This window comes from Streptomyces sp. NPDC001606 (genome assembly GCF_053596835.1).
Map to the genome: position 1 here is coordinate 1 of NZ_JBSFHC010000018.1, position 192,684 is coordinate 192,684.

At 71.7% G+C, this 192,684-nt stretch carries 171 protein-coding genes, 3 tRNA genes, 1 pseudogene and 1 riboswitch; of the genes and pseudogenes, 109 read left to right on the forward strand and 66 right to left on the reverse strand.

Annotated features, from left to right (window positions below; translation table 11 throughout):
• From ACWCV9_RS27785 to ACWCV9_RS27815, 7 genes and pseudogenes are all read left to right on the forward strand, one after another.
• A pseudogene (locus tag ACWCV9_RS27785) lies at positions 1-225 on the forward strand (UTP--glucose-1-phosphate uridylyltransferase); the annotation flags it as partial.
• A complete protein-coding gene (gene glp / locus ACWCV9_RS27790; RefSeq protein WP_450790571.1) occupies positions 222-1,544 on the forward strand; it encodes a molybdotransferase-like divisome protein Glp in 1,323 nt (440 codons plus the stop codon). The pseudogene ACWCV9_RS27785 and the gene glp, both read left to right, overlap by 4 nt.
• Before the next feature lie 128 nt (positions 1,545-1,672).
• Entirely contained in the window at positions 1,673-2,152 is a 480-nt protein-coding gene (gene moaC, locus ACWCV9_RS27795) for a cyclic pyranopterin monophosphate synthase MoaC (RefSeq protein WP_385845008.1), read from the forward strand.
• Complete coding sequence (locus ACWCV9_RS27800) at positions 2,149-2,649, forward strand: MogA/MoaB family molybdenum cofactor biosynthesis protein (RefSeq protein ID WP_450790573.1); 501 nt, start codon at positions 2,149-2,151, stop codon at positions 2,647-2,649. Before moaC ends, ACWCV9_RS27800 begins: the two co-directional genes overlap by 4 nt.
• A gap of 20 nt (positions 2,650-2,669) precedes the next feature.
• Positions 2,670-3,323 (forward strand): GNAT family N-acetyltransferase, encoded by a 654-nt coding sequence (locus ACWCV9_RS27805; protein WP_450790574.1) that lies wholly within the window; start codon positions 2,670-2,672, stop codon positions 3,321-3,323.
• Between the two features lie 179 nt (positions 3,324-3,502).
• Complete coding sequence (gene sepX / locus ACWCV9_RS27810; RefSeq protein ID WP_450790576.1) at positions 3,503-4,723, forward strand: divisome protein SepX/GlpR; 1,221 nt, start codon at positions 3,503-3,505, stop codon at positions 4,721-4,723.
• Positions 4,724-4,814: 91 nt separating this feature from the next.
• A tRNA-Ala gene (locus tag ACWCV9_RS27815) sits at positions 4,815-4,888 on the forward strand.
• A gap of 111 nt (positions 4,889-4,999) precedes the next feature.
• Here the strand turns inward: ACWCV9_RS27815 and ACWCV9_RS27820 are convergent.
• The gene (locus ACWCV9_RS27820; protein ID WP_450790578.1) at positions 5,000-5,476 is read right to left on the reverse strand and encodes a GNAT family N-acetyltransferase; all 477 of its coding nucleotides are present in this window, start codon (positions 5,474-5,476) and stop codon (positions 5,000-5,002) included.
• A gap of 78 nt (positions 5,477-5,554) precedes the next feature.
• Here ACWCV9_RS27820 and ACWCV9_RS27825 point away from each other — a divergent pair, with 78 nt between their 5' ends.
• Positions 5,555-6,358, forward strand: coding sequence for an exodeoxyribonuclease III (locus ACWCV9_RS27825; protein WP_450790579.1), 804 nt, complete (start codon positions 5,555-5,557; stop codon positions 6,356-6,358).
• Positions 6,359-6,368: 10 nt separating this feature from the next.
• Here the strand turns inward: ACWCV9_RS27825 and ACWCV9_RS27830 are convergent, their stop codons facing one another.
• On the reverse strand, positions 6,369-6,995 hold the full coding sequence (locus ACWCV9_RS27830) for a MerR family transcriptional regulator (RefSeq protein ID WP_450790817.1): 627 nt from the start codon (positions 6,993-6,995) through the stop codon (positions 6,369-6,371).
• A 183-nt stretch (positions 6,996-7,178) separates the two neighbouring features.
• Between ACWCV9_RS27830 and ACWCV9_RS27835 the strand changes: the two genes are divergently transcribed.
• The 4 genes from ACWCV9_RS27835 to ACWCV9_RS27850 all read left to right on the forward strand — a co-directional run bounded on the left by ACWCV9_RS27835 (position 7,179) and on the right by ACWCV9_RS27850 (position 10,934).
• Positions 7,179-8,735 carry a flavin-containing monooxygenase gene (locus ACWCV9_RS27835; RefSeq protein ID WP_450790580.1) on the forward strand — a complete coding sequence of 519 codons (1,557 nt, stop codon included), beginning with the start codon at positions 7,179-7,181 and terminating at the stop codon, positions 8,733-8,735.
• Positions 8,732-9,709 (forward strand): alpha/beta fold hydrolase, encoded by a 978-nt coding sequence (locus tag ACWCV9_RS27840; RefSeq protein WP_450790582.1) that lies wholly within the window; start codon positions 8,732-8,734, stop codon positions 9,707-9,709. Before ACWCV9_RS27835 ends, ACWCV9_RS27840 begins: the two co-directional genes overlap by 4 nt.
• On the forward strand, positions 9,706-10,590 hold the full coding sequence (locus ACWCV9_RS27845) for an SDR family oxidoreductase (RefSeq protein ID WP_450790584.1): 885 nt from the start codon (positions 9,706-9,708) through the stop codon (positions 10,588-10,590). Before ACWCV9_RS27840 ends, ACWCV9_RS27845 begins: the two co-directional genes overlap by 4 nt.
• 95 nt (positions 10,591-10,685) lie before the next feature.
• The gene (locus ACWCV9_RS27850) at positions 10,686-10,934 is read left to right on the forward strand and encodes a hypothetical protein (protein ID WP_450790585.1); all 249 of its coding nucleotides are present in this window, start codon (positions 10,686-10,688) and stop codon (positions 10,932-10,934) included.
• Between the two features lie 67 nt (positions 10,935-11,001).
• Here the strand turns inward: ACWCV9_RS27850 and ACWCV9_RS27855 are convergent, their stop codons facing one another.
• Positions 11,002-14,340, reverse strand: coding sequence for a S41 family peptidase (locus tag ACWCV9_RS27855; RefSeq protein ID WP_450790587.1), 3,339 nt, complete (start codon positions 14,338-14,340; stop codon positions 11,002-11,004).
• A 170-nt stretch (positions 14,341-14,510) separates the two neighbouring features.
• Between ACWCV9_RS27855 and ACWCV9_RS27860 the strand changes: the two genes are divergently transcribed.
• The 4 genes from ACWCV9_RS27860 to ACWCV9_RS27875 all read left to right on the forward strand — a co-directional run bounded on the left by ACWCV9_RS27860 (position 14,511) and on the right by ACWCV9_RS27875 (position 18,816).
• Positions 14,511-15,113, forward strand: a complete 603-nt coding sequence (locus tag ACWCV9_RS27860; protein ID WP_450790588.1) for a TetR/AcrR family transcriptional regulator — start codon at positions 14,511-14,513, stop codon at positions 15,111-15,113.
• 116 nt (positions 15,114-15,229) lie between these two features.
• Entirely contained in the window at positions 15,230-17,434 is a 2,205-nt protein-coding gene (locus ACWCV9_RS27865) for an MMPL family transporter (protein ID WP_450790590.1), read from the forward strand.
• Positions 17,435-17,519: 85 nt separating this feature from the next.
• A complete protein-coding gene (locus ACWCV9_RS27870; protein WP_450790818.1) occupies positions 17,520-18,461 on the forward strand; it encodes an NAD(P)-dependent oxidoreductase in 942 nt (313 codons plus the stop codon).
• 79 nt (positions 18,462-18,540) lie between these two features.
• Positions 18,541-18,816 carry a DUF1876 domain-containing protein gene (locus tag ACWCV9_RS27875; RefSeq protein ID WP_450790592.1) on the forward strand — a complete coding sequence of 92 codons (276 nt, stop codon included), beginning with the start codon at positions 18,541-18,543 and terminating at the stop codon, positions 18,814-18,816.
• Positions 18,817-18,837: 21 nt separating this feature from the next.
• On the opposite strand, the gene ACWCV9_RS27880 is transcribed toward ACWCV9_RS27875, so the two are convergent.
• The 6 genes from ACWCV9_RS27880 to ACWCV9_RS27905 form a co-directional block, all read right to left on the reverse strand.
• Positions 18,838-20,010, reverse strand: coding sequence for a serine hydrolase domain-containing protein (locus ACWCV9_RS27880; protein WP_450790594.1), 1,173 nt, complete (start codon positions 20,008-20,010; stop codon positions 18,838-18,840).
• Between the two features lie 73 nt (positions 20,011-20,083).
• Positions 20,084-20,530: an organic hydroperoxide resistance protein gene (locus tag ACWCV9_RS27885; protein WP_385844985.1), complete on the reverse strand. Its 447-nt coding sequence runs from the start codon at positions 20,528-20,530 to the stop codon at positions 20,084-20,086.
• Between the two features lie 126 nt (positions 20,531-20,656).
• Positions 20,657-21,142 (reverse strand): MarR family winged helix-turn-helix transcriptional regulator, encoded by a 486-nt coding sequence (locus tag ACWCV9_RS27890; protein ID WP_450790595.1) that lies wholly within the window; start codon positions 21,140-21,142, stop codon positions 20,657-20,659.
• A gap of 28 nt (positions 21,143-21,170) precedes the next feature.
• Entirely contained in the window at positions 21,171-21,932 is a 762-nt protein-coding gene (locus ACWCV9_RS27895; RefSeq protein ID WP_450790597.1) for an energy-coupling factor ABC transporter ATP-binding protein, read from the reverse strand.
• On the reverse strand, positions 21,920-22,681 hold the full coding sequence (gene cbiQ / locus ACWCV9_RS27900) for a cobalt ECF transporter T component CbiQ (protein ID WP_450790599.1): 762 nt from the start codon (positions 22,679-22,681) through the stop codon (positions 21,920-21,922). The genes ACWCV9_RS27895 and cbiQ overlap by 13 nt, the downstream gene beginning before the upstream one ends.
• Before the next feature lies 1 nt (position 22,682).
• Positions 22,683-23,726, reverse strand: a complete 1,044-nt coding sequence (locus tag ACWCV9_RS27905; RefSeq protein ID WP_450790600.1) for an energy-coupling factor ABC transporter permease — start codon at positions 23,724-23,726, stop codon at positions 22,683-22,685.
• 149 nt (positions 23,727-23,875) lie between these two features.
• Between ACWCV9_RS27905 and ACWCV9_RS27910 the strand changes: the two genes are divergently transcribed.
• On the forward strand, positions 23,876-24,214 hold the full coding sequence (locus ACWCV9_RS27910) for an SsgA family sporulation/cell division regulator (protein ID WP_450790602.1): 339 nt from the start codon (positions 23,876-23,878) through the stop codon (positions 24,212-24,214).
• A 23-nt stretch (positions 24,215-24,237) separates the two neighbouring features.
• On the opposite strand, the gene ACWCV9_RS27915 is transcribed toward ACWCV9_RS27910, so the two are convergent.
• The 3 genes from ACWCV9_RS27915 to ACWCV9_RS27925 form a co-directional block, all read right to left on the reverse strand.
• Positions 24,238-25,908 carry a penicillin-binding transpeptidase domain-containing protein gene (locus ACWCV9_RS27915; protein ID WP_450790604.1) on the reverse strand — a complete coding sequence of 557 codons (1,671 nt, stop codon included), beginning with the start codon at positions 25,906-25,908 and terminating at the stop codon, positions 24,238-24,240.
• Positions 25,909-26,004: 96 nt separating this feature from the next.
• Entirely contained in the window at positions 26,005-27,636 is a 1,632-nt protein-coding gene (locus ACWCV9_RS27920; RefSeq protein WP_450790606.1) for a penicillin-binding transpeptidase domain-containing protein, read from the reverse strand.
• A gap of 149 nt (positions 27,637-27,785) precedes the next feature.
• Positions 27,786-29,534, reverse strand: coding sequence for a dolichyl-phosphate-mannose--protein mannosyltransferase (locus ACWCV9_RS27925; protein WP_450790608.1), 1,749 nt, complete (start codon positions 29,532-29,534; stop codon positions 27,786-27,788).
• Positions 29,535-29,671: 137 nt separating this feature from the next.
• Between ACWCV9_RS27925 and rsmI the strand changes: the two genes are divergently transcribed.
• The 10 genes from rsmI to ACWCV9_RS27975 all read left to right on the forward strand — a co-directional run bounded on the left by rsmI (position 29,672) and on the right by ACWCV9_RS27975 (position 42,483).
• Positions 29,672-30,520, forward strand: coding sequence for a 16S rRNA (cytidine(1402)-2'-O)-methyltransferase (rsmI, locus tag ACWCV9_RS27930; RefSeq protein WP_450790609.1), 849 nt, complete (start codon positions 29,672-29,674; stop codon positions 30,518-30,520).
• A 304-nt stretch (positions 30,521-30,824) separates the two neighbouring features.
• Entirely contained in the window at positions 30,825-31,238 is a 414-nt protein-coding gene (locus ACWCV9_RS27935; RefSeq protein WP_450790611.1) for a hypothetical protein, read from the forward strand.
• Positions 31,239-31,308: 70 nt separating this feature from the next.
• Positions 31,309-32,205: a TatD family hydrolase gene (locus tag ACWCV9_RS27940; protein ID WP_450790613.1), complete on the forward strand. Its 897-nt coding sequence runs from the start codon at positions 31,309-31,311 to the stop codon at positions 32,203-32,205.
• 156 nt (positions 32,206-32,361) lie between these two features.
• Positions 32,362-33,825 carry a ubiquitin-like domain-containing protein gene (locus tag ACWCV9_RS27945; RefSeq protein ID WP_450790615.1) on the forward strand — a complete coding sequence of 488 codons (1,464 nt, stop codon included), beginning with the start codon at positions 32,362-32,364 and terminating at the stop codon, positions 33,823-33,825.
• Between the two features lie 69 nt (positions 33,826-33,894).
• Complete coding sequence (rsmA, locus tag ACWCV9_RS27950) at positions 33,895-34,764, forward strand: 16S rRNA (adenine(1518)-N(6)/adenine(1519)-N(6))-dimethyltransferase RsmA (RefSeq protein ID WP_450790617.1); 870 nt, start codon at positions 33,895-33,897, stop codon at positions 34,762-34,764.
• A 67-nt stretch (positions 34,765-34,831) separates the two neighbouring features.
• Entirely contained in the window at positions 34,832-35,743 is a 912-nt protein-coding gene (locus ACWCV9_RS27955) for a 4-(cytidine 5'-diphospho)-2-C-methyl-D-erythritol kinase (protein ID WP_450790618.1), read from the forward strand.
• Between the two features lie 97 nt (positions 35,744-35,840).
• Complete coding sequence (locus ACWCV9_RS27960) at positions 35,841-37,649, forward strand: ABC-F family ATP-binding cassette domain-containing protein (protein WP_450790620.1); 1,809 nt, start codon at positions 35,841-35,843, stop codon at positions 37,647-37,649.
• A 255-nt stretch (positions 37,650-37,904) separates the two neighbouring features.
• Positions 37,905-39,710 (forward strand): outer membrane protein assembly factor BamB family protein, encoded by a 1,806-nt coding sequence (locus ACWCV9_RS27965; RefSeq protein ID WP_450790621.1) that lies wholly within the window; start codon positions 37,905-37,907, stop codon positions 39,708-39,710.
• A 64-nt stretch (positions 39,711-39,774) separates the two neighbouring features.
• Entirely contained in the window at positions 39,775-41,604 is a 1,830-nt protein-coding gene (locus ACWCV9_RS27970) for an outer membrane protein assembly factor BamB family protein (RefSeq protein ID WP_450790622.1), read from the forward strand.
• 183 nt (positions 41,605-41,787) lie between these two features.
• Complete coding sequence (locus ACWCV9_RS27975) at positions 41,788-42,483, forward strand: helix-turn-helix transcriptional regulator (RefSeq protein WP_450790623.1); 696 nt, start codon at positions 41,788-41,790, stop codon at positions 42,481-42,483.
• Between the two features lie 19 nt (positions 42,484-42,502).
• Here ACWCV9_RS27975 and ACWCV9_RS27980 read toward each other — a convergent pair whose 3' ends face one another.
• Both ACWCV9_RS27980 and ACWCV9_RS27985 read right to left on the reverse strand, forming a co-directional pair.
• On the reverse strand, positions 42,503-42,838 hold the full coding sequence (locus ACWCV9_RS27980) for a hypothetical protein (protein ID WP_450790624.1): 336 nt from the start codon (positions 42,836-42,838) through the stop codon (positions 42,503-42,505).
• A 21-nt stretch (positions 42,839-42,859) separates the two neighbouring features.
• Positions 42,860-44,551, reverse strand: a complete 1,692-nt coding sequence (locus ACWCV9_RS27985; protein ID WP_450790626.1) for a sodium:solute symporter family protein — start codon at positions 44,549-44,551, stop codon at positions 42,860-42,862.
• Positions 44,552-44,760: 209 nt separating this feature from the next.
• On the opposite strand from ACWCV9_RS27985, the gene galT reads away from it, so the two are divergent.
• The 3 genes from galT to galK are packed head-to-tail and all read left to right on the forward strand — an operon-like array spanning position 44,761 to position 47,935.
• Entirely contained in the window at positions 44,761-45,822 is a 1,062-nt protein-coding gene (gene galT, locus ACWCV9_RS27990) for a galactose-1-phosphate uridylyltransferase (RefSeq protein WP_450790628.1), read from the forward strand.
• Positions 45,819-46,781, forward strand: a complete 963-nt coding sequence (galE, locus tag ACWCV9_RS27995) for a UDP-glucose 4-epimerase GalE (protein ID WP_450790629.1) — start codon at positions 45,819-45,821, stop codon at positions 46,779-46,781. The genes galT and galE overlap by 4 nt, the downstream gene beginning before the upstream one ends.
• Complete coding sequence (gene galK / locus ACWCV9_RS28000; RefSeq protein ID WP_450790630.1) at positions 46,781-47,935, forward strand: galactokinase; 1,155 nt, start codon at positions 46,781-46,783, stop codon at positions 47,933-47,935. The genes galE and galK overlap by 1 nt, the downstream gene beginning before the upstream one ends.
• Positions 47,936-47,948: 13 nt before the next feature.
• Here the strand turns inward: galK and ACWCV9_RS28005 are convergent, their stop codons facing one another.
• Positions 47,949-48,392 (reverse strand): GNAT family N-acetyltransferase, encoded by a 444-nt coding sequence (locus ACWCV9_RS28005; protein WP_450790632.1) that lies wholly within the window; start codon positions 48,390-48,392, stop codon positions 47,949-47,951.
• A 177-nt stretch (positions 48,393-48,569) separates the two neighbouring features.
• On the opposite strand from ACWCV9_RS28005, the gene ACWCV9_RS28010 reads away from it, so the two are divergent.
• A complete protein-coding gene (locus tag ACWCV9_RS28010) occupies positions 48,570-49,340 on the forward strand; it encodes a LuxR C-terminal-related transcriptional regulator (protein ID WP_385844947.1) in 771 nt (256 codons plus the stop codon).
• On the opposite strand, the gene tamR is transcribed toward ACWCV9_RS28010, so the two are convergent.
• Complete coding sequence (gene tamR, locus ACWCV9_RS28015; protein ID WP_031169761.1) at positions 49,299-49,796, reverse strand: MarR family transcriptional regulator TamR; 498 nt, start codon at positions 49,794-49,796, stop codon at positions 49,299-49,301. The two genes, ACWCV9_RS28010 and tamR, sit on opposite strands and share 42 nt — an antisense overlap.
• An 88-nt stretch (positions 49,797-49,884) precedes the next feature.
• Here tamR and ACWCV9_RS28020 point away from each other — a divergent pair, with 88 nt between their 5' ends.
• Together ACWCV9_RS28020 and ACWCV9_RS28025 are read left to right on the forward strand one after the other, a co-directional pair.
• A complete protein-coding gene (locus ACWCV9_RS28020) occupies positions 49,885-50,700 on the forward strand; it encodes a trans-aconitate 2-methyltransferase (RefSeq protein ID WP_450790635.1) in 816 nt (271 codons plus the stop codon).
• Positions 50,701-50,702: 2 nt separating this feature from the next.
• Positions 50,703-51,062 (forward strand): VOC family protein, encoded by a 360-nt coding sequence (locus ACWCV9_RS28025; RefSeq protein WP_450790636.1) that lies wholly within the window; start codon positions 50,703-50,705, stop codon positions 51,060-51,062.
• A 6-nt stretch (positions 51,063-51,068) separates the two neighbouring features.
• On the opposite strand, the gene ACWCV9_RS28030 is transcribed toward ACWCV9_RS28025, so the two are convergent.
• Positions 51,069-51,746 (reverse strand): TetR family transcriptional regulator, encoded by a 678-nt coding sequence (locus ACWCV9_RS28030; RefSeq protein WP_450790638.1) that lies wholly within the window; start codon positions 51,744-51,746, stop codon positions 51,069-51,071.
• On the reverse strand, positions 51,743-52,750 hold the full coding sequence (locus ACWCV9_RS28035) for an acyl-CoA desaturase (protein WP_450790640.1): 1,008 nt from the start codon (positions 52,748-52,750) through the stop codon (positions 51,743-51,745). Before ACWCV9_RS28035 ends, ACWCV9_RS28030 begins: the two co-directional genes overlap by 4 nt.
• 305 nt (positions 52,751-53,055) lie before the next feature.
• Between ACWCV9_RS28035 and ppc the strand changes: the two genes are divergently transcribed.
• Positions 53,056-55,788: a phosphoenolpyruvate carboxylase gene (ppc, locus tag ACWCV9_RS28040; RefSeq protein ID WP_450790641.1), complete on the forward strand. Its 2,733-nt coding sequence runs from the start codon at positions 53,056-53,058 to the stop codon at positions 55,786-55,788.
• A gap of 79 nt (positions 55,789-55,867) precedes the next feature.
• Here ppc and ACWCV9_RS28045 read toward each other — a convergent pair whose 3' ends face one another.
• The 7 genes from ACWCV9_RS28045 to ACWCV9_RS28075 form a co-directional block, all read right to left on the reverse strand.
• On the reverse strand, positions 55,868-56,398 hold the full coding sequence (locus ACWCV9_RS28045) for a hypothetical protein (protein ID WP_450790643.1): 531 nt from the start codon (positions 56,396-56,398) through the stop codon (positions 55,868-55,870).
• A 100-nt stretch (positions 56,399-56,498) separates the two neighbouring features.
• Positions 56,499-57,101: an aminoacyl-tRNA hydrolase gene (gene pth, locus ACWCV9_RS28050; RefSeq protein ID WP_450790644.1), complete on the reverse strand. Its 603-nt coding sequence runs from the start codon at positions 57,099-57,101 to the stop codon at positions 56,499-56,501.
• Positions 57,102-57,189: 88 nt separating this feature from the next.
• Positions 57,190-57,783: a 50S ribosomal protein L25/general stress protein Ctc gene (locus ACWCV9_RS28055; protein WP_385844935.1), complete on the reverse strand. Its 594-nt coding sequence runs from the start codon at positions 57,781-57,783 to the stop codon at positions 57,190-57,192.
• A gap of 234 nt (positions 57,784-58,017) precedes the next feature.
• A complete protein-coding gene (locus tag ACWCV9_RS28060) occupies positions 58,018-58,998 on the reverse strand; it encodes a ribose-phosphate diphosphokinase (RefSeq protein WP_385844934.1) in 981 nt (326 codons plus the stop codon).
• A 155-nt stretch (positions 58,999-59,153) separates the two neighbouring features.
• Positions 59,154-60,602, reverse strand: a complete 1,449-nt coding sequence (gene glmU / locus ACWCV9_RS28065) for a bifunctional UDP-N-acetylglucosamine diphosphorylase/glucosamine-1-phosphate N-acetyltransferase GlmU (RefSeq protein ID WP_450790646.1) — start codon at positions 60,600-60,602, stop codon at positions 59,154-59,156.
• Positions 60,603-60,727: 125 nt separating this feature from the next.
• A tRNA-Gln gene (locus tag ACWCV9_RS28070) sits at positions 60,728-60,798 on the reverse strand.
• A 6-nt stretch (positions 60,799-60,804) separates the two neighbouring features.
• On the reverse strand, positions 60,805-61,677 hold the full coding sequence (locus ACWCV9_RS28075; RefSeq protein ID WP_450790648.1) for a helix-turn-helix domain-containing protein: 873 nt from the start codon (positions 61,675-61,677) through the stop codon (positions 60,805-60,807).
• Positions 61,678-61,837: 160 nt separating this feature from the next.
• Here ACWCV9_RS28075 and ACWCV9_RS28080 point away from each other — a divergent pair, with 160 nt between their 5' ends.
• Complete coding sequence (locus ACWCV9_RS28080) at positions 61,838-63,166, forward strand: sensor histidine kinase (RefSeq protein WP_450790649.1); 1,329 nt, start codon at positions 61,838-61,840, stop codon at positions 63,164-63,166.
• A 10-nt stretch (positions 63,167-63,176) separates the two neighbouring features.
• Here the strand turns inward: ACWCV9_RS28080 and ACWCV9_RS28085 are convergent, their stop codons facing one another.
• Together ACWCV9_RS28085 and ACWCV9_RS28090 are read right to left on the reverse strand one after the other, a co-directional pair.
• Positions 63,177-63,707 (reverse strand): SUKH-3 domain-containing protein, encoded by a 531-nt coding sequence (locus tag ACWCV9_RS28085; protein WP_450790651.1) that lies wholly within the window; start codon positions 63,705-63,707, stop codon positions 63,177-63,179.
• Between the two features lie 113 nt (positions 63,708-63,820).
• The gene (locus ACWCV9_RS28090; protein ID WP_450790653.1) at positions 63,821-64,348 is read right to left on the reverse strand and encodes a YwqJ-related putative deaminase; all 528 of its coding nucleotides are present in this window, start codon (positions 64,346-64,348) and stop codon (positions 63,821-63,823) included.
• Between the two features lie 283 nt (positions 64,349-64,631).
• Here ACWCV9_RS28090 and ACWCV9_RS28095 point away from each other — a divergent pair, with 283 nt between their 5' ends.
• The 3 genes from ACWCV9_RS28095 to ACWCV9_RS28105 all read left to right on the forward strand — a co-directional run bounded on the left by ACWCV9_RS28095 (position 64,632) and on the right by ACWCV9_RS28105 (position 69,538).
• Positions 64,632-65,642 (forward strand): SMI1/KNR4 family protein, encoded by a 1,011-nt coding sequence (locus ACWCV9_RS28095; RefSeq protein WP_450790655.1) that lies wholly within the window; start codon positions 64,632-64,634, stop codon positions 65,640-65,642.
• Positions 65,643-65,652: 10 nt separating this feature from the next.
• The gene (locus ACWCV9_RS28100) at positions 65,653-68,529 is read left to right on the forward strand and encodes an SUKH-4 family immunity protein (protein WP_450790657.1); all 2,877 of its coding nucleotides are present in this window, start codon (positions 65,653-65,655) and stop codon (positions 68,527-68,529) included.
• A 121-nt stretch (positions 68,530-68,650) separates the two neighbouring features.
• Complete coding sequence (locus tag ACWCV9_RS28105) at positions 68,651-69,538, forward strand: cellulose-binding protein (RefSeq protein ID WP_450790659.1); 888 nt, start codon at positions 68,651-68,653, stop codon at positions 69,536-69,538.
• A gap of 38 nt (positions 69,539-69,576) precedes the next feature.
• On the opposite strand, the gene ACWCV9_RS28110 is transcribed toward ACWCV9_RS28105, so the two are convergent.
• The 3 genes from ACWCV9_RS28110 to ACWCV9_RS28120 all read right to left on the reverse strand — a co-directional run bounded on the left by ACWCV9_RS28110 (position 69,577) and on the right by ACWCV9_RS28120 (position 73,384).
• Positions 69,577-71,220, reverse strand: coding sequence for a sodium/solute symporter (locus tag ACWCV9_RS28110; RefSeq protein WP_450790661.1), 1,644 nt, complete (start codon positions 71,218-71,220; stop codon positions 69,577-69,579).
• Complete coding sequence (locus ACWCV9_RS28115; RefSeq protein ID WP_450790663.1) at positions 71,217-71,690, reverse strand: DUF485 domain-containing protein; 474 nt, start codon at positions 71,688-71,690, stop codon at positions 71,217-71,219. Before ACWCV9_RS28115 ends, ACWCV9_RS28110 begins: the two co-directional genes overlap by 4 nt.
• A gap of 197 nt (positions 71,691-71,887) precedes the next feature.
• Positions 71,888-73,384, reverse strand: a complete 1,497-nt coding sequence (locus ACWCV9_RS28120; RefSeq protein WP_450790664.1) for an MFS transporter — start codon at positions 73,382-73,384, stop codon at positions 71,888-71,890.
• Between the two features lie 452 nt (positions 73,385-73,836).
• On the opposite strand from ACWCV9_RS28120, the gene ACWCV9_RS28125 reads away from it, so the two are divergent.
• The 4 genes from ACWCV9_RS28125 (at position 73,837) to ACWCV9_RS28140 (ending at position 81,254) form a co-directional block, all read left to right on the forward strand.
• The gene (locus tag ACWCV9_RS28125) at positions 73,837-74,625 is read left to right on the forward strand and encodes an ABC transporter ATP-binding protein (protein WP_385844918.1); all 789 of its coding nucleotides are present in this window, start codon (positions 73,837-73,839) and stop codon (positions 74,623-74,625) included.
• Entirely contained in the window at positions 74,622-77,204 is a 2,583-nt protein-coding gene (locus ACWCV9_RS28130) for an ABC transporter permease (protein WP_450790666.1), read from the forward strand. The genes ACWCV9_RS28125 and ACWCV9_RS28130 overlap by 4 nt, the downstream gene beginning before the upstream one ends.
• Before the next feature lie 143 nt (positions 77,205-77,347).
• Positions 77,348-80,881 (forward strand): transcription-repair coupling factor, encoded by a 3,534-nt coding sequence (mfd, locus tag ACWCV9_RS28135; RefSeq protein ID WP_450790667.1) that lies wholly within the window; start codon positions 77,348-77,350, stop codon positions 80,879-80,881.
• Positions 80,882-80,894: 13 nt separating this feature from the next.
• Positions 80,895-81,254, forward strand: coding sequence for a MerR family transcriptional regulator (locus ACWCV9_RS28140; RefSeq protein WP_450790669.1), 360 nt, complete (start codon positions 80,895-80,897; stop codon positions 81,252-81,254).
• A gap of 31 nt (positions 81,255-81,285) precedes the next feature.
• Here ACWCV9_RS28140 and ACWCV9_RS28145 read toward each other — a convergent pair whose 3' ends face one another.
• On the reverse strand, positions 81,286-82,047 hold the full coding sequence (locus tag ACWCV9_RS28145) for an SDR family NAD(P)-dependent oxidoreductase (RefSeq protein WP_450790671.1): 762 nt from the start codon (positions 82,045-82,047) through the stop codon (positions 81,286-81,288).
• A gap of 252 nt (positions 82,048-82,299) precedes the next feature.
• On the opposite strand from ACWCV9_RS28145, the gene ACWCV9_RS28150 reads away from it, so the two are divergent.
• Positions 82,300-83,016, forward strand: a complete 717-nt coding sequence (locus tag ACWCV9_RS28150) for an HNH endonuclease family protein (RefSeq protein ID WP_450790672.1) — start codon at positions 82,300-82,302, stop codon at positions 83,014-83,016.
• Positions 83,017-83,069: 53 nt separating this feature from the next.
• On the forward strand, positions 83,070-83,816 hold the full coding sequence (locus ACWCV9_RS28155) for an N-acetyltransferase (protein WP_450790674.1): 747 nt from the start codon (positions 83,070-83,072) through the stop codon (positions 83,814-83,816).
• Positions 83,817-83,863: 47 nt separating this feature from the next.
• On the opposite strand, the gene ACWCV9_RS28160 is transcribed toward ACWCV9_RS28155, so the two are convergent.
• Positions 83,864-84,589 carry a hypothetical protein gene (locus ACWCV9_RS28160; protein WP_450790675.1) on the reverse strand — a complete coding sequence of 242 codons (726 nt, stop codon included), beginning with the start codon at positions 84,587-84,589 and terminating at the stop codon, positions 83,864-83,866.
• 297 nt (positions 84,590-84,886) lie between these two features.
• Between ACWCV9_RS28160 and ACWCV9_RS28165 the strand changes: the two genes are divergently transcribed.
• The 14 genes from ACWCV9_RS28165 to ACWCV9_RS28230 all read left to right on the forward strand — a co-directional run bounded on the left by ACWCV9_RS28165 (position 84,887) and on the right by ACWCV9_RS28230 (position 102,239).
• Positions 84,887-86,989, forward strand: a complete 2,103-nt coding sequence (locus ACWCV9_RS28165; RefSeq protein ID WP_450790677.1) for an N-6 DNA methylase — start codon at positions 84,887-84,889, stop codon at positions 86,987-86,989.
• A 184-nt stretch (positions 86,990-87,173) separates the two neighbouring features.
• On the forward strand, positions 87,174-87,800 hold the full coding sequence (locus ACWCV9_RS28170) for a hypothetical protein (protein WP_450790679.1): 627 nt from the start codon (positions 87,174-87,176) through the stop codon (positions 87,798-87,800).
• A 38-nt stretch (positions 87,801-87,838) separates the two neighbouring features.
• Positions 87,839-89,332 (forward strand): protein kinase domain-containing protein, encoded by a 1,494-nt coding sequence (locus tag ACWCV9_RS28175; RefSeq protein ID WP_450790820.1) that lies wholly within the window; start codon positions 87,839-87,841, stop codon positions 89,330-89,332.
• A 170-nt stretch (positions 89,333-89,502) separates the two neighbouring features.
• Positions 89,503-90,156, forward strand: a complete 654-nt coding sequence (locus tag ACWCV9_RS28180; RefSeq protein WP_450790821.1) for a SurA N-terminal domain-containing protein — start codon at positions 89,503-89,505, stop codon at positions 90,154-90,156.
• Between the two features lie 105 nt (positions 90,157-90,261).
• The gene (locus ACWCV9_RS28185) at positions 90,262-91,257 is read left to right on the forward strand and encodes a nucleoside triphosphate pyrophosphohydrolase (RefSeq protein WP_450790681.1); all 996 of its coding nucleotides are present in this window, start codon (positions 90,262-90,264) and stop codon (positions 91,255-91,257) included.
• Between the two features lie 103 nt (positions 91,258-91,360).
• Positions 91,361-92,641, forward strand: coding sequence for a cytochrome P450 family protein (locus ACWCV9_RS28190; protein ID WP_450790682.1), 1,281 nt, complete (start codon positions 91,361-91,363; stop codon positions 92,639-92,641).
• A gap of 178 nt (positions 92,642-92,819) precedes the next feature.
• Positions 92,820-93,944, forward strand: a complete 1,125-nt coding sequence (locus ACWCV9_RS28195) for a transglycosylase family protein (RefSeq protein ID WP_450790684.1) — start codon at positions 92,820-92,822, stop codon at positions 93,942-93,944.
• Positions 93,945-94,126: 182 nt separating this feature from the next.
• A riboswitch (cyclic di-AMP (ydaO/yuaA leader) is annotated at positions 94,127-94,299 on the forward strand.
• Between the two features lie 3 nt (positions 94,300-94,302).
• Positions 94,303-95,013 (forward strand): transglycosylase family protein, encoded by a 711-nt coding sequence (locus ACWCV9_RS28200; RefSeq protein ID WP_450790686.1) that lies wholly within the window; start codon positions 94,303-94,305, stop codon positions 95,011-95,013.
• A 393-nt stretch (positions 95,014-95,406) separates the two neighbouring features.
• Positions 95,407-96,687, forward strand: a complete 1,281-nt coding sequence (gene eno / locus ACWCV9_RS28205; RefSeq protein ID WP_450790688.1) for a phosphopyruvate hydratase — start codon at positions 95,407-95,409, stop codon at positions 96,685-96,687.
• A gap of 155 nt (positions 96,688-96,842) precedes the next feature.
• Positions 96,843-97,319, forward strand: coding sequence for an FtsB family cell division protein (locus ACWCV9_RS28210; RefSeq protein WP_385844897.1), 477 nt, complete (start codon positions 96,843-96,845; stop codon positions 97,317-97,319).
• Between the two features lie 96 nt (positions 97,320-97,415).
• Positions 97,416-97,967, forward strand: a complete 552-nt coding sequence (locus tag ACWCV9_RS28215) for a DUF501 domain-containing protein (protein WP_450790689.1) — start codon at positions 97,416-97,418, stop codon at positions 97,965-97,967.
• Positions 97,964-98,905, forward strand: a complete 942-nt coding sequence (locus ACWCV9_RS28220) for a Ppx/GppA phosphatase family protein (RefSeq protein ID WP_450790691.1) — start codon at positions 97,964-97,966, stop codon at positions 98,903-98,905. Before ACWCV9_RS28215 ends, ACWCV9_RS28220 begins: the two co-directional genes overlap by 4 nt.
• A gap of 444 nt (positions 98,906-99,349) precedes the next feature.
• On the forward strand, positions 99,350-100,732 hold the full coding sequence (locus ACWCV9_RS28225; protein ID WP_385844893.1) for an NAD(P)/FAD-dependent oxidoreductase: 1,383 nt from the start codon (positions 99,350-99,352) through the stop codon (positions 100,730-100,732).
• A 214-nt stretch (positions 100,733-100,946) separates the two neighbouring features.
• The gene (locus ACWCV9_RS28230) at positions 100,947-102,239 is read left to right on the forward strand and encodes a class I SAM-dependent methyltransferase (RefSeq protein ID WP_450790692.1); all 1,293 of its coding nucleotides are present in this window, start codon (positions 100,947-100,949) and stop codon (positions 102,237-102,239) included.
• Between the two features lie 101 nt (positions 102,240-102,340).
• Here the strand turns inward: ACWCV9_RS28230 and ACWCV9_RS28235 are convergent, their stop codons facing one another.
• Both ACWCV9_RS28235 and ACWCV9_RS28240 read right to left on the reverse strand, forming a co-directional pair.
• Positions 102,341-104,869: an ABC transporter permease gene (locus ACWCV9_RS28235; protein ID WP_450790693.1), complete on the reverse strand. Its 2,529-nt coding sequence runs from the start codon at positions 104,867-104,869 to the stop codon at positions 102,341-102,343.
• Positions 104,869-105,666: an ABC transporter ATP-binding protein gene (locus tag ACWCV9_RS28240; RefSeq protein WP_450790695.1), complete on the reverse strand. Its 798-nt coding sequence runs from the start codon at positions 105,664-105,666 to the stop codon at positions 104,869-104,871. The genes ACWCV9_RS28235 and ACWCV9_RS28240 overlap by 1 nt, the downstream gene beginning before the upstream one ends.
• A 432-nt stretch (positions 105,667-106,098) precedes the next feature.
• Between ACWCV9_RS28240 and ACWCV9_RS28245 the strand changes: the two genes are divergently transcribed.
• Positions 106,099-106,185 (forward strand) — tRNA-Leu (locus ACWCV9_RS28245).
• Between the two features lie 174 nt (positions 106,186-106,359).
• Positions 106,360-107,229, forward strand: a complete 870-nt coding sequence (locus tag ACWCV9_RS28250) for a Bax inhibitor-1/YccA family protein (RefSeq protein ID WP_450790697.1) — start codon at positions 106,360-106,362, stop codon at positions 107,227-107,229.
• 71 nt (positions 107,230-107,300) lie between these two features.
• On the opposite strand, the gene ACWCV9_RS28255 is transcribed toward ACWCV9_RS28250, so the two are convergent.
• On the reverse strand, positions 107,301-107,531 hold the full coding sequence (locus ACWCV9_RS28255) for a DUF4287 domain-containing protein (RefSeq protein ID WP_385844886.1): 231 nt from the start codon (positions 107,529-107,531) through the stop codon (positions 107,301-107,303).
• 99 nt (positions 107,532-107,630) lie between these two features.
• Here ACWCV9_RS28255 and ACWCV9_RS28260 point away from each other — a divergent pair, with 99 nt between their 5' ends.
• Entirely contained in the window at positions 107,631-107,942 is a 312-nt protein-coding gene (locus ACWCV9_RS28260) for a hypothetical protein (RefSeq protein ID WP_450790698.1), read from the forward strand.
• 4 nt (positions 107,943-107,946) lie between these two features.
• Here the strand turns inward: ACWCV9_RS28260 and ACWCV9_RS28265 are convergent, their stop codons facing one another.
• The 3 genes from ACWCV9_RS28265 to ACWCV9_RS28275 form a co-directional block, all read right to left on the reverse strand.
• On the reverse strand, positions 107,947-108,738 hold the full coding sequence (locus tag ACWCV9_RS28265; RefSeq protein WP_450790700.1) for a hypothetical protein: 792 nt from the start codon (positions 108,736-108,738) through the stop codon (positions 107,947-107,949).
• A 284-nt stretch (positions 108,739-109,022) separates the two neighbouring features.
• Positions 109,023-110,243 carry an acetyl-CoA C-acetyltransferase gene (locus tag ACWCV9_RS28270; protein ID WP_450790701.1) on the reverse strand — a complete coding sequence of 407 codons (1,221 nt, stop codon included), beginning with the start codon at positions 110,241-110,243 and terminating at the stop codon, positions 109,023-109,025.
• Between the two features lie 205 nt (positions 110,244-110,448).
• Positions 110,449-111,516 carry an SGNH/GDSL hydrolase family protein gene (locus tag ACWCV9_RS28275; RefSeq protein ID WP_450790703.1) on the reverse strand — a complete coding sequence of 356 codons (1,068 nt, stop codon included), beginning with the start codon at positions 111,514-111,516 and terminating at the stop codon, positions 110,449-110,451.
• Between the two features lie 158 nt (positions 111,517-111,674).
• Here ACWCV9_RS28275 and ACWCV9_RS28280 point away from each other — a divergent pair, with 158 nt between their 5' ends.
• The gene (locus ACWCV9_RS28280; protein ID WP_450790705.1) at positions 111,675-113,066 is read left to right on the forward strand and encodes a cystathionine beta-synthase; all 1,392 of its coding nucleotides are present in this window, start codon (positions 111,675-111,677) and stop codon (positions 113,064-113,066) included.
• 422 nt (positions 113,067-113,488) lie between these two features.
• Here the strand turns inward: ACWCV9_RS28280 and ACWCV9_RS28285 are convergent, their stop codons facing one another.
• Positions 113,489-113,902 (reverse strand): hypothetical protein, encoded by a 414-nt coding sequence (locus tag ACWCV9_RS28285; protein ID WP_450790706.1) that lies wholly within the window; start codon positions 113,900-113,902, stop codon positions 113,489-113,491.
• A gap of 179 nt (positions 113,903-114,081) precedes the next feature.
• Between ACWCV9_RS28285 and ACWCV9_RS28290 the strand changes: the two genes are divergently transcribed.
• Positions 114,082-114,924, forward strand: coding sequence for a MurR/RpiR family transcriptional regulator (locus ACWCV9_RS28290; RefSeq protein ID WP_450790708.1), 843 nt, complete (start codon positions 114,082-114,084; stop codon positions 114,922-114,924).
• Between the two features lie 140 nt (positions 114,925-115,064).
• Positions 115,065-115,619 carry a hypothetical protein gene (locus ACWCV9_RS28295; RefSeq protein WP_450790710.1) on the forward strand — a complete coding sequence of 185 codons (555 nt, stop codon included), beginning with the start codon at positions 115,065-115,067 and terminating at the stop codon, positions 115,617-115,619.
• A 3-nt stretch (positions 115,620-115,622) separates the two neighbouring features.
• Here the strand turns inward: ACWCV9_RS28295 and ACWCV9_RS28300 are convergent, their stop codons facing one another.
• From ACWCV9_RS28300 to ACWCV9_RS28320, 5 genes are all read right to left on the reverse strand, one after another.
• The gene (locus ACWCV9_RS28300) at positions 115,623-115,997 is read right to left on the reverse strand and encodes a hypothetical protein (protein WP_450790711.1); all 375 of its coding nucleotides are present in this window, start codon (positions 115,995-115,997) and stop codon (positions 115,623-115,625) included.
• 64 nt (positions 115,998-116,061) lie between these two features.
• Entirely contained in the window at positions 116,062-116,511 is a 450-nt protein-coding gene (locus ACWCV9_RS28305; RefSeq protein WP_385844872.1) for a roadblock/LC7 domain-containing protein, read from the reverse strand.
• 31 nt (positions 116,512-116,542) lie between these two features.
• Complete coding sequence (locus tag ACWCV9_RS28310; protein WP_450790713.1) at positions 116,543-117,436, reverse strand: transcriptional regulator; 894 nt, start codon at positions 117,434-117,436, stop codon at positions 116,543-116,545.
• Positions 117,433-117,816 carry a roadblock/LC7 domain-containing protein gene (locus ACWCV9_RS28315; RefSeq protein ID WP_385844870.1) on the reverse strand — a complete coding sequence of 128 codons (384 nt, stop codon included), beginning with the start codon at positions 117,814-117,816 and terminating at the stop codon, positions 117,433-117,435. Before ACWCV9_RS28315 ends, ACWCV9_RS28310 begins: the two co-directional genes overlap by 4 nt.
• A gap of 178 nt (positions 117,817-117,994) precedes the next feature.
• Positions 117,995-119,395 carry a diaminopimelate decarboxylase gene (locus tag ACWCV9_RS28320; protein WP_450790714.1) on the reverse strand — a complete coding sequence of 467 codons (1,401 nt, stop codon included), beginning with the start codon at positions 119,393-119,395 and terminating at the stop codon, positions 117,995-117,997.
• Positions 119,396-119,542: 147 nt separating this feature from the next.
• Here ACWCV9_RS28320 and hutU point away from each other — a divergent pair, with 147 nt between their 5' ends.
• From hutU to hutI, 4 genes are read left to right on the forward strand one after another with little or no spacing between them, the layout of a single operon-like run.
• Positions 119,543-121,207: a urocanate hydratase gene (gene hutU, locus ACWCV9_RS28325; RefSeq protein ID WP_450790716.1), complete on the forward strand. Its 1,665-nt coding sequence runs from the start codon at positions 119,543-119,545 to the stop codon at positions 121,205-121,207.
• Positions 121,204-122,421, forward strand: a complete 1,218-nt coding sequence (locus tag ACWCV9_RS28330; protein WP_450790717.1) for an allantoate amidohydrolase — start codon at positions 121,204-121,206, stop codon at positions 122,419-122,421. Before hutU ends, ACWCV9_RS28330 begins: the two co-directional genes overlap by 4 nt.
• Positions 122,418-123,797 (forward strand): formimidoylglutamate deiminase, encoded by a 1,380-nt coding sequence (locus ACWCV9_RS28335; RefSeq protein WP_450790718.1) that lies wholly within the window; start codon positions 122,418-122,420, stop codon positions 123,795-123,797. The genes ACWCV9_RS28330 and ACWCV9_RS28335 overlap by 4 nt, the downstream gene beginning before the upstream one ends.
• Positions 123,798-123,817: 20 nt before the next feature.
• Entirely contained in the window at positions 123,818-124,993 is a 1,176-nt protein-coding gene (gene hutI / locus ACWCV9_RS28340) for an imidazolonepropionase (RefSeq protein ID WP_450790720.1), read from the forward strand.
• Between the two features lie 6 nt (positions 124,994-124,999).
• Here hutI and ACWCV9_RS28345 read toward each other — a convergent pair whose 3' ends face one another.
• Positions 125,000-126,670 (reverse strand): hypothetical protein, encoded by a 1,671-nt coding sequence (locus tag ACWCV9_RS28345; protein WP_450790721.1) that lies wholly within the window; start codon positions 126,668-126,670, stop codon positions 125,000-125,002.
• 116 nt (positions 126,671-126,786) lie between these two features.
• Here ACWCV9_RS28345 and ACWCV9_RS28350 point away from each other — a divergent pair, with 116 nt between their 5' ends.
• The gene (locus tag ACWCV9_RS28350; RefSeq protein WP_450790722.1) at positions 126,787-127,008 is read left to right on the forward strand and encodes a hypothetical protein; all 222 of its coding nucleotides are present in this window, start codon (positions 126,787-126,789) and stop codon (positions 127,006-127,008) included.
• Positions 127,009-127,128: 120 nt separating this feature from the next.
• On the opposite strand, the gene ACWCV9_RS28355 is transcribed toward ACWCV9_RS28350, so the two are convergent.
• A complete protein-coding gene (locus ACWCV9_RS28355) occupies positions 127,129-128,025 on the reverse strand; it encodes an RNA polymerase sigma factor SigF (RefSeq protein WP_450790723.1) in 897 nt (298 codons plus the stop codon).
• Positions 128,026-128,273: 248 nt separating this feature from the next.
• On the opposite strand from ACWCV9_RS28355, the gene ACWCV9_RS28360 reads away from it, so the two are divergent.
• The 7 genes from ACWCV9_RS28360 to ACWCV9_RS28390 all read left to right on the forward strand — a co-directional run bounded on the left by ACWCV9_RS28360 (position 128,274) and on the right by ACWCV9_RS28390 (position 134,140).
• Positions 128,274-128,705, forward strand: a complete 432-nt coding sequence (locus tag ACWCV9_RS28360) for an STAS domain-containing protein (RefSeq protein WP_450790725.1) — start codon at positions 128,274-128,276, stop codon at positions 128,703-128,705.
• A 376-nt stretch (positions 128,706-129,081) separates the two neighbouring features.
• Positions 129,082-129,651: an ATP-binding protein gene (locus tag ACWCV9_RS28365; protein ID WP_450790727.1), complete on the forward strand. Its 570-nt coding sequence runs from the start codon at positions 129,082-129,084 to the stop codon at positions 129,649-129,651.
• Between the two features lie 105 nt (positions 129,652-129,756).
• Positions 129,757-129,939 carry a hypothetical protein gene (locus tag ACWCV9_RS28370; protein ID WP_385844859.1) on the forward strand — a complete coding sequence of 61 codons (183 nt, stop codon included), beginning with the start codon at positions 129,757-129,759 and terminating at the stop codon, positions 129,937-129,939.
• Between the two features lie 170 nt (positions 129,940-130,109).
• Positions 130,110-130,799 carry an LPXTG cell wall anchor domain-containing protein gene (locus ACWCV9_RS28375; protein ID WP_450790729.1) on the forward strand — a complete coding sequence of 230 codons (690 nt, stop codon included), beginning with the start codon at positions 130,110-130,112 and terminating at the stop codon, positions 130,797-130,799.
• A gap of 40 nt (positions 130,800-130,839) precedes the next feature.
• The gene (locus ACWCV9_RS28380; protein WP_450790731.1) at positions 130,840-131,664 is read left to right on the forward strand and encodes a COG1470 family protein; all 825 of its coding nucleotides are present in this window, start codon (positions 130,840-130,842) and stop codon (positions 131,662-131,664) included.
• Complete coding sequence (locus ACWCV9_RS28385; protein ID WP_450790732.1) at positions 131,661-132,863, forward strand: hypothetical protein; 1,203 nt, start codon at positions 131,661-131,663, stop codon at positions 132,861-132,863. Before ACWCV9_RS28380 ends, ACWCV9_RS28385 begins: the two co-directional genes overlap by 4 nt.
• A complete protein-coding gene (locus tag ACWCV9_RS28390; protein WP_450790734.1) occupies positions 132,860-134,140 on the forward strand; it encodes a hypothetical protein in 1,281 nt (426 codons plus the stop codon). Before ACWCV9_RS28385 ends, ACWCV9_RS28390 begins: the two co-directional genes overlap by 4 nt.
• A 75-nt stretch (positions 134,141-134,215) precedes the next feature.
• On the opposite strand, the gene ACWCV9_RS28395 is transcribed toward ACWCV9_RS28390, so the two are convergent.
• Positions 134,216-135,721 carry an oligopeptide:H+ symporter gene (locus ACWCV9_RS28395; RefSeq protein ID WP_450790736.1) on the reverse strand — a complete coding sequence of 502 codons (1,506 nt, stop codon included), beginning with the start codon at positions 135,719-135,721 and terminating at the stop codon, positions 134,216-134,218.
• 507 nt (positions 135,722-136,228) lie between these two features.
• Here ACWCV9_RS28395 and ACWCV9_RS28400 point away from each other — a divergent pair.
• The gene (locus ACWCV9_RS28400; protein WP_020940464.1) at positions 136,229-136,906 is read left to right on the forward strand and encodes a response regulator transcription factor; all 678 of its coding nucleotides are present in this window, start codon (positions 136,229-136,231) and stop codon (positions 136,904-136,906) included.
• Positions 136,907-136,982: 76 nt separating this feature from the next.
• Positions 136,983-138,254, forward strand: a complete 1,272-nt coding sequence (locus tag ACWCV9_RS28405) for an ATP-binding protein (RefSeq protein WP_450790738.1) — start codon at positions 136,983-136,985, stop codon at positions 138,252-138,254.
• A gap of 9 nt (positions 138,255-138,263) precedes the next feature.
• Here the strand turns inward: ACWCV9_RS28405 and ACWCV9_RS28410 are convergent, their stop codons facing one another.
• Entirely contained in the window at positions 138,264-138,764 is a 501-nt protein-coding gene (locus tag ACWCV9_RS28410; RefSeq protein WP_450790740.1) for a GtrA family protein, read from the reverse strand.
• A gap of 171 nt (positions 138,765-138,935) precedes the next feature.
• Here ACWCV9_RS28410 and ACWCV9_RS28415 point away from each other — a divergent pair, with 171 nt between their 5' ends.
• The 3 genes from ACWCV9_RS28415 to ACWCV9_RS28425 are packed head-to-tail and all read left to right on the forward strand — an operon-like array spanning position 138,936 to position 141,789.
• Positions 138,936-140,075 (forward strand): 5-(carboxyamino)imidazole ribonucleotide synthase, encoded by a 1,140-nt coding sequence (locus ACWCV9_RS28415; protein WP_385844851.1) that lies wholly within the window; start codon positions 138,936-138,938, stop codon positions 140,073-140,075.
• Entirely contained in the window at positions 140,072-140,596 is a 525-nt protein-coding gene (gene purE, locus ACWCV9_RS28420; RefSeq protein ID WP_450790742.1) for a 5-(carboxyamino)imidazole ribonucleotide mutase, read from the forward strand. Before ACWCV9_RS28415 ends, purE begins: the two co-directional genes overlap by 4 nt.
• A 5-nt stretch (positions 140,597-140,601) precedes the next feature.
• The gene (locus ACWCV9_RS28425) at positions 140,602-141,789 is read left to right on the forward strand and encodes a dipeptidase (protein ID WP_450790744.1); all 1,188 of its coding nucleotides are present in this window, start codon (positions 140,602-140,604) and stop codon (positions 141,787-141,789) included.
• Here ACWCV9_RS28425 and ACWCV9_RS28430 read toward each other — a convergent pair.
• The gene (locus ACWCV9_RS28430; RefSeq protein WP_450790746.1) at positions 141,729-142,886 is read right to left on the reverse strand and encodes an alkene reductase; all 1,158 of its coding nucleotides are present in this window, start codon (positions 142,884-142,886) and stop codon (positions 141,729-141,731) included. The two genes, ACWCV9_RS28425 and ACWCV9_RS28430, sit on opposite strands and share 61 nt — an antisense overlap.
• A gap of 62 nt (positions 142,887-142,948) precedes the next feature.
• Between ACWCV9_RS28430 and ACWCV9_RS28435 the strand changes: the two genes are divergently transcribed.
• Positions 142,949-143,308 (forward strand): MerR family transcriptional regulator, encoded by a 360-nt coding sequence (locus tag ACWCV9_RS28435; RefSeq protein ID WP_450790748.1) that lies wholly within the window; start codon positions 142,949-142,951, stop codon positions 143,306-143,308.
• A gap of 129 nt (positions 143,309-143,437) precedes the next feature.
• Complete coding sequence (locus tag ACWCV9_RS28440) at positions 143,438-144,565, forward strand: dipeptidase (protein ID WP_450790750.1); 1,128 nt, start codon at positions 143,438-143,440, stop codon at positions 144,563-144,565.
• Between the two features lie 4 nt (positions 144,566-144,569).
• Here the strand turns inward: ACWCV9_RS28440 and ACWCV9_RS28445 are convergent, their stop codons facing one another.
• The gene (locus ACWCV9_RS28445) at positions 144,570-144,929 is read right to left on the reverse strand and encodes a VOC family protein (protein ID WP_450790751.1); all 360 of its coding nucleotides are present in this window, start codon (positions 144,927-144,929) and stop codon (positions 144,570-144,572) included.
• 99 nt (positions 144,930-145,028) lie between these two features.
• On the reverse strand, positions 145,029-146,372 hold the full coding sequence (locus ACWCV9_RS28450) for a UDP-glucose dehydrogenase family protein (protein ID WP_450790753.1): 1,344 nt from the start codon (positions 146,370-146,372) through the stop codon (positions 145,029-145,031).
• Positions 146,373-146,562: 190 nt separating this feature from the next.
• On the opposite strand from ACWCV9_RS28450, the gene ACWCV9_RS28455 reads away from it, so the two are divergent.
• A complete protein-coding gene (locus tag ACWCV9_RS28455; protein ID WP_450790755.1) occupies positions 146,563-147,720 on the forward strand; it encodes an acyl-CoA dehydrogenase in 1,158 nt (385 codons plus the stop codon).
• Positions 147,721-147,919: 199 nt separating this feature from the next.
• Here the strand turns inward: ACWCV9_RS28455 and ACWCV9_RS28460 are convergent, their stop codons facing one another.
• Entirely contained in the window at positions 147,920-148,747 is an 828-nt protein-coding gene (locus ACWCV9_RS28460; RefSeq protein WP_450790757.1) for a tyrosine-type recombinase/integrase, read from the reverse strand.
• Here ACWCV9_RS28460 and ACWCV9_RS28465 point away from each other — a divergent pair.
• The 5 genes from ACWCV9_RS28465 to ACWCV9_RS28485 all read left to right on the forward strand — a co-directional run bounded on the left by ACWCV9_RS28465 (position 148,746) and on the right by ACWCV9_RS28485 (position 153,406).
• Positions 148,746-149,393, forward strand: coding sequence for a hypothetical protein (locus ACWCV9_RS28465; protein ID WP_450790758.1), 648 nt, complete (start codon positions 148,746-148,748; stop codon positions 149,391-149,393). The genes ACWCV9_RS28460 and ACWCV9_RS28465 overlap by 2 nt on opposite strands.
• Before the next feature lie 117 nt (positions 149,394-149,510).
• Entirely contained in the window at positions 149,511-149,804 is a 294-nt protein-coding gene (locus tag ACWCV9_RS28470) for a phage terminase small subunit (RefSeq protein ID WP_450790760.1), read from the forward strand.
• A gap of 267 nt (positions 149,805-150,071) precedes the next feature.
• The gene (locus ACWCV9_RS28475) at positions 150,072-150,668 is read left to right on the forward strand and encodes an HNH endonuclease (protein ID WP_450790762.1); all 597 of its coding nucleotides are present in this window, start codon (positions 150,072-150,074) and stop codon (positions 150,666-150,668) included.
• Between the two features lie 224 nt (positions 150,669-150,892).
• A complete protein-coding gene (locus ACWCV9_RS28480) occupies positions 150,893-151,660 on the forward strand; it encodes an Lsr2 family DNA-binding protein (protein ID WP_450790764.1) in 768 nt (255 codons plus the stop codon).
• A 396-nt stretch (positions 151,661-152,056) separates the two neighbouring features.
• Positions 152,057-153,406: a DUF3987 domain-containing protein gene (locus ACWCV9_RS28485; RefSeq protein WP_450790766.1), complete on the forward strand. Its 1,350-nt coding sequence runs from the start codon at positions 152,057-152,059 to the stop codon at positions 153,404-153,406.
• A gap of 68 nt (positions 153,407-153,474) precedes the next feature.
• Here the strand turns inward: ACWCV9_RS28485 and ACWCV9_RS28490 are convergent, their stop codons facing one another.
• Both ACWCV9_RS28490 and ACWCV9_RS28495 read right to left on the reverse strand, forming a co-directional pair.
• Positions 153,475-153,942 (reverse strand): NUDIX domain-containing protein, encoded by a 468-nt coding sequence (locus ACWCV9_RS28490; protein ID WP_450790768.1) that lies wholly within the window; start codon positions 153,940-153,942, stop codon positions 153,475-153,477.
• On the reverse strand, positions 153,935-154,690 hold the full coding sequence (locus ACWCV9_RS28495) for a DUF5919 domain-containing protein (protein ID WP_450790770.1): 756 nt from the start codon (positions 154,688-154,690) through the stop codon (positions 153,935-153,937). The genes ACWCV9_RS28490 and ACWCV9_RS28495 overlap by 8 nt, the downstream gene beginning before the upstream one ends.
• Before the next feature lie 686 nt (positions 154,691-155,376).
• Here ACWCV9_RS28495 and ACWCV9_RS28500 point away from each other — a divergent pair.
• The 4 genes from ACWCV9_RS28500 to ACWCV9_RS28515 all read left to right on the forward strand — a co-directional run bounded on the left by ACWCV9_RS28500 (position 155,377) and on the right by ACWCV9_RS28515 (position 157,184).
• Positions 155,377-155,544, forward strand: a complete 168-nt coding sequence (locus tag ACWCV9_RS28500) for a DUF7848 domain-containing protein (protein ID WP_450790771.1) — start codon at positions 155,377-155,379, stop codon at positions 155,542-155,544.
• On the forward strand, positions 155,535-155,957 hold the full coding sequence (locus tag ACWCV9_RS28505; RefSeq protein ID WP_450790773.1) for a hypothetical protein: 423 nt from the start codon (positions 155,535-155,537) through the stop codon (positions 155,955-155,957). Before ACWCV9_RS28500 ends, ACWCV9_RS28505 begins: the two co-directional genes overlap by 10 nt.
• 102 nt (positions 155,958-156,059) lie before the next feature.
• Entirely contained in the window at positions 156,060-156,269 is a 210-nt protein-coding gene (locus ACWCV9_RS28510) for a DUF397 domain-containing protein (protein WP_450790775.1), read from the forward strand.
• Positions 156,270-156,821: 552 nt separating this feature from the next.
• Positions 156,822-157,184 carry a four-helix bundle copper-binding protein gene (locus ACWCV9_RS28515; RefSeq protein WP_450790777.1) on the forward strand — a complete coding sequence of 121 codons (363 nt, stop codon included), beginning with the start codon at positions 156,822-156,824 and terminating at the stop codon, positions 157,182-157,184.
• Between the two features lie 66 nt (positions 157,185-157,250).
• Here the strand turns inward: ACWCV9_RS28515 and ACWCV9_RS28520 are convergent, their stop codons facing one another.
• Positions 157,251-158,567 (reverse strand): LCP family protein, encoded by a 1,317-nt coding sequence (locus tag ACWCV9_RS28520; protein WP_450790778.1) that lies wholly within the window; start codon positions 158,565-158,567, stop codon positions 157,251-157,253.
• Between the two features lie 92 nt (positions 158,568-158,659).
• On the opposite strand from ACWCV9_RS28520, the gene ACWCV9_RS28525 reads away from it, so the two are divergent.
• Positions 158,660-159,235 (forward strand): acyl-CoA thioesterase, encoded by a 576-nt coding sequence (locus ACWCV9_RS28525; protein ID WP_450790780.1) that lies wholly within the window; start codon positions 158,660-158,662, stop codon positions 159,233-159,235.
• 334 nt (positions 159,236-159,569) lie between these two features.
• Here the strand turns inward: ACWCV9_RS28525 and ACWCV9_RS28530 are convergent, their stop codons facing one another.
• Entirely contained in the window at positions 159,570-161,060 is a 1,491-nt protein-coding gene (locus ACWCV9_RS28530) for an LCP family protein (RefSeq protein ID WP_450790781.1), read from the reverse strand.
• A gap of 129 nt (positions 161,061-161,189) precedes the next feature.
• Here ACWCV9_RS28530 and ACWCV9_RS28535 point away from each other — a divergent pair, with 129 nt between their 5' ends.
• A complete protein-coding gene (locus tag ACWCV9_RS28535; protein ID WP_450790783.1) occupies positions 161,190-162,215 on the forward strand; it encodes a glycosyltransferase family 2 protein in 1,026 nt (341 codons plus the stop codon).
• Positions 162,216-162,272: 57 nt separating this feature from the next.
• On the opposite strand, the gene ACWCV9_RS28540 is transcribed toward ACWCV9_RS28535, so the two are convergent.
• The 4 genes from ACWCV9_RS28540 to ACWCV9_RS28555 all read right to left on the reverse strand — a co-directional run bounded on the left by ACWCV9_RS28540 (position 162,273) and on the right by ACWCV9_RS28555 (position 168,058).
• Positions 162,273-163,883 carry an LCP family protein gene (locus ACWCV9_RS28540; RefSeq protein WP_450790784.1) on the reverse strand — a complete coding sequence of 537 codons (1,611 nt, stop codon included), beginning with the start codon at positions 163,881-163,883 and terminating at the stop codon, positions 162,273-162,275.
• A gap of 132 nt (positions 163,884-164,015) precedes the next feature.
• On the reverse strand, positions 164,016-165,779 hold the full coding sequence (locus ACWCV9_RS28545) for an LCP family glycopolymer transferase (RefSeq protein WP_450790786.1): 1,764 nt from the start codon (positions 165,777-165,779) through the stop codon (positions 164,016-164,018).
• Between the two features lie 229 nt (positions 165,780-166,008).
• Complete coding sequence (locus ACWCV9_RS28550) at positions 166,009-167,181, reverse strand: LCP family protein (protein WP_450790788.1); 1,173 nt, start codon at positions 167,179-167,181, stop codon at positions 166,009-166,011.
• Positions 167,182-167,299: 118 nt separating this feature from the next.
• The gene (locus tag ACWCV9_RS28555; RefSeq protein WP_450790789.1) at positions 167,300-168,058 is read right to left on the reverse strand and encodes a TIGR03089 family protein; all 759 of its coding nucleotides are present in this window, start codon (positions 168,056-168,058) and stop codon (positions 167,300-167,302) included.
• Positions 168,059-168,187: 129 nt separating this feature from the next.
• On the opposite strand from ACWCV9_RS28555, the gene ACWCV9_RS28560 reads away from it, so the two are divergent.
• Both ACWCV9_RS28560 and ACWCV9_RS28565 read left to right on the forward strand, forming a co-directional pair.
• Complete coding sequence (locus ACWCV9_RS28560; protein ID WP_450790791.1) at positions 168,188-169,546, forward strand: peptidoglycan recognition protein family protein; 1,359 nt, start codon at positions 168,188-168,190, stop codon at positions 169,544-169,546.
• 150 nt (positions 169,547-169,696) lie between these two features.
• Positions 169,697-170,779: a sugar phosphate nucleotidyltransferase gene (locus ACWCV9_RS28565; RefSeq protein ID WP_450790793.1), complete on the forward strand. Its 1,083-nt coding sequence runs from the start codon at positions 169,697-169,699 to the stop codon at positions 170,777-170,779.
• 103 nt (positions 170,780-170,882) lie between these two features.
• On the opposite strand, the gene ACWCV9_RS28570 is transcribed toward ACWCV9_RS28565, so the two are convergent.
• From ACWCV9_RS28570 to ACWCV9_RS28585, 4 genes are read right to left on the reverse strand one after another with little or no spacing between them, the layout of a single operon-like run.
• On the reverse strand, positions 170,883-171,920 hold the full coding sequence (locus ACWCV9_RS28570) for a DNA-3-methyladenine glycosylase family protein (RefSeq protein ID WP_450790794.1): 1,038 nt from the start codon (positions 171,918-171,920) through the stop codon (positions 170,883-170,885).
• A 60-nt stretch (positions 171,921-171,980) separates the two neighbouring features.
• Complete coding sequence (locus ACWCV9_RS28575; RefSeq protein WP_450790796.1) at positions 171,981-173,318, reverse strand: coenzyme F420-0:L-glutamate ligase; 1,338 nt, start codon at positions 173,316-173,318, stop codon at positions 171,981-171,983.
• Positions 173,315-174,274 carry a 2-phospho-L-lactate transferase gene (gene cofD / locus ACWCV9_RS28580; RefSeq protein WP_450790798.1) on the reverse strand — a complete coding sequence of 320 codons (960 nt, stop codon included), beginning with the start codon at positions 174,272-174,274 and terminating at the stop codon, positions 173,315-173,317. The genes ACWCV9_RS28575 and cofD overlap by 4 nt, the downstream gene beginning before the upstream one ends.
• 33 nt (positions 174,275-174,307) lie before the next feature.
• Complete coding sequence (locus ACWCV9_RS28585; protein WP_450790799.1) at positions 174,308-174,814, reverse strand: cysteine dioxygenase; 507 nt, start codon at positions 174,812-174,814, stop codon at positions 174,308-174,310.
• Positions 174,815-175,424: 610 nt separating this feature from the next.
• Here ACWCV9_RS28585 and ACWCV9_RS28590 point away from each other — a divergent pair.
• The 3 genes from ACWCV9_RS28590 to ACWCV9_RS28600 all read left to right on the forward strand — a co-directional run bounded on the left by ACWCV9_RS28590 (position 175,425) and on the right by ACWCV9_RS28600 (position 181,061).
• Entirely contained in the window at positions 175,425-175,688 is a 264-nt protein-coding gene (locus tag ACWCV9_RS28590) for a WhiB family transcriptional regulator (RefSeq protein WP_003975777.1), read from the forward strand.
• Between the two features lie 181 nt (positions 175,689-175,869).
• A complete protein-coding gene (locus ACWCV9_RS28595; RefSeq protein WP_450790801.1) occupies positions 175,870-179,547 on the forward strand; it encodes a glycosyltransferase in 3,678 nt (1,225 codons plus the stop codon).
• Positions 179,544-181,061, forward strand: coding sequence for a DUF5719 family protein (locus ACWCV9_RS28600; protein ID WP_450790803.1), 1,518 nt, complete (start codon positions 179,544-179,546; stop codon positions 181,059-181,061). Before ACWCV9_RS28595 ends, ACWCV9_RS28600 begins: the two co-directional genes overlap by 4 nt.
• A 55-nt stretch (positions 181,062-181,116) precedes the next feature.
• Here the strand turns inward: ACWCV9_RS28600 and ACWCV9_RS28605 are convergent, their stop codons facing one another.
• Positions 181,117-181,569: a metallopeptidase family protein gene (locus ACWCV9_RS28605; RefSeq protein WP_450790822.1), complete on the reverse strand. Its 453-nt coding sequence runs from the start codon at positions 181,567-181,569 to the stop codon at positions 181,117-181,119.
• A gap of 398 nt (positions 181,570-181,967) precedes the next feature.
• On the opposite strand from ACWCV9_RS28605, the gene ACWCV9_RS28610 reads away from it, so the two are divergent.
• The 8 genes from ACWCV9_RS28610 (at position 181,968) to ACWCV9_RS28645 (ending at position 190,114) form a co-directional block, all read left to right on the forward strand.
• Positions 181,968-182,345 carry a DUF3499 domain-containing protein gene (locus ACWCV9_RS28610; RefSeq protein WP_385844825.1) on the forward strand — a complete coding sequence of 126 codons (378 nt, stop codon included), beginning with the start codon at positions 181,968-181,970 and terminating at the stop codon, positions 182,343-182,345.
• A 99-nt stretch (positions 182,346-182,444) separates the two neighbouring features.
• Entirely contained in the window at positions 182,445-183,809 is a 1,365-nt protein-coding gene (locus ACWCV9_RS28615; RefSeq protein WP_450790805.1) for a phosphomannomutase/phosphoglucomutase, read from the forward strand.
• Positions 183,810-183,952: 143 nt separating this feature from the next.
• Positions 183,953-184,123 carry a Trm112 family protein gene (locus ACWCV9_RS28620; RefSeq protein ID WP_247461501.1) on the forward strand — a complete coding sequence of 57 codons (171 nt, stop codon included), beginning with the start codon at positions 183,953-183,955 and terminating at the stop codon, positions 184,121-184,123.
• A 61-nt stretch (positions 184,124-184,184) separates the two neighbouring features.
• Positions 184,185-185,312 (forward strand): SIS domain-containing protein, encoded by a 1,128-nt coding sequence (locus tag ACWCV9_RS28625; RefSeq protein WP_450790807.1) that lies wholly within the window; start codon positions 184,185-184,187, stop codon positions 185,310-185,312.
• 112 nt (positions 185,313-185,424) lie between these two features.
• Positions 185,425-186,576 carry a mannose-6-phosphate isomerase, class I gene (gene manA / locus ACWCV9_RS28630; protein ID WP_450790809.1) on the forward strand — a complete coding sequence of 384 codons (1,152 nt, stop codon included), beginning with the start codon at positions 185,425-185,427 and terminating at the stop codon, positions 186,574-186,576.
• Between the two features lie 116 nt (positions 186,577-186,692).
• The gene (locus tag ACWCV9_RS28635) at positions 186,693-187,673 is read left to right on the forward strand and encodes a cation diffusion facilitator family transporter (RefSeq protein ID WP_450790811.1); all 981 of its coding nucleotides are present in this window, start codon (positions 186,693-186,695) and stop codon (positions 187,671-187,673) included.
• A gap of 256 nt (positions 187,674-187,929) precedes the next feature.
• Positions 187,930-189,387: an adenosylhomocysteinase gene (gene ahcY, locus ACWCV9_RS28640; protein WP_450790813.1), complete on the forward strand. Its 1,458-nt coding sequence runs from the start codon at positions 187,930-187,932 to the stop codon at positions 189,385-189,387.
• A gap of 112 nt (positions 189,388-189,499) precedes the next feature.
• Positions 189,500-190,114, forward strand: coding sequence for a hypothetical protein (locus ACWCV9_RS28645; protein WP_450790814.1), 615 nt, complete (start codon positions 189,500-189,502; stop codon positions 190,112-190,114).
• A 43-nt stretch (positions 190,115-190,157) separates the two neighbouring features.
• On the opposite strand, the gene ACWCV9_RS28650 is transcribed toward ACWCV9_RS28645, so the two are convergent.
• On the reverse strand, positions 190,158-191,144 hold the full coding sequence (locus ACWCV9_RS28650; protein WP_450790816.1) for an RDD family protein: 987 nt from the start codon (positions 191,142-191,144) through the stop codon (positions 190,158-190,160).
• Between the two features lie 145 nt (positions 191,145-191,289).
• Between ACWCV9_RS28650 and ACWCV9_RS28655 the strand changes: the two genes are divergently transcribed.
• On the forward strand, positions 191,290-192,297 hold the full coding sequence (locus ACWCV9_RS28655; protein ID WP_450790824.1) for a stage II sporulation protein M: 1,008 nt from the start codon (positions 191,290-191,292) through the stop codon (positions 192,295-192,297).
• The last annotated feature ends 387 nt before the right edge of the window (positions 192,298-192,684 follow it).

Sequence of the window (192,684 nt, forward strand, 5' to 3'; positions counted from 1 at the left end):
GGCGGCGAGATCCAGCTCACCGACGCCCTCGAACGGCTCGCCCAGGACGAGAAGCTCGGCGGCCCGGTGCACGGCGTCGTCTTCAAGGGCCGCCGCTATGACACCGGGGACCGCGGCGACTATCTGCGTGCCATCGTCAGACTCGCGTGCGAACGTGAAGACCTGGGCCCGGGCTTCCGGACCTGGCTCCGCAGTTACGTAGCCGAGGAGATGCAGCAGTCTTGAGCAGCGCCGCGACCCGCCCCACAGGCCCGGACGACCTGTGGTCGGTGGACGAGCACCTGGAGGACATCCTCTCGACCGTCCGCCCCCTGGAACCCATCGAGCTGCAACTGCTCGACGCCCAGGGGTGCGTCCTGGTCGAGGACATCACGGTGCCGGTGTCCCTGCCACCGTTCGACAACAGCTCCATGGACGGGTACGCGGTGCGGGTCGCGGACGTCGCGGGCGCCAGCGAGGAGTTCCCGGCCGTCCTGGAGGTCGTCGGGGACGTCGCGGCCGGTGCGGCCGAGCCGGTCCGGGTCGGCCCCGGGCAGGCCGCCCGGATCATGACCGGCGCCCCGCTGCCGCCCGGCGCCGAGGCCGTCGTACCCGTCGAGTGGACCGACGGCGGGCTCGGCGAGGGGCCGGTGAGCGGCATGCGGGCGCGCAGCCTCGCGCCGGAGGGTGCCGAGGGGCACGTACGCGTGCACCGCCCCGCCGAGGCACGCGCGCATGTGCGCGCCAAGGGCAGCGACGTACGGGCGGGCGACCGCGCCCTGGAGGCCGGCACGGTCCTCGGGCCGCCGCAGATCGCCCTGCTCGCAGCGATCGGCCGCGGCACGGTCCGGGTGCGCCCGCGCCCGCGCGTGGTCGTGCTGTCCACCGGCAGCGAACTGGTCCAGCCCGGCGAGGGGCTGGCAGACGGCCAGATCTACGACTCCAACAGCTTCGCCCTCACCGCCGCCGCGCGGGACGCCGGCGCCATCGCCTACCGGGTCGGTGCCGTCGCCGACGACGCCGAGACCCTGCGCTCCACCATCGAGGACCAGCTCATCCGCGCCGATCTGCTGGTGACCACCGGCGGGGTGAGCGTCGGGGCGTACGACGTCGTCAAGGAGGCGCTGTCGCACGTCGGCGACGAGGACGAGCCGGGCAGCGGTGTGGAGTTCCGCAAGCTCGCCATGCAGCCCGGCAAGCCCCAGGGGTTCGGCTCCATCGGCCCCGACCACACGCCCCTGCTGGCGCTGCCCGGCAACCCGGTGTCGTCGTACGTCTCCTTCGAGCTGTTCGTCCGTCCCGCGATCCGCGCCCTGATGGGCCTGGAGGACCTCCACCGGCCCCGCACGCGGGCCACGCTCACCGCGGACGAGCCGCTGCGTTCGCCCAAGGGCCGCCGGCAGTTCCTGCGCGGCGCGTACACGGACGGCGAGGTGACGCCGGTCGGCGGTGCCGGCTCGCACCTGATCGCGGCCCTGGCGCAGGCCGACGCCCTGATCGTCGTGCCGGAGGACGTGGCGGCCGTCGAGCCCGGAACCGAGGTGGAGGTCGTCCTGCTCGGCTGACGCACGCGTGCGTGCCGTCCGCCGGACGGTCCTGATCCGCTGCGCCCGCCGACATGGCGGTACCGTGTCGCGCACAACAGGCCCGTGCACCGCACTGCGACGGGCCCGGACCGGGAGCGCCACACAGCATGAGTACGCAGGACCGACTGACGCACATCGACGACGCGGGCGCGGCCCGCATGGTCGACGTATCCGGCAAGGACGTGACCGCGCGCACCGCCCGTGCCAGCGGCCGGGTCCTGGTCTCGCCCCGGGTGGTGGAGCTGCTGCGCGGCGAGGGGGTGCCCAAGGGCGACGCCCTCGCCACCGCGCGCATCGCCGGCATCATGGGCGCCAAGCGGACCCCGGATCTGATCCCGCTGTGCCACCCGTTGTCGGTGTCCGGTGTGACACTGGACCTGTCGGTCGCGGACGACGCCGTGGAGATCCGGGCCACCGTGAAGACGACGGACCGCACGGGCGTCGAGATGGAGGCCCTCACCGCCGTGACGGTCGCCGCGCTCACCGTGATCGACATGGTCAAGGCGGTCGACAAGGGGGCGGTCATCACGGACGTACGGGTGGAGGAGAAGACGGGCGGAAAGTCGGGCGACTGGAGCCGGGCATGAGCTACCGCGCACTGGTGATCACCGCTTCCAACCGGGCCGCCGCGGGCGTCTACGAGGACAGGGGCGGCCCGCTGATCGCCGACGGCCTGAAGCGCTTCGGGTTCGACGTCGACGGCCCCCGGGTCGTCCCGGACGGGGAACCGGTGGAGGCGGCCCTGCGGGCGGGCGTGGAGGCCGGTTACGACGCCATCCTGACCACCGGCGGCACCGGCATCTCGCCCACCGACCGCACCCCCGAGGCGACCCGCGCGGTGATCGACCGCGAGGTGCCGGGGATCGCGGAGGCCATCCGGGCGTTCGGCCGGGAGAAGGTCCCGACCTCGGCGCTGTCCCGCGGACTGGCCGGTGTGGCGGGCGGGACCCTGATCGTGAACCTGCCGGGGTCCACCGGCGGTGTGAAGGACGGCCTCGCCGTCCTGGAGCCCCTGCTGGTGCACGCCGTCGACCAGATCCGCGGCGGTGACCACCCCAGACCCAGCAGCGGGGGTGCGAGCTGAACAGCCCTTCCTGGCCCGTCGTGCTGGCGGACGGCGATGTCGTCCTCCGCCCGATAAAGCTGCGCGACCAGCGGGCCTGGCGCGAGGTGAACCGGCGCAACCGGGACTGGCTGCGCCCCTGGGAGGCGACCATTCCGCCGCCCACGCCGAGCGGGCCGGTCACCCACCGGCCGACCTACCGGCAGATGGTGCGGCATCTGCGCTCCGAGGCCAACGCGGGACGGATGCTGCCGTTCGTGATCGAGTACCAGGGGCAGCTGGTCGGACAGCTGACGGTCGCCGGGATCACCTGGGGGTCGATGTGCTCCGGGCACGTCGGCTACTGGGTGGACGAGGCGGTGGCCGGGCGCGGGGTGATGCCGACGGCCGTCGCGCTCGCGGTGGACCACTGCTTCCGCGCCGTGGGACTGCACCGCATCGAGGTCTGCATTCGCCCCGAGAACCGGCCCAGCCGGCGGGTCGTGGAGAAACTCGGATTCCGCTCGGAGGGGCTGCGGCCCCGGTATCTGCACATCGACGGGGCCTGGCGGGACCATCTCGTCTTCGCGCTCACCGCGGAAGAGGTGCCCGAGGGGTTGCTGGCCCGCTGGCGGCGGGAACGCTCCCGCAACGCCCCGGGCAACGCCTCCGGGAACGCCCCGGGCAACGCCTCCGGGAATCGCACCCAGCCCTAGAAATTGAATATGTGTTCGAAATTGATCGGCGGTTGACCGGGCTGGCGTATCGAATTCACCCCTGTGGCCGCCCACTGATCGCATCGGTCGCAAAAAAAGCTGGAAATATCAGCCGGATCGTGCGACACACCGGCTCAATTGGCAGATGGCCTCACGCAAACCCCTCTACGGTGTGAGACGTGAGCAGCAGCGGCCTCATCTACGCAGTCATCGTCGGGGCCTGGGCCGCCTACTTGGTGCCGATGTGGCTCCGTAGGCAGGACGAGCTGAACGAAGCCCGTCCGACGGAACGCTTCAGCACCGCCATCCGGCTGCTGTCCGGAAGGGCGGGCATGGAGCGCCGATACGCCAGGGACCTGCGGGCGCGCTCCGCCCAGGAGGGGGAGCCGGACACCGGCGATCCGGACGCCGTCACCGACTCGGTGGACGTCCGGGCCTTCGCCATGCCTCCGACCCGCCGTCAGGTGCGCCCGGAGAGCGAGCCGGAGGCGCCTTCGAGCGCGGAACCGGCGGACGACCAGATCACCGCCCCGGCGCCCAACTCCGCCACCGCGCCCGCGCAGAACCGCGGCCCGGCCGAGCGGCGTTCGCCCTCGGCACAGGCGGCCGCGGCACGCGCCCGGCGCTCGAAGGTACTCGCGCGCCGCAGGCGCACCACCGTATTGCTCTTCCTCGCCTTCACCCTCGGCGCGATCGTCGCCGCTGTCGGCGGGCTGGCCTTCCTCTGGGCGCCCGCCGCACCCGCCGTGATGCTCAGCGCGTACATCGCCTATCTGCGGGCCCAGGAGCGTCGCCGCTTCGCCTACCAGATGGACCGCCGGCGGGCCGAGGTCGCCGCCCAGCGTCTGCGCGAGCGCCAGCCGCGCCGCCGCGCGGTCCTCGACGACGGCTCCGGCGCCGACGAACCGGAGGGCGCCCCCGAGAGCGGCACGGACACCGGTCTCTCCACGCTCGCCGCCGACCGGCGCGCCCTCGTGGAGCAGACCGACCACGCCGAATGGGTCGACCAGCAGCGCGAGCGGCAGCGCCGGCCGGGCCACGGGGACAGCTGGGACCCGGTGCCGGTGCCGCTGCCGACGTATGTGACCGCACCGGTCGCGCCGCGCGCCACCTCGGACGTGGACCTCGGGGCGCCCGACACCTGGAGTTCGGCGCGGTCCAGCTCGGTCGCGCCGGAGCAGGAGGCGGGGCAGATGCCGGGGGCCGAGGCGGACGAGTCGGCGCCCGTCTCCGAGGACAAGCCGGCGGACGGCCGGAGCGGTGCGCTTCCCCCCGCGCGGAAGCGCTCGCGCGGAGGCAGCTCCGGCGCGGCCTCCGCGCGCCGGGCGCGCGAGCGCGGACGCACGCCGCTCTTCGACCAGTACGAGGACGGCGACCGCCCGCGCGCGGCCAACGAGTGATCGGCGGCCCGCCGGTGACCCCCGTCCTGACCAGTCGGGGAGCGGATTTCCAAGCACCGCGATCGGGATGCTAGAGTTTCACTCGTTGCAAGGGCCTGTGGCGCAGTCCGGTAGCGCACCTCGTTCGCATCGAGGGGGCCAGGGGTTCAAATCCCCTCAGGTCCACGCATCACCTTCTTGAGGCGACTCAAGTCGGTAGACGAGATCCCGGCGATCATCTGATCGCCGGGATCTTCGTCGTTTCCGGCCCCGCTCGGCGCCGGAACTCGCCCCTTCTCAGAGCAGCTTGGCGAAGCAGCGGCTCTCCTCGTGGTGGCGGTAGTAGCCGAACTTGGCGCACGGGGCATAGCCGCTGGAGGTGTACAGGGCGATGGCCTCCGGCTGCTTGGTGCCCGTCTCCAGGACCATGCGGACGCGGCCGGCGGCGCGCGCGTCCTCCTCCAGTGCCGTGAGCATGCGGCGGGCCAGGCCGCGGCCGCGCATCTCCGCGATCACGTACATGCGCTTCAGCTCGGCGTCGCCGTCCTCGTTGCCTTCCTCGTTGCGGTCCTGGCTGCGCCAGCCGCCGGTGGCCACGGGGCGGTCGTACTCGTCGTACGCGATCAGGTACACACCCCGGGGCGGGTCGAACTCCAGGGCGTCCAGGGCCGTGGCGTCGCCGCCGTCGCCGTAGCGGAGGTGGTACTCGGCCTGGACCTCGTCGTTGAGCTTGACGGCGTCGGGGTGGTCGAAGCGGACGCGGCGTATATTCATGCTGGGCATCGTACTTCTATGCGAAGGCGGGTCCCGGGGTTTTCCGGGCTCCGACCAGTGTGCCGGTATCGTGCCTGGGTGCTGACTGTGACCTCGGTGAACGTGAACGGGCTGCGGGCCGCCGCGAAGAAGGGCTTCGTGGAGTGGCTCGCCCAGACCTCCGCGGACGTCGTCTGCCTCCAGGAAGTGCGCGCCGAGCCGCACCAGCTGCCCGAGCAGGTCCGCCGGCCCGACGGCTGGCACGTCGTGCACGCCCCGGCCGCGGCCAAGGGACGCGCCGGGGTCTCGCTGTACACGCGGCGCGAACCCGACCGGATCCGGATCGGCTTCGGTTCCGCCGAGTTCGACGGCAGCGGGCGCTATGTCGAGGCCGATCTGCCCGGCGTCACGGTCGCCTCCCTCTATCTGCCCTCGGGCGAGGTGGGCACCGAGCGGCAGGACGAGAAGATCCGTTTCATGGGGGAGTTCCTCGCCCACCTCAAGGAGCTGCGGGTCCGGGCCGCCGCCGACGGGCGCGAGGTCGTCGTCTGCGGCGACTGGAACATCGCCCACCGCGAGGCCGACCTCAAGAACTGGCGCGCCAACACCAAGAACGCGGGCTTCCTGCCCGAGGAGCGGGCCTGGCTCGACCGGGTGTTCGACGCGGCGGACGGCGGCTACGCCGACGTCGTGCGCGCCCTGCACCCGGATGTCGAGGGGCCGTACAGCTGGTGGTCGTACCGCGGGCGGGCCTTCGACAACGACTCGGGCTGGCGCATCGACTACCAGGTCGCGACGCCCGGGCTCGCCGGCAGGGCGGTCAAGGGGTTCGTGGAGCGCGCGGCCACCCACGCCGAACGGTGGTCCGACCATGCCCCGGTGACCGTCGTCTACGACCTGTAGCCGCGCCTGGTCAGCCGGTCTTCTCCTTGGATATGCGGCGGTCCAGGGCGAGGGAGAGTTCCGCCTCCACGACGCTGCGGGCCAGCGGGCGCAGTCGGTTCAGGTCCTCCTCCGGGGCGTGGCGAAGGACCAGGTCGGCGAAGAGTTCGGCCAGGGCGTCGGCGTGTTCCCGGACGCGCGCCCCCGCCGCCAGCACCTCGCCGAGCGGAATGCCCTCGCGGACCAGCGCGGACGAGACGTCCAGCAGCCGGCGGCTGATGTGGACGATCTCGCCTCCGTCGGTGCCGAGGTAGCCCAGGTCCAGGGCGGCGGCGAGGTTCTCCGGGGTGACCTGGCCCTCGAAGCGGGCGGCGAGTTCCTCCGGGGTGAGCCGCACCGGCTCCTCCTCGGTGGGGGCGCCGACACCCAGCAGGTCGGCGACGTCCCGGCCGTGCTCGAAGGCTTCGGCCAGCTCCGCGATGCCGTTCAGGGTGTGGCCGCGCTCCAGCAGGGCCGCGATGGTGCGCAGCCGGGCCAGGTGATGGTCGTCGTACCAGGCGATACGGCCCTCGCGGCGGGGCGGCGGAAGCAGTTTGCGCTCGCGGTAGAAGCGGAGCGTGCGCACCGTGATGCCGGCCAGGCGGGCCAGCTCCTCCATGCGGTACTCGCGCGGGGTGCCGGCGCTCGGGTGTTCTGCGTCCTCTGCCACGCCCGCAGCCTATGGCGTACCGCCGGTAACTTTCCTTCCGCGCCCCCTACCGCTCGGTACGGAGCTGCTCTACAGTCCCATTGCGCCAGTGTTCACTGGCAGAGTTCCTCGATGGGGCCTGGAGGCTTCGGGATGGCCGAGCAAGAGCATGTGCGGGTGGCGGTGATCGGGTCCGGGTTCGGCGGACTCGGGGCCGCCGTGCGGCTGCGCCGCGAGGGAATCACCGACTTCGTCGTCCTGGAGCGGGCGGACAGCGTCGGCGGCACCTGGCGGGACAACAGTTACCCCGGGTGCGCCTGTGACGTGCCCTCGCATCTGTACTCCTTCTCCTTCGCGCCCAACCCGGACTGGCCGCGCACCTTCTCCGGCCAGCGGCACATCCGCGCCTACCTGGAGCACGTCACCGACCTGTTCGGCCTGCGCCCGCACCTCCGCCTCGACTCCGAGGTGAAGCTGATGAGCTGGGACAACGAGCAACTGCGGTGGAACATCGAGACCACGCGCGGCTCCCTGACCGCCGATGTCGTCGTCTCCGCCACCGGACCGCTGTCCGACCCGAAGATCCCCGAGATCCCGGGCCTCGAGTCCTTCCCGGGCACGGTCTTCCACTCCGCGCGCTGGGACCACGACTACGACCTGCGCGGCAAGCGCGTCGCCATGGTCGGCACCGGTGCCTCCGCCATTCAGATCGTCCCCGCCATCCAGCCGAAGGCCGGCCGGCTCACCCTCTTCCAGCGCACCCCGGCCTGGGTGATGCCCCGGGTCGACCGCGCCATCACCGGCGCCGAACGCCGGCTGCACCGCGCCGTCCCCTTCACCACCCAGCTGCGCCGCGGGCTGCTCTGGGGCATCCGGGAACTCCAGGTGCAGGCGTTCACCAAGCACCCGGACGAACTCGGCCTGGTGGAGCAGCTGGCCAAGCGCAACATGGCCCGCGCCATCAAGGACCCGGCCCTGCGCGCCAAGCTCACCCCCGACTACCGCATCGGCTGCAAGCGGATCCTGCTGTCCAGCACCTACTACCCGGCGCTGGCCCGGCCCAATGTGGACGTCGTCGCGAGCGGGCTGAGCGAGATCCGCGGGTCGACCGTCGTCGCCGCGGACGGTACGGAGGCCGAGGTCGACGCGATCATCTTCGGCACCGGCTTCCACGTCACGGACATGCCGATCGCCGAGCGCGTGGTCGGGGCGGAGGGCATCACGCTCGCCGAGTCCTGGAAGAACGGCATGCAGGCCCTGCGCGGCGCCGCCGCGGCCGGCTTCCCGAACTGGATGACGATCATCGGACCCAACACCGGCCTGGGGAACTCCTCCATGATCCTGATGATCGAGTCCCAGCTGAACTACATGGCGGACTATCTGCGCCAGCTCGACGTCCTCGGCGGCCGCACCGCGCTCGACGCCCGGCCCGCCGCCGTCGAGGCCTGGAACCACCGGGTGCAGGAGCGGATGAAGCGGACCGTCTGGAACACCGGCGGCTGCACCAGCTGGTACCTCGACGCGAGCGGCCGCAACACCACCATCTGGCCCGGTACGACGACGGAGTTCCGGCGGGCGACACGGCGGGTGGACCTGGCGGAGTACGAGGTCATCCGGAAGCCCGCGGAACCGCGGCGACCAGCGGGCGCGACCCAGGAACCCGCTCCCGCGCACGCCGGCAGCGCATCGCAGGGGGAGGGCGCCGCATGATCCGGCCGACCCCCGTCGCCTCCGGCCCCTACGCCCCGCCCGTGCCCTCCCGGGTCCTCACCGTCACCTCCGCCGACGGCGCGCGGCTGCATGTCGAGGTGCACGGTCCTAAGGACGCGCCCCCCGTCGTCCTCTCCCACGGCTGGACCTGCTCGACCGCCTTCTGGGCCGCGCAGATACGGGAACTGGCGGCCGACCACCGGGTGATCGCGTACGACCAGCGAGGGCACGGGCGCAGCCCCGCGAGTCCCGACTGCACCACCGACGCGCTGGCGGACGACCTCGAAGCGGTGCTCACCGAGACGCTCACCCGCGGGGAACGGGCCCTGGTCGTCGGCCACTCCATGGGCGGGATGACCGTCATGGCCGCCTCCGGGCGCCCCCGCTTCCGGGAACACGCCGCCGCCGTCCTGCTGTGCAGCACGGGCAGTTCCCGGCTGGTCGCCGAGGCGCGCGTACTGCCGATGCGCGCCGGGCGGGCGCGCACCTGGATCACCGGACGCATCCTCGGCTCGAGCGCCCCCCTCGGCCCGGTCACGCCGGTCGCCAAGAGCATCCTCAAGTACGCCACCATGGGCGCCGGTTCCGCCCCGCACATGGTGGAGGCGTGCGCGCGGATCGTGCACGCCTGCCCACGCGCCGTGCGCCAGGTCTGGGGCGGCGTGCTCGCGGCGCTCGATCTGGAGCACGGGGTACGGGAACTGCGCGCCCCCACCGCGATCGTGCACGGCGCGGCCGACCGGCTCACGCCCCCCGCACACGCCCACGCGCTGGTCGCCGCGCTGCCGCACTGCGTCGGCCTCACCGAGCTGACCGGCGTCGGCCATATGACCCCGATCGAGGCGCCCGAGCTGGTGACCGGCCGGATCCGGGAACTCGTCACCACATACGTCACGGGGAACGGCCCGTACGCCACGGGGAACGGCCCCGAGCCGCACCCCACCCCCGTGCAGCAGATCAAGGAGGGCGCATGAGCAGGGTCGGCCTCGAAGGACAGGTCGCGGTCGTCACCGGGGCGGCGCGCGGCGTCGGCGAGCTGCTGGCGCGCAAGCTGTCCGCGCGCGGGGTGAAGGTCGCGCTGGTCGGGCTGGAGGAGGAGGCGCTCAAGGAGGTGTCGGGGCGGCTGCACAGCGAGAGCGCGTACTGGTACGCCGACGTCACCGACCACGAGACGATGAGCCGGGTCGCGCAGGAGGTGAAGGCGCGGTTCGGGAAGGTCGACATCGTGGTGGCCAACGCCGGGGTGGCGACCGGCGGTCCGTTCATCGACTCCGACCCGCAGGCGTGGCGGCGGGTGATCGAGGTGAACCTGATCGGTTCGGCGGTGACCGGGCGCGCGTTCCTTCCGGTGCTGGTCGAGAGCCGCGGCTATCTGCTCCAGATCGCCTCGCTCGCCGCGCTCACCCCGGCGCCGATGATGTCGGCGTACTGCGCCTCCAAGTCGGGCGTCGAGGCGTACGCGCACAGTCTGCGCGCCGAGGTCGGCTACCTGGGCGTGCGGGTGGGCGTCGGCTATCTCTCCTGGACCGACACCGACATGGTGCGCGGCGCCGACCGGGACGACACGATGCGGGAGTTGCGGCAGCGGCTGCCCTGGCCGTCGAACAAGACGTATCCGCTCGGGCCCGCCGTGGACCGGCTGGTCGACGGGATCGAGCGGCGCTCGGCGCATGTGTACGCGCAGTGGTGGCTGCGCGGCATGCAGGGCGTGCGCGGATACCTGCCGGCGCTCATCGGGTCGGTCGGGCAGCGCGAGATGAAGCGGTTCGCGCCCCGGTTGCAGGGGATGCGTCTGGGACTCATCGGCGCAGGTGGGGCGGCGGACGAAGAGGCGAGCGCTACGCACCGTAACTGATCCAGATGCGTACCGTGAGGGCCCGTGTGACGCTGGTCGAGGCCCCACCGAGGGGCCGACCCCAGAACCCTCACCCACCACGGGAGTGAACCCACATGGGTACGAAGGACCAGTTCCGCGACAAGGCCGGCCAGTGGCAGGACAAGGCCAAGGACAAGCTGGGCCAGGAGCGTGAGCGCGCCGGCCAGCAGGGCCGGCAGCCGCAGCGCGGTCAGCAGCCGCAGCACGGCCAGCCGCAGCGCGGTCAGCAGCCGCCGTCCGAGCGGGGTCGCCAGAACATGCGCGACATCGAGGACACGGAGCAGGAGATGCGGGACCGGCTCGACCACGACTACGACATGTAGCACTGTGCTCGGCCCCGGCCGGTCATCGGGCGCCCTCCTTTCGGGGAGGGCGCCCTCCCCTTGTCCCCTACTGCCTCGGTGGCAGCTTCGGGCGGGCCCGATTGGGGGTGTCGGTGTAGTCCGGAGGGACGGCCGGCGGGTTGGACTCCAGCAGTTCCAGGGCCAGTTGCACGGCGTCGTCCAGCTGGGCGTGCCGGCCCTCGGCCCAGTCCAGCGGGGTGCGCAGGATCTCCAGGTCGGGCATGACGCCGTGGTTCTCGACGGACCAGCCGTAGGCGTCGAACCAGGCCGCGTTCATCGGCACGGTGATCACCGTGCCGTCGCCCAGGCGGTGCCGGCCGGTCATGCCGACCACGCCGCCCCAGGTGCGCTGGCCGACCACCGGGCCGAGCTTCAGCAGCCGGAAGGCGGCGGTGATCATGTCGCCGTCGGAGGAGGTCGCCTCGTCGGCCAGGGCGACCACCGGACCCCGGGGCGCGTTCGAGGCGTACGAGACCGGCTGGGCGTTGCGGGTCAGGTCCCAGCCGAGGATCGTACGGGTGAGTTTCTCGATGACGAGTTCGCTGATGTGGCCGCCCGCGTTGCCGCGCACGTCCACGATCAGCGCGGGCCGGGACATCTCCATGCGCACGTCGCGGTTGAACTGGGCCCAGCCGGAGCCGCCCATGTCGGGGATGTGCAGGTAGCCGCACTTGCCGCCGCTCAGCTCGCGGACCACCTCGCGGCGCTTGGCCACCCAGTCCTGGTAGCGCAGCGGCCGTTCGTCGACGAGCGGGACGACGGCGACCCGCCGGGGCCCGCCGGACTCGCCTTCGGGGGGTGTGAAGGTCAGCTCCACGGTCGTACCGCCGGAGCCGGCGAGGAGGGGGTAGGGGCCGGTCAGCGGGTCCACCGGGCGGCCGTCGACATGGGTGAGCGCGGCGCCCTCGCGGATGCCCGTGCCGGCCAGCGGCGAACGGGCCCTGGAGTCGGAGGAGTCGCCGGGCAGGATGCGCTTGACCACCCACCGGCCGTCCCGGCACACCAGGTTGGCGCCCAGCAGGCCCTGCCAGCGCTGGTAGTGGGGTGGTCCCTCGTTGCGCCGGGCGGCGGTGACATAGGCGTGCGAGGTGCCGAGTTCGCCGAGCACCTCGCGCAGCAGGTCGGCGAACTCGTCGGGGGAGGCGACGCGGTCGACCAGCGGGCGGTACTGGTCGAGCACCGCCGCCCAGTCGATGCCGCACATGCCCGGGTCCCAGAAGTGGGCGCGGATGAGCCGGCCGGCCTCCTCGTAGGACTGGCGCCACTCGGCGGGCGGGTCCACGTCGTGCAGGATGCGGCGCAGGTCGATCCAGACGGTGCTGTCGCTGTCGCCCGTCTCGGTGGACGGCACGGCCCGCAGATCGCCCTCGTCCACGACGACCAGCCGGGTGCCGTCGCCGCTCACTGCGAACCAGTCCAGGTGGTCGACCAGTTCGGACTTCTTCGCCTTGGTGAGGTTGAAGTACTCCAGGGTCGGGCGGCCGCTGATGTCGGCCGGGTTGGCGAAGGTCTCGCCGAGCGCGCCGGAGATCGGCCAGCGCAGCCAGACCAGGCCGCCGCCCGCGACCGGGCACAGCGCGGAGTACTTGGAGGCGATCACCGGGAACGGGGTGACCCGGTTCGCCAGCCCCTCCACCTCCACGGTCACGGTGCCGTGCTCGCCGGTCTCCTCCTCCTCGGCCGGGTCCAGCCCGCCGGCGGCCGGGCGGCCCTCGGGGTTCAGGGCGAAGGGGGAGGGGGTCGCCGAGTTGAGCGGGACCAGGTACGGGCGGCAGCCGAGCGGGAAGGAGAGGTCGCCGGTGTGCACGTCGTACACCGGGTCGAAGCCGCGCCAGGAGAGGAAGGCGAGGTAGCGGCCGTCGCGGGTGAAGACGGGGTTCTCGTCCTCGAAGCGGCCGTCGGTCACGTCCACGATCAGCCGGTCCTTGATCCGGGCCAGCTTGATCTGGCGCAGCGAGCGGCCGATGCCCGGGTGGGACCAGGTGAGCCAGGCGCCGTCGGGGGAGAAGGCGAGGTCGCGGACCGGGCCGTTGACGGAGCGGATCAGTTCGACGACGCGGCCGTCGGCCGGTTCCGGCGCGGAGGCGCCCGGATCCACCGCCTCCCCACCCTTCCCGACGGTCACGGCACTCTCCGCCTCCTCGCCCACGTCGACCGCCTCCTCGCCCACGTCGAGCAGGAGCAGCCGGCCGTCGTGCGCGGCGATGGCGATGCGTTCGCCGAGCGGGTCGCAGACCATCTCCAGGACCCGGCCCAGCTCGCCGGAGGCCATCCGGCGGGGCGGGCGGTCGCCGGACGCGCGGGGCAGCTGGGCGATCTCGACGGCGTCCTCGCCCTCGGCGTCCGTCACATACGCCACCTGCCCGGTGGATCCCAGCATCTCCGGCAGCCGGACCCGGACGCCCGGCGTGTCGGTGATCGTACGGGCGGGGCCGTCGCGGTGGGTGAGCCAGTGCAGGCTGCCGCGTACGACGACGGCGCTGGCCCGGCCGGTCTCGTCCACGGTGATGCCGTCGACGTTCTGCGCGGCCGGCACCTGGTAGCGGCGGCGGCCGGTGCGCGGCCCGGCGAGGCGGATGTCGAGCCGGCGCGGTACGCCGTCCGGGGAGAGGTCGTCCACCAGCCACAGGTCGCCGGCGCACTGGTAGACCACGCGGGTGCCGTCGCTCGCGGCGTGCCGGGCGTAGAAGGAGTCGTGGTCGGTGTGCCGGCGCAGGTCGGAGCCGTCGTACGCGCAGGAGTAGAGGTTTCCGACGCCCTCGTGGTCGGAGAGGAAGGCGATCCGGCCGCCGACGAACATGGGGCAGGCCAGATGGCCCTGGAGGTCGGGCAGCAGACGCTGCCCGTGCAGCCACAGCCGGCCCATGGCGCCGCCGCGGTAGCGCTTCCAGGAGGCCGGTTCGTGCGGTGGGGTGCCGGTGAGCAGCAGGGTCTTGTGCAGGCCGTCGACGTCGGCGACCTGGATGTCGGAGACCGGGCCCCAGGGCAGCTTGCGGCCGGGGTCGCCGTCGGTGGTCACCTTGTAGGCCCAGGTGAAGTACGAGAACGGCTGGCCGTGGGAGGCGACGGCGAGGATGTCGCTCCTGCCGTCCTCCTCGGGCGGTGTCCAGCCGCAGACCTGGGTGTCGGCGTTGCCCCAGTAGGTCAGCTGCCGGGCGGGGCCGCCGTCGATGCCGACCAGATGGATCTCGGGGACGAGGCTGCGCCAGGTGGTGTACGCGATCTGGCGGCCGTCGGGGGAGAAGCGCGGGTGACCGGTCTTGGTGCGGTCCACGGTGAGCCGCCAGGCGCGGCCCGGGGCGTCGAGGGGTGCCAGCCAGAGGTCGTCCTCGGCCACGAAGCACAGCAGGTCGCCGCTGAGGTGGGGAAGGCGCAGATAGCTCACCTCCCCATGCTTTTCCGCCCACCCGGGGCGGGCAACTTGTGGAACCGCCGCTTATGTGTCCTTCACCTTCGTGACCCACCACACGTACGAAACCGTTTCGTTTCGCTAGGCTCGCGCGGTATCTTCATGGACGTACGCGGAAGCACGCAGCGGAGCGGGAGGCGAGCGGGATGACCGAAAGCGTCGCAACAGGGCGTCGCAGCCGGATCACACCCGAGCGCGAGGCCGAGCTGTACGACGCCGTCCTCGACCTGCTCCGGGAGGTCGGCTACGACGTCCTCACCATGGACGCCGTGGCGGCCCGCACCCGGTCCAGCAAGGCCACGCTCTACCGCCAGTGGGGCGGCAAGGCCCAGCTGGTGGCGAAGGCGATCCGGCACAGCCACCCGCGCAGCATCGCCGGCATCGACACCGGTTCGCTGCGCGGCGACCTGCACGCCCTCGTCACGCGCGAGGACGACTGCACCATGGAACAGAACAACGCCCTGATGCGGGGTCTGGCCATGGCCACGCACACCAACCCGGACCTGCTCCAGGCGTTCCGGGAGCAGCTCATCGAACCCGAACTGACGGAGTTCCGCCGCGTGTTGCAGCGGGCCGTCGACCGGGGTGAGATCCCCGCGGACCGGCCGGCGCTCCGGTTCGTGGTGCACATGATGATCGGCGCGTTCACCGCGCGCACGCTCATCGACGACCTGCCGCCCACCCAGGACTTCCTGAAGTCCTACATCGACGCCGTGGTCCTCCCCGCCCTCGGCGTACCCGCCGGCTGACCACAGGTCTCTCCCCAGCAATTCCCCGGCAAGCCCACCACCTGACGTATCCGCTCACGTCGTCGGGCTGATCACCCCTGCCCTGAAAAACCACGACTGACCGGGAGTACGCCCTCGTGGCCACATTCCTCTACAAACTGGGCCGGCTCGCCTTCCGGCGACGGCACGTCGTCGCCCTCATATGGGTGGCGCTGCTGACCCTCGCGGGCGTCGGCGCGGCCAGCGCCCCCGCCGCCGGCAACACCTCGTTCTCCATCCCCGGCACCGAGGCGCAGAAGGCCTTCGACCTGCTGGAACAGCGCTTCCCCGGGATGAGCGCCGACGGCGCCACCGCGCGGGTCGTCTTCAAGGCGCCCAGCGGCGAGAAGATGACCGACGCCGGCAACAAGGCGGCCGTGGAGAAGACCGTCAAGGAGCTGGGCACCGGCGCCGAGGTCGCCTCCGTCGCCGACCCCTACACCGGGCACACGGTCAGCCGGAACGGCACGATCGCCTACGCCTCGGTGAAGTACAAGGTCTCCGGCATGGAGCTGGAGGACTCCTCGCGGGACGCCCTGAAGAAGGCCGCACAGGACGCGCGGGACGCCGGGCTGACCGTCGAGGTCGGCGGCGACGCGCTGAACGCGACGCCCGAGACGGGCTCCAGCGAGGTCATCGGCATCGGCATCGCCGCCGTCGTCCTCGTCATCACCTTCGGCTCGCTGCTGGCCGCCGGGCTGCCGCTGCTGACCGCGATCGTCGGCGTCGGCATCGGCGTCGCGTCGATCACGGCGCTGGCCAGCGCGCTGGACCTGGGCTCCACCACCTCCACCCTGGCCACGATGATCGGCCTCGCCGTCGGCATCGACTACGCCCTGTTCATCGTCTCCCGCTACCGCGCGGAACTCGCCGAGGGCCGCGCACGCGAGGAGGCGGCCGGCCGCGCCGTCGGTACGGCGGGTTCGGCGGTGGTCTTCGCCGGCCTGACCGTCGTCATCGCCCTGGTCGGTCTCTCCGTGGTCAACATCCCCATGCTGACGAAGATGGGCGTCGCGGCGGCGGGCACGGTCGCCATCGCCGTACTGATCGCGCTGACCATGATCCCGGCGCTGCTCGGCTACGCGGGCCGCAAGGTCAAGCCGGCCGGTGAGAAGAGCAGGCTGCTCGGCGGCGGCCGCACCCCGAAGAAGCCGGCGCGGCCCAACATGGGCACCCGCTGGGCGGGCTTCGTCGTCCGCCGCCCGGTGGCCGTGCTGCTCCTCGGTGTGCTCGGCCTCGGCGCGGCCGCGATCCCGGCCGCCTCGCTGGAACTGGGCCTCCCGGACGACGGCTCCCAGCCGGTCTCCACCACCCAGCGCCGCGCGTACGACCTGCTCTCCGAGGGCTTCGGACCCGGCTTCAACGGCCCGCTCATGGTCGTCGTCGACGCCAAGGGCAGCTCCGACCCCAAGGCGGCCTTCACCGAGGCCGGCGACGCGATCAAGGGCCTGAAGGACATCGTCACGGTGACCCCGGCCGCGCCCAACAAGGCGGGCGACACCGCGATCATCACCGTCGTACCGAAGTCCAAGCCGTCCTCCGCGACGACCGAGGACCTGGTGCACGCCATCCGGGACAAGGGCGCGGACATCGCCCGCACGACGGACTCCGAGGTGCTCGTCACCGGTTCGACCGCGATGAACATCGACGTCTCGCAGCGGCTGAACGACGCCCTGATCCCGTACCTGGCGCTCGTGGTCGGCCTCGCCTTCCTGCTGCTGATCGTGGTCTTCCGCTCGGTCCTGGTCCCGCTGAAGGCGGCCCTCGGCTTCCTGCTCAGCGTGCTCGCGGCGCTCGGCGCGGTCGTCGCGGTCTTCCAGTGGGGCTGGCTGTCCGGCCTGATGAACGTCGAGCAGACCGGCCCCGTCATGTCGATGATGCCGATCTTCATGGTGGGCGTGGTCTTCGGTCTCGCGATGGACTACGAGGTCTTCCTCGTGACCCGGATGCGGGAGGCGTACGTCCACGGGGAGCGGCCGAGCCAGGCGGTGGTGACCGGCTTCAAGCACGGCGCCCGGGTCGTCACCGCCGCCGCCGTCATCATGATCGCCGTCTTCTCCGGCTTCATCGGCTCCAGCGAGGCGATGATCAAGATGATCGGCTTCGGTCTCGCGATCGCCGTCTTCTTCGACGCCTTCATCGTCCGCATGGCCATCGTCCCGGCGGTGCTCGCCCTGCTCGGCGAGCGGGCCTGGTGGCTGCCGACGTGGCTGGACCGTGCGCTGCCCAACGTGGACGTCGAGGGCGAGGGCCTGCGCACGCCGTCCGGTGCGGAGCCCGAGCGGGAGCCGGCCCGGGTCTGACGGCCTCTCCGACGGCCGGCCCGCAGCGGGACTGCCGGGGTTACGGATCGGGTTGATACTGCACCCGGGGCAGCGCCACTCGGCGCTGCCCCGGGCAGGGCAACGTCGTCCGAACCGCACCACGAGGAGCAGTCGCATGACCGACAAGCCGACCGTCAGCGTCCTGGGCACCGGCATCATGGGCGCCGCCATGGCCCGCAACCTGTGCCGTGCCGGGCTCACGGTCCGCGCCTGGAACCGCACCCGCGAGAAGGCCGAACCGCTGGCCGCCGACGGCGCGCGGATCACCGGCACGCCCGCCGAGGCCGTCGAGGGCGCCGACGTCGTCCTGACCATGCTGTACGACGGCCACACGGCGCTGGACGTCATGCGCGAGGCCGCCCCGGCGCTGCGCCCCGGCACGGTGTGGGCGCAGTGCACCACCGCCGGGACCGAGCTGATCACCGACCTGGCCGCCTTCGCCCGCCAGCACGGACTCGTCTTCTACGACGCCCCCGTCCTCGGCACCCGGCAGCCCGCCGAGGCCGGTGAGCTGACCGTGCTGGCCGCCGGGCCGGAGGAGGGCCGGGGGAAGGTCGCGCCGGTCTTCGAGGCGGTGGGCGCCAGGACCATGTGGACCGGCACCGACGGGGCGGCGGGCAGCGCCAGCCGGCTCAAGCTCGTCGCCAACAGCTGGGTCCTCGCGGCCACCGCGGCGGCCGGTGAGGTGCTGGCTCTGGCCAAGGCCCTCGACGTCGACCCGCAGGGCTTCTTCGACCTCATCGAGGGCGGCCCGCTCGACATGGGCTATCTGCGGGCCAAGTCGGCGCTGGTGCTGGAGGACAGGCTGACCCCGCCGTCCTTCGCGGTGGCCACCGCCGAGAAGGACGCCCGGCTCATCGTCCAGGCCGGCGAGCGCGGCGGTGTACGGCTCGACGTCGCCGCCGCGACCGCCGAACGGTTCGCCCGCGCCGCCGCCCAGGGGCACGCCGACGAGGACATGGTCGCCGCCTACTTCGCCAGCTTCGAGAAGAACGACGAGGAGTAGGCGAGGTCAGCCGGTGCCGACATGACGGGCAGGGGGTAGAGGCGCACCCTGGAAGCAGTGGTTCTCGGAGGTGGTCGACATGATGCACACCGCTGTGGGATGGCACGTCGAGCTGGAGTTCATGGAGGACGATCAGCACACGCGCGCGGTCGCCATGGTGCGTCTGCCCGACGGCAGCGAGGTACGGGCACACGGCCGCGCCAGCCGGCACCGGATCGACGCCAACCAGCCCCGGGTCGGCGAGGAGATAGCCGGCGCCCGCGCGCTCAACGAACTGGCCATGCAGCTGCTGACCAAGGCACACGAAGAGATCGACACGGCGTCGGGCCGGACCTCGCACCCGATCAACGTGTGACGTCTACGCCTGCGCCTACGCCTACGCCTGCGCCAGCGCCGTGCGCAGGGCGCGCACCAGCGCCTGGGCCCTCGGGTCCGCCGTCACGCTCTTCCGGAAGCCGTTGGTGACATAGCCGAAGGAGACGCCCGTCTCCGGGTCGGCGAACGCCAGCGCGCCGCCGCGCCCCGGATGGCCGAAGGAGCCGGGGGACAGCAGCGGTGACGCGCTGCCGTGCAGCATGTAGCCGAGCCCGAACCGGGTGCCGACCACCAGCACCCGGTCCGCTCCGGCGGACTGCTCGGAGCGGGCCAGCTCCATGGTTTCCGGGGTGAACAGGCGGCTGCCGCCGTCCACCTCGCCGATGAGCGAGGCGTAGAAGCGGGCCAGGCCGTCCGCGGTCGCGATGCCGTTGGAGGCGGGCAGGGCGGCGGCCCGGTAGGCGGGCGCGTTCTCGTCCGGGAGCGGGGTGATCGCGGCGAAGGCGCGGCGGGTCAGCGAGTCCGGGTCGGCGTAGGCCTCGGTCACCGCCCGCTTGGGCCGGGTCTTCAGGGCACCGGTGCTCTCCGGCCCCTCCACCGGGCCCACGCGGCCCACGCGCGCGTGCTCCGACTCCGGCAGGCCCAGCCACAGGTCGGCGCCGACCGGGCGGGCGATCTCCTCCGCGATCCACTCGCCGACCGGGCGGCCGGTGACGCGCCGGGCCAGTTCGCCGGTGAGCCAGCTGTAGGTCTGGGCGTGGTAGCCGTGCTCGGTGCCCGGCTCCCACACCGGCGCCTGGGCGGCGATCGCGGCGGCGCCGAGGTCGGGGTCGGCGGCCTCGGCCGGGGTCAGCGGGCGGTCCAGCACCGGCACGCCCGCGCGGTGCGCGAGCAGGTGCCGTACGCGCGTGTGCTCCTTGCCGGCGGCCTTGTACTCGGGCCAGTAGGAGCCGACCGGCGCGTCCAGGTCCAGCTCGCCGCGCTGGTGCAGGAGCAGCAGCGCGGCGGCGGCGATGCCCTTGGTGGCGGAGCGCACGATCTGCGCCGTCCCGGCCTCCCAGGCGGCGGCGTCCCCTCCGTCGACATCCTTGGTCCCGGCCCACAGGTCCACGACCTTGTGTCCGTCGCGGTACACCGCCACGGCGGCGCCGCGCTCCCCGAGCAGCGCGAAGTTCGCTGCGAACGCCTCCCTGACCGGCTCGAAGCCCTCGGCCACAGTGCCGTTCACGTCCACGCCCGCCGTCCCTTCGATTCGCCTGCGACAGTGCGTGCAACAGCGGCCGGACGCCTGCGATTCCTTGGTGTGGTCAGCCCAACAGAATCGTTACATCGATGTTGCCGCGCGTCGCGTTCGAGTACGGGCACACCTCGTGGGCCGCGTCCACCAGTCGGGCCGCCAGCTCCCGGTCCAGCACCGGCAGGGAGACGCTGAGGGCGGCCGCGAGGCCGTAGCCGCGGTGCCGGTTCGGGCCGATGCCGACCTTCGCGGCGACGGTGGAGCCGGTCAGGTCGTACCCCGCGCGGTTGCCGACGAGGATCAGCGCGTTGTGGAAGCAGGAGGCGTAGCCGGCCGCGAAGAGCTGCTCCGGGTTGGTGCCGTTGCCGTCGCCGCCCAGCTCCGGGGGCATCGCGACCTTCAGCTCCAGCCGGCCGTCGTGGCTGGTGACATAGCCGTCCCGGCCGCCGTGCGCGGTGGCCTCGGCCACGTAGACGATCTTCGACGGGCGCGTGTCGACAGTGGTGTCCTCGGTCATGGCCGGCCTCCCCCGGAACAAGTGGCGCACAAGTACATCGTGCACAAGGTACTGGCCGGTAGGTCCGTTGCGCTGTCCAGGGGTGGGGCAACCGCGGGTAACGCGGGGTCAGTACCGGTAAGGGAATCAGTGCCGGTCGGCCGCCGCGTCGGCGCGCTCGGTGAGCCGCCACAGCTCCTCGCGCAACCGGGCGACCCCCTGGGCGTCGAGCCCCGTGGTGGTGAGCAGGGTGCCCGGCACACGCGCCGCGCGCTCCCGGAGCTCCTCCCCGCGCCCGGTGCACGCGACCAGCACCGAGCGCTCGTCACCCGCCGCGCGCTCCCTGCGCACCAGCCCCGCCGCCTCCAGCCGCTTCAGCAGCGGGGAGACGGTGCCGTAGTCCAGGCGGAGGGCGCGCGCCAGATCCTTCACGCTGGTCTCGCCGCGCTCCCACAGCACCAGCAGCACGAGGTACTGCGGGTAGGTGAGCCCGAGATCGTCCAGCAGCGGACGGTAGGCGGCGGTCACGGCACGCTGCGCGGCGTACAGCGCGAAGCACAGCTGGTCGTCCAGCAGCAGCGACCCCGCGGCCCCATGCTCGGCTCGGTCCTCATGTCGCGTCACACCCCCCATTCTCCCGGACCCGCCCCAGCGCCCCCGCCTAACCCTGCGCCGGCGTCACCGCACGCGGGTCGAAGCCGAACGGCAGCTCCAGGCGATGGGCTCGCATCAGCTCGTCGTCGGAGAGGAGCGCGCTCGTGGGGCCGTCCGCTGCGATCACGCCGTCGCTGAGGATCAGCGAGCGGGGGCAGAGTTCCAGGGCGTACGGCAGGTCGTGGGTGACCATGAGGACCGTGACGTCCAGGGAGCGCAGGATGTCGGCGAGTTCGCGGCGGGAGGCCGGGTCGAGGTTGGAGGAGGGCTCGTCCAGGACCAGGATCTCCGGCTCCATGGCGAGCACGGTGGCCACCGCGACGCGCCGGCGCTGGCCGAAGGAAAGATGGTGCGGCGGCCGGTCGGCGAAGTCCTGCATGCCGACCCGCTCCAGGGCGTGCCGTACGCGCTCCTCCAGGGCCGCGCCCCTGATCCCGGCGGCGGCCGGTCCGAAGGCCACGTCCTCCCGCACGGTCGGCATGAACAGCTGGTCGTCCGGGTCCTGGAAGACGATGCCGACCTTCTGCCGGATGGTCGCCATGTGCTCTCGGTCGACCGGCAGCCCGGCCACGGTCACCGTGCCGGTGCCGCCGCCCAGGATGCCGTTGAGGTGCAGCACGAGGGTGGTCTTGCCGGCGCCGTTGGGGCCGAGCAGCGCGACCCGTTCGCCGCGCGCGAGGGAGAAGTCGACGCCGAACAGGGCCTGGTGCCCGTCCGGGTAGGCGAAGGCCAGTCCGGCCACTTCCAGTGAAGGTGTCACAGAACCCATCCCAGGAGACAGACGACGAAGGCGGCGCAGGGCAGGGCGAGCGCGCGGCGCCACTCGGCGCGGGACGCGGTCACCTCGTCGATGACCGGCATCGCACCGGCGTACCCCCGGCTCATCATGGCCAGATGCACGCGCTCCCCCCGCTCGTAGGAGCGGATGAACAGCGCGCCGGCGGACTTGGCGAGCACGCCCCAGTGCCGCACGCCCCGCGCCTCGAAGCCGCGCGACTCACGGGCGATCCGCATCCGGCGCATCTCGTCGGTGATGACGTCGCCGTAGCGGATCATGAAGGAGGCGATCTGCACGAGCAGCGGCGGCAGCTTCAGCCGCTGGAGCCCGAGCAGCAGTTCGCGCAGCTCGGTGGTGGCGGCCAGCAGCACCGAGGCGGCGACGCCCAGCGTGCCCTTGGCGAGCACGTTCCAGGCGCCCCACAGCCCGCTCACGCTCGGCGAGAGACCCAGCACCTGCACCCGCTCGCCCTCCGCCACGAACGGCATCAGCACCGCGAACGCGACGAACGGCACCTCGATGAGCAGCCGCCGGAGCAGGAAACCGGCGGGCACACGCGCGTGGTGCGCGACCGCCGCCAGCAGCACGGCGTACCCGGCGAACGCCCACATCGCCTCGCGCGGGGTCGCGACCACGACCACCACGAACAGGAACGCGGCGGCGAGCTTGGTGTGCGGGGGCAGGCCGTGCACCGGCGAGTGCCCGTGCCGGTAGAGCCTGTGCGCGTGTCCGGCGCCCATCTCAGACGCTCGTGTTCACGGGGGAGACGTCCTCGGTGCGGCGCCTGCGCAGGGCCCAGAACACCGCGCTGCCCGCGACGACGGTGACCCCGACGCCGATCACGCCCGCGAGACCGCCGGACAGCCGGGCGTCGGAGATGTCCTTGACGCCGTAGCCGGCGAGCGGGGAGTCGGCGGCCGCGTGCTGCCGCTCGGCCTTGTCGATCCCCTTGTCGTGCGCGACCTTCTCCAGGCCGTCGGGGTTCGCGGAGGCGTAGAAGCTGACGAAGCCGGCGAGGACGAGGGAGGCGAGGAGACCGGACATCCACAGTGCGCGCCGCGAGGTGCGCGCCGCGACCGGCGCGGTGGGCGCCGGAGCCTCCACGAGTGCGCCGTTCACGCGCAGCTTGAGCCGCTGCCGCAGTCCGCGCGCGCCGTGCACCAGGTCCGGGCGTACGGCGATGACGGCGCTCACGGTGAGCGCGGTGATGACCGCCTCGCCGATGCCGATCAGCACATGCACACCGATCATCGCGGTGGCGACCTTGCCGAGGGAGACGTCGGTGGTGCCGCCCACGGCGTAGATCAGCGTGAAGGCGACCGCCGCGGCCGGCACGGACACCAGGGCGGCGACGAAGGAGGCGATGGTCACCGAGCGCCGCTTGCGGGGCAGCACGGCCAGCAGGGCGCGGAAGACGGCGTACGAGACGACCGTGGTGACGAGCGCCATGTCGGTGATGTTCACGCCGAGCGCGGTGAGCCCGCCGTCCGCGAACAGCACGCCCTGCATGAGCAGCACGATGGACACGCACAGCACGCCCGTGTAAGGCCCCACCAGGATTGCCGCGAGCGCACCGCCCAGCAGATGGCCGCTTGTTCCCGCCGCGACGGGGAAGTTGAGCATCTGTACGGCGAAGATGAACGCCGCCACCAGGCCCGCCAGCGGGCCCGCCTTCTCGTCGAGTTCTCGGCGGGCGCCGCGCAGGCTCACCGCGAGGGCGCCGGCGGCGACCACTGCGGTGACCGCCGAGGTCGGGGCGTCGATGAATCCGTCAGGTACATGCACCGTTTGATTTTAGGGCCTTGTTGCGAATCCTTTGCAAGAGAGACAAAGTCTCGTCTCCCACCGGGGCGCGAACCGGAAAATGTGCGACATTGGAGGGGAAGCGGATGAACAGCTTTCGCATAGGTCACTCAGCGTGAGAGGGCGGTCCGATGTCTGTGGTCGAACAGTACGCACGCGCCCATATCGTCACGGACGAGGAGGACCCGGGGGCCGTACCCGTAGTGCTGCGGTACGACCCCGACGCGGATCCCCGGTCCGTCCGGGTCGGCCTGCCGGGACCGCACGAGTGGACCTTCTCGCGCGCCCTGCTGGAACGGGGACTGAGGTCGCCGGCCGAGAGCGGTGACGTACGGGTGTGGCCGTGCGGGCGCGTCCAGGCCGTGGTGGAGTTCCACTCCGACCACGGCGTGGAGGTGGTGCAGTTCGAGTCCAAGACGCTGCTCAGGTTCCTGCGCCGCACCTACACCGCGGAACCCGTACGGGGCTGAGCGGCCGGGCCCTACGGGTCCCGTCAGCCGCCCATCTTCAGCAGGGCCGCCACGATCGGGCCGGCCGTGTCACCGCCGTGACCGCCCGCCTGGACCACGCCCGCGGCGGCGAGATCGCCGCGGTAGGCGGTGAACCAGCCGTTCGGCTTCTGCTGGCCGTCCACCTCGGCGGAGCCCGTCTTGGCGCCGTAGTCCCCGCTCATGCCCGCCATCGCCTTGGCGGCCGTGCCGTAGTCCGCCGTGAACCGCATGACCTCCTTCAGCTGGGACCGGACCTTCGACGCCATGGTGCGCGTGGCCTTCGCCAGGGTCCGGTGGTCCACCGAGGGCGACACCAGGTACGGCTGGTGGAAGGCGCCCGACTCGACCGTGGCCGACACCGAGGCCATGTTCAGCGGGTTCATCCGCACCCCGCCCTGCCCGATCAGCGAGGCACCCATCTGCGCGCCGCTCTGCACCGGCACGGCGCCGTCGAAGGAGGGCACGCCGATGGCCCAGTTGTTCATGCCGAGGCCGTAGACCTGCTGCGCCTCCTGGGTCAGGTCGCGGTCGGACAGCTTCGGCGCGAAGTCGATGAAGGCGTTGTTGCAGGACGCGCCGAAGCTCTGCTTGAACGTGCCCTTCTTGATCTCCGAGCCGTCGTCGTTGTGGAACGTCCAGCCGGCCAGCTTGTACTTCTTGGGGCACGGATGCGACGCGTCCGCGGTGACCAGCCCCTTCTCGAACAGCATGGTCGAGGTGACGATCTTCATCGTGGAGCCGGGCGCGAGCGAGCCCTGGAAGCCGACGTTGAAGCCGTGCCCGCTGTTGGCGACCGCGAGGATCTCACCGGTCGAGGGCCGCAGCACGACCACCGAGGCACGCGCGCGCCGGCCGACCTGCTGCTCGGCCGCCGCCTGGAGGGACGGACTCAGCGTGGTCCGCACCGTGCCCGGCGTGCCCTTGCTCAGCTCCAGCAGCGTTCTGTCGGACAGCCCGGCCTTGCGGGACGCCGTGCCGCGCACCACGCGCAGCTCCACGCCCGCCTTGCCGCCGGCCGTCTTGCCGTACTTGTCCCGCAGGCCGTCCAGGACCGTGCCCAGCGACGGGTACTTGGCGGCCGTCAGCTCGCCGCCGTCGCGGTCCATGGCCTTGACCGGCGGGGTGCCGGACTCGCCGGTGACGAGGGTGTCGCCGTCCTTCAGGTCCGGGTGGACGACGGCGGAGTGCCAGTCGACCAGCGGCCGGCCGTCGCTCGGCCGCCGTACGACGGTGAGCGAACTGCCGTAGGCCAGCGGCTTGCCGAGCTTGTGGTACGCCACCGTCGCCTTCACGGAGAACGGCACCTTCGCGCCCGTGGCCCGGCCCGGGGTGAGCGTGACGTCCTTCAGGCGGGCGTCCTTGGTGTAGCCGGTGAGCAGGGAGGCGGCCGCCGACGGGTCGTCGGTGGCGGCCGCCGCCTCGGTGACCCGGCCCTGCTGCCAGGCGGTCAGGAAGCGGCTCGCGGCCGTGCGCACCTCGGCAGCGCTGAGCGGGCCGGTCTTGACGACGGCCTTGTGGTCGGCCGTGGCGGACGTCTGCTCGTCGGCCGCCGCGCCACCGCCGGTCAGCGCGTAGACACCCAACCCGGCGCCGCCGACGACCACGGCGAGCACCCCGCCGAGCACGGCAGGCCGGGTCTTCCGTCGCTCGGCGACGCGCCTTCTCTTGCCCACGGTCTCGATTCCTCCGCCACTTCCCCAGGGTCCCCGCAGCCCTCACCGTCCCCAACGACGGCAATCACCTTAAAGTCCCTGCCTCGGCGGGTGATGTCAGCGGGCATTCCGTAGCACGCTTGCGACAATCGGACCGGCCGCGTCGATGCCGTGGCCGCCGTCCTGGACCATCGCCGCGGCCGCCACGTCGCCCCGGTAACCGGCGAACCAGCTGTCGGACTTCGCCTCGCCGTCGACCTCCGCCGAACCGGTCTTCGCGCCGATGTCCCCGCCCAGCCCGGCCATCACGCCGGCCGCCGTGCCGCTGTGCGCGGTGCGGCTCATCATGCCGCGCAGCTGCGCGACCGTGGCCGCCGACAGCCCACGCGCGTGTGCCGGTGTGCGGCCGTCCAGCTGCAGCGGCACGATCACCGGCTGGCGGAACGTGCCGGTCATCGCGGTCGCCGTCACGGAGGCCATGTTCAGGGGGTTCATCTGGACCTGGCCCTGGCCGATGAGATTGGCCGCGGTGTCCGGGCCGCCGGAGGCCGGGACCCGGCCGTCGAAGGTCGGCACGCCCACCTGCCAGTCGTTGCCGATCCCGAACCGCTGTTCGGCCTCCTGGGTGAGGGAGTCGACCTTCACCGAGTCCGCGAACTTCACGAACGCCGTGTTGCAGGAGCGGGCGAAGTCCTCCGAGAGGGTGGCCTTCTCGTTGGGCGCCATGCCCTTGAGGTTGTGGAAGGTCTGGCTCTGCCACACGGCCGTGTCCGGGCAGGGCGCGGAGCCGTTCGCCGTGGTCAGCCCGGTGTCGATGAGGGTCGCCGCGCTGATGATCTTCATGGTGGAGCCGGGGGCGCGTTCGCCGAGGAAGGCCGCGTTGAAGCCGTCCGCGCGGTTGTTGGCGACGGCGAGGATCTCGCCGGTGCTCGGCTTGACCGCGACCACGGAGGACTCGCCGTACGTGCCGACGGCCTTCTCGGCCGCCGCCTGGGCGCTCGCGCTCAGCGTGGTGCGCAGCTTGCCCGGGCGGCCCTTGGCGAGCGTCAGGAGCGAGGTGTCGGGCGCGCTGCCCTCATGGCGGATCACCAGCTCCACACCGGCCCGGCCGCCCGCCTTGTCGCCGTACCGCTTGCGCAGCTCGTCCAGGATCGGCCCGAGCGAGGGGTACTTCTCCTTCGTCAGGACGGCGCCGTCACGGTCCACCGCCTGGATCGGCGCGGTGGCCGACGTGCCGGTGACCAGCGTGTCGCCCTTCTTCAGCCGCGGATGCACCAGGGACGGCTGCCAGTCCACCAGCGCGCGGTGCGAGGTCTCGCCGCGGACGACGGTCAGGCTGCTCCGGTACGACAGCGCGTGCGACGTTCCGCCGTACGACACCGTTGCCTCGACCGTGAAAGGCACCGTGCTGCCCGTCGGGGTGCCCGGGGTGATGTGCACCTGGCCGATGTGCGCGTCCCGGTGATAGGCCGTCAGCAGCTCCTCGGCCGCCTGCGGGTAGTTCGTGTACGACGCCGCGCTCGCCGCGTCGCCCTTCTGCCAGGCGGCGAAGAAGGCGCCGGTCGCCTGCTTCACCTCGGTGTCGCTCGGCGGACCGGTCCGCACGGGCGCCGACTTGGTCTCCGGGCCACCACCCGTCCCGCCGTCACCGCCGAGCACGGACAGCACGTTGTAGGCGCCGTACCCGCACCCCCCCAGCACCACGGCGCACACACTCCCGATGAGCGCACCCTTCACCCCACTGCGCATCCGCGCACCCCCGTCTCCCCGTAGAACCCGCCGCGTCCGGTCTTGAACGCGTTCAAGAAGGTTGCCGTGAGGCACGGTATGCGCTTGTGGAGCCGCTGTGACCGAAGTTGCTCAAACTGTGATCGGACTCGCGCGTGTCGCGCGTGCGTTCAGACCCAGGTATCCAGCCACATCCGCGACCGCCACTGGTCGATCGGGATGGCCGTGCCGGTGTACAGGGGCCAGAAGTAGATGAAGTTCCAGGCGATCAGCAGGACCAGGACGCCCGCCGTCGACGCGCCGATCACCCGGCGGGTGTCGCTGGAGCCCGGGGGGCCGACGATCGCGCCGATCATCATCGCCACCGCCAGACACAGGAACGGCAGGAAGACGACCGCGTAGAAGAGGAAGATCGTCCGCTCCTGGTACAGGAACCACGGCAGATAGCCGGCCGCGATCGCGCAGGCGATGGCGCCGGCCCGCCAGTCGCGGCGGAACGCCCAGCGCCACAGCACGTACAGGATCGCGAAACACGCCGCCCACCACAGCAGCGGCGTACCGATCGCCAGCACCTCGCGCGCGCACTTCTGGCCGGCGTCGGCCGGGCAGCCGTCGGCGCCGGGGTTGGGCGACTCGTAGAAGTACGACACCGGGCGGCCCAGCACGATCCAGCTCCACGGGTTGGACTGGTACGTGTGCGGGGACGTCAGGCCGACGTGGAACTCGTACACCTCGTGCTCGTAGTGCCACAGGCTGCGCAGCCAGTCCGGCAGGAAGGTCCAGCTGCCGCCCTTGCCGTCGGTGGCCGCCCAGTTGCGGAAGTAGCCGCCGCTGCCGTCGGTGGGGGAAAGGATCCAGCCGGTCCAGGAGGCCAGGTAGACGGCGATCGCCACCGGAACCGTCGCCAGGAAGGTGATGCCGGTGTCGTACTTGAGAGCTGCGGCATACGGGTGACGGGCACCGGCCACCTTGCGGGCGCCCACGTCCCACAGCACCGCCATCACACAGAACGCCGCCAGGATGTACAGGCCGTTCCACTTCGTGCCGCAGGCCAGGCCCAGCATCAGGCCGGCTCCCCAGCGCCAGGGCCGCAGCCCGAAACGGAAACCGTCCGCCACGGCCGCGTCCGGGCGGACCCGGCCGTCCGGCCCGGCGGGCAGCGCGGCCGCGAGCCGCGCCCGCGACCGGTCCCGGTCGACGATCAGACAGCCGAACGCCGCCACCACGAAGAACATCAGCACCCCGTCGAGCAGCGAGGTGCGGCTCATCACGAAGTGCAGCCCGTCCACCGCCATCAGCGCGCCCGCCAGACAGCCGAGGAACGTCGAGCGGAACATCCGGCGCCCGATCCGGCACAGCAGCAGCACGCTCAACGTGCCCAGCAGCGCCGTCATGAACCGCCAGCCGAACGGGTTGAACCCGAACATCAGCTCGCCCAGCCCGATGACGTACTTGCCGACCGGCGGATGCACGACGTACGCCGCGTCCGTCGGCACCGCGAGATGGCCGTGGGTCTGGAGGACCAGATTGTTGGCGTTCTTGTCCCAGTTGACCTCGAAGCCGCGGTGGACGAGCGCCCAGGCGTCCTTGGCGTAGTAGGTCTCGTCGAATATCACCGCACGCGGGCTGCCCAGGTTCCAGAACCGCATCAGGCCCGCCATCAGCGTCACCAGCAGCGGCCCGCCCCAGCCCGACCACCGGGTGATCCGCTCGGCCAGGACCGGCGGCACCCCGAGCGCCCGCCACAGCCGGGGGCTCGGCTCGGCGTACGGCGGCACCAGCCGGTCGCGCACGTCGCCCGCGGGCGCGTCCGCGGCCGGCGCGTAGCCGAATCGGCGCAGCCGCTGCTGCCACGACGGCCGCCGGTCGTGCGGTGCCCGGCCCTGCCGGAGGTCCATGGAGGACGCGGTACTGGTCACCGCGCCATCGTAGGGAACCGTTCTGTGCGAGTCCCGTGCATGTGCCCTACCGGCCACGCGCGCGCGTGTTCCTTCCCCGGACCGGCGCCCGCCGCAGCGGGTGCGTGCCGCCACGGCGGCCCTGGGAGGATGGGGGTGTGACTGGAACCCTTGTCCTCGCAGGAACCCCCATCGGCGACATCGCGGACGCGCCGCCCCGGCTGGCCGAGGAGCTGTCCGGCGCCGACGTCGTCGCCGCCGAGGACACCCGGCGGCTGCGCCGGCTCACCCAGGCGCTGGGCATCACCCCCAAGGGCCGCGTCGTGTCGTACTTCGAGGGCAACGAATCCGCCCGCACCCCGGAGCTGGTCGAGGAACTGCTCGGCGGAGCGCGCGTCCTCCTGGTCACCGACGCGGGCATGCCGTCGGTCTCCGACCCCGGCTACCGGCTGGTCGCCGCCGCCGTGGAGAAGGACATCAAGGTCACCGCCGTCCCCGGGCCGTCCGCCGTGCTCACCGCGCTCGCCCTGTCCGGGCTGCCCGTCGACCGGTTCTGCTTCGAGGGCTTCCTGCCGCGCAAGGCGGGGGAGCGGCTGTCCCGGCTGCGGGAGGTGGCCGGTGAACGGCGCACCCTGGTCTACTTCGAGGCCCCGCACCGGCTCGACGACACCCTCGCCGCCATGGCCGAGGTGTTCGGCCCGGACCGCCGGGCCGCCGTCTGCCGCGAGCTGACCAAGACGTACGAGGAGGTACGGCGCGGTCCGCTGGCCGAGCTGGCCGAGTGGGCCGCACAGGGCGTGCGCGGGGAGATCACCGTCGTGGTCGAGGGCGCCCCGGAGGCCGGCCCCGAGGAACTGGGCGCCGAGGAACTGGTCCGCCGGGTGCGGGTGCGGGAGGAGGCCGGGGAGCGCCGCAAGGAGGCGATCGCGGCCGTGGCGGCCGAGGCGGGAGTGCCGAAGCGCGTCGTCTTCGACGCCGTGGTCGCCGCCAAACGCGCCGCGGAATGAGCCCGCGCGCCCCCTCCGGCGGGGTTTCCGCGCCTACCGGAAAACCGCCTCTGAGCAGGGGCGTTCTCGGTTGAGCGGGCGGCCCATGGGAGGGCAAAAGGCTGTCGCCGAAAGCAAAGCCCAACAGGGGTGAACGGGGCTTTTTGGCAAGGGACGTCCAAAACGCATCCAACACTCGACAGGCCTGATGCATTCACGCCGGCAGAGGCGTCCACTGGTCGAAGGGACGCACCCGTCCCTCGCCCCGGCGGATTTCGGGAACCGCTGCGCCGGGGTGCTTGTCCAGCGGACAAGAGGAGCTGGCATGAGTGAGATCGCAGGGCAGACCGGCCTCCGCGGTACGGCCACCGCCGTCGTTCACGAGTCGTACTCGTTCGCGTGCATGCGATGCGGACACGGCTGGGAGCAGTCGTACGAGATAGAGCACCACACGGACGCCGACGGGCACGAGTTCGTGCTGTACGTGGCCGACGGCGAGATCGTGCCGTCGCCGCTGAGCCGGCCCAACTGCCAGAACTGCGACGGCCATGTGGTGCGCATCATGCGCGCGGGGCAGGTGTCGTCGGTGCGCAGCGCGGCCGAGGGCCGTCGCCACCAGGCACCGCAGGCCGGACCCGTCGAGGCGCCGGAGGTGCCGGCGCAGGGCGCCGGGACCGGGGAGCACCACCACTGGCATCTGTCCGACCTCCTGCACGCCTTCCACCGCAAGGCCGGCTGAGGCGTCCGCCCGGCCTGGGCGCGGGGAAGACGCCCGCGGCCGAGGGCAGCGCCTTTCGTAGGATCGGGGCATGCCTTCGAACGCCGGCCAGAGCTCCAAGGACGACAAGAACGCGGCCCCGCCGCTCCCGGTGCCCCTCCGGGTGCCCGTCGCCGACTCCCACACCCACCTCGACATGCAGTCGGGCACGGTCGAGGAGGGCCTCGCGAAGGCCGCCTCGGTGGGCGTCACGACGGTCGTCCAGGTCGGCTGCGACATCAAGGGCTCACGGTGGGCCGCCGAGACCGCGGCGGCCCACGAGAGCGTCCACGCGGCCGTCGCCCTGCACCCCAACGAGGCCCCGCGCATCGTCCACGGCGATCCCGACGGCTGGTCCCGGCAGGGCGCCCGCCGGCCCGGCGGCGACGCCGCGCTGGACGAGGCCCTCGCCGAGATCGACCGGCTGGCCGGGCTGCCCCAGGTGAAGGGTGTCGGCGAGACGGGCCTGGACTACTTCCGCACCGGTCCCGAGGGCAAGGCGGCCCAGGAGCGGTCCTTCCGGGCCCATATCGAGATCGCCAAGCGGCACGGCAAGGCGCTCGTCATCCACGACCGCGACGCGCACGCCGACGTGCTGCGCGTGCTGAAGGAGGAGGGCGCGCCCGAGCGCACCGTCTTCCACTGCTACTCCGGCGACGCCGAGATGGCCGCGGTCTGCGCCCGCGAGGGCTACTTCATGTCCTTCGCCGGCAACGTCACCTTCAAGAACGCCCAGAACCTGCGCGACGCCCTCGCCGTCGCCCCGCTGGAGCTGGTCCTCGTGGAGACCGACGCGCCCTTCCTGACCCCGGCGCCGTACCGCGGACGGCCCAACGCCCCGTATCTCGTTCCGGTCACGGTGCGCGCCATGGCCGCCGTGCGCGGCATCGACGAAGACGCCCTGGCGACCGCCCTGGGCGCGAACACCGCCCGCGCCTTCGATTACTGAGAGTACGCCAATCGTAACCGGCCGATAACGTCCGCACCCGCCCGGCTCAGGGCAGATCACGACCGTGGGTAGTCGTGCCGCTTTGGAGAGTGACCGGGGCTCCGCTAGGTTCTGGTGGCCCGAATCGGGACCCCTCTGGCTCTCAGGAGCGTCGGCGTGAGCAACTCGCAGTACGAGACGTATGCGGCGTACGGCCCCTACAGCGCCCCGGACGGCGCCTTCGGCGGCGGATGGCCGGGCGTGCACGACGCGGAGACCGTCGCCCGCCCCGTGGCGTACGACGACCCGTACCGGCCCGCGTACGAGATGGTGGCGCAGGCGTTGGCGCAGGCATCGGCGCCCGCTCAGGACCCTGTGACCGAGCCGGTGCTTCCGCGGCAGACCGGAAGCGGGTCGACCGGGAGCGCGTCGGCCGGTAGCGCGGCGACCGGCAGCGCGTCGGCCGAGGGGGCGCGCGAGGACGGCGAGCTCGCCGGGACGCGCGGGCGTGCCGCTCGCCGGCGCAGGGCGCGCTCCATCGAGCGCCCGGAGTCCGCCGTCCGCCGGCTGCTGCCGCAGGCACTGGTCGTGGCCTTCCTGGCCGGCGGCACCGCCGCGTTCGTCGCCAAGGACAAGGCGATCGAGCTGACCGTCGACGGCAAGCAGCGCACCCTGCACACCTACGCCGACGACGTGACCGAACTGCTCGCCGACGAGGGCGTCAAGGTAGGGGCGCACGACATGGTCGCGCCCGCCCCCGGCGCGGTGCTCGCCAGCGGTGACGCGGTCGCGGTGCGCTACGGCCGCCCGGTGCAGCTCACGCTCGACGGCCGGCGGCGCGAGGTGTGGACGACGGCACACACGGTGGAAGGCGCCCTGGACGAGCTGGGCGTGCGCGCGGAGGGCGCCTACCTGTCGGCCTCGCGCTCCCAGAGCATCGGACGCGCCGGCCTCGCGCTCGACGTGCGCACCGAGCGGGCGGTCACCGTCCTGGCGGACGGCCGCGCCCGCACCATCCGCACCAACGCGGCCACCGTCGGCGAAGCCGTCGAGGAGGCCGGGGTCACCCTCGCGGGCGAGGACACCACCTCCGTGCCGCCGGACAGCTTCCCGCGGGACGGGCAGACGATCACCGTGCTGCGGGTGACCGGTGCCCGGGAGGTCCGCGAGGAGCAGATCCCCTTCGCCGTCGAGCGGACCGCCGACCCCACCCTCTTCAAGGGCACCGAGGTCGTCTCCCGGCCCGGCCGGCCGGGGCTGCGGCGCACCACCTATCTGCTGCGCACCGTCAACGGGGTGCGGCAGAAACCGGTCCAGGAGCGCTCCGAGGTGGTGCGGGAGCCGCGCCGGCAGACGGTGCGGGTCGGCACCAAGCCCCGGCCCACCTCCGTCGACGGCGCCGACGGCCTCAACTGGCGCGGCCTGGCCGCCTGCGAGTCCGGCGGACGGCCGCACGCCGTCGACGCGTCGGGGACGTACGGGGGGCTGTACCAGTTCGACACGCGCACCTGGCAGAGCCTCGGCGGCAGCGGACGTCCGCAGGACGCACCGGCGGAGGAGCAGACGTACCGCGCGAAGAAGCTGTACGTGCGCCGGGGCACGAGCCCCTGGCCGCACTGCGGGGCACGGCTGCACAGCTGAGGAGCCGGCCGGCCGCCGGTGCCGGGCACCTGGCGATCCCGGCCGGCTCCGCCCCCGTACCCTTGTCCCGTGAGCAGCCCCACCCCCGACGCCCTTCTCGGCCCCGCCGACGTCCGCGAGCTCGCGGCCGCGCTCGGTGTCCGCCCGACCAAGCAGCGCGGCCAGAACTTCGTGATCGACGCCAACACGGTCCGCCGTATCGTCCGGACCGCCGAGGTCCGCCCCGACGACGTGGTCGTCGAGGTCGGCCCGGGTCTCGGCTCGCTCACCCTCGCCCTGCTGGAGGTCGCCGACCGGGTCACCGCCGTCGAGATCGACGACGTCCTGGCGGCCGCGCTGCCCGCGACCATCGCCGCGCGCATGCCGGCGCGCGCCGACCGGTTCGCGCTGGTCCACTCCGACGCCATGCACGTCGCCGAGCTGCCCGGTCCCGCCCCCACCGCCCTGGTCGCGAACCTGCCCTACAACGTCGCCGTGCCCGTGCTGCTGCACATGCTCGACACCTTCCCCAGCATCGAGCGGACGCTGGTGATGGTGCAGTCCGAGGTCGCCGACCGGCTCGCCGCGGCCCCCGGCTCGAAGGTGTACGGCGTGCCGTCGGTCAAGGCCAACTGGTACGCCGAGGTGAAGCGGGCCGGGGCCATCGGCCGCAATGTCTTCTGGCCCGCGCCCAACGTCGACAGCGGGCTGGTCTCCCTCGTCCGGCGGGCCGAGCCGATCAAGACCACCGCCTCCAAGCAGGAGGTGTTCGCCGTCGTCGACGCGGCCTTCGCACAGCGCCGCAAGACGCTGCGGGCGGCGCTCGCCGGATGGGCCGGGTCCGCGGCGGCCGCCGAGGCCGCCCTGGTCGCCGCCGGCGTCTCGCCGCAGGCCCGCGGGGAGTCGCTCACGGTCGAGGAGTTCGCCCGCATCGCGGAGAACGGCCGGCGCGCCGCGTAGCGCCGGTCAGCGTCGATCGACATCAGCAGTGTCCGCACCATCCGCCGATGAAGGAGCCCGGGCAGCAGTGAGCGTCACGGTCCGCGTCCCCGCCAAGGTCAACGTCCAGCTCGCGGTGGGCGCCGCCCGCCCCGACGGGTTCCACGACCTCGCCAACGTCTTCCTCGCCGTCGGCCTGTACGACGAGGTCACCGTCACCCCGGCCGACGAGCTGCGGGTCACCTGCGAGGGCCCGGACGCCGGCCAGGTCCCCCTCGACCACAGCAACCTCGCCGCGCGCGCGGCCCTCGCGCTCGCCGCCCGCCGGGGCATCGAGCCGGCCGTGCACCTCCACATCGCCAAGGACATCCCGGTCGCCGGGGGCATGGCCGGCGGCAGCGCCGACGGCGCGGGCGCGCTGCTCGCCTGCAACACCCTCTGGAACGCGGGCGCCTCCCGCGCGGAGCTGCTCGCCATCTGCGCCGAGCTGGGCAGCGACGTCCCGTTCAGCCTGATCGGCGGCGCCGCCCTGGGCGTCGGCCGCGGCGAACGGCTGACCGTCCTGGACACCGGCGGCGACTTCCACTGGGTGTTCGCCATGGCCACCCGGGGGCTGTCCACCCCGGCGGTGTTCCGCGAGTTCGACCGGCTCGCCGAGGGCCGGGAGATCCCCGCGCCCGTGGCCTCGCCGGAGCTGCTGGAGGCGCTCGCGAAGGGCGACCCGGAGGCGCTCGCCGGGACCGTCTCCAACGACCTCGAGCCCGCCGCGCTGTCCCTCTTCCCCGAGCTGGCCGACACCCTGGACGCCGGCCGGGCGGCGGGCGCGCTCACCGCGCTGGTCTCCGGCTCCGGCCCGACCACGGCGTTCCTGGTACGCGACGCCGAGTCCGCCGCGAAGGTGGCGGCGGCGCTCCGGGCGTCGGGCACCTGCAAGGCCGTGCGCACGGCGGCCGGGCCGGTACCGGGGGCGACGGTCGTCCACGGCGGCCCGGGCCACTGACCACCCCGCGGCGCCCGCCCGGAGGCCGAGAGGCCCTAGGCTAGAAGGCTGACCGCGGCGGAGCCGCTGTCGACCCAGCCTCGCGCACAGGAGTGAAATGGCCGTCAACCTGGTCAATGTGGAGAACGTCAGCAAGGTGTACGGCACCCGTGCCCTGCTCGACGGCGTCTCGCTCGGCGTGTCGGAGGGGGACCGGATCGGGGTCGTCGGCCGCAACGGCGACGGCAAGACCACCCTCATCCGGATGCTCGCCCGGCTGGAGGAGTCCGACACCGGGCGGGTCACGCACTCCGGCGGGCTGCGGCTCGGCGTGCTCACCCAGCACGACTCCCTGGACCCCGCCGCGACCGTCCGCCACGAGGTCATCGGCGACATGGCCGACCACGAGTGGGCCGGCAACGCCAAGGTCCGCGATGTGCTGACCGGGCTGTTCGGCGGCCTGGACCTGCCCGGCTTCCCCAAGGGGCTGGACACCGTCATCGGACCGCTCTCCGGCGGTGAGCGGCGCCGTATCGCCCTCGCCAAGCTGCTCATCGAGGAGCAGGACCTGATCGTCCTGGACGAGCCCACCAACCACCTCGACGTCGAGGGCATCGCCTGGCTCGCCCGGCACCTCCAGACCCGGCGCTCGGCGCTGGTCTGCGTGACCCACGACCGCTGGTTCCTGGACCAGGTCTGCACCCGCATGTGGGACGTGCAGCGCGGCTCCGTCTACGAGTACGAGGGCGGCTACTCGGACTACGTCTTCGCGCGCGCGGAGCGCGAGCGGATCGCCGCCACCGAAGAGGTCAAGCGGCAGAACCTGATCCGCAAGGAGCTGGCCTGGCTGCGCCGCGGCGCCCCCGCCCGCACGTCCAAGCCGCGCTTCCGGGTGGAGGCCGCCAACGAGCTGATCGCGGACGTGCCGCCGCCCCGGGACAGCAGCGAGCTGATGAAGTTCGCCTCCTCGCGGCTCGGGAAGACCGTCTTCGACCTGGAAGACATCACCGTGCAGGCGGGCCCCAAGGTGCTGCTCAAACACGTCACCTGGCATCTCGGCCCCGGCGACCGGATCGGTCTGGTCGGCGTCAACGGCGCGGGCAAGACCTCGCTGCTGCGGGCCATGGCGGAGGCGGCCCGTACGGGGGGCGAGGTGCAGCCGGCCGGCGGGCGCATCGTCGTCGGCAAGACCGTCAAGCTCGCCTACCTCTCCCAGGAGGTCGCCGAACTCGACCCGACCTGGCGGGTCCTGGAGGCCGTGCAGCGGGTCCGCGAGCGCGTCGACCTCGGCAAGGGGCGCGAGCTGACCGCCGGGCAGCTGTGCGAGACGTTCGGCTTCAACAAGGAGAAGCAGTGGACGCCGGTCGGCGACCTGTCGGGCGGTGAGCGCCGCCGCCTCCAGCTGCTGCGCCTCCTCATGGACGAGCCCAACGTCCTGTTCCTGGACGAGCCCACCAACGACCTCGACATCGAGACCCTCACCCAGCTGGAGGACGTCCTCGACGGCTGGCCCGGCTCGATGATCGTCATCTCCCACGACCGGTTCTTCGTCGAGCGCACCACCGACCGTGTCTTCGCCCTCCTCGGCGACGGCACCCTGCGGATGCTGCCGCGCGGCATCGACGAGTACCTGGAGCGGCGCCGGCGGATGGAGGAGGCGGTCGCCACCCAGACGGCCGCCGCGGCGCCCAAGCCGGCCACCACGGAGAAGAGCGCCGCCGATCAGCGCGCCGCCAAGAAGGAACTCCAGAAGATCGAGCGGCAGTTGGACAAGATCTCCGAGAAGGAGACCAAGCTGCACGCCCAGATCGCCGACAACGCCACCGACTTCGCCAAGGTGGCCGAACTGGACGCCCAGTTGCGCGACCTCGCCGGAGAGCGCGAGGAACTCGAGCTGCGCTGGCTGGAACTGGCGGAGGACGCGTAACACCCAGCCCCGCCCCGAGGTGATGCGCCCCCCGCGCGCGGCGCCGGTGCGCGCGCCGCGTGAAGGGGGCGTGAAGGCGCATAACGGCGGCGTCACGAGGCGGTCCTCCCTTGGGAACAGCGCAGGACGCGGACCCCTGCCCGGCCGGTACCGGGTGATAGAAAGGGCCGTCTGAGAACTGTCTGAGTACGACCTTGGGTCCGTCACGAACCTCAGGGCGTGGCTAAAAATCAGTGAACGAGGGGGAGAGCGCTGATGACTCAGCCGCCCGGTCAGCCGCCGCACGGCGGTTTCGGAGCACCACAGGACCAGCCGCCGAAGGACCAGCCGCCGCAGCCCGGCGGGTTCGGGGCTCCGCAGACACCCCCGCCCCCGGCGCAGCCGCCCGCCGGCCCCCCGCAAGCGCCCCAGCCCGGCTACGGCTACCCCCAACAGCCCGGCCCCTACGGCGCTCCCACCCCGCCCGCCACCCCCGGCCCGTACGGCGCGCCCACCGCCCCCACCGCCCCCAGCCCCTACGGCTACCCGCAACCGGGCCAGCAGCCGGCCGGCCCCTACGCGGCGGCCCAGCCCGGCTACGGCTACCCGCCGCCGCCGTACCCCGGCGCGCCCGGTGCGGCGCCCGGCGGCCCGGCCGGCCGGAAGAAGACGGCGCTGATCGTCGGCTCCGCGGTGGCCGCGCTGCTCGTCATCGGCGGCACGGTCTACGCGGTGAGCAGCGGTGGCGGCGGTGGCGGCGGCAAGAAGAAGCCCGTCGCCGAGCACAGCCAGGACGACAAGCCGACCGCGTCCGACAGCGCCTCCCCGTCCCCCTCCGCAAGCACCGGTGACGACCCGGAGAACCTCAACGAGGGCCGCAAGTCCGGTGAGGCCAAGGTCCTCTGGTACAAGTCGGCGCCGGAGGTCCCGGGCTCAGGTGCCGAGGCGCCCGGCATGTGGATCACCGGCAAGGCGGCGGTCAAGGCGGCGTACAAGCAGGTCTTCGCCTACGACGTGACCGACGGCAAGGACGCGTGGAGCCCGATCACCTTCCCGCAGAAGATCTGCGCGGTCACCCCGCAGAAGTCGGCGGACGACAAGGTCGTCGTGGCGTACATGAGCGGCGTCAGCGACAACGCCAAGTGCAACCAGCTCCAGCAGATCGACCTGAACACCGGTCAGAAGGGCTGGAGCGGCCAGGTCGCCGACGGCGGCCTCTTCGACAGCGCGCTCAACGTCGAGCTGTCGGTGAGCGGCAAGACCCTGATGGTGGGCCGCTCCGAGTCGGGCACGGCGTACAACATCGACACCGGCAAGAAGCTGTACGACAAGAAGAAGTACGGCTCGTCCTGCTACCCCGCCGGGTACGCGGGCGGCTCCGGCCGGCTGGTCCAGGTGGCGTCCTGCGGGGCCAGCACCAGCGGCGAGCACGACGAGATCCAGGAACTGGACCCGGCCACCGGCAAGGTGAAGTGGACCCAGCCGGTCAAGAAGGGCTGGCAGGTGTCCCGCGTCTACTCGCTGGACCCGCTCGTGGTGTACCTGACCAACGAGGACAAGAAGGCCTGGAACATCTCCACGTTCACCAAGAGCGGCGGGTTCCGCTCCGAGGTGAAGGTCGACGAGAAGTTCTCCCCGCGCTGCGGCTGGGCGATCCTGGAGCGCGATCTCCAGGGCTGCCAGGGAGTCGTGGCCGACGCCGACACGCTGTACCTGCCCACGGACGGCACCAGCAGCGCCAACGAGATCGTCGCGATCAGCCTCTCCACCGGCAAGGCCAAGTGGCGCGTCAAGTCGCCCGCGGACGAGCCGATGTCGCCGATGAAGACCGAGGGCGGCAAGCTCATCGCCTATGTGCAGCCGTCGTACGACGCGGGCGGCCAGGTGGTGTCGATCCCGACCACCGGCTCCTCCCACCCGACGACCAGGCTGTTGCAGAACCCTTCGGGCACCGCCGAGATCGAGGACTCCTTCTTCGACGGCGTCATCGACTGGGCCGACGGACGGTTCTTCGTCTCGAACGGCCGGCTGTCCGGCAGCACCGACGCGAAGGAGAAGCTGATGATGGCCTTCGGCAACTGAGCCCGGCCCTCTCCTCCGCCCTGTCCGCCGTCCGGCCCTCCGAGCTGCACCGAGGTACCCCGTCATGACCCAGCCGCCCCCTCCGCCGCCCCACCAGCCGCCGAACCAGCCGCCGCAGGGCGGCTTCGGCCCGCCGACCCCGCCGCCCCCGGCGGGTCCGCCCGCGCCCCCGCCGCAGCCGCCGCAGCCCGCGTACGGCTACCCGCACCCCGCCCCGGCCCCCCAGCCGGGCCCGCCCGGACAGCCGCCGCAGTCCGGCTACGGCTACCCCGCCGCTCCGCAGGCCCCGGCCTACGGCCAGCAGCCCGCCGGCTACGGCTACCCGGGCCAGCCGCAGAACACCTACGCGCAGCCCACCCAGCCGATGCAGGCCGTGCAGCCGGGGTACGGCTATCCCGGCCAGCCGCCCACCATGCCCATGCAGCCGCAGCCCGGCCAGGGCGGCGGCAAGCGGAACAACTCCACGGTGCTCATCGTCGTCGCGGCGGTCGTCGCGATCGCGCTGATCGTCGTCGGCGGGATCTGGTACGCCAGCTCCTCCGGCGGTGACGACAAGACGCACGAGACCGCCTCCTCCAGCGGTGGCACGGGCGGCGACAAGGGCGGCTCCGGCGGCACCGGAGGAACCGGCGGCAAGGAGAAGGTGCCGTCCAACCCCGCGGGCAGCCTGCTGTTCAAGGTGCCGCTGCCGCAGACCGACGACACGGTCGCCACCAACGGCTCCTGGCTGACCGACAAGGTGTACGCCAAGAGCGGTGTCGCCGAGATCGTCGGCTACGACCCCGCCAAGGGCACCAAGCTGTGGACCGTCAAGCTGCCCGGCCCGGTCTGCGCGGCCACCGGCCATGTCTCCTCGGACGACAGGACCGCGGTGGTCTTCCAGCCGAAGATGCCGGCGAAGGACTCCTCCGCGGGATGCAGCCAGGTCGCCGCGATCGACCTCGACGCGGGCAAGAAGCTGTGGACGAAGTCGATCGGCTCCGGTGCCTCCATGGTCACCTGGGACAACGTGACGGTCGCCCAGCACACCGTCGCGGTCGGCAGCACCGACGGCGGCGCCGCGTTCGACCTCGACTCCGGCCGCGTGCTGTGGCAGCCGAAGCCGGACGACACCTGCTACGACGCGGGCTACGGCGGCGGCAGCAAGCTGGTCGCGGTGCGCAAGTGCGGCGAGTACGGCAACCGCCAGCTGCACATCCAGAACATCGACCCGAAGTCCGGGAAGGTGATCACCGAGTACAAGATGGACACCGGCATCGAGTACGCCTCCGTGGTCTCCACGGACCCGCTGGTGGTGGCCGCCGACGTCGGCGACAGCGCCGGTGACGGCAGTGGCATCTCGGACTACTTCTCCATCGACAACAAGACCGGCAAGCTGCTCGCCCGTATCTCCGCGCCCGGCAAGACCTACGGCGGCCGCTGCGACGGCATCACCCGGATCGAGGACTGCCACCAGATCGTGGCCGGCAACGGCAAGCTGTACGTGCCGACCGAGGAGCACGACAGCGGCAGCGGCGACGGCACCGAGACCAACGAGATCGTCTCCTTCGACCTCAACACCGGCAAGATGACCGGCCAGCGCGCCGAGGCCGGGGCCGGCTACACCATGTCGCCGCTGCGCGTCGACGGCACCAACCTGCTCGCCTACAAGCGGCCGCCGTACGACAAGGGCGGCCAGGTCGTCAGCATCGACGGCGGCAGCTTCAAGCAGACCACGCTGCTGGAGAACCCGGCGACGGAGAACGTGCGGGAGGCGGAGAGCAGCATGCTGCCCGACTACGCGGAGATCCTCTTCTCGCAGGGCCGGCTGTACATGGCGGACACCTTCGCCCACAAGTCCAGCTCGTCGTACGACAAGGAGTTCCTGGTCCTGGCGTTCGGCACCAGCGGCTGACCGGTCGCCGGCGCCCCCGCCGCACTCACCCGAATGGGTGACTTACCAAGAAGTGCCCCGGATTTCATCGATCCGGGGCACTTCTCATGAAGAGGGGCAGCGCGACGTCGAACAAGCGTGTAGCTTCCGGGGGCATGAAGGGGCCGGGGGGCCGGGGGGCCTCACGTACTGGGGGGTTGCTGTATGGGAGTGCGGCTCATGGTCGTCGACGACCATCGCCTGCTCGCGGAGGCGCTGGCGTCGGCACTGAAGCTGCGCGGGCACCGGGTGCTCGCCGCGGCGGCGCCGGCCGCGGGCGCGGCGGACCTGGTGATCGCGCGGGCGCCGGAGGTGTGCCTGCTGGGTACGGCGGCGCCGGCCGAGCCCGGGGCGTTCGATCCGGTGGTGAAGATCAAGCGTGAGCGGCCGCAGGTGGCGGTGGTGGTGCTGGGGCCGGTGCCGTCGCCGCGGGGCATAGCGGCGGCCTTCGCGGCCGGGGCGTCGGGGTATGTGCGGCACGACGAGCGGATAGAGGGCGTCGAGCGGGCGATCATGAAGGCGCGGGCCGGGGAGGCGGCGGTGGCGCCGCAGCTGCTCCAGGGGGCCTTCGGGGAGCTGCTCAATCCCGCGGCGCAGCCGGACGACGAGGCGCAGCGGTTGCTGGGGGTGCTCACGCCGCGGGAGGTGGAGGTCCTGGTGCGGGTGGCCGACGGCGAGGACACACGGCTGATCGCGGCGGGCATGGGGATCGCGCCGAGCACGGCGCGGACGCATGTGCAGCGGGTGCTGATGAAGCTGGGCGTGGGGTCGCGGCTGGAGGCGGCGGCGCTGGCGGCGCGGACGGGACTGCTGGACCGGGCGGCTCTGCCGCGGGAGGGCGGGGGGCCGGAGCTGCTGTGACTCCGGCCCCCGAGCGGTGCTACTCCTTCTCCTCCGGCAGGCCCTCCGGGGGCAGCGGCGGCGGGGTGGGGCGCAGCTTCAGCCAGGTCAGGAAGAAGATGCCCAGCAGGAGCATGCCGATCCCGGTCCACAGGTTGATGTTGACGCCCTGTGCCTTGTCGATCGCGGCCTGGGAGTCGGTGATGCCGGTGATGGTGACGATGACGCCGTAGACCACGAACAGGCCGCCGATGATGCGGCGCAGGTCGAAGATGCGCGCCGCGGTCGCGGACTTGCTCTCGAGGTCGGTGACCTCCCGCTGGACGTCTTCCTCGGTGTAGTGGTCGTGACGACGCGGCTCGGAGTGTTCGGACATGGTTTCCTCGATCCTCCCGCGTCAGAACGAGAACGGGATGTAGCAGGCGGCGGCCAGGACGACCGCGCCCCAGCCCAGCAGGGCGGGCTTGCGGTACCAGGCGTCGTCGCCGGCGGCCGGCGGCTCGGACATGCCGGGGGAGCGGGTGCCGTAGACCAGGCCCTGGAGCTCCTCGGCCGGCTTCGGCCTGGTGAACAGGGACACCGCGACCATCACGACCGCGCCGGCGACGAAGCCCGCGATGGCCGAGACGAAGTTGGCGCCCTGGTCGGACGGGATGGAGATGATGCCCTTCTTGTAGAAGACGAAGTAGTTGATCATCGCCGTGGCGGTGCCGGCGAGCAGGCCCCAGAAGCCGGACTTCACGGACGCGCGCTTCCAGAACATGCCGACGATGAAGACGACGAACATCGGCACGTTGAAGAAGGAGAACAGCGTCTGGAGGTAGCTCATGATGTTCGAGAACGAGGACGCCAGGAAGGCCGTGCCGACGGAGGCCAGGACACCGATCGCGGTGATCAGGCGGCCGAAGCGGACGTAGTAGCCGTCCTCGCGGTCGGTGACGACGTACTTGGCCCAGATGTCGTTGGTGAACACCGTGTTGAAGGACGAGACGTTGGCCGCCATGCCGGCCATGAAGGCGGCCAGCAGACCGGTGACCGCGATGCCGAGCACGCCGTTGGGCAGCAGCTCCTGCATGAGGTAGGGGATGGCGTCGTTGTACTGGTAGCCCGAGGCGGGGGTGCCGAAGTGCGGGACGACGGCGGCGGCGACCAGGCCCGGGATCATCACCAGGAAGACGATGAAGATCTTCGGGTAGGCGGCGATCAGCGGGGTGCGCTGGCCGGCGGAGAGGTTCTTCGCGGACAGCGCGCGCTGCACCTCGGCGAAGTTGGTCGTCCAGTAGCCGAAGGACAGCACGAAGCCGAGGCCGAGGACGATGGTCAGCCAGTTCGCGCCGAGCGGGTTGGCGTGGCCGATGCCGGTACCGCCCCACGCGGTGGTGAAGTTGGCGCCGTGCGTGGCGGTCAGCTTGTCGGTCAGCCCGCCCCAGCCGCCGACCTTCTTCAGGCCGAGGACGGTGATCGGGATCAGGGCCGCCAGGATCACGAAGAACTGGAGCACCTCGTTGTAGATCGCCGAGGACAGGCCGCCCAGGGTGATGTAGGCGAGGACGAAGGCGCCGGCCACCACGATCGCCACCCACTGCGGCCAGCCGAGCAGCGCCTCGACGACGATCGCGAGGGCGTACAGGTTGACGCCGGCGATCAGGATGGCCGCGAAGGCGAACAGGACCGAACTGAGTAGATGGGCGGCCCGGTCGAAGCGCAGCAGCAGGAACTCGGGGACCGAGCGGACCTTGCTGCCGTAGTAGAAGGGCATCATCACCAGGCCCAGGAAGACCATGGCCGGGATGGCGCCGATCCAGTACCAGTGCACGGTGTACGCGCCGTACTGGGCGCTGTTGGCGGCCATGCCCAGGATCTCGGTGGCCGCCAGGTTCGCCGAGATGAAGGCGAGGCCGGTGATCCAGGCGGGCAGCGAGCGTCCGGACAGGAAGAAGTCGAGGCTGGTCTTCACCGAGCGGCGGGCCGCGAAGCCGATGCCCAGCACGACGACGAAGTAGATCGCCAGGATCGTGTAGTCGAGCCCGTTGGTCGGGAGCCGTAGCCCCGCCGCCAGATCGAGGTGGCCGTATGTGGGGGTTTGCATGAGTACTCGCTTCGTTGCGCGAACTGGTCCAGGGCGGAACCTACGCCTCCGCGTTCGTTAATTGAACACTTCTGTTGATGTTCTTTGTTTGATTGTGATGGTCGGAGTCGTGGTCGAGTGTGGTCTGTTATGTTTGATTGTGTTGAGTGAGTGGGTGCGGACACGCCCCCAGGGGCGCCGCCCCGGGGCGCTCGAACAAGGAGTCCGGCGTGAAGAAGACCTCGACCCGGCTGGCCGACGGTCGTGAGCTGATCTATTACGACCTCCGGGACGACACGGTGCGCGACGCGGTCGACCGCCGTCCGCTGGACCGCACGGTCACCACGTCCGAGGTCCGCCGGGACGCGCTGCTCGGCGACGCCATCGCCGTCGCCTCCCACCGGCAGGGGCGCACCTACCACCCGCCGGCCGACGAGTGCCCCCTGTGCCCGACCGAGGGCGACCGGCTCAGCGAGATCCCGGACTCGTCGTACGACGTCGTCGTCTTCGAGAACCGCTTCCCCTCGCTCGCCGGTGACTCCGGCCGCTGCGAGGTGGTGTGCTTCACCTCCGACCACGAGGCCTCCTTCGCCGACCTCACCGAGGAGCAGGCGCGCCTGGTGCTGGACGCCTGGACGGACCGCACGTCGGAGCTGTCGCATCTGCCCTCCGTCGAGCAGGTGTTCTGTTTCGAGAACCGGGGCGCCGAGATCGGTGTGACCCTGGGCCACCCGCACGGACAGATCTACGCCTACCCCTTCACCACCCCGCGCACCGCGCTGATGCTCCGCTCGCTCGCCGCGCACCAGGACGCCAGCGGCGGGGAGAACCTCTTCGACGCGGTCCTGGCCCGGGAACTCGCCGGTGAGCGGGTCGTCCTTGAGGGTGAACACTGGGCGGCCTTCGTGCCGTACGCGGCGCACTGGCCGTACGAGGTCCACCTGTACCCCAAGCGCCGGGTGCCCGACCTGCTCGCGCTGGACGAGGCCGCGCGCACAGAGTTCCCCCAGGTCTATCTGGAACTCTTGAGGCGCTTCGACCGGATCTTCGGCGAGGGGGAGCCTCCGACGCCCTACATCGCGGCCTGGCACCAGGCCCCGTTCGGCGCGCTGGAGGAGTTCGACGGTGTCACGCGCGACGACTTCGCGCTGCACCTCGAGCTTTTCACCATCCGCCGCACTTCCGGCAAGCTGAAGTTTCTCGCGGGTTCCGAGTCCGGCATGAGCGTGTTCATCAACGACGTGCCGCCGGAGCGCGCGGCCGAGCGACTGCGAGAGGTAGCGACTTCATGAAGTACCTGGTGACGGGTGGCGCGGGTTACGTCGGCAGTGTCGTGGCCCAGCACCTGCTGGAGGCCGGCCACGAGGTCACCGTCCTCGACAACCTCTCCACCGGATTCCGCGAGGGCGTGCCCGCCGGCGCGGCCTTCGTCGAGGGCGACATCCGCGACGCCGCCAAGTGGCTCGACCCGTCCTACGACGGCGTGCTGCACTTCGCCGCCTGCTCGCAGGTCGGCGAGTCGGTGGTGAAGCCGGAGAAGTACTGGGACAACAACGTGGCCGGCTCGCTCGCCCTGCTCGGCGCCATGCGCGAGGCGGGCGTACGCCGGCTGGTGTTCTCCTCCACGGCCGCCACCTACGGCGAGCCGGAGCAGGTCCCGATCGTGGAGAGCGCCGCCACGCGGCCGACCAACCCCTACGGCGCCAGCAAGCTCGCCGTCGACCACATGATCACCAGTGAGGCGCACGCCCACGGCCTGGCGGCGGTCTCCCTGCGCTACTTCAACGTCGCGGGCGCCTACGGCGTCTACGGCGAGCGGCACGACCCCGAGTCGCACCTGATCCCGCTGGTCCTCCAGGTCGCCCAGGGCCGCCGCGACGCGATCTCCGTCTACGGCGACGACTACCCGACCCCCGACGGCACCTGCATCCGCGACTACATCCACGTCGCCGACCTGGCCGAGGCCCACCTGCTGGCCGTACAGGCCGCCACCCCGGGCGAGCACCTCATCTGCAACCTCGGCAACGGCAACGGCTTCTCCGTCCGCGAGGTCGTCGAGACCGTCCGCCAGGTCACCGGCCACCCCATCCCGGAGGTGATCGCCCCGCGCCGCGGCGGCGACCCCGCCGTCCTGGTCGCCTCGGCCCACACGGCCCGCGAGAAGCTGGGCTGGAACCCGACCCGCACGGATCTCGCGGACATCGTCGCGGACGCCTGGCAGTTCGCGCAGCACATCGCAAGGGAGCAGTAGTGGGGGCACAACAGGTCGCGGAGCGCTTCGCCGAGCTGTACGGCGCCGAGCCGGAGGGCGTCTGGGCGGCGCCCGGCCGGGTCAACCTGATCGGCGAGCACACGGACTACAACGACGGCTTCGTCATGCCGTTCGCGCTGCCGCACCGGGCGACCGCGGCCGTCTCCCGGCGCAGCGACGGCCGGCTGCGCCTGCACTCGGCGGACGTCGAGGGCGGCCCGGTCGAGTTGCGCCTGGACGACCTCGCGCCGCAGCGCACCGAGGGCTGGACGGCGTACCCCGCGGGCGTCGCCTGGGCGCTGCGCGAGGCGGGCCACCCGGTGACCGGCGCGGACATCCACCTGTCCTCCACGGTCCCCACCGGCGGGGGCCTGTCCTCCTCGGCGGCCCTGGAGGTCGTCGTCGCCCTGGCGCTGAACGACCTCTACGGCCTCGGCCTGGAGCGCTGGCAGCTGGCCCGGGTCTGCCAGCGCGCCGAGAACGTCTACGTCGGCGCGCCGACCGGCATCATGGACCAGACGGCGTCCGCCTGCTGCGAGGAGGGCCACGCGCTCTTCCTCGACACCCGCGACCTCTCCCAGCAGCAGATCCCCTTCGACCTCGCGGCCGAGGGCCTGCGCCTGCTGGTGGTCGACACCCGGGTCACGCACGCCCACAGCGGCGGCGAGTACGGCAAGCGCCGCGCCGGCTGCGAGAAGGGCGCCGCCCTGCTCGGCGTCGACGCCCTCCGGGACATCCCCTACGGCGAACTCGACGCGGCCCTCGCCCGGTTGGGCGGCGAGGAGGAGGTCGTCCGGCTGGTCCGGCACGTGGTGACCGAGGACCAGCGGGTGGAGCGGGCCGTGGCGCTGCTTCGCTCCGGCGAGATCCGCGCGATCGGCCCCGTCCTCACCGAGGGCCATGCCTCGCTGCGCGACGACTTCCGCGTCTCCTGCCCGGAGCTGGACCTGGTCGTCGACACGGCGCTGGCGAACGGCGCCCTCGGCGCCCGGATGACCGGCGGCGGCTTCGGCGGCTCGGCGATCGTCCTCGCGGAGACGGCCGACGTGGAGACGCTCACCAAGGCGGTCGAGGACGCCTTCGCGGCGAACGGCCACACCGCCCCGCGCGTCTTCGAGGCGGTGCCGTCGCCGGGGGCGTGCCGGCTGACCTGAGCCGGAGGCCCGGCTAGCCGGTCAGCCGTTTGGTCAGGGTGTACTCCGTGATCCCCGGGGGGTAGTCGGGGATCACGCCGACCACCTCGTAGCCCTGCTTGCGGTAGAAGTCCGGGGCCTGGAAGTCCCAGGTCTCCAGCCGGGCGCCGGTGCAGCCGCGGCCGGCGGCGACGCGCTCCGCCTCGCTGAGCAGGCGCGAGCCCAGGCCCGCGCCCCGGTGCCGGGCGTCCACCCACAGGTAGGTGATGTGCAGCCAGGTCGTCCAGGTGTGGCCGACCAGGCCGCCCGCCAGGTCACCGGAGGCGTCCAGGGCCCACACGTGCACCGGTACCTCCCGCTCGCCCGGGGTGCCCCGCAGTGCGCGCAGGACCGGCGAGGCCGCGGTGTTGGTGTCGCGGAGGCGGGTACGGAGCAGATCGCGCCGTTCCTTGTCGACTTCTGCCTCAATACGAAACATGCGGCTCACCCTAAACGCGCTGTTCGGCCAGTTCCGCAAACCGCCTTCCCCTGTCGGCGCCCGGCCGTACTCTGAGGAGCGGTGCCGGTGGGGGCCGGTGCCGATCAGGGGGCGAGACGGCCGGGTACGAAGCCCGTGGTGGGGGTAGCTCTCTCTGCACGTACCAGTGGGGGTTTTGTGGTTCGTATCCGAGTCCTGGTCGTGGACGACCACCGCATCTTCGCCGAGTCGCTGGCCGCCGCACTGGCCGCCGAGCCCGACGTCGAGGTCTCGGCCGCCGGCAGCGGCCCCGCCGCGCTGCGGTGTCTGGAGCGTGCGGCCGCCGAGGGCCGCCGCTTCGACGTCCTCCTCGTCGACGCCGACCTCGGCGGCCGGCTGCCGCCCGGCGCCCGCCCGGCCGTGCCGGTGCGGGCGGGCAACGAGGAGGGACTGGTCGACGGCATCTCGCTGGTCGCCGGGGTGCGTTCGGCGCAGCCGGCCGTGCGGACCGTCGTCCTCGCCGAGAAGGACGATCCCCGGCGGGCGGCGCTCGCGCTCCAGGCCGGCGCCTCCGGCTGGGTGGCCAAGGACTGCTCGCTGTCCCGGCTGCTCGCGGTGATCCGGGGCGTGCTGCGGGACGAGACCCATCTGCCGCCGGCCCTGCTCACCGGGGTGCTCCGGGAGCTGACCGCGGCCCGCAGGCACCGCACCGAGAGCGAGCGGCTGGTGGAGTCCCTCACCCCGAGGGAGCGCGAGGTGCTGCGGTGCATGGTCGCGGGCCTGGGCCGCAAGGCCGTCGCCGAGCGGCTCTACCTCTCCCCGCACACCGTGCGCACCCATATGCAGAACGTCCTCGGCAAGCTGGGCGTCCACTCCACCCTGGCCGCCGTGGCGCTGGCCCGGCGGGCCGGGGTCGGGCCGGCGGACCTAGCCGGGGATGTTGTCGAACGGGGCGGTCAGCTGGCGTAGCAGGCCGGCCAGTTCCGCACGCTGGGCCCGGGACAGCTCGCCCAGGATCGCCCGCTCCTGCTCCAGCAGGCCCGCGAGCGCCTGGTCGGCGCGGTCCCGGCCGGTGTCGGTCAGCCGCACCAGCACGCCCCGCCGGTCACTCGGGTCCGGCAACCGCTCCACCAGGCCCTTCTTGGCCAGCCGGTCGATCCGGTTGGTCATCGTGCCCGAGGTGACCAGGGTCTGCGTCAGCAGCTGTCCGGGGGAGAGCTGGTACGGCGTGCCGGCGCGCCGCAGCGCGGTCAGCACATCGAACTCCCAGGGCTCCAGCTGGTGCTCGGCGAACGCCAGCCGGCGCGCACGGTCCAGGTGCCGGGCGAGCCGACTCACCCGGCTGAGCACTTCCAGCGGCTCCACGTCGAGGTCCGGACGCTCCCGGCGCCACGCTGCGACCAGCCGATCGACCTCGTCCTCCATGGAGATCAGTGTAGTGGTTGTGTCGACGTGAAGTCTCTTGATGTCGAGTCTCTTGACATCGAGATAGCGGGGTGGGGACAGTGGTGCCATGACCAACCCCGCCTGGGACCCCGCCCAGTACCTCCGCCACGCCGGCCACCGCGCCCGCCCCTTCGCCGACCTGCTCGCCCGGGTGCCCGAACCGCCCTCGGCCGGCCGGCCCCGGATCGCCGACCTCGGCTGCGGCCCCGGCAACGCCACCGCCCTGCTCGCCGAACGCTGGCCCACCGCCCACATCACCGGCTACGACAACTCGCCCGAGATGCTCGACCGCGCCCACACCGAGCAGGCGGGGCCCACGCCCGGCGGAGGACGGCTGGAGTTCGCCCACGCCGACGCCCGCACCTGGACGCCCGCCGAGCCGTACGACGTGATCATCAGCAACGCCACGCTGCACTGGGTGCCGGGCCACGCCGACCGCTTCGCCGACTGGACCGCCGCCCTGCGCCCCGGCGGCACCTTCGCCTTCCAGATCCCCGACAACATCGACGCGCCCCTGCACGCCCTGATGCGCGACCTCGCCGCCACCCCCCGCTGGAAGTCCCGGCTCGCCGACGTCCTGCGCGCCACCGACTCCGTCCACAGCCCCGGCGCCTACCTGGACCGCCTCGCCCGCCTCGGCTGCGCCACCGACGTGTGGCAGACGACGTACTTCCACGTCCTGAAGGGCGAGGACCCGGTCCTGGACTGGGTGCGGGGCACCGGGCTGCGGCCCGCGCTGACCGTGCTCGCCGACGACCCCGAGGCCCGGGACGCGTTCGTCGCCGAGTACCGCGATCTGCTCCGCCAGGCGTACCCCCGTGCCCCCTACGGCACGGTCCTGCCCTTCCGCCGGCTCTTCGCCGTCGCCGTCAAGGAGGTCTGACCATGCTCGCCGCCCTCGACCACGTCCAGCTGGCCGCCCCGCCCGGCGCGGAGGACGCCCTGCGCGCGTACTACGTGGACGCCCTCGGCATGACCGAGATCCCCAAGCCGCCGGTCCTGGCCGCCCGCGGCGGCTGCTGGTTCCAGGCCGGGACCGTCCAGCTCCACGTGGGCATCGAGAAGGAGTTCCGCCCGGCGAAGAAGGCCCACCCCGGGCTCAGGGTCACCGACATCGAGGCGTACGCCGCCCGGATCACCGCCCACGGCGCCCCGGTCACCTGGGACGACGATCTGCCCGGCCATCTGCGCTTCTACTCCGAGGACCCCGTCGGCAACCGACTGGAATTCCTCCAGCCCCGTTAGCCGCTGCTACGCCTTGCGGTGACCTATCAGCCGGGGCTTCTGCTCCAGGCCGTCCAGGCCGTGCCAGGCCAGGTTCACCAGGTGCGCCGCCACCTCCGCCTTCTTCGGGCGGCGCACGTCGAGCCACCACTGGCCGGTCAGCGCGACCATGCCGACCAGCGCCTGGGCATACAGGGGGGCCAGCTTGGGATCGAAGCCGCGGGACTTGAACTCGCGGCCCAGGATGTCCTCCACCTGCGTCGCGATGTCCGAGATCAGCGAGGCGAAGGACCCCGTCGACTGCGGGATCGGCGAGTCACGGACCAGGATCCGGAAGCCGTCCGTGTACTCCTCGATGTAGTCCAGCAGCGCGAACGCCGCCTGCTCGCACAGCTCCCGGGGATGACCGGCGGTGAGCGAGCCGGTGACCATGTCCAGCAGCCGCCGCATCTCCCGGTCCACGACCACCGCGTACAGCCCCTCCTTGCCGCCGAAGTGCTCGTACACCACCGGCTTGGACACCCCGGCCTTCGCCGCGATCTCCTCCACCGAGGTGCCCTCGAACCCCTTCGCCGCGAAGAGCGTGCGACCGATCTCCAGCAGCTGCTGGCGGCGCTCGGCACCGGTCATACGGGTCCGGCGGGTCCGCCGTTGCTTGTCACTGCCGGAGGTGCTGCTGGAATCGGTCGCCACGGCGTCAATCATGCCGCCTTCGCGGTCTCCCTCCGGCGCCGGGCGCCGCCTTCCGCGGTGTTCCGGCGCGAATCGATACGCGAGCGTGACGGCCAGCGCACGTCGTACGCCCAGCCGAGCAGCTCGAACCAGCGGATGAACCGCGCCGAGGAGTCGATCTGGCCGCGCATCACACCGTGCCGCGCGGAGGTCGGGTCGGCATGGTGCAGGTTGTGCCAGGACTCGCCGCAGGACAGCACCGCCAGCCACCACACGTTGCCCGAACGGTCCCGCGACTTGAACGGCCGCTTGCCCACCGCGTGGCAGATCGAGTTGATCGACCACGTCACATGGTGCAACAGCGCCACTCGTACGAGTGAACCCCAGAAGAACGCGGTGAACGCGCCCCACCAGGACATCGTCACCAGACCACCGATCAGCGGCGGCAGCAGCAGCGACACCGCGGTCCACAGCACGAACAAGCGGGAAATCGCCCGCATCGCCGGGTCCTTGACCAGATCCGGGGCGTACTTCTCCTGCGGCGTCTGCTCCTCGTCGAACATCCAGCCGACATGAGCCCACCACAGGCCCTTGAGCAGCGCCGGAACCGTCTCGCCGTAACGCCACGGCGAGTGCGGGTCACCCTCCGCGTCGGAGAACTTGTGATGCCTGCGGTGGTCGGCCACCCAGCGCACCAGCGGTCCCTCCACCGCCAGCGACCCCATGATCGCCAGCGCGATCCGCAGCGGCCGCTTCGCCTTGAACGAACCATGGGTGAAGTACCGGTGGAAACCGATCGTGATGCCGTGGCACCCGAGGAAGTAGAAGAACACCAGCAGGCCCACATCGAGCCAGCTCACCCCCCAGCCCCACGCCAGCGGCACGGCCGCCACCAGTGCCAGGAACGGCACGGTGATGAACAGGAGCAGCGTGATCTGCTCGATCGAACGCTTCTGCTCGCCGCCCAGCGTGGCGGAGGGGGAAAGAGTGTCGTTGGCCGTACGGGCTTCGTCGATCACATCGGAACGTGATGTCATGCGGTCCCCTGGGGGGTCGAGGATTCGGGGGCAGAGATGCCGGGCAGCCGGAGCCGTGCGGGACTCGAAGGCACTTCCCTACGGTTCCGTAACCTACGGCGACGTAAGTATGGCAGCGTGTCACCCGGCGGCAAGAGCCCCACGGGCCAGCGCGTCCGCCTCGACACCTATCCTTGGAGACGGTCGGACAGCGCGGTCCGCTGAAGTTTCCTTCCCGGACGCTCCGGCCCGTATGCGGCACCCGCCGCGTGGCAGACGCCGGGTTCCCTCCCAGACGAGCTTCAACACTGCAAGGAGCCGCACCTGTGAGCAGTGCCGACGACCAGACCACCACGACCGGCAGCGAGCTGCGCGCCGACATCCGCCGACTGGGTGATCTCCTGGGCGAGACGCTCGTACGGCAGGAGGGCCCCGAGCTCCTGGAACTGGTCGAGAAGGTCCGCCGCCTCACCCGCGAGGACGGCGAGGCCGCCGCCGAGCTGCTGCGCGGCACGGAACTGGAGACCGCGGCCAAGCTGGTCCGCGCCTTCTCCACCTACTTCCACCTGGCGAACATCACCGAGCAGGTGCACCGCGGCCGCGAACTGCGCGCCCGGCGCGCCGCCGAGGGCGGCCTGCTCTCCCGCACCGCCGACCGGCTCAAGGACGCCGACCCCGAGCACCTGCGGCAGACCGTCCAGAACCTCAACGTCCGCCCGGTCTTCACCGCCCACCCCACCGAGGCCGCACGCCGGTCGGTACTCAACAAGCTCCGGCGCATCGCCGCGCTCCTGGACACCCCCGTCCTCGACACCGACCGCCGCCGCCACGACGTCCGCCTCGCCGAGAACATCGACCTGGTGTGGCAGACCGACGAGCTGCGCGTCGTCCGCCCGGAACCCGCCGACGAGGCCCGCAACGCCATCTACTACCTGGACGAGCTGCACGCCGACGCCGTCGGCGACGTCCTGGAGGACCTCACGGCCGAGCTGGAACGGGTCGGGGTCAAGCTCCCCGACGACACCCGCCCGCTCACCTTCGGCACCTGGATCGGCGGCGACCGCGACGGCAACCCCAACGTCACCCCCCAGGTCACCTGGGACGTCCTCATCCTCCAGCACGAACACGGCATCAACGACGCCCTGGAGATGATCGACGAGCTGCGCGGCCTGCTCTCCAACTCCATCCGCTACGCGGGCGCCACCGACGAACTGCTCCAGTCCCTCGAACGCGACCTCGACCTGCTCCCCGAGATCAGCCCCCGCTACAAGCGCCTCAACGCCGAGGAGCCCTACCGGCTCAAGGCCACCTGCATCCGGCAGAAGCTGGAGAACACCAAGCAGCGCCTCGCCAAGGGCACCCCGCACGAGCCCGGCCGCGACTACCTCGGCACCGGCGAACTCCTCCAGGACCTGCGGATCATCCAGACCTCCCTGCGCGAGCACCGCGGCACCCTGTTCGCCGACGGCCGCCTCGGCCGCACCATCCGCACCCTCGCCGCCTTCGGCCTCCAGCTCGCCACCATGGACGTCCGCGAACACGCCGACGCCCACCACCACGCCCTCGGCCAGCTCTTCGACCGCCTCGGCGAGGAGTCCTGGCGCTACGCCGACATGCCCCGCGAGTACCGGGCCAAGCTCCTCGCCAAGGAACTCCGCTCCCGCCGCCCGCTCGCCTCCACCCCGGCCCCCGTCGACGCCGCTGGGGCCAAGACCCTCGGCGTCTTCCAGACCGTCAAGAAGGCCCTGGAGGTCTTCGGCCCCGAGGTCATCGAGTCGTACATCATCTCCATGTGCCAGGGCGCCGACGACGTCTTCGCCGCCGCCGTCCTCGCCCGCGAGGCCGGACTGATCGACCTGCACGCCGGCTGGGCGAAGATCGGCATCGTCCCGCTCCTGGAGACCACCGACGAGCTCAAGGCCGCCGACACCATCCTCGAGGACATGCTCTCCGACCCGTCCTACCGGCGCCTGGTCGCGCTGCGCGGCGACGTCCAGGAGGTCATGCTCGGCTACTCCGACTCCTCGAAGTTCGGCGGCATCACCACCAGCCAGTGGGAGATCCACCGCGCCCAGCGCAGACTGCGCGACGTCGCCCACCGCTACGGCGTACGACTGCGCCTCTTCCACGGCCGCGGCGGCACCGTCGGCCGCGGCGGCGGCCCCTCCCACGACGCGATCCTCGCCCAGCCCTGGGGCACCCTGGAAGGCGAGATCAAGGTCACCGAACAGGGCGAGGTCATCTCCGACAAGTACCTCATCCCCTCCCTCGCCCGGGAGAACCTGGAACTGACCGTCGCGGCCACCCTCCAGGCCTCCGCCCTGCACACCGCGCCCCGCCAGTCCGACGAGGCCCTCGCCCGCTGGGACGCCGCCATGGACGTCGTCTCCGACGCCGCCCACGCCGCCTACCGCCGCCTGGTCGAGGACCCCGACCTGCCGACCTACTTCCTCGCCTCCACCCCGGTCGACCAGCTCGCCGACCTGCACCTGGGCTCACGCCCCTCCCGCCGCCCCGGCTCCGGCGTCTCCCTCGACGGACTGCGCGCCATCCCGTGGGTGTTCGGCTGGACCCAGTCCCGGCAGATCGTCCCCGGCTGGTTCGGCGTCGGCTCCGGCCTCAAGGCCCTGCGCGAGGCCGGCCTGGACACCGTGCTCGACGAGATGCACCAGCAGTGGCACTTCTTCCGCAACTTCATCTCCAACGTCGAGATGACCCTCGCCAAGACCGACCTGCGCATCGCCCAGCACTACGTCGACACCCTCGTCCCCGACGAGCTCAAGCACGTCTTCGACACCATCAAGGCCGAACACGAACTGACCGTCCGCGAGGTCCTGCGCGTCACCGGCGAGAACGAACTCCTCGACGCCCAGCCCGTCCTCAAGCAGACCTTCGCCATCCGCGACGCCTACCTGGACCCCATCTCCTACCTCCAGGTCGCCCTGCTCAAGCGGCAGCGCGAAGCCACGGAGGCCGGCGTCAGCCCCGACCCGCTGCTCTCCCGCGCCCTGCTCCTCACCGTCAACGGCGTGGCGGCGGGCCTGCGCAACACCGGCTGATCACCGGACCCCACACAGCAGAAGGGGGTGCCCCCGAGGTCGTACGACCCCGGGGGCACCCTCGTCTGCCGTGTGGGGCTCACCCACCCGTCTGTACGGCGAGAAAGGCCGCCGTCAGCAACGCCAGGCCCGACAGCCCCAGCGTCCACGCCGACCGCCGCAGCCGCATCCCGCCACCCACCACCACCGACGCCAGCAGCAACGCCCCGGCCAGCGGCAGCCACGCGTACAGCACCCCCGCCGGACCCGACCGCACCGCGTCCCCCGTGCCCGGCTTCAACACCACGTCGTACGTCCGCCCCTCGCGCACCGCGACGGACTCCGCCAGCTCCACCCGCGCGCGGGCCCGCGCCCCCACCGAGACCGGCCGGAACGGGCCACTGCACGAACCGCCCGCGCAGGACGTCACCCGCACCGTGCCCTGCTCACGCCCCTTGGTCAGCATCACGTGCTGCGCGGTGCCCCAGGAACCCCACACACCGGCGAACAGGATCACAGCGGCGACCAGACCCGCCGCCGCGACCCGGCCGAACCGCAACGCGGCCACGGACCCCTGACGAGCGGAGCCCCTACGGGCAGTGCTGGCTGTGGCAGGCATGGCCGGGATCATTGGCCATACCCGTACGGGCGGTCAACCTCACTGTCCGCCGTAGAAGCACATGTCAGGAGTTGTACGGCCCGATCGCTCAGGAGTTGTACGGCCCGATGGCTCAGGAGTTGTACGCGCTCTGCGCCCGCTCCAGACCCTCGGTCACCAGACACTCCACCGCGTCCGCCGCCCGGTCCACGAAGTAGTCCAGCTCCTTGCGCTCCGCCGACCCGAAGTCCTTCAGCACGAAGTCCGCCACCTGCATCCGCCCCGGCGGCCGCCCGATCCCGAACCGCACCCGGTGATAGTCCGCGCCCATCGCCTTCGTCATCGACTTCAGACCGTTGTGCCCGTTGTCGCCACCGCCCAGCTTCAGCCGCAGCGTGCCGTAGTCGATGTCCAGCTCGTCATGGACCGCGACGATGTTCGCCACCGGCACCTTGTAGAAGTCCTTCAGCGCGTTCACCGGACCGCCGGACAGGTTCATGTACGACATCGGCTTGGCCAGGATCACCCGGCGGTTCGCCGGACCCACCGGACCGATCCGCCCCTCCAGCACCTGCGCCTGCGCCTTGCCGGCCCGCTTGAACTTCCCGCCGATCCGTTCGGCGAGCAGGTCCACCACCATGAAACCGACGTTGTGCCGGTTCATGGCGTACTCCGGCCCGGGATTCCCGAGCCCGACGATCAGCCAGGGGGCACTGGCGGGGGTGGTCACGTCCATCTCTCCTCACGCAAGGCAACAGCCGCTGCTCCCCAAGGGAAGCAGCGGCTGGAACGAACAGCTACCGCTGTGGGCAGACTGCCGGAACTCAGGCCTCGGCGGCCTCTTCGCCCTCGGCGGCCTCACCCTCGGTCTCCTCGGCCTGCGCCTGGAGCACCTGGAGCACGACGGCGTCGGCGTCCACGGCCAGCGTCACACCGTTCGGCAGGGTGATGTCCTTGGCGTGCACCGAGGCACCGGCCGCCAGGCCCTCGACGGAGACCGTGACGGCCTCGGGGATGTGCGTGGCCTCGGCCTCGACCGGCAGCGCGGCCAGGACGTGCTCCAGCAGGTTGCCACCCGGGGCCAGCTCGCCCTCGGTGTGCACCGGGATCTCGACCGTGACCTTCTCGCCACGCTTGACCAGCAGCAGGTCGACGTGCTCCAGGAAGCCCTTCAGCGGGTCGCGCTGCACGGCCTTCGGGATCGCCAGCTCGTTGGTCTTGCCGTCGATGTCCAGGGAGATCAGGACGTTCGGCGTACGCAGCGCCAGCAGCAGGTCGTGGCCCGGGAGGGTCAGGTGCAGCGGGTCGGAGCCGTGACCGTAGAGAACGACCGGAACCTTGTTGTCACGGCGGATGCGACGGGCGGCACCCTTGCCGAACTCGGTACGGGTCTCGGCGGCGAGCTTCACCTCGGACATATGGATCACTCCTCGTAGGAAATCGGAACGGACGTGGTCACCCGGCCACGAACGGCCTGCTACGAAGAGCGCGTCGATAACGGACCGCCGTACCTTCCGCCGAAACGGAGTACGGCCTCCCTCGCCGAGCAACTTGAGCAGTCTACTCGGAGGGGGAGGCCGCACTCAAAAGGATCTCCGGCTACCTCGCGGAGCGGGGTCGGAGCCGGGTTCCGCAGCGGGGTTGCAGAAACCTCACTGCTCGTCGAAGAGGCTGGTCACCGAACCATCCTCGAACACCTCACGCACCGCACTCGCGATCGTCGGAGCGATCGACAGCACCGTGATCTTGTCCAGGTCACGACCCAGCTCCGCCGGCGTCGGCAGCGTGTTCGTGAACACGAACTCGCTCACCCGCGAGTTCTTCAGCCGGTCCGCCGCCGGACCCGACAGCACACCGTGCGTCGCCGTCACAATGACGTCCTCCGCACCATGCGCGAACAGCGCGTCCGCCGCCGCACAGATCGTGCCACCCGTGTCGATCATGTCGTCCACCAGCACACAGACACGACCCTTGACCTCACCCACGACCTCGTGGACCGTCACCTGGTTCGCCACGTCCTTGTCCCGGCGCTTGTGCACGATCGCCAGCGGCGCACCCAGCCGGTCACACCAGCGGTCCGCCACCCGCACCCGGCCCGCGTCCGGAGACACCACCGTCAGCTTGTCCCGGTCCACCTTCCGGCCCACATAGTCGGCCAGCAGCGGCAGCGCGAACAGATGGTCCACCGGACCGTCGAAGAAGCCCTGGATCTGATCCGTGTGCAGATCCACCGTCAGGATGCGGTCCGCACCCGCCGTCTTCATCAGATCCGCGATCAGCCGCGCCGAGATCGGCTCACGACCACGGTGCTTCTTGTCCTGCCGCGCATACCCGTAGAACGGCACGATCACCGTGATGGAGCGCGCCGACGCACGCTTCAGCGCGTCGATCATGATCAACTGCTCCATGATCCACTTGTTGATCGGAGCCGTGTGGCTCTGGATCAGGAAACAGTCCGCACCACGCGCCGACTCCTGATAGCGGACATAGATCTCGCCGTTCGCGAAGTCGAAGGCCTTCGTCGGGACAACCCCGACACCCAACTGCTGGGCGACCTCCTCGGCAAGCTCGGGGTGGGCGCGGCCGGAGAAGAACATCATCTTCTTCTCGCCGGTCGTCTTGATCCCGGTCACAGCACAGTCTCCTCAGAGGTTGTCTCAGCCAGCCGGCGCCGTCTACGACCTCCCGTCTGGGCAAGAGAGGCCGAAACCAGCTGGTAGGGGTGCGGGTGCACGTGTGCGGATGTGCACTTATCACGGTACGCCGTGTTTGGCGCACACGATTCCGGTCAGTCCTCGCTCACGCCCTCCCGGGACGCCGCCTCGGCCGCCTTCGCCGCCGCGCTCCCCGGCCGCTTACGAGCCACCCAGCCCTCGATATTCCGCTGCTGACCACGGGCCACGGCCAGCGAACCGGGCGGCACATCCTTCGTGATCACGGACCCGGCAGCGGTGTAAGCACCGTCCCCGACCGTGACAGGAGCCACAAACATGTTGTCCGAACCAGTCCGGCAATGCGACCCCACCGTCGTGTGGTGCTTGTCCTGACCGTCGTAGTTCACAAACACACTCGCCGCGCCGATGTTCGTGTACTCACCGATCGTCGCGTCCCCCACGTACGACAGATGAGGCACCTTCGTGCCCTCCCCGATCGACGCGTTCTTCGTCTCCACGTACGTACCGATCTTGCCCTTGGCGCCGAGCCGCGTCCCCGGACGCAGATACGCGTACGGCCCCACCGACGCCCCCGCACCCACCACGGCCCCCTCGGACACCGTGTTGTCCACCCGCGCCCCGGCACCCACCCGCGTGTCCCGCAGCCGGCAGTTCGGACCCACCTCCGCGCCCTCACCCAGATGCGTCGACCCGGTCAACTGCGTCCCCGGATGCACCACCGCATCCCGCTCGAAGGTCACCGACACATCCACCCACGTCGTCGCCGGATCCACCACGGTCACGCCGTCCAGCATCGCCCGCTCCAGCAACCGGTCGTTCAGAATCCGGCGGGCCTCCGCCAGCTGCACCCGGTTGTTGATCCCCGCGATCTCCCGGTGATCCACGGCCAGCGAAGCACCCACCCGGTGCCCCGCCTCCCGCAGAATCCCGAGCACATCCGTGAGGTACTCCTCACCCTGGCTGTTGTCCGTCCGCACCCGCTTCAGCGCATCCGCCAGCAGCTGCCCGTCGAACGCGAACACCCCGCTGTTGATCTCCCGGATCGCCCGCTGCTCCGCGCTCGCGTCCTTGTGCTCCACGATCGCCGTGACGGCACCCGAGACCTCGTCCCGCACGATCCGGCCGTACCCGGTCGCGTCCGGCATCTCGGCGGTCAGCACGGTCACGGCGTTGCCGTCCGCACGGTGCGTCTCGGCGAGCCGCGCCAGCGTCTCGCCGGTGAGCAGCGGAGTGTCCCCGCACACCACCACGACCGTCCCGTCCACCGCCCCGCCCAGCTCCTCCAGGCCCATCCGTACGGCGTGCCCGGTGCCCTTCTGCTCCGCCTGCACGGCGGTACGGACCTCGGGGTCGATCTCGGCGAGGTGCGCGGCGACCTGCTCACGGGCGTGCCCCACCACGACGACCAGCTGCTCCGGGGTCAACTCCCGGGCGGCGGCCAGCACATGGCCGACCAGCGAACGGCCGCAGATCTGGTGCAGGACCTTGGGTGTGGCCGACTTCATACGGGTGCCCTCACCCGCTGCGAGAACGACGACGGCTGCCGGGCGAATGGCGCTCACGGGGTTGCCCTTCGGCTCTGAATGGGTGTGGGTGACAGCCGCAGGATACCGGGGCGTTTGGTGGGGGACATGAGAGCGGGCCCTGCCGGGGGGTGGTGCCGGTCAGGACCCGAACTGAGCATTTGCTCCCGGGAGAGGATTCGAACCCCTATAAGTGGTACCAAAAACCACCGTCTTGCCCTTAGACGACCCGGGATTACCGCTATGTCCGATTTGGAAGATCGGCTGCGGTGACAGCCCCTACTATGCCGCACCACCACCCCTCGATGCGACGGTACAGGTCGGCTCCTTGGCGCACTTTGATGCCGAGACAGCCTCGGTAGGTGCTGCCAGTGTTCTTGCGTACGGTCATGGGATTGTGCTTCTTGAGTGTGGTCTTGCCCAGGTGGGCCTGGTCGATGCCGACAAGGTCGGCCCAGTACTTTTCAGCGGCGTCGACGTCTGCGGATTCATGGATCATGAGCCTGCAGTGCAAGCGATCGCGCGACACTCCCAGGAGATCCAGCCAGGCCAGGAAGACGGAGATCATTCCGGGGTCGCTGTTGACGAATTCCACGCTCTCGCGGCGGGCGTGTGGCTTGTCCTTCGTGCCTTCGGCCCAGTACAGGGCTACGCCTGTGATGAACAGCTCCCGATCCGTGAGTTCGCCGATCCCTGCCGCTGCCTCCTGCTTGGTCGCCATCCGCGCGTGGTCCTGTTCGGCGCGCAGCCTTGCCAGTCCGGCGTTCATGCGCGCCAGCCGTTCGTCCGGGGTGCACTTTGGCTCCGGGTGTGGCAGGTCGCGCACCCAGAGGGAAACGGAACTCTTGGAGCAGCCGAGCTCGGCCTGAATCTCGCGGTACGTCCAGCCCTGGAGTCGCAGTTCCCGGGCGCGCTCGCGGAGGTCGTCCTTGGCCCTGGGGCGTTTGGTCCACTCCGGTGGGGGTTCGCCCTTGACCAGTTGGTTGAGGATGTCGTTGTTGTAGATCTTCAGCTCGTCCCGGATCTGCCGGAGGCTGTGGCCGGCCCGGCGCAGGGCGATCGCCTGGTTCCGGAGGCCTTCGAGGTCTGCGTACTTGCCGCTTGTCATACGCATACCGTCCGGGCGGAATGTGATGTTCCGGGGTCGAACAGGAAAGGTTCACCTGTTCGAGGGATTTGGGGCTGTTTCGAGCCCACCCGGTTACGGAGTGTGGTGAGCTGGGGCCGGGGAAAGTCACCGGAAAAGGGGTGGCACTCGCCCGTAGGCTGGAGCTATGACCACGACGGGGGAAGACCATGCCAGGGCTCTGACCGGCCCCTGGTGGTGGGCGAGGTGGCGCAGCGCACTGCTCGACGGGAGCCTGGCGCTGGTGTCCGCCGTGGAGTGCGGTGCGGAGGGGGTTCCGTTCGCCCGGGACGCGGGGATTCCCGTGTGGCTGGGCGTGCTGTTCGGGTTGGTCGCGGGTTCGGTGCTGCTGGTGCGGCGGAGGTGGCCGGTCGCTGTCGTGCTGGTGGCGATCGCGATCACGCCGGCCGAGATGGGCTTCCTGCTGGGCATCGTGGGTCTGTACACGCTGGCCGCGTGTGAGCTGCCGCGGCGGATCATCGGGGCGTTGGCCGGGATGTCTCTGGTGGGCACGGCCGTGGTGACGTTCGTGCGGGTGCGGCAGGACATGGCGCGGGGCGATCTCACGCTGGGTGACTGGTTCGTGTCCTTCGCGGCGGTGGCGACGGCGCTGGGGCTGACGGCGCCGCCGGTGTTGCTGGGGCTGTATGTGGGGGCGCGGCGGCGGTTGATGGAGAGCTTGCGGGAGCGGGCGGACTCGCTGGAGCGGGAGCTTCAGTTGCTCGCGGAGCGGGCGGAGGAGCGGGCGGAGTGGGCGCGTAACGAGGAGCGGACGCGGATCGCGCGGGAGATGCATGACGTGGTCGCGCATCGGGTGAGCCTGATGGTGGTGCATGCGGCGGCGTTGCAGGCGGTGGCGCGGAAGGATCCGGAGAAGGCGGTGAAGAACGCGGCGCTGGTGGGGGACATGGGGCGGCAGGCGTTGACCGAGTTGCGGGAGATGCTCGGGGTGCTGCGGGCGGGGGAGGACGTGGTCCCGCGTGCTGCGGCGAGGGTGCCGTTGGCGGCGGTGGGTGAGGCGGCTGCTGCGGCGGCGACGCGGGCGGCCGGGGAGGGGGAGGTTTCTCCGGGTTCGGGGGAGGGGCCGTGTCTGTCGGAGCTGGCGGAGTTGGTGGGGCAGTCGGCGGCTGCGGGGATGGTGGTGGATCTGTCGGTGGAGGGGGAGGTGCGGTCGTATGCGGCGGAGGTGGAGCAGACGGCGTACCGGGTGGTGCAGGAGGCGTTGACGAACGTGCACAAGCATGCGGCGGGTGCGCGGACGCGGGTGCGGTTGGCGCATCGGGTGTCGGAGATCGCGATGCAGGTGGAGAACGGTCCGCCGCCGGAGCCGGGGTCCGCGTCGGCGGCGCGGTTGCCCTCGGGTGGGAATGGTCTGGTGGGGATGCGTGAGCGGGTGGTGGCGTTGGGTGGGGTGTTTGTGTCGGGGCCGACGGATGCGGGTGGGTTCCGGGTGTCGGCGGTGATTCCGGCGGGGTGAGGGGGGTGGGTCAGCCGGCGGTGAGGCGTATGGGGCGGATGCCGGTGATGAGGGTGGTCAGGGCGTGGTCGATGTCGGGGCCGGCGTACCAGTCGCCGGTGTGGTCGAGGGCGTAGACGCGGCCTTCGCTGTCGATGGCGAGGGCGGCGGCGGTGTCGGTCTCCTCGCCGAGTGGGCAGAGTTGGGTGCCGAGGGCGCGGCCGAGGTCGCCGAGGGTGCGGGCGAGGTGGAGGCCGTGCAGGGGGTCGAGGTGGAGGGTGGCGGGGGCGACGTGGCGGCCGGGGCCGGTGGGGGTGATGTGGAGGCCGCCGAATTCGGCCCATGCCTCGACGGCGGCGGGGAAGACGGTGTGCCGGTGTCCGGCGGGTGAGGTGTGGGCGCGCAGGGTGTCCGCCCAGATCTCGGCTTGTTTTATGTCCCAGCGTCCGGGTTGCCAGCCGGCGGCGCGCAGGGCGGCGTCGACGGGGGCGGGGAAGCGGGAGGGGGGTCCCCCTTGCCCGAGCGGGGTCGTGGGCTTGGGGGAGGTGCGGTCGGGGTGCATCTGCCCTTCGTTCGTCGTGCTGGCGGGGTGTTGCAGGGTGGGTGGACGGGGCGGGGTTGCCGGCTGCCGTGTTCGTTGTCCCGGCCGCTGCCCGGTGCGTGGTGTTCGCTGGGTCAGCCGGCTGTTGCCGTGGGGTCGACGATGCGGACGCCGAAGTGGGCGCTGAGGGCGGTGCAGGCGCGGCAGGGGGTGGCGAAGCTGCCGTGGAGGGGGTCGCCGTCCTCGCGTATGCGGCGGGCGGTGAGTTTGGCGTGCTTGAGGGTTTTGCGGGCTTCGCTGTTGGTCATGGGTCTGCGGGCGGCGCGTTTGCTGCGGGCGGCGTCGGCGGCGGCGATGTGCCGGGAGATGAGGATGGTTTCGGCGCAGCGGCCGGTGAAGCGGTCGCGCTGGGTGCTGGTGAGGGTGTCGAGGAAGTCCTGGACGAGGGGGTGCAGGGCGGGGGGTTCCTCGCCGCGGGCGGCGGTGCCGGTGAGGGTGGTGCCGCGGACGGAGAGGGCGGCGGCGATGGTGGGCAGGATGCCGTCGCGGCGCTGACGGAGGGCGGGAGCGGGGCGTGTGTCGGTGCCGCTCCAGTCGATGCGAGGGTCGCCGGCCCGCACGTCGGTACCTCCGGTCTGCGCAGTTTTCATGATCGTACTCATGATTGCTTTTCCTCCCCGGGCATCCCCGAAGGACACAGGGTGCCAAATGCCGTGGCTCGTGCGGAAGCTGGGGCGGCGCGACACGCCAGGGTACGGACGGTCCGTCATGGTGGGGTGACGGCTGGTCACGGTGGGGGCGGGTGGGGTGTGGTGTGCGGGATGCGGCGGTGGCGGCGGGGTTGTGATGGGCCGGTGACCGGGATTCGGGGAGCGCATAGGCTGTCGCCATCCGCGATCGACACCGCCGTTCAGGCCAGAGAGAACGCCGCAGGGGGCAACCGCCATGACGACAGGTCGGCTCGGGCAGGAAGCCGCGCCGCCGAACGCGGCCTATGCCGGGCAGGTCGTGCACTTTCCGGATCCGGTCCGTGCGGCACGTCACCCGAGAGGGGTACGGGTCGATGAGCGGGGTTACCCAGATTTCTCGCCGTACGCGCGCGTGGCGGTGGAGATCGCCGAGCCGCCGGAGGGGTTCGGTGTCGACGAGTTGCGGCTGACGGACTTCGTGACGGCGAACGCGGCGCTGGCGGCGGCGGAGCACGAGTTGTGGGACACGGTGCCGGATGTGGCGACGCCGCACGGCTGGACGTGGCATCACGTGGCGGGTACGCGGCGGCTGGAGCTGGTTCCGGTCGAGGTGAAGGCGTTGCTGCGGCATCATGCCGGGCTGGCGACCACGCGGGTGGACCACGACAAGCGGGGGACGCGGCCGTTGCAGGAGACGCGGCCGGCGCACTTCGGGCTGCCGAAGCTGGGTGTGGCGGTGACCGAGGCGCAGGTGCAGGGGGTCGAGGAGGATCTGGGCTACCGGCTGCCGGGTGCGTACCGGTCGTTCCTGAAGGCCGCGGGCGGTTGTGCGCCGGTCGGTACGGCGCTGGACCCGGAGCTGGGTCTGCTGGTGGACCAGCCGTTCTTCACGGTGCGGGACGAGGCCGCGGTCAACGACCTGGTGTATGTGAACAAGTGCCTGCGTGACCATCTGACGAAGGACTACCTGTGTGTGGCGTTCGTGCAGGGCGGGCTGCTCGCGGTGAAGGTGAAGGGCGAGCGGGTGGGTTCGGTGTGGTTCTGCGCGTACGACGATGTGCGCGACGCCGATCCGTCGTGGTCGCCGGCGGAGCGGGTGGAGCGCCTGTTGCTGCCGTGCGGTGAGGACTTCGATGCCTTTCTGTCCCGGCTGGCGGGTAGTCCGCCGGAGTTGGAGACGGTGGCGAGCCTGATGGTGGACGGCGGTTTCGCCCGTGTCGTGCCGGTGTCGTCCGGTTCGGCTTCGTCCGGCCCGGTGGGGGAGTGAGACGCAGACGATGGTGACGTACGCGCAGGCGCAGGAGCGCGCCGAGGAGTGGATCAACGGCGACGTGCCCGCGTACCAGCACCGTGAGGTGCGGGTGCGGGAGTTCGAGCTGGGGTTCGTGGTGTGGGGCGAGGACCGTGCGGAGGGCCCGCGTTCGGACGCGGGCGGGCAGCGGCTCGTCATCGCGCGGGACAGCGGGGAGGCGACGCTGTGGCCCGCGCTGCCGGTGGGTGAGGTGATCCGCCGGTACGAGGAGGAATACGGCCGTGCGGAGGACGCGCGGGGCGCGGTGCCGGCGCCTGCTCCGGCGCGGGTGGATCTGAATCAGACGTCGTTCCTGCTGTCTCCTCCGGAGTGGTTGCAGGAGGCCGCGGACAAGCTGGGGATCGGTAGCAGGCCCGCCGCCGCGGGGTCCGCCGGTGCCGGCGCGGACGCGGATGCGGCGGGCGGCTCCGGTGGTGGGGCGTCCTCCGGTGCCGGCGGGCTTGCGGAGACGCAGGCCGGGGTGCCGATGGGCGCGCAGGGTGTCCAGGGAGCCCAAGGGGCCGAGGAGGCGCAGGGGGTGGCGGATGCGCCCGGCGCGGCTGCCGTGCCCGGGGCGCCCGCGGCTTCCGGTGCTCCGGGGGCGCCGGCTCCGGCGGATGTGCCCGTGGGGGCCACCCCGTGGGCGGGTACGGACACGAACGCGGAGTCCGGCGAGGAGGACCGTTCGGTGCCGTTGCCCGCGACGGTGTTCGCGCCGCCGTTGACCGACCTGGATGCGGACGAGGTCGCGCCGCAGCGGCCGGCGGCAACGCCGGAGGCGAAGACGGCGCTGATGTCGGGGGGCAGCCAGTTGCCGCCGACGGCGGTCGCGCCGGCGCTCGACACGTCGAACCTGCTGGGCGCGCCGGGCAGCACGCCGCCGCCCGTGCCGGGGGCGTCCGCGTACGGCTATCCGCAGGGGCCGGCGGTTCCCGGTACCCCGCCGCCGGGCGTGCCGGGATACCCGGGGGCGCCCGGCACTCCGCCCGCGCCCCCTGCCGGCCCCGGTGCACCGGGTGTACCGGCGGGGAGTACGCCGCCGCCCGTGCCGGGGGCGTCCGCGTACGGCTATCCGCAGGGGCCCGGTGCTGACCTGAGTGGGGCTCAGGCTCCGGCGGGCCAGGGTGAGCAGGCGCGGCCGCTGCCGCCGCACGCGGGGGACATCGCGGACGCCGCGACGAGCAAGGCGGCGCCGCCGCCGAAGAAGGGGCGCGGTGGCCTGAACACGCCGCCTCCTCCGCCGGGCGCCCCTGGTGCGCCGGGCGCGCGCCCGGGGAGCCCGCCGGTACCGCCCGTGCCTGGTGCGCCTGGTGCTCCGGGTGCGCCTGCGGGCGGGTATGTGGCGACCCAGCTGGTGTCGGCGCTCGGTCCCGAGGGGCCGGGGATGCCTGGTGCGCCGGGCGCCCCGGGTGTCCCGGGTGCTCCGGGTGTGCCGCATGCGCCGGGCGCCCCCCACCCGCCCGCGCCGCCCGGTGTTCCGGGCGGCACGCCTCCGGGCGGGGCGCATTACGCCGCCACGATGCTGGCCGATCCCAGTCAGATGGGAGGCGCGCCGCAGCCTCCGGGCGCTCCGGGGATGCCGGGCGCCCCGGGCATGCCGCATCCGCCGGGCGTGCCCGCGGCGCCGGGCGCCCCGGGCATGCCGCCGGTCCCCGGCGCGCCGCAGCCTCCGGGCGCCCCCGGGGCTCCTGGTGCGCCCGGTGGGGGGCGTAACGCCGTGCACCACGCGGAGACCATGCTGGCCGGGCCCCCGGTGGCCGGTCCCGGCGTACCCCCGCCGCCGTCCGCTCCCGGCATGCCTCCGGGCGCCGCTCAGCCGATGCAGCCGATGCCGCCGGGCGGGCCGGTGCCGGGGCAGCCTCCGGCGTACGGGTATCCGCAGGCGGGGCAGCCGATGGTCGGCCCCGGTTATCAGGCGGTGCTGCGCTACCGGGCGCAGGACGGTTCGGAGCAGCAGCTGATCCGGCGTTCGGCGCCGGGTACGCCGCATCCGGAGTGGCAGATCTTCCATGAGCTGCGGGCCATGAACGTGCCGCCGGACCAGGTGCTGGAGCTGCACACGGAGTTGGAGTCGTGTGAACTGCCGGGTGCCTACTGCGCGCGGATGATCCGGGAGCAGTGGCCGCAGGCGCGGATCACGAGCATCGCGCCGTACGGCACGGACCATGCGAGCCGGCAGCAGGGCATGCAGCAGTTGCTCGCGCACCAGGGTGAGCTGCACCAGGTCGCGGACGGTCCCGCGCGCCCCGCGCCGGTGCGTGCGCCGTTGCCGCCGGTGCAGGCGGCGCCGCCGGTTCCGCCGGAGGCCATCGCCCAGGAGCTGGCGGCGGCGTTCGGGCCGGGGGTCTTCCGGTTCGAGCAGCAGGCGGTGTCGCGGCAGGGTGTGCCGCCGGTCGTGGCGCACACGCTGGTGGTGGCCGGACTGCCGGTGGACATGGGCCCGTTCTTCTGGGCGCAGGCGCAGCCGGGCCGTCCGGTGCCGACGCTGGCGGAGCTGGCGGCCGAGCGCGGGGTGCAGCCGGCGCCGGACGCGGGGTCGTACCTCGTGATGGGGACCGACTTCGGCAGGGCGCTGTGTGTGCAGTACGGCACGGCGAACATCGTGGCGGTGCCGGTGGAGGCGGGGCCGGGCGGTGCTCCGGTGCCGCCGCAGTTCGTGAACACGGGGCTGCCGGAGTTCGCGCGCTGTCTGGCGCTGCTGGGCCGGATGTGGCGGCTGCGGTTCGGGCTGAACCAGGAGCAGGCGGGTCGTTGGACCGTCGATTTCCAGGCGCAGTTGGCCGCTCTGGACCCGGCGGCGCTGGGTTCGCCGGAGAGCTGGTGGTCGGTGCTGCTGGAACAGATGTGGGACGGCCTGTTGTAGCGACTGCCCAGGGGCCGTGACGTGACTGCGGAGTGTCGCGTTATGAACGCCCATGTCCGATCCATCAAGATATGCGCGAAATCATCCTGTCGTGTATGTCCGGTGGAGAGGGGTTCCCAGGGTGAGCAGCGCATCGATGCCGCCGCACGGCTTCGTGACGGTCCGGGGGCGCGGCTACCGCCCCGCTCAGGTCGACGCCTGTCTCCAGGCGCTGTCGCAGGACCGGGACGCCGCGTGGGAACGCGCCGCGCGGCTCACCGTGCTCGCCAAGGACATGGAGGCGGAGGTGCGGCGGCTGCGCGAGGCGGTCGCCCAGCTCGCGCCGCAGGACTACGAGACGCTGGGGGAGCGCGCCCGCCGCGTGTTCCAGCTCGTGCTGGAGGAGGCGGCCGATCTCCGGGAGCGCACCCGGCGCGAGGCCCAGCAGCAGGTGGTGGAGGCCGATGAGCGCGCCGAGGGCGTATGCCGGGAGGCGCATGAAGAGGCGGAGGCGCTTCGCGCGCTGGCCGACGAACGCGCCCGGCAGCGCCTCCAGGCGGCGCGCGCCGAGGCCGACGAGATCCGCATCGGCGCCCGGCGTGCGGTGAAACAGGAGCGGGCGGCGGCGCTCGCGGCCTTGCGTGAGGCGCGGGAGCGCTCCGCCGCCCTGCTCGCCGAGCAGTCGCGGGAGCACGCCGAGCGGTGGGCCGCCGTCGAGCGCGAGGAGGCCGAGCAGGCGGCCGCCCTGGACGCCCGGCACGCCCAGCGGGTGAGCCGGGCCGAGACCGCTCTGTCGGAGGCCAAGCGGGCCCTGGGCGAGGCCGAGGAGTCCGCGCGCCGCCGTCAGGAGGAGGCGGACGCGCGGGCCGCCGAGATCATCGCCGACGCGCGCCTGCGCGAGGAGCGCATCGCCCGCGAGACGGAGCGGGTGCTGCGCGAGCACGGCGAGGCCTGGGACGACGTCAGCGCGCACATGGACCATGTCCGCAGCAGCCTGATCTCACTGACCGCCAGGGCCGCCCTGGAGTAGCCGGGGGCCGGGGCTTCCCGGGCCGCCCGGCGCGGGCCTCACCGGCGTCGTACCGCACCTGCCAGGATCCAGCCCTCCACCGCCTCGTACTGGCGCCGTTGCTGCTCCGCCTTCGCGCGGCCCGAGGCCACCGTGCCCAGCCAGCCGAAGAGGAAGCCGGCCGGGATGGAGACGATCCCGGTGGTCGTGAACGGGAACCAGTTGAAGTCCGCGTGCGGGAACGCGGAGACCGGTGAACCGGACACGAGGTTGGTGCCCGGCATCAGCAGCAGCACGGTCAGCGTGCCCCCGATCAGCGTGCTCAGCAGCCCGCCGCGGGTGTAGCGGCGCCAGAAGAGGCCGTACACCAGGGCGGGTGCGATGGCCGAGGCGCCGAGGCAGAAGGAGAGTGTGACCAGCGGCTGGAGGCTGTGGTGCTGGACCAGGGTGGCCAGCAGGATCGTCGGCACGCCGACGGCGAGGGCCGAGGCGCGGGCCAGGGCCATCTCGCGCCGGGCCGGCATCTCCCGCGCCCCGGTGGCGAAGACGTCGTGCGCGAGGGAGTTGGCGCAGGCGAGGATCATCCCGGCCACCGAGGCCAGCAGGGTCAGGAAGATCGCGGTGGTGACCAGGGTGAACAGGAAGGTCTCCGCCGCCGACACGTCCGTGCCGAACACCGCGCGCGTGCCGAGCAGATAGGCGGTGTTGCCCTGCGGGTCGGCCGCGGCGATCCCCGCGCGGCCCACCAGTGCCGTGGCGCCGAACCCGACCACCGTCATGACCAGCACGAACAGCGCGACGATCGAGACCGCCCAGGACATCGAGCGGCGCACCTGGCGGGCGCTGGAGGCGGTGTACATGCGCATGGTGATGTGCGGCAGACAGGCGCCGCCCAGCACCACGGTCAGCTGCGAGGCGATCATGTCCAGGCGGGAGCGTGCGCCGGTGCCGAACTGGAGCCCGGAGCGCAGGAACGCGGGCCCGGCACCGCTCCTTCGGGCCGCCGCGGTGAACAGGGCGCCCGGGTCCCAGCCGAAGCGGTGCAGCACCAGCAGGGCGATCACGGCGCCGGAGCCGACCAGGAGCACGATCTTCAGGATCTGGATGAGCGCGGTGCCCTTCATGCCGCCGATCGCGGCGTAGCCGATCATCAGGACGCCGAGGCCCACGACGCATCCGGTCTTCAGCGACTCGTTGGAGAAGCCCAGGATGAACGCCATCAGCTGCCCGGTCCCGGCGAGCTGGACCAGCATCAGCGGCAGCAGGGCGGCGATGGTGACCGCGCAGGCCGTGATGCGCACACCGCGTCCCGGCAGCCGGCGGGCCAGCGCGTCGCCCATGGTGAACCGCCCGGCGTTGCGCAGCGGTTCGGCCAGCAGGAACATCAGCAGCATGAGCGACAGCGCCGTACTGAGGGCGAGGACGACGCCGTCGTAGCCGCACAGGGCGATCACGCCGCCGGTGCCGAGGACGGTGGCGGCGGAGATGTAGTCGCCGGCGATGGCGAGGCCGTTGCGCAGCGGCGAGAGGGAGCCGTAACCGGTGTAGAACTCGTCGAGGTCGTCGCGGTCGGGGCCGGTCATCACGCACAGCAGCAGGGTCACCGTGGCGACGGTGGTGAAGGCGATCAGGGACATGGTCTGCGCCGAGCCGCTGAAACCGGTGAAGGCGGGGACGGCGAGGGAGCCGGCGGCCGTGGTCATCGCATCGCTCCTCGTCGCGTGTCCAGTTCGGCCTCCTTGCGGATGCGGTCCGCGAGCGGATCGACGTGCACGCGCGCGGTGTGCTCGTACCGGGCGATCGCAAGCCAGGTGACGGGGAGTTGGACGAGGGCGAGCAGCAGCCCGGCCGGGATGCCGTCGGCGACCGTGTCGGTCATCAGGCCGGGGGCGTACGCGGACAGGACGAGGAAGAGGGTGAAGTAGCCGAGCGCGGTGAGGGTGGCGGCACGGCGCTGCCAGCGGTAGGCGCCGCGCAGCACCCGCAGGTCGCTGTGGTGCCCGACCGGCTCCCGGTGCGGCGGTGCGGGTCTGCGGGACGGTTCGGGGGCCGGGGGCTGCCAGGGGTAGGTGTACGACGCGTTCCCGGGGTCGGCCGGGTACGGGGGAGTCGGCGAGTACGGCGAGTACGGCGAGTACGGCGGGTTGGGCGTGTGCGGGGGGTCCTGGGACATCCCGGGCTCCTTGCGCGGCTCGGGTCCGTGGCGGCGGACCGCAGGGAGTGGGGGGAGCGGAGCCACGCACGTTACTCGCGAGTTCGGTCCTGTGGGGCGTTTTCACCGAACTGGCCGGTCGGTATGCGCTTACTGGGCGACCACCGCTCCCACCTCGGATGTTGCCCTGGGACATACGGGGCGCAGCCGGCGCCGGTTCACTCGTCGAGCACCGGGAATCTGCGCGGGGCCACCAGCAGCAGGACCAGGAAGGCCAGGGCCGCCGCGCAGCCGGCGCCGAGGTACACCGAGTGCACCGCCGCGGCGATCGCCCGCCGGGTGGTCTCCGGCGCCGTACCGGAGCCCAGCGCGCGCGTGACGGAGTCCAGGTCGCCCGCGCCGCCCAGCCGTGCGGCCAGCACCGCGTTGGCGACGGCGCCGAACACCGACGCGCCCACGGTCTGCCCGGTCTGCCGGCAGAACAGCACGGAGGCGGTCGTGGTGCCCCGCTCCGACCAGCCGACCGTGGACTGCACCCCGACGATCAGCGGCAGCTGGAACAGCCCCAGCGCCCCGCCGAGCAGCAGCATCAGCAGTGCCGGCTGCCACCACGAGCCGGGGTAGGGCAGGAAGGGGAAGGCGAACAGCAGGAGCGCGGCCAGGCCGATGCCGAGCAGTGCGGTGTCCCGGAAGCCGATGCGCCGGTAGACGTGCTGGCTGAAGGCGGCCGACACCGGCCAGCTCAGCGTCCACACCGACAGCACGAACCCCGCGGCCACCGGCGCGAGTCCGAGCACCGACTGCGCGTAGGTGGGCAGGAACACGCTCGGCGCCACCATCAGCAGGCCGAGGGCGCCGAGCGCCAGGTTGACGGCCGCGATCGTACGGCGCCGCCACACCCACCCCGGGATGATCGGCTGGGCCGCCCGCCGTTCCACCAGGACGACCACCCCGGCCAGCGCCAGCCCCGCGGCGAACAGGGCGAGGGACGGCGCCGACAGCCACGGCCAGGCGACCCCGCCCTGCACCAGCGCGGTCAGCAGCACCCCGCCGCAGGCGAACACCGCGAGCGCCCCGGCCCAGTCCACGCGCGCGCGGGCGGCGGCTTCCCGCTGCGGCTCGTGCAGATGGCGTACGACCAGCCACAGCGCGGCGGCACCGAAGGGCAGGTTGACCAGGAAGATCCAGCGCCAGTCGGCATAGGCGGCGAGCACCCCGCCGAGCCCCGGACCGGCCACCGCCGACACCGCCCACACGGTGGACAGCTTCGACTGGATCTTCGGGCGCTCCGCCAGCGGGTACAGATCGGCGGCCAGCGTCTGCACCGTGCCCTGCAAGGCCCCGCCGCCCAGCCCCTGCACGATCCGGAACGCGATCAGCGCCGCCATGTTCCAGGCTGCCGCGCACAGCAGCGAGCCCAGCAGGAACACGGATGCGCCCACCACCAGCACCGGCTTGCGGCCGAAGGTGTCGGACAGCTTGCCGTAGACGGGGAGGCTGACGGTGACGGCGAGCAGATAGCCGGAGAACAGCCAGGAGAAGACCGAGAACCCGCCGAGGTCGCCGACGATCTGTGGTACGGCCGTGGAGACGATCGTGGCATCGAGCGCCGCCAGTGCCATCGTCAGCATCAGCGCCGCCACGACCGCGCCCCGCCGCCTGCTGTGCTGCCGCTCCGCGGCGCCGTCGCGTATCGCGGGTGTCGTGCTCCCCACCGGACCCCCTCCCCTTGGCCCGCCCTGCCCCCGGACCGTGTCCCTTGCATCTATCTCTGCCCGGACAGCTTCCCACTTGACCCGCACGCGGCGGGAGGGTGGAGCCTGGGCGGGCCGAGGGGTGGAGCGATCCCGGACATCTCTCCACCCGGCGGTGGAGAGACCCCTAGGGGACCCTCCCTCCTACGACTCGGGGAGGGTTCGTCCCGGCGGAGGAGGAGACGGCACCGGGTCGCTCCTTAACCTGGCTTTACGCCGCTGGGGGGTGGCCGGCCGGAGCCTCGACGGGGCCGGCCGCGGGTACCGAGAGCGGCCGACCTGACCGGCGGGGGTGGGGTTTTCCCCCGCACAAGAGGGGGTCGCGCACCAGCGCGCCGCACCCCTCGGCGCACCGAGACTCATCGTCGTACCGCTTCACGACACTGCTCGTAGACCGACATAGGAGACATACCGTGACTTCGGCTGTAACCATTCCCAGGCACGGGGGTACTGGAGGGCGTACGGCCGTTGCCGCGCGGGCGCGGCAGGTCGTGAAGGCGTACGGGTCCGGTGAGACCCGCGTCGTCGCCCTGGACCAGGTGGACGTGGACATCGCCCGGGGGCAGTTCACCGCGATCATGGGCCCCTCGGGGTCCGGCAAGTCGACCCTGATGCACTGCCTGGCCGGGCTCGACACCGTGACCAGCGGTCAGATCTACCTGGACGAGACCGAGATCACCGGTCTGAAGGACAAGAAGCTCACCCAGCTGCGCCGGGACCGGATCGGGTTCATCTTCCAGGCGTTCAACCTGCTGCCGACGCTGAACGCGCTGGAGAACATCACGCTGCCCATGGACATAGCGGGCCGCAAGCCGGACCGCGCGTGGCTGGACCGGGTGGTGGAGACCGTGGGGCTCGCCGGGCGGCTCAAGCACCGGCCGACCCAGCTCTCCGGCGGCCAGCAGCAGCGCGTCGCCGTGGCCCGCGCGCTCGCCGCCCGCCCCGAGATCATCTTCGGGGACGAGCCGACCGGAAACCTCGACTCGCGCGCGGGGGCCGAGGTTCTGGGCTTCCTGCGCCGCTCGGTGGACGAACTCGGCCAGACCATCGTCATGGTCACCCACGACCCCGTCGCCGCCTCCTACGCGGACCGGGTGCTGTACCTCGCCGACGGCCGGATCGTGGACGAGATGCACCAGCCGACGGCCGATCAGGTCCTGGACCGCATGAAGGACTTCGACGCCCGGGGGCGTACGTCGTGACCGTTCTGAAGACCTCGATGCGCAACTTCCTCGCGCACAAGGGCCGCATGGCGCTGTCGGCGGTCGCGGTGCTGCTGTCGGTGGCGTTCGTCTGCGGCACCCTGGTGTTCACCGACACCATGAACACCACCTTCGACAAGCTGTTCCAGGCGACCGCCTCGGACGTCACGGTGAGCGCCAAGGGCGCCTCCGACACCGGCCAGACCACCTCCTCCACCGGCAAGCCGCCGGTGCTGCCGGCGGCCGTGCTCGGCCGGGTCCGCAAGGCCGAGGGCGTGCGGTCCGCCGAGGGCACCGTGTTCTCCACCGCGGTGACCGTGACCGACGCCCACCTGGACAAGCTGTCGCCCAGCGGCGGCGGCCCCACCATCGTCGGCAGCTGGAACGGCAACGACGCCCGCACCATGAAGATCACCTCCGGTACCGCGCCCAAGGGCCCGGACCAGGTGATGGTGGACCAGGACACCGCCGACAAGCACCATCTGAAGCTCGGTGACGACATCGGCATGATCTCGGTCGTCGGTACGCACCACGCGCGCGTGTCCGGCATCGCCACCTTCCAGGTGACCAACCCGGGCGCGGCCATCTTCTACCTGGACACCCGGACCGCCCAGCAGACGCTGGTCGGCCGGACCGGGGTGTACACGGACGTCAACGTCACCGCCGCGCGGGGCGTGAGCGACGCGGCTCTGAAGCAGAACGTCCTCGCCGTCCTCGGCCACGGCTACAAGGTGCGGACCGCCAAGGAGGTCGCCGACGCCAACCAGAAGCAGGTCGAGAGCTTCCTGAAGGTCATGAAGTACGCGATGCTCGGCTTCGCCGGGATCGCCTTCCTGGTCGGCATCTTCCTGATCATCAACACCTTCTCGATGCTGGTCGCCCAGCGCACCCGGGAGATCGGCCTGATGCGGGCCATCGGCTCCTCCCGCCGCCAGGTCAACCGGTCGGTGCTGGTCGAGGCCCTGCTGCTCGGGGTGATCGGCTCCGTGCTCGGGGTCGGCGCCGGCATCGGGATCGCCGTCGGCCTGATGAAGCTCATGGGCCGGATGGGCATGCACCTGTCCACCGACGATCTGACCGTGGCCTGGAGCACCCCGGCCGTCGGTCTCGCCCTGGGCGTCGTCGTCACCGTCCTGGCCGCCTATCTGCCGGCCCGGCGCGCCGGAAAGATCTCCCCGATGGCCGCCCTGCGCGACGCCGGCACCCCGGCCGACGGCAAGGCGGGCCTGGTCCGGGCCGTGCTCGGGCTGGCCCTCACCGGCGCCGGCGCCTGGAGCCTGTACGCCGCCGCCACCGCCGACAAGGCCAAGGCCGGCTCGGGCTGGCTGGGCCTGGGCGTGCTGCTCACCCTGGTCGGGTTCGTCGTCGTCGGCCCGCTGCTCGCCGGCGGCCTGGTCCGGGTGCTCGGCGCACTGCTGCTGCGGATCTTCGGCCCCGTGGGCCGGATGGCCGAGCGCAACGCGCTGCGCAACCCGCGCCGCACCGGCGCCACCGGCGCCGCCCTGATGATCGGCCTCGCCCTGGTGGCCTGTCTGTCGGTGGTCGGCTCCTCCCTGGTGGCCTCGGCCACCGACCAGCTCGACAAGACCGTCGGGACGGACTTCATCATCGCGGGCGACCAGCCGTACAAGATGGTCGACCAGCAGACGGTGCGGAAGATCAAGGCGACGCCCGGCCTGGCCCGGGTCACCGAGTACAAGCTCCTGGACGCCTCCCTGACCACTCCGGACGGCCAGGTCTCGGCCAAGGAGACCGTCAAGGCGGCCGACCCGAGCTACGCCCAGGACCTGCGCACCAAGACCGTCGCCGGTACCCTCGCCGACGCCTACCGGCCCGACTCCATGTCCGTCGTCGAGAGCTTCGCCAAGAAGCACGGCATCACGCTCGGCTCCAAGGTCGCGGTCGACTTCGCCGACGGTACGACGGCGAGGCTGACGGTCCGCGCGATCACCAGCGACGACGTCGTGATCGACAAGGGCGCGATGTACACGTCCATCGCCACGGCCGCCAAGCACGTGCCCGCCGACCGGATGCCGCTGGACCAGATGGTGTTCGCCACCGCCAAGGACGGGCAGGAAGCGGCCGCCTACAAGGCGCTGAAGTCGACGCTGCGCTCGGACCCCTCGCTGGTCGTCCGCGACCAGACCGACTACAAGAAGGCGTTGCAGGACCAGATCGGCCAGCTGCTGAACATGATCTACGGCCTGCTGGCGCTGGCCATCATCGTCGCGGTGCTCGGCGTGGTGAACACCCTGGCGCTGTCGGTGGTCGAGCGCACCCGGGAGATCGGCCTGATGCGGGCCATCGGCCTCTCCCGCCGCCAGCTGCGCCGCATGATCCGCCTGGAGTCCGTGGTGATCGCCCTGTTCGGCGCGCTGCTCGGCCTCGGCCTCGGCATGGGCTGGGGCGCGACCGCCCAGAAGCTCCTCGCGCTGGAGGGCCTGCACATCCTGGAGATCCCCTGGCCGACCATCACGGCCGTGTTCGTCGGCTCGGCCTTCGTGGGCCTGTTCGCCGCGCTCGTCCCGGCGTTCCGGGCGGGCCGGATGAACGTCCTGAACGCGATCGCGACCGACTAGCGGGGAGATCACGCCGTACGGCTTCCCACGGGCCTGTGGACAACCGGTGAGCACCACACCGCCGGTTGTCCACAGGCCCGACGGCGATCTCGGCAGCGTCGTAGGCTGGGGTGCGTTGCCCATCCCCCGGACGGAAAGCCCCCATGAGCCTGCACGGTCTGCTCGACGCCGTCGTCAAGGACCCCGCCCTCGCGGAAGCGATCAAGGCGGCCGCGGACGGCAACCGCATGCACGTCGACCTCGTCGGACCCCCCGCGGCCCGCCCCTTCGCGATCGCCGCCCTGGCCCGCGAGGCCGGCCGCCCGGTCCTGGCGGTCACCGCGACCGGCCGCGAGGCCGAGGACCTGGCGGCCGCGCTGCGCTCCCTGCTGCCGCCCGAGGGCGTCGTCGAGTACCCCGCCTGGGAGACGCTCCCGCACGAGCGGCTCAGCCCGCGCAGCGACACCGTCGGCCGCCGCCTCGCCGTCCTGCGCCGCCTCGCCCACCCCAGCCCCGACGACCCCGAGACCGGCCCCGTCTCGGTGGTCGTGGCCCCGGTGCGCTCCGTGCTCCAGCCGCAGGTCAAGGGCCTCGGCGACCTGGAACCGGTGGCCCTGCGCACGGGCCAGACCGCCGAGCTGGGCGAGGTGGTCGAAGCCCTCGCGGCCGCCGCCTACGCACGCGTGGAGCTGGTCGAGAAGCGCGGCGAGTTCGCCGTGCGCGGCGGCATCCTGGACGTGTTCCCGCCCACCGAGGAACACCCCCTGCGCATCGAGTTCTGGGGCGACGACGTCGAGGAGATCCGCTACTTCAAGGTCGCCGACCAGCGCTCCCTCGAAGTCGCCGAGCACGGCCTGTGGGCGCCGCCCTGCCGCGAACTGCTGCTCACCGACGACGTCCGGGCACGCGCCCGCGCGCTCGCCGAGGAACACCCGGAACTCGGCGAACTGCTCGGCAAGATCGCCGAGGGCATCGCCGTGGAGGGCATGGAGTCCCTCGCACCGGTCCTGGTGGACGACATGGAACTGCTGGTCGACGTGTTGCCCAAGGGCGCCATGGCCGTCGTCTGCGACCCGGAGCGGGTCCGCACCCGCGCATCCGACCTCGTCGCCACCAGCCAGGAGTTCCTCCAGGCGTCCTGGGCGGCCACCGCGGGCGGCGGCGAGGCCCCCATCGACGTCGGCGCGGCCTCCCTGTGGTCCATCGCCGACATCCGCGACCGCGCGCGCGAGCTGGACATGATGTGGTGGTCCGTCTCGCCGTTCGCCGCCGACGCGGCGGGCGACCCGGACACCCTCAAGCTCGGCATGCACGCACCCGAGGCCTACCGCGGCGACACCGCGCGGGCGCTCGCCGACACCAAGGGCTGGCTCGCCGACGGCTGGCGCGCGGTGTTCGTCACCGAGGGCCACGGCCCGGCCGCCCGCACCGTGGAGGTGCTCGGCGGCGAGGGCATCCCCGCCCGGCTCGACGCCGACCTCGGCGAACCGAGCCCCTCGGTGGTGCACGTCTCCTGCGGCTCGATCGAGTACGGCTTCGTGGACCCGGCGCTCAGACTCGCCGTGCTCACCGAGACCGACCTGTCCGGCCAGCGCACCGCCGGCCGCGACGGCGCCCGGATGCCGGCCCGCCGCCGCAAGACCATCGACCCGCTCACCCTGGAACCGGGCGACCACATCGTCCACGAACAGCACGGCGTGGGCCGCTACATCGAGATGGTGCAGCGCACCGTGCAGGGCGCCACCCGCGAGTACCTGGTCGTGGAGTACGCGCCCGCCAAGCGCGGCCAGCCCGGCGACCGGCTGTACATCCCGACCGACCAGCTGGAGCAGATCACCAAGTACGTCGGCGGCGAGGCCCCGACCCTGCACCGGCTGGGCGGCGCGGACTGGACGAAGACCAAGGCCCGCGCGAAGAAGGCGGTCAAGGAGATCGCCGCCGACCTGATCAAGCTGTACAGCGCGCGGATGGCCGCCCCCGGCCACGCCTTCGGCGCGGACACGCCCTGGCAGCGCGAGCTGGAGGACGCCTTCCCGTACGCGGAGACCCCCGACCAGCTCACCACCATCGCCGAGGTCAAGGAGGACATGGAGAAGTCGGTCCCGATGGACCGCCTGATCTGCGGCGACGTGGGCTACGGCAAGACCGAGATCGCGGTGCGGGCCGCCTTCAAGGCCGTACAGGACGGCAAGCAGGTCGCCGTCCTGGTGCCGACGACCCTGCTGGTGCAGCAGCACTTCGGCACCTTCTCCGAGCGGTACGGGCAGTTCCCGGTGACCGTGAAGGCGCTGTCCCGGTTCCAGACCGACACCGAGGCGAAGGCCGTCCTGGAGGGCCTGAAGGAGGGCACGGTGGACGTCGTCATCGGCACCCACCGGCTGTTCTCCTCCGAGACCAAGTTCAAGGACCTCGGGCTGGTCATCGTCGACGAGGAGCAGCGCTTCGGCGTCGAGCACAAGGAGCAGCTGAAGAAGCTCCGCGCCAACGTCGACGTGCTCACCATGTCCGCGACCCCGATCCCGCGCACCCTGGAGATGGCGGTCACCGGCATCCGCGAGATGTCCACGATCACCACCCCGCCGGAGGAGCGGCACCCGGTGCTCACCTTCGTCGGGCCGTACGAGGAGCGGCAGATCGGCGCCGCCATCCGCCGTGAACTGCTGCGCGAGGGCCAGGTCTTCTACATCCACAACCGGGTCGAGTCCATCGACCGCGCGGCGGCCCGGCTGCGCGAGATCGTCCCCGAGGCGCGGATCGCGACGGCCCACGGCCAGATGTCGGAGGCGGCGCTGGAGCAGGTGGTCGTCGACTTCTGGGAGAAGAGATTCGACGTCCTCGTCTCGACCACGATCGTCGAGTCCGGCATCGACATCTCCAACGCCAACACGCTGATCGTGGAGCGCGGCGACACCTTCGGCCTGTCCCAGCTGCACCAGCTGCGCGGCCGCGTCGGCCGGGGCCGGGAGCGCGGTTACGCCTACTTCCTCTACCCGCCTGAGAAGCCGCTCACGGAGACCGCGCACGAGCGCCTGGCGACCATCGCCCAGCACACCGAGATGGGCGCGGGCATGTACGTCGCCATGAAGGACCTGGAGATCCGCGGCGCCGGAAACCTCCTCGGCGGCGAACAGTCCGGCCATATCGCGGGCGTCGGCTTCGACCTGTACGTCCGGATGGTCGGCGAGGCGGTCGCCGACTACCGGCGCCAGCTGGAGACCGGGGAGATCGAGGAGGAAGCCCCCCTCGAGGTCAAGATCGAGCTGCCCGTCGACGCGCACGTCCCGCACGACTACGCGCCCGGCGAGCGGCTCCGCCTCCAGGCGTACCGGTCCATCGCCTCCGCCAACTCCGAGGAGGACGTCAAGGCCGTCCGCGAGGAACTCACCGACCGCTACGGCAAGCTGCCCGAGCCGGTGGAGAACCTGCTGCTGGTGGCTGGCCTGCGGATGCTCGCGCGCGCGTGCGGCGTCGGTGAGATCGTGCTCCAGGGCAACAACATCCGCTTCGCCCCGGTGGAGCTGCGCGAGTCGCAGGAGCTGCGGCTCAAGCGGCTCTACCCGGGCACGGTCATCAAGCCCGCCGTGCACCAGGTGCTGGTGCCCCGCCCGAAGACCGCGAAGGTCGGCGGCAAGCCGCTGGTCGGCCGCGAACTGCTGGCGTGGGTCGGGGAGTTCCTCGCCTCGGTCCTGGGTTCCTGAGCGAGGGGCGCGGGTGCGGATCGGCGAGCTGGCCAAGGCCACCGGTGCGACCCCGCGCGCCCTGCGCCACTACGAGCAGCAGGGCCTGATCACCGCCACGCGCGCGTGCAACGGCTACCGCGAGTACGACACCGGTACGGCAGTCCGCGTCCGCAACATCCGCCGACTGCTGGAGGCGGGCCTCACCCTGGACGACGTACGGGTCTTCCTGCCCTGCCTGGACGGCGACGTCACCGCCGGCCCACCCTCCGCCAAGGGGCTGCGGATCGCCCGCGACCGGCTCGCGGTACTGGACGCGCGCATAGCGGCACAGACGGCGGTCCGGGACCGGCTGGCGACGGCACTGCGGGAGGCGGTCGCGGAGGTGCCGTGACCGGACGGGCAGCCGGGGTGCCGTGAAGGGGTCAGGCGACCACTGCGCCGCCGTCCACCGGCAGGACGACACCCGTCACGAACGACGCCTCGGGCGAGGCCAGCCGGGTGATGGCCCAGGCGACCTCCGCGGGGCGGCCGATCCGGCCGAGCGGAGTGTGCGCCAGCTGCCAGGCGCGCACCGCGGCCAGCCGCTCGGGGCCGTACCCCGCGTGCTCGTTGATGGGCGTCCCGATCGCGCCGGGGGCCACCGCCACCACCCGGATCCCGTGCGGCGCCAGTTCCACCGCCCAGCTGCGGGTCAGCGTCTCCAGGGCCGCCTTGCCCGCCGCGTACAGGGAGTTGCCGGGCCAGGCGCGCTGCCCGACGGAGGTCGTCACGTTCACCACGACACCCCGGCTCTCCTCCAGCGCGGGGAGCGCCGCGCGGGTGAGCAGGACGGGAGCGAGCAGGTTGGTGTCCAGCAGCGGACGTATGGACGCGCGCGTGTATCCGCGCAGCGAGTCACCGGTGACGACGCCGGCGTTGTTGACGAGGACGTCGATCCGGCCGTACCGCTCCAGCGTGGCGCGTACGACGGTCTCGGGGCCGTCCTCGGCGGTCAGGTCGGCGGGCAGGGGGCTGATCCCGGGATGACCGTCGGCGGTCTCGGCGAGTGGGGCCGGGCGCCGGCCGACGGCGACGACCCGGGCGCCCTCGGCGGCGAACGCGCGAGCGGTGGCGCGGCCGATGCCGGTACCGGCGCCGGTGACGAGGACGATACGGGGACCCGGGGCGGATGCGGTCTCGTTCATGGGACGCATCCTCGGACCCTGACGCTGGTGTCAGGGTCAAGCACCGGCGCCGGCGGCGAGGGACGAGCGGGCGCGCGGGCGGGCCGGCCTCGCTCCCCCCGCAAGGCGCCAAGTGCTCCACCGTGCGCCAGACTTGCACCGTAATCATCCCTTTGCGCCCCATCTCCCGGACGCGGCAGGCCGGTTACCGTGGTGGGCGGAACGATCCGCCTGCACCAGGGGCGGACCCGGGCAGGCAAGGGGGAGCGCACCGTGACGCGTCTGAGGGGCGGGGCGGTCACCGCCGTAGCCATGCTGGTCGCCGTGGCCGGCTGCACGTCGGGGCAGGACAAGGGGGCGCCCGGGCCGGGCCGGAGCGGGGGCGGCGGCGCCGCGCTGGCGGCGGCCGACGCGCTGCCCGTCAAGGCTCGCGCCCCCAAGACGGGTTACTCCCGAGCCCGGTTCGGCACGGCCTGGGCGGACACCGACGCCAACTCCTGCGACACCCGCGACGACATACTCAAACGCGACCTGAAGAACGTGCGGTTCAGCGGCGGCACCTGCAAGGTCACCTACGGGCTGCTCGACTCCGACCCCTACTCCGGCAAGGACATCACCTACCGGCGCGGCCGCAGCCAGGTCGACATCGACCATGTCGTCGCCCTCTCCGACGCCTGGCAGACGGGTGCCAGGTACTGGGACCCCAGCAAGCGCATCGCCCTGGCCAACGACCCCCTCAACCTCATAGCCGTCGACGCGAGCGCCAACCGCGGCAAGGGAGACGGCGACGCCGCCGACTGGCTCCCGCCCAACCCCGCCTACCGCTGCACCTATGTCGCCGCCCAGGTGGCCGTCAAGAAGAAGTACGGCCTGTGGGTGACCGCCCAGGAGAAGGCCGCCATGAAGAAGGTCCTCGCCGCCTGCCCGGACCAGAAACTGCCCGCCGGCGGCACCCCGACCAAGGCCCCGGACCGCTTCCGGGCCCGCTGAACCCGCCGGAATTCACTGGGCGGTCCCCGCTCGCGCTGCCTACCGTGGCCACCATGCACATCAAGGTGAGCAGCATCGCCGAGCGGCCCGACCGGCTGGCGGCGGTACAGCGGATGGCCGACACCTGGCCCGAGTTCGTGACCAACGACCCCGTCGGCATGGCCCACTACGGCCGTATCCCCGTCGAACTGCCGGAATACGCGCTGTTCGCCGAGGACGAGCACGGCGACGTCGTCGCCCACGCCTACAGCGTGCCCTTCGCCCTCGGCGTCGACGGCCGGCACACCCTGCCCGAGCGCGGCTGGGACCAGATCCTGCTCTGGGCCTTCGCCGACCTGCGCCGCGGCACCCGCCCGGACACGGTGAGCGCGATCTCGGTCACCGTCGCCCCGCACGCCCAGGGCCGGGGCCTGTCCGCCGTCCTGCTGTCGGCGATGCGCGAAGGCGCCCGCGACCGCGGCTTCCGCGAGGTCGTCGCGCCCGTCCGGCCCAGCGCCAAGCACCGGGAACCGCACACCCCGATCGCCGAGTACGCGCACCGCACCCGCCCGGACGGCCTGCCCGAGGACCCGTGGCTGCGCGTGCACGCGCGCGCGGGCGCCGTCATCGACTCCGTCGCCCCGGCGTCCATGACCGTCGGCGGCTCGCTCGCCGAGTGGCGCCGCTGGACCGGGCTGCCCTTCGACACCCCCGGAGACGTCGAGGTGCCCGGCGCGCTGGTCCCGGTCCGCTGCGAACCGGAGCGCGGCTACGCCGTCTATGTCGAGCCCAACGTGTGGATGCGGCACCCCCTGCGCTGACGGGGTGCCGCATCCACGGGGTCAGACGGCTGCCTGGCAGCCCCGGGTCACGCGGACTTGGCGCCCTCGATCTTCTTGAGGGAGGCCAGGATGCCGGTGGCCAGCTTCTTCGCCGAGGCGGCCCCGTTGTCGCTGCCCGCGGTGGACAGCACGGTGACCACGGTCTTGCCGGAGCGGGCCGCGATCAGCGTGGTGCCGTTCTGCCAGGCGGCGCTCTTCTCGGTGAGGGTGTAGGCCTCGTCACCGAGGCCGGCCGTGGCCTTGCTGGTCACGTTGATCTTGGCGTGGGCGTCGGTGTCCGTGAAGGTGGCGCACTGGGTGGCGACCGACTGCACCGCCTTCATCACCGACTGGGCCGTGGTGCCGTCGAAGGCGTCGATCTCCTGCGCCAGCGTCTCGGTCTTGGCCTTGTTCGAGTAGTCGTTCTGGGCGAAAGAGCGGCCGCCCTGGAAGCCGGTCACCTGGATCCAGGACGTGCCCTCCAGCCGGGTGCAGTCCGGCTTGCCGGTCTTCCGGGCGGCCTGGTCCTGGAGCTGGCTGCCGCTGTCCACGGCACCGTCGGACGCCATGGTGAACCCGGCGGGGAACGAGGACGCGGGCGCCAGGGCCTTCTTCAGCTGGGTGCCGGTGAGCGGGGCTGCGGCGGCAGTCTTCGCCTTGCCCTTGCCCGCGCTCGCACCGGTGCCGGAGGACGAGCCGCCGGAGCAGGCGGAGAGGGCGAACGGCATGGCGGCGACGGCGAGCAGCGTGACGGCACGGGACGGGAGACGCATCGGAATGTCCTTCGAGCGGTTCGGTGATACGGGGGAGTGCGTACGGCATGCCGTACGGGCGCGGGGGGTGGGGGAAGGGGTGCCGGGCCGGGGCCCGGAGCCACAGGAGCATGACATATGGCTGCGGTGCCCCTGCGAACCCCCTCCCAGAGCGGCGGCCGCCCCCTCGGGTGACCGCTCGTTCGCTGGGTCAATAAGATCAGAGCCTGTGAACCGAGTCAACACGGTTCACAGGGTGGGATGCGTACACGGCGTGAATGCTTCGATCTTGCGTACGTCGGTATGCTCGGCACACACATGGGACGAGGGGAGCGGGGGCCGGTGCAGGACAGCGCGACAGAGGTGACCGCGGCCGGTATCGCGCGGCTCGCCGGAGTGGGCCGGGCCGCCGTCAGCAACTGGCGCCGCCGCCATGCCGACTTCCCCAAGCCCGTCGGCGGCACCGAGACCAGCCCTTCCTTCGCGCTCGCCGAGGTCGAGTCCTGGCTGCGCAGGCAGGGCAAGCTCGCCGAGGTCCCGCTGCGGGAACGCGTCTGGCAGCAGCTCGCCGGCCATCCGGAGGGCCCGGTGACGGCGCTGGTGCACGCCGGGTGCGCGCTGCTGCTGCTCCATGAGCGCCCCACCGTCTGGCTCGACGCGAGCGCCGGCTCCGACGAGCGACTCGCGGCGATGCTGCCCGGCGCGCTGGAGCAGGTGCTGACACCGCGCTTCGGGGATGCTGTGAACACCGCATCGGGGAAAGCTGCTGTGAACGCCCCAGCGACTGTTCACACCACCCCCGCCCTTCGCGCCCCCACCGGCCCGCAGCTCCTCCCCTCCGTCCCCCTCCTCCGGGGCGCCGCCGAGCTGGCCGTGGAGACAGGGGCGCGGCAGGCCTTCGAGTTCCTGCTGGGCCGGCACCTGGACGCCAACCCGCGGCAGTACACGCTGACCCCGGCCGAGCTGGCCCAGCTCATGGCGGACCTGGCCGGTCCCGCCCGTACCGTGCTGGACCCGGCCTGCGGCACCGGCGCCCTGCTGCGCGCCGTGGACGTCCGCCCCGACCAGGAGCTGTACGCCCAGGACAGCGCATCCGACCTGGCCGCGCTCACCGCGCTGCGGCTTGCGCTGCACTCCCGGGCCGCCGTGCGCGGGGCCGCCGGCGACACGCTGCGCGCCGACGCCTACCCGGAGCTGCGCGCGGACGCCGTGCTGTGCCATCCGCCGTTCAACGAGCGCAACTGGGGCCACGACGAACTCGCCTACGACCCCCGCTGGGAGTACGGCTTCCCGGCCCGCACCGAGTCCGAGCTGGCCTGGGTGCAGCACGCGCTGGCCCGGCTCGCCGACGGCGGCAGCGCCGTACTGCTGATGCCGCCGGCTGCCGCGTCCCGCCGTTCCGGGCGGCGGATCCGGGCGGACCTGCTGCGCCGGGGCGCGCTCAGGGCCGTCGTCGCGCTGCCGGTCGGGGCGGCACCGCCGTACAACATCCCGCTGCACCTGTGGGTGCTGCGCCGGCCCGACCGGATGCCGGCGGCGCCCGAGGTGCTGCTCGTGGACTCGGGGAGGTTCGCCGGGGAGGGGCGCGGCGGCCCGGACTGGGAAGCGGTGCGCGAGGCCGTGCTGGACGCCTGGCGGACCTTCGCGCGCGCGGGGCGGCTGGAGGAGCGTCCGGGGCTGGCCCGTTCCGTGCCGGTCATCGAACTCCTCGACGACGACGTGGACCTCGCCCCCGCCCGCCATCTGCCGCCGGTGGTGGCCGACGGCGCCGAGCAGCTCGCGGCGGTGCGCGAGCGCCTCGGCGAGACCCTGCGCCTGACCACCGACCTCACCCCGCCCCCGGCCGATCCGGCGCCGCCCGCGCGGTGGCCGCTCACCACCGTCGGCGAACTCGCGCGCGGGGGCGCACTGGTGATGCGCACCGGAGGAAACGGCGGCCACGCGCGCGTGCCGGTGCTCACCGACCATGACGTGCTCGCGGGATCGGCGCCCTCGGGAACGCTGCCCGAGAGCGACGAGGAGGCCGTGCTGACCGAGGTCGGCGACGTCGTCGTACCGGTGCTGGGCGGCGGCTCGGTGGCGCGGGTGATCGACGAGGCGACGGGGGGCGCCGCCCTGGGGCGCAACCTCGTGCTGCTGCGCCCGGACCGCACGGCGCTCGATCCGTGGTTCCTGGCCGGGTTCCTGCGCGGTACCGCGAACAACCGCCAGGCCAGCAGTTATGCGTCCACCGCGACCCGGCTGGACGTGCGCCGGCTCCAGCTGCCCCGGCTTCCGCTGGACGAACAACGGCGCTACGGGGCGCGGTTCCGCGCGCTCGACGAGTTCGAGCGGGCGCTGCGGCACGCGAGCCGGCTCGGGGAGCAGCTGGTGCGCGGGATGTACGACGGGCTCACCGACGGCACGGTCGCGCCCGACTGAGCCCTGACCGGCCGTTCCGCCGTGGGCGCCCCGGACAGAGCCCTGGACAACGGTTCGGTACAACGCGGACCGGTTGTCCGCGTCGGGCCATATGCTCGAAGCGACAATCGCACGCCCGGCGTTGCCCGCCCGCGCGGCCCCCGCCGGCGGAACCGCACGCCCGCTGAAGGCAACAGGAGCAGCCATGCAAGGCCACGGCCTCGGACAGCCGGTGAAACAGCCGCCGCACACCGCGTGGCTGGTCATCCTGCGTGTGCTGTTCGTCGGGCTCGGCATCCTCAGCATCGGCTTCCTGTCCTGGGCGATGCTGCTGCGGCTGGCGATCGTCACGCGCCGGGTGCTGGACTGGTGTCTGTTCGGGGCCGTCCTGGTCACCGACATCGTCAGCACCGCGCTGATAGGCAGCGAACCCGGCGACGAGATCACCACCGTCCGGGGCAACGCGGGCATGATCCTCCTGCTGGGCACCCTGGTGGGCACGATCGCGTACTACCTGGCCGCGGAGATCCGCCACTACGGGCTGCGGCAGGAGGCGTACGCGGCCCAGCGGCCGGCGCTGGCGTACAGCTACCCGGGCCCGACGGTCCCGACGGTCCCGTACCTCGCGCCGGGCGTTCCCACTGCTCCGGCTCCGCCGGTCACGCCGCCCGTGCCGGTGGGACCAGCAGCACCGGTGGCCCCCGTGCCCGGGCCGCCGCAGCGCCCGGCCCCCGCGCGGATCGACCAGGTGCGGGCCGAGCTGGACGAGCTGAGCGACTATCTGCGCAAGCACGACGGCCGCCACGAGGGCCACCCCGAGGGCGGACGGTGAGCGTGGCGACCGGACGCGTCGTCGCCGGCCGGTACGAGCTGTCCACGCTCATCGGGCAGGGCGGCATGGGCCAGGTGTGGACGGCGTACGACCAGCGGCTGGACCGGCGCGTGGCGGTGAAGCTGCTGCGCCCGGACAAGGTGGCGGGCCAGGAGGCGGACGAGCTGCGCCGCCGGTTCGTGCGCGAGTGCCGGGTCACCGCGCAGGTCGACCATCCGGGCCTGGTCACGGTGCACGACGCGGGCAGCGAGGGCGAGGAGCTGTTCCTCGTCATGCAGTACGTCGACGGCGCCGACCTGTCCGACCATCTCGCGGAGCACGACCCGTACCCGTGGCAGTGGACGGTCGCGGTGGCCGCGCAACTGTGCGCCGTGCTGAGCGCCGTGCACGCCGTGCCGATCGTCCACCGGGACCTCAAGCCGCGCAATGTGATGGTGAAGCAGGACGGCACGGTCACCGTCCTTGACCTCGGCGTGGCCTCGGTCATGGACACCGACACCACCCGGCTGACCCACACCGGCTCGCCGATCGGCTCGCCCGCCTACATGGCGCCCGAGCAGGCGATGGGCGGCGCGGTCGGCCCGTACACCGACCTGTACGCGCTCGGTGTGCTGATGCACGAACTGCTCAGCGGCGACGTGCCGTTCGTGGGCTCCACGGCGCTGGGCGTGCTGCACCGGCACCTGTACGAGCCCCCGCTGCCGGTGCGCCGGATCCGCCCCGAGGTCCCCGAGGCGCTCGAGACCCTGGTGCTGCGCCTGCTCGCCAAGGACCCGCAGCACCGGCCCGCGTCCGCGCAGGAGGTGTACGAGGACCTGGAGCGGCTGCTGCCCGCGCGTGGGACCCCTACCGGGGCGCCGCTGGACCCCACGCGGCCCTTCCTGCGCCCGCACGCCCCCTGGCCGGACCGCGCGCGGACCCCCGCGCCGCAGCCCGCCCCGGTGGCCCCGGCGCCCGCGGCGGCCGGCAAGCCCGATGTCGCCGCCGCCGTGGACGAGGTCAAGCGGCTGCTGGGGGAGGGGCGCATCACCCAGGCCGTGGACATCCTGGGCGCGATCCTGCCCGCCGCCGCCGAACAGCATGGCGAGCACTCCCCGGTCGTCCGCACACTGCGCAAGCAGTATGCCGCGACGCTCATGGACGACGGCCAGTACCGGCGCGCACTGCCCGAACTGCGCCGGCTCGCCGACGAACGCGCCGCCGAGGCCGGCCAGGCCGACCCGCAGTCGCTGCGCTTCCGCTACGAGGCCGCGCAGTGCCTGGAGCAGCTGGGCGAGCCGGCGGCGGCGCTCGCCGAGTACCGCGCGCTGCTGCCGTACTACGAGAACCAGTACGTCTCCGGTGATCCGCAGCTCGCCCACGAGGTCCGCCGCCGCATCGGCCATCTGCTGCTCGCCCTCGGCGACCGGCCCTCGGCGCACGAGACGCTCGCGCGCCTGCTGATGGACGTGGAGCGCCTCCGGGGCCCCGCCCACCCGCTGGCCGCGGACATCCGCCGTACCCTCCAGTGGCTCGGACAGGTGCGCGGCTAGTTCTTGGTCTCCGCGGGCGGTGCGGCTGGTTCCAGCCTTCTCGGGTGATTCGGTGCCCGAAGTCGTGGTGAATCGTTGGTCGAATGGGTTGGCCGGAGCAGTGCTGCTGCCTACCATCGATCACCGCAAGACTTTGTGCACCGTCGCACAATCTCCCCTTGGAGGTTTCCTTGCACCGCCGCCGTCGCACCGCGCTCGTCCTCACCGCCGCGATCGCCGCCGCGGCGCCCCTCCTGACCGCCTGCGGAAACGATGCGCATCCGGGCGCGGCCGCCGTCGTCGGAGGACAGCGGATCACCGTCGCCCAGCTGGAGAGCCGCGTCAACGAGGTCCGCCGGGCACAGCGGGCCGCGGTGCCGGACGAGAGCCAGTACCAGCAGGTTCTCGCCTCCACCAGCAGCCTCACCCGGGACACCCTGCACAACATGGTGCTCGACCGGGTGCTGCACCGGGCCGCGCAGGACGAGGGCGTCACGGTCACCCGCAAGGAGCTCCAGCAGCTGCGCACCGGCCTGGAGCAGCAGGCGGGCGGCGCCAAGGGGCTGGAGACGGCCTGGCTCCAGAAGTACGGCATCGCGCCGGCCCGCCTGGACGACAATCTGCGGCTCCGGCTGGAGGCGCAGAAGCTCGGCGCCAAGCTCGGCACCGACGCCTCCCAGCCCGCCTTCTGGAAGGCCCTGGCCAAGGCGTCCGCGGAACTCCACGTCGACCTCAACCCGCGCTACGGCGCCTGGGACGTGCAGAAGAGCAGCCGGGTGGACGCGAAGACGCCCTGGGTGCGGGAGGTCACCGAGGTGTCGGGCGGACAGCCGCTCACGGCGTAGGACGCGGCGGAGGAGCCGCGGAGGAGCCGCGGAAGGCCACCAGTCGGTCATACGATCACAGGATCCCGGCGCCCTGTGGATAACCGGATCCGCTCGGGTTCCGCGGTGGGTTACGTTCGGATCGTGAACGAAACCATCGACCCCGGTCGCGTCGTCCTGCTCACCACCAGCCACCGGGTCGCGCCCGGCCTGCTGTCCTGGCCCGCCTGGCAGGCCCTGCACGCCGCCGACGCCGTGCTCTGCGCGGACGGCGCGCACCCGCAGCTGCCCTATCTGCGGGAGGCGGGGATAGCGGTGGCCGAGGCCGCCCCCACCGCGCAGGAGCTGGTCGACGCCTGTGCGGGTGGGCGGACGGTGGTGGTCGTGGCGACCGGCGAGGGCGAGCCCGCGCTCACCGACGGCCTGGCCCGGCTGGCCGGCTCCGGCCGTGTCGCCATGCCGGAGCTGGAGCTCCTGCCCGCCTCCTACGACCTGCCGGGCGCGCGCGTGCTCGACCTCGTCCAGGTGATGGACCAGATCCGGGCCGAGTGCCCGTGGTCCTCCCGGCAGACCCACGAGGGCCTGGCCAAGCACGGCATCGAGGAGATGTACGAGCTGGTCGAGGCGATCGAGGCCGGGGACCGGGTGGAGCTGCGCGAGGAGCTGGGCGACGTCCTGCTCCAGGTGGTCTTCCACTCCCGGATCGCCGAGGAGCACCCGGACGCGCCGTTCTCCATCGACGACGTGGCCGGCGGCATCGTCGCCAAGCTGATCCACCGCCACCCGCATGTCTTCGGCGACGAGAAAGCCGAGACGCCGGAGGACGTCAAGGCGCACTGGCTGCGCACCAAGGCCGAGGAGAAGCAGCGCGACTCGGTCACCGAGGGCGTCCCGCTCGGCCAGCCCGGCCTGGCCCTCGCCGCCAAGCTCGCCTCCCGCGCCCGCACGGCCGGCCTGGACGTCCCGCTGCCCACGGGCGAGGGCGTCGGCTATGAACTCCTCGCCCTGGCCGCCCACGCCGAGGCGAACGGCACCGACCCGGAGGCGGCCCTGCGCGCGGCGGCCCGGGTCTACCGGGACGCGATACGGGCGGCGGAGGGACTGCCGGAGGAGAAGGCCTGACAGGCACGAGAAGGTGCAACAAGGGGAGAAGGCGTACTAGGGGAGAAGGCGTAACAAGGGGGAGGCGCGAGGGGAAGGGGGCGCAGCCGGATACCGTCGAGAGGTGACCGAGCTGCCCCACCCCCCGACCACCCCCGACGCGACCCCCGCCCTCTTCAGCTGGGAGTTCGCCGCCGACCCCTACCCCGCCTACGCGTGGCTGCGGGAGCACGCGCCGGTGCGGTGGACCCGGTTGCCCAGCGGGGTGGAGGCCTGGTTGGTCACCCGGTACGCCGATGCCAAGCAGGCCCTCGCCGACCAGCGGCTCAGCAAGAACCCGGCGCACCACGACGAGCCCGCGCACGCCAAGGGGAAGACCGGTATCCCCGGTGAGCGCAAGGCCGAGCTGATGACGCATCTGCTGAACATCGACCCGCCGGACCACACGCGGCTGCGCCGGCTGGTGAGCAAGGCGTTCACGCCCCGCCGGGTCGCCGAGTTCGCGCCCCGGGTGCAGGAGCTGACCGACCACCTCATCGACGGGTTCGCGGCCCGGGGCTCGGCCGACCTCATCCACGAGTTCGCCTTCCCGCTGCCCATCTACGCCATCTGCGACCTGCTCGGTGTCCCGCGCGAGGACCAGGACGACTTCCGGGACTGGGCGGGGATGATGATCCGGCACGGCGGCGGCCCCCGGGGCGGGGTCGCGCGGTCCGTCAAGAAGATGCGCGGCTACCTCGCCGAGCTGATCCACAAGAAGCGCGCGGCGCTGCCCGCGGAGCCGGTGCCCGGCGAGGACCTCATCTCCGGTCTCATCCGCGCCTCCGACCACGGCGAGCACCTCACCGAGAACGAGGCCGCGGCGATGGCGTTCATCCTGCTGTTCGCCGGGTTCGAGACGACCGTCAACCTCATCGGCAACGGCACCTACGCGCTGCTCACCCACCCCGGCCAGCGGACCCGGCTCCAGGAGTCCCTGGCCCGCGGCGAGCGGGATCTGCTGGAGACCGGTGTCGAGGAGCTGCTGCGCTTCGACGGCCCGGTGGAGCTGGCCACCTGGCGGTTCGCCACCGAGCCGCTGACCATCGGCGGCCAGGACATCGCCCCCGGCGACCCGGTGCTCGTGGTGCTCGCCGCCGCCGACCGGGACCCGGAGCGGTTCGCCGACCCGGATGTGCTGGACCTCGGCCGGCGGGACAACCAGCACCTCGGCTACGGCCACGGCATCCACTACTGCCTGGGCGCCCCGCTCGCCCGGCTGGAGGGCCAGAGCGCGCTCGCGACCCTGTTCACCCGCCTGCCCGACCTGCGGCTCGCGGCCGATCCGGCCGAGCTGCGCTGGCGCGGCGGGCTCATCATGCGGGGCCTGCGCACCCTGCCGGTGGAGTTCACGCCGGGCGCCTGAACACCGGCCGCCCCGATACCCCGCGGGGCGAGATGACACACCATCAGCTCTGTGATCTTCACGTGATCTGCGCGGCATGAACTTGTGACAAGTGATCGTTGCCGATACGTTCACCCATCAGCGTGGCGCCCCGCACCAACCGCCACGCCGCTCCTGTTGTCGCACGAAAGGCTTCCGCATGCTCTCCGGGAACGGTCGTCACCGTCGCCCCCGTCAGGCTCCGGCCCTCCTCGTCGCGGCCGGAGTGACCGGCTCCGCCATCGCGATCCCGCTCCTCGGCGCCGCGAGCGCCAACGCGGCCGACGGCACCACCTGGGACAAGGTCGCCGAGTGCGAGAGCGGCGGCTCCTGGAGCGCGAACACCGGCAACGGGTACTACGGCGGTCTCCAGATATCCCAGGACGACTGGGCCAAGTACGGCGGCACGCGCTACGCCAGCAGCCCCGACCAGGCGAGCCGCTCGCAGCAGATCGCCGTCGCCGAGAAGATCCTCGCCGACAAGGGCACCACGCCCTGGGCCACCTGCGCCCTGCTGTCCGGGCTGACCGCGAACTCCGGCTCGGTGGACGTCGACACGGGCGTCGGCGGCTCCGGCGGCACCGGCGGCACGGGCGACTCGTCCGGTTCCACGGACGGCTCCGGTTCGTCCGGCTCGTCGGATGCGGGTACGCCGTCCGACCCGACGACGGGCTCGACCGGCTCGGCGGACTCGACGGGCTCGCCGTCCGGTTCCGGTTCCGGCACGGACAGCGGCACCGGCTCCGGCGGCGCCGGCTCCTCCGGCCCCTCCACCTCGACCCAGGACCCCGCCTCGACCCCCTCCTCGGGTACGGGCAAGGATTCCGGCGCGCACCACGGCAAGGCGCACGGCTCCACCCCGAGCGGCACCCCGAAGCCGGGCACCTCCGCGCCGACCGGCAGCCAGAACCCCAAGGAAAGCGACACTTCCACCCCGGACACGCCGGAAGCGGACGATCCGGACCCGACCCAGCAGAGCGCCGGCTCCTGGAGCCTGGTGGACACCGGTTCGCTCAGCAGTGGCGGGCGTCACCGTGGGGACAGTGCGGACGAAAACGTGACAAACGGTCAGAACGACGCCGCTTCGGGCCGCCATGCCTCCCGTCGGCCGGACACCTACACCGTGCGCGCGGGGGACTCTCTCACCTCCATTGCGGACTCCCTTGGGGTCGACGGCGGATGGCATGCCCTCTACGCCGAGAACCAGAAGTCCATCGGGTCCGACCCGAACGACATCAGTGCCGGTCAGACGCTGAAAGTCGGTACCGAAACGGGCGTAAATTAGGGCCAGTTGACGCCCTGCTTGATCGCTAATGTCCGTTTTGGCGAAAGTGTGGGATGAGTCTCAGAAGCCCTGATCGTCTTTGAAATTCCGCCGATCGCGTGTCTACGGTCAGGACCGCTCGCCACCGCGAGCCCCGGCGGTCGCAACGCCGAATCCTGCCAGCGGCCACCCGGGAACAGTCGTCGCTTCGAGCGCCGCAGGCAGGAGCGGGGGAACCAAGGTAGGTGCCGTGACCGGCCGTTGAGGCCGGAACCGGCTTGGGGTGAAGCCGCGCCCCGCGCAAGCGGAGTGCGGCCGGGCAACTCAACCGGCCCGAACCCGACAGCTCACCTCGCAGGCGTCGGTGAGGGGATGATCCATGCTGTTTTCCGGCAAGGGCAAGCACCGTCGTCCGTCCAAGGCCGTCCGCGCCGTCGCACTCGCCGGTGTCGCCGGCGCCGCCGTCGCCGCCCCGCTGATGGCGGCCGGCAACGCCTCCGCCGCCACCGCCTCCCAGTGGGACGCCGTCGCCCAGTGCGAGTCCGGCGGCAACTGGGCCATCAACACCGGCAACGGCTTCTACGGCGGTCTTCAGTTCTCCGCCTCCACCTGGGCCGCGTACGGCGGCACCGCCTACGCCTCGACCGCCGACAAGGCCAGCAAGGCGCAGCAGATCTCCGTCGCCGAGAAGGTCCTCGCCGCGCAGGGCAAGGGTGCCTGGCCGGTCTGCGGCACGGGCCTGACGAGCACGCCGTACAACGGCTCCGCCCCGGCCGGCGGCTCCACGACCAAGAGCACCGGCTCCACGACCAAGAGCACCGGCACCACCAGCCGCTCCACCGACGGGCAGGCCGCCACCCGCTCCACCCAGCGCACCACCCCGTCCCCGAGCAAGACCGTGACCACGCCGACCGGCAAGAAGGTCAAGAAGGGCGACGGCGAGTACAAGGTGGTCGCGGGCGACACCCTCAGCACCATCGCCGAGAAGCACCACGTCCAGGGCGGCTGGAAGAAGCTGTTCGACCTGAACAAGGACATCGTCACGGACGCCGACCTGATCTACCCGGGCCAGCAGCTGCACCTGAAGTGACCTGCGGCCCCGCGCAGAGCCACAGCGCCCTCACCACCGGGCCCCCCACACTCGCAGCCGAGTGAAGCCCCGGTGAGGGCCGACCCCCCGTCCCCGCGGGCCCCCCGCCCCGGCGCGTTCTCCCCCGTACGCGCCGGGGCGGGGCTTTTCCATGACCGGCCCCCGGCCGCTCCGGGCCGGCCGGGCTCTTTGCCGAGCCGTCGTCCGCTGTTCTTCCGCACCCCCCTTTGTTCCGACGGTGAACAATGGGTACCGTCTGCGTGTCCTTCCCCGTCCACGGGCCGGTCGGTCGGCTGGCCGATGGCCCTGGGGCGGTTAGGCTCTAGTCGCAAGGCACAGCCGTAAGGCAGACCGCCCCGAACTTCCAGCGTCACATCCAAGAAGGAGATGCTCGTGCCGTCCATCGACGTCGTCGTAGCCCGGGAAATCCTGGACTCCCGAGGCAACCCCACGGTCGAGGTCGAGGTCGGCCTCGACGACGGCAGCACGGGTCGTGCCGCCGTCCCGTCCGGCGCCTCGACCGGCGCCTTCGAGGCCATCGAGCTCCGCGACGGCGACCCGAACCGCTACCAGGGCAAGGGTGTCGAGAAGGCCGTCCTGGCCGTCATCGAGCAGATCGGCCCCGAGCTGGTCGGCTACGACGCCACCGAGCAGCGCCTGATCGACCAGGCCATGTTCGACCTGGACGCCACCGACAACAAGGGCTCCCTCGGCGCCAACGCCATCCTCGGCGTCTCCCTCGCCGTCGCCCACGCCGCCTCCGAGGCCAGCGACCTCCCCCTCTTCCGCTACCTGGGCGGCCCGAACGCGCACCTGCTGCCGGTGCCGATGATGAACATCCTGAACGGCGGCTCGCACGCCGACTCCAACGTGGACATCCAGGAGTTCATGATCGCCCCGATCGGCGCGGAGTCCTTCTCCGAGGCCCTGCGCTGGGGTGCCGAGGTCTACCACACCCTGAAGAAGGTGCTGAAGAACAAGGGCCTGGCCACCGGCCTCGGCGACGAGGGCGGCTTCGCCCCGAACCTCGGCTCCAACCGTGAGGCCCTGGACCTCATCCTGGAGGCGATCAAGGAGGCCGGCTACACCCCCGGCGAGCAGATCGCCCTCGCCCTCGACGTGGCCGCGTCCGAGTTCTACAAGGACGGCTCCTACGTCTTCGAGGGCAAGAACCGCTCGGCCGCCGAGATGACCGAGTACTACGCCGAGCTGGTCGAGGCGTACCCGCTGGTCTCCATCGAGGACCCGCTGTTCGAGGACGACTGGGACGGCTGGAAGACCATCACCGACAAGCTCGGTGACAAGGTCCAGCTGGTCGGCGACGACCTGTTCGTCACCAACCCCGAGCGCCTCGCCCGCGGCATCGAGGAGGGCACCGCCAACGCCCTGCTGGTCAAGGTCAACCAGATCGGCTCGCTGACCGAGACCCTGGACGCCGTCGAGCTGGCCCAGCGCAACGGCTTCAAGTGCATGATGTCCCACCGCTCCGGCGAGACCGAGGACGTCACCATCGCCGACCTGGCCGTCGCCACCAACTGCGGCCAGATCAAGACCGGCGCCCCGGCCCGCTCCGAGCGCGTCGCCAAGTACAACCAGCTGCTGCGCATCGAGGAGATCCTCGACGACGCCGCGGTGTACGCCGGCCGCAGCGCCTTCCCGCGCTTCAAGGGCTGAGCCGGCAGAGAGCCGAGCCGGCAGAGGGCTGAGCCAGTAGGGGCTAAGTCCTCGCCAGTCGTACGTACGTCCCCGTACCCGGTCCCGTACCGTGTCCGGGGACGTACGCACGTGTGCGAGCAGCAGGCGACAGACAAGGGGAGGCGGTACGCCAGATGGCCGTGAAGGACCGGGACCGTTTCTCCACCGCGACCAGGCTGCGGCTGCTCGGCGAGCAGACGGCGGCCCGGGTCTACCGCTCCCAGACCAAACGGCAGGCCCGCCGCTCCCGGCTCACCGGACGGGCGGCGCTGCTCGCGCTGGTGCTGTGCTCGCTGATCGTCGCCCTCGCCTACCCGATGCGGCAGTACGTCTCCCAGCGCGCCCAGATCTCCGACCTCCAGCGGCAGCAGGAACAGGCGCGCGAGCGCGTGGAGCAGCTGCGCGACCTCAAGGCGCGCTGGCAGGACGACTCCTACGCCGAGCAGCAGATCCGGCGGCGGCTGCACTACGTGATGCCCGGCGAGACCGGGTACGTGGTGGTCGACCCCGGCGCGGCCCGGCAGTCCCGTACCGACCTGCGCGCCGCCCACCGGCCCTGGTACGCGAACGTCTGGGACGGGATCGACAAGTCCGACGCCTCCGACCAGTGACCGGTACCGTCGGCTGAGCAGCAGCCTCGGCCATCGGCCGGCCACCGACGACACGTCCTCGGCCGGCCACCGACAGAAAGTCTTTCGAAAGCAGTCATGGAAACGCCTCCGCCGCCCACTCCGCGCACCGAGCCCACCGACGCGGACGTCGAGGCCTTCAAGCAGCAGCTGGGCCGCCCGCCGCGGGGCCTTCGGGCCATCGCGCACCGCTGCCCGTGCGGTCAGCCGGACGTCGTGGAGACGGCTCCCCGGCTCCCCGACGGCACGCCCTTCCCGACGCTGTACTACCTGACGTGCCCCAAGGCGTCCTCCGCCATCGGCACGCTGGAGGCGAACGGCGTGATGAAGGAGATGTCCGAGCGTCTTCAGAGCGACCCGGAGCTGGCCGCCGCCTACCGGGCCGCGCACGAGGACTACATCCGGCGCCGGGACGAGATCGAGGTGCTCCAGGGCTTCCCGAGCGCGGGCGGCATGCCGGACCGGGTGAAGTGCCTGCACGTCCTGGTGGCCCACTCGCTGGCCGCCGGGCCGGGCGTGAACCCGCTCGGCGACGAGGCGCTCGCGATGCTGCCGGAGTGGTGGCGCAAGGGCGCGTGCGTGACGCTCGACCAGGCCGGGCCCGACCACACCGAGGGGGAGAACAAGTGACCCGTGTCGCCGCCATCGACTGCGGTACGAACTCGATCCGTCTGCTGGTCGCGGACGCCGACCCGGCCACCGGTGAACTGGTCGACCTGGACCGGCGGATGACGATCGTGCGGCTCGGCCAGGGCGTCGACCGCACCGGCCGGCTCGCGCCCGAGGCGCTGGAGCGGACGTTCGCCGCGTGCCGCGAGTATGCGGAGATCATCAAGAAGCACGGCGCCGAGCGGCTCCGCTTCGTGGCGACCTCGGCCTCCCGGGACGCCGAGAACCGCGACGACTTCGTGCGCGGTGTGCTGGACATCCTCGGGGTCGAGCCGGAGGTCATCAGCGGCGACCAGGAGGCCGAGTACTCCTTCATGGGCGCCACCAAGGACCTGAAGAGCCGGGACGACCTCGCCAGGCCGTATCTGGTCGTGGACATCGGCGGCGGCTCCACGGAGTTCGTGGTCGGCGAGGAGCACGCCCGGGCCGCGCGGTCCGTGGACATCGGCTGTGTCCGGATGACCGAGCGGCACCTGGTGCGGGACGGCAAGGTGACCGACCCGCCGACCGAGGAGCAGATCGCCGCGATAAGGGCCGACATCGAGGCCGCGCTCGACCTGGCCGAGCAGACGGTGCCGCTGCGCGAGGCCCGGACCCTGGTGGGTCTGGCCGGCTCGGTCACGTCGGTCTCCGCGATCGCCCAGGAGCTGCCGGAGTACGACTCCGAGCGCGTCCACCACTCCGTGGTCGGCTACGAGCGGGTCCGGGAGATCACCGAGTGGCTGCTGCGCTCGACGCACGCCGAGCGCGCGGCGATCCCCTCGCTGCATCCGGGGCGGGTGGACGTGATCGGGGCGGGCGCCCTGGTGCTGCTCGCGATCATGGAGCGGATCGGCGCCGAGGAGGTCATCGTCAGCGAGCACGACATCCTCGACGGGACCGCGTGGTCGGTGGCGTAGCTCTCTTTTGTTACTGACCAGTAGCCGTCGGCTGAGCAGGTCGGATAACGTTTGAGCGACTTCGGGGGGCCCTGCGGGGCCCCTCGGTGACGAGCCGCCGGGAACCTTCGTGAAGTTCTTCACAAGATATTGCCCCCCGGCGGGCCGTCGAAGGGGGCCACTAGGCCCTTCCGGGGGGTCAAGAGCCGTTTGAACATGTTCAGATGGCAGGCGCGAGAAGGCCTCGGAGAGGGTTGTTCCGAGGGTGTTCCGACACCCTCACGCACCCCCCGGGTGCCCGGAGAGGCAGCTCACGCGGCATTGACAACGGGGCGAACCGGTTCACGGTTCCCCGAGCACGCCATGATCTGCGTCACGCGGGTCGGGGAGTGTAGCACAGGCCCTGTCGGACCTTGTGAAGGGGCGCACGAGCGACCCCCTCCCGGCGGGTGGATACTCGATGCCATGAGCACCACGGAGCGTCCCAGGATCCTCGTAGTAGGCGGTGGGTACGTAGGCCTGTACGCAGCTCGGCGCATCCTCAAGAAGATGCGCTACGGCGAGGCGACCGTCACGGTCGTCGACCCCCGGTCGTACATGACCTACCAGCCCTTCCTCCCCGAAGCCGCCGCCGGCAACATCTCCCCTCGCCACGTCGTCGTCCCGCTGCGACGCGTGCTGCCGAAGGCGGAGGTCCTCACCGGCCGGGTCACCACCATCGACCAGGACCGCAAGGTCGCCACGATCGCCCCGCTGGTGGGCGAGGCGTACGAGCTGCCCTTCGACTACCTGGTCATCGCCATGGGCGCGGTCTCCCGCACCTTCCCGATCCCCGGCCTCGCCGAGCAGGGCATCGGCATGAAGGGCATCGAGGAGTCCATCGGCCTGCGCAACCACGTGCTGGAGCAGCTGGACAAGGCCGACTCCACGACCGACGAGGAGATCCGCCGCAGGGCGCTCACCTTCGTCTTCATCGGCGGTGGCTTCGCGGGCGCGGAGACCATCGGCGAGGTCGAGGACATGGCCCGCGACGCGGCCAAGTACTACAAGAACGTGTCCCGTGAGGACATGCGGTTCATCCTCGTCGACGCCGCCGACAAGATCCTTCCCGAGGTCGGCCCCAAGCTCGGCCAGTACGGCAAGGAGCACCTGGAGAGCCGGGGCGTGGAGATCTACCTCTCCACCTCCATGGACTCCTGCGTCGACGGCCACGTGGTGCTGAAGAACGGCCTCGAGGTCGACGCCAACACCATCGTGTGGACCGCCGGCGTCAAGCCGAACCCGGCCCTCGCCCGCTTCGGTCTGCCGCTCGGCCCGCGCGGTCACGTGGACTGCGAGCCCACCCTCCAGGTCAAGGGCACGGACTACATCTGGGCCGCCGGTGACAACGCACAGGTCCCGGACCTCGTCGGCCGCAAGGCGGGCAACGAGAACGCCTGGTGCCCGCCGAACGCCCAGCACGCGCTGCGCCAGGCCCGGGTCCTCGGCGACAACGTGGTCTCCGGCATGCGGGGCTTCCCGCAGAAGGAGTACTCGCACGCCAACAAGGGTGCGGTCGCCGGTCTCGGCCTGCACAAGGGCGTGGCGATGATCGTCATGGGCAAGATGAAGATCAAGCTCAAGGGCCGTCTCGCCTGGTACATGCACCGTGGCTACCACGGTCTGGCGATGCCGACCTGGAACCGCAAGATCCGCGTCTTCGCCGACTGGACCCTCGGCATGTTCCTCAAGCGCGAGGTCGTCTCCCTGGGCGCCATGGAGAACCCGCGCGAGGAGTTCTACGAGGCCGCCAAGCCGGCGCCGGTCGCCGCCGCCGGCAAGACCGAGGCGAAGGCCAAGGCCTCCTGACCTCCCCCGGTCGCTGAACAGCCGTACGGCCGAACCAACCGAAGGACCTCCTGCCATCCGTGGTGCGGGAGGTCCTTCGGCGTTCCCGGGGATACTCCTGCGGCGCGTCCCTGGCAGGAAACGGCCAGTCGGCCCGGTGCGGGACTACGAATGAGGGCTCCGGGTGTTTACGTGCCAACCGGCATCCGGGATCGTCGTCTTGGAGGTGTGCGCCATGGCCGACGCCGCGTCGCGGCTGAGGAGTCTTGCCGAGCAGCTGCTGGGAGTCCCGCTCCCGGTGAGGATCAGGGCCTGGGACGGCTCCGAGGCGGGGCCGGCCGATGCGCCGGCGCTCGTCGTACGCAACCGGCGCGCCCTGCGCCGGATGCTCTTCAAGCCGGGCGAACTGGGCCTGGCCCGCGCCTGGGTGGCCGGGGACCTGGACATCGAGGGCGACCTGTACACCGCGCTGGACGCGATGGCCGGGCTGGTCTGGGAGCGCGACGAGGACGCGCCCGGCCTCCTCCAGACCCTGCGCGACCCCGCCGTCCGGGCCGCCGGCCGCGAGCTGCTGAAGCTCGCCGGCCCGCCGGTGCCGCCGGCCCCGCCGAGCGAGGAGGTCCGCCGGCCCCGCCGGGGGCTGCACACCCGGCGCACCGACAAGCGGGCCATCAGCCACCACTACGACGTCGGCAACGACTTCTACGAGCTGGTCCTCGGCCCCTCCATGGTGTACTCCTGCGCCTACTGGGAGGACGGCGGAACCCTGGAGAACGCCCAGCGCGACAAGCTGGAACTGGTCTGCCGCAAGCTGGGCCTGAAGGAGGGTCAGCGGCTGCTGGACGTCGGCTGCGGCTGGGGCTCGATGGCCATCCACGCGGCCCGCGAGCACGGCGTCAGCGTCGTCGGGATCACCCTGTCGCAGGAACAGGCCGCGTACGCCCGCAAGCGCGTCGCGGACGAGGGACTGACCGACCGGGTGGAGATCCGGGTCCAGGACTACCGGGACGTCGTGGACGGCCCCTTTGACGCGATCTCCTCCATCGGCATGGCCGAACACGTCGGCGCCGAACGCTATCTGGAGTACGCGCGCCAGCTGTACGCCCTGCTGAAGCCCGGCGGCCGGCTGCTCAACCACCAGATCGCCCGCCGCCCCCAGCGCGACGAAGCGGCCTACGAGGTGGACGCGTTCATCGACGCCTACGTCTTCCCCGACGGCGAACTCGCCCCCGTCGGCACCACCGTCACCCAGCTGGAGCGGGCCGGGTTCGAGGTGCGGGACGTGGAGGCGATCCGCGAGCACTACGCCCGCACCCTGCGCCGCTGGGTGGCCAACCTGGAGGCCGGCTGGGACCGCGCGGTCGGCCTGACCAGCCCCGGCCGGGCCCGGGTCTGGCTGCTGTACATGGCCGCCTGCGCGCTCGCCTTCGAGCGCAACCGCATCGGCGTCAACCAGGTCCTGGCGATCCGCACCCCCGACTCCGGCGCCCCCGGGCTGCCGCTGCGGACCCGCACCTGGACCGCCTGATCCTCTGGGTACGACGGAAAGGGGGCCCCTCGCCCAGGGGCCCCCTTTCCGTCGTACGACCGTCATCCGGCCCTTTCTCGGCCTTACTGCCCTGCTCGCCCTTACTCGGCCTTGATGGCCGCGAGCATGTTGAGCCGGGCCGCGCGCCGGGCCGGCCACAGGGCGGCGAGGACGCCGACCACGCCCGCCAGCAGCAGGAACAGCGCCATCCGGCCCCAGGGCAGGACCAGTTCGTAGGTCGGCATCTTGGTGCCGAGCAGCTCGCCGGCCGCCCAGCCGAAGAACACGCCCAGGCCGATGCCGAGGACCCCGCCGAACAGGGAGATCACCAGGGACTCCAGACGGACCATCCGCTTGACCGCCTTGCGGTCCAGGCCGATCGCGCGGAGCATGCCGATCTCCTGGGAGCGCTCGAAGACGGACATGGCCAGGGTGTTGATCACGCCCAGGACCGCGACGATCACCGCCATGCCGAGCAGGCCGTAGACCATGTTCAGCATCATCGTGAACATCTGCGCGATGTCGTTGGAGATGTCCTGCTTGTCCTGGATCTTGATCGCCGGGTTCAGGCCGAGCGCCTTCGCCAGCCGGTCCTTCGTCGCGTCCGAGGCGCCGTCCGCCGTCTTCACCATGACCTGCATGTCGGACGGGTGGGTCAGGTGCGGGGTCAGGACGGTGTCGTCGAGGATGATCCCGTTGATCATCTGGTTGCCCTCGTAGACCCCGGCGACGGTCAGCCGGCGTGCCGTGCCGTCCTCGAAGTGCGCGGTGAACCGGGACCCGGCGTGCCAGCCGTACTGCTCGGCCCGGTCCTTGTCCACGACCACCCGGGTGCCGCCCACCGTGAACGAGCCCTCGTCCACCGTCAGGTCGGTCAGCTTCCCGATGGCCGAGCCGTCGACCCCGGTCAGGTACTCGGTCGTGCCGTCGATCCGGGACGCGGCGTTGCGCAGCGGGCTGCTGGCGGTCACGCCGTCGGTGGCGGCCAGCTTCTTCGCCACGTCGGGGGAGAGGGGCGAGCGGTTGGCCATCGAGACGACGTAGTCCGCGCGGATCGCCGAGGAGGCCATCTTGTCGATGGACGTCTGGAGGCTGCCCGCCATCACCGTCATCCCGGTGATCAGGGTCAGGCCGATCATCAGCGCCGACGCGGTGGCCGCCGTACGGCGCGGGTTGCGCACCGCGTTCTGGCGGGCCAGCCGGCCCGAGACCCCGAACGCGCGCAGCACCGGCGCGGCGGCCGCGACCAGCGGCCGGGACAGCAGCGGGGTCAGCACGAACACGCCGATGATCAGCAGGACGGCGCCGAGCCCCATCGGGGCCTGCGCGGAGTCGGCGCTCATCGTGGTGGCCGCGAGGACCACCGTCACCCCGGCCGCCGCGAACAGCGCGCCGAGGGTGTTGCGCAGCACCAGCGACCTGGTGGTCGCCTTGGCGTGCACGCTGCTCATCGCCGCCACCGGCGGGATCTTCGCGGCCCGGCGGCCGGGCAGCCAGGCGGCCAGCATGGTGATGAGGACACCGACCGCGAGGGCGGCCGCCACGGTGCCCGGGGTGATCACCAGCGGCCCGTCCGGCACGCTCGCCCCGAAGGAGCCGAGCAGCGCCCGCAGGCCCGCGCCGATGCCGACACCGGCGGCCAGACCGGCCACCCCGGCGACCGCGCCGACCACGAACGCCTCGACCAGCACGGACCGGGTCACCTGCCGGCGGGAGGCGCCGACCGCGCGGAGCAGTGCCAGCTCGCGGGTGCGCTGGGCGACCAACATGGTGAAGGTGTTGGCGATGATGAAGGTGCCGACGAACAGCGCGATGCCGGCGAAGACCAGCAGGGTCTGCTTCAGGCTGCTCATCGAGTCGGCGATCGCCTTCGCCTGGTCGTCGGCGAGCCGGGCGCCGGTGGTGGTCTCCACCAGGCGGGACGGCAGGGCCCGGTCCAGCCCGGCCTTCAGCGCGGACTGGCTGGTGCCCGGAGCGGCCCGCACGTCGATCTCGTCGTACGTGCCCTTCTTGCCGAACAGCTTCTGCGCGGTCGGCGTGTCGAACAGGGCGAGGCTGCCGCCGGCGGAGACGTTGCCGTCGTCGGTGGTGAAGATGCCGGCGAGGGTCGGGGTGAGCACCGGGCCGTTCACGGACAGCCGCACGGTGTCGCCGACCCGGTAGCCGGCGCGCTCGGCGGTCTTGGAGTCGAGGAGCACCTCGCCGCTGCCGCGCGGGGCGTGACCGCTGACCAGCGGGTAGCGGGCGTCCTTGGTGCCCCAGTAGTTGCCGCCGGCGGACTGCCAGTCGCCGCCGGCCAGCTTGCCGTGCCGGTCGGCGACGGCGGTGAAGCCGCTGACGACACCGGTCGCGGAGGCGGCGCCGGGGACCTTCGCGGCCCGCTCCAGCAGGGCCTGGGTCAGCTCGGGCGTCCTGCCGACCTGGTCGCCCTTGGACTCCTGGTACTGAGGCCGTACGGCGACGTCGACGCCGTCGAAGCCCTTGGCACTGCTCTTCTGGTAGGCGTCGGAGATGGTGTTGGTGAAGACGAGGGTGCCGGAGACGAACGCGACGCCGAGCATGACGGCGAGCACGGTCATCAGCAGCCGGGCCTTGTGCGCGAGGACGGTGCGCAGGGCGGTGCGGAACATCAGCTGACACGGCCCTTCGCGTCGAACTGCTTCATGGTGTCGAGGACCGACTCGGCGGTGGGGGCGTACATCTCGTCCACGATCCGGCCGTCCGCGAGGAAGATCACGCGGTCCGCGTAGGCGGCGGCCACCGGGTCGTGCGTGACCATGACGACGGTCTGGCCCAGCTCGCGTACGGAGTTGCGCAGAAAGCCGAGCACCTCGGCGCCGGAGCGCGAGTCGAGGTTTCCGGTCGGCTCGTCCCCGAAGATGATCTCGGGCCGGGAGGCGAGGGCGCGGGCGACGGCCACGCGCTGCTGCTGGCCGCCGGAGAGCTGGGCGGGCCGGTGGCTCAGCCGCCCGGACAGACCGACCATCTCGATGACGCGATCGAGCCACGCCTTGTCGGGCTTCCGCCCGGCGATGTCCATCGGCAGGGTGATGTTCTCCAGCGCGGTCAGCGTGGGCAGCAGGTTGAACGCCTGGAAGATGAAGCCGATCTTGTCCCGGCGCAGCTTGGTGAGCTGCTTGTCCTTCAGGGAGCCCAGCTCGGTCTCGCCGATCCGCACCGAGCCCGAGGAGAAGGTGTCCAGGCCCGCCACGCAGTGCATCAGCGTGGACTTGCCGGAACCGGACGGGCCCATGATCGCGGTGAACTCGGCCTGCCGGAAGTCCACGGAGACCCGGTCCAGGGCGACCACCCGGGTCTCACCCTGCCCGTAGATCTTCGACAGCTCGGTGGCGCGTGCGGCCACGGCCGTGGTCCGGCCGGCCGGGGTTACCCCCGGACGAAGTTCGGGGGAGGGGGTGGTGGTCACGGGAGGGTGCTCCTGTCGGGACGACGAGTGGTTCAGGGGACCTCTCCATCGTTCCGGCGCGGGACGGCCGTGTAGTCAGACGCAGAACGGGTTCCGGAGGGCGACTCGGGTCGGACCCGGGGCGACCGTGTCATACCTGGGAAGGACCACCGACCCCGAGATCCGGCAACGTCAAGGGAGCGTCAGCACGGTCAAGGGAGTGTCGGGCATTGTCGAGAACGGGTGGAACACCCTCGTTCAGACGGTGAAATTCCGTCATTTCGCGTGCGTCGGCAGACGCCCCGCGTCAGGCTATTGGCAAGTGCGGATGGCTTGTTCCTTGGGCTGATGCACCCTCAGACGTCAATAAAATAAGACAACATCGGTCCGCCCTTCCGCTGTTCGGGGGATGCGTCCCGATAGGCTCGGAACCCGAAGCGGAGCCCACGGCCTGCCCGGATGGTGGAATGCAGACACGGCGAGCTTAAACCTCGCTGCCCCTTCGCGGGCGTGCCGGTTCAAGTCCGGCTCCGGGCACCACCACGCCCCTAGGGGGCACCCTCAGTGCGATCACCCATGGCCAGGAATCACCCGGCCGCGTAGCGTGTTGCTCAGCACGGCAGGGGAAAGATCCTCCTCAGGTATCACGTCGATCCTTTGCCAATCCATTACGCTTTGAGCCAAGGCTGCGCACGGCAGCCATGGAGGAGTGAGATGAGGAGCAGCAACCCGGTCTTCTCGCGACGGGGGTTCAGCCGCGACCACGGCTACGCCGGCTTCAACACCGCACCGCAGGCCGGGTACGCACAGGGCAACCCGTACGCGCAGAGCCCCTACGGCCAGAACCCCTACGCGCAGAACCCGTACGCCCAGCAGGGCGTCGGCGCGCCACCGCAGGCCCCGGTCACCACCGACCGGATGACCATGGACGACGTGGTCGTCCGCTCGGCCATCACGCTCGGCACGGTCGCCGTCGGCGCCGTCCTCGCCTGGGCGCTGCTGCCGGTCTCGGCCACCAGCTACGGCCTGGCCGTCGGCTCGGCGATCGTCGCGTTCGTCCTGGCGATGGTGCAGAGCTACCGACGCACCCCCTCGCCCGCGCTGATCCTCGGGTACGCCGCCTTCGAGGGCGTCTTCCTCGGCGTCATCAGCGAGATGTACAACAGCCGCTGGCAGGGCGCGCCCTTCCAGGCGGTGCTCGGCACCATGGCGGTCTCGGCCGCGACCCTGCTGGTCTACAAGGCCGGCTGGGTCCGCGTCACCGCGCGGTACGCCCGCATCGGCATCGCCATCGCGATGGCCTTCTTCGTGGTCATGGCGGTCAACCTGCTGCTGGTCGCCTTCGGCGTCGCCGAGGACGGCGGTCTGCGCAGCTTCGGCCCGCTCGGCGCGCTCGTCGGCATCGTCGCCATCCTGCTCGGGGCGTTCTTCCTGACGCTCGACTTCAAGCAGATCGAGGACGGCATCGCCTACGGCGCCCCGCGCAACGAGTCCTGGCTCGCCGCGTTCGGCCTCACCATGACCCTGGTGTGGATCTACGTGGAGATGCTGCGGCTGGTGGCCATCTTCACCAACAACGACTAGCGCCTGCCCCGTCGTTGCGAAGGGCCCCGGGTTCCGACCCGGGGCCCTTCGCCATGCAGGGGGAGCGGTGGCTAGCGCAGCTTGCGGGCCGCCCTCCTCAGGTCGTACTCGTGCACGAGCGCCTTCGCGTGGCCGTACGCGAGGTCGTACTCGTGCCGGAGCCAGCTGACCTTCTCCTCGAAGCGGAAGAGTGACGGGCCTTCTTCGACGGTGCGCAGCCAGTCGGAGACTTCACGACCGGTGCAGTGCGGGATGCGGGCGAGCAGATTGCGATGGGTCTCCTCGGAGAAGACTTGGGACATCGGCGCCTCCGAACGCAAAGGGGATGTAAGCCGGTCCTTCACGTCACCGTGCCTGAGCGTTCGCGTATTGGCAACAGTCCGGCACGTTACGCTCGGCGCGTGGTTGATACGACGCCCCTGACCCAAGCAGTGGATCACTTCGCCGACCGGCTGCGGGCCGCTCCGCAGAGCCGGCTCCAGAGAGGCGCCGCCGCGGAGGCGCTGGCGCTGGCCCGGCAGTTGGCCGGATGGGCGCAGCGCGTCGAGGAGCCCGGGACCGAGCCTCGGGAGATGCCGGACGCCGGGATGTTCGCGGCGGCCGACCAGATCCTCGTGGCCGCCCACGATCTGGCGGTGGTGCTGGAGAGCGACGACCAGGTCGCGGAGGCGGTGCGGCTGGTCGAGGAGGCGCGGAAGCGGGCGGGGGTCTGAGGCCCTACAGGGACGCGATCACCCGGTCGGCCAGGATGTAGACCATGTCCGTGCCGTTCTCGCCGCAGGCGAAGGTGAGGGTGTAGGCGCCGGAGATGCCCGAGCCGCCCAGCAGGTAGGGAGCCTCGCCCGCCTCCACCGCGGCCGCCAGACGCTCCGCCGTCTCGCGGTGGCCCGGCGTCATGCACAGGGTGGTGCCGTCGGCGAAGACATAGACGTCGAGGGTGCCGAGCGGGCCCGGGCGGACGTCGGACAGCTCGACGCGCTCGGCGGCCAGCTGCTCCAGCGTGGTCACCGTACGCTCGTGGTCGTTCACGGCGGGCGACTGCACCGGGACGAAGTCCGGGTGCGAGGGGTGGCGACGGCGGGCGGCGGCCAGCTCCGGGGACTCCCCGGAGAACTCGTCGGCGTCGGCGCCCGGCTCGGCGACCGGCTCCAGGCCCACGAAGTCGCTCTGCCGCGGCAGGAACAGCTCGGTGTCCGGCAGGCCCAGCAGCGAGGGAGTGTCGGAGGCGTCCCGTGCCTCCTGCGCCGCCCAGAAGGCGCGCGCCTCGGCAAGCTCCCGCTCCCGCTCCTCCGCGAGCGCCTCGGCCACGGCCGTGCGTATCTGGTCGGCGGCGGCCGAGGTACGGGCGTTCGGCAGCAGCGCGCGCGTGGTGGCGTGCTGGTTCTCGGCGAGCTGGGCCTGCAACTCCGTGAGCTGGCGGCGCAGCTTCAGGACGGTGCGCAGGACGGCGACGCCCACGGCGCCCGTGGCGGCCGTGGTGAGCAGCAGGGCGATCGGCATGGCGCTCACTGACGTACTCCCAGGTTCAAAGTCGACCCCCGACTTCCTACATCAGCTTGAAGGGCGGACTAACCAACTGTCAGTGCGTAACGTCACGAAACGGACAGGACTTTTGGCTCATGGTTTCGTTGTGTACCGCGCTGACCTTCACTGACCTGCACCGATGTGTCCGGCGCGTCAGATAGGTCACATCCTGGGGGAGATTGGATCACAGAAAGGCCCAGAACCTGGGAGTTTCCTCGGTTCTGGGCCCCTGGCCGACATAACGTGGCCGGTTCGCTACCGACCGTGGGTCAGCTCAGCCGCTCGATGACCATGGCCATGCCCTGGCCGCCGCCGACGCACATGGTCTCCAGACCGAACTGCTTGTCGTGCCACTGGAGGGAGTTGATCAGCGTGCCGGTGATCCGGGCGCCGGTCATGCCGAAGGGGTGGCCCACGGCGATGGCACCGCCGTTGACGTTCAGCCGGTCGATGTCGATGCCCAGCTCCCGGTAGGAGGGGATCACCTGGGCGGCGAAGGCCTCGTTGATCTCGACCAGGTCGATGTCGTCGATGGTCAGACCGGCCCGGCGCAGTGCCTGCTTCGACGCCTCGACCGGGCCGAGGCCCATGATCTCGGGGGACAGGCCGGACACGCCGGTGGACACGATCCGCGCGAGCGGGGTCAGGCCCAGTTCGCGGGCCTTGGTGTCCGACATGATGACGACGGCGGCGGCGCCGTCGTTGAGCGGGCAGCAGTTGGCGGCGGTGACCAGGCCGTCCGGGCGGAAGACGGGCTTCAGGCCCGACACGCCCTCCAGCGTGACGCCGGCGCGCGGGCCGTCGTCCTTGCTGACGACCGTGCCGTCGGGCAGCGTCACCGGGGTGATCTCGCGCTCCCAGAAGCCGCTCTTGATGGCTTCCTCGGCGAGGTTCTGCGAGCGGACACCGAACTCGTCCATGTCCTGGCGGGTGATGCCCTTGAGCCGGGCCAGGTTCTCGGCGGTCTGGCCCATCGCGATGTACGGGTCGGGGAGCAGGCCGTCCTCGCGCGGGTCGTGCCAGGTGGAGCCGGTCGACTCGGCCACCGCGGCGGTACGGGCCTCGGCCTCGGCGAACAGCGGGTTGTGCGTGTCCGGCAGGCCGTCGGAGCTGCCCTTGACGTAGCGGGAGACGGTCTCGACGCCGGCCGAGATGAAGACGTCGCCCTCGCCGGCCTTGATGGCGTGCAGGGCCATCCGGGAGGTCTGGAGCGAGGAGGAGCAGTACCGGGTGATGGTGCAGCCCGGAAGGTGGTCCATGCCCATCTGTACGGCGACCACACGGCCGAGGTTGTGGCCCTGCTCGCCGCCGGGGAGGCCGCAGCCGAGCATCAGGTCGTCGATGTCCCGCGGGTCCAGCTCGGGGATCTTGGCGAGGGCCGCCTGGATGATGGTGGCGGTGAGGTCGTCGGGGCGCAGATCCTTGAGGGAACCCTTGCCGGCGCGGCCGATGGGGGAGCGGGCGGTCGAGACGATGACGGCTTCGGGCATCACGGCTCCAGTGGGGCTGAGTTTGGCATGGCCGCTTGGGAAGTTACCGGTACGTATGGCCCAGGTCACCGGTGTCGTGGTGTGACACTGGCCGCACTTTCTAAGCGCTTGCTTGGCCGCTGCTTGCCTGGCTGCCGCTCGCTTGGCCGCAGCGCCGTACCCCCGGGCCCTCGTCCGTCCAGCCTCCCACGCGGCCGGGGGACGGTCACGGGGACGGGGTGACCGCCTCCGGCTCGGGGACCTGGCGCCGACGCCGGCGTTTGAGCAGGGCCCACGGGCCGCGCGGGCCCGTCGGCATCGCCGCCGTGACCTCCGTGCCCGCCTCGGAAGCGGCCTCCGCGGCGGCCCGCGCCACCGGCAGGAAACCCTCGCGGCGCGACACGTCCGGCCGCTCCTCCTCCGGCCACAGACCCAGCGCGGCGCACACGGTGGGCAGTATGGCCATCGCCGCCGTCGCATACCCCTCCGCCGAGGGGTGGTAGTTGTCGGGGCCGAACAGCTCCCGCGGGTTCGCCTCGAACTCCGGGCCCAGCAGATCACCGAGGGACACCGTGCGGCCCCCCTGCTCCACCACCCCGATCGTCTGGGCCGCCGCCAGCTGCCGCGAGGCCCGCCGGGCCAGCCAGCGCAGCGGCTGCTGCACCGGTTCGATCGTGCCGAGGTCGGGGCAGGTGCCGACCACCACCTCGGCGCCGGCCGTGCGCAGCCGCCGTACCGCCGCCGACAGATGCCGCACCGAGCGGGTCGGCGGCATCCGGTGCGTCACGTCGTTCGCGCCGATCATGATCACGCAGATGTCCGGGACGGGGGCCGAGGAGGACAGCACCAGGCTCACCTGGCGGTCCAGGTCGTCGGACTGGGCGCCGGGGAGCGCCACATTGCGCAGTTCCACCGGGCGTTCCGCCACCGCCGCCAGGCCCGAGGCCAGCAGCGCCCCCGGCGTCTGCCCGGCGCGGTGCACCCCCTGACCGGCCGCCGTGGAGTCGCCCAGCAGGGTCAGCCGCAGCGGCACATCGCCGGCGAGGCCGTACGCCGCGCCGAGCCCGGCCCCCTCGCCGCCGAGCCCGTCCGAGCGGGAGTACCCCCAGCCGTACACCCCGTCGGCCACCGGCACCCGGCCGCCGCCGCCGTTGCCCACATGCCGGCGGGCCAGCCGCACCTCCGCCAGCAGCAGACCGACCGCGGCCGCGCCGACCAGTCCGACCCCGCCGCCCCCGTACGCCGCACCGGCCGCGATACGCCGGGCCACCCTCGCCCTCGACATGCTCGTCATGCGTCGCCGCCACCTCCTCGTAGCCGTACCCACTCCTTGCCCCGTACAGGGCGTGCGTCAATCTCGACGGGGAGTGAACGCCCGCGCCGCGTCACCCGCGGGCCTTAGGCTGGCGGAACCACTACGACCACAGTTTTTGCAAGCAACCGGAGACAACGGTGCAATTCCACGACTCGATGATCAGCCTCGTCGGCAACACCCCGCTGGTGCGGCTCAACAACGTCACCAAGGGCATCCAGGCCACCGTCCTGGCCAAGGTGGAGTACTTCAACCCGGGCGGCTCCGTGAAGGACCGCATCGCCCTGCGCATGATCGAGGCGGCAGAGCAGAGCGGCGAGCTGAAGCCGGGCGGGACCATTGTCGAGCCGACCAGCGGCAACACCGGCGTGGGGCTGGCGATCGTCGCTCAGCAGAAGGGGTACAAGTGCATCTTCGTGTGCCCCGACAAGGTGAGCACCGACAAGATCAACGTGCTGCGCGCGTACGGCGCCGAGGTCGTCGTCTGCCCGACCGCCGTGGCGCCGGAGCACCCGGACTCCTACTACAACGTCTCCGACCGGCTGGTCCGTGAGACGCCGGGCGCGTGGAAGCCCGACCAGTACTCCAACCCCAACAACCCGCTCTCCCACTATCACTCCACCGGCCCCGAGCTGTGGGAGCAGACGGAGGGGAAGATCACCCACTTCGTGGCGGGCGTGGGCACCGGCGGCACCATCTCCGGCACCGGCCGGTATCTGAAGGAGGCCAGCGGCGGCGCGGTCAAGGTCGTCGGCGCCGACCCGGAGGGCTCGGTCTACTCCGGCGGCTCCGGCCGGCCGTACCTGGTCGAGGGCGTCGGTGAGGACTTCTGGCCGACCGCCTACGACCGCACCGTCGCCGACGAGATCGTGCCGGTCTCCGACAAGGACTCCTTCCAGATGACCCGCCGGCTGGCCAAGGAGGAGGGCCTGCTGGTCGGCGGTTCCTGCGGCATGGCCGTCGTGGCCGCGCTGCGGGTCGCCGAGCGGCTCGGCCCGGACGACGTCGTGGTGGTCCTGCTGCCGGACAGCGGCCGCGGCTACCTCAGTAAAATTTTCAACGACGAGTGGATGGCTGACTACGGCTTCCTCGAGGACGAGGGCCCGAGCGCCCGCGTCGGCGACGTCCTGAGCGACAAGGCGGGCGGCACCATCCCCTCGCTGGTGCACATGCACCCGGAGGAGACCGTCGGCCAGGCCATCGAGGTGCTGCGCGAGTACGGCGTCTCGCAGATGCCGGTCGTCAAGCCGGGCGCCGGGCACCCGGACGTGATGGCCGCCGAGGTCGTCGGCTCGGTCGTCGAACGCGAGCTGCTGGACGCCCTGTTCAGCAAGCGGGCCTCGCTGGAGGACCCGCTGGAGAAGCACATGTGCGCCCCGCTGCCGCAGGTCGGCTCCGGCGAGCCGGTCGGCGACCTGATGCAGGTGCTCGGCACGGCCGACGCGGCGATCGTCCTGGTCGAGGGCAAGCCGACCGGTGTCGTCAGCCGGCAGGACCTGCTCGCCTTCCTGGCCAAGGGCGGCAACAAGTAGCGAACGTGCGGTGAACGGCCTGTGACCCCGGCGAACGCGCGGTGTCCCGGGCTGTTCGCGCCGTTCCGGAAGTGTCACGTGCACGCAGCACCCGCTTAACACGGGTCCGGCACATTGGTGGGTGTCGGCAGGGCGGGAGCGGCTCCCCGCCCCGGCCGGCCCGAACGGCGCCAAGGACCTCCGGAGCGGCTCCCGGACCTCCATGGACGCCACGGACGCGACAGCCCGGCCCTGACCCGGCCCGCGTCCTTCGCGGGGACCGCCGTCGTCCCGCCCCCCGGTGACGGGGGTGCGGCGGTCCCCGCGAAAGCTTTTCCCGGCTCCCCCGGCTCCCCCGGCTTTCCCGGCTTTCCCGGCTTTCCTGTGTTTTCCGCCTGCCCGCCGTGCGGTCTTCCCGGCTTTCCCGGCGGGCCGGCGCGCCCTCAGTCCCGCGCCGCCGAACCGCCGCGGAACAGCTCCGGGTTGAGCCGTACCGCCTGCACCAGGTTGACGCCGACGATGCCGGCCCAGGCGACCGCCAGACCGGTGAGTCCGCTGAGGGCGGCGGCGATCGCGGACAGCGGGATCGCCAGCACCAGCGTGATCAGGGCGAAGCCATGGCGCTCGGCCCAGCTGTCGGTCTGCGGCTGCCGCGCCCCGCGTACGGCCGTCATCTGCTGCTCGGCCAGCTGCCGCCGTACCCGCCGGTCGACCGTGTCGTCGATGCGCTGCCCGACCTTCTCCAGGAAGGAGTCGACCAGCGCGGAGTCGTAGTCCTCGCCCAGGTCCCTGCGTGCCCGCACTGTGGCGTCGAGATCCTTGCGGAGGTCGACGTCCCCCTCGTCCCGTGTGTCCATGGCGACCAGGCTAGGGAGCCACCGCCGTCGTCGCACTGGGGACAACCCCCCTCTCCGGGGCCCCGGGCTGTATAACGGTATGCAGCGAAACATTCTGTGAATGGACTGCCCGTGTTCGTCCGTGCCTCGGCGCTGTACTCTCCCGGGACGTCGAGGACATACGGAGGGGGGAGCAGCACATGAGCGCGACCGACACCCCGGCCAACCGCTTGCAGGCGCTCTTCGAGGGCCACCGGCTCACGCCGACCCAGCGCCGCATCGCGCACAGCATGGTGCGCCGCGCCGCGGACGTGCCCTTCCTCTCCAGCGTGGAGCTGGCCGAACTGGCCGGGGTCAGCCAGCCCTCGGTGACCCGGTTCGCGGTCGCCCTCGGCTTCGACGGCTACCCGGCCCTGCGCAAGCACCTGCGCGAGGTCGTCCCCGCCGAACCGGCCCCCGGCACCGGCGTCCACAACGAGTACCAGCTGGCCGTCGAGGCCGAGATCGAGAACCTCCGGCACCTCGCCGAGCTCCTCGCCGACCCGCGCCCGGTGCAGCAGGCCGGCCGGGTCCTCGCCGCCTCCCGTCCGCTGCCCGTGCTGGGCCTGCGCGCCGCCGCCTCGCAGGCGTACGGCTTCGCCTACTTCGCCGCCAAGGTCCACCCGGACGTCCGGCTGCTGGACGAGGGCGGCACGATGATCCAGGACCGCATCGACACGGCCGTGCGCGCCGGCGCCACCGCCCTGCTGTGCTTCGCGCTGCCCCGGCATCCGCGCGAGGTCGTGGACACCCTGGCCTATGCCAAGGACGCCGGCCTCACCGTCGTCACGGTCGCCGACTCGGCGTTCGCGCCGGTCGCCAAGTACTCCGACCTGCTGCTGCCCGCTGCCGTCGGCACCGGGCTCGCCTTCGACACCGCGTGCGCGCCGATGCTGCTCGGCCGGGTGCTGCTGGAGGCGATCTGCGACGACCTGCCCGACGCCCAGGCCCGGCTGGAGGAGTTCGACGCGCACGCCGCGGCCCGTGGGCTGTTCGTGGAGTGACGCCGCGTCGGCGCACCCGCTCTCAGACTCGTCTCACCTTCTGGCGCTAGCTTCCTGTCGGGACACAGACACCGAGGGAACACGTGACACGGGAGGCTGACGTGGCGCGCGGAGGACGCGGAGGACAGGGTCTGGCTCGGGTGGCCGTCGTGGTACGGGCGGGGGCCGCGCCGATGTGGTGGTTCGGGGTGTGTGCCGCAGGGCTCGGCGCGTTGCCGGAAGGGCTGACCGGCCGCCGGATCGGGGCACTGGCCGGGGCCGCGCTGTTCCTGATCGGCGCGGCGGCGGTGGCCCTGACGCGTCGGCGCCGTTATGCGGAGCTGGTCCGGGGCGCGGCCCGCGCGGGCAGGTACGACGTCTTGCAGGACCGCGCGGTGAGCGTACGCAACTGGCGCCGGGGGCACCGCTGGTGGCTGCTGCTGGGCTTCGCCCTCGCGGTCGGCTCGGCCTTCGCGGTGCCGGTGGCCGGCGGGCTGCTGCTGGCCGGGGTCGGCACCGGGCTGCGGCTGAAGGCCGCCTGGATCGGCCGCCTCGAGCGGGCCGCGGACACCCTGCTGTGGGTGCGCGTCGACTGGCTCGACCGGCGCGCCGGGTGCCCGGCCGGCAAGGCCGTGAAGGGCCTGCGCGGCACGGGCATCGCGGCCGGCGACGCGGCCCCGGGCGGGGCCCGCCGCCGTACCGAGGCCCTGGTCTGAGGCTCAGATCTCCAGCTGCTCCTCGATCCGGCGGAGCTGGTGCCGGGCCATCGCCAGGTTGGCCCGGCCGGCGTCCAGGACCAGGTAGAGGAAGAGGCCGTTGCCGCCGCGGCTGCGCAGCAGCCGGATGAGGTGGTACTGGTCGGTCAGTGTGATCAGGATGTCCTCGATCTCGCTCTTGAGGCCGAGCATCTCCATGGTGCGCATCTTGGCGCGGATCACGTCGGTGTTGCCGGCGGCGGCCACGTTCAGGTCGAAGCTCTTGTTCGCGCCCATCGTGCCGAGCGCCATTCCGCTGGTGTAGTCGACGAGCGCGACACCGGTGGCGCCCTCGATGGTGGTGAGGGCTTCCTTCAGCGCTGTCTCGGTGTTGGCCATGACGGGTCCTCTCTCTACGGTTCTCTTCGGGTGGCTTCGGTTGTCTTCGTTCAGCTGTCGGCGTTCAGCTGTCGGCCGGAGTGCTGACGGCGCCCAGCGCCCTCCGGGCGGGGCGGGCGGCCCGCGCCGCCGCCTCGGCGGCGTCGAGCAGCTCCCCGATGCGGGCGCCGGCCCGGCGGCCCTCCAGGTGCAGCCGGCCGACGTTGACCCGGTCCTGGGCGAGCAGGGTCAGTACGGCGGTGCGGCCCGCCGCGTAGGTGGCGATGTAGCCGCGCTCGCCGCGCACCAGCAGTTCCCGGAAGCCGCCGTTGCCGGTGGCGTCCGTGACCCGGACGGCGACCCCGAGCGCGGCGGCGGTCAGTGCCGCCAGGCCCTCCGGGTCGACGCCGGGGGTGTCGTGGGCGACGACGAGGCCGTCGACGCCGGCCGCGAGCGCTCCGGTGAGCTGCGGCACGCGGCTGCGCAGCCGGAGCAGTTCGTCCAGGACGGTCCGGAGGTCCTCCTCGGACACCATCAGCTCTCTCCTCTCGGCGGGGCGGTGCCGTTCAAAGCGCCTCCAGCGCATCCCTGAGCCTCTTCAGCAGCGCGATGTCGGGGTCGGTCGTGACCAGGTGGAGCGGGGGCGGGACGGGGATCGCCGGTGCGGGGTGTGCCGCCGGTGCCCGGGGCGTGGGGGCGGCGGGTGCCTTCGCGGGGGCCGGTGCCCTCGGTGGGGCGGGTGCTCGCGGCGGGGCCGGTGCCAGGTGGCCGGCCGCCGTGAGCCGGCGGACGTCGACCAGGGTGTGGAAGGCCTGCCGGCCCAGGTTCCGGGCGATGTCGACGGCCGTACGGACGCCGTCCACGCGGTCCAGCACCGCCCGCTGCCGGGGCGTGACCGGCGCGGCGGCGGGCGGTCCGGCGACCGGGTCCGCGCGGATCAGCGGTGCGCTGTCGGCGGCCGGGTCGGGCCACAGCCGGTGCAGCAGCAGCCGGCGGCGCAGTGTCTCGTGCTCCAGGGCCACCACCGGCACCGAGGGAAGCGGGCCGAGGCGGGGTGCGGGGTCGTAGCGGAACCGGCCCGGGGTGCTGCTCGGCGCCAGCGTGAAGTACCCGGCGTCGTACAGCGCGTCCAGGTGGCACAGCTCCAGCGCGCCGGCCGGTAACAGGCCGGAGCGCAGCAGGAGTTCGGCGGCGTGCAGCGGGCCGGAGGCCTGCGCGGCGGCCCGCTGCCAGGCGGCGGCCGCGAGCGTGCCGTGGGCGGTGAGCAGCACGTCCAGGCCGGGGGCGAGCGGACTCTCGGCGTGCACCACCCGGCCCTCGGCGAGATGGAGGGTGCCGTGCTCGCGGACCAGCACCCCGGTGGCCCGCTCCTCGGCCAGCCGGGTCAGCATCGGCGACAGCGCCCGGGAGGCCGTCCGGTCCCGCACCGGCAGCGGCGGGGGCGTACGGACCGCGGTCATCCCAGCACCAGCCGGGCGGCCATCTCGCCAAGCCGGATCCGGGCCAGCGCGAGATTGCCCTCCGCGCGGCCGAGCCACAGATGCAGGAAGACGCTGCTGTCGAAGGACGTGTCCACGAACCGCAGCAGGTGGTAGCTGTCGCCGTTGCTGATGATCACGTCCTCCACCGGCGCGAGGTCCGTGCCGTGCGCCGCGAACGTGCCGTGCTCGGCGGCCATCCGGGCCAGTTCGGCGGCCTCTGCGGCGGTCCGCTCGTGGTCGTCGCCGGGGGCCTCCCCGACCGTGCCGAGCGCCAGTCCGCTCGTCCAGTCCACCAGTGCGGCTCCGCGCGCACCGGGTAACCGCATCGCTTCCAGCAGGCACTCGTCGATTCCGGGCACCGTGGCTCCCCTCCCGCCTGGGACTCCGGCTGCGTGACGCCGACACTACGCACGGTGTGCGGGCGGGGTGAGGTCTTTGGCATTTTCCAGTGGAACATGCGTCCGGCGTACTAGTGTTGCCAAACGGCGTCTGTGTGCGCGGAGTTGACCCCTTTGTTCGAGAGGTTCGGGGGGTGTGTCAACGGCTCCCGGGGGCGCCCAGGGTGGTGAGTGACGCCACGTGCGCCCCGCCGGACTCCGCCACCACCTCCGCGATCGACTGCGGCTCCCGTACGACCGCGAAGGCGACGCCTCCCCGGCCGTCCGGCGCGAAACCGTGGATGCCCGGCCGGGCCAGGGAGTTGTAGGCGTAGTGATGCGCGAAGTAGTACGCGCCCGTGTCCAGCGCCGCCACATAGTCGCCCGGCTCCAGCAGCGGCAGCGTGCGCCCCTCGGCCAGCAGGTCGCCCGCGAAGCAGGCCGGCCCGGCCACGTCCTGCATCGCCTCCGGTCCCCGCTTGGGCCGCCCCTCGGCGTCGTACGCCGCGATCCTGAGCGGCCACGCCGCCGGTGCGTACACCGTGCGCGTCGCCACCTGCACGCCCGCGTGGGTCACCGCGATCCGCCGCCCGCCCGCCCTCTTGGTGTACTCCACCCGGGCCACCACCGTGCCGTGCTTGGCCAGCAGCGACCGGCCGAACTCGGTCACCAGCCCGTACCGCCCGTCGAACAGCCCCGGCACCTCCTCGGCGAGCACGCGCGCGTACTCGGCGTACGACGGGGTCGCCGTCTCCCCGGCGAAGTTCACCGGCAGCCCGCCGCCGATGTCGAGCGTGTCGATCTGCCGCCGTCCCGCACGCGCGTTGATCTCCTCGGCCAGCGTGTACGTCTCCGCCACCCCGCGCGCCAGCAGCGCCAGCGGGATGCCCTGCGAGCCGGTGTGCGCGTGCAGCCGGGTCAGCCACGGCCGCTCCAGACACGCCCGTACGACCCACTCGCGGGCCCCCTCGTCGCGCAGCGCCACCCCGAACTTGGAGGTCGGGGTCGCCGTCGAGGTCGCCCCGATGCTGCCGCCGCCGACCTGGGGGTTGACCCGCAGTCCGAGCGGGGAGCGGGTGGCCGCCGAGCGTGCAAGGGCGTCGATCCGGTCCAGCTCCTGGGGGTTGTCGGCGTTCACGGCGATGCCCAGCGCCAGCGCCTCGCGCAGCTCGGCCGGGGTCTTCGCGGGCGAGTCCAGCACCGTCCGGGCGGGCGGCACCCCGGCGGCCCGGGCCAGCGCCAGCTCGCCGGGGCTGGCCACCTCCGCGCCGATCCCCGCCTCGCGCAGCAGCCGTACCACCGGCACCAGCGGCGTCGCCTTCACCGCGAAGGCGTGCAGCACCGGGGTACTGGGCGGCACGACCGCGGCGAACGCCGCCCGCAGCGCGGCCGCCGACTCCCGGATGCCGGTGACGTCCAGCAGCCCCAGCACGGCCGCGTCCGGCCCCAGCAGCCCCTGCTCCACCGCGGCCCGCACGGCCCGGTCCCGCCGGCCCGCCCGGGCCCGCGCCTCCGCTTCGAGGTCCTGCCGCCGTGCCTCCGCCTCCGGGTCGCGCTCCACAGCCTCTCCCCTCGTGTCCGCCGTGTCCGCCTCGGGTGCTTCCAGCCAAACACCGGCGGCGCGCGGACGCGGCCGTACCGCCCTATTGACTAGTTCTATTCAGACCTACAGGATGTGAATAGACGTAGTAACAGGAGGAGGCAGACGATGTCGGGACCCCGCCCCGTACGAGCACCGCGCGGCACGGAACTGAGCGCCCTGGGATGGCAGCAGGAGGCCGCCCTGCGCATGCTCCAGAACAACCTCGACCCCGAGGTGGCCGAGCACCCCGACAAGCTCGTCGTCTACGGCGGCACCGGCAAGGCCGCCCGTGACTGGCGCTCCTTCGACGCCATGGTCCGCACCCTGAGGACCCTCAAGCAGGACGAGACCATGCTGGTCCAGTCCGGCCGCCCGGTCGGCGTCATGCAGACCCACGAGTGGGCCCCGCGCGTCCTCATCGCCAACTCCAACCTGGTCGGCGACTGGGCCAACTGGGAGGAGTTCCGCCGCCTGGAGGCCCTCGGCCTGACCATGTACGGCCAGATGACCGCCGGCTCCTGGATCTACATCGGCACCCAGGGCATCCTCCAGGGCACCTACGAGACCTTCGCCGCCGTCGCCGCGAAGAAGTTCAACGGCACCCTCGCGGGCACCATCACCCTCACCGCCGGCCTCGGCGGCATGGGCGGCGCCCAGCCCCTCGCGGTCACGATGAACGACGGTGTCGTCCTCTGCATCGACTGCGACCCGCGCGCCATCGAGCGCCGCATCGAGCACCGCTACCTCGATGTGAAGGCCGACTCGCTCGACCACGCCCTCCAGCTCGCCGTCGAGGCCCGCGACCAGCGCAAGCCGCTGTCCATCGGCGTCCTCGGCAACGCGGCCGAGCTGGTCCCGCAGCTCCTCGCGATGAACGCCCCCATCGACATCGTCACCGACCAGACCTCCGCCCACGACCCGCTGTCCTACCTGCCGGTCGGCGTGGCCTTCGAGGACATGGCCGACGAGGCGGCCAAGGACCCGGCGGGCTTCACCACCCGCGCGCGCGAGTCCATGGCCAGGCACGTCGAGGCCATGGTCGGCTTCCAGGACGCGGGCGCCGAGGTCTTCGACTACGGCAACTCCATCCGCGGCGAGGCCCAGCTCGCCGGCTACACCCGGGCCTTCGCCTTCCCCGGCTTCGTCCCCGCCTACATCCGCCCCCTCTTCTGCGAGGGCAAGGGCCCCTTCCGCTGGGCGGCCCTGTCCGGCGACCCCGCCGACATCGCCAAGACCGACAAGGCGATCCTCGACCTCTTCCCGGAGAACGAGTCCCTGGCCCGCTGGATCAAGATGGCCGGCGAGCGCGTCCACTTCCAGGGCCTGCCCGCCCGCATCTGCTGGCTCGGTTACGGCGAGCGCGACAAGGCCGGCGAGCGCTTCAACGACATGGTCGCCAGCGGCGAGCTGGCCGCCCCGCTGGCCATCGGCCGCGACCACCTCGACTGCGGCTCCGTCGCCTCCCCCTACCGGGAGACCGAGGCCATGCTCGACGGCTCCGACGCCATCGCCGACTGGCCGCTGCTCAACGCCATGGTCAACGTCGCCTCCGGCGCGTCCTGGGTCTCCCTGCACCACGGCGGCGGAGTCGGCATGGGCCGCTCCATCCACGCCGGCCAGGTCACCGTGGCCGACGGCACCAAGCTGGCCGGCGAGAAGATCCGCCGGGTCCTCACCAACGACCCTGGCATGGGTGTCATCCGGCACGTGGACGCGGGCTACGACATCGCGGAGTCCGTCGCCGAGGAGCGCGGGGTGCGGGTGCCGATGCGCGAGGGTGACGACGCGTGAGCTTCCACAGCATGTGGGCGGAGCTGCTGCCGGTCGGCCGCAGCTCCGCCTCCGGCGGCTACCGCCGCTACGCCTGGACCGGGGCCGACACCGACTGCCGGGCCTGGTTCCGGGAGCAGGCCGAGAAGCGCGGGCTCGCCTACGAGGTCGACCGGAACGGCAACCAGTGGGCCTGGCTCGGCGACCCGGCCGCCGGTGACGCCGTCGTCACCGGCTCGCACCTGGACTCGGTGCCGGACGGCGGCGCCTTCGACGGGCCCCTCGGGGTCGTCTCCTCCTTCGCCGCCCTGGACGAACTGCGCGGGAGGGGAGCGCAGTTCACCAAACCCCTGGCCATCGTCAACTTCGGCGACGAGGAAGGCGCCCGGTTCGGCCTCGCCTGTGTCGGCTCCCGGCTCACCGCCGGAGCGCTGACCGTCGAACAGGCCCACCGGCTCACCGACGGCGACGGCATCACCCTGCCCCAGGCCATGGCGAACGCCGGCTACGACCCCGAGGCCATCGGACCCGACCCCGAGCGGCTCGCCCGCATCGGCGCCTTCGTGGAGCTGCACGTCGAACAGGGCCGCGCGCTGGACCTGTCCGGCGACCGGGTCGGCATCGCCAGCGCCATCTGGCCGCACGGCCGCTGGCGCTTCGACTTCCGGGGCGAGGCCAACCACGCCGGCACCACCCGGCTGCCCGACCGCCGGGACCCGATGCTGTCCTACGCCGAGACCGTGCTCGCCGCCCGCCGCGAGGCACAACTCGCCGGTGCCGTCGCCACCTTCGGCAAGATCTCCGTCGAGCCCAACGGCGTCAACGCCATCCCCTCGCTGGTGCGCGGCTGGCTGGACTCCCGCGCCGCCGACCAGGACACCCTGGACACGGTCGTCGGCGGCATCGAGAAGGCCGCCCGCGAGTACGCCGACGCCCACGGCATCGACCTGGACGTCGTCCGCGAGTCCTTCACGCCGGTCGTGGAGTTCGACCACGCCCTGCGCGACGAACTCGGCCGCATCCTGGGCCGGGACACCGGGCTGACGGTGCCCGTGCTCGGCACCGGCGCCGGACACGACGCCGGAATCCTCTCCGGGAGCATCCCGACCGCCATGCTGTTCGTGCGCAACCCCACCGGTGTCTCGCACTCCCCGGCCGAGTTCGCGGCCGAGGACGACTGCGTGGCCGGGGTGCACGCACTCGCCGACGTACTGGAAGGGCTGGCTTGCAGGTGACCAAGGGGACCTACTGGCTGGAGCACGCCTGGCTCGGCGACAGCGACGGCGGCAGCGGCAGCGGGAGTGGCAGCAGCGGCGGCGGTGTCGAGTCCGGGGTGGCCGTCGAGGTGGCGGACGGCCGCATCACCGCCGTCCGCACCTCCACCCCCGCCCCGCCGCCGGGGGCGGAGGTGCTGCGCGGCCTGACCCTCCCGGGCCTGGCGAACGCCCACTCGCATGCCTTCCACCGCGCTCTGCGCGGCGCCGTCCAGGTCGGCTCCGGAACCTTCTGGACCTGGCGCGAGGTGATGTACTCCGTCGCCGACCGGCTGACCCCGGAGAGCTACCACGCGCTGGCCCGTGCGGTGTACGCGGAGATGGCCCTCGCCGGCATCACCTGCGTCGGCGAGTTCCACTACGTCCACCACGCCCCCGGCGGCACCCCCTACGCCGATCCCAACGCCATGGGCGAGGCGCTGATCGCGGCCGCCGCCGAGGCCGGGATCCGGATCACCCTCCTCGACACCTGCTACCTCTCCGCCGGCTTCGGCGAGGCCCCCAACGCCCACCAGCTGCGCTTCTCCGACGGCGACGCGGAGGCATGGGCGGCACGCTGTGCAGTTCTCAAGGAACGGGATCACGCACGGATCGGGGCGGCGATCCACTCCGTACGGGCCGTGCCCGCCGACCAGCTGACGACCGTGGCGCGGTGGGCGGAGGAGCGGCGGGCCCCGCTCCATGTGCACCTGTCGGAGCAGACCGCCGAGAACGACGCCTGCCAGGCCGCGCACGGCCGCACCCCCACCCGGCTGCTCGCCGACCACGGGGTGCTCGGCCCGCGCACCACGGGTGTCCACAACACCCACCTCACCGACGAGGACATCGCCCTGCTCGGCGGCTCGCGCACCGGCACCTGCATGTGCCCGACCACCGAACGCGACCTCGCCGACGGCATCGGCCCCGCCGTGGCCCTCCAGCGGGCCGGCTCCCCCCTCTCCCTCGGCTCCGACAGCCACGCCGTCATCGACCTGCTGGAAGAGGCGCGCGCGATGGAGCTGAACGAGCGGCTGCGCACCCGCACCCGGGGCCACTGGACGGCGGCCGCCCTGCTGCGGGCCGCCACCGCCGACGGCCACGCCGCCCTCGGCTGGGACGAGGCAGGGACCATCGCGCCCGGCGCGCTCGCCGACCTGACGACGATCGCCCTGGACTCGGTCAGGACAGCGGGGCCACAGCCCGCCCTGGGCGCCGAGACGGCCGTATTCGCGGCGACGGCAGCGGACGTACGGCATACGGTCGTGGGCGGGCGGCACGTCGTACGCGACGGTGCGCACACGCTCGTACCGGACGTGCCACAGGCGCTCGCGCGGGCAGTCGAAGCCCTTCGCTCCTGACGACCATCCACGAGGACACCATGAGCAGCAGCACCGTCATCACCAACATCGCCACGCTGGTCACCAACGACCCCTCCCTCGGCGACAGGTCTCCCCTCGGTCTGATCCAGGACGCGGCCGTCGTCATCGACGGCGACCGCATCGCGTGGACCGGTGAATCCAGCAAAGCACCCGCCACTGACAACCGGGTCGACGCGGGCGGCCGGGCGGTGCTGCCGGGCTTCGTGGACTCCCACTCCCACCTGGTCTTCGCCGGGGACCGCACGCAGGAGTTCAACGCCCGGATGTCCGGCCGCTCCTACACGGCCGGCGGCATCCGCACCACGGTCGCCGCCACCCGCGCCGCGAGCGACGCCGAGCTGGAGGCGAACCTCACCCGCTATCTCACCGAGGCCCTCCGCCAGGGCACCACCACCTTCGAGACCAAGTCGGGCTACGGCCTCACGGTCGAGGACGAGTCCCGCGCCCTGCGCCTCGCAGCCAGGCACACCGACGAGGTGACGTACCTCGGCGCGCACATCGTCTCCCCGGACTACGCCGACGACCCGGCCGCCTATGTCGCCCTGGTCACCGGCGAGATGCTGGACGCCTGCGCGCCGCACGCCCGCTGGATCGACGTCTTCTGCGAGAAGGGCGCCTTCGACGGCGACCAGGCCCGCGCGATCCTCACCGCGGGCAAGGCCAAGGGCCTGCACCCGCGCATCCACGCCAACCAGCTCTCCTACGGCCCCGGCGTGCAGCTGGCCGTCGAGCTGGACGCGGCCAGCGCCGACCACTGCACCCACCTCACGGACGCTGACGTCGACGCCCTCGCGAACAGCGACACGGTCGCCACCCTGCTGCCCGGCGCCGAGTTCTCCACCCGCGCCGAGTGGCCGGACGCCCGCCGGCTGCTGGACGCGGGCGTCACCGTGGCCCTGTCCACCGACTGCAACCCGGGCTCCTCCTTCACCTCCTCCGTCCCCTTCTGCATCGCGCTGGCCGTCCGCGACATGCGGATGACCCCGGACGAGGCGGTCTGGGCGGCCACGGCGGGCGGTGCGGCAGCCCTCCGCCGCACCGACATCGGCCGCCTCACCCCGGGTTCCTACGCCGACCTGACCCTCCTCGACGCCCCCAGCCACGTCCACCTGGCCTACCGCCCGGGCGTCCCGCTGGTCAGCGGGGTGTGGCGCAGGGGTGTGCGGGTGGTGTGAGCGGGGTCAGCCCTGACCGGCGTGCCAGGCGGTCAGGGCCTTCCGCATCAGGGCGCGCTCCCTGCGGCGCTCGGGCGCGAGGGTGGCCCTGCCGCCGGCGATCCTGGAGAAGTCCTGCATGAGCCCGTGATCACGGATTTCCTGGAGGATGAACCGCAGAGGAGTGCGGCCGAGACCTTGAACGGTGAGGAAGTCCTCGTACACCTTGCAGGCCCCGCTGAAGAGCGGAGTGAACCGTTCCAGGGACACGCTGTCCAGGAGGATCCGGGTCAGACTCCGCCAGTGAACGTGGTGCTCGTCGCTCAGCCGTCCCCCGCCGAGCGCGCGCCATACGAAGAACACGTCGGCCTTCTCCTCGAAGTGGGCGATGAGCAGTGAGGACAGCTCGCGCCACTCGAACCGCACCGCCAGAGGCAGCAGTTCGAGGAGGTATTCGCCTCGGAAGCCGGTTGCCGCCGAGCCGAGCGTCGTGACCGCGGCCTTTTCGTCGGCCGGTATCCGGGCCATGACCTCGGCCAGGTCGTCGAGGCCGCGCGGGGACGCCAGCAGGGCCTCCAGGACACTGTCCGGCGGAGGCAGGACCCGCGGCCGGTCCCTCGGCGGCTGCCACCGGCCCGGCCACAGCAGGTGCAGTGTCGCGATGTCCTGTGGCGTCATCACCAGGCACGCCTCGGCGGCGAGCAACCCGGCTCGATCGGCGGCCTGCCGCATGGAGGACGGCGCCCACTGCCGGTCGAGGGTCCGGCTGCCGAACGCGGCCACGTCCTCGACGGCCCGCACCCGGGCCACCTCGCGCACCAGATGATCGCCGTGCGGCCGATGGCCGCTGTGGTCCAGCCAGGCGATCAGGTCCGAGAGGTCGGCCACCGGCCGGGTCAGCGCCGCCTCGGTGAGTTCACGGGCCGCGTCCCGGTTACGGCCGGCCGCCCAGTGTGCCTCCAGCTGTTCCTGCACCGCCTCCACGGGGAGCGCGACGGTGCCGGCCTCCCCGGAGCGGGCAGCCAGCTCTTCCTCCATCTCCCTGACCTGCGCCTCCAGTTCCTCGCAGCGGCGTTCGGCGGCGGTCCGGGCTTCGGTGATCTCGGCCAGGTCGGCTCGGAGACGGGCGATCTCCTCGGCCAGGCCGTCCTCGTCGGCTTCGGCTTCGGCTTGCGCTCTCACCTCCACCTCCGCCCTCCTGGCGGCGAGCCGGTCGGCGATCCAGTCCTGGCGCACCTGGTCCAGCTCGGCGTGCAGCCGCCTGATCTCGTTCTCCTTCTTCTCCAGCAGGTCGTGCAGCGCCTCCTGGTGCCGGGCCAGGGCCCTGGCCTCGCGCTGCGTCTGTTCCATCTCGCCCCGCAGCGACTCCAGTTCGTACAGGGACGGATCGCACACCCGGATAGCCCCCAGGCGCAACGTGCGCAGATTGGAGCGGACATCGGGCTGGAGAGACGTGCCCCGAACCGCTTCGACGTCGGTGACCAGCCGGTCGATGAAGTCCTGGGGGGCCACCTTCCGGCCGCGCAGGAAGCGTGAGACATCCGACTCGGCGCGCTGGATCCGGTTGGCATACGTCTTCTGCGTGACCCCCAGGGTCTTGAAGAGCGTGGTCAACGCCTTGCCGAGGGCGACAACTTCCGGGATCTCACCCCGCTCCAGTGGGCCGGAACCCCTGGTCGCCGGCGTCTCGTCGGCCACTGGCCTCGCCTCCTGAATTGACCTCGCACCGGCAACCGTTGTGGCTTTCGCAACGGGTCCGCACGCGTGGACGGTTGCTCCGAAAGGTCCCTCCCACGGAATGGAGCCGTCGAACCATGACGCCGTCTTGGGCCACCGCAGCGGCGAGCAGCCGCTGGTTGCAGCGTGTCCTTGTCGTCCTCTTCGCGATCGTGCCGCTGCTGGTGGTGACCGTCGCGTGTGTTCCCGCGTTGGTGCTGCTGCCGTTCTTCCCGGCGCACAGCGCCCGTTGGACCGTGATCGTCCGGCAGCTCATCACCTGGACCCGTACCGCGCTGGTCGCCAGTCGGCGTCAGTGAGGGCCGGGGGAGCAGGCCGGTGCTGGAGCGTGACCGCAGGCAGGCAGGCAGGACGGACGGACCGGGCCGACCGTGTGTACGGCAGCCCGGTTCGTCCGGTGGTGAGGCCCTTGCGAGGGGCTATTCCTCCAGGGTGAGGCCCTTGCGGAGGCGCATCAGGGTGCGGGACAGCAGCCGGGAGACGTGCATCTGGGAGATGCCGAGTTCCTCGCCGATCTCCGACTGGGTCATGTTCGCCACGAACCGCAGGGAGAGGATCTTGCGGTCCCGGGCGGGGAGTTCGGCGATCAGCGGCTTGAGGGACTCGACGTACTCGATGCCCTCCAGGCCGTGGTCCTCGTATCCGATGCGGTCCGCGAGCGCGCCCTCGGTCTCGTCCTCCTCGGGCTGGGCGTCCAGCGAGGAGGCGGTGTAGGCGTTCGAGGCGGCCATGCCCTCGACCACCTCGTCCTGGGAGAGGCCGAGGCGCTCGGCCAGCTCCGCGACGGTCGGCGCGCGGTCCAGCTGCTGGGCCAGCTCGTCCCCGGCCTTGGCCAGGTCCAGGCGCAGCTCCTGGAGCCGGCGCGGGACGCGCACGGACCACGAGGTGTCACGGAAGAAACGCTTGATCTCGCCGATGATGGTCGGCATCGCGAAAGTCGGGAACTCGACCCCGCGGGTCAGCTCGAAGCGGTCGATCGCCTTGATCAGACCGATGGTGCCGACCTGGATGATGTCCTCCATCGGCTCGCTGCGGGAGCGGAAGCGGGAGGCGGCGAACTTGACGAGCGCGAGGTTCAGCTCGACGAGGGTGTTGCGGACGTACGAGTACTCGTGCGTCCCTTCCTCCAGCGACGTGAGGCGCTCGAAGAGGGTCTTGGACAGGGCCCGCGCGTCGACCGCGCCGATCTCGTCGTACGGGGGGATCTCCGGGAGGCCCTCGACGGGGTCGAGGGAGTCGATGGGATGATCCAGTTGTTCCGGTGGGGGTGTCGACGTCGCGATACGCGTCTGCGCTGCGTCGAGCCGGGATGACATGGGTGTCCTCCATCGTTGTCGGCATATGGCTGCCGAAGCCAGAACGTGCACTGCGGTGTGCGGCGCCTCCGAAGCCGGCGTGTAGCGGTAGGTGTCCTTACTAGCCCTATCGGCTTTACCGAACCGATCGCAAGTGCGTTCTGTTGCCGTATGTCCGATTATGTAAGGTTGTTCGGCTGTCGGAGTGCGCATCGAAGGCGTAATGTTCGAGGGCATCAGCGGCCACGACCTCGGGAGAGAGAGACGGCATGGACCACGGGACGGTCGGCAGCGCGCAATCGGGCCGGCTTCTGGTGGAGGTGCGGGAAGAGGGCGCCAGCGCCGTCGTCACGCCGGCGGGTGAGCTGGACCACCACACCGCCGATCTGCTGCGTGAGCCCCTCGACGACCTCCTGGTAAAGGGCTACTCACGGCTCGTCGTGGACTGCTCGCGCCTGGAGTTCTGCGACTCCACAGGGCTGAATGTCCTGCTCGGCGCCCGACTGAAGGCGGAGGCCGCCGGGGGCGGGGTGCACCTCGCGGGCATGCTGCCCGTGGTCGCCCGCGTCTTCGAGATCACCGGGGCGGAGGCGGTCTTCACCGTCCACGACTCGGTGGCGGCGGCCCTGGCGGGCGGCACGGACGGCGCAGGCGGCACGGAAGGCCCCGGCACCGCCGAGGGCCCCAAGGGCGGCGACTGAGTACCGGCCGCCGCGGATCCGCCCCCATGGCCGGTCGTCCCGGGTGTCGCCCCCGTCACGTGAAAGACGGGGGTGTTCCGCTCGTTCGGCCGGGCAGGAGTGGGCAGGGGAGCGGGAAGGCATTCCGGGGGCACGGCATTCCGGCGGCCGGCAACGCGGCGGACGGCCACCCGTGCCGGTGACCGGCCACCGCATCCGCCCCGGACCGGCGAACGGCCCGCACGGGGCGCTCGTACGACGGACGGCGCCACGCACCGCACCCCGTGCACACGTCCCCCACAAGGGGCAGGCAGAACAAGAACGACAGACCGCTCGGCACCCCCGCGGTGCCGGACTTTTCCATCGTGAACTGGTGATTCGGTGAGGTGAAGCGCTGATGAGCACCACCCGGCCTTGCTCGCCGGGCGACCGCGGCCCGGAGCCCAGCGGCGCTTCCGGGGCGTCCGAGGGGGAGGCGCCGGCCACCGGCGCAGCCACGGGGGCAGCCGCGCCGTCCGTGCCGTCCGGGGTTGCCGACGGCGTCCGGAGTACCCGGCCGCGGCAGATCCGCAGGCTCGGCCTGGAGGGCGCCAGCGGGGTCGTCCCGCTCGCCCGAGACTTCACCCGCGAGGCGCTGTACGCGTGGGGCTGGCTGCCTGCCGCCACCGCCGACCAGCGGGCCGCCGCCGAGGACGTCCTGCTCGTGGTCTCCGAACTGGTCACCAACGCCTGCCTGCACGCCGACGGCCCCGACGAACTGGTCCTCGCCTGCGACAACAAGGTGATCCGGCTGGAGGTCTCGGACCGCGGCACCGGCCAGCCGGCCCCCCGCACCCCGCACCGCGCCGGCCGCCCGGGCGGGCACGGCATGTTCATCGTGCAGCGGCTCTGCCTGGACTGGGGTGTGGTCCGGGCCGCCGGCCGCCCCGGTAAGACGGTGTGGGCGGAACTGGGCGCACCCGCCTGACCTCGACCGATCGCCACCCCGTCGCGGATGGTGACCGTTCGAGTGGCGACAGTCACCGCCCGATGCGACGGTGGTTTCACCCCCCTCACCAAGGAGAGTGAAGCCATGGGTATCAAGGACGAGATGCAGGGCAAGGCGCGGCAGGCCAAGGAGAAGGCCGAGCAGGCCAAGCGGCAGGCTCAGCAGCGCGGCCAGCAGGGCCAGGAGCGCGGCCGGCAGGCCCAGGACGAGGTGCGTGAGCGCTCGCAGTCCCAGTTCGACGACATCTCGGACGACTTCGACGAGTAGTGACGCCGTTCGACGCGTAACCCAGGTCTGCCGCACCGCTGCTGACGGTGCGGCAGACCTCGTGTATGTACGGGGACTTGCGCGGCACGCCTCTTCCCTCCGCAGGGGCCCGGGCGTACCTTGACGGCCGAATCTGATGTGCCGTCAGGAATGATTGGGGTGGACCGATCGTGTCGTACCCGAAGCGAACCGCCGCGCTCGCGTCCGCCGCGGCCCTGGCCGGCTCGGCGGTGCTGCTGGCCGCGCCCGCGGCCCACGCCGCCGTCGTGGACGTCGACTACCGCTGCAAGACGCCGATCGGCATCAAGAGCGCCGTCTCGCCCATCGCCATGACGGGCGTCCGGAGCGGCTCCGGCTACCGGATCACCATGTCCTGGCAGAAGGGCGTCTCCTCCAGCCCCATCGAGCTGGGCAAGGGCGCGATGACCCCGAGCGCCACGGTCGTGCTGGGCGGCGCCGACAGCGGCACCCTCACGGTGAGCGGCTCCGCCAACACGGCCGCCATACCCCCCAACACGCCCATCAAGATCAGCGATCTCAGCGGCGTCTACACCCCGAAGAAGACCGGCAAGGTCACCTTCACCCCGGGCACGCTCACCATCAAGGCGATCGGCACCACCACGACCTGCACCCCGACCAACAGTCCTCAGCCGGGCCTGACGGTCGACGTGACGGCGGCCGGCTCCTCCCACGGCTCCTCCCACGGTTCCTCTTCCGGCTCTGGCAGTGGCGGCAGCCTCCCGCAGACCGGCCCCGAGGACTCCACGATCGCCCTCGGCACGCTCGGCGGCACGGTCCTGCTCGCCGGAGCCGCGGGCGCCCTGTGGCTGACCCGGCGCGGCCACACCGCCCGCAGCTGACACCGCGGCCGCCCCCGGCCCCTCACCGCTGGAGCCGCCCATGCCGCCGCCCCGCGCCGTACGCCTCCTGCCCGCGCTGCTGCTGCCCCCGCTGCTGCTCCTGGGCGCCGCCGGGCAGGCCGCCGCCGCCGACTGGACCCTCGCGCCCGCGGGCGGCGGACGCCCCTCCCTGTACGCCGAGGGACCGCCCGGCACGGTCCTCGAGGACACGGTGTCCGTCACCAACCCCGGGCGGCGGCCCGTCGTCGTACGGCTGTCCGGCACCGGCGTCCCGGTCGCGTTCGCCGCGGCGTCCGTCCGCGTGCCCGGCCGCACCCGCGCCGAGGTGCCCTTCACGGTGACCGTCCCGGCCGGGGCCGAGCCCGGTGACCGCACCGGCGCCATCGCGGCGCGCGACCCCGGCGGCCGGACCGCGACCGTGCCGTTGCGGCTGCGCGTGGCCGGTCCGGCGCTCGCCGCGCTCACCGTCGAGCATCTCGCCGTCCACGCCGACCGCATCACCTACGACCTGGTCAACCGCGGTACGACCGTCCTCGCCCCGCGGCTCGCGGTGCGCGCGGACGGGGTCCTCGGCCGGGTCCTGGACCGCCCCGCGCGCCCCCTGCCCGTCCGGCTGCGCCCCGGCACCCGCCTCCGCCTCACCGAGCCCTGGCCGGACCGGCCCGCGCTGGACGCGGTCGACGTACGGCTCACGGTCACGGCAGCGGGCGGCGCCCACGCCACGGCGACCGCGTCCGCGCGGTTCGTGCCCTGGCAGGCCCCGGCGGGCGCGGCCGGCGCGGTTCTCGCCGGGGCGGGCGCGCTGAGGGTCGTACGACGGCGGCGGCGGAGTCGTACGGCGGCCACGGAGGGAGCGTCGACGTGAACGGCACCCCACGGACCCGGTGCCCGGCCGCGGCGGCGGCACTGCTCGCGCTGGCGGCCCTGCTGGCGGCCCTGCTGTGGGCCGCGGCTCCGGCTCCGGCGGCCCAGGGGCGGCCCGCGGTGAGGCTGTCGGCGGCTCAGGGGCGGCCCATGGTGACGCTGTCGGTGGCCGAGGCCGGCGCCGGCGGCTCGGTCACCGCCAGCGGCACCGGCTGGCGGCCGCGCACCCTGCTGATGCTGCTGATCTGCGGGCGCGCCACCCCCGCCCGGGGCGTGCTCGGCGGCACCAACTCCTGTGCCAACGGCGACGGCCGGGCGGTGACCACCGACACCCGGGGCGACTTCAGCAGGCGGCTGCCGGTGGCCGAGCCGCCCGTGCCCTGCCCGTGCGTGGTGCACGTGGCCACCGTCACCGGCACCAGGGCCGAGGCGGACGCCGTCCTGAAGGTGGCCGGGCATCCCGTCGCGCCGCTGCCCGCCGAGCGCGCGGGCGGCCGGCTGGCGGTGCTGTCCGACACCCGGCTGACCGGCTCGGGCTCGGTGCTGACCTGGTTCGGGGCCCCGCCGAGCCGCACTCTCGTCCTCACCGTCGGCAACACCGGCACCGGCACCATCAAGGACCCGGTGTTCCAGGTGGGCACCGCGCACGGCGTGTTCGCCCCGCAGTGGGACGACCGGCAGTGGCACGGCACCCTCGCGCCCGGCGCCAAGGCCGAGATCGAGCTGCCGGTCGAGCTGTCGGCCGGGGCGCACGGCGACTACACCGTCTCCCTGAAGTACGGCGGAAGGCTCCTCGCCGAGCAGCCGTGGGCCGTGGGCCGCCCCTGGGGCGTGACGCTGTTCTGGCTCCTGCTCTGCCTGGTCGTCCCGGCCGCGCTGTTCCGCATCGGCATGGCCGTGGTGGACCGGGTACGGCCGCCGACCCGTAAGTCCCCTAAGTCCCCTAAGTCCCCTAAGGCCTTTAAGACCCGTAAGGCCCCTAAGGCCCGTACAGGCGCCCCGGCCACCCGCACGGCCCCTGCGACCCGCATGTCCCCTACGCCCCCTACGACCCGCATGTCCCCCACGCCCCCTACGACCCCGACCCTGCCCTGGTTCACCCCGGAGTCCGCTCCGGGCGGCCCGGCCGGCCGGCTCTCCGCACCGCCCGACGACAGCCCGACGAGTCCTCCGACTCCCACGACGAAAGGACCCACGTGAGCATCCGAAGGAGAGGTACGGCGGCCGGTGCCGCGCTGGCGCTGAGCGGAGCGGGCGTCCTGCTGGGCCTGGCCGCGGCACCCGCGCAGGCCGCCACGGTGTCGTACGCCACCCACTGTGTGCCCCCGGCGGGGATCAGCCCGGTGGACGGCACCACCGAGGTCCAGATCACCGCGCCGGCCACGGCCAAGGTCGGCGACACGGTGGACATCGTGTGGAAGTTCGTCAAGGCCGCCTCCAGGAACCCGGACATCATCGACCTGCCCGCGAACTCGGTGCAGCCCTCCGGCGTGCTGAAGGCGGCCGGGGCGCAGACGGCCGACGTCGCCCTGCGCGGGCCGCGGCAGAACCCGGCGATCCCCAAGGGCGGCGAGATGGTGCTGTCCGACATGAAGGGCGGCCTGAAACTGACGGCGGCCGGGACGGTGACGCTGACACCGGACGCGTACACCGTGAACGCGATGTCGACCGACACCAGGTGCACGCCGAAAGAGGCGGTGCAGAAGGCGGCGACGATCCAGGTGACCGGCGCGGGCGGCGGCACCTCCAGCCCGACACCGACACCGACGCCCACCCCCACACCGACACCGACGGGGTCGGCCACCCCCACCCCGACGGCCACCCCGACCGGCAGCGGCGGGCAGACCGACTTCCCCGGCAAGGAGGTGCAGATCCCGTACGCCTGCAAGACGCCGATCGGCGACAAGAGCGCGACCTCGCCGGTGCAGATCGACGCCCGGAAGAGCGGCGGGAACTACGGCCTCACCGTGCACTTCAAGAAGTCCGTGATGGACAGCCCCGCCGACATCCCGAAGGACTCGGTGAAGCCGTCCATGGAGGTGGTGCTGGGCGGTGCCGACAAGGGCACCGTGCACGTGGAGGGGCCGACCAACGCCCAGGAGATCAAATCGGGGCAGCCGATCGAGATCCCGGACCTCACCGGCACCTACAAGCCCGGCGCCGGCGGCACCTCGACCCTGTCCCCGGGCGTCCTGACCGTCAAGGCGCTCGGTACGACCACCACCTGCACCCCGACGAAGACGGCGGTCTCCCTCACCCTGGACACCGCCCAGCAGCCGGGCGGCGCCTCCGGCGGGACCTCCACCACCGGCGGCTCGACCGGCACCGCGTCCACCTCCGGCTCGGGCTCCGGCGGCCTCGCCGACACCGGCGCGGACGACCACGGCGCCCTCAAGGCCTTGGGGCTGGTGGCCGGCACGGCGATCCTGCTGGGCGCGGCGGTCTTCACCTTCATGCCGAAGCGCCGTACGCGCTGAAGGGGCGCCCCCCACCTATGACAGAGGGCCCTCGCATCCCCAAGGATGCGAGGGCCCTCCGCCGAGTCCGAGCGACTAGCGAACGTCGCCCATCAGCTTGTTCACCTTGCTCCGGTACATCCACACCGCGCCACCGGCGATCACGGCGAGCACGGCCTCCAGGGCGACGAAGCCCATCTTGTCGAGGTTGACCCCGCCGATCGCCGGGTTCGACATCAGCGCGGTGATCGAGTCACCTGCGGTGACCGCGAGGAACCAGACGCCCATCATCTGCGAGGCGTACTTCTTCGGCGCCATCTTCGTCGTCACGGACAGACCCACCGGCGACAGCGTCAGCTCACCCACGGTCTGCACGAAGTAGATCGCGACCAGCCACATCGCCGCGGCCTTGTGACCGCCCTCGGCGATGTTCAGCGGGGCGAGGAAGAGGAAGAAGGACGCGCCGATCAGCACCAGGCCGGAGGCGAACTTCACGATGGTGCTCGGCTCCTGGCCGCGCCGGTTCAGCCACAGCCACAGCCAGGCGAAGACCGGGGCGAGGGCCATGATCATGACCGGGTTGACCGACTGGTACCAGGAGACCGGGAAGTTCCAGCCGAGGACCGAGTTCTTGGCCGAGCTGCTGGCGAACAGCGACAGGGTCGAACCACCCTGGTCGTAGATCATCCAGAACACGGCGGCGGCCACGAAGAACCAGATGTACGCCGACACCTTGGAGCGCTCGGCGGCGTCCAGGTCCTTGTCCCGGCGGATGCGGGCGATGACCAGGATCGGCACGATCAGACCGATGAGGGTGAGCGGGATCAGCGCCCAGTTCAGGGTGAAGTGACCGGTGCCGCCGACGACGCCGTAGAACACCGCGGCGATCGCGAGCCAGATCAGGCCCTTGCGCAGGGTGGCCGACTTCTCGTCGGCGGTCAGCGGGGTCGGGACCTCGCTGCTCTTCGGGTTCAGGTGACGGCCGCCGAGCAGGTACTGGGCCAGACCCAGCGCCATGCCGAGCGCGGCCAGCGCGAAGCCCAGGTGCCAGTTGACGTTCTCACCGACGGTGCCGATGACCAGCGGCGCGGCGAAGGCGCCCAGGTTGATGCCGATGTAGAAGAGGGTGAAGCCACCGTCACGGCGCGGGTCGTCCGCACCCTTGTAGAGGTGGCCGACCATCGTGGAGATGTTGGCCTTCAGCAGACCCGAACCGATGGCGACCAGACCCAGGCCGACGAAGAAGCTCGCGGCGACGGGCAGCGCCAGGCACAGGTGGCCGAGCATGATGATCAGACCCGAGACGGCGACCGTCTTGCGGGGACCGAGTACACGGTCGGCGAACCAGCCGCCGGGCAGCGCGAGCAGGTACACGAGCGACACGTACACGGAGTAGATCGCGGTCGCCGTGCCCGCGGTCAGGTGCAGGCCGCTCGGGGCCACCAGGTACAGCGGGAGCAGGGCCCTCATGCCGTAGTAGGAGAAACGCTCCCACATCTCGGTCATGAAGAGGGTGGCCAGGCCGCGGGGGTGGCCGAAGAAGGTCTTCTCGGTGACGGGGGTGCCCGTGCGGACCGAGTCCTTCGTCAGGCTGGACGCCATGGTCGTTCCTTGCTGGTCGGGACGCGCTGCTGGAGCGTTGCGCGCCCGGTGGGGGAGTGGCCGGCACCGGCGAGGTCGGTCGTCCGCCCCCAACGCCCGAGGGAGTCCGCCGCCGGATTACGGCAACGGTGGACGGCGACCACCGGGATCCACGCCCCGCCGCGCATCGATGCGCCGCGGAGCCCGGCCAGTAGGTCATTCCTTTCAAGGCCGACCAGAAATGATCTTGATCGGCCCGCACACAAAGAGGACCTTCAGCGTCGGATTTCCGCCAAAGGTCCCCGGTGTACTACAGGCGTTCAGGTCACCATACGGCAGGACAGTGCCGGATATGGAAGGACTTGAGACGCGGATCACAGGTGTCACGGGAACCGCGCTACGGAATTCGAAGGTCTCTCCTACGATCCCATCCCCAGGACAATGGTCCGTACCACCAGGTCGGGAAGGTAAGAACACCGGAATCCGATCACACCCCAGGACGCCCGGCGGGCGGACTACCATCACCCCATGACCCGTGTACTGCTCGCCGAGGACGACGCGTCCATCTCGGAGCCGCTGGCCCGCGCCCTGCGCCGGGAAGGGTACGAGGTGGAGGTGCGCGAGGACGGCCCCACCGCACTCGACGCCGGAATGCAGGGCGGCGTCGATCTGGTCGTACTCGACCTGGGCCTGCCCGGCATGGACGGCCTGGAGGTCGCTCGCCGGCTGCGCGCCGACGGCCACACCGTGCCGATCCTCATCCTGACCGCGCGCGCCGACGAGGTGGACACCGTCGTCGGCCTGGACGCGGGCGCCGACGACTACGTCACCAAGCCCTTCCGGCTGGCCGAACTGCTCGCCCGGGTGCGGGCGCTGCTCAGGCGCGGTGCCGCCGAGCCGCAGCAGCCGCCGGCCACCCACGGGGTGCGGATCGACGTGGAGTCCCACCGGGCCTGGATGGGCGACGAGGAGCTCCAGCTCACCGCCAAGGAGTTCGACCTGCTGCGGGTGCTGGTGCGCGACGCCGGCCGGGTGGTGACCCGGGACCAGCTGATGCGCGAGGTGTGGGACACCACCTGGTGGTCGTCCACCAAGACCCTCGACATGCACATCTCCTGGCTGCGCAAGAAGCTCGGCGACGACGCGGCCAACCCGCGTTACATCGCCACGGTGCGCGGAGTCGGCTTCCGCTTCGAGAAGAGCTGAGTCCGGGAAGAGCCGAGTTCGGGAAGAGCCGAGCAGCCCCGCGCGGGGGCCCCGCGATCACCCCAGGTAACGGAACATGCGTCGACGTCTCATCCAGTCCACCCTCGCCGTCGTCCTCGTGGTGATCGCCGTGTTCGGCATCTCCCTGGTGATCGTCGAGACCCGGACCATCGGCAACAGCGCCCAGGAGCGGGTGGACTCCGAGGCGGTGCGGCTGGCCAGCATCGTGGACAGCCGGATCCTCGCCTCCGAGAACGTCAACGCGAACGTGCTGCGCAACCCGGTCAGCAAGGACCAGTACGCGGTGATCCGGATGCCCGGCAAGCCACCGATCGAGATCGGCAGCAAGCCGCAGGGCGATGTCATCAGCGCCACGCAGACGGGCGAGGAGGGCGAACGGGTCACCGTGCAGGAGCCGCGCTCCTCGGTGACCCGCGAGGTCGGCCGGACCCTGCTGATCATCGCGCTGGTGGCGCTGCTCGCGGTGGTCGCCGCGGTGCTGCTCGCGGTCCGCCAGGCCAACCGGCTGGCCTCCCCGCTGACCGACCTCGCCGAGACGGCGGAGCGGCTCGGCTCCGGCGACCCCCGGCCCCGGCACAAGCGGTACGGCGTGCCGGAGCTGGACCGGGTCGCCGATGTGCTGGACTCCTCCGCCGAGCGGATCGCGCGCATGCTGACCGCCGAGCGGCGGCTCGCCGCCGACGCCTCCCACCAGCTGCGCACCCCGCTGACCGCGCTGTCGATGCGGCTGGAGGAGATCACCCTCACCGACGATCCGGAGACGGTGAAGGAAGAGGCCAACGTCGCGCTGACCCAGGTGGAGCGGCTCACGGACGTGGTCGAGCGACTGCTGACCAACTCCCGCGACCCGCGCACCGGCTCCGCCGTCACCTTCGACCTGGACGAGGTCATCCAGCAGCAGCTGGCCGAGTGGCGGCCCGCCTACCGCAGCGCCGGCCGGGCCATCGTCAGCTCCGGCAAGCGCCATCTGAAGGCCGTCGGCACGCCGGGAGCGGTCGCCCAGGTGCTGGCCGCCCTGATCGAGAACTCGCTGATGCACGGCGGTGGCACGGTCGCGCTGCGCACCCGGGTCACCGGCAACCAGGCGGTGGTCGAGGTGACCGACGAGGGACCGGGTGTTCCGGCCGACCTCGGGGCGCGGATCTTCGAGCGGACCATCAGCGGACGCAACTCGACGGGCATCGGCCTGGCCGTCGCCCGCGACCTCGCGGAAGCCGACGGCGGCCGCCTGGAGCTGCTCCAGGCACAGCCGCCGGTCTTCGGTCTCTTCCTCTCCCGCACCCCACCGGCCCGCAAGACGGACGAAGCCCGCCCGACGGTCCGCTGAGCAGGTCCCTTACGGGATCCGCTCGGACTTGGGTTCCGGCTGGGGGTGGGGCGGCTGGGCCGCCAGGATCGACTCCGCCTCCTGGGCGGGCAGCGCGCGGAACACCCAGGTGCGGTAGGACCAGAAGCGGAACAGGGTCGCGATGCCGATGCCGAGGAACTTGAAGACGTTGCTCTGCAACGGGCTGTCCCAGCCGAAGCCGTACGTCGCCAGGTAGAGCACGCCGTTCTCGATCACCAGCCCGATCACGCTGAAGAACAGGAACAGGGTGAGTTCCTTGGTCCGGCCGCTCTTCTCGCGGTCCCGGTACGTCCAGTACCGGAAGCCGACGTAGTTGAAGACGATCGCGACGACCGTGGCGATGATGCTGGCCCGCACCACCGGCAGGTCGGAGAGGTGCCGGACCAGGTTGAACACGCCGAGATTGACCAGGACGCCGGCGCCGCCGACGGCGCCGAACTTGACCACCTCGCGTACGAGCCGTTGCAGCCCCGAGGAACGAGGTTCCATGGCTGTGCAGCTCCCGTCGGTAGGTTTCGTCAACCCCGCCATGCTATCCAGGCGGACCGGCCGATGCCCGCGGACCGGGCCAGGGCTCGGGAAGAGGGTGGGAAGCCGCGGGTAAGAGGCGGTGAGAGGGACGCGATCCGGCCGCACCGGCGCGGCCGATACGCTAGGGGTGTGACGTTCCCGGTAGTCGGCATGGTCGGCGGGGGGCAGCTCGCGCGTATGACGCACGAAGCGGGCATCCCGTTGGGCATCAGGTTCAAGCTTCTCAGTGACACCCCTCAGGATTCCGCGGCGCAGGTCGTCAGTGATGTCGTCATCGGCGACTATCGCGACCTGGACACGCTGCGCGCGTTCGCGCGGGGCTGCGATGTGATCACCTTCGATCACGAACATGTACCCACCGAGCACCTCAGGGCCCTGGAGGCGGACGGCATCCCCGTGCGCCCCGGGCCCGACGCGCTGGTGCACGCCCAGGACAAGGGCGTGATGCGGGCGAAGCTCGACTCGATCGGCATCCCGTGCCCACGGCACCGGATCGTCGAGGATCCGGAGGATGTCGCCCGGTTCGCGGCGGAGGGCGACGGCTTCCCCGTGGTCCTCAAGACCGTCCGCGGCGGCTACGACGGCAAGGGTGTGTGGGTCGTGGACTCCGTCGAGGAGGCCGCCGACCCGTTCCGGGCCGGGGTGCCGGTCCTCGCCGAGGAGAAGGTCGACTACGTCCGCGAGCTGGCCGCCAACGTCGTACGCTCCCCGCACGGCCAGGCCGTCGCCTACCCGGTGGTGGAGTCCCAGCAGGTCGACGGCGTCTGCGACACGGTCATCGCGCCCGCGCCCGGTCTCGACGAGGCGCTGGCGCTGAAGGCCGAGCGGATGGCCCTGACCATCGCCAAGGAGCTGGGCGTCGTCGGCCATCTCGCGGTGGAGCTGTTCCAGACCCGCGACGGCCGCATCCTCGTCAACGAGCTGGCGATGCGCCCGCACAACTCGGGCCACTGGACCCAGGACGGCGCGATCACCAGCCAGTTCGCCAACCATGTGCGGGCCGTGCTGGACCTGCCGCTCGGCGACCCGCGCCCGCGTGCCCGGTGGACGGTCATGGCCAACGTCCTCGGCGGCGACTTCCCGGACATGTACTCCGCGTACTTGCACTGCATGGCCCGCGACCCCAAGCTCAAGATCCATATGTACGGCAAGGACGTGAAGCCCGGCCGCAAGGTCGGTCACGTGAACACCTACGGCGACGACCTGGACGACGTGCTGGAGCGCGCCCGTCACGCTGCCGGCTACCTGAGAGGGACGATCACCGAATGAGCCCGGTCGTAGGCATTGTCATGGGGTCGGACTCCGACTGGCCCGTCATGGAGGCCGCCGCCAAGGCACTCGACGAGTTCGAGATCGCCTACGAGGTCGACGTCGTCTCCGCGCACCGGATGCCGCGCGAGATGATCACGTACGGCGAGCAGGCCGCCGACCGCGGCCTGAAGGTGATCATCGCCGGGGCGGGCGGCGCCGCCCACCTGCCCGGCATGCTCGCCTCGGTCACCCCGCTGCCGGTCATCGGCGTCCCGGTGCCGCTGAAGTACCTGGACGGCATGGACTCCCTGCTGTCGATCGTGCAGATGCCGGCCGGTGTCCCGGTCGCCACGGTCTCCGTCGCCGGTGCCCGCAACGCCGGTCTGCTCGCGGCCCGGATGCTGGCCGCGCACGACGAGGACCTGCTGCACAAGATGCGCGACTTCCAGCAGGACCTCAACGACCAGGCCACCGAGAAGGGCAAGCGGCTGCGCTCCAAGGTCGAGGGCGCGGGCAGCGGCTTCGGCTTCGGGAAGTGACCGCCGTGGCAGCTCTGGACCAGGCCCGGGCCCTGCTGCGCGAGTTCCCGGTGGTCGACGGCCACAACGACCTGCCGTGGGCCCTGCGCGAGCACGCCGGGTACGACCTCGACGCGCTCGACATCGCCGGGCACCAGCACGAGCGCCTGCACACCGACCTGCCCCGGCTGCGCGAGGGCGGGGTCGGTGCGCAGTACTGGTCGGTGTACGTGCCCGCGGAGCAGTCCGAGCCGGTCGCGGCCACCCTGGAGCAGATCGACTGCGTCCGGCAGCTGCTGGCCCGCTACGCGCAGGACCTGGCGCCCGCGCTGACCGCCGCGGACATGGAGTCGGCGCGGAAGGAGGGCCGTATCGCCTCCCTCATGGGGGCCGAGGGCGGCCACTCCATCGCCAACTCGCTCGGCACCCTGCGCGGCCTGTACGCGCTCGGGGTGCGCTACATGACGCTCACCCACAACTCCAACGTGGACTGGGCGGACTCGGCGACCGACGAGCCGGGCGTGGGCGGCCTGTCCGGCTTCGGCCGCGAGGTGGTCCGGGAGATGAACCGGCTCGGCATGCTGGTCGACCTCTCGCACGTGGCGGCGACGACGATGCGCGACGCGCTGGACACGTCACAGGCTCCGGTGATCTTCTCCCACTCCTCCGCCCGCGCGGTCTGCGACCACCCCCGCAACGTCCCGGACGACGTGCTGGAGCGGCTGCCCGCCAACGGCGGCATGGCGATGGTGACCTTCGTACCGAAGTTCGTGCTCCAGGCGGCCGTGGAGTGGACGGCCGCGGCCGACGACAACCTGCGCGCCCACGGCTTCCACCACCTGGACACCAGCCCGGAGGCGATGCGGCTGCACCGCGCCTTCGAGGAGCGCGTGCCGCGCCCGGTGGCCACGGTGTCGACGATCGCGGACCATCTGGACCACATGCGCGAGGTGGCCGGCATCGACCACCTGGGCATCGGCGGCGACTACGACGGCACGGCCTTCACCCCGGACGGCCTGAACGACGTCTCCGGCTACCCCAACCTCCTCGCCGAACTCCTCGACCGGGGCTGGTCCAAGGCCGACCTGGCCAAGCTGACCTGGCAGAACGCGGTCCGGGTGCTGGGCGCGGCCGAGGACGTCGCCCGTGGTCTTCAGGCCACGCGGGCGCCCTCCAACGCCACCATCGCGGCGCTGGACGGCAGCCCCGCCTGACCGGGCAGGGCCGGGTAGTCGTTGTACCCCTCGGCCCCGCCCACGTACATGAAGTACCGGTCCCGGACCGGGTTGAGCGGGGCGCCGAGCCGCAGCCGGTCGACCAGGTCCGGGTTGGCGAGGAACGGCCGGCCGAGGGCCACCAGGTCGGCGCCGGCCGCCCGCATCTCCCGCGCGGCCCGGGCGACGGCCCCTGCGGACAGGTCGGTCAGGTCCGGGTTGCCGATCAGCACGCCGGGCCAGTCGGCGCGGATCCGCCGGTACCAGGCCGTGGCCGGGTCCGAGCGGACCAGGTGCAGATAGGCGAGGTCCAGCCCCCGCAGCCGGTCCAGGAGCGCGGCGTAGAGGCCCTCGGTGTCCTCCTCCCGCACCCCGTTGACGGTGCTCGCGGGGGAGATGCGGATGCCCACCCGGTCCGCGCCGATCGCCTCGGCCACCGCCTCGGTCACCTCCGCCGCGAACCGCACCCGCCGCTGCACCGGGCCGCCGTAGCCGTCGTGCCGGCGGTTGGTGTTGTCCGCGAGGAACTGGTGCAGCAGCATGCCGTTGGCCGAGTGCACCTCGACCCCCTCGAAGCCCGCGTCACGAGCCCGGCGGGCGGCGGCCGCGAAGTCGGCGACCGTGGCGCGGATGTCGTCCGCGGTCATCTCCCGGGGCACGACGGCCGGCCGGTGCCCGTCCGGCGTGAAGATCGTCTCCGGCAGCGGGACGGGGGAGGGCGCCACCGGGGTGAGACCGCTGGTCGCCGGATGGCCGACCCGGCCGCCGTGCTGGAGCTGGAGGAACATGCGCCCGCCGGCCGCCCGCACCGCGTCGGTGACCCGCCGCCAGCCCGCCACGTGCCGGTCGGTGTGGAGGGCGGTGATGTTGGGGTACGTCTGCCCGACCGCGTTCGGTGTCGAGCCCTCGGCGACGATCAGCCCGGCCGAGGCGCGCTGGGCGTAGTGCGTGACCATCAGGTCGGTCGGGGTGCCGTCGGCCTCCGCGCGGTTGCGCGTGAGGGGGGCCATCACCAGGCGGTTGGAAAGTTCCAGCGCGCCGAGGCGGGCCGGGGCCAGGAGGTCCGTGGAGTCCGTGGAGTGCGTTGTCTGCGGCATGGCCGCACGGTAGAACTTGACACTGATGTCAGATTCAAGTCCTCGGGCGTGGAGGTGACGGCATGCGCATCGGTGAACTGGCCCGGCGCACCGGCGTGAGCGAGCGGTCGCTGCGCTACTACGAGACCCAGGGCCTGCTCGCCAGCGAGCGCACCCCCGGCGGCCACCGCGACTACCCGGAGCGGGCCGTCGACCGGGTCATCCGCATCCAGGAGCTGTACGCGGCGGGCCTGCACAGCGACAGGATCCGCCGGCTGCTGCCCTGCATGCGCGACGAGGACGGCGGCCCCTCGGCGATCGCCACCCCGCGCCTGGTCGAGGAACTCACCGCCGAACGCGACCGCATCGACCGCATGATCGCCGACCTCCGGCGCTCCCGGGACACCCTGGACGAGGTCATCCGCACGGCCCGCAGATCCTGACCGCAGTACCCCCGAACGCCCCACTCATCAGGAACATCCCCTCGGCTCCATGCGACCGTGGGCGGTACGCCAGCCACCTACGCCGTAGCTCACGACCGACGTAGCCCCACGACGACGTACGGAGCCCCCATGGCCGACCTCCAGGACGACATCCCCTCCACGACCGAGGTCGGCGAGGACGACGGCCTGCCGGACGACCCCTTCCCGCCGGGGCCGGCCGGCTCGGCCGAGGCCCTGGACCGGGCGCACGCCCTCCTCGCCGCCCACCCGGTCGCCGACGGCTACAGCGGCCTGCCCTGGGCCCTGCGCCATCTGCCCTGGTACGACCTGGAGCTGGGCGAGGCCGCCATCGACACGGATGTGCCGCGGATGCGCGAGGGCCATGTCGGCGCGCTGTTCTGGTCGCTGCACCTGCCCGCCGAGCCCGGCGAGCCCGACAGCGCCGGAGGCGGCGAGCGCGCGACGGCCGCCACCCTGGAACAGCTGGACCTGGTCCGTTCGGTGATCGAGGCCCACCCGGAGGGGCTGCGCCTGGTGCGCACCGCCGGCCAGGTCATCGACGCCCGCAACTGCGGCCGGGTCGCCGTGGTGCTGGGCCCGGCGGACGGCACCGCCCTCGGCGACTCCCTCGGCATCCTGCGCATCCTGCACGCCCTCGGCCTCAGGGTGCTCACCCTCGCGGGCACGGCCTGGGCGGGCCAGGCGGGCCTGACCCGGTTCGGCGAGGAGGTCGTCCGGGAGATGAACCGGCTCGGCGTGCTCGCCGATGTCTCCGGCGCCTCGCACGCCACCGCCGAGCGGACCGTGGCGCTGTCCAAGACACCGGTGCTGTGCACCCGCTCCGCCGCCCGGGTGCTGCGCCCGCACCCCGCCAACCTGCCCGACGACCTGCTCACCGCGCTGGGCGCGGCCAAGGGCCTGTGCATGGTGCCGCTGACCGCCGAGCAGACCGGCCCGACCGTCCAGGACGTCGCCGACCACCTCGACCACGTCCGGGACGTGGCCGGTCCGGAGTGCGTCGGCCTGTCCGGCACCTATGACTCCGGCGCCGTGCACCCGCGCGACCTCGCCGACGCCTCCCGCTACCCCCATCTGATCGCCGAGCTGCTCCGGCGCGGCTGGTCCGAGACCGAGCTGTCCCTGCTGACCTGGGGAAACGTTCAGCGGGTGCTGCGCAGCGCGGACTTCATGGCCCGCGCCGCACAGGACCGCAGAGAGCCCTCGACGGCGAAGATCACCGAGCTGGACCAGTCCTGAGCCTTCAGGAGGTGCACAGGCAGAAGGGGTGCCCCACCGGGTCCGCGTACACCCGGAAGGTGCGCTCGCGGTCCGCGGTGTCCAGCGGGCGCGCCCCCAGCTCCAGCACCGCCTTCTCGGCCGCGTCCAGGTCCGGCGCCACCAGATCCAGGTGGAACTGCTGGTCGCCGTCCGGTCCGGGCCAGCGCGGCGGCACGTACTCCGGAGCCTCCTGGAACGCCAGCGTCGGCCCTCCCGGCACCTTCAGCTCCACCCAGTCCCCCTGACCCTCGGGGGTGCCGCCCAGGACGGCGGCGTAGAAGCCGGCCAGCGCCCGTGGATCGGGACAGTCCAGCACGACGACACCGAATGTGGCGAGAGCCATGACTACCTCCTCGTGTTGCGTGGACGTGGTGCAGAATGCGGAACGACGCCGGTTCGGCCGACTGAGCCTCGGCCGAAACGGCGTCACCCTGCCGTGCGGTCAGGCGGTGGGACGGCCCATCGCCCGGTAGGTCCAGCCGGCCCGTCGCCACAGCTCCGGGTCGAGGGTGTTGCGCCCGTCCAGGATCAGCCGGTCCGCCGCGACCTCGCCGAGCGCCGCCGGGTCCAGCTCGCGGAACTCGCGCCACTCGGTGAGGTGGAGCACGACGTCCGCGCCGCGCACCGCGTCCAGCGCCGATTCGGCGTAGCCGAGGGTCGGGAAGACCCGGCGGGCGTTGGTCATGCCCTTGGGGTCGTACACGGTCACCTGGCCGCCCTGGAGATGGATCTGCCCGGCCACGTTGAGCGCGGGCGAGTCCCGGACGTCGTCCGAGTCGGGCTTGAAGGTGGCGCCGAGCACCGCGACCCGCTTGCCGAGGAAGGAGCCGCCGCCCAGCGCCTCCCGGGCCATCTCCACCATCTGGCCGCGCCGGCGCATGTTGATGGAGTCGATCTCGCGCAGGAAGGTCAGCGCCTGGTCCGCGCCCAGCTCGCCCGCCCGCGCCATGAACGCCCGGATGTCCTTCGGCAGACAGCCGCCGCCGAAGCCGATCCCGGCGCGCAGGAACTTGGCGCCGATCCGGTCGTCGTGCCCGATGGCCTCCGCCAGCCGGGCCACGTCACCGCCGGCGGCCTCGCACACCTCCGCCATCGCGTTGATGAAGGAGATCTTGGTGGCGAGGAAGGAGTTCGCGGCGGTCTTCACCAGCTCGGCGGTCGGGAAGTCGGTGACGACGAACGGCGTGCCCTCGCCGACCGGCGTCGCGTACACCTCGCGCAACAGCTTCTCGGCCCGCTCGCTGCGCACGCCCACCACGATCCGGTCCGGGTGCAGCGTGTCCTGCACGGCGAAGCCCTCGCGCAGGAACTCCGGGTTCCAGGCCAGCTCGGCGTCGCCGCCGGCCGGGGCGTGCTCGGCGAGGTAGGCGGCCAGCCGGTCCGCGGAGCCGACCGGCACGGTCGACTTGCCGACCACCAGGGCGGGGCCGTGCAGATGCGGGGCGAGGGAGGCGATCGCGGAGTCGACGTAACTCATGTCACACGCGTACTCGCCGTGCTTCTGCGGGGTGTTCACGCACACGAAGTGCACATCACCGAAGGCGCCGACCTCGGCCCAGTCAGTGGTGAACCGCAGCCGCCCCGACGAGCCCTCGATCCCCGCCACATGCCTGCGGAGCAGCTCGTCCAGCCCCGGCTCGAACATCGGGGTCTCGCCGCGCTCCAGCAGAGCGATCTTCTCCGGTACGACATCCAGCCCCAGCACCTCGAACCCCAGTTCGGCCATGGCCGCGGCGTGCGTGGCGCCGAGATAGCCGGTGCCGATCACGGTGATCTTCAGGCTCATGGGTGCTCCAGAACGGGTACGTCGGTGATGCGGAGCCCGAGCATAGTCGGGCCGCCCACCGGGCAATTTCCCCGCTGTCACCAAGCTCACGTAGGCGTCCCCCGGGCTGCCCTCTAAAATTTGAGTTACTTAACGGTAATTAGCGTCATCACTGCGTCAGTATCACTGCGTCTTTGGAGCGTGAGAGACCTTGGCCGGATCGGCTGACTTCGACCTGTACCGCCCGTCCGAGGAGCACGACATGCTCCGCGACGCCGTCCGCTCCCTGGTCGAGGCGAAGATCGCGCCGTACGCCACCGCGGTGGACGAGGAGGCCCGCTTCCCGCAGGAGGCCCTCGACGCCCTGGTGGCCAACGACCTGCACGCCGTGCACGTCCCCGAGGAGTACGGCGGCTCCGGCGCCGACGCGCTCGCCACGGTCATCGTGATCGAGGAGGTGGCCCGCGCCTGCGTCTCCTCCTCCCTCATCCCCGCCGTGAACAAGCTCGGCTCGCTGCCGGTCATCCTCTCCGGCTCCGAGGAGCTGAAGAAGAAGTACCTGGGCCCGCTCGCCAAGGGCGACGCGATGTTCTCGTACTGCCTGTCCGAGCCGGAGGCGGGCTCGGACGCCGCCGGCATGAAGACCAAGGCGGTCCGCGACGGCGACCACTGGATCCTCAACGGCGTCAAGCGCTGGATCACCAACGCGGGCGTCAGCGAGTACTACACCGTGATGGCCGTGACGGACCCGGAGAAGCGCTCCAAGGGCATCTCCGCCTTCGTCGTCGAGAAGTCCGACCCGGGCGTGTCCTTCGGCGCCCCGGAGAAGAAGCTCGGCATCAAGGGCTCCCCGACCCGCGAGGTCTACTTCGACAACGTCCGCATCCCCGCCGACCGCATGATCGGCGAGGAGGGCACCGGCTTCATGACGGCCATGCAGACCCTGGACCACACCCGCATCACCATCGCCGCCCAGGCGCTGGGTGTCGCCCAGGGCGCCTTCGACTACGCCAAGGGCTATGTCCAGGAGCGCAAGCAGTTCGGCAAGGCGATCGCCGACTTCCAGGGCATCCAGTTCATGCTCGCCGACATGTCGATGAAGATCTCGGCCGCCCGCGCCCTGACCTACCAGGCCGCCGCCGCCTCCGAGCGCGGCGACGCCGACCTCACCTACCTGGGCGCAGCCGCCAAGTGCTTCGCCTCGGACGTGGCGATGGAGGTCACCACCGACGCCGTCCAGCTCCTCGGCGGCTACGGCTACACCCGTGACTACCCGGTGGAGCGCATGATGCGCGACGCCAAGATCACCCAGATTTATGAGGGCACGAACCAGGTCCAGCGGATCGTGATGGCAAGGAACCTCCCCTAGCAGGGTTTTTGCAGGTCAGAGGCTGTTTCGAAGGTCCTGCGGGGCGCCCTTGGCTTCCTGCCCGTTGCGGCCCGATCAGGGCCGTTCCTGGGCGTCATGCTGGGGGAATCCTGGGCAGATGCCGGGCTGGAAACGGGCACTGACCTGCACAAACAGCGCAGCCCCCGGCGTGACGCCGGGGGCTGTTGTCGTACGCGGATCAGGCGACCTCGGATGCCTCCGTGGGATCGTCAGCGCCGGGCGTCAACATCGTTGCAATGGCGGCCCGGCCGCGCTGCTCGGCCCCTTCGAAGATGTAGTGGTAGTGCTCCCTCAGCACGTCCGTACTGCTGTGGCCCATCCAGTCGGCCACATCGTTCTCGGGGACTCCGGCGTACAGCAGCCGCGACCCGTAGTAGTGCCGGAGTGAATGCGCCTTGCAGTACTCCACCTGTCCCTTGCCCAGAGCCTCCATCCAAATCTTCGGGTAGAAGTACGACGCGTAGAGGTAGCCAGTCCGCGTCACGTTGGGGAAGAGAAGCCGCTCAGGCCCCCATACGCCGTGGTTCTTGATGTGCCGCCGAAGCTCGAAGGCGACGTTCGACGGGAGGGGGACGGTACGCCCTGGCTCGCCTTCGTCACGAGCCTTGATATGCCGACGCTGGATCGCGCTGTTCTTCCCCGACTCGGTGTCTCCGTCCTCTGCAATCTGGAAGTCGACGCGAAGCGTCTCGGCCTTGAAGTCGATCTGATCGCGGGACACCGCCATGGCCTCACCCAGCCGCAGGCCGCACCCGGCCATGAGCCACAGCATCGCGCGGTAACGCGGAGGGGCGGCATCCAGCATCGCCAGGACTTCCCGCGTCGTGAGCCGCCGCGCGGTGCTCTTGTGCTCCCGGATCTCCTTGGCGCGACTTCCCGCACCCTTGACTCTCTTGCACGGGTTCCGGCCGATGATCTCGTTGGCGACAGCCCAGTCCATCATCCCGGAGAAGAACGAGAACCGCTGACGCCGAGTCCGGGCGGATAGCTTCCGGTCCTGCTCCATGATTCACAAGCGTGACGAGTTGGAGGAACGCCACCGCAAGTACAGAATGGAGAACGCGGACTGTGCTCGCCAGTACATCGATGGCAGCCACGGCCGCGCATCGCGTGATTACTACGTTCCCGCGTTGCGCAAGGCGGATAAGGAACTCAGGGAGCAGGAGATGCAGGCTGTAGCCGACGGCCGACCGCTCCCCGAGCGGGATGAGTATCTGGCCGAGGTCCGTTCCAGGGTCAAGGAGTATGAGCGGGTAGAGCCTGCCCTGGCCCGTGCAGTGGAGCAGGCCGAATCGGCAGTAACGGACGCGATTGTGAAGGAAATGCCTGAGCTGGCCCGCCAGGGGTTCGAGCAGTCTGAGCGTGCCCTGAAGCAGTACCGGGCCGCAATCGCCAAGGCGGAAGCGGCACGCGCACAGTTGGCAGGCAGCATCAGCCGCTTCCTGTGGGCTACAACTGCGGGTGAACTGACCCGCCCGAAGTGGCGTGGATTCTCGGGGGCTCTTGGGGAAGAGGTGAATGCCTGGCGGACCACGTCAGACGGCCGACTCACCTTCGAGAGCGCCAAGGACCTGGGGCTCATCGATCCGTATCGCGGCAGTCTGGCTGAGTGCGAGGGCTTCATTGCACCGCCCGAGGAAGATGCAGCCTGACAAATGTCGACGAACCGGCCCCCTGCATGCAGCAGGGGGCCTTTGTTTTGCTTGAGAGGTGATGAGATGCCGAAGTTCCGAAACCCGACTAGTCCCCATTCCAGATATAAGGGTGTGGTGGAGTTGCCTTCCGACCACGGGCTTCCCGTACCGGACATGCCGGCTGTCCGGGACTGGACGGAGGCTGAACGGGATCAGTGGCGGCAGTGGTGGGAGTCCCCGCAAGCCGCCATGTGGGACGAGTCGTTCATCCCGACCGTGGCTGTGATGCTGACCTACTTCGCCAAGATCCTGGACGGGACGGCCAGTAGCACGCACCAGATGGAGTTCCGACATCTTGCCGGGGCCCTGGGCCTCACCGCAGAGGGCATGAAGCGGCTTGGGTGGGCATTTGAAGGCGACGCCGAGTGAGCGCCCGCCGAGCAGCGAAGGCCGGGGCCGCTGGGACTCATGATGGTGTGCATCGTCCCGGCTTCGAATGCCCCTGGACTGAGCCTCAGTGCCCAGCTTGCTTCCAGGAGTTCGCTGTTCACGTCGGTTGGGCTGTGACCGGCGAAGCTCGCCCATGGGGTGAACGCTTGAGACACATCGGGTCGCGCTGCTTCGAGTGCTGTCAAGGCCCCTGACCCGTTGTCAGTGGCAGCCGCTACAGTCCGATGCACCGATTTGGGAGGGGCGTTGGGCAGGAAGCGCAAGAAGTTCGACACCTGGTTTCAACTCATGATCCTCATGGCCAACGAGGGAAGGTGTGTTTACTGCGACGCCGCGAAGTCGGAGGTCATGGATCACGTAATACCATTCGCTCACGGCGGTGCGGATAACTGGAAGAACCTGGTCCCTGCTTGCAAAAGATGCAACCAAGAAAAGGCAGACAGGTCCGTTCTCACGTGGATTGCAGACCGCGTCTCGCGAGGTGGCTGGTACGAGCAAATTTCTATGGGGAGCACACCGCATGGCGAACAGGGACTTGAATGGCTTAATGGGCAGATCGACTACGTCTACCAGAACATTCATGCCCTTCTGGTCGGGGCCTACGAGGAAATAGGGGACGCGCAACGGCGTGATTGGTTTTTTGATGGCTTTTGGTCGACCGGAAGGGGAAGTTTTGCCCTGTCATGGGGAAGGGCGCGCGCCGAACGCGACATTCCGGAGGCCAAGCAGGCGGGGTACCCCAAGCGGCCCGAGCAACCCAAGAAACGCTACAGAATTGTCCGAGACGTCATAGGGAAGGTCCTGGAGGAGATCCCCGGGGATGACAACCAGGGGATCTCGTAATCTGATTGGCAAACGCCGTCGAAGAACGGCACCCCCGGTGGGTCCTTTCTGAACGAATTAAGGTATTACCCCCGGGTCGTAAACATTTGAGTAATGCGTAAGAAATTCTACAGTTACCGTTCCGTGATAGGGGTACGGAAGAATAGTTCTCAAGCGGGGAGACCGTCAGAGCAAAGCTCCGGACACCCGCTAAGACTTCCGCCCTAGCGAAGGAATGCAGCGCCATGCGTAAATCGGTTCTTGTGCGCGTTACCAAGCTGTTCTGTGACGCTCATATAGCCCGTGATGGGTCCGAGGTTGAGGCCACGTCATCGCTAACGCTGGGAAACGACACGTGGCATCTCTGCCTTGAACATGATGTCTCGTTCGGTAGGTATCTCTGCGATGCGTTGGGCGCTCCGTCTGAGAATGAGGTCACGCCGACTGCGCATGAGTCCGTGCCGGTTGAGCCTGTGTCGGAGCCGGAGCCGGAGCCGGAGCCGGAGCCGGAGCCGGAGCCGGAGCCGCAGCCGGAAGTGGTTCCCGTGGCGGAGTCTGCTGCCGAGCCTGTTCGGTCTGTAATGATCTGCGGAACGGTGCCCGGTTACGACTGGGAAGACGCGCGGGAAGCCGTTCGCCGCATGGGCTACGAGGTAGTTGGGCGTGCGGACGAGACAACCTCTCTCCTGATCTTGGGTGAGGGTGGCGACCGGAACGCCACCAAGTTGCGCGATGCCGCAGAGCGCGCGATCCCTGTAATGGATGTGCGGAAGCCCGGCCGTTTCCGTGACGCGATTCGAGTCGGTGAACTGATCGGAAACGATCCGCTTCCTGAGCCTGCCAAGGTGGACCGTTCCGGAATGAGCGAGCGTGAGCGCAACCGCGCCGTGCGAGCGTGGGCACGAGAGAACGGCTTCACTGTGCCTGCCAGGGGCAGAATCCCGGCGAACGTTAGGCACGCGTACGAACTGACGCACAAGGAAGCGTCGGAGGGAAAAGGGATAGCGGCCTGAGCGCCGCGCCCACTGTGACGGCCGCTGACTGCGGCCGTCCCCCCCCCGGCCCACTGACCTGAGCGTGTGGAAGAGCGCCAAGGCGTACGGGGCCGAGTCCAAGCCTTCCAAGGGTGATTGCACTCCCGGTTCCTGGGTCACCTGGACCACGCCCAAGGGCAAGTGCCGGACCGGAGTCGTGAGCAACGACCCGCTATCGGTGGCCGCTGTTCGCCGACATGTCCCGATGGACAAGGTGTTGCGCTGCACCTCTGTGATCGTTCCGGCGGACGGGGGAGACATGCTTCCCCTGCTGCGGAAGTCAGCCAAGGAACCCTTTCAGACGAAGGACGGGGGCCGGTGGCGGCCCGTCGTCTCCCTCCGCAATCGAACCAACTCCCAGAAGGCGCAGGCAGTATGAGCACCCCCGATTTCCGCGCGATGAGCACTGGCCGGCTGAGGGACGTTGTGGCCTCCCTCGCTCCTCATGTGGAGTGGTCCCCGGTTGGTCTGCTCGGTGGCCTGCTGTGCGTGTTCTCCGCCATGCTGCCGGAGACCCGAGTTCAGCGCGGTTCCGGTTCCATGCCGCTCATGCTTCACGTTCTGCTGTGCGGTGGCACAGGTGAGGGCAAGGGCCAGTCCTGGGGTATCGCCTCAGCGGTGGCCAAGGACGCGAACAGCACTTTCATGAGCGGGCACGTCATCAATGGTGTGGTCGGCGGAGCCGGTCTCATCCAGGCCGTGGCCGACCGCGACGGACACGCACTCATCGTGGATACCGAGTACGCCCGCGTGCTACGGGCGGGGCGTCGACAGGCGAACCTCTCTCAGGTGCTTCGTGATCTGTGGGACGGGGCAACGGTCGCCACTTCCAGAGCCAAGGAACCGGTACAGGTCGATGATCCGCGTGTGGCAATCATGGGTCACATCACGCCCGAAGAGTTCCGGGCCAGCATGAGCACAACGGAACGCGACGGCGGATCGTACAACCGGCTGCTGATCCTGCCGGTTGCCCAGGTGCGTTGGCTGAGCGAGCGTGAGCAGATGCCCCGGCATCTGATCCCTGAAGCTGGGGAAGCCATGGCACGCGCTGTGCGCCACAGTCAGCGAACAGGACTGGTCACCCTCTCTGAGGATGCGTACGACGTAGCGGACATCATCCGGCGGGATCTCCTCACCAAGGCTCGTGAGTCTGAGGGGCTGAAGGCGTTCGCCGCCCGCTGCAACGAACAGGTACGCCGCATCGCAGCACTGTTCACGCTCTTCGATCTGCGGTCACAGATCACGGCGGCCGATCTCCAAGCGGCGGCAGCTCTCGTCACGTATGCGATGGACTCGGTGGAAGAGATCACCGGCGGTGACGCCCCGAAGGGGAAGCGCCAGCCGCTCAGCCTTGCTGAGAAGGTCCGGGCCAGGATCGAACTTCATGGAGGATCGGCTACATCCTCGCAGGTGCTCCCGTACGTGGGAGCGACCGCAGCAGAGGTCAAGGAACTGCCTGGAATCGTCGTAACCGTGGTGCGGTCGGGGAAGAGTGGTCGGCCGGCCACCGTCTTCACGGTTCGAGGTGACAGTTCCGAAAACGGGGCGTCGACAGAAACGGTTGCGGAGCCGATGCCGGCCGAGCCGGAGCGTGAGCAGAACCGCGCGCGGGTCGTCCGGCTGGACGCTTACCGACCGGAGCCCCAGCAGACCCTGGAGGCCGCGCCGGAACCGAAGCGGTCGGAACCGCTCGGGGACACGAATCCCTTCCTTGCCCTGCTCTAAGCAACCAAAGAAGCCCCGACTCACTTAGGTCGGGACTTCTTTCGTTTGGGGGCCGTGCAGCATGTCAGCTAACGAATGGCAGGCATGTTGCCATTACGCCAGTCGTTCAGACGCTTTCGAATGCTGGTGACCATCGGGAGTCCATCGATCTCTGTGGAATCAAACCAGCGGACTTCTGTGGATTCCTCCGAGACTGCCAGTCTTCCGGACACGGGTCGAGCCAAGAAGCAGATGGAGAATTCTTGCCTGACCTCTCCGTCGTCATATTCGAAGACATGTCGGGGGTCGGTGTAGGTGCCGACAATTCCGGTAATCTCGACCTCATAACCGGTCTCTTCGCGAGTTTCCCGAATCGCGCAGTCTGGCAGGGACTCACCAATATGCATGGCGCCGCCAGGGAGTGCCCACATGCCGTTATCGCGCCGACGCTGGAGCAAGATGCGCCCGGCATCGTCGACAACCACAGCGGAAGCAGCCGGAACTAGGCTGTTCGCAGCGGGGGCGTTCGGATCGTTCTCGTAGTCGCGCCTACCCATTGCTCTCCTCATCCCACACCGGGGTACCCCGTTTCCACAACTCATCGACGTGTGTGGCAAATCGATCAAACATGCCGTCATTCTGATAACGGCGCAGATGCAGCGTTGGCGCATCATGCCCAACGCTATGAGTTAGCAGGGGCGTAACGATCATGTCGTCATCAAAACGGAACACAGACAGGTGCGCATGTCCGGAGCTGAACCTTGCGTCAATCCCCGGCTGGCTTTTGATCTTTTCTAGCTCGGCAAGAGTCACACGGATACGCGTTGATAGTGTGAGCGCCACGCCTTCATCCTGCTCACGGGTTCGAGTGAGGTCACTTTCAGGGTGACCTACCAGAAAACGCACGCGACATCCCTGAGCCGCTTTGCGTCGCAGCGCGGTCCCGAATCGGGCCTGTTCGAGCCACAGGAAGTAGTTCGTGTAACCGGCAAATGTGAGTTCTCGCTCAGCCTTGGTGATCAATGACCGCCATAGGGACGCTGGACAACTTGATCGGTACGGGTAGACAGAAACGATCTCGCGGTCCGGGCCGACCTTGATCGCCTTCTTTGCGGCTGCTGGCCATAGCACAGCCTCATCCTCCCCGAGTGCTTCGCAGACGGCCCACCGATGACGAGCACGGGGGGTTCGTCCTGTCTCGGTGATCCATCGACCGACCGTCTTGATGTCGACGCCGCATCGTTCAGCTAGCTGACGATCAGTCAACTGCGCGTTCAGCATGGCTCGCCGCAGCGCTTCATTCACGAGTACCCCCAGGGACGTTAGGCACGCTTCTCAAGGTAGACCTACTCCGTGCCTAACGGTCACGGAACGAAGTAGGAACGCGCCGCCAGGGGCGAAAGGGTGGTGGGTGATTGGACGCAGAGACCCCCGCGACGGGCGAACGTCCGGGGGCGTGGCCACCAACCACCAAGGGGTTGACGACAGTGCCCAAAGCTACAGCCAGACCGCCCATGCCGCACCAGCGGGCGGAGACCGACGCACAGGGCGGCGAGTACACCACGTATGCGCCCCGGGGTGAGAAGTGCCGCAGGTGTCACAAACCGTTCGGCAGCCTGGAGGTTGTCCGGCGGGTGCAGCCGTCGTTCGGCGAGGAACCCAACGGCCGGCCGTATGCGTGCATCGAGTGTCCGGCCGGAGGCGAAGCATGACAGCCCCCGCGAAGCGCGCCAGTGCCCGTTTGAATGCCTTGCCCGAGCCCGAGCTGGTCAGCCTCGTTGACGGCTCGGAACGGCACGCGGATGGCGGCTGGTGGGCGGAGTACGGCGGCACCCTCGACCCGGCGTCCGGGGTGATTGCGTTCCCTCGCGGCTCCCTGCCCCCGTGCCCCTTCCCGTGCGAGCGGTGCGCCCAGCGAAAGGGGGCATGATGGCCCGCGCACCTACCGGTTCCGTGAGCACACGCTAAGGCCGGACACGGACAAGCCGACCTTGCACACCATGGAATGCCAGGCGTGCGGACAGGCGAGCACCGACAGCTCCGACCCCACGGACGGCACGCAATGGGCGGCTGACCACTTCAAGGCCAACCCTGGCCATCTTGCCTATCAAGAGCACATCGAGCGGTCGTACCAGTTCGAGCCGGGGGCATGGCAGTGACCTACCGCTGCACCGCTGCAATCGAGTTGGACGGCGACGTTCGCGCCACGGCGGAGAAGATCGGATCTCCTCGTCCCGACATCGAATGGGCGACGGTCGATCTGTATCAGTGCAAGGTCGAGGACGTACCCCACGACTTCCACGCGGCGTTTCTCCGTACGGGGGCGCGGACCGATCCTGACTCCGACGTGTTCCTGTGCTGGCGTGACGGCCCGTCCGTTCAGTGGCTCGAAGACATCGAGGTGTGTCTGAAGGCACCGGCACCCCTTGGTTCCGTCTGCACGATCTTTCGGGGTCACCCCGGCCAATGTGACTGGGCCTACGTCGATCCGCCCCAGGTGGCCGCTCAGGCGATGGCTGATCAACTAATCCAGGAATGGGGCCTGTCACACATGTTCAGGTCGCACGACTGACACTCCCGGGCTCCCGCCCCCGGTCCTACGTCACGCCGGGGGCGGGTTGTAAGACGGCGCGGGGGCCGATTCCCCGCAACGGCACGGCGAAGGGATGGGCAGATGAAGGCAGTCCCCGAGTTCGAGTTCCGCACGTCTACGGCGTGCACCTACAACAACAACGACCCTCGCTGTGTCGAGGTGGCCACGAACGTCCCCGGCAAGGTGGCGGTCCGCAACTCCGTGACCGGTGAATCGGTCGAGTTCACGGCTGTCGAGTGGACCGACTTCCTGGCCGGAGCCAAGCTGGGCGAGTTCGACGTCACGGCGTAGGGAGTCCTCATGAGGCAGTGTTCGCAGTGTGGCGGCAGTGCAGAGCCGGACCCGGAGCACTCTGGGGTGCTGTGGTGCCTTTCGTGCTGGCGCGTCTGGACGCTGTCCCGTCAGCCCCACTGTCCCGGCTACCGCTCCACTCTGATCACTGCACTTCGTAGGTTGGAGGAGTACCGGGACCTACGCCGCTGATCCGCCCCACACTCCGCCCCCGTCGTGTGCCTCCCCCGTGGCGCACGGCGGGGGCTTACGCCTGCTCAATGCCGGGCTGACCTGCTCCCGTCGCTTCAGGATCATGGGGAAATGCTGGGGAGACCCCCTCCGAGAGGGCTGTTCATGCAGGTCAACGCCATATGACCTGTAAAGCACCCAGATCTACGAGGGCACCAACCAGGTCCAGCGGATCGTCATGGCCCGCAACCTGCCGTAGGGCCGGACCGGCTCCTCCTCGGTGCGCCTGGTGACCGGTCGGTCACATGCGGCGCGGGGCCGGGGGACGTAGGACGGAAGCACACGGGACCCGTCCCGGGTCCCCGCCTCCGAGGAGGAGCCATGACCCAGTCCGGAATGATGCCCGCCCTGACCCAGCAGATGCAGGACTGCATCGAGGCCTGCATGAACTGCCACAACATGTGCGAGGAGGCCATGAGCTCCTGCATGCAGCAGGGCGGCCAGGCGCAGATGCAGGTCATGCGCGCGCTCATGGACTGCTCCGAGACGACCCGTATGTGCGCCGACATGATGATGCGGCGCTCGCCCATGTCCGGCGACATGTGCGCCATGTGCGCGAGGGTCTGCGAGATGTGCGCCGAGGCGTGTATGTCCATGCCCGACGACCAGATGATGATGCGCTGTGCGGAGGCGTGTCGCCGCTGCGCGGAAACCTGTCGCGCGATGGCGGGCGCGAGCATGTGAGCCCGGCCCGCTGAGGCCGGCGGCCGAGGGCACCCGCTCCGGGCGCCCTCGGTCCCGCCGCAGCCGTCAGGTGCCGGAGACGGTGACCTTCTGGTCGTTCTTCAACTCGTCCACCAGCGTCTTCACCTTCGCCTTGTCCCAGACGAGGTTGCCGCCCGTGGAGCCGGAGATCGGCATGTTCATCGAGGTGCCGTCACCGCCGCTGACGCCCTTCATCGCCCAGAACATCGAGGCCAGGTCCCACAGCGACATGTCCTTGTCGACGATCAGCGAGTCCAGGCCCGCGCCCATCACCGGGTAGAACTTGAACGGGTTGAGGATCGTCGACGGCGTGGCCACCTGGTGCGCCAGCGCGGACAGGAACTTCTGCTGGTTCTTGGTGCGCTGGAGGTCGGAGGCGGCGAAGGCGTGCCGGGTCCGGACGAACGCGAGCGCCTGCTGCCCGTTCAGGGTCTGCTTGCCCGCCTTGAAGTCGGCGCCGGACCACTTGTCCTTGAAGGCCTGGTCGATGGTGATGTCGACACCGCCGACCGCGTCCACGATGTTCGCGAAGCCCTGGAAGCCGATCTCCACGTAGTGGTCGATGTGCAGACCGGTGTTGTACTCGATCGTGCGCACCAGCAGGGTCGGGCCGTCCTCGGCGTAGGCCGCGTTCAGCTTCTCGTGCCGGCCCCTCGCCGGGTAGACCTTCCCGGACGTCGACCCCTTGTACGACGGGACCTCCACGTCCGAGTCGCGCGGCAGCGAGACCAGCGTGTCGCCGTTGTCGCCGACGTGCAGGATCATCATCGAGTCGGTGCGCTTGCCCTCGGCGGCGCCGGTGTGCAGCTTCTTCTCGTCCGCCTTGGACATGCCCTCGCGGCTGTCCGAGCCGACGATCAGGTAGTTGGTGCCCGAGCCGCTCTCCGGGCGGTCGATGACCTTGGACAGGTCGACCTCGCGGCGCAGCTTGGAGTCGGCCCAGAAGTAGGTCGCGACCGAGGTGACGACCAGCACGGTCGCCAGTGTGATCGCCGTCCACTTGATCCGGCGCCGCCAGTTCGGCGCGGGCCGCGCCGCCCGGCCCGGCGCACCGGCCGGACCGCCGGGACCGCGGCCGCCGGGGGCGCCGTAGACCTGCCCGGTGTTGTAGCCGCTGTCGTAGCCGGCGCCCTCGTCATACCCCTGGCCGTCGGTGTACGACGGCTGCTGCGGGACTCCGGCGCCGTACGGCGGCGCGGAGCGGCCGGAGCCGCCGTACGCCGAGCGGGGGCCGGGCGGTACCGCCGGACCGCGCCGCACCTGACGCATCACCTGGGCACCTTCCGGCTGTGCGCCGGCACTGCCGCGTCCGTAGCGGGGGTCACGGTTGTCGTCGGACCATCCCTCGGGCCAGTCATTCATGGGCCCCAGTGTGCCGGGCGGCTCCAGGTGCCTTACAAGGCCTGTCGGAAAATAGGGTCGGCGCTGTTGCCAAGCTGACACAAATTCCGCGAATGTCGCTTCGGCATAAGGTGGAGGGCATGACAGACCAGGCCACGGGCGCGGAACCAGACATCCCGGGCAAGCCCACGTCCGCCTCGCGCACCACCCTCAGCCACATCATGACCCACAACGACACCAACCTGCTGGGGACGGTGCACGGCGGTGTGATCATGAAGCTCGTCGACGACGCGGCGGGCGCCGTGGCCGGCCGGCACTCCGGCGGTCCCGCCGTCACCGCCTCCATGGACGAGATGGCGTTCCTGGAGCCGGTCCGCGTCGGTGACCTGGTCCATGTGAAGGCCCAGGTGAACTGGACCGGCCGGACCTCCATGGAGGTCGGTGTCCGGGTCCTCGCCGAGCGCTGGAACGAGTCCGCCCCGCCCACCCAGGTCGGCTCCGCCTACCTGGTCTTCGCGGCCGTGGACGCCGACGGCAGGCCGCGCCGGGTCCCGCCGGTCCTCCCGGAGACCGACCGCGACCGCCGCCGCTACCAGGAAGCCCAGATCCGCCGCACCCACCGCCTGGCCCGCCGCCGCGCCATCCGCGAACTGCGGGAGAAGCGCACGGCGGAAGGCTACGAGGAGTAGGGCCGCCCCTGAGGAGGGCGCGCTGTCTTCCCGCTGCGGCTCGGCACGGCGCCCCGGCCGGCACACGGTGCGGCCGCGCCTCGCCGCCGCGCCTCGCCACGGGGGCGCTCTGGCCGGCACCCCGCCTCGCGCCGCACGCGGCCGCTGCCGCAGAGGGCCAGGAGGGGCAGGGCAACCCCTTCAGGGCCGCGCCCTGTGTCTCCTGTGCGGCCTCGCCTCGCCGCCGGGCCTCGCCAGGGTGGCGCCCCGGCCGGACCACCGCCTCGCGCCACACGCGGCCGCTGCCGCTGGGGGCCAGGGGGACGCCCCCCCGACCGCGCCCCGTCGTAGACGCTCAGCACACCACTTCGCTGCCCCGGACCACGCTCTGCTGGGGCTGGGCGGGGTCTTCGTAGTGGATCTGGCGGACCGTCTTGAAGTCGGTGCCGATCGTCGCCTTCAGGAGCGGGCCCTGGCCCGGTACCGCGCGCAGCTCGCTGCCGGGCAGGGCCGCCGCCAGGGAGCGGGCGGAGCGGTCCCAGCGGGGGTCGTAGGAGATCACGGTCCGCTTGACGTCGTGCACCGGCGCGGTGACCGGCCGGTGGGTGGTGGCGAAGCCCGCCGCCGCGAGCGCCGCGTCGGCCCGCTTGGCCAGCCCGGCCGTCGGCGTGCCGTTCTCCAGCTGCACCCGGACCTGGCGCGGGTCCACGTCCACCGGCACCGGGGCCGGGCCGCGGCGCGGCGGCGCGGTGAGGGCGAGCGGCTTGTCGTCGCGCAGCGCCCGGAACAGCTGGTCCGCCTTGGCCTGGTCCCACTTCAGGGTGGAGCCGACGCCCTTCACGTCGTAGTTCATCTGCGCGATCGGCACGGTGGCGAACTCGGACGAGGACGGGGAGAAGTTCCGCATCGCCCGGCCGAGGTCGAGCAGCTCGTCGGTGCCGAAACCCTCGTCCGCCCGGACCGAGCCGAGCACCGCCCGGGTCACGTCCCGGAACCGCATCGGGTTGAGCAGCACCCCGGAGGAGGTCGTCTTCTCGATCAGCGCGGCGAGGAACCGCTGCTGCCGCTTCATCCGGCCCAGATCGCTCGCCCCGTCCACATGCCGGGCGCGCACGTACTGGAGCGCCTGCCCGCCCTGGAGGGTGTGGGTGCCGGCGGGGAGGTCGAGTCCGGTGAACGCGTCCTTCAGCGGGGTCGCCGTGCACACGTTCACTCCGCCGAGCACGTCGACCGTCTTCATGAAGCTGGTGAAGTCGACCTCCAGATAGTGGTCGATCTTCACATGGGTCATGTTCTCCACGGTGCGGATGGTCAGCTGCGGGCCGCCCTCCGCGTAGGCCGCGTTCAGCTTGAGCGGATGCGCCCCGTACCGCCGGCCGGTCGACGGGTCGACATGCGCGGGCACCTCGGCGTAGGAGTCGCGGGGCAGGCTCACCACGGTGGCCCGCTCCCGGTCCGCGGAGATGTGCACCAGCATCATCGTGTCGGTGCAGTGGCAGGGCTCCCCGCCCAGGTGGTAGGCGCGCCGCAGCTGCTCGGTGATCTTGTCTCGGCCGTCGGTGCCGACCAGCAGGACGTTCATGCCGTGGCCCGCGCGGGGCCGGTTCTTCATGTCCTTGAAGGCGTCGACGCGGGCGATACCCGCGTCCAGGCTGGTGACCACCGCGTGCCCGATCCCGGCGGAGGCGAGCACCACGACGGACAGCGTGGTCAGCGCCCGCATCGCCCAGCGCGGCCGTTTCGGCGGCCGGACCGGCCGCACCGCCCGCTCGGGCGGGCGCGGCACCCGGCGGGGCGGCTGCGGACGGCGCTGGGGACGCGCGGGGGAGTGAGGGGGGCTGGGCACAGGGGGACTCCTCCGGACGAGGCCGAACGTGGGATCCGTGAGCACGGTAGGCCGATACGACCTTCATCCCGCGTCACGCCCCCGGCGGCGCGCACCGCTGTCCCCCGTTCGCGGTAACGTGAGCGTCCTATGAACGCCAAGCCCGACGTGCGGCTCCCCGCTGTTTCCGTGATCATGCCCGTCCTCAACGAGGAGCGGCATCTGCGCGGGGCCGTCCAAGCGATCCTCGCGCAGAGTTACCCCGGCGAGATGGAGGTCGTCATCGCCCTCGGTCCGTCCACGGACCGCACGGACGAGATCGCCGCCGAGCTGGTGCACGAAGACTGGCGCGTACACACCGTCCCGAACCCGAGCGGCCGCACCCCCGCCGCCCTGAACGCGGCGATCAAGGCCTCCCGGCACCCGATCGTGGTCCGCGTCGACGGCCACGGCATCCTCTCGCCGAACTACATCGCGACCGCCGTACGGCTCCTGGAGGAGACCGGCGCGCAGAACGTCGGCGGCATCATGCACGCCGAGGGCGAGAACGCCTGGGAGGACGCGGTCGCCGCCGCGATGACCTCCAGGATCGGCGTCGGCAACGCGGCCTTCCACACCGGCGGCGAGGCGGGCCCGGCGGAGACGGTCTACCTGGGCGTCTTCCGCCGCGAGGCCCTGGAGCAGCAGGGCGGCTACAACGAGGAGTTCATCCGCGCCCAGGACTGGGAGCTGAACTTCCGGATCCGCGAGGCGGGCGGCCTGATCTGGTTCTCGCCCGAGCTGAAGGTGTCGTACCGGCCGCGGGCCTCCGTCCGGGCGCTGGCCAAGCAGTACAAGGACTACGGCCGCTGGCGGCATGTCGTCGCCCGCTACCACGCCGGCTCCATCAACCTGCGCTACCTCGCCCCGCCGGCTGCGGTGTGCGCCATCGCCGCGGGGATCGTGGTGGGCGCCGCCCTGACGCCGTGGGGCTTCGTGATCCCCGCCGGCTATCTGGCGGCGATCACGGCCGGCTCGGTTCCGGCGGGCAAGGGCCTGCCGCTGAAGGCCCGGCTCCAGATCCCGGTGGCCCTCGCCACCATGCACATGTCGTGGGGCTGGGGCTTCCTGACCAGCCCGAAGTCCCTGGCCAAGCGGGTCATCGCCTCGCGCCGCCCGGCGGTGCTCAGCTCCTGACCGGCCATCGGGGCCCCTGTCCGCGCCGTTCGGGCCGGACAGGGGCCCCGATGCCGTTCACCACTGGTAGGGGCCGTACACGTCCATGCACTGTCCGCGGTCCGCGCCGTTGATCGAGTCGGCGTTCTTCGGCAGGTCCCCGGCCTTCGGCTTGGACTGCTTCGGATAGCTCGTCCCGGTGCGCCAGTCCGCGCCGACGACGACCGTCACCCCGGACACCCCGGTCGACTGCTTCACCGCGCTCAGCGGGATGCCCAGCGCCTTGGCCACCGCCTGGGCGTCGCCCTCCAGGTCCGCGCTCGGATACTGCACGACCGTGGTGTCCACGGACTGCGCGACGGAGGTGTCGGACGTGGCCCGCGGGTAGCCCTTCTGCGCCAGCGCCTGGCTGATCGCCAGTGCCCGGTGCGGCACCGCGGCCTGGTCCGCGCTCTGTGTGGCGTTCTGCACCAGCACGCCGAGGCGGGCCGGGTCGGTCGACGGCGTCTTGGCGGCGGCGCCGGAGTCCTTCTTCCCCTTCGACGTGTCACCGCCCTTGCCGTTCTTGTCGAGCGGGACGTCGTCGTGCAGCATCTGCCACAGCTGGTCGGCGTCGGCCTTGTCCTCGATGACGTGCGCCTTGTTCTGCGGGTCCTCGATGTTGGGCATCGTCACGGACGTGATGCGGTCGGACGGCACCGACTTCATCTCCATGCCCAGGTCGTACAGCTTCTTGACGGTGCCGATCTCCTCGGACACCTTCAGCGACTTGGTGGCCGCCTCGGCCAGGTCCATCAGGCGCCCGGTGTCGGTGAAGACGTTCTGCTGTTGCAGCGTGCGCATCATCGAGTTCAGGTACATGTGCTGGGCGCGGGCGCGCATCAGGTCGCTGCCCCAGGCGTGCCGGGTGCGCAGCCACTGCAACGCCTGGACGCCCTTGACCTTGTGCGTGCCGGCCGTCAGCTTCAGCCCGGAGCCGCCGGGCTGGTCGGGCGTCGGGTGGTCCCACACGTTCTGCTTCACACAGACGTCGACCCCGCCGATCGCGTCCGCCATCTGCACCACACCGGAGAAGTCGATCATCATCCAGTGGTCGATGTAGACCTTGGTGAGGTTCTCCCAGGTGGACAGCGTGCACGCGGCCCCGCCCCGGGCCAGGGTGGTGTTGATGATGTCGTTCGTCGCCGGGTAGGACTTGCCGGTGTCGGGGTTCTTGCACGGCGGGATGTCGACGCGGGTGTCGCGGGGGATGCTCACCATGGCGGCGCTCTTGCGGTCCGCGGACAGGTGGATGAGGATCTGCACGTCCGCCAGCGGCGGGCTGCCGACCTGCTTCTTGCTGCCGCCGAGCTTCACGTTCTCGGCGGTGTTACGGCTGTCCGAGCCGATCAGCAGGATGTTCAGCGGGGTCTGGCCGGCCGCGTTGGGCGCGGTCTTCTGCGCCTTGGAGTCGCCGGCGCTGCGCGCACCCTTGCGGATGTTGGCGTTGAGGTGCTGGTAGTACAGGTAACCGGCGCCGGCCGTGCCGAGTATGACCACCGCGAGGACGGTCGCCGACCAGCGCAGGGTGCGTCGTCGGCGGCGTCTCCGGTCGGCCTTCCCGCCGCCTCTGCGCCGCCCGCCACCGTGCCGGCCGGAGCCTTCCTTCGTGTCCGGTGTCTGCGATGCGGGCGACGTCCTGTCGCCCATCGCGGGAGCCTCCTCCCGCACCTCGCTCTGCGCCAAACTTCCTGCCCTCCCCACCCTTGCGCCCACCCGCGCGTTCAACGCGACGGGCCCGTCTCGTCACGAGTTAGACGCACGACGGGCCCGTTGGGTTACCTAGGAAGCGCACTTAACCTCGTCGGCCGTGGACTTGTCGACCTTCGGTGCCTTCGCGGCGGAGGTGAGCGGCACGCCGGCGCCCTTGAAGTCCTTGCCCAGCGTCAGCGTCATCGCCGGCAGCCCCTGGGAGTTGGTCACACTCCGACCCGGTTTGAGCGCCGAGCCCGGCAGCCCCATCAGCGCGGCCAGCTCCCGTGCCTGCGCCGCCTGGTCGGGCGCGTACTCCAGGGTGGTCCTGCTCAGCTGGTCCGGCGCGTTGCCCGCGTTCTCCGACTTCAGCACGCCCTCGTCGTTCTGGAGCCAGCCGAGCACCGCCTGGGCGCTGCCGGCCGCCGCCCCGCCGTTGAGGACGCGCACCCGCACCTCGGAGGGCGCGGACCTGGTCCCCTTGAGCCGGGCGGCCTGGGCGTCCTTCGCGGCCTTCTGCTTCTTCTTCACCTCGGTGAGGGAGACGTCGTTCTTGATGGCGTCGAAGACGGCCGGGGCCTGCGCCTGGTTGACGACCACCGTCGCGTGGACCTTCTCGGCGGGGTTGTCGACCACCGGGACCGTGGTGAAGCTGATGTGCTTCGGCGGCACCTTCTTCAGCTCCAGAGCCACGTCCTTGAGCGTGCTGACACTGCGGATCCCGGTGTCCACGGTCAGCGCCTTCGTGGCCGCCTCGGCCAGGTCCAGCATCTTCGACGGGTCGGTGAGGGTGTCGCTGGAGGACATCTTGCGCATCAGGGAGCCCAGGAACTGCTGCTGCGCCTTGATGCGGTCCAGGTCGCCCTGGTTGCCGAAGCTGTGCCGGGTGCGCACGAAGGCCAGCGCCTGCTCGCCCTCGACGACCGACTTGCCGGCGGGCAGATGGAGGTGGGACTGCTTGTCGTTCACCGGGTGGGTGACACACACCTCGACGCCGCCGACCGCGCTCGTCAGCGTCTTCACCGCGTTGAAGTCCGCCATCATGAAGTGGTCCACGTGGATGCCCGTGACCGCCTCGACGGTGCGCATGGTGCAGCCCGGGTCGCGGCCGTCCTGGCCGAGGCTGGTGTTGAACCGCACCCCGTCCGTGCCGGGGATCACCTTGGTGCTGCCGTCCGGCTGCTTCGTCGGGCAGTCCGGGACGTCCACGATCAGGTCGCGCGGGATGCTCAGCGCGGTCGCGTTCGTCCGGTCCTTGGCGACGTGCAGCAGGATGTTGGTGTCCGCGTGGCCGACGGAACCCTTGTCGCCGTAGCCCTCGTTGCCCTTCCCGGTCCGCTTGTCGGTACCGATGATCAGGATGTTGAAGGCCTCGTCCTTGCTGAAGCCCTTGGAGCCCGCGTCACCGACGTCGATCGTGGAGACGTTGCCCTCCAGGTGCTTGATGTAGAGGTAGCCGGCGGTGCCGACGGCGACCAGCACGAAGGCCGTGCCGCCCGCGGTCCACGCCAGCACCTTCCCCCACCGGGTCTTCTTCTTCACCGGCCGCCGGCCGCGCCGCCCGGGCGCCGTCTCCGGCTCCGCGCCCCGCCGCCGGGAGGACCGCGGCGGCGGCACGTCCCCTGGGCGTACCTGCCGCATCTCCCGGGTCCCGCCGGGCTTCGCGTCGTCCCGGCGGCGCGGCGCGCCGTCGCCCGGCGCGTCCGGTCTGCGCGGCGAGGGGACCGACGACCGGCCGGGCGACTGCGGTGCGGAAGGTCCCAGTCGCAGTTCGTATTCGCCGGTGTTCGGATTGAGTACCCACTGGTCTGCGGGGTCGATGTTCTCCGCCCGCCCACGGCCTTGCGCGTCCACGGTTGTCCGAATCCTCCGTCGGGGCCACGCGGCGCCTTCCCCCTCAAAGGCGCTCGGGTCTCGGTGAATCAGTGCACGACCCCAGGACGGACCTCGTGGCCGGGTGCACCGGATCGCTCACACTATCCGCCCAGTTCAGCGTCAAGCGACGCCGGTGACAAATTAACCCTTCCTACAACTGGGCAATCCGCCTCATTTTCTGAACACACTTACGGCTCGGAGGCGCGCTTCACTCACAGGTGTGCTCGGCGGCGGTGTTCCCCCGGAAGGTGGGCGCGGGCGAGGGACCGCTCTTGCCGTCCCCCTGCCCGCCCGCGCCGTCCTGCTTCTGCCGCGTCACCACCACCGGCTGGTCCGCCCGCAGCCGCTGGAACAGCGCCTGCGCCTCCGGCTCCACGAGCTGGTCGCGGTTGGTGTCGTAGACGTACGACTCCCTCGGCACCGTAAGGAACTGCACCCGCTCGGTCGGGATGTCGCGCAGCCCGCGCACCAACTGGTACAGGCCGCGCAGACTCGCCAGATCCGGGTCGGTGGTGAGCGAGGAGGTCGCCGCGTCCAGCACCGGATACAGCTTCGCCGGGTTCAGCAGGACGTCGTCGCTCTGCACCTTGTCGACCAGGGCGCCGAGGAACCGCTGCTGACGCTCCATCCGCTCGGTGTCGCTGCCGTCCCCGAGCGACTTGCGGGCCCGTACGAACCCGAGCGCCTGCTCGCCGTCCAGCAGCACCTTCCCCGCGGGCAGCTTCAGCCGGGCCGCCTTGTCGTCGATGGGCTCCTTCAGGCACACCTGCACCCCGTCGACGGCGTCGACCATCTCCTTGAACCCGCGGAAGTCCACGACCACGTGATGGTCGATCCGGATGTCCGTCAGCTTCTCCACGGTCCGGATCGTGCACGCCGACCCGCCGAGGGCGAAGGCCTGGTTGAACATCGCGAACACCGGCTCGGTGCGGCTGCCGTCGTCCTGCCGGCAGCCCGGTATGTCCACCATCAGGTCCCGGGGCAGCGAGACGGCGGTGGCGCTGCGCCGGTCGGCGGCCAGATGCAGCAGGATCGCGGTGTCCGACCGCTCGCTGCCCAGGTCCCGCCCGTACTCGGCGTTGCCCTCCCCGGCCCGGGTGTCGGACCCGATCAGCAGGATGTTCTGCGCGCCGCGCACCAGCGCGGTGGGCCGCTCCTTGTCGTACCGGGCCAGCTCGGCGGCGGCCGCGTCGTCGGCGGTGATGTTGCGGTCGAGCTTGGCGTAGAGCGCCCAGCCGGTCCCGCCGGCGGCCACGACGAGTACGGCGGCACCGAGCGCGGTACCGCGCACCCACCGCCGCCGGCGCCGCCGCGCGAGCCCGTCACCGGTGGCGGAGGAACCGAGCCCGGGACCGAGGGGCCTGCCCACGCTGTCGGTCACGGCACGGTCCCCCTAACGGTCGTACGAGCGTCAAAAGCCCTGCCCTTACGACGATGGCCGGGCAGGGCGTCCCAGGGCGCCCTGTACTACTCCGACCGGGGGACCCCCGCCCCTCTGATCAGCGGCGCACCACGGTGACCTTCTCGGTCTCGATCCGCTGGGCGAGCCGGTCCTCGTCCAGCCGGTCCAGATGCCGGCACAGCACCACGGACCCGCCCGTGGCCAGCGGCCCGAACAGCCCCGCGTTCAGTCCGTCCCAGGTGTCGTACGGCAGCCCGGACAGCAGCCGGGACCCGGCCCCGGCCAGCTCCAGCGACGGCGCCTCCGCCCGGGCCCGCTGGACGACCTCCGCCCCGCTGAACTCCCGCCCGGCCACGATCAGCGCGGGCTCGTCCGGATCCACCGGCGCGAACGGCGCGAACCGGTCCCCCTGCCCTGGCACCTCTACGGCGTAGTCGGCGAACCCCTCCGGAGGCCCCTGCGGGAACCGCCCGCCCAGCGGCCGCAGCGCCAGCGCGACCCGCTCGCCGCGGCAGGCCCGCGCCGCCTCGAGGGAGTCCGGACCGCTCACCACCACGTCCGCCGCCGCCGGATCACCGGCGACATCCGCGACCGCGCCCACCGAGGCGCACGCGAGCAGCCACACCGCCGTCTGCCAGTGCGCCGGCAGCAGCAGCGCGACCCGGTCGCCGGGACCGGCGGCGAGGTCGCCCTGGAGGAGGTTCGCGGTCTTGGACACCCAATTGGCGAAGGTGGCCACGGACAGTTCGACGCGTTCGCCCGTGGCGTCGTCGTAGAAGGTCACCAGAGGGCGGCCGGGGTCCGCGGTGAGCGCGGAAGCCAGCAGGTCGGCGGGGGTGCGATCGGTGGCGTTCACCCGGCACAGGGTACGCGCGGGCCGGGACTCGCGGGCGCGCGGCGGGCCACCGGTTCGGCGGAGCGCCGTCCGACGGTCCGTCAGTTCACCGATGGACAGATTTGTCTGACTATGTCCAAGATCATAGCCATGCGTGGATTCCTGACCTCCTCCATCGGCGTCACCACGGTCGCCGCGGCCCTCACCCTTCCCCTGGCCGTGCCCGCGACCGCCGTGACCACCGTGCCCGCCCGCCCCGCCGCCGGTGCGAGCCCCGCCGAAGCCGCGATCCCGGGCCACACCCAGTCCCTGCCGCTGGTGCCCCGCTCCCGCACCCGCGCCCTCGGCGCGGCCCCGGAACAGGGCCTGTACCGCGCCGAGGTAGAGCGCTTCGCACTGGTCGGAGTCGTCTGGGACGACCCGGACACCGCACTGCACGGCCGGGTCCAGGTGCGCACCCGCTCCGTGGCGACGGGCCGGTGGTCCGGCTGGCAGGACGTCGAGACCGACAACGCCGACCACGGCGCCGACCCCGGCACCGCGGAACGCACCTCGCGACGGGTGCGCGGGGCGACCGCGCCGCTGTGGGTGGGCGAGTCCGACGGAGTGGACGTCCAGGTCCGCGCGGAGAGCGGCGCACCCGCCCGCGGCAGCCGTGCGGCGACGCCACCCCCGCTGCCCTCGGGACTGCGCCTGGAACTCGTCGACCCCGGCGACGAGGCCCTCCCAGAGGGCGCACCGGCCGACGCGCCGCGCACCGGACTGCACACCGACGCGGCGCGCGCGGCCTCCGCCGCCAACACCGACATCACCGGGTTCGGCGCCCTGGAGATCCCGGAGCTGAGCCGGTCGGCCACCGAGAGCGAACTCGCCCGCCTGGAAGGGGTGGTGCGGGCGAAGCCGTACATCGGGCCACGGCCGCGCATCGTCACCCGCCGGGGCTGGGGCGCGAACGAGTCACTGCGCGAACCCGGGTTCCTCTACACGAAGAAGGTCAAGGCGGCCTTCGTGCACCACACCGCCTCGGGCAACAAGTACACCTGCTCCCAGGCGCCCTCCGTCATCCGCAGTATCTACCGCTACCACGTCACGAGCATGGGCTGGCGGGACATCGGCTACAACTTCCTCGTCGACAAGTGCGGAACCATCTACGAGGGCCGGGCCGGCGGAGTGACCAAGGCCGTCCTCGGCGCGCACACCCTCGGTTTCAACACCAACAGCATGGGCATCGCCGTCATCGGAACCTACGGCGCCACGAAGCCGTCTAACGCGGCGGTGACGGCGATCGCCCGGCTCACCGCCTGGAAACTCGGCCTCTTCGGGGCGAATCCGCGCGGAAAGACATACCTGACGTCGGGCGGTGGCAATCTGTACCCGAAGGGGAAGAACGTACGACTGAACGTGATCTCCGGTCATCGGGACGGGTTCGCCACGGAATGCCCCGGCAAACGGCTCTATGCCAAGCTCGGGTCGGCCCGCGCCGACGCGGCGCGGTACCAGGGCCGCTGAGCCGGCCGAGCCACGGGGCGCACGCCGTCGCCAGGGAGCCGGAGTCGGGGGGCTCCGGCTCCCATCCGTCTAAACTGACCGCCCGAGACGCATGGCAATGTGGCGGTAACAACTGATTCGAGCGGTCCCGGCAGGAAGCAGAGACGACAGGTGACAGAAGCGATCCTCCTGGTCGGCGGCAAGGGCACCCGGCTGCGACCGCTCACGGTGCACACCCCCAAGCCCATGGTGCGGGCCGCCGGAGTGCCGTTCCTCACCCACCAGCTGGCCAGAGCGAGAGCGGCGGGCGTGGAGCACATCGTCCTCGCGACCAGCTACCTGGCCGAGGTCTTCGAACCCTACTTCGGCGACGGCGCCGCGCTCGGCCTGCACATCGAGTACGTCACCGAGGAGGAACCCCTCGGCACCGGCGGCGCCATCCGCAACGTCGCCTCCCGGCTGCACTCCGGCCCCGACGACCCGGTCCTCGTCTTCAACGGCGACATCCTCACCGGACTCGACATCAGGGCCCTGGTCGACACCCACGAGTCCACGGGCGCGGACGTCTCCCTGCACCTGACGAAGGTCACCGACCCGCGCGCCTACGGCCTGGTCCCCACCGACCCCTCCGGCCGCGTCCTCGCCTTCCTGGAGAAGCCCCAGACGCCCGAGGAGATCGTCACCGACCAGATCAACGCCGGCGCGTACGTCTTCCGCCGCTCCCTCATCGACATGATCCCGGCGGGCCGCCCCGTCTCGGTGGAGCGCGAGACCTTCCCCGGCCTGCTCTCCGCCGGCGCCCACCTCCAGGGCATGGTCGACTCCACCTACTGGCTGGACCTCGGCACCCCGGCCGCCTTCGTCCGCGGCTCGGCCGACCTGGTCCTCGGCCGCGCCCCGTCCCCGGCGGTCCCCGGCCGCTGCGGCGACCGCCTCGTCCTTCCCACGGCCAGGGTGGCGCCGGGCGCGAAGCTGACCGGCGGCACGGTGGTCGGCGAGGGCGCGTTCGTGGCCGAGGGCGCGACGGTCTTCGGCTCGACCATCCTCCCCGGCGCCGTCATCGAACCCGGCGCCGTCATCACCGACTCCCTGATCGGCTCCCGCGCCCGCGTCGGCGAACGCTCCGTCCTCACCGGCACGGTGGTCGGCGACGACGCGATCGTCGGCCCCGACAACGAACTCCGCACCGGCGCCCGCATCTGGTGCAACGCCCAAATCCCAGCAGGCGCGGTCCGCTTCTCCTCGGACCAGTAGGAGTCCCTGCGGGGCGGGTGGGCGCAGGCGGTACCCCGCCAGCGCGGGCAAGCGAAACCCCACCCGCCCAGCCACAGCACAGGGCACCCCAAAAGCGAACCCTTCAGAGCAACCCGATATCAACCCGCCGCATCTTCGGCGCCCTCCGCTTTGGCACACACCCGCTCAACAAAATCAACCGCGCCGCCCGATGCCGCTGCCCCGCATACGGCTCCAACAACTCCAGCATCACCGCATCATCCGCCCCCCGATCCCCCGCCAACGCCCACCCCACGATCCCCGGCAGATGCAGATCCCCCACCGTCACCGCATCCGCCGCCCCATGACTGCGCTGCACCACCTCCGCCGACGTCCACGGCCCCACCCCCGGCACCACCTCCAGCCGCGCCCGAGCCTCACCCGCCGGCAACCCCACCACCTGCTCCAGCCGCGCAGCGACCCGCACGGCCCGCAACACCGTCGACGCCCGCTTGTCGTCCACCCCGGCCCGATGCCACTCCCAGGAGGGAATCAGCGCCCAGGTCCGCGGCGCGGGCATCACGAACATCGGCCGTTCCCCCACCCCCGCGGGCCCCGGCGCCGGCTCGCCGAACCTCCGCACGAGCAACCGCCACGCCCGGTACGCCTCGTCCGTGGTGACCTTCTGCTCCAGCACCGAGGGGATCAACGACTCCAGCACCAGCCCGGTCCGCGTCAGCCGCAACCCCGGCCGCCGGCGCCACGCATGTGCCACCACCCGGTGCCGGGGCACGAACGCCCCCGGATCATCGGCCGCACCCAGCAGCTCCGGCAGCCGGTCCAGCAGCCACTCCGCCCCGGCCCCCCAGGCCTCGCCGAGCACCTCATCGCCGTACGCCCGCACCCGCAGCGTGCCCGGGCCGGCCGGCGTGCGGCTGGTGCGCCAGACGGACCCGTCCGCCGTGGTCCGGAAGGTGGGGTCGGCGGGCCCGCGCCGCAGCGGCCCGAGCACCAGCCCGAGGTCGAGCGGCCCGTCCGGCACCCACCGCCGTACCCGGGCCGGAGCCGCCACCGCCTGCCGCGGCACCCCCGCCCCACCGCGCGCGGGCCCGCCGACGGGCACGCCGGTCTCACCCCCGCGCACACTCGTACGCGTGGGCCGCGGAGCGAATCGTCCTGCCACTGCTGACGTCCTCGGGGTGCGGATGCTTTCCTACGAGACTAGGCGCTGGCCGGAGCCGTCTCACCGCACCTCGATGTACGCCCCCGCGTCCCGCTCCGCCCGCGTCCTCGGCTCCTCCGCCGGGCGGCCGATCGCCACCGCGCCCATCGGATCCCAGTCGGCCGGCAGGCCGAGCGTCTCGCGCACCACGTCCCGGCAGAACATCGTGGACGACACCCACGCCGACCCCAGCCGCTCCCCGGCCAGCGCGACCAGGAAGTTCTGCACGCCCGCGCCCATCGCGACGACGAACATCTCGCGCTCGGCGCCGTCCCGCCGGGCGTCCCCGTAGTGGTGCGCGCCGTCCGTGACGAGACACGGCACGACCAGATACGGCGCGTTCCGCAGCACGTCCCCGCGCCGCACGCGCTTCGCGATCGCCTCCTCGCTCCTGCCGTCCCGGCGCAGATCCGCGACCCACGCGTCCCGCATCGCGTCCAGCAGCCGGGTCCGGGACTCCGCCGACTCCAGCAGCACGAACCGCCAGGGCGTGGTGTGGTGCGGAGCCGGTGCGGTCAGCGCCGCCGCCACCGCGCGCCGTACCGCCCCGGGGTCCACCGGGGCGTCCGTGAAGGCGCGCACCGTGCGCCGCTGGGTCACCGCCTCCCGGATCGCCTCGGAGGTGCCGAGCCGGAACATGTCGTTGGCCGCGGTCCGCACCAGGGCCCGCGCCCCCCGACGGGGCTCGCCGTCCTCGCCGTACCCCTCGTCGGCCGCCTCGCCGACGATGTGCGCCAGCCCGCGCACCACCGCCACCGGCCGCCCGGCCGCCTTGCCCTTGACCAGATCACCGGCGGCGGCCAGTTCGTCGGCCGTGGCCACGACGGTCGCGCTGAGCGGATTGCCGTACGCGTCCGTGCCCCCGCGCAGATCGTCCAGCACGCGCACGCCGGCGGCGCCGATCGCCACGTCCGTGAGCCCCGAGCGCCAGGGTCGCCCGAACGTGTCGGTGACGATGACACCGACGTCGACGCCGAGCAGCTCGCGCAGGCCGGCGCGGATCGAGCGCGCGGACGCGTCCGGGTCCCTCGGCAGCAACAGCACCGTGCCCGCGGGGGTGTTGGAGGCGTCGACACCGGCGGCGGCCATGACCAGGCCCTGCCGGTTCTCCACGATCCGCAGCGTGCCGCGCCGGGCCACCACCCGCACGGTCTCCGCGTCGATCGCCGCCTCCCGGTCGGCCGCCTCCATGATCCGGCCCTCGGCCTTCGAGACGATCTTGGAGGTGACGATCACCACGTCCCCGTCGGCGAGGGCCGGCTCGGCGACGGCGATCAGCTTGGCCAGGTCGTCGCCCCGCTGCACCTCGGGGATGCCGGACAGCGCCCAGACCCGGTACTCCGCGCGCTCCGCGCTCACGCTTCCCGCACCTCCTCGGCCAGCGCCAGCGCCTCCCGCGCCATCTGCGCGGTCGCCTTCACGTCCGTCATCATCAGCGGTACGGCCCGGCAGCGGATGCCGTCCGCCTCGACCCGCGCCACCGCGGCCGCGTCGACGGTGTCGACCAGCCAGCCGTCCAGCAGCCCGGAGCCGTAGTGCTCGGCGACCGCGGCGGCCGTGGACTCCACGCCGACCGCGGCGAGCACCTTGTCGGCCATCCCGCGCACGGGCGCGTCCCCGACGATGGGGGACAGGCCGACCACCGGCACGCCCGCCTCCGCGATGGCCTCGCGGATGCCCGGCACGCCGAGGATGGTGCCGATGGACACGATCGGGTTGGACGGCGGAAAGAGGATGACGTCCGCCGCGGCGATCGCCTCCAGGACGCCCGGCGCCGGCTTGGCCTGCTCGGCGCCGACCGGCACGATGGCCTGGGCCGGGACCGAGGCGCGCAGCCGCACCCAGTACTCCTGGAAATGGATGGCCCGGCGCTCGCCGTCGATCTCCACGGCGACATGCGTCTCCACGCGGTCGTCGGTCATCGGGATCAGCTTCACGCCCGGCTGCCAGCGGTCGCACAGTGCCGCGGTGACCGCGCTGAGCGGGTAGCCGGCCTCCAGCATCTGCGTCCGCACGATGTGTGTGGCGAAGTCCCGGTCGCCGAGCCCGAACCAGTCGGGTCCGACGCCGTAGGCCGCCAGTTCCTCCTTGACGTGGAAGGTTTCGTCGGTCCGCCCCCAGCCCTGCTCCTCGTTGATGCCGCCGCCGAGCGTGTACATCACCGTGTCGAGGTCCGGGCAGACCTTCAGCCCGAAGAGGTGGATGTCGTCGCCGGTGTTGCCGATCACCGTGACGTCCGCCTCCGGCACGGCCTGCTTCAGGCCGCGCAGGAACCGGGCACCACCGATGCCGCCTGCCAGAACCACAATGCGCATGCGTCAAGTCTTGCAGGCGGGTACGACAACGCGTCAGGCAGTCACCGCACGAGATCCCTCGCGTGCCGCGCAGTTGGGGGAGGTGTACATGGGCATCTCGGTCAGGCCCGGGTAGTACAGGTGCAGGCTGACCGCGGGCTCCAGCGTGTCGTTCACCACCTCGTGCGCGTACCCCGGCGCGAAGACGCGCTGCGCGCCCGGCGTCAGGGCGCGCGTGCCGCGTCCGGCGTGCTCGGTGAGCGTGCCCTCCAGGACGGTCAGCACCCCGGAGGAGCGGCCGTGGTCGTGCAGCCCGCTGCCCTGCCCGGGCACCCAGGACAGCAGCCAGACCTCGTACCCGGGACCCGTGCGCAGCCGGTGGTACCAGCGGGTGGTGGCGTCGTAGCGCACCAGGTGGGCCCACTGGGCGCGGTCGGCGGCGATGGTGCGGGCCAGGCCCGCGAACTCGGCCACGGTGACGGGGTGCTCGCGCGGCGGCTGGAGCAGGTGCGGGACTTCGAGGATGTCGCCGGCGATCTGGAGGTCGTTGTCGCTGTTCATGGTGGGGTGGTTCCTCGGCGTGAGCGTGGGAGGAGGGAGCGGCCGAGCCGTCGACAGGGACTCGGCACAGCTGGAGCAAGGAGGGAAAGGCTCAACAGCTGGGACAGCAACAACAGCTACAGCGCGCCCGGGCAGCACCGTGGGACCCGGCGGTGCGGGTCGAGGTGAGGGCCGAGTACGCGAGCATGCCCCCTAGGACAGCGGTTCACACCCGCAGTGTCAACTCGATGCCCGGAATGTGGGACATGGTTCACCTCATCCGGTTCATCTCCGGGGGTGAAAGGTTTGCGCACCGGGGTGTCGGGACACATGGGGCACATCCGGGCGCGCAGGCCGCGCGGAACGCGATCGAACGCCGGGGCGTCCTTCTTCGTACAGAGCCCTGTACGGGTCCGGCAGCCCTCTCCCGGGCTCGGCTGCGTGTCTGGGTTTATGGTGATTTGAACACTTTCCGCAGGGCCTTGGTTCCGCAGAGTGAATAACGGGCCCAATAGCAGATCTCGGCTTGACTCGCCCGGAGCAGCACACTTGTAATTTCACTCGTGTCGTTCAGCCGAAATCGGTAACGACGGCTACGCACGGGGACGCGAAAGACAGACGAGGGGCGCACATGACCGAGCTGGTGCAGCAACTGCTGGTCGACGACGCGGACGAGGAACTCGGCTGGCAGGAGCGCGCGCTGTGCGCCCAGACCGACCCCGAGTCCTTCTTCCCCGAGAAGGGCGGCTCCACCAGAGAGGCGAAGAAGGTCTGCCTCGCCTGCGAGGTCCGCTCCGAGTGCCTCGAGTACGCCCTCGCCAACGACGAACGCTTCGGCATCTGGGGCGGCCTGTCCGAGCGTGAACGCCGCAGGCTGAAGAAGGCCGCCGTCTGACCGGACAACCAGTCGAAAACGTCACGAACGGCCCGTCGCGGGTGGGTTATCCACAGGCGGCGGGCCGTCGTCATGCCCAGCCGATAGTGTGGTCGCTCGTCCGAGACGCCCCGCTGTCCCCTCGGCCCCCGAGAGGGCGCGGGCGTCCACCGCAGTCCATCGAACCGGGGCCCGTACCTCGATGTCCGTGCACAGCCATACGGCAGCCCAAGGCGGCGCCGCCACAGCGGCGTTCGACCCGTCCCGCCCGCCCGAGTTTCCGCGTCATGTGGTGACCGCGGTCCTCGTCTCCCACGACGGCGCCCGCTGGCTGCCCGACGCGCTCGCCGGGCTGCTCGGCCAGGAGCGCCCCGTCCAGCACGCGGTGGCCGCCGACACCGGCAGCGCGGACGACTCCGCGCAGCTCCTCACCGACGCCCTCGGCGACGCGAACGTGCTGCACCTCGCCCGCCGCACCGGCTTCGGCCAGGCCGTCGAGGAGGCCGGCCGCATCGCGCCCGTCCTCACCCCGGACGACCTGCCGTACCTCAAGCGCCCCAGCGGCTGGGACCCGGTCACCCGCAGCTGGCGCGACGACGCCTACGACCTGCCCGAACTGCCGCACGGCGAACCCGTCCAGTGGTTCTGGCTGCTGCACGACGACTGCGCCCCCGAACCCGACGCCCTCGCCCAGCTGCTCCGCGTCGTCGACAACGAACTCGAACTCGGCCGCGACGACGTCGCCATCGTCGGCCCCAAACTCCGCGGCTGGTACGACCGCCGGCAACTGCTCGAGGTCGGCGTCTCCATCGCCAACTCCGGCCGCCGCTGGACCGGTCTGGACCGCCGCGAGCAGGACCAGGGCCAGCACGACCACGTCCGTACCGTGCTGTCCGTCTCCAGCGCCGGCATGCTCGTCCGCCGCGACGTCTTCGAACAGCTCGGCGGCTTCGACCGCCGACTGCCCCTGATGCGCGACGACGTCGACCTGTGCTGGCGCGCCCACGCCGCCGGCCACCGCGTCCTGATCGCCCCCGAGGCCGTCGTCCGGCACGCCGAGGCCGCCTCCCGCGAGCGCCGCACCGTCGACTGCGCGGGCCGCACCGCCGCCTCCCCGCACAAGGTCGACAAGGCCGGCGCCGTCTACACCCTGCTCGCCAACACCCGCGGCGCCGCCCTGCCCTGGGTGCTGCTGCGGCTCGTCCTCGGCACCCTCCTGCGGACCGTCGCCTACCTCGTCGGCAAGGTCCCCGGACAGGCCGTCGACGAGATCCGCGGTCTGCTGGGCACCCTGCTGCGGCCCGAACGGATCATCGCCGCCCGGCGCCGCCGCGGCCCCTCCCGGATCGACAAGGGCGAACTCCGCCAGCTCTTCCCGCCGCCCGGCGCCACCATCCGCGCCACCGTGGAGCAGATCGCGGCCAACTTCACCAGCGGCTCCGACACCGACACCGCCTCGGCCGGCCGGCACGGCGGCGCCGTGGAGTCCGGCCCCGGCGGCGACGACGCGGAATTCCTCGAGGTCGAGCAGTTCGCCCGGCTCAAGCGCATCGCCCGCAAACCCGGCCCGGTGCTCTTCCTCGGACTGCTGCTCGTCTCCCTCGTCGCCTGCCGGGCCCTCCTCGGCGGCGGTGCGCTCGCCGGCGGCGCCCTGCTGCCCGCCCCGGCCGGCGCCGGCGACCTGTGGTCCCGCTACCTGGACGCCTGGCACCCGGTCGGCACCGGCGGCACCCCCGCCGCCCCGCCCTACCTCGCCCTGGTCGCGACCCTCGCCTCCCTGCTGTTCGGCTCCACCGGACTCGCCGTCACCGTCCTGCTGGTCGGCTCGGTGCCGCTCGCCGGATGCACCGCCTACTTCGCCTCCCGGCCCCTGGTCACCTCGCGGCTGCTGCGCGCGTGGGCGGCCATCGGCTACGCCTTCCTGCCCGCCACCGCAGGCGCCCTGGCCGGCGGCCGCATCGGCACCGCCGTCCTCGCCGTGACTCTGCCGCTCATCGCGCGCGCGGGCATCGCCGCGAGCGGCCTCGCCCACCGCTCCGGCACGCGCGGCAGCTGGCGCGCCACCTGGGCGTACGCGCTGCTGCTGACCATCACCACCGCCTTCACCCCGGTCGTCTGGCCCCTCGCGCTGATCCTCGGCCTCGGCGTGCTGGTGCTGCGCCGCTCCGACCTCGTCGCCTACGGCCTGCGCTTCCTCGCCCAGCTCGGCACCCCGCTGCTGCTCCTCGCGCCCTGGTCGCTGACCCTCCTGCCGACCGGCTTCTTCCACGAAGCCGGCCTGGAGTACGGCGCCTCCACCGCCTCCGCGACGGACCTGCTCGGCGCCAGCCCCGGCGGCGCCGGCACCATGCACGGCCTGATGCTCATCGGCATCGTGCTCGCCGCCCTCGCCGCCCTGCTGCGCTCCGACCGGCAGCGGGCCGTCCGCACCGCCTGGGCCGTCGCCCTGCTCGGCCTCCTCTTCGCGGTCCTGTCCAACAAGTCCGCCTGGGCCGGCCCGGCCACCCTCGTCTACGGCATCGCCCTGCTGGCCGCCGCCGTCCTCGGCGCCGACGGCGCACGCTCCCGCGTGGCCGAGCAGAGCTTCGGCTGGCGCCAGCCCGTCGCCGCCCTGATCGCCTTCGCCGCGGCCGCGGGCCCGCTGCTCGTCGCCGCCGGCTGGATGATCCGCGGCGCCGACGGCCCCCTGGAGCGGCGCGACCCGACCCAGGTGCCCGCGTTCGTCGCCGAGGACTCCATCACCGGCGACCGGGCCCGCACCCTCGTCCTCGACAGCGACTCCGCCACACGCGTGCGCTACACCCTCGTCCGCGGCTCCGGCGCCCGCATGGGAGACGCCGAACTCGCCGCCGCCGACGGCGCCAACGCCCGCCTGGACAAGGTCGTCGCCAACCTCGTCGCCGGCTCCGGCGCCGACCAGTCCGACGAACTCGGCGGCTTCGCCGTCCGCTACGTCCTCGTGCACAAGGGCGCACCCCGCGAGATCACCCGCGTCCTCGACGCCACCCCGGGCCTGACCCGGCTCAGCCAGCAGAGCGGCAACTCCCTGTGGCGGGTCGACCAGGAGGTCTCCCGCGCCACCATCGTGCCCGCGGGCGGCACCGGCACCGCCCAGCCGGTCTCCGCCGGCCCGGTCGAGATCCACACCACCGTCCCCGCCGGCCCGGCGGGCCGCGTGCTGCGCCTGGCCGACACCGCCTCCGACGGCTGGACGGCCACCCTCGACGGCAAGCCGCTCACCCGCACCACCGTCGACGGCTGGGCCCAGGGCTTCCAGCTCCCCGCCACCGGCGGCACCCTCGACGTCACCTACGACGCCCCGCTCACCCACACCGCCTGGCTGTGGGCCCAGGGCGCGCTCGGCGTCGTCCTGGTCGTCCTCGCACTGCCCGGCCGCCGCCGCGACGTCGACGACGACCTGCCCGAGGAACAGCCCCTCCCGGCCCAGGCCGCCGCGGGCGAGGGCCGCCGCGCCCGCCGGCTGCGCGCCCAGGCCGAGGAAGCGGCCACACCCGAGGAACCGGTCACGCCCGAGCAGCCGGCCGGCCCGCCGCTGCCGGAACAGCCACCGGCCGCCGCCGTACCGCACCAGCAGTCGTACGACGACTGGGACCAGAGCGGCTACGCGAACGCCGGATACCCCGGTTACCCGGCCGACCCGTACCAGGCCGGCCCCGGGTACGACCAGCACACGTACCAGCCCGACCCCTACCAGCCGGCCCAGTACGACCCCTACGCCTACGCGGGCACCGGCGACCAGCAGCCCTATGACCCGACGGCCTACCAGCAGCAGATGCCACAGGGCTACGACCCGGCGTACGACCCCGCCCAGCACCCCCACGGCACCGGCAGTGAGCGCCCCGACGGGAGCCAGCAGTGAACCGCACCACCCTGTCCCTGTTCGCCGGCACCGCCGCGCTGGCCGCCGTCACCGCGTTCGCCGCGCTCGACACCCCGGACGCGTCCGGCGCGCCCGCCCCCACGGCGGCCGCCCATCTGCCCGTGCAGCGCACCAGCCTGCTGTGCCCGGCGCCGAGTGTCTCGGACATCGCCGACACCTCGTACACGTCGTACACACCCGTCACCCAGGGCGCGGCGAGCGGCGGCAAGGCCCGCTTCCAGGCGGCCGTGCAGCAGTCCCTGGACGACACGAACCCGAAGGACTCCAAGGGCTCGAAGGGTTCGAAGAAGACGCCGTCGGACCAGCCGGCGCTCACCCCGAAGGCAGCCGGCACGCCCGTCACCGGCGACACCTCCGGAGCCGACACCCCCGCGCTCATCGGCACCGCCGACGGCGGCCTCGCGCCCGGCTGGACCGTCCAGGAGACCACCGAGGTCGCCGCCGGCACCGGCCGCGGCCTCCAGGGCGTCAACTGCACCGCCCCGGACACCGACTTCTGGTTCCCCGGCGCCAGTACGGCAGCCGGCCGCACCGACTACGTCCACCTCACCAACCCCGACGACTCCGCCGCCGTCGTGGACATCGAGCTGTACGGCAAGGACGGCCAGATCAAGTCCTCCCTCGGGGAGGACCTCACGCTCCCGCCGCACGCCGGCAAGCAGATCCTGCTCTCCACGCTCACCGACCAGCGGCAGCCCGACCTGACCGTGCACGTCAGCGTGCGCAGCGGGCGGGTCGGCGCGGCCGTGCAGGCCCTGGACGCCAAGGCCGGCGGCGACTGGCTGACCGCCTCCGCCGACCCGGCCGCCGGCCTGGTCCTGCCGGGCATCCCCAAGGACGCCACCGACGTCAGCCTGATCGCCTTCACCCCCGGCGGCGACGACGCCGACCTGAAGATCCGGCTGGCCTCGCCCGACGGCCTGATCACCCCGGCCGGGAACGAGACGCTGCATGTGAAGGCCGGCATGACCAGCACGACCGACCTCGGCCCGGTGACCCGCGGCGAGGCGGGCTCCCTGATCCTGACCCCCGTCGACCAGCAGGTCCCGGTCGTCGCGGCCCTGCGCGTGGTCCGCGGCAAGGGCGCCGCCCAGGAGACGGCCTTCATCCCGGCCACGGCCCCCGTCGGCACCCGCGCGACGTCGGCCGACAACAGCGCCAAGGGCTCCACCCTGGCCCTGAGCGCGCCCACCGCCACCGCCACCGTCAAGGTCACCGCCTCGGCCGGCAGCGAGGGCGGCACGGCGGTCTCCAAGACCTACACGATCAAGTCCGGCACCACCCAGAACATCCAGCCCCCGGCCCCGTCCGGCCTGAAGGGCACCTACGCCCTCACCGTGGAGCCCCTCTCCGGCGGTCCGGTCTACGCCTCCCGCACCCTCGCGGCCACCGAGGCAGGCGTCCCCGGCTTCACCATCCAGCCCCTCCCCGACGACCACGGAAAGGTGGCAGTCCCCCAGACGGACGAGGACCTGTCGGTCTTGCAGAACTGACCCGCGCGGCGCTGAAGAGGGGTGCGGGGCAGGGCTGTTGCCCGCCCCCAGCCCCTCAGTCCTCCCCGTACCGCGGATCCACCGTCTCCGGCGTCAGCCCGAGCAACTCGGCGACCTGCTCCACGACCACCTCGTGCACCAGCGCCGCCCGCTCGTCCCGCCCCTTGGTCCGGATCTCCACCGGCCGCCGATAGACGATCACCCGCGCCCGCCGCCCCTCCCGAGCCGACACGACCCCGCCCAGGGGCACGGCCTCGTCCCCCCACGCCTGCTCGCCCCGCGCATCCAGCCGAGGCACCTCCAGCACGAGGAAGTCGATGTCGGCCAGCTGCGGCCACCGTCGCTCGAGACGGTCCACGGAGTCCTGCACCAGGTCCGCGAACACCTCGCCCCGACTCGCCGCCAACGGCACCTGCGGGGGCGCGATCGGCCCGCGCATGCCCCGCCCATGGCGATCACGACGACGGGGCCCAGGGCCGGCGGCACGGGGCGGTACACGGTTGTCCATCACTGGGGAAGCGTAGTCCTCGCACACCCCGCCCGCCCTGCTCCACGCGCGTCCCCCACGGGAGACCCGCGCCAACCAGCCACCCGGCCGCCACCGGGCCGCCCCTCTTCTGCGCTCGTTCGGCACCCGTTCCCCTCCCTGTCACAGGACGACCATTCCGGCCAAGGTCTGGCTCGTTTCCGTAACCCTCCAAGACCACCGAACTCAAGCCAATTGACCTTGTTTGTACCGAAACATGACCAGGCGTGACCCCGTCCGTGCCCCGTCGCGAACCCGTCCACGCAGGTCAACAGGGCCTGTTCGAAAGGGTATGTGGGGTGTTTCACACCACGACACGGTGGAGTGACCTGGTCCAGAGTCGTCGCGGCCCGCTCAAGAGTGCGGTACCGTCCAACGTCGTGAGCCCTGTACGTCGCTGTTCGCGCACCGCCTGCGGCCGACCCGCCGTCGCGACGCTGACGTACGTCTACGCCGACTCGACCGCGGTCCTCGGCCCGCTCGCCACCTACGCCGAACCCCACTGCTACGACCTGTGCGCCGAGCACTCCGAGCGCCTGACCGCCCCGCGCGGCTGGGAGGTCGTCCGGCTCCTCGACGGCTCCGCTCCCGCCCGGCCCAGCGGAGACGACCTGGAAGCGCTCGCCAACGCGGTGCGCGAGGCGGCCCGCCCCCAGGAGCGCGCGGCGGAGGCGGCCGGCGGCGGCCCGCGCACGGCCGACCCCATGGAGGTCGCCCGCCGCGGTCATCTCCGGGTCCTGCGCTCCCCGGACAACTGAGCACACTCCCGGCGCCCCCAGTCCTGGTGTCCGCACACCGCCCACTTACCCCGGACGGGTAGTTTGTGGGCACCCATAGGACTTTCAGGAGGGTTGGCCGTGGCTGCTGATCTGTCGCAGATCGTGAAGGCGTACGACGTACGCGGAGTGGTCCCGGACCAGTGGGACGAGTCACTGGCCAGACTCTTCGGAGCCGCCTTCGCGGAGGTGACCGGAGCCGCGGCGATCGTCGTCGGCCACGACATGCGACCCTCGTCCCCCGGCCTCACCCGCGCCTTCGCACGCGGCGCGGCCGACCAGGGCGTGGACGTCACCGAGATCGGCCTGTGCTCCACCGACCAGCTGTACTACGCCTCCGGCGCCCTGAACCTGCCCGGCGCGATGTTCACCGCCTCGCACAACCCGGCCCAGTACAACGGCATCAAGCTGTGCCGCGCGGGCGCCGCCCCGGTCGGCCAGGACACCGGTCTCGCGCAGATCCGCGAACTGGTCGAGGGCTGGCTGGAGTCGGGCGCCCCGGAGCCGGCCGCCCGGCCGGGAACCCTGAGCACCCGCGAGACGTTGGACGACTACGCGGCGCACCTGCGCTCCCTGGTCGACCTCACCTCCATCCGCCCGCTGAAGGTCGTGGTCGACGCCGGCAACGGCATGGGCGGCCACACGGTCCCCACGGTCTTCGCCGGTCTGCCCCTGACCCTCGTCCCGATGTACTTCGAACTGGACGGCACCTTCCCGAACCACGAGGCCAACCCGCTCGACCCGGCCAACCTGGTCGACCTGCAAAAGCGGGTACCGGCGGAGGGCGCCGACCTCGGCATCGCCTTCGACGGCGACGCCGACCGCTGCTTCGTCGTGGACGAGCACGGCGACCCGGTCTCCCCGTCCGCGATCACCGCCCTGGTCGCCGCCCGCGAACTCGCCCGCAACGGCGGCAAGGGCACCGTCATCCACAACCTGATCACCTCCCGCACCGTCCCGGAGGTCGTCAAGGAGAACGGCGGCACCCCGGTCCGCACCCGCGTCGGCCACTCCTTCATCAAGGCCGAGATGGCCCGCACCGGCGCGATCTTCGGCGGCGAGCACTCCGCGCACTACTACTTCAAGGACTTCTGGAACGCCGACACGGGCATGCTGGCCGCCCTGCACGTCCTGGCCGCCCTCGGCACCCAGGACGGCCCCCTCTCCGCCCTCGTGGCCCAGTACGACCGCTACAGCGGCTCCGGCGAGATCAACTCCACCGTCGCCGACCAGGCCGCCCGGCTCGCCGCGATCCGCTCCGCGTACGAGAACCGCGCCGACGTCACCCTGGACGACCTCGACGGCCTCACGGTCTCCGCCGCCGACTGGTGGTTCAACGTCCGCCCCTCCAACACGGAGCCCCTCCTCCGCCTGAACGCCGAGGCGAAGGACGAACCCACCATGACCAAGATCCGGGACGAAGCCCTGGCGATCATCCGGGCCTGACATCCGGGGCTGACCTGCCGGGCAACGCCGTCCAGGGGGCCGCGAGCCCCCTGGACGGCCGCAAGCCCGGCTCGGCGCGTGCTCCAGCGGTACGCTGACCAGGCACAACCACAGACAGACATCCGCCCTCGAAGGGACACCCCATGCCGCTCGAAGCCGGCCTCCTGGAGATCCTCGCCTGCCCGGCCTGCCACGCCCCCCTCAAGGAGCAGGACACCGAGCTGGTCTGCACGGGCCAGGACTGCGGCCTCGCCTACCCGGTCCGTGACGGCATCCCGGTCCTGCTCGTGGACGAGGCCCGCCGCCCCCAGTGACGACGCCCGTCAGGCCGTAGACACCCCGCACAGGACCCCGGCGATCGGAGGCAACCCGCCCATGCTGGACGAATCGCTGCTCGACACCCCGGAGGGCCTCGCCGAGGCCGACCGCCGAGGCCTGCTGCGCGGCGCGGCGGAGGCCGGCGCCCGCGTCCGTACGGCGGCCCGGCACGCCGCCGAGGCCGGCATCGGCGACCTCAAGCCCGACGGCCGCCCCCGCTCGGTGCTGATCGCCGGCCCCGGCGCCGCCGCCACTCACACCGCCGACCTCCTCGGCACCCTGGCCGGCGCCGCCGGCCCCATCGTCCGCCTGGCCCCCACCGGAGTTGCCCCGGCGGCAGGCGCCCTGCGCTGGGAACTCCCCGGCTGGGCCGGCTCCGTGGACCTGCTGCTGATCGCCACCCCGGACGGCACCGAGCCGAGCCTGTCCCTCCTCACCGACCAGGCCTACCGCCACGGCTGCTCGGTCGCGGCCGTGGCCCCCGCCGGCACCCCGCTCGCCGAGGCGGTCGCCGGCGCGCACGGCCTGTTCGTGCCGATGGCGACGGCCCCGTACGACCATGACGAACCCCTCGCCGCCTCCTCCCCGGGCGTCTTCTGGGCGCTGCTGACCCCGCTGCTGGCCCTCCTGGACCGCATCGGCCTGCTCGCCGCCCCGCAGGACGCCCTGGAGAAGGTCGCCGACCGCCTGGACCACATCGCGGAGCGCTGCGGCCCGGCCATCGCGACGTACAGCAATCCGGCCAAGACCCTCGCCGCCGAGCTCGCCGACGCGCTGCCCGTGGTGTGGACGGAAGGCACCTCGGCGGGCCCGGCGGGCCGCCGGTTCGCCGCCGCTCTCGCCGAACTCTCCGGCCGCCCCGCCCTCGTCGCCGAACTGCCCGAGGCGCTCGCCGCCCACAGCGCTCTGCTGGCCGGCCCGCTGGCCGCCAGCGCCGACCCGGACGACTTCTTCCGCGACCGCGTGGAGGAGCCGCCCGCCCTGCACGCGCGCGTCGTCCTGCTCCGCGACCGCCCGGGCGGCGGCCTCACCGCCGCGCCCGCCGCCCGTGACGTGGCACTCAGCCACGACACCCCGATCAGCGAACTCGAACCGGAGGAGGGCGGCGAACTGGAGACGCTCGCGGAACTGATCGCCGTCACGGATTTCGCCGCCGTTTACCTGGCGCTCGCTTCCAGGGCCTGATCTGGCTCCAGGCCGGACGCACCCCCGCGCCCACCACCGGTACGGCGGCCGGCACAGCCTTCGCCTCCGCCCCCGCCGTGCCGCGACGTACGTACGGAGACAGAGAAGACACATGGACCGCCTCGACAACACCGTCCGCCCCTACGCCTGGGGCTCCCGCACCGCCATCCCGCACCTGCTCGGCGTCGAACCGACCGGTGAACCGCAGGCGGAGATGTGGATGGGAGCGCACCCGGGCGCCCCGTCGCGCACCGCGCGCGGGACACTCGTCGAGGTCATCGATGCCGCTCCCGAACGCGAACTCGGCGCCCGCGCGGTCGACAGGTTCGGCCCCCGCCTGCCGTTCCTCCTGAAGATCCTCGCCGCCGGCGCCCCCCTCTCCCTCCAGGTGCACCCCGACCTGGAGCAGGCCAGGGCGGGATACGCCGACGAGGAGCGCCGGGGCGTCCCGGTCGACGCCCCGCACCGCAACTACAAGGACGCCAACCACAAGCCCGAACTCATCTGCGCGCTCACCGAGTTCGACGGGCTCTGCGGCTTCCGGCCCCCGGTCGAGGCCGCCGACCTGCTGGACGGGCTCGGCGTCGCCTCCCTCAAGCCGTACGTCGACCTGCTGCACGCCCACCCCGAGGACGCGGCGCTGCGCGAAATGCTCACCGCGGTCCTCACCGCCGACCGCGAGGAGATGGCCCACACGGTCGCCGAGGCCACCGCCGCGTGCACCCGCCTCGGCGGCGCCTACGCCCCCTACGCCGACATCGCCCACCACTACCCGGGCGACCCCGGCGTCATCGCGGCCATGCTGCTGAACCACGTCCGGCTCCAGCCCGGCGAGGCGCTCTTCCTCGGCGCCGGCATCCCGCACGCCTACCTCGACGGCCTCGGCGTCGAGATCATGGCCAACTCCGACAACGTCCTGCGCTGCGGCCTGACCCCCAAGCACGTCGACGTCCCCGAACTGCTGCGCGTCGTCCGCTTCGAGCCGGGCGACCCCGGCGTACTGCGCCCGGAGGCCTCCCCGGACGGCGAGGAGGTCTACGAGACCCCGATCGACGAGTTCCGCCTCTCCCGCTACGTCCTCCCCGAGGCCGGCGCCGCCCACGACGTCACCCGCGACGCCCCGCAGATCCTGCTCTGCACGGCCGGTTCCGTCCGGGCGGGCGAGGAGGAACTGAGCGCCGGCCAGTCGGTCTTCGTCCCGGCCGGCGAGCACACGCAGATCTCGGGCACGGGCACCGTCTTCCGCGCCACTGTGATCGTATGACCGGCCCTGTGGATACCTGACACGCCAAGGCCCGGCCGGACTGCAAGAATGGCCCACCGGCAAAGGCCGGGCAAAGCGCGAAGGCGACGACAAGGTCGAAGGGACAACGCGGACACATGAGCGCGTCAGGCGGTACGAAGGCGATCGTGGCGGCACTCGGCGCCAACCTCGCGATCGCGGCATCCAAGTTCGTGGCGTTCGCGTTCAGCGGCTCCTCCTCGATGCTCGCCGAGGGCGTTCACTCGCTCGCCGACTCCGGCAACCAGTTCCTGCTGCTGATCGGCGGCAAGAGGGCCGAGCGCGAGGCCACCCCGCAGCACCCGTTCGGCTACGGCCGCGAGCGCTTCATCTACGCCTTCCTCGTCTCGATCGTGCTCTTCTCCATCGGCGGCATGTTCGCCATCTACGAGGGTTACGAGAAGATCCTCCACCCGCACGCCCTGGAGAGCTGGTACTGGCCGGTGGGCGTCCTCGTCTTCGCGGTGATCGCCGAAGGCTTCTCCTTCCGCACCGCCATCAAGGAGTCCAACGAACTGCGCGGCACGCTCTCCTGGGCGCAGTTCATCCGCCGCGCCAAGGCACCCGAGCTGCCCGTCGTCCTGCTGGAGGACTTCGGCGCCCTGATCGGTCTGGTCCTCGCCCTCCTCGGCGTCGGCCTCGCCGTGCTCACCGGCGACGGCATCTGGGACGGCATCGGCACCGTCTGCATCGGCGTTCTCCTCGTCTGCATCGCCCTCGTCCTGGCCGCCGAGACCAAGTCCCTGCTGCTCGGTGAGGCCGCGGGCCTGGACGTGGTCAAGAAGATCGAGGAGGCGACCGTCGACGGGAAGACCGTCACCGGCGTCATCCACATGCGCACGCTGCACCTCGGCCCCGAGGAACTGCTGATCGCGGCCAAGATCGCCGTCCGGCACGACGACACGGCCGCCGAGGTGGCAGCCGCCATCAACGCGGCCGAGACCCGTATCCGCACCGCCGTCCCCATCGCCCGCGTCATCTACCTGGAACCGGACATCTACAGCGAGGCCGAGGCCGCCAAGGGCCCCGACCCGCAGGCCACCCCCGGCGGCCCGAACCCGCACGCGCTCGGCCACTGAGCCCCTGGTCGGCCGGAACCATACGCAACGGACTGGGGACGACCGGGTCGCGCGGTGTAGCTTGGGACGGAGCCAGACGTCGCTGCTGATGGCGGTCGGGCGGTCCCGGACGGACCGACCGAGGGAGAGAGGGCCTCCGACGGACTGCGCTGCGCGTACGTGGGCATGCCTGTGTCCTCTTCTCGGGCACCCCTGTGTCCGCCGCCGCGCAGACCAGCCGTACCCACCTCGACCCGACACCGAGGAGCAGCTCGCAATGACGACTGTCGACAACCGACAGGACTTCAAGGTCGCCGACCTCTCCCTGGCCGAGTTCGGCCGCAAGGAGATCACCCTCGCCGAGCACGAGATGCCCGGCCTGATGGCGATCCGCAAGGAATACGCCGAGGCGCAGCCCCTCGCCGGTGCCCGCGTCACCGGTTCGCTGCACATGACCGTGCAGACCGCCGTGCTGATCGAGACGCTCGTCGCCCTGGGCGCCGAGGTCCGCTGGGCGTCCTGCAACATCTTCTCCACCCAGGACCACGCGGCCGCGGCCATCGCCGTCGGCCCGAACGGCACCCCGGACAACCCGCAGGGTGTCCCGGTCTTCGCCTGGAAGGGCGAGACCCTGGAGGAGTACTGGTGGTGCACCGAGCAGGCGCTGACCTGGCCGGACAGCCCCACCGGCGGCCCGAACATGATCCTGGACGACGGCGGCGACGCCACCCTCCTCGTCCACAAGGGCGTCGAGTACGAGAAGGCCGGTGAGGTCCCCGCCCTGGAGACCGCCGAGTCCGACGAGCACCGCGTCATCCTCCAGCTGCTGCACCGCACCCTGGCCGAGAACCCCCAGAAGTGGACCCAGCTGGCCTCCGAGATCCGTGGTGTCACGGAGGAGACCACCACGGGTGTGCATCGTCTGTACGAGATGCAGCGTGACGGTGTGCTGCTGTTCCCGGCGATCAACGTCAACGACGCGGTGACGAAGTCGAAGTTCGACAACAAGTACGGCTGCCGGCACTCCCTGGTGGACGGGATCAACCGTGCCACCGATGTGCTGATCGGTGGCAAGACGGCCGTGGTGTGCGGTTACGGCGATGTCGGCAAGGGCTGTGCGGAGTCGCTGCGCGGTCAGGGTGCCCGGGTGATCATCACGGAGATCGACCCGATCTGCGCGCTTCAGGCGGCGATGGACGGCTACCAGGTCACCACGCTGGACGAGGTCGTGGAGAGCGCGGACATCTTCATCACCACGACCGGCAACAAGGACATCATCCTGGCCTCGGACATGGCGAGGATGAAGCACCAGGCGATCGTGGGCAACATCGGTCACTTCGACAACGAGATCGACATGGCCGGGCTGGCGAAGATCCCGGGGATCGTCAAGGACGAGGTGAAGCCGCAGGTCCACACCTGGACGTTCCCCGACGGCAAGGTGATCATCGTGCTGTCCGAGGGCCGCCTGCTGAACCTGGGCAACGCCACCGGCCACCCGTCGTTCGTGATGTCGAACTCGTTCGCGGACCAGACGCTGGCCCAGATCGAGCTGTTCACCAAGCCCGACGCGTACCCGACCGGCGTGTACGTGCTGCCCAAGCACCTCGACGAGAAGGTCGCCCGCCTCCACCTCGACGCCCTCGGCGTGAAGCTGACCAAGCTGCGCCCGGAGCAGGCCGCCTACATCGGCGTCGACGTCGACGGCCCCTTCAAGCCGGACCACTACCGCTACTGAGCCGCACTCCGCGTCTCACGCAGGTCCTCCGAGGCAGGCCCCCGCACCCCCGTGCCGGGGGCCTGCCCCTTCGGCCTCCGGCCGGATCAGCCCGTCACCACCCAGGACCCCCATGCCCCGCGGCCGCTATTCGCTCCACGATCCGCACGATCACACCCCCCTCGGGGAAGAGCACTTCCAGTGCGCCCCCGGCCCGTCCGGCTGGCGCTACGTCTCCCGGCTGACGACCCCCGCCGGCGAACACCGCGGATCGGTCGACCTGGCGCTGGACGACCTCGGCCGCCCCATCCGCCTCGAACTCCACGCAGCCGACTGGCAGGTCCGCGGCGCCGCGCTGGACGGCGTCACCTGGGTCCGCACCGACCCCACCGGCACCCATGCCACCGAAGGCAATGTGCCCGCCCACGCCTTCACCGGCGCATCCCCCGCCTTCCTCATCGCCACCGCCCGGCTGCTGCGCCTCACCCCCTCGTCCGCCGCGACCCGCGTACGCCTGGTGGCGTTCACCGAACCGGTCCTGGCCCCCCGCACCGTGGACCAGTCCTGGGCCCTGGTGAACAGCGAAGCACACGCCACTGACAACGGCCCCCTGACCGTGGACGAATACCAGGTCACAGCCCTGGACACCGGGGAACGGCACACCATCCACATCGCCGGAGACGTGGTCCTGTCCGCGCCCGGGATCGAGCTGGAGGACCTCCAGTCACCGCCGTCGGCGTTCGCCTGAGCATCCCGGACAGGGCTGGGAACCGCCGTCCTGGCCGCCGGCCCTACGCGGGCGGCGCGAATCCGGTGGCCGGACGGTCGGCCGGCCGCTCCTCCCGCGCCACCACGGGCGGCAGGGCAGCCGAACCCGGCGCCTCCGGCTGCGGACGCTGACTCCCACCCGGCGACGGAGCGGACCACCCGCCCCCCTGCGGACCCCCGGGCGCCGGAGACGAGGACACCCCCGCCGCACCGGCCTGCGCCGCAGCCGCGACCCCGGCCACCGGCGGAACGAAACGATCACCAGCAGAGGTCTGCCGGGCGGCTTCCCGAGCCTGCCGCTCATGCACCACGGCCGCGAGAAAGGCAGCCGGCGGCAGACCCTGCGGCACCACCGCCCCCGTCCGCGCCACGAGATCCGCCGCGAGCCGCTCCGCCATGCCCTGCGAGACCCGCGGATCGAGCTGTTCCATCCGCGTCAGGTACTGCCGGACCGCAAGCCACAGACCGTCCGGAACGGCCGACAGATCCAGCTCGGCGAACCGCCCCGCAAGCCCCGGCGGAGGAGACGGCACAAAGCCGGTCCGCCCCACCGGTATCCGCTCCCGCACCACCAGCGTCCCGGCGAACACATCCCCGAGCCGCCGCCCCCGCGCCGACACCAGCGAGGCGATACAGGCCACCACGCCGAACGTCATCAGAATCTCGACCACACCGATCGCGCCGCGCACCAGCGCATGCCGGAACCGGATCGGACCGCCGTCGTCCCGCACCACCCGCAGCCCGAACGCCAGCTTCCCCAGCGAACGCCCATGACTGAGCGTCTCCACCGCGATCGGCCCGCCGACCAGCACCAGCAGGAACGCCGCGATCGACAACGCGGTCTGCGCGGCCTCGTCCAAGGAGGACGTCGTCGCCACCAGTACGACCGTGACGGCGATGTACACCGCCATGGCCACCAGCAGATCGAGCAGCACGGCCAGCGCCCTGCTCGGCAATTTCGCGGGCCGCAGTTCGAGGGCCACCGCCTCGCCCGTCACCAGCTCACTCACGCCCGCCGTCCTTCCCCTGATCCGCCCCGTGAACAGCAAGTCTGCCAAGCTGTGGGCGCATCGCGCCCCAGTACGACAAGCTGACAACAACTTCGAGCATCCACGACGAGCAGTCGGCCACCAGCCCGAGGAGCAGGCAGACCCGATGGACCTGGACGTCTTCGTCTCCGCACACCAAGCCGAATGGGACCGCCTCGACGCCCTGCTCCGCCGCCAGCGCCGGCTCAACGGCGCCGAGGCCGACGAACTCGTCACCCTCTACCAGCGCACCGCGACCCATCTGTCGCTCATCCAGTCCAGCGCACCGGACCCGCAGCTCACCGGCCGGCTCAGCCGCCTCGTCGCACGCGCGCGCAGCGCCGTCACCGGCACCCGCCGCGCCACATGGCGCGACGTCACACGCTTCCTCACCCAGGGATTCCCCGCAGCCGTCTACCGCGCCCGCCACTGGTGGGTGCCGACCGCGCTCGTCTCCACCACCGTGGCGGTCCTCCTGGGCTGGTGGATCGGCACCCACCCCGCGGTGCAGTCGGCGATCGGCGCCCCGAGCCAGCTGCGCGACCTGACCCGCCCCGGCGGCGAGTACGAGACCTACTACTCCAGCCACCCCGCGGCCGCCTTCGCCGCCCAGGTGTGGACGAACAACGCGGAGGCGGCCGCGATGTGCCTGGTCCTGGGCATCTTCCTGGGCCTGCCCGTCCTGCTGATCCTCTTCGAGAACATGCTCAACCTGGGCGTCGGCTTCGGTCTGATGTCGTCGGCCGGCCGCCTCGACACCTTCCTGGGCCTGGTCCTCCCGCACGGCCTGCTCGAACTCACCGCGGTGTTCGTGGCGGCCGGCACCGGCCTGCGCCTCGGCTGGACACTCATAGACCCGGGCCCCCGCACCCGCCGTGCGGCCCTCGCCGAGGAGGGGCGCGCCGCGGTGGGCATGGCGATCGGCCTCGCCCTGGTCCTGTTCGTCTCCGGCGCCATCGAAGGCTTCGTCACCCCCTCGGGCCTGCCCACCTGGGCCCGGATAGGCATCGGCGTCGTGGCTGAGCTGGCTTTCCTTGCATACGTCTATGTCCTGGGCGGCCGTGCTGCCCGCGCCGGCGAGACGGGTGACCTCGAAGCGGTGGACCGCAGCTCCGCCGTGCCCACGGCCGCCTGATGTGCATCCGGCCCGTGTGAGCTGCTAGTCTCCTCATCTCCCCGCGAGAGCCGTTGACACGGCGGGAGTGGGGAGGTAGATTCAAACAGTTGCCTAGAACTGGACAAGTTCAAGGGCCGCCGATAGAATCTACGAGCTTCCGGGATGTCGGTACGACATCCGAGAAGCATCCCCCGATTACTCAGAAATGAGCGGCCGGTCAGACCGGCCAAGAACTTCTGATAAAGTCGGAAACGCCGGAAAGGAAACCGCGAGAGCGGGGAACTGGAAAAGCGCCGAGGAAATCGGATCGAGAAAAGATCTGATAGAGTCGGAAACGCAAGACCGAAGGGAAGCGCCCGGAGGAAAGCCCGAGAGGGTGAGTACAAAGGAAGCGACCGTTCCTTG

What these genes read in the sequence shown, in the direction of transcription:
- moaC (WP_385845008.1), top strand. Translation starts at nt 1,673, where the DNA reads ATGAGTACGCAGGACCGACTGACGCACATCGACGACGCGGGCGCGGCC.
- ACWCV9_RS27800 (WP_450790573.1), top strand. Translation starts at nt 2,149, where the DNA reads ATGAGCTACCGCGCACTGGTGATCACCGCTTCCAACCGGGCCGCCGCG.
- ACWCV9_RS27820 (WP_450790578.1), bottom strand. Translation starts at nt 5,476, where the DNA reads ATGAATATACGCCGCGTCCGCTTCGACCACCCCGACGCCGTCAAGCTC.
- ACWCV9_RS27830 (WP_450790817.1), bottom strand. Translation starts at nt 6,995, where the DNA reads ATGGAGGAGCTGGCCCGCCTGGCCGGCATCACGGTGCGCACGCTCCGC.
- ACWCV9_RS27835 (WP_450790580.1), top strand. Translation starts at nt 7,179, where the DNA reads ATGGCCGAGCAAGAGCATGTGCGGGTGGCGGTGATCGGGTCCGGGTTC.
- ACWCV9_RS27840 (WP_450790582.1), top strand. Translation starts at nt 8,732, where the DNA reads ATGATCCGGCCGACCCCCGTCGCCTCCGGCCCCTACGCCCCGCCCGTG.
- ACWCV9_RS27845 (WP_450790584.1), top strand. Translation starts at nt 9,706, where the DNA reads ATGAGCAGGGTCGGCCTCGAAGGACAGGTCGCGGTCGTCACCGGGGCG.
- ACWCV9_RS27850 (WP_450790585.1), top strand. Translation starts at nt 10,686, where the DNA reads ATGGGTACGAAGGACCAGTTCCGCGACAAGGCCGGCCAGTGGCAGGAC.
- ACWCV9_RS27860 (WP_450790588.1), top strand. Translation starts at nt 14,511, where the DNA reads ATGACCGAAAGCGTCGCAACAGGGCGTCGCAGCCGGATCACACCCGAG.
- ACWCV9_RS27875 (WP_450790592.1), top strand. Translation starts at nt 18,541, where the DNA reads ATGATGCACACCGCTGTGGGATGGCACGTCGAGCTGGAGTTCATGGAG.
- ACWCV9_RS27885 (WP_385844985.1), bottom strand. Translation starts at nt 20,530, where the DNA reads ATGACCGAGGACACCACTGTCGACACGCGCCCGTCGAAGATCGTCTAC.
- ACWCV9_RS27890 (WP_450790595.1), bottom strand. Translation starts at nt 21,142, where the DNA reads ATGGGGGGTGTGACGCGACATGAGGACCGAGCCGAGCATGGGGCCGCG.
- ACWCV9_RS27895 (WP_450790597.1), bottom strand. Translation starts at nt 21,932, where the DNA reads ATGGGTTCTGTGACACCTTCACTGGAAGTGGCCGGACTGGCCTTCGCC.
- cbiQ (WP_450790599.1), bottom strand. Translation starts at nt 22,681, where the DNA reads ATGGGCGCCGGACACGCGCACAGGCTCTACCGGCACGGGCACTCGCCG.
- ACWCV9_RS27910 (WP_450790602.1), top strand. Translation starts at nt 23,876, where the DNA reads ATGTCTGTGGTCGAACAGTACGCACGCGCCCATATCGTCACGGACGAG.
- ACWCV9_RS27920 (WP_450790606.1), bottom strand. Translation starts at nt 27,636, where the DNA reads ATGCGCAGTGGGGTGAAGGGTGCGCTCATCGGGAGTGTGTGCGCCGTG.
- ACWCV9_RS27935 (WP_450790611.1), top strand. Translation starts at nt 30,825, where the DNA reads ATGAGTGAGATCGCAGGGCAGACCGGCCTCCGCGGTACGGCCACCGCC.
- ACWCV9_RS27940 (WP_450790613.1), top strand. Translation starts at nt 31,309, where the DNA reads ATGCCTTCGAACGCCGGCCAGAGCTCCAAGGACGACAAGAACGCGGCC.
- ACWCV9_RS27960 (WP_450790620.1), top strand. Translation starts at nt 35,841, where the DNA reads ATGGCCGTCAACCTGGTCAATGTGGAGAACGTCAGCAAGGTGTACGGC.
- ACWCV9_RS27965 (WP_450790621.1), top strand. Translation starts at nt 37,905, where the DNA reads ATGACTCAGCCGCCCGGTCAGCCGCCGCACGGCGGTTTCGGAGCACCA.
- ACWCV9_RS27970 (WP_450790622.1), top strand. Translation starts at nt 39,775, where the DNA reads ATGACCCAGCCGCCCCCTCCGCCGCCCCACCAGCCGCCGAACCAGCCG.
- ACWCV9_RS27975 (WP_450790623.1), top strand. Translation starts at nt 41,788, where the DNA reads ATGGGAGTGCGGCTCATGGTCGTCGACGACCATCGCCTGCTCGCGGAG.
- ACWCV9_RS27980 (WP_450790624.1), bottom strand. Translation starts at nt 42,838, where the DNA reads ATGTCCGAACACTCCGAGCCGCGTCGTCACGACCACTACACCGAGGAA.
- ACWCV9_RS27985 (WP_450790626.1), bottom strand. Translation starts at nt 44,551, where the DNA reads ATGCAAACCCCCACATACGGCCACCTCGATCTGGCGGCGGGGCTACGG.
- galE (WP_450790629.1), top strand. Translation starts at nt 45,819, where the DNA reads ATGAAGTACCTGGTGACGGGTGGCGCGGGTTACGTCGGCAGTGTCGTG.
- ACWCV9_RS28005 (WP_450790632.1), bottom strand. Translation starts at nt 48,392, where the DNA reads ATGTTTCGTATTGAGGCAGAAGTCGACAAGGAACGGCGCGATCTGCTC.
- tamR (WP_031169761.1), bottom strand. Translation starts at nt 49,796, where the DNA reads ATGGAGGACGAGGTCGATCGGCTGGTCGCAGCGTGGCGCCGGGAGCGT.
- ACWCV9_RS28020 (WP_450790635.1), top strand. Translation starts at nt 49,885, where the DNA reads ATGACCAACCCCGCCTGGGACCCCGCCCAGTACCTCCGCCACGCCGGC.
- ACWCV9_RS28025 (WP_450790636.1), top strand. Translation starts at nt 50,703, where the DNA reads ATGCTCGCCGCCCTCGACCACGTCCAGCTGGCCGCCCCGCCCGGCGCG.
- ACWCV9_RS28030 (WP_450790638.1), bottom strand. Translation starts at nt 51,746, where the DNA reads ATGATTGACGCCGTGGCGACCGATTCCAGCAGCACCTCCGGCAGTGAC.
- ACWCV9_RS28035 (WP_450790640.1), bottom strand. Translation starts at nt 52,750, where the DNA reads ATGACATCACGTTCCGATGTGATCGACGAAGCCCGTACGGCCAACGAC.
- ACWCV9_RS28045 (WP_450790643.1), bottom strand. Translation starts at nt 56,398, where the DNA reads ATGATCCCGGCCATGCCTGCCACAGCCAGCACTGCCCGTAGGGGCTCC.
- pth (WP_450790644.1), bottom strand. Translation starts at nt 57,101, where the DNA reads ATGGACGTGACCACCCCCGCCAGTGCCCCCTGGCTGATCGTCGGGCTC.
- ACWCV9_RS28055 (WP_385844935.1), bottom strand. Translation starts at nt 57,783, where the DNA reads ATGTCCGAGGTGAAGCTCGCCGCCGAGACCCGTACCGAGTTCGGCAAG.
- ACWCV9_RS28075 (WP_450790648.1), bottom strand. Translation starts at nt 61,677, where the DNA reads ATGCGTATGACAAGCGGCAAGTACGCAGACCTCGAAGGCCTCCGGAAC.
- ACWCV9_RS28080 (WP_450790649.1), top strand. Translation starts at nt 61,838, where the DNA reads ATGACCACGACGGGGGAAGACCATGCCAGGGCTCTGACCGGCCCCTGG.
- ACWCV9_RS28085 (WP_450790651.1), bottom strand. Translation starts at nt 63,707, where the DNA reads ATGCACCCCGACCGCACCTCCCCCAAGCCCACGACCCCGCTCGGGCAA.
- ACWCV9_RS28090 (WP_450790653.1), bottom strand. Translation starts at nt 64,348, where the DNA reads ATGAGTACGATCATGAAAACTGCGCAGACCGGAGGTACCGACGTGCGG.
- ACWCV9_RS28095 (WP_450790655.1), top strand. Translation starts at nt 64,632, where the DNA reads ATGACGACAGGTCGGCTCGGGCAGGAAGCCGCGCCGCCGAACGCGGCC.
- ACWCV9_RS28100 (WP_450790657.1), top strand. Translation starts at nt 65,653, where the DNA reads ATGGTGACGTACGCGCAGGCGCAGGAGCGCGCCGAGGAGTGGATCAAC.
- ACWCV9_RS28110 (WP_450790661.1), bottom strand. Translation starts at nt 71,220, where the DNA reads ATGACCACGGCCGCCGGCTCCCTCGCCGTCCCCGCCTTCACCGGTTTC.
- ACWCV9_RS28115 (WP_450790663.1), bottom strand. Translation starts at nt 71,690, where the DNA reads ATGTCCCAGGACCCCCCGCACACGCCCAACCCGCCGTACTCGCCGTAC.
- mfd (WP_450790667.1), top strand. Translation starts at nt 77,348, where the DNA reads ATGAGCCTGCACGGTCTGCTCGACGCCGTCGTCAAGGACCCCGCCCTC.
- ACWCV9_RS28145 (WP_450790671.1), bottom strand. Translation starts at nt 82,047, where the DNA reads ATGAACGAGACCGCATCCGCCCCGGGTCCCCGTATCGTCCTCGTCACC.
- ACWCV9_RS28155 (WP_450790674.1), top strand. Translation starts at nt 83,070, where the DNA reads ATGCACATCAAGGTGAGCAGCATCGCCGAGCGGCCCGACCGGCTGGCG.
- ACWCV9_RS28160 (WP_450790675.1), bottom strand. Translation starts at nt 84,589, where the DNA reads ATGCGTCTCCCGTCCCGTGCCGTCACGCTGCTCGCCGTCGCCGCCATG.
- ACWCV9_RS28165 (WP_450790677.1), top strand. Translation starts at nt 84,887, where the DNA reads ATGGGACGAGGGGAGCGGGGGCCGGTGCAGGACAGCGCGACAGAGGTG.
- ACWCV9_RS28170 (WP_450790679.1), top strand. Translation starts at nt 87,174, where the DNA reads ATGCAAGGCCACGGCCTCGGACAGCCGGTGAAACAGCCGCCGCACACC.
- ACWCV9_RS28195 (WP_450790684.1), top strand. Translation starts at nt 92,820, where the DNA reads ATGCTCTCCGGGAACGGTCGTCACCGTCGCCCCCGTCAGGCTCCGGCC.
- ACWCV9_RS28200 (WP_450790686.1), top strand. Translation starts at nt 94,303, where the DNA reads ATGCTGTTTTCCGGCAAGGGCAAGCACCGTCGTCCGTCCAAGGCCGTC.
- ACWCV9_RS28210 (WP_385844897.1), top strand. Translation starts at nt 96,843, where the DNA reads ATGGCCGTGAAGGACCGGGACCGTTTCTCCACCGCGACCAGGCTGCGG.
- ACWCV9_RS28215 (WP_450790689.1), top strand. Translation starts at nt 97,416, where the DNA reads ATGGAAACGCCTCCGCCGCCCACTCCGCGCACCGAGCCCACCGACGCG.
- ACWCV9_RS28225 (WP_385844893.1), top strand. Translation starts at nt 99,350, where the DNA reads ATGAGCACCACGGAGCGTCCCAGGATCCTCGTAGTAGGCGGTGGGTAC.
- ACWCV9_RS28230 (WP_450790692.1), top strand. Translation starts at nt 100,947, where the DNA reads ATGGCCGACGCCGCGTCGCGGCTGAGGAGTCTTGCCGAGCAGCTGCTG.
- ACWCV9_RS28235 (WP_450790693.1), bottom strand. Translation starts at nt 104,869, where the DNA reads ATGTTCCGCACCGCCCTGCGCACCGTCCTCGCGCACAAGGCCCGGCTG.
- ACWCV9_RS28250 (WP_450790697.1), top strand. Translation starts at nt 106,360, where the DNA reads ATGAGGAGCAGCAACCCGGTCTTCTCGCGACGGGGGTTCAGCCGCGAC.
- ACWCV9_RS28255 (WP_385844886.1), bottom strand. Translation starts at nt 107,531, where the DNA reads ATGTCCCAAGTCTTCTCCGAGGAGACCCATCGCAATCTGCTCGCCCGC.
- ACWCV9_RS28270 (WP_450790701.1), bottom strand. Translation starts at nt 110,243, where the DNA reads ATGCCCGAAGCCGTCATCGTCTCGACCGCCCGCTCCCCCATCGGCCGC.
- ACWCV9_RS28275 (WP_450790703.1), bottom strand. Translation starts at nt 111,516, where the DNA reads ATGACGAGCATGTCGAGGGCGAGGGTGGCCCGGCGTATCGCGGCCGGT.
- ACWCV9_RS28285 (WP_450790706.1), bottom strand. Translation starts at nt 113,902, where the DNA reads ATGGACACACGGGACGAGGGGGACGTCGACCTCCGCAAGGATCTCGAC.
- ACWCV9_RS28290 (WP_450790708.1), top strand. Translation starts at nt 114,082, where the DNA reads ATGAGCGCGACCGACACCCCGGCCAACCGCTTGCAGGCGCTCTTCGAG.
- ACWCV9_RS28300 (WP_450790711.1), bottom strand. Translation starts at nt 115,997, where the DNA reads ATGGCCAACACCGAGACAGCGCTGAAGGAAGCCCTCACCACCATCGAG.
- ACWCV9_RS28305 (WP_385844872.1), bottom strand. Translation starts at nt 116,511, where the DNA reads ATGGTGTCCGAGGAGGACCTCCGGACCGTCCTGGACGAACTGCTCCGG.
- ACWCV9_RS28310 (WP_450790713.1), bottom strand. Translation starts at nt 117,436, where the DNA reads ATGACCGCGGTCCGTACGCCCCCGCCGCTGCCGGTGCGGGACCGGACG.
- hutU (WP_450790716.1), top strand. Translation starts at nt 119,543, where the DNA reads ATGTCGGGACCCCGCCCCGTACGAGCACCGCGCGGCACGGAACTGAGC.
- hutI (WP_450790720.1), top strand. Translation starts at nt 123,818, where the DNA reads ATGAGCAGCAGCACCGTCATCACCAACATCGCCACGCTGGTCACCAAC.
- ACWCV9_RS28350 (WP_450790722.1), top strand. Translation starts at nt 126,787, where the DNA reads ATGACGCCGTCTTGGGCCACCGCAGCGGCGAGCAGCCGCTGGTTGCAG.
- ACWCV9_RS28355 (WP_450790723.1), bottom strand. Translation starts at nt 128,025, where the DNA reads ATGTCATCCCGGCTCGACGCAGCGCAGACGCGTATCGCGACGTCGACA.
- ACWCV9_RS28360 (WP_450790725.1), top strand. Translation starts at nt 128,274, where the DNA reads ATGGACCACGGGACGGTCGGCAGCGCGCAATCGGGCCGGCTTCTGGTG.
- ACWCV9_RS28365 (WP_450790727.1), top strand. Translation starts at nt 129,082, where the DNA reads ATGAGCACCACCCGGCCTTGCTCGCCGGGCGACCGCGGCCCGGAGCCC.
- ACWCV9_RS28370 (WP_385844859.1), top strand. Translation starts at nt 129,757, where the DNA reads ATGGGTATCAAGGACGAGATGCAGGGCAAGGCGCGGCAGGCCAAGGAG.
- ACWCV9_RS28380 (WP_450790731.1), top strand. Translation starts at nt 130,840, where the DNA reads ATGCCGCCGCCCCGCGCCGTACGCCTCCTGCCCGCGCTGCTGCTGCCC.
- ACWCV9_RS28395 (WP_450790736.1), bottom strand. Translation starts at nt 135,721, where the DNA reads ATGGCGTCCAGCCTGACGAAGGACTCGGTCCGCACGGGCACCCCCGTC.
- ACWCV9_RS28400 (WP_020940464.1), top strand. Translation starts at nt 136,229, where the DNA reads ATGACCCGTGTACTGCTCGCCGAGGACGACGCGTCCATCTCGGAGCCG.
- ACWCV9_RS28405 (WP_450790738.1), top strand. Translation starts at nt 136,983, where the DNA reads ATGCGTCGACGTCTCATCCAGTCCACCCTCGCCGTCGTCCTCGTGGTG.
- ACWCV9_RS28410 (WP_450790740.1), bottom strand. Translation starts at nt 138,764, where the DNA reads ATGGAACCTCGTTCCTCGGGGCTGCAACGGCTCGTACGCGAGGTGGTC.
- purE (WP_450790742.1), top strand. Translation starts at nt 140,072, where the DNA reads ATGAGCCCGGTCGTAGGCATTGTCATGGGGTCGGACTCCGACTGGCCC.
- ACWCV9_RS28430 (WP_450790746.1), bottom strand. Translation starts at nt 142,886, where the DNA reads ATGCCGCAGACAACGCACTCCACGGACTCCACGGACCTCCTGGCCCCG.
- ACWCV9_RS28435 (WP_450790748.1), top strand. Translation starts at nt 142,949, where the DNA reads ATGCGCATCGGTGAACTGGCCCGGCGCACCGGCGTGAGCGAGCGGTCG.
- ACWCV9_RS28440 (WP_450790750.1), top strand. Translation starts at nt 143,438, where the DNA reads ATGGCCGACCTCCAGGACGACATCCCCTCCACGACCGAGGTCGGCGAG.
- ACWCV9_RS28445 (WP_450790751.1), bottom strand. Translation starts at nt 144,929, where the DNA reads ATGGCTCTCGCCACATTCGGTGTCGTCGTGCTGGACTGTCCCGATCCA.
- ACWCV9_RS28450 (WP_450790753.1), bottom strand. Translation starts at nt 146,372, where the DNA reads ATGAGCCTGAAGATCACCGTGATCGGCACCGGCTATCTCGGCGCCACG.
- ACWCV9_RS28465 (WP_450790758.1), top strand. Translation starts at nt 148,746, where the DNA reads ATGATTCACAAGCGTGACGAGTTGGAGGAACGCCACCGCAAGTACAGA.
- ACWCV9_RS28460 (WP_450790757.1), bottom strand. Translation starts at nt 148,747, where the DNA reads ATGGAGCAGGACCGGAAGCTATCCGCCCGGACTCGGCGTCAGCGGTTC.
- ACWCV9_RS28480 (WP_450790764.1), top strand. Translation starts at nt 150,893, where the DNA reads ATGCGTAAATCGGTTCTTGTGCGCGTTACCAAGCTGTTCTGTGACGCT.
- ACWCV9_RS28485 (WP_450790766.1), top strand. Translation starts at nt 152,057, where the DNA reads ATGAGCACCCCCGATTTCCGCGCGATGAGCACTGGCCGGCTGAGGGAC.
- ACWCV9_RS28490 (WP_450790768.1), bottom strand. Translation starts at nt 153,942, where the DNA reads ATGGGTAGGCGCGACTACGAGAACGATCCGAACGCCCCCGCTGCGAAC.
- ACWCV9_RS28505 (WP_450790773.1), top strand. Translation starts at nt 155,535, where the DNA reads ATGGCAGTGACCTACCGCTGCACCGCTGCAATCGAGTTGGACGGCGAC.
- ACWCV9_RS28510 (WP_450790775.1), top strand. Translation starts at nt 156,060, where the DNA reads ATGAAGGCAGTCCCCGAGTTCGAGTTCCGCACGTCTACGGCGTGCACC.
- ACWCV9_RS28515 (WP_450790777.1), top strand. Translation starts at nt 156,822, where the DNA reads ATGACCCAGTCCGGAATGATGCCCGCCCTGACCCAGCAGATGCAGGAC.
- ACWCV9_RS28520 (WP_450790778.1), bottom strand. Translation starts at nt 158,567, where the DNA reads ATGAATGACTGGCCCGAGGGATGGTCCGACGACAACCGTGACCCCCGC.
- ACWCV9_RS28525 (WP_450790780.1), top strand. Translation starts at nt 158,660, where the DNA reads ATGTCGCTTCGGCATAAGGTGGAGGGCATGACAGACCAGGCCACGGGC.
- ACWCV9_RS28535 (WP_450790783.1), top strand. Translation starts at nt 161,190, where the DNA reads ATGAACGCCAAGCCCGACGTGCGGCTCCCCGCTGTTTCCGTGATCATG.
- ACWCV9_RS28540 (WP_450790784.1), bottom strand. Translation starts at nt 163,883, where the DNA reads ATGGGCGACAGGACGTCGCCCGCATCGCAGACACCGGACACGAAGGAA.
- ACWCV9_RS28560 (WP_450790791.1), top strand. Translation starts at nt 168,188, where the DNA reads ATGCGTGGATTCCTGACCTCCTCCATCGGCGTCACCACGGTCGCCGCG.
- cofD (WP_450790798.1), bottom strand. Translation starts at nt 174,274, where the DNA reads ATGCGCATTGTGGTTCTGGCAGGCGGCATCGGTGGTGCCCGGTTCCTG.
- ACWCV9_RS28585 (WP_450790799.1), bottom strand. Translation starts at nt 174,814, where the DNA reads ATGAACAGCGACAACGACCTCCAGATCGCCGGCGACATCCTCGAAGTC.
- ACWCV9_RS28590 (WP_003975777.1), top strand. Translation starts at nt 175,425, where the DNA reads ATGACCGAGCTGGTGCAGCAACTGCTGGTCGACGACGCGGACGAGGAA.
- ACWCV9_RS28595 (WP_450790801.1), top strand. Translation starts at nt 175,870, where the DNA reads ATGTCCGTGCACAGCCATACGGCAGCCCAAGGCGGCGCCGCCACAGCG.
- ACWCV9_RS28605 (WP_450790822.1), bottom strand. Translation starts at nt 181,569, where the DNA reads ATGGACAACCGTGTACCGCCCCGTGCCGCCGGCCCTGGGCCCCGTCGT.
- ACWCV9_RS28620 (WP_247461501.1), top strand. Translation starts at nt 183,953, where the DNA reads ATGCCGCTCGAAGCCGGCCTCCTGGAGATCCTCGCCTGCCCGGCCTGC.
- ACWCV9_RS28625 (WP_450790807.1), top strand. Translation starts at nt 184,185, where the DNA reads ATGCTGGACGAATCGCTGCTCGACACCCCGGAGGGCCTCGCCGAGGCC.
- manA (WP_450790809.1), top strand. Translation starts at nt 185,425, where the DNA reads ATGGACCGCCTCGACAACACCGTCCGCCCCTACGCCTGGGGCTCCCGC.
- ACWCV9_RS28635 (WP_450790811.1), top strand. Translation starts at nt 186,693, where the DNA reads ATGAGCGCGTCAGGCGGTACGAAGGCGATCGTGGCGGCACTCGGCGCC.
- ahcY (WP_450790813.1), top strand. Translation starts at nt 187,930, where the DNA reads ATGACGACTGTCGACAACCGACAGGACTTCAAGGTCGCCGACCTCTCC.
- ACWCV9_RS28645 (WP_450790814.1), top strand. Translation starts at nt 189,500, where the DNA reads ATGCCCCGCGGCCGCTATTCGCTCCACGATCCGCACGATCACACCCCC.
- ACWCV9_RS28655 (WP_450790824.1), top strand. Translation starts at nt 191,290, where the DNA reads ATGGACCTGGACGTCTTCGTCTCCGCACACCAAGCCGAATGGGACCGC.